Source organism: Microbacterium sp. NPDC055442 (assembly GCF_053644215.1).
In genome coordinates this window covers 1-223,064 of sequence record NZ_JBSHLF010000001.1, presented here as the reverse complement: position 1 = coordinate 223,064, position 223,064 = coordinate 1, and the positions used below count along the sequence as shown (strand labels likewise).

Below are 223,064 nucleotides of genomic sequence, written 5' to 3'. Positions count from 1 at the left end.
TGGTCGACACCCTCGACGGGGATGAAGACGCGTTCGCGCACGGCCGTGCCGTAGTCGAAGACGGGCTGCGTGACGCCGTCTTCGATGGTGATGACGGGGTCGGCGGCGGAAGCTGATGCCGCCGTGGGGCTGAGCAGGGCCGCTGCGAGAGCCGCGACGGTGACGGTCGCGGCTACTGTGCCGCGGCGCCTCCGAGCCGTTTCGGGTAGAGGTGGGGATATTGTCATACTTCCTGCATAGCGTCGCGCGCGCGGGGATGGAAGTCTTGTTGAACCGCGTCCATTCTGGTATGTCTTGGCAGAGTGTCGCGCCGAAGGCCTCTGATGTGCGTCATCTGTCGCACGGATTCGACCTCGGATTGTCGGTCAGTCGACGAGCAGCACCATCTGCTCGCCCTCGAAGCGGACCGTTCCGTACATCGACCAGTCCTCCGATCGATACGTGAAGGATGCGGCGGACCCTGCCCTCGTCGTGCCGGTCACCGTCGCCACGACGGCGCCGCCGGTCGCGGCGAACGATCGGCCGTCGTCGGCGATGCGCAGCGACGGCAGGGTCTCGACGCGGAACGCGACGGCGTCGAGTGTGCGCAGGTCTGCGGCCCACGGTGCGCGCAGCCCGCAGCGTTCCGGGATCGTCGCCGCCGGCGCCGTGCACTGCGCGGCGTAGTCGTCGAGCCGTCGCTGGGCGATGTCGGTCGCAGAGGGCGCGAGCGTCGGGTCGAGCGCCGCCGTCACCGGCTCGTCGTTCGTCGCGGTCACCTCGATGTCCCCCTCGAGGATACCGGCGGGCGCCGCTGAGACGGGATAGACGGCCGGCAGCAGAGCGATCGGTTCGTCCGCGGGCGCGAGGGCGTCGCCGACGAGGACGGAATCGCCGAGCGTCGTGCTCACCTCGAGGCTCGCGAGGAAGTCCTGTGCGAGAGTCCAGCCGTCATCGGTGCGGGCGAGACCGAAGACGACGACGCCGTCCGCGCCACCGAGGAGGACGTCGGCTCTCGCGCTGACCGCGTCGCCGTCGCCGGTCAGCGTCACGGTGTAGTCGGTGAGGTGCCCGGTCGCCCCGGCGAAGGCCGTCTCGAGGTGTCCGGCATCGACCGACTCGGGCAGCAGCGGCGCGATGGCGGCGAAGTCGCCGTTCGAGAGGGCGCGCAGATAGCGGTCGGCGACATCGTCGGCGGAGGGCGGCCGCGTCAGCGTCCACGCCGCGATGCCGGCGCCGATCGCGACCACCGCGACGCCGGCGACGATCCCTGCGATGACACGGCGCTGCACAGTGCCACGCTAACCCGCCGCGACCGGTCCTGCATCGTGGCGCTCGGCACGGGGGAGCACGGCGGCGAGGTCGTCGGTGGCGTCGCCCCATCGTGACACCGACAGCGTGTCCAGACCTTGCCAGGCCGCGGCGGCCTGCAGCTCGTGCGCGAGCCGGGCCGCGGCATCCGGAGGATGACCGTGCTCCCACCACGCGGACTGGACGAGCAGACGGGATGCCGCGCGGTCGGCCTTGAGATCGACGCGGCCGACGACGTCGTCGCCCTGCAGCACCGGCAGCGAGTAGTAGCCGAAGCGGCGGCGGTGCGCGGGCGTGTAGATCTCGATCCGGTACTCGACGTCGAACAGGCGCTCGGTGCGGTCGCGGAACCACACCAGCGGGTCGAACGGCGTCAGGATCGCGCTCGCGTCGATGCGCCGGGGGCGCCGGGCATCGACGTGCAGCCAGGCGGGGGTGGGGCGGTCGCCCGTCGTCCAGCCTTCGACCGTGACCGGGCGCAGCTCGTGCGAATCGACGAGGTCGTGCACCGCCGCGAGGACGGCGCGGCGGTCGCTGATCCGCCAGTAATCGGCCAGATCGGCCGCTGTCGCGACACCGTAGGCGCGCGCTGCGCGCCGCACGAGCTCGCGGACGGCCTCGTCACGCGGCACACGGGCGGCGAACGCCGCGGCGGGCACGACATCGGCGGCCACGGCGTACCGGCGCTCGAAGCCCCGCCTGCCGGCGATCGCCACCTCGCCGAAGAGCCACAGCTGCTCGAGTGCGCGCTTGACGACGTCCCAGTCCCACCACTGACCCCGCGTGCCGCGATGCGCGTCGTACTCGATCTGCGCGGGGCGCAGTGGTCCGCGATCGGCGAGCTCGGCGCGCACCCAGTCCACGACCGGGCGATGCGCGTGGAACCACGTGTCGGGACCCGTGCCGTACTTCTCGCGCAGGGCATCCATCCGGAACCGGAACAGCGGCCAGTCGGTCGCGGGGATGAACGCCGCGACGTGCGCCCAGTATTCGAGGTAGGGCGGGCGTTGCGCGAACAGCAATCGATCCAGAAGTGCGGGGTCGTACGGTCCGAGGCGCGAGAAGAGCGGCATGTAGTGAGATCTCGCGAAGACGTTGACCGAGTCGATCTGCAGAGTCGCCATGCGGGCGAGGGCGAGATTGAGCTGCCGTGTGCCGACGGCGGCGGGGCGCGGGCGAGCGAACCCCTGCGCGGCGACGGCGATGCGGCGGGCTTCGGCGCGACTGAGTGAGGACTTCACGCGGTCAGCCTAATGACGGCCGCCGACGTCGCTGCGGTGCATGGTGATTGCGGAATGCGCCGGTCCTAGACTTGTCGGATGAGCAGTACGGAGTCGGAGTCCGACGCTCCCCAGCCTCGCGGCTCATTGTTCGACGCGCTGCGCGATCGGACCCGGGTCGTCACGACCGACGCGGGGCGCACCGTACCGCGGAGTCTGAGCGTCGCGACGGCGTACTCGTGGCGCCTGCTCGTCATCGCGGCGGCCATCGGCGTCGCGATCTGGCTCATCATCCAGCTGAAGCTCCTCGTCATCCCCCTCCTCGTCGCGATCCTCGTGACGGCGCTGCTCTGGCCCGCATTCTCGTGGATGCTGCGCCGAGGCGTCCCGAAATGGATCGCGATCGTCATCTCGGTCGTCGGGACGCTCGCCATCGTGTCGGGACTGCTGTGGCTCGTGGGCTGGCAGATCAGCAGGGAGTGGGCGTCGGTGCAGACGCGCACGGTCGAGGCGGTCGTGCAGTTCCGCCAGTACCTCATCGACGGCCCGCTGCACCTCACGGCGCAGCAGATCGACGACCTCCTGGCGCAGGCGGGTCAGCTCATGCAGGAACAGGGGCAGCTGCTGTGGTCGGGTGCGCTGGCGCTCGGCACGACGCTGGGTCATGTCGCCGCGGGATCGCTGCTCGCCGTGTTCATCCTGCTGTGCCTCCTGGCCGACGGCGCCGGGATCTGGAAGTGGGCCACGCGACTGTTCCCCCGGCGCGCCCGCCGCGCCGTGGACGGCGCGGCGAAGGCCGGCTGGGTGACGGTCGTGAACTACGCCCGCACGCAGCTGCTGGTCGCGACGATCGATGCCGTCGGGATCGGACTCGGCGCGTTCCTGCTGGGCGTGCCGCTGGCGATCCCCGTCGCCGTCCTGGTGTTCCTGGGCGCTTTCGTCCCGATCGTGGGAGCCGTGCTGACGGGCGCCGTCGCGGTGTTCCTCGCCCTCGTCTACAACGGTCCGTGGATCGCGCTGTGGATGCTCGTGGTCGTCCTCGGCGTCCAGCAGATCGAAGGTCACGTCCTGCAGCCGCTCCTGATGGGGGCCGCCGTCAAGGTGCATCCGCTCGCGATCGTCATCGTCGTCGCCGGCGGTGCCATGATCGCCGGCATCCCGGGGGCGCTGTTCGCCGTGCCGCTGGCGGCATTCGCGAACGTCGTGGCGGTCTATCTCAGCAAGCGCTCCTGGGAGACCGGCGCGCCACCCACCGGTGACTTCATCTGGAGCACCGTCCCACGCCCCAGGAGGACACGCGCGTGAACACGTCTCAGACCCGGTCGGCTGTCCCTGCGCTCGCGGCGTTCGAAGACGCCGCGGCCTCGCTGGCCGGTGTCATCTCGCCCACTCCGGTGGACGCGTCGCAGCATCTGTCCGAGCTGCTCGGGGTGCCCGTGCACCTCAAGCTCGAGAACCTGCAGCGCACGGGATCGTTCAAGATCCGCGGAGCGACCTACCGTCTGTCGCGGCTGACCGCCGAGGAGCGCGCCCGCGGTGTCGTCGCAGCCTCGGCGGGAAACCACGCGCAGGGTGTCGCGCTCGCGGCGCAGGAGCTCGGCATCCCCGCCACGATCTTCATGCCGCTCGGGGTGCCCGTGCCCAAGCTCCTCGCGACGCGCGGCTACGGCGCCGAGGTCGTGCTCGAGGGCGCGACGGTCGAGACGCCGCTGCGGCTCGCGGCGGAGTTCGCCGAACGCACGGGTGCCGTCCTCATCCACCCCTTCGACCACCTCGACATCATCGCGGGGCAGGGAACCCTCGGCATCGAACTGTGGGACCAGCTGCCCGAACTCGAGACCGTCGTGCTCGGCATCGGCGGGGGAGGACTCATCGCGGGTGTCGGCGCGGCTCTCAAGGCGCGCGCTGCCGCGGTGGGACGCACGATCCGCGTCATCGGAGTGCAGGCCGAGAACTCTGCGGCCTTCCCGCCCTCCATCGCCGCCGGTCATCCGCTCGAGGTCGCGACACGACCCACGATCGCCGACGGCATCGCCGTGGCGCGACCGGGGGATCTCACGTTCGACATCGTCCGTGAAGTCGTCGATGAGATCGTGACGGTCTCCGAAGACGACATCGCCCGGGCGCTCCTGGTGCTCCTCGAGCGCGCGAAGCAGGTCGTCGAGCCCGCGGGCGCCGCCGGCGTCGCCGCGATGCTCGCCGGCAAGGTGCAGGCCACGGGCACGACCGTCAGCGTGCTGTCGGGCGGGAACATCGACCCGCTGCTGCTGCAGCGCATCGTCGCGCACGGGCTCGCGGCATCCGATCGGTACACGTCGCTGCGGATCCCGCTGCCCGACCGTCCGGGTCAGCTCGCGCGGGTCTCAGAGCTCGTGTCGCATGCCGGAGCGAACGTCATCGAGGTGCTGCACACGCGGCACGGTCAGGGCCTGCAGATCAGCGAGGTCATCCTGCAGCTCAGCGTCGAGACGCGCGGCGAGGAGCACCGCGCCCACGTCATCGCGGTGCTCGAAGAGGCCGGCTTCCACCCCGCCATCGTCGAACAATGACCGCGAGACTGCAACGGCACGGCGAGACAGCGGGTGAACCCCGTCGTCTCGCCGTGCGGATGCAGTCTCGCGGCTGATCCCTGAGCCTGTCGAAGAGGGGCGCGGAGCCTGGCGAGGGGTCACTGCCCCGCGTAGGTCTCGACCTTCACGACCTCGACCGCGATCTCGCGGCCGTTGGGAGCGGTGTACGACGTCTTCTCGCCCTCCGTGAGACCGAGGATCGCCGAACCGAGGGGCGAGGCCTCGCTGTACACGTCGAGTTCCGAGCCGGAGGCGATCTCGCGGTTGCCGAGCAGGAAGACCTCTTCGCCGCCGGCGACGATCGCGGTCACGACCGTGCCGGATTCGACGACGCCCGTGCTCTCGGGCGCCTCGCCGACGGTCGCGTCCTTCAGCAGCTGCTGCAGCGTGCGGATGCGGGCCTCCTGCTTGCCCTGTTCATCCTTCGCGGCGTGATAGCCGCCGTTCTCCTTGAGGTCGCCCTCTTCGCGCGCGGCTTCGATCCGCTTGGCGATCTCCTCGCGGCCGACGGTCGAGAGCTGCTCGAGCTCGGCGGCGAGACGGTCGTAGGCATCCTGGGTGAGGAAGGTCACCGGGGCATCGCTGGACACGTCGATCTCCTTGCTGTGGGGGCCGGTACGTCGAACGCCCCGGCGCTGGCCAGGGCGTGAACGGGAAAAGACTACGTCACCCAGCAGTCGTTGACAAACCCCGACACCGCGGGCGCGGTCGTCGGGATGACCTCGCGGTACGCGCGGCCGTGCATGTCGGACGCCTCGTATTCGACGACCTTCCAGCCGACGACGCCGTGCTCTTCGTCCTGCGCTTCGAGGACGCACGCGACGCTGCGGCCCGGGGGAGAGGTGAACTGGAAGTCGAGCACGACCGTGCGCTCATCCACGAGGTCGAAGCCGGTCGTGTCGGCATCGACGGAGTCGAGAGACGAGGCCACCGTCATCCAGGAGAACAGTCCCACGGCGACGACGGCGAGCGCGATGCCGATGATGACGAGCGCCCGCGAGCCCCCGCGACCGCGTCGGCCGTAGCGCCGATCGAGCATGTCCTGGGTCGTCATCGCGGTCCTGTCGGGAAGATTAGGCTGGACATCCAGGCTATGCGCTTCCGGCGCGGATCGAGGACACCATGCACGACGTGATCGCCGCGCTCGCGACCGCCGACCCCCAGCCGACGCCGAGCATGACGGTCGACCCATCGCTTGTGACACCCGGTCCGCTGGGCTTCGCCGTCATCGTCCTCGTGGTCGTGGCGGTCTTCCTGCTCATCTTCGACATGCTGCGTCGCATCCGCCGGGGTCGCGTACGTGCCGACATCGCCGACGAGCTGCGCGAAGAGGCCGAGGCCCTCGATGCGGACGGACGACGGGATGCTGCCGAGCCCGACGAGGATCCGCGGGTGCCCCCGCGCCCGTAGCGGGCTCAGGGGCCGTGGTAGGCCGGGTGCAGCGCGATGAGCAGGCACGCCGTCCAATGGCAGAGGAACGCCAGCACGGTGCAGACGTGGAAGATCTCGTGGAACCCGAAGTGCCCGGGCCACGGATTCGGGCGCTTGAGCGCGTAGGCGACGGCGCCGACCGTGTAGAGCAGACCCCCGATGATGACGAGGATCATCATGGCCGGGTTGGCCTGGAAGAGCGGCACGATGTACATGACGGCCGCCCAGCCCAGCACGAGGTACAGCGCGACGTAGAGCCATCGCGGTGCGTCGATCCAGAACACCCGGAACAGGATCCCCAGGAGCGCGCCGCCCCACGCGAGCGAGAGCAGGATGACGGTCTGCGACGTCGGCAGCGCGAGGACGGCGATCGGCGTGTAGGTGCCGGCGATGAGCAGCAGGATGTTGGCGTGGTCGATCCGCTTGAGGATGATCCTCGTCTTCGGACCCCAGTCGAACCGGTGATAGAGCGCGGAGTTGCCGAACAGCAGCAGCGACGTCGCCATGAAGACGGCGGAAGCCCACTTCGCGGGGCCGCCCTGCGCCAGCACGATGAGCACGATCCCCGCGACGATCGCGACGGGGAAGGTCGCGGCATGGATCCAGCCGCGCCAGGTCGGCCGGATCTCAGGCGTCGCGGCATCGACGGCCGCGGCCTCCATGAGAGGCAGTCCCGGGACATCGGGTTCTGCGGGAACACCGCTGCGGCTGGTCACGTGCTCAGGCTACGCGTCGGTGTATGCCGTGACGAACATGCCGCGTGCCCGCGGGCGGTAGCGTAGGCGTGTGGCGCGCGCTTCGTCGAACGAGGGCCGAGGGCCCCTCTATCGCCTGTATATCAACCGGCTCCGTCGCCGGTTGGATGCAGCGGCGGTGCCGCGGCATGTCGCGATGATGATCGACGGCAACCGGCGCTGGGCGCGGCAGCTCGGCTACGAGTCGGCCGCGCACGGGCACCGTGCCGGTGCGGCGAAGATGCGCGACTTCCTCGGCTGGTGCGACGAGATCGGCGTCGACGTCGTCTCGCTGTACCTGCTCTCCAACGACAACCTGGTCAAGCGGGATTCCCGCGAGCTGTCCGATCTCATCGACATCATCGCCGAACTCGCCGACGGACTGTCGCGCGAACGCGACTGGCGCGTGCAGCACGTGGGCCGGTCGGAGCTGCTGCCGCCGGATCTGGCGCGCGTGCTCGACGATGCGCAGGAGCGCACGAAGGGCAATACGGGGCTGCACGTGAACCTCGCCGTCGGCTACGGCGGTCGGGGCGAGATCGTCGACGCGGTGCGCAGCATCATCGCGGCGCACTCGACCTCGGGCGGATCGTTCGAGGAGCTCGCCGAGAGCCTCACTCCCGAGCAGATCGGCGAGCACCTCTACACGGGGGGGCAACCGGACCCCGACCTCGTCATCCGCACGTCGGGCGAGCAGCGACTGAGCGACTTCCTGCTCTGGCAGTCCGCGCACTCGGAGTTCTACTTCGTCGAGGCGCTGGGGCCCGACCTGCGAGAGGTCGACTTCCTGCGGGCGATCCGCGACTACACCGATCGCGACCGCCGATTCGGAGGCTGACGATGATGGACCTCGAGGCGTTCCAGCAGTCGTTCGACGGCGAACCGGGCTATCTCGACTGGGCCGCGTTCGGCCCGCTCTCGCCCTCGGTGCGCAGCGAGGCGCAGGCTGACATCGAGATGCTCGGCTCGGCTCGCCGCTCGAGCATCGAACTCGTCGCCGACCACGTTCGCGAGGCGAAGGAGCTCATCGCCGAGCTCATGGGGACGGACCCCGACGAGGTGACGCTGCAGCCGTCGACGACGTACGGCCTCATGCACGCGCTGTACGGGCTGACCGGCGGCGGTCTCGTGCTCTCGCGCGGCGAGTTCCCGTCGCTCACGGTCGCGGCGACGCGCGCGAGCGACGCACGCGGATTCATCACGCCGCAGTGGGTCGAGCCCGACGACGGGTTCGTCACGCCCGACGTCGTGCGCGCTGCGCTGACCGACGACACGCGTGCCGTCGCCGTGAGCCTCGTCGACTTCCGCACGGGCTATCGAGCCGACCTGACGGCGCTGCGCGACGTCATCGGAGACCGCCTGCTCATCGTCGACGCCGTGCAGGGCTTCGGCGCCGTGGAGGCGGACTACCTCGCCGCCGACGTGGTCTGCGCCAACGGCTACAAGTGGCTGCGCGCCGGCAAGGGCACGGGGTTCGCATGGTTCGGCGAACGCGCGCTCGAGCGGCTCGAGCCGGTGCTCTCGGGTTTCGCAGGCGTCGAGGGGGATCCGCTCTCCGACGTCGTGCCTCTGCCGGCGGCATCCGCCCGCTCGTTCACGGTCGCGTACCCCGACACCCTCGCCGCAGCGCGTCTCGCGACCGCCCTGCGCGACGTGCGCGACGTCGGCGTCGCCGCGATCGAGGCGGAGCTCGCGGGGCGCACCGCCGAGGTCGTCCGCACGGCGGAGCGCTACGACGTGCCCGTCGTCACCCCGCGCGAAGCCCGGCATCGCGGCGGGATCGTGACGCTCGCCCCCGCGCCGCAGGATGCCGCTCCTCTCGCCGCGTCGCTCGAGAACCACGGCCTCACCGTCACGGCGCGCTTCGGTAAGGTGCGCGTGTCACCGCACGTCGGAACGACCGCAGACACGCTGCGGCTCTTCGGCGACGCCCTCGCGGCCTTCGCTGCGGCGCGCGTGTGGTGACACGCGTGTTCACCGACGCGTAACCCGTCGGCGGCGTGTCGGACGCGCCGGATGCCGCACGGCAGACGTACGTTCGTCGCATCGGGCACCGTGCCCGGTCGGGTCGGCCCCATGGATCGCGACTCGTGACACCTGGTCGACTCGTGACTGCCGGGTTCTCCACCCGGGGGCGGGGAGTGGGTTGTGACCACACGAGCACCACACAAGCAGAGCGATCAGGAACTGTCGGGCGTCGATCCGACCGACCAGACGCTGCGCACCTACGTCTTGGACACCTCGGTGCTGCTGAGCGATCCGCGGGCGTTCTTCCGCTTCGCCGAGCACAGCGTCGTGATCCCGGTCGTCGTCATCACCGAACTCGAGGGCAAACGTCACGATCCCGAGATCGGGTACTTCGCGCGTCAGGCGCTGCGTCACCTCGACGAGCTGCGCGTCGAGCACGGCCGCCTCGACTTCCCCGTGCCCGTGGGCGAGGGCGGCTCGCTGCGCGTCGAGCTGTCGAACACCGACGCGACCGTGCTGCCCCAGGGCATGCGCCTGGGCGACAACGACACCCGCATCCTCGCGATCGCGATGCACCTCGCGCAGGACGGGCACGAGGTCACCGTCGTCTCGAAGGACCTCCCGATGCGCGTGAAGGCGGCATCGCTCGGCGTGAGCGCCGAGGAGTACCTCGCCGAGCAGGCGGTCGACTCGGGGTGGACGGGCATCGCCGACATCCACGTCTCGGGCGACGAGATGAGCGACCTGTACGAGAGCGAAGTCGCCGAGAGCGCCGACGTGCACGGGCTCCCCGTCAACACAGGACTCATCGTGCACTCCGAGCGCGGATCGGCGCTCGGCCGGGTGACGGGCGACGGATCGTTCGCACTCGTGCGCGGGGACCGCGAGGTCTTCGGGCTGCATGGCCGCTCCGCCGAGCAGCGCATCGCGATCGACCTGCTGCTGGATCCCGAAGTCGGCATCGTGTCGCTCGGAGGCCGCGCGGGCACCGGCAAATCGGCCCTCGCCCTGTGTGCCGGCCTCGAGGCCGTGCTCGAGCGCCAGCAGCAGAAGCGCATCATCGTCTTCCGGCCGCTGTTCGCCGTCGGCGGGCAGGAGCTCGGATACCTGCCGGGGGACCAGGAGGAGAAGATGAACCCGTGGGGACAGGCGGTCTACGACACGCTCGGATCGGTCGTCTCGGGCAACGTGCTGGACGAAGTGATCGAGCGAGGCCTGCTCGAGGTGCTGCCCCTGACGCACATCCGCGGGCGGTCGCTGCACGACGCGTTCGTCATCGTCGACGAAGCGCAGTCGCTCGAACGCAATGTCCTGCTGACGGTCCTCAGTCGTATCGGGCAGAACTCTCGGGTCGTGCTCACACACGACGTCGGGCAGCGCGACAACCTGCGCGTGGGGCGGCACGACGGTGTGGCGTCGGTCATCGAGACGCTGAAGGGACACGGACTGTTCGCACACGTGACCCTCACCAGATCCGAGCGCTCGGCGATCGCAGCGCTCGTCACCGACCTCCTCGAGGCCGGTGAGATGGCCTGAAGCCGAATGCCGGCATGAGAGAAGTCTCACCCGGAAGGGGGTCACGCAGGGGGCGCGCTCTGTCACCATTGAAGGGTCCGTGAAATCGCGGACTCGAAGGGGGCTCTCGTGGACACGCGTGCACGGATCGCGATCGGAGGCACGACCGCGTTCGCGGTGACGGCCGCCGTCGTCGCCACCGTGGCCGTGACCAACACCGCCGTTCTCGCGGAATCGCCCGGCGAACCGGTCGAATCCGCCATGGTCCACGTGCGGCCCGCACCGCAGCTCACCGTCACTCCGCGCCCCGCTGCCGGGCCCGCCGACGTGTCTGCCGTGACCGAGCCGGTCACGGACCCTGTCGTCGAGCCCGTCGGTCCGCTGACGACGCACATCCCCGCCCCACCCCCGGCCCCGCCGACCGAGGCGGCACCGCCGGTCGATGTCGTCGCTCCCGCCGTGCCGCACGAGGCGGACCCGCCCGTCACGCGCACCGTGCCCGCGCCTGCGCCGGTGGTCATCTCGCCCGCTGCGCCGCCCGCGGCGGCGCTTCCCCCCGCCCCCGCGACACGCCCCGATCGAGGCGACGACGGCGACCGCTCACATCCCGCGCGTCCCGACGACCACGACGATAGCTACGGTCGCGAAGATCGCCCCAGCCGCTTCGGCGAGGCGAAGCCGCGCCCCCAGACCTCCGCTCCGGCGGTGACACCGTCCGTTTCCGAGAAACCCCTGACCGGAGACGGCTCGAAGAGAGATCGATCGCACGGTTCCCCAGACTTCCGCGATTGATGTGCGGCCGGCTTCCCCCAAGACCGGCCTTCCAGCCCCCGACGTCCCCAGCGTCGGGGGCTTCTCTCGTGCGCGGGACTATTCCCAGCGGTAGCCCTCGCCGCGCACGGTCGTGATGTGGTGTGCACCGAGCTTGCCCCGCAGGTAGCGGACGTAGACGTCGACGACGTTGGAACCGGGATCGAAGTCGAGCCCCCAGACGCTGCTGAGCAGCTGCTCGCGACTGAGCACGCTGCCCGCATGGCGCAGGAACTGCTCGGCGAGGGCGAACTCGCGTGCCGAGAGCTCGACGGCGACCCCCGCGACGGTCACGCGGCGTGCGAGCACGTCGAGCACGACGTCGCCGTGGCTCACCAGCATGCCGGTTTGCTGGGCGGATTCGCGGAGCCGTGAGCGCACGCGCGCGAGGAGTTCGTCGAACGTGAAGGGCTTGGCGACGTAGTCGCTCGCACCGGCATCCAGACCCTCGACCGTGTCGCGCGTGCTCGACCGCGCGGTCAGCATGATGACCGGGATCCCGGTGTCCCGCGCGCGCAGCTCGCGGAGCACCTCGAGGCCGTCCATCGTCGGAAGCCCGATGTCCAGCAGCACGAGATCGGCCGCGCCGCTGAGGGCGGCCTCGAGCCCCTCGGCGCCGTCTTCGACGAGGATCGTGTCGTAGCCGGCGGTCTTCAGCCCCCGCGCGATGAACGCCGCGATGTGCGGTTCGTCCTCGATGATCAGAATGGTGGTCATCCCGAAGCCTCTCGCTGCAGCACGACGTCGCCGGCGCGGACGGGTGCGGGGAACTCCGTCGTCGAGACCGGGACGGGGAGGTGGATCGTGAAGGTCGCGCCGCCGCCGGGGGAGTCCGTGACGGCGCAGTGTCCGCCGTGCGCCTTGGCGATCGCATCGACGATCGCCAGGCCCAGGCCGGATCCGCCGACGCTGCGCTTGCCGTGCGCGCGATCGAAGCGGCGGAAGATGCGGTGCCGCTGCGCCGGGGGGATGCCGCTGCCGTGGTCTCGCACCCAGAGACGGATGCCGGTGGCGTCCTTGTCGCTGCCGAGCTCGATGGCCGAACCCTCGGCGGTGTACTTGGCGGCGTTGTCGGCGAGCTGCAGCCACGCCTGCAGCAACCGGTCGTGGTCGCCCATCATGCGGCCGCGTGCGACGTGCTCGACCCGCCAGACGTGCCCGGGGATGACGGCGACGAGCTCGCCGACGCGTTGCGTGAGGGCGGCCAGATCGATGCGGTCGACGGCGAACGAGCCCCCCTCGACGCTCGCGAGCAGGTCGATGTCCTCGACGAGCCGCGTCATGCGGTCGAGCTCCGCGATGCCCAGCTGCCGGGCGCTGGTCACATCGGCGGCATCCCTCGGATTCATGAGCTCGAGGTGGCCCCGCACGATCGTGATGGGTGTCTTCAGCTCGTGGCGCACATCGTCGAGCAGCTGACGCTGCACGTCGACCGAACCCTCGAGACGGTCGAGCATCGAGTTGACGGTGCGCGACATGTCGGCGATCTCGTCGTTACCGACGGCGGGCAGGCGCGGCGACAGGTCGGTCAGGGTGATGGTGTCGGCCGTCTCGCGCAGATGCCGGATCGGCGAGAGCAGGCGTCCCGTGACGAACCAGCCCACGACGCCCATCGCGACGAGCACGACGACGGCGGCGATGCCGTAGGTCGCGATGGCCGCCGTCACCGGCTCGAGCTCGGCCTCCATGTCGACGGCGCGCACATACACGCCTTCCTGCGGGTCGCCGTCCATGCGGATCGGGATCGCGATGTAGCGCAGCGATCCGCGTGGGGTCACCGCCGTGCCGATCACCGTGGCGCCCGACGCCGTCTCGGCGACGACGCGGTCGGTGAAGTCCTGGTCGTCCGAGATGTCGAAGCCCGACAGCGTCGACGGCACGAACCGGGGGACGCCGTCGACGATCGCCATCGAGGCCTCGTTCCGGGCGGGCACGAGACGCGCGACGACCGCCTCGAGATACGCGTCGACGGACGGGAAGTCGGCGACGGCGATGTTCTCGACCGCCGTCTGCGCCGACCCGTCCTGGGGGGTCGACGACGTCGGGGCGTCGGCCACCGTCTGCAGCCGTGCGACCTGCGCCTCGAGGCGCTCGGTGATCTCGGTGACGACCCAGGCGCGCTGCACGAGGAACGTCACCCCGCCGACGATCGCGAGCCCGACGCAGGCGACGACAAGCACCGCACCAAGGATGCGGACGCGCGCGGAGATCGGGCGTGGTGTTCGGGCCACTCCCTGATTATGGACCCCGGAGCGCCCGTGTGGTGTTCGAATCCGATCAGCCGGGATGGGTCATCGACAGCAGGTCGAGCTTCTCGTCGAGCTGTTCGATCGTCAGCTCGCCCCGTTCGACGTAGCCGAGGTCGAGGACGGCCTCGCGCACCGTGATCCCGTTGGCGACCGAGTGCTTCGCGATCTTGGCCGCAGCCTCGTATCCGATGAGCTTGTTGAGGGGCGTCACGATCGACGGCGACATGCCGGCGAAGGCCGCCGCGCGGTCGACGTTGGCCTCGAGCCCGTCGATCGTCTTGTCGGCGAGCAGGCGGGACGCGTTGGCGAGCAGCTCGATCGACTCGAGCAGCGCCGAGCCCATGACGGGGATCGCGACATTGAGCTCGAACGAGCCGGACGCGCCGGCCCAGGCGATCGTGGCGTCGTTGCCGATGACCCGCGCACACACCATGAGCACGGCTTCGGGCACGACGGGGTTGACCTTGCCGGGCATGATCGAGGAGCCCGGCTGCAGGTCGGGGATGTGCAGCTCGCCCAGACCCGTGTTGGGCCCCGACCCCATCCAGCGGATGTCGTTGTTGATCTTGGTGAGCGAGACGGCGACCGTGCGCAGGGCGCCGGATGCTTCGACCAGACCGTCGCGGTTCGCCTGCGCCTCGAAGTGGTCCTTCGCCTCGGTGATGGGCAGCTCGGTGTCGTTCACGATGAGCTCGAGCACCTTCTGCGGGAACCCGAGCGGCGTGTTGATGCCGGTGCCGACGGCGGTGCCGCCGAGGGGAACCTCGGCGACGCGCGGAAGAACGGCCTGCACCCGCTCGATGCCCAGGCGGATCTGCCGGGCGTAGCCGCCGAACTCCTGGCCGAGGGTGACGGGGGTGGCGTCCATGAGGTGCGTGCGGCCCGACTTGACGACGTTGCGCCATGCCTCGGCCTTCGCCTCGAGCGCGACGGCGAGGTGGTCCAGACCCGGGATGAGGTCGTCGATGAGTTCCTGCGTCACGGCGATGTGCACCGACGTCGGGAACACGTCGTTCGACGACTGCGACGCGTTGACGTGATCGTTGGGGTGCACCGGCTGCCCGAGGTCGAGCGTCGCGAGCTTGGCGAGCACCTCGTTCATGTTCATGTTCGACGACGTGCCGCTGCCGGTCTGATAGACGTCGATCGGGAACTGGTCGGCGAACTCACCCGCGATGATGCGGTCCGCGGCGCGAGCGATCGCGTTCGCGACTCCGGAGTCCAGCGTGCCGAGCTCGGCGTTCGCGAGAGCCGCGGCCTTCTTGATACGCGCGAGAGCGGCGATCTGCGCCGGCTCGAGGCGGTCTCCGGAGATCGGGAAGTTCTCGACGGCGCGCTGCGTCTGCGCGGCATAGAGAGCGTCCTTGGGCACCCGGACTTCTCCCATGGTGTCGTGCTCGATGCGGTACTCGATGTCGGTCACGGCGTCGTTCCTCTCGTATCTGGGTGGGTCAGGCGTCGGTCGAGACGCCGAGGCTGATGGCCGGGGCGGCGAGCCCCTCGGCCAGGCGGTAGTTGGCGCCCACGATGCCGACGCGCTGCTCGGCGACGGCCAGGCTGATGAGCTCGGACGCGTTGAGCAGCGACGAGACGGTGTCGCGCAGATGCTCTCGGCCGACGAGCTCGGGGTCCACCTTCTCGGGCCGGATGCCGTGCACCGTCTGCTCGCGGATCACGCGTCGCGCGGCGGGCACGATGGGCGCGATCTGACGCCAGATCTGCGGTGCGAGCGCGGGGGCGTCGAGCTGTGTGCTCTCGATCGCAGCGGCGACGGCGCCGCACTCGTCGTGGCCGAGGACGACGATGAGGGGGACTTCGAGCACCTCGACGGCGTACTCGATGCTGCCCACGACCGACTCCGAGATCACCTGGCCGACGTTCCGGATGACGAACAGGTCGCCCAGGCCCTTGTCGAAGATGATCTCGGCCGCGAGGCGCGAGTCCGAGCACCCGAAGAGGGTCGCGTGCGGACGCTGCCCCGTGGCGAGCTCGTGCCGGCGATCGGCACCCTGATGAGGGTGGCGGGGTGCGCCTGCCACGAATCGCTCGTTGCCGCGCCGCATCTCGTCCCACGCTTCTTGCGGTGTCGGCATCCCGTTCATTCGGCGTCCTTTCGCAGAGCCAGCACTTCGTCGGCGACCGCGGCCGCCATGTCTTCGAGCAGGGGGTCGGCAGCGGTGCCGTAGATGAGGATCGTGTCGTCGCCGGCGGTCGCACCGAGGGCGACCGTGATGTTGCCGGTGCGCGAGGCGTCGAGATCGTAACGGTCCCAGGTCACGCCGCCGATGGACTGCGTGCCGGTCGGTGCCGAGCCCGACAGGATCCGGGCAGCCCAGCCGTCGTCGGCGTCGAAGGCCTGCGCGACGCGGAGGAAGCCGGGGATGTCTTCGTCGGCGGGGGCGTAGACGATCGTCCAAGCGCGGACCGAGCCGTCGCCCTCGACCGCCGCGCGGTTGACGACCCAATCCGCCGCCGGCAGATCGGGGGCGATCGCTGTGTGGCCCTCGGCGACGCCGATGCTCTCGGCCGTCGCCGCGACGTCGATCGGATCCTGCGGCGGAGGGGTGCCGCGGGGCACGCCCAGCACGATGACCGCGACGATCGCGATCGTCACGAGCAGCGCCGCGATGAGGTTGCGCGTGGTCTGGCTCGACCGGTAGACGCGGGACGCCTCGGCCTTGCGGCTGGCGGTCTCGTCGGGTGTCTCAGGGCGGCCGAGCTCGGCCACGACCCGTGGTTGGCGCGGGGCCATCACGCCTCCGCGTCCGGCTCGGATGTGCTGCGCGCGGCCTCGAGCCGGCGTTTGGCGCCCAGCAGCCACTCTTCGCACCGAGCCGCGAGCGCTTCGCCGCGCTCCCACAGTGCGAGCGAGTGCTCGAGGGTCGGAGCACCCTGTTCGAGCTCGGCGACGACGCGGACGAGTTCGTCGCGCGCCTGCTCGAACGAGAGGTCCGAGACTGCCGCGGCGGTCGAGTCGGTCATGGGCTCCATCCTAGTTCGCAGCGGGCGAGGCCCCCGCCGCATCCCCTTCGTCCAGCGGGCCCTCCGACCGCGCGGCGAACGACCCTCGCGCGACCGTGACGGCGACATGTGCTCCCGCCGGAGCCTGCTCGGCATCGCGCACGATCACGCCGTCGCCGAGGTGCGCGATCGCGTAGCCGCGCGCCAGCGTCGCAGCGGGGGACAGTGCGCGCAGCGTCGCCCGCAGCTCGGCGGTGCGGCGGCTCTGTCGTTCCAGGGCTCGGTCGATGACGTCGCGACCTCGCGCGCACTGCAGGTGCAGCTCGTGCGCGCGCGTGGTCAAGAGCGATTCGGGCGAACGCAGCACGGGACGTGAGCGCAGCTGTTCGAGCTGTGCGATGTCGTGGCCGATGCGCTGCGTCAGCCGTGTCGTCAGGCGCGCGCGCAGCTGCGCGACGTACGCGCGCTGCTCGGCGACGTCGGGCACGACCCGCTTGGCCGCGTCGGTCGGCGTGGACGCCCGCAGGTCGGCGACGTCGTCGAGGATCGGGTGGTCGTTTTCGTGTCCGATCGCGCTCACGACGGGAGTGGATGCCGCGGCGACGGCCCGCACGAGGCGCTCGTCGCTGAACCCCAGCAGGGTCTGCGGATCGCCCCCGCCCCGCGCGACGATGATGACGTCGACTTCGGGGTCGGCATCGAGGGTCCGAAGCGCCACGAGCGTCTCGGGCACGCACCGGTCACCCTGCACGGCGGCGTGGATCGTGCGGAAGCGCACGTGCGGCCAGCGCAGCTCGGCGTTGCGATGCACGTCCTTCTCAGCGTCGGAGTTCTCGCCCGTGATGAGGCCGATGAGGTGGGGGAGGAACGGCAGCGGCCGCTTGCGGGCGGGATCGAACAGTCCCTCCGACCTCAGTTGCGCGCGCAGACGCTCGAGCTTCTCGAGCTGGTCGCCCAAGCCCACGTGGCGCATCGCCGACACGGCGAAGCTGAAGTCGCCCGTGCGCCCGAAGTAGTCGGCCTTGACGCACGCGACGACGTGGTCGCCCACCTTGAGGTCGGCCGGCAGGCGCTCGCGCGTCGAGGACCACAGGCGGAACGAGATCGCAGCGTCCGTCGTGAGGTCCTTCAGCCGCCCGAAGGCGTTGCCGCCGCGCAGGTTCCACGAGGTGATCTCGCCTTCGACCCACACCGAGCCCCATTTCGTGACGAATCCGCGGATCGTGTCGTTGAGCCGGGAGACCGACGTCGGCGACTCGCGGGACGACTCGCGCGGGTGCACGGAATCGGGCGGGGGAGCCTCGCCCGGCACAGGGGCGGCCTGGAAGGTCGTCATGCGGTCCTCTCGTGCGGGCGCGCGTCGCGGCGTGACCCGGCCTTCGTTCAGGTGTCCGGCCGTAGACTCATGCACGTGACTGCTGTGTCTGCGAACCCGATCGTGCGGATGGCGGTGCCCCGCGTTCCGCGGCGGCGCGAGCGTCTCCAGGATATCCCCGTGCCCGGACACAAGAAGGTGCTGCTCGCCGCCCCGCGCGGATACTGCGCCGGTGTCGACCGAGCGGTGGTCGCCGTCGAGAAGGCTCTCGAGCGGTACGGGGCGCCCGTCTACGTGCGCAAGCAGATCGTGCACAACATCCACGTCGTGACCGAGCTCGAGCAGCGCGGAGCGATCTTCGTCGAAGAGGTCGACGAGGTGCCCGCGGGTGCGCACATCGTCTTCAGTGCGCACGGCGTCTCTCCCGCCGTCGTCAACGCGGCATCCGATCGAGGCCTGAGCGCGATCGACGCGACGTGCCCGCTCGTGACGAAGGTGCACCGCGAGGCGGTGCGCTTCGCGCGGGACGACTTCGAGATCCTGCTGATCGGCCACGAGGGCCACGAAGAGGTCGAGGGAACGGCGGGCCACGCTCCCGAGCGCGTCACGATCGTGAACTCTCCCGACGAAGCCGACACGATCGAGGTCAAGGACTCCTCCAAGATCGTGTGGCTGTCCCAGACGACGCTGTCGGTCGACGAGACGATGGAGACCGTGCGGCGTCTGCGCGTGCGTTTCCCGCACCTGCAGGACCCGCCGTCGGATGACATCTGCTACGCGACGCAGAACCGTCAGGTGGCCATCAAGAAGGTCGCGAAGGATGCCGACCTCGTCATCGTCGTCGGATCCGCGAACTCCTCCAACAGTGTGCGACTGGTCGAAGTAGCGCTCGAGTACGGCGCGAAGGCGGCGTATCGCGTCGACTACGCCGACGAGATCGAGCAGGCGTGGTTCGACGGCGTCGAGACGGTCGGGGTGACCAGTGGCGCTTCGGTACCCGAAGTGCTCGTGCAGCAAGTGCTCGAAGACCTCGCGTACGCGGGCTACGTCGACGTCGAGGAGGTGCGCACGGCCGAGGAGGATCTGCTCTTCTCGCTCCCCAAGGAGCTGCGGCAGGATGTCAACGGCAAGCGCGACCCCCGCGCTGTCGGCGGGCGGATCCGCGCGTGAGCGATTACGCGCCCGAAGTAGGGCCCGACGGCCGGCAACGGCCGAGGTTCGGCGAGTACGCGTCGCCCGAAGAGCAGCGCGCCCGCATCCAGCAGCCCGACGTGACCGAAGCTCTCTCGGCGGGTGTCGTGCCCGAGGCATCCGATCCCGAACCGATCGCCGCCGCGCCCGGGCCGGAACCGCGCCGCAGCGTATCGCCGGCGAATCGGCTCGCGACGATCCTGCTGCTCGCGGTCGGCGCGGCCAATGTGCTGATCTCGCTGTTCAGCTACCTCGACCTGGCGTCCGCGCTCGAGAACTCCTACGAACTGCTCGGCATCGATGGCGCGTTCACCAACCTCGCGGCTGCGCGGCAGTGGGGCCTCATCGCGGCGATCGTCCTCGTCGCCGGCTACATCGCGACGTTCATGCTGTCGTGGAAGCGGCTGAAAGCGGGCCGCGTGTCGTGGTGGATTCCGATCGTCGGCGGCGTCGTGACGTTCTTCATCGTGAGCCTGTGCCTCATGGTGCCGCTCATGGGCGACCCCGCATTCCAGGAATACGTCACGTCGGTCCGATGACCACGCCTCGACTCGTCGCCGTCTGCGCTGTGCACCAGCTGCGCTCCGATGTCGGGTCGGTCGGCGTCACCGGCATCGACAAGCGCGCCGTGGCGGGCCCCGTGCGGATCGGCGCCTATGGCGTGTACGCCGACGTGCAGGCCGATCGCAAACACCACGGCGGGCTCGACAAGGCCGTCTACGCGTACGCCCAGGAAGACGCCCGGTTCTGGGAGAGCGAGCTCGGTCGACAGCTCGCGCCCGGCTGGTTCGGTGAGAACCTGCGCACCGAGGGGATCGACGTCAACGCCGCGCGCATCGGAGAGCGCTGGCGCATCGGCGATCGCGTCGAGGTCGAGGTGACGATGCCGCGCACGCCCTGCCAGACGTTCGCGCGCTGGGTCGGCGGCGACGACGAGCGGGGATGGGTCAAGCGCTTCTCCGCCGCCGGACGCCTCGGTCCCTACCTGCGGGTCGTGACGACCGGACGCGTGCAGGCGGGCGACGAGATCGTCGTGACGCACCGCCCGGAGGACGCCCCGACCGTGCTCGAGGTCTTCCGAGCGCCCTGAGGCTTCTGCGCGCAGATGACGGATGCCGCGACCCGGCCGGGCCGCGGCATCCGCACTTCGACAGGCTCAGCGACCAGAAGCGACAGTCTCGGCGACCGGAAGCGACAGGCTCAGCGAGCGGAAGCGACAGTCTCGGCGGAAGCCGTCACGCGCCGAGGCTCTTGCCGTGCGATCCGAGCTGCTGCGTCGCTTCGACGACGCGGGCGGCCATCGCGGATTCCGCGATCTTGCCCCATGCCCGCGGGTCGTACTGCTTCTTGTTTCCGACCTCGCCGTCGACCTTGAGGACGCCCTCGTAGTTCGAGAACATGTACCCCGCGATCGAGCGGGTGAACGCGTACTGGGTGTCGGTGTCGATGTTCATCTTGATGACGCCGTTGGCGACGGCAGTGGCGATCTCTTCGTCGCTGGACCCGCTGCCGCCGTGGAAGACGAGATCGAGGGGCTTCGGGCCCGTGCCGAACTTCGCGGCGATGCCCTCTTGGATCTCGCCGAGCAGTTCGGGGCGCAGCTTGACGTTGCCGGGCTTGTAGACGCCGTGCACGTTGCCGAACGTCAGCGCGGAGATGTAGCGGCCGTTCTCGCCGAGACCGAGGGCCTCGACGGCCTTCGTCACATCGGCGACGGTCGTATAGAGGGCTTCGTTGGAGCCCTCGTGCGTGACACCGTCCTCTTCGCCGCCGACGACCCCGATCTCGACCTCGAGGATCGCGTTGATGTTCTTCAGGCGCGGCAGGAGGTCTTTCGCGATCTCGATGTTCTCGTCGAGCGGCACGGCCGAGCCGTCCCACATGTGCGACTGGAAGATCGGGTTGCGCCCCGCGCGCACTTCTTCTTCGGATGCCTCGATGAGGGGCATGACGAAGCTCGGCAACGCCTCTTTCGGGCAGTGGTCCGTGTGCAGCGCGACCGTGACGGGGTAGTTCTTGGCGACTTCGGTGACGTAGCGCGCGAAAGCGAGCGCGCCGGTCGCGCGGGCCTTGACCGTGTGTCCGGCGAAGTAGTCGGCGCCGCCGGTCGTGACCTGCAGGATGCCGTCGGACCCGGCCTCGGTGAGGCCTTGGAGAACGGCGTTGATCGTCTGCGAGCTCGAAACGTTGATGGCGGGGTACGCGAAGCCTCCGGCCTTCGCGCGGTCCAGCATCTCGGCGTATTGGTCGGGGGTGGCGACGGGCATGAGTGCTCCTAGCGGTCGATGGGCTCTCGCGTACCTTCGACTTTAGCGAAGGGGGCAGACGGCGGCCGGGTAGTCGTGCACGGCTTCACCCTGACCTGCCGTGCGTGAAAGTTCGTGAATTCCTTCCGTGGTCGGCGCGTGAAACGGCGCGGGTTCTCCTCGCTGCTGGAATAGGCTGGCGCCATGGTGAGTCTGACCGCCGACATGAGTCCGCTGCATCCCGACCGAAATCTCGCTCTCGAGCTCGTCCGTGCGACGGAGGCCGCCGCGATCCGCGCCGTGCCCTTCATCGGTCGTGGGCGGAAAGAGGATGCCGACGGCGCGGCCGTCGACGCGATGCGCGCGTTCTTCACGACGGTGAACTTCGACGGCACGATCGTGATCGGCGAGGGCGAGAAGGACGAAGCGCCCATGCTCTTCAACGGCGAGCGCGTCGGCAACGGCCGCGGGCCGAAGTGCGACGTCGCGGTCGACCCGATCGACGGCACGTCGCTCACCGCCGCAGGGCGCAACAACGCCCTGTCGGTCATCGCGGTCTCGGACAGCGGCACGATGCTCGATGCCTCGACCGTGTTCTACATGGACAAGCTCGTGACCGGCCCCGCCGGCGTCGGGGTCGTCGACATCCGTCTGCCGATCGGCGAGAACATCCGTCTGCTCGCGAAGGCGCTGGGCAAGCCGATCGACGAGATGGTCGTCTCGGTGCTGCATCGCCCGCGCCACGAGCAGCTCATCGATGAGATCCGCGAAGCCGGAGCCGGTACGCGCCTGATGACCGACGGCGACGTCGCCGGCGGGATCAACGCGGCGCGGCACAACTCGCGCACCGACATGTGCGTCGGCGTCGGGGGAAGCCCCGAGGGCATCGTGACGGCGTGTGCCATCAAGGCACTCGGCGGGCACATCCAGGGGCGCCTGTGGGCACGCGACGACGACGAGAAGCAGCGCGGCATCGACGCGGGCCTCAAGCTCGGGGATCACGTGTACGAGGCCGACGACCTGGTGCGCGGCAACAACACGATCTTCGTCGCGACAGGAGTCACCGACGGACAGCTCGTCGCCGGCGTGAGTCGCGACGACCAGTACGTGTACACCGAGAGCGTCGTGCTGCGCGGAGCGTCGGGCACGCTGCGCCGCGTGTCGTCGGAGCACCTCGTGTCGAAGTGGCTCTGATCCCGCTCTGACCTGCGATTCTCGGATCTTTCCGGGGTGTACTCGGTGTGACCGCTGTGACTCGAGTGGCTGATGTGATGCGGCTTGCCGGGTTTTCTCGGGCGCGTCTGGCACAATCGGCAGTGGTGTCAGCGACGACACGTCGCTGTTCCCCGATTCGAGGAGGCTCTCGATGTCACCGCAATCAGGCACCACGGGTCCGCAGACCGGAGCCCACGCCGTCGTCGCCGACGCACTCGACCCCGCACGCCGGCCGGATGTGCTGCTGCGCGTGCGGCGTGACGAGGGTCACGAGCCGAGTCCCTGGTGGATGATCGGGGCCTTCGTGTTCGTCTCGGCGGCGGTGATCACGCTGTTGAGTTTTGTTCCGGGTGGAGCCTGAGGCTTACTCCGGCAGGGTGAGTCGCTCGCGCAGTTCGCCCACGTCGGCGGCGCTCGACTCGATCCTGTCTGACGCTTCGAGACCTTCGAGCAGTTCGGGAGCGGTCAGTCGTCGCGTCGACTTCTCGATCGCGGCGGGTGCGGACACGGCGTCGAGCTTGGTCTCGTCGATCCCGGGGAATCGTCGCGCCGTGACGAGCACGCGCGACTCGAGCGAGCCGGCGAACTTGTTGTAGCTGTCGACCGTCCGCTCGATCGCGCGTCGCAGATCGTCGGCGTGACCGGCCAGCAGCCCCAGTCGTTCGTACAGCTGGTTGCCGAGGTCGAACAGCGCGCGGGCCTCCAGCGTGACATCCTGCTGCGTCCACGCGTAGGCCACCGTCTTCAGCACCGCCCACAGGTTGACCGGTGACGCGAGGGCGACGCGCTTCGCGAAGGCGTGATCGAGCAGCGCGGGGTCTTCTTCGAGGGCTGCCGCGAGGAGCGACTCGCTCGGCACGAAGCAGACCACGAACTCGGGGCTCGAGGCGAGTCCTGACCAGTACGCCTTCTTCGCGAGGGCATCCACGTGCGCCCGGACTGCTTTGACGTGCTTGTCGAGCAGCGTGCGCCGGCGCGCAGCTTCGGCGCCCTGCGCCGTCAGGGGTATCGAGCTCGCTTCGAGATACGCATCGAGGGGCACCTTGGCGTCGACGGCGATCGCCTTCTCGCCGGGAAGCCGGATCACCATGTCGGGGCGTCCCGCACCGGCATCCGACTCGATCGTGGTCTGCAGATCGAAGTCGACGTAGCGCATGAGGCCGGCGGCTTCGACGACGCGGCGCAGCTGGGTCTCGCCCCAGACCCCGCGGGTGACCCCCGACCGCAGTGCGCCGGCGAGCGATTCGGTCGTGGCCCGCAGGACTTCGTCGGACTCGTGCGCGCGACGCAGCTGCTCTGCCAGCGCCCCGAACTGCGAGTGTCGGTCGCGTTCGAGATCGTCGACTTTGGACTGCATGGTCTGCAACGACTCCTGCACCGGGGCGAGCGCGCGCAGCACCGCCTGCTCGCGTCGCTCACGCTCTTCGCGTGCGGCCTGGTCGGTGCGGGTCTGGGCGGCGAGTTCGCGGTAGAGGGCGTGCTGGTGGTCGAGCTGCGCCTGCACCCCCAGCCGCGCCGCGTCGGCGGCGGCGAGCTGCGCGCGCAGGTCGGACTGCTCGCGCGCAGCCGTCGCAGCGCGGCGGCTGCTGCCCCCGAACCACCCGGCGACCGCCCCGAGCACGAGGCAGCCGATGACGACGAGCGTGATGCTGAATGCGTCCATACGCCCATCGTGCCGTGGCCTTCCGACATCGCCGCTCCGACACCGGTGCGATGTCCGCGATCCGCTCGCGCGACCCCGCGCGCTCCGCCGGACTCAGGCGACGAACGCGACCGCCGCCGCAGGTTCCGCCGCGACGGCGATCTGTGACACCCGTACGCTCGCGCCCGCGGCCAGCGCATCGATGTCCGAGGCGCCCATGCGCCGCGCCGCGTCGATCATGACATGCGCGCACGCGAGGGCGTCGGCTGTCGCATTGTGGTGCGCGAAGTCGGCGAAGCCGGCTTCGGCGGCGACGAAAGGCAGCCGATACGACTCGAGCTGGTACACCTTCCGTGCGACCTGCAGGCTGCATGCGTAGCGGTAGGGCGGGCACTCGTCGCCCGTCGCCTCGCACGCCCGTCGCAGCACGGACATGTCGAATCCGGCGTTGTGGGCGACGAGGATGTCGGCTCCCGCGAAGGCCGCGAGGTCGTCGAGCTGTTCGCTCCACGTCGGCGCGTCCGCCACGTCCTCAGCGCGGATCCCGTGGATGCGCGTGTTGATCTCGAAGAATGCGTCGTGTCCCGCCGGCGGGCGGATGAGCCATCCGGCCTGCTCCACAACCTGGCCGTCGCGCACCCGCACGAGCCCCACAGCACAGGCGGACGCGCTGCTGGAGTTCGCCGTCTCGAAGTCGATCGCGGTGAAATCCAGAGGCACGTGACCACCCTCACGCGGGCACTGCGGCCGAACCGCCAGGCGCGCCGCGCCGTGGCGAAACGACGGGTCGAGGGATTCGCAGCATCCGTCGAAGTAGACTCGACCCCCGTGGCTCTCACTATCGGCATCGTCGGCCTGCCCAACGTCGGCAAGTCCACTCTCTTCAACGCCCTCACCAAGAATCAGGTTCTCGCGGCGAACTACCCGTTCGCGACGATCGAGCCGAACATCGGGGTCGTGAACCTGCCGGATCCGCGGCTGCAGACGCTCGCCGAGATCTTCGGTTCCGAGCGCATCCTGCCCGCCGCTGTGTCGTTCGTCGACATCGCCGGCATCGTGCGCGGTGCGAGCGAGGGGGAGGGGCTCGGCAACAAGTTCCTCGCGAACATCCGCGAGGCAGACGCGATCGCGCAGGTCGTGCGCGGCTTCACCGACGACGACGTCGTTCACGTCGAGGGCGGCGTGAACCCGCGCAACGACCTCGAGACGATCAATGCCGAGCTGCAGCTCGCCGACCTCGAGACGCTCGAGCGGGCGATCACGCGCTACGAGAAAGAGGTCAAGGGCCGCAAGCTCGACCCCTCGGTGCTCGAGTCCGCGCGCGCCGCGAAGGACGCGCTCGAGCGCGGCGTGCTGCTGTCCGCGTCGGGCATCGACCTCGAACCGATCAAGGAGCTCGGACTGCTCACGGCGAAGCCGTTCATCTTCGTCTTCAACGTCGATGAGGCAGTGCTGACGGATGCTGCGCGCAAGGCCGAGCTCGACGCTCTGGTCGCCCCGGCGAAGGCCGTGTTCCTCGACGCGAAGATCGAGTCGGAGCTCATCGACCTCGACCCCGAGGATGCCGCCGAGCTCCTGGCATCCACGGGTCAGGAAGAGTCGGGACTCGACCAGCTCGCGCGCATCGGCTTCGACACGCTCGGGCTGCAGACCTACCTGACGGCGGGACCGAAGGAAGCGCGCGCGTGGACGATCGGCAAGGGCTGGAAGGCTCCGCAGGCCGCCGGTGTCATCCACACGGACTTCGAGAAGGGCTTCATCAAGGCCGAGGTCATCTCGTTCGACGACCTCGTCGCGACCGGATCGGTGATCGAAGCTCGCGCGAAGGGCAAGGCTCGGCTCGAGGGCAAGGACTACGTCATGCAGGACGGCGACGTCGTGGAGTTCAGGTTTAACGTCTAAACCCCAGGTCAGAGGGCCATGGCGCGCCACAGAATCCTGCAGTGGGGGCGCTCCTGGAGCAAATCTGTGGCAACCGGCCTCGGCTTGAGAAGGATTGCTCAGTCAATCGAAACGCCGGAGAGGGCAGCCCTTCTGGTTGAGATCGCGGGGCGCTACGCGAGCGGCTTCATCACCGAAGTATGGACGATCGACGAGGCTCGCGCTTCGCGCGCAGCGCTGCGTCGGGCGGCTGAGGAAGCCGGTCGCAACCCCGACGACGTGAAGTTCATCGTCGGCCTCATGACCACCGTGACCCCGACGGTGCGCGAAGGACTCGACCGGCGTATGTCAATGTCGGGCCAGGTCATCGAGGCGCGCTTGCCACACCTCAGCGCGATGATCGGCGTGCCGATTCAGTCGCAGCACATCGACGAGCCGCTCACGCCCGAACAGCTGGCGATCGCGCACGCGTCACCTCAGGATCCGCGCTCCGAGATCGCGCTCAAGGTGGCGCGCGAGGGGTGGTCGCCGCGTGACATTCTTGCCCATGGCGTCATCGACTATCATCCGGTGACTGTGGGTCCGGGGCATGTACACGCCGATCACATGAATGAGTGGTTCGATGCCGGTGCCGCCGACGGCTTCTGGCTGTCGCCCGACGTCTACGAAGACGGCATCGACGCGTTCGTCGACGAGGTGGTTCCGATCCTGCGCGATCGTGGCCTCTATCCCGAGGACTACGTGGGATCCACGTTGCGAGAGAACCTCGGCATCCCCGACCAGTACGGTCTTGGCGAGTGGTTGAAGTGATCACGCCGGATCGGATGCGCCATACGCTCGCGGGGTTCTCGACCGGCTTGTCGGTCGTCGCAGCTGAAATCGACGGGCAGATCGTGGGCATGCCCGCGAACTCGCTCGTCTCGTTGTCGCTGGAGCCGCCGCTCGTCTCGCTGTCGTTCGCGCACACATCGACGACCTGGCCAGTTCTCCGGCAGGCCGAACGCTGGGGGATCAGTGTGCTCGGCGCTGGACAGGAACAGGTGCTGAGCGATCTGCGACGTCCGGCCGCCTCGCGGTTCGTTGGCGTCGAGATGGGAGTGATGGGCCAGGCGGCATTTGTTGCTGGCGCGCTCGCGACGATCGAGGTCATTCCGCGCACTGCCGTTGAAGCGGGCGATCACACACTCATACTGCTAGAGGTACTTGCTCTCGAACGAGATGAGACGCGAGAGCCCCTCGTCTTCTTCGGCAGTCGTGTGCGCACGCTCGCAGGTTGACGTACTGCCGTCCGTGATGTCGTCAGAGGTTGGTCTGTGCCGGAACGCGGTGGAGTTTAGGTTTAACGTATACCGTTAATGACGGTGTCCGTTATACAGTGGTCTCGTGATCAGATCGTTCGGCAGCACGGACACCGAGCGCATCTGGCATGAGCAGTATGTCAAGCGCGTGTTGACCGGACGGTGCAGCGGGCGACCTTGCGGAAGCTCGAGCTGATTCATGCGGCCAAGGATGTCGAGGACCTCAGGGTCCCACCAGGCAACCGCCTGGAGCGTTTGCTCGGCGACCGACGCGGGCAGCACAGCATCCGCGTGAACGCGCAATGGCGTCTCTGCTTCGTCTGGAGAGAGGGAGGTGCCGAAGATGTCGAACTCGTCGACTACCACTGAGAGTGACCTGATCGAGCCGATCCACCCGGGAGAAATCCTGATGGAGGACTTCATCGAGGGCTTCGGGATCACTCAGAACAAGCTCGCAGTGTCGATCGGCGTGCCGCCGCGCCGGATCAACGAGATCGTGCACGGTAAGCGGGGGATCACCGCTGATACGGCGATCCGTCTGGCCCGGTACTTCGGGACATCCGAGGAGTTCTGGATGAACCTGCAATCGAACTACGAGCTGCGGCTCGAGCGTCGCGTCCTGCGCGATAAGGTCGCGGCTATCACGCCGCTGAAGGTCGCGTGAGTCAGGCGGGACGCGGAGTTCCCGTCCGTCGATAGCGGTCGAGGCACCTCACGTTCATCGGGGAGAATGCAAACATGTCCGAAGATGCTTCGCTCGTACCGATCTGGCCGGTCTTGACTGTTCCCACGCTGAGGGTGCTTTCCGACGGTAGGAACTATCAGCGGCGCGAGATTTTCGACGCCGTTGCGGAGCACGCCGGCATCGGCGATGACGCACGTGCCGAAACGCTGAAGTCGGGCGGGACTCGTTACGAGCAGCGTATGGGATGGGTGCTCAGTCATCTTGGGAAGGCGCAATGGGTCGATAAACCCGAACGTGGCCGCTACGTCATCAACGATGCAGGCAGGAAAGCACTGGCGGATTATCCGAATGGATTCGATTACGCTCTCGCGCGAGAGGTCTTCGCGCCTTTCTGGCCTGAGAAGTCCAAGGCGTCACCGAGCGAAACACCGGAGACTTCCGACGAGATTTCCGATCCCATCGAAGTCATCGAAGATGCTGTGGCTCGGATTGAAGCCAGGGTCGGTGAGGACCTTCTCGATCGATTGAGGAACAGTCATCCTGATTTCTTCGAGCAGGCAGTCGTGGATCTGCTCCTGAAGATGGGCTACGGCGGAGCGGCCCAGCGCGGCAAACGCATCGGTGGAAGCAACGATGAAGGAATCGACGGGTTGATCGATCAGGATGCCCTTGGGCTCGATCAGGTCTACATTCAGGCGAAGAGATACAGAGCAGGAAACAACGTCGGGCGCGAGTCTATTCAGGCATTCGTCGGAGCGCTCCATGGCTTCGGGGCCTCTCGTGGAGTGTTCCTGACCACGAGTGCTTTCACCTCCGGTGCCAGTGACTACGCGCAGAAGGTGCAGTCGCGCATCATCCTGATCGACGGAGCGAAGCTTGTTGATCTGATGATCGCTTACCGGGTGGGTGTCCAGGAGAAACAGCGATTCAGTGCTGTTGAGGTCGACGAGGATTACTTCCAGTAGCCGTCTGCGTTCAGACCATGGCGGCGTTCACATCGAAGGTTGTTGGCTGCGGCGACGTCGTGGAGTTCCGCTTCAACGTGTCGTCGAGTTCCGGCTTGACGTCTGGGTCAGCTGCCCACTGATCGATCTGAGGGCGCCTGTGGAGATCAGCGTCCATTCGGCTCGGCTGAGGTCTCCGACTCGGTGAGCGCGGCGACGTAATTGCGCATCGAACGCCGGTAGCGAGGGAGCGCATCGATCTGCGCTTCGATGGCGACGCGGAGGGCTTCGTCCTTGCGGCCGGCGCTATGGAGCGCCAGAGCCAGCACGACGCGGGGTGCGGAACCTGTCGATTCATGGGTCGGGGCGGCCTGAAGGACGGCGATCGCTTCGTCGAGCCGGCCGAGGTTGCGCAGGGTCGATCCGTACTGGACGGCGAGCTGCGCGTGCCGGGCATCGTCGAGGCCGAGCTCGAGAGCCCGCTCGTATTCTGCGCCGGCTTCAGCTTCGAAGCCCATCGAGTCATACATGCCGGCGAGTTCGAATGCCGCCCGACCATCTGTGGCGGGGCATGCTTCGGCCACTTCGCGCATCGCGGCCACGCCTTCATCGCGCTCGAACGAGTCGAAGCGGTCCCAGAGATCGGCGACGGAGGCTTCCCACTGCTCGACTGCACGTGTCATAGCATCAACTCTGGCACGACCCGAAAGGTCAGGGACCTTGTGCTCGATGAGCGACACCAGCGGGAGGACTCGGCGCATGAACCGCAGATTCAGTCAGGTCGATGTGTTCGGTGAGTATCCCTGCACAGGCAATCCCGTCGCGGTCGTCTTGGATGCTGAAGGACTCGACGAAGAGGCGATGCGGAGGTTCTCGGTGTGGTCGAACCTGTCCGAATGCACCTTCGTGCTGCCGCCGACGGACACCGTGGCGGACTACCGGGTGCGCATCTTCAGCTTGAACACAGAGTTGCCGTTCGCCGGGCACCCCACGCTCGGAACCGCGCGCGCCTGGCTGACGGCGGGAGGCGTTCCGAAGCAGCGGGATGTCGTGATGCAGGAGTGCGGCGCCGGGCTGGTTCCCGTCCGAATCCAGGGGAACAGGCTCGCCTTCTCCGCGCCGCATCGACAGCGTTCGGGCCCCGTTGATCCGGGACTTCTGACCACACTGGTCGAGATTCTCGGGGTCGAGCGCGAGCAGGTTGTAGACGCGGAGTGGCTCGACAATGGGCCTGGGTGGGTGGGAGTCCTGCTCGACCACGCGAACACGGTGCTGGCACTGCGCCCGGATGCGACGGCGCACCCGGGCCGGTGGGACATCGGTATCATCGGCGCACACGATGCGGGATCGGATAGCGCGTTCGAACTGCGGGCGTTCTTCACCGAGGGTGATGGCGCGCTGCGCGAGGATCCAGTGACGGGGAGTCTGAACGCCGCCGCCGCGGAATGGCTTATCGCGACGGGCCGCGCCGACGCACCCTATCTCGCCGCGCAGGGCACCGCGATGGGCCGACGCGGCCGCATCCACATCAGCGCGGACGGTGGCAAGCTCTGGGTCGGCGGGCAGGCCGAGGTCATCCTCTCCGGATCCGCGACTCTATGACGGCGCCTGCACCCGGTCCCGCCAGCGGTCCACCGTCCCACCGCTCGCGGCGCACATAGCCGACCCGCTTCGGCTCGTCTACCTCGCGGATGGTGAAGATCTGATCGGCTTCGAACGCGTCGTCACTACCCATCGACGGGATCGGGTCCGTAGGCTGACGTGCTGACGCTTCGTTCTCGTCGCCCCCCCTGCGAAAGGATCATCGATGACCTCGGTGCGCACTGCTTCCGCCCTCCGCCGCGTCGGAACGCTCGGTGTTGCGGCGGGCTCCCTGCTCGCGACGGCCGGCGCCGGAGCGTGGTTCGCCGTCACGAAGCAGCTGCGTGATGAGAAGATCACGATCCCTCCCAATGCCCCCGCGCTCGCGGGAAAGCGGGTGCAGGGTCCGGCATCGGCCTACGTCGAAGCGCTCGTCATCAAGACCAACGCCGAACGCGGCGCCGACGGACGCACCTTCGCCGACATCAGCGCCGCGCTGCGCGGTGTCGACGCGGACAGTGATGAGGCGCGCGAACTGCGCAACCAGAGCTCTGCGCTTTCGACGGCGGCTTCGCTGCGCACATCCCTCATGACCTCCGTGCTCGCGTATGGCGTGAGTGCGCTCGTCGTCGGGCTCGGCGCTCTGTTCGTGATCGTGGGCGCGCAGCTGCGTTGCGCCGACGACCGCTAGCACTCATCCGGACAGGAGCCGCGCGACGAGTTTCTCGATGCGCCGCTCGAGTGTCGCGGGCGTCGCCGCGACGAGGAGCGGATGCAACGCGCTGTAGCGCTCGGAGCGGCTCAGCGCGGCGAACGCGGCCCGTGCCTCCGGCGCCCCCTCGAGAGCGGCGACCAGGGCGGCGGGCGGCTCCGCCGTCGCCGAACCGGCATAGGCGCGGTCCCAGCGGCCGTCTGCCTTCGCGCGCTCGATCTCTGCGACCCCGCGCGGGCGCAGACGCCCCTCGGCATCGAGCCGCGCGACGATGCCGACGTTGCGCTGCGACCAGATCGAGCGTGCGCGGCGCGGAGTGAACCGCTGGCGGTAGACCCGGTCGTCGATGGATTTGCTCTGTCCATCGATCCAGCCGCTGCACAGCGCTTCTTCGAGCGCCGCGGCGTAAGTGACAGAGGTCGGGGATGCGACACCCTTCTTCGCGAGCATCAGCCAGACACCGTCGGAGTCGTGCTCATGAGCGATCAACCACGCGCGCCAGGCATCGGCGTCCGCGACGACCAGCGGAACCGGCTCGGTCTCGGGAGTTCTCATGGAGTCACCCTGTCACCTCAGGAGGACAGAAGGTGTCCCCGATCAGCCGGGGCCGCGTGGATACGCGTGTGTGTGACGATGGAGCAATGTCGACGCACTTCTTGACCGGCGCCGGATCGGGTATCGGCGCGGCACTCGCCGCCCGCCTGCTCGCGCGCGGAGATGACCTCGTTCTGCTCGCCCGCGATGCGCAGCGGGCGCGTGAGCTCGAGACGCAGTTGCCCGGTTCGCGTACCGTCGTCGCCGACCTCGCTCACCCGGCCGGCTTGGCCGACGCGCTGTCGCCGCAGGATCTGCCCGCACGGATCGACACGCTGTCGCACATCGCCGGAGTCGTCGATCTCGGTGCCGTCGCCGACATGCCGACGGCACTCTGGGATCGCCAGCTCACGGTCAACCTGATCGCTCCGGCCGAGCTCACGCGGCTGCTGCTACCGGCCGTGCGCGCGGCGAAGGGGCAGGTGCTCTTCGTCAATTCGGGCGCGGGCCTGCGCACGTCGCCGGAGTGGGCCGCGTACGCGGCTTCGAAGCACGGCCTCAAGGCGCTCGCCGACGGGCTGCGCCAGGAAGAGGCGCCGCACGGCGTTCGGGTGACGTCGGTCTACCCCGGGCGGACCGCCACGCCGATGCAGCAGCGTGTCCACGAGCAGGAGGGCCGCGAGTACGACACGGCCGGCCTGATCGACCCCGAGTCGGTCGTGACGAGCATCCTGACGGCGCTCGATCTGCCACGCGACGCGCAGGTCGTCGATGTGGCGATTCGGCCGGGCGCGTAGCCGCGCGCGCGGTCCGGTCCGTGCCCCGTCGGCCTAATACCCTTGAGGGAGGCCACGCCACGCGAGAGGACCCCCACCCATGACAGACACCCAGATCTTCGAACCCGAGGGCCGCAGCATCCCGTTCGTCGAAGAAGGTGAGGGCCCCGTCAAGCTCGTCCTGCTCCCCGAGTCGGAGCAGGACCTCCTGGCCATCGTCGCGCACTACCTCGCCGAAGAGGCGGGGTTCCACGTCATCCGGATCGGTCTCCGTCCGGATGCTGCGAACCTGGACGAACGGGTGCAGGACGTCATCGCGGTGATCGACCACCTCGGCCTGGACCACACGTGGGTCGGCGGACACGGCTCGGGGGGCACGGTCGCGCGTGCCGTCGTCTCGGCGCACGGCGACCGCGCGAACGGGCTGCTTCTTCTCGGGGTCGAAGACGAAGACATCCCTCTCGCGCCGGTGATCCCGGTCTTGATCGTCCAGGGCGACGGTGACGAGGTCACGGTGCCCGCCAACGGCGAGCGGCTGCAGTCCACGGCGCCCGAGCGTGCCAGCATCAAAACCGTGGAGGGCGCCGGGCATCTCTTCCCGCTGACGCACCCCATTGAGACCGCGGTCATCATCGAGGAGTATCTCGACTGGGACTGAGGAGGACCGGATGCCACGCATCGTGCGCTTCGACCACATCGGGGTCACCGTCCGCGACCTCGACCTCGTGGTCGGGTTCTTCGTGGGTCTCGGCCTCGAGATCGAGGGCCGCACGGTCGTCGAGGGCGAGTTCATCGACACGGTGACGGGCATCCCGGGGTCACGCAGCGAGATCGTCATGCTGCGACCGCCGAAGGGCGGCACGATGATCGAGGTGTCGAGCTTCGAGCGTCCGGACATGGTGCCGGGATCTATCGCGCCGATGGCGAACGAGCTGGGTCTGCGAAGCGTGGCCTTCGAAGTCGATGACCTTCCCGCGACGATCGCGCAGCTCGCGACGGACGGGTACGCGCTCGTCGGCGGTATGGGCGAGTACGAAGGTGTGTGGCGCATGGCATATGTACGCGGTCCCGAAGGCATCATCGTCGCGCTGGCGCAGAGGATCGACGCCGAGTCGTAGGCGCGAGTCGACAAGCAGCGACCGCCGGACCCGCGGGCGGATCAGAAGGGTGCGAGTGGTCCGTCGTCGGGTCGGAAATGCACGCCGAGGGACGGGGGATGCTCGAGGTAGTCGCGTCCCAGTGGTGAGGTCCATCTCAGCACCCCGTCGGGGAGCTGTTCGACTTTCCATGGGGTGAATTGCTTCATGCTGTGGTGCCGTTGGCAGAAGTGGGCCAGGTTGCGGACGTCGGTGGGCCCGCCGAGGGCGGCGTCGATCGTGTGGTCGACTTCGCAGCGGATGGCGGGAAGGCGGCAGCCGGGGAAGCGACAGTGTTGGTCGCGCGCTCGGAGGTAGCGGTCGATGGCTGTGGTGCGCTGGTAGGTGTCGACGTGGAGGACGGTGCCGGTGATGGGGTGCGTGAGGACGCGTTCCCAGGGGCTGCGTGTGGCGGCGGCGAGCTCGCGGGCGGTGGCGGGGTCGATGGGAGAGTGGCCGACGAGGTCGGCCGGTGCGGTGTCTGAGCCGAGGAGCGTGAGGACGGGAACGACGATCTGAACCTTCGCGCGGATGGCGCCCAGGCGCCCGGGGCCGTCGTCGGTGCGAGTCGGGTCGGCGCCTGGCGCCGAGGTGAGAAGCATGTCTGCGAGCAGGTCGGTGCGCAGCTGGTTCGTCGTGCGGGTGTCGGAGGCGATGAGCTGGAGCCGGAGGGTTTCCTCATCGACTGGTGTCTCATCGCCGTCATCGATGCCGTCGGCGGCGGCGATCCGTTTCCGCGCGTCGGCCGCGGCGCGTGTGCGCGCGTCGGTGATGCCGCGGGCTTGTCGGGTGAGGCGGTCGTAGATCGCATCGGCGAGGAGCGAGGGCAGGGTCGCACAGAGGTCGGACATGCCGTCGCCGATCGGCACGATCCGGACGGTGCGTTGTTCGGCGGCGTCGGCGTGCCGCTCGGCGAGGGTGCGGGGGTGGAGATGCTCGGCGAGGAGTTCGAGTTCGCGCCGCACCCGCCCGGGGGTTTCGACCGCGCACCGGCGCAGTGCGTCGAGTTCGAACGCCCCGCGCTGGTCGGGGGGCAGGTGCGTGCCGGTCTCGGTGATGACCCGGACGTGCGCGCGGGTGATCTCACCCGCCTCCCACGTCTGCAGGGTCGCGGGGTAGTCCTCGACCAATTCGGTCGCGTCGCCGATCTGGCGCTGCACGGATCGGTCGGTCAGGCGCAGCACACCGGCGACTTCGGCGGCGATCGATCGCAGCACCATGTCGTGCTCTCGGACGCTGGCGCGACTGCGCGCGGACTGGGTGCGGGCGAGGTGCCCGGCGCGGGCGAGCGCGCGGGTCTGGGCGGCCTGAGCTGCGGCGATGACCGCCTGCGTCTTCTCGACCTCGGCGACGATCTCGGCCAGCTTCGCGCTGTCTGCGTCGCTGAGGCCGATCAACCGGTTCGAATGCATGTGCTAAGGTTACGCGGGGCCTCCGACATCGCCTCTGTGTTGTCCACAGGCGCGAGATTTCGCTCCGCGTCGTCCGTCTTCGCGCCGATGACCTCGGGAGACGCCTGGAATCGACCCGACTCGGCGCGGCCTTGGTCGAGCACTCATGACTCACGCGAGCGGGCGCAGACCTCGCTTCGCTGCATCCGCCTTCGGGTCGGTTCAGGTCCAGGGCAGTCGCGTGGACTCGACGACGTAGATGCCGAGCGAGACGAGCAGCGCGCCCAGGGCGAGGCCGCCCATGAGCCAGGCGAGGCGGCGATTGGTCGCGACCCGGTCGTGCCCCCTGCGCGCCGTCGCGAACATCACGAGCCACATCACGATCACGAAGACGATGCCGATGATGGGCAGCACGACCTGGATCTGGAAGGCGAAGCAGTAGAGCACGACCGCCACGACGGCGAGTACGCCCGCCGGCACGAGCCAGCGCGAACTCGCGCCCGTCTGGAGCGCGGCCTGGTTGGTGAGATCGGTCGCATTCGGCATCGGCTGCTGGTCGGGCAGCCGGAGCGGTCCGTGCGGGTCAGGTGTGGGATCGGTCATGGGGTACTCCTCCCGTCAGCTCCAGAGTCCCGCAAGCGGCGAGGCATCGCGCGGGGGTTGACAAGCTCGAGAGGCCACCCGAGCTGAGAGGATTGGGCAATGACCGCAACCCTTGTCGCACGTGGAATCGCGGGCGGCCACGGCCATCGCACGCTCTTCGATTCGCTCGATCTGACCGTCGCGCCCGGAGACGTCGTCGGCGTCGTCGGCGCGAACGGGGCGGGCAAGTCGACCCTGCTGCGGATCCTCGCGGGCATCGACGAGCCGCAGGCCGGCAGCGTCTCGCTCGCGCCCACCGATGCCTTCGTCGGCTGGCTGCCGCAGGAGCACGAGCGCGTCGAGGGTGAGACGGTCGCCGGGTACATCGCACGTCGCACGGGATGCACCGAAGCGACGACAGACATGGATGCCGCGGCATCCGCTCTCGGTGACGGCACCGACTCCGCAGCATCCGACGTCTACTCGGCGGCCCTCGAACGCTGGCTCGCGAGCGGAGCGGCCGATCTCGACGAGCGGATGCCGGCCCTCCTCGCCGATCTCGGTCTCGATGTGGGCGGGGACGCGCTCATGACGTCGCTCTCGGGCGGGCAAGCGGCGCGCGTCGGGCTCGCGGCGCTCCTGCTGTCGCGCTTCGACATCGTGCTTCTCGACGAGCCCACGAACGACCTCGACCTCGACGGACTCGAGCGTCTCGAGACGTTCGTGCGGGGACTGCGCGGCGGCGTCGTGCTGGTCAGCCATGACCGAGAGTTCCTCGCACGGTGCGTGACACGAGTGCTCGAACTCGACCTGGCGCAGAACTCGAACCGCGTCTTCGGCGGCGGGTACGACTCGTATCTCGAGGAGCGCGCGACGGCTCGTCGACACGCGCGCGAGAAGTACGACGAGTTCGCCGACAAGAAGGCCGACCTCGTCGCGCGGGCGCGCGTGCAGCGCGAGTGGTCGAGCCAGGGCGTGCGCAACGCGATGAAGAAGTCCCCCGACAACGACAAGATCCGGCGCAAGGCGGCGACGGAGTCCAGCGAGAAACAGGCGCAGAAGGTGCGTCAGATGGAGAGCCGCATCGCGCGGCTCGACGAGGTCGACGAGCCGCGCAAGGAATGGCAGCTCGAATTCACGATCGGGTCAGCCCCGCGCTCGAGCACCGTCGTGTCGACGCTCAGCGACGCGGTGCTCCGGCAGGGCTCGTTCACGCTCGGGCCGGTGTCGCTGCAGGTGAACGCGGGGGAGCGCATCGGCATCACGGGACCCAACGGCGCCGGAAAGTCGACGCTGCTGCGCGCACTGCTGGGCGCACAGACGCCCGATGCGGGCACGGCCTCGCTCGGCGCGAATGTACAGATCGGCGAGATCGATCAGGCACGTTCGGCGTTCGCCGGCTCACAGCCGCTCGCCGATGCGTTCGAGGCTCTCGTGCCGGTCCTCGCGGCGGGCGAGGTGCGCACGCTGCTGGCGAAGTTCGGGCTCAAGGCGGATCACGTGCTGCGCCCCGTCGACGAGCTGTCGCCGGGCGAGCGCACGCGTGCCGCGCTCGCTCTGCTGCAGGCACGGGGAGTCAACGTGCTCGTGCTCGACGAGCCGACGAACCACCTCGACCTGCCGGCGATCGAACAGCTCGAACAGGCGCTGGAGTCGTACGACGGCACGCTGCTGCTCGTGACCCACGACCGGCGGATGCTGTCGACGGTGCGCACCGATCGGCAGTGGCGGGTGGATGCCGGTCAGGTGACCGAGCTGTAGCTCGAGCCGCTACCGCCCCTGACGCTTCTTGTACGGCTTCGGCTGACCCTTCACGACCGGAGCGCGGCCCTTGCCCTTCGACGCTTTCGCCTTGCCGCCCGCCGGTGCGGACGACGTCGCTCCCGGAGCAGGGGCGTCGGCAGTTCGGCGCTTCGCTTCTTCGAGCAGCAGCATCCCCGCGTCGGTGAGAACCCATCCGGATTTCGCGCGGTTGATGATCGGATGCCCGACTTCTGCCTCGAGCCTTTCGATCGAAGAGTGAAGCGCAGCGAGCGGGATGCCGAGAGTCGCGGCCGCCCGCGGAACGTAGAGGTCGTCGGCGACGAGCGCCAGAAACCGCTGCAGGTCGATGATCTTCACTGGAGAGCTTCCGTTTGTTCGCCGGGGTGGGTCACTCCATGGTGCCCTACCGGGCGCGTCTCTCGCGCCGACGACATGATCTCCGGCCCTGCGTGGGAGCACTCGGGGTCAGAGGGACACCTCGGTCTCGATGTCTTCGGCGAGGTCCTCGACGGCCTCGGGTGGCAGCGCGATGCCCGCGGCATCGAGCCGCTGGCCGAGCAGGTGGCTCACGTCACCGGACACCTGGCCGTGGCGGATCTCGTCGGCCACCTCTTCGACGACGTTCTCGATCGCCTCGGCCCGGTCGGGATCGAGAGCGAGATGGTGGTTCGTGTGGCTGGTCATGCCGTCACCTTGGACTCGCGCGCATGCGCGACGCACCCCCTTGACGGTGGCGTGCTTTTGAGCATCCGGCGACGACGTCGCGCCAGACCTCGCGACACGCGGCGCCTAAGCTGAGCCGATGCGAGAGTTCGGGCGGGGGGTCGCGCTGCTGGGGCGCGGGTTCGGCTACTGGTCGAAACGCCCCGGGCTCATGGTCCTCGGGCTCGTGCCCGCGGCGATCGTCGGGGCCCTGTTCCTCGCGGGACTCATCGCGCTCGCCGTGTCGCTGCCGGGGCTGACCGAAGCACTGACGCCTTTCGCCGGATCGTGGCCGGCGCTGTGGGCCACCGTCATCCGCATCGCGATCGGCACGGCGCTGCTCGGCGCCGCCCTCGTGCTCGTCGCCGTCACGTTCACGGCGCTCACACTGCTCATCGGCGAGCCCTTCTACGACCGCATCTGGCAGGCGGTCGAGGAGGATCTCGGCGACGCCGGCGTCGGCGCGGCCTACGGATTCTGGCGCTCCGTGTGCGACACCGTCGGGCTGATCGCTCGAGGAGCAGCGATCGCACTGCTCGCGGCGCTGACGGGGCTCATCCCCGTGGTCGGGGGCATCCTCGCGACGATCCTCGGGCTGCTTCTCACCGGCTGGCTGCTGGCCACGGAGCTGACATCGCGCGCGCTCACTGCCCGCGGCATCCTGCCGGCGGCACGCAAGGATCTGCTGCGCCGGCACCGCGCCCGGGCGCTCGGGTTCGGCGTCGCCACGCAGCTCTGCTTCCTCGTTCCCGGCGGCGCTGTCGCGACGATGCCGGCTGCTGTCGCCGGTTCGACCGTCCTCGCCCGAACACTGCTCGACGCCGACACTGCTCGACGGGGCGAAGCGGCTCCGCCGACTCCGCGCTAGGTCGCCGACCGGCTCATCGCAGGAGCTTGTCCGTCAGCCTCCGCTTGATGCCCGGGGGCAGCACGCGGCCGGCGAAGCGTCGCACGCCGCGCAATCCGCGTGCGGTTAAAACACCCCAACGGGTGTCGACGCGTGCGGGTCGCACGCGGACCGCGCCGTCGTCGCCGACTTCGATCCGACACGTGATACCGGTCGGGGAATGCTCTTCGCGCAGCGCCGGGGACCCCCGCAGAAGCACATCGAACGTCCAGCCGGCGCACCCGGACGCGTGCCCTCAGCGTGCCGTCCCTCACCCGGTCGAAGGCGATGGCCGGGTCCAGAGCGATGTGCGCCTCGCCCGCCCGCAACCGTGACCGACCGATGACGCGGACCCCCCCATCCTCGGTGAGCACGAGCTCCACGCGGCTCGCGTTCAGGTCCCGCCGCGCGGTTCGAACCTCACGAGTGAGCGCGCCGAGCGCATCCGGCGCCCGCCACACGCCCTCGCTGTCGAAGACGAGAGCATCCGTCCCGTCGCTCCGCACCCGCACGTGGACGCCGAGCGTCAGCAGGCCGAGGCGTGATCGCACCGAGACCAGCTCCGCGCGACACTCCAGATCGGACTCGAATCGAGCGAGAGCCATCAGATCGTCACGTCGCCCCGCGCGCAGCAGTTCGGATCGCACCCGGTGCGGAAACGACAGACCGGCGGCGACGCCCACCCCGAAGCGCTCGCGCACCAGCGGGATCACGACGTCGAGGAACCGGTCCCGGTACTCGTCGGGATAGCGCAGCATGCGGCCGCCCTCGATGCGCTTCAGGATCTTTCCGCGGAACCAGTGCCGCAGCAGATCGTCCCGGAGCTCTCCGGGCGCCGTATTCGCCTCGACGACGTCGAGCACGGCGGCCAAGGACGGAAAGTACGTCTCCGGATCGATGCGCGACGAACTCGCGCTGCCCTCGTTCTTCCGCCACGCGTAGCACGACTCCGACGCGAGGGTCGAGATCGTCGACGCGGCGAAATACGCGCGCATGACGAACAGGTGATCCTCGAGCCGCACGCGGCCGTCGGGAAAGCGGATGCCGTTGTCTCGCAGGAACGACGTGCGGAACAGCTTGTGCGGGGTCAGCAACTGAAGCAGCGGGTCCCGTCCCAGCTCGGCGCGGGGGATGTCGCGACGGAAGATCGCTTCGGGGATCCGACGGCCGACACCTACGACCCTGCCGACGAGCACATCCGATGCACGTTCATCCGCTTCGTCGCACATCCGCCGCAGGGCGTCGTCGAACAGCCGGTCGTCCTGGTCGGCGAAGAAGACGTAGCGGCCGCGCGCCGCGTCGATGCCGTGGTTGCGCGGCGTCCCCGGCCATCCCGAGTGCTCCAGCGTGAGGACGCGGACGTGCTCACGCGTTCGGGCGACGTCGGCGAGCCGGGCCCGCGTGTCCTCGCCCGAACCGTCGTCGCACAGGAGCACCTCGTACTCAGCGGCATCCATCGTCTGATCGTCGAGCGAGCGGATGAGGTCGTCGAAGGACTGCTTCGGCTCGAAGACGGGAACGATCACGCTCACGCGGACCCGGTGGTCGTCGGTGCGGGCCATCGTGCTCCTGTCGTCTCACACGTCGAACAGAAACGATATGCGTCCGAGCAGCGGGTTCCGGTGGGGTTGACAGGCGCGGACATCCTCGTGGCGACGCTCAGCGCAGCGACTCGACCGACACGGTGAAGCGATGTGCCCGCAGACGCTCCACGAGGTGGTCGCCCATCGCGACCATGGGGGTGAGCACGCTGGCACGATCGGGAAGATCATCGGATGCCAGGCTCAGCGCCGATTCGCCGAGCATGACGCCCGTGCCGCTGTATCCCGGATCCAACGGTGCCGCCACCCGAGCACGCACCGGTTCGCCGTCGACGGGGTACACGTCGACCTCGATGGTGAACCGCCCGCGCTCGATCGCTTCGTCGTCCGGTCCGGTCCCCGGAGCCGGGAGCACCCGATCCAGCAGTGCCCGCGTCGGCGGGAACGACAGCGCGCCGACGAGACCCGCCGTGCCTGCAGCGATGCCGGCTGCACGGATCGCGCCCGGAACGCCACGGCCGGTGGCGACGACCTCGCGATACCTCATGAGCTGGCCGTAGCTCCACCCCGTGAGGTAGTTCGAGCGCTGCACGATCTGCTGGTTGTACGCGCCCATGACGAACGGTGCCTGCCATGAGGCTCCGACTCTGGACGCGCCGCTCGAGGACGGACGCGGCAGACGAACCGCGGGGCCGGGCGTGAGGGCATAGGGATCCGCGACGATGCGGCGAGCCGCGGCATCCGACTGCGCTTCCTTCATCTGCTGTCGCAGGGAGTCGATCGTGCCCCCGCTGACACCGCCGCGCAGCGAACGCACCCGCACCGTGGCCTCGACGATCGGTATGCCGCCTGCCGCTGCGTGAGCGATCCCCAGTCCGAGGTCGGACGGAACGGAATCGAAACCGCACGAGTGCACGATCCGCGCGCCGCTCGCCTCGGCGGCCGCGTGATTGTGTTCGATGCTGCGCGCGACGAAGATGCTCTCGCCCGACAGGTCGGCGTATGACGTGCCCGCGCGGGCGCAGGCGGCAGCGACCTCGACTCCGTAGCGCAGGTACGGTCCCACCGTCGTGGCGACGACCGACGTCGACGCCGCGAGCCGCGCAACGGCCGCGTCGTCCGCCGTGTCGACTTCGACGATCGGCCATTTGACGCCGAGGTCGCGCTTCAGCGCGTTCAGACGCTCGCGCGACCGGCCCGCGACGGCGATGCGGACGCCCGGTGGAGCAGAGTGCGCGAGGTGGCGGGCCGTGAAGCGCCCGACGAAGCCGGTCGCTCCGAGCAGGACGACGTCATGTTCGCGGTCGCCCATCCGTCTACGGCCGCTCGTCGCCGTGCTGCGGGTCGGTGATCGCCCCCGTGGGCTCGGCGTCCTCGACGTCGTGCGACCAGCCGAGGCGGTCTGCGACCGCTCGACCCTCGTCGACGGCCTCTTCACGGCTTGTGTAGCTGCGCGACAGGTCGGGGTGCCCCTCGACGATGTTCTCCCACTGCCCGCGGTTGGAACGGGTGATGACGGTGCGCGTGTTCTCGGTCACAGGTCCTCCCATCGCACGCGTTCAGCCTGCGCGAACTGCCGCCCGAGCGCGAGGGGGTTGACGCGACCGTGTCCGCTCGCCGCTGATCAGCCGGCCAGCTGGGCCTTCGCATAGGCGACGAGCGCGTTGGCGTGGCCATGGCCGAGGCCGTGTTCGGATTTCAGCCAGGCGACGACCTGCATGTGCGGCTTGTCATCGAGCCGGTCGGCGACGAGATCGAGCCATTCCTGGATCGGACGCCCATAGGTCTGCTCGATGCTCGGGAAGTACGAAGCGGGCCCCTTCACCTTCTCGCCGGGGGCCGGATCGGGCGCGGTCACGCGGTGTGCGGTCATGACCGACAGAGTATCGAGCAGGATGGTCGCATGTCCCGCGAACCCGAGACCGCCGAAGAACTGATGCGTTCGCGCTTCGACGCGTTCCGACGAGCGGATGCCGCGTGGCTGCGGCACACGTGGCATCCGTCCACCCGACCGGAGTCGCTGGACCTGGGCGACAATCCGCGCTGGCGCGGTCTGCAGATCATCGACACGGTCGCGGGCGGGCCGGGCGACCAGACGGGCATTGTCGAGTTCCGGGCGACGTATCTCGCCGACGAGGGCGGTGTCGGCGTGCTGCACGAGCGATCGCGCTTCGTGCGCGAGGGGGGACGCTGGTTCTATGTCGACGGTGACGTGGGGTGAATGGCACGAGGCCCGCCCCCGGGTAGGGGACGGGCCTCGTTGAACGCGTGGATCAGAGGGGACGGATGTTCGCCGCCTGCATGCCCTTGGGGCCACGCTCTGCGTCGAATTCGACCTTCTGGTCTTCGCGGAGCTCCTTGAAGCCATCGGCCGCGATCGCGCTGAAGTGAGCGAAAAGGTCGGCGGAGCCGTCATCGGGTGCGATGAACCCGTATCCCTTTTCGGAGTTGAACCATTTCACGGTGCCAGTGGCCATCGTGTCTTTCCTTTTACCATTCGGGCCGCCGGAGCGACCGGTTGTGCCGCGCCAACGAATGCGACGCGGACGGGGGTGCGGAGCCAGTCGCGTGTGCGACGGCTCCGGAGTGATGAGGGACGCCGCGACGGCGGCACGTGCACTGCTCTGCGTGCTGTGCACACCGAGGCTCTGGCCGCGGGCGCCGTGCGCGTGCACACCGCCGGATGTGGTGTCGGTGAAGCCGGCGTATTCTCCGGCGAATGTGGCGACGTGCACGCCGTCGTCGGCCTGACGCCACTGCGGCGTGGTGTCAGGCGCGAGGGCAGCAGTCGAAATGCTGTCGAACAAGAAGTGGTCCAAGCTTGCGAAAGGGTGAGAACCCGAAGCGCAGGTGATGATGAGATGAAGGGCCGGCGGGCCGCGAAGAGCGCGTTACAGCGATGCTTCTCCACTGTGAGAAGGTGGAACGGGTCGCGTGTGCCAGGCAGGATGGTCCGAGTGTAGCACGGCTTCGAACGGATGCTGGCATGGCGCGTCTCGTCCGCGCATGATGGGCGTGTGCTCGATGCGCAGGAGATCCGCGAGCTCGCCCGGCTGCGAGCTCGCGCGTACGCGCCCGACGGCGATCTGCGGGATGACCCGAGGGCCCTCGTCAGGCTGCAGCAGCTGGAGGACCGGGCGCACGCCGGGGACGCCGTCGTGCCCGATGCGGCGCCCGACCCGCCCTCCGGTGGGGTGCCGGCGCAGGAATCGCCCGTGTCTGCGCGCCGACGATGGCGGTTCGCCGCGATCCTCGTCGCGGTGGTGGCCGTCACCGCCGCTGTCTCGGCCGCCGTCGCGACGACCATCGCCGCGCCCGAGCCGGCAGATCCCGTGCGTTTCCAGACGATCGTGCAAGGGGAGGGGTGGCTCACCGACAGTACGAGCGCCGTCATCGACTGCCTCGAAGCAGACGCGTGGCAGGTGGAATGGGACGAAGCGACCGGCACGCTGGGCTTCACCGACGAGCGCGAAGGTCACGCCGCGGCCGTCAGGGCGTGCGCCGCGACGGTGCGTGCCGAATACGACGACCGCATCCGTGAGCTGCGCGGTCTGCGGTGGTACCCGGTCGAGATGCGCATCGCGAGCTGCCTGCGGGCGCAGGGCATCGACGTTCCCGAACTGCCGTCGCGGCGCGAGTTCGCGGCGCTCTACGACACCCCCGACGCGTGGACGGCGTACGGCTTCGTCACCGACCTGTCGCCCGAGGAATGGGGCCGCATCAGCGCGGCCTGCCCGCCGGACGCCGAGTGAGAGGCCGGTCAGGCCGGGCCCAGAGACGCCGCCACGAGACGGGCGGCATCGCCGGGAACCCGCGGGGCACGGCTCAGGGCCCGCAGGACCAGCGCGCCGGCGAGTGACTCGATGATCTCGTCGAAGGGTGCTGCCGGGGTGAGGTTCGGCGTCTGCCCGACGGCGGCCTCGAGTCTGCCGGCGAGCGCCTCGGACCCCGTGAGGCTGTCGCGCAGGCGCTTTCCGACCTCGGCGTTCTCGGCCGCCGCAGCCACGAGCGAGCGCAGCAGCCCCTCGCCCTGCGCGTGCTCGAGGAGAGACAGCACCTCATCGACCCAGGCGGTGAGGTCTGCCCTGATGTCTCCGGTGTCCGGCGGCGCGAGGCGATCGGGCAGCAGCATCCCCTCGAGCAGGCATTCGGCGACCAGGGCGCTCTTGGATCCCCACCACCGGTAGATCGTCTGCTTGCCGACGCCGGCGTCGGCGGCGATGCCCTCGATCGTGAGGTGGTCGTAGCCGCGCTGCGCGAACTGACGCGCCGTCGCGCGGAGGATCGCGAGCCGCGCCGCCTCGCTGCGCACGGGTCCGGTTCGCACACGGGTCATGCGCGTCATCCTACGGAGCATCGTCAAGACGAGACGGTGCGTATCATCTAAGGGACAACTCGAGAGGATGCCGCGTGGCTGAACTGCTGTATCGACTGGGGGCCTTCGCGTCCCGCCGCGCCTGGACCGTCATCACGGCGTGGCTCGTCATCATCGCCGTCGCCGTCGGGGGCTTCCTCATCGGGTTCAAGGGCTTGAGCTCGAGCTTCGACGTGCCGGGGACGGCATCGGGCGCCGTGCTGGAGGAGCTCGAAGAGCGTCTGCCCGAGTACGGCGGGGCATCGGGCACGGTCGTCTTCGCGACGGAGGACGGATCGGGGCTGACCGCCGGTCAGCGCGCGGCGATCAGCGACCTCGTCGCCTCGGCGGGCGGGCTCACCGACGTCACCGACGTCATCGACCCCTTCGACACCGAGCAGGAGCGCGCCGCCCGCGCCGCCGAGATCGCCGACGGACGCCAGCAGATCGCCGACGGACGGGCGCAGCTCGATGCGGGTCAGGCGCAGCTCGACGCCGGCGCGGGACAGCTCGATGACGCACAGGCGCAGCTCGACGCGGGGCGTGCACAGGCCGAGGCGGCGGGCTTCCCGACGGCCCAGCTCGACGCGCAGCAGCAGCTCCTCGACGAGCAGCGCGCCGTGCTCAGCGTCGAGCAGGAGAAGATCGACACGGGCCGCGCGGACCTCGACGCCGCCGAGACGCAGCTCGAGCGCGGAGCCGAGCTGCTGGCGCTCGCCGACGGCATCCGCGTCGTGTCGGAAGACGGCTCGACGGCGCTCGTCAACGTCGCATTCTCAGAGCCGCGGCTCGAACTGCAGGAGGAATCGAAGCAGGGGGTCATCGCGCACTTCGAGTCCGAGCCGATCGACGGCGTCGACGTGTCGTTCTCGACAGACATCTCGCAGGGGGTGCCCGAGATCCTCGGCGTCGGCGAGATCGTCGGTGTGGCGATCGCGGCGATCGTGCTCATCGTCATGCTCGGATCGCTCCTGGCGGCATCCTTCCCGATCGTCACGGCGATCGTCGGCGTCGCGATCGGGGCGCTGTCGACGCTCGCGTTCTCGGGCGCCGTGCAGATGGCCTCGGTCACGCCCGTGCTCGGCGTCATGCTGGGGCTCGCGGTCGGCATCGACTATTCGCTCTTCATCATCTATCGCCACCGCAAGCAGCTGCTGCAGGGGGTGGAGACGACCGATTCGATCGCGCTCGCGAACGGCACGGCCGGCAACGCCGTCGTCTTCGCCGGTGCCACGGTCGTCATCGCGCTCTTCGCGCTCAATGTCACCGGCATCCCGTTCCTCGGTCTCATGGGAACCGTCGGCGGTGTGAGCGTCGCGATCGCCGTGCTCATCGCCATCAGCCTCACCCCGGCGCTGCTCGGCCTCGCCGGTGAGCGGCTGCTCTCGCGGCGCGCTCGTGCCCGGATCGGCACCGCGGACGTCGTGTCCAAGCCCGTGCGGACGATGTCCACCGTGCGCGCCGTCCTGACCTCGCTCGTCGCGGTCGTCGTGCTCCTCATCGTCGCCGTGCCCGCACTGTCGATGAGGCTCGGACTGCCCGACGGCGCATCCGAGCCCGCCGGCTCGAGCGCCTATCGCGCGTTCACGGCGACCGAGGCCGCTTTCGGCGAGGGGGCGAATGGTCCGCTCCTCGTGACCGCTGTGCTTCCTGCAGACCTCGGCGACGACGAGATCCTCGAGCGTCAGCTCGACGTCGGCGCACTGCTCGCCGATCAGGACGACGTCGTGGCTGTCGCGCCGATCGCCGTCTCAGACGACGGCCGTCTCGCGGCGTTCCAGGTGGTGCCAGACGAGGGTCCGACGAGCCTGTCGACCGATGCCCTCGTGCGTGACCTGCGGGCACTCGACGTCGACGGCGAGCCGCTCGGCGTCGCGGGCCAGGCGGCGATCAACATCGACATCTCGGAGTCGCTGCAGGATGTGCTGCCGCTCTACCTGACGGTCGTCGTGGGGCTGTCGTTCCTCATCATGATCATGGTGTTCCGCTCGCTGCTCGTACCTCTCGTCGCGACGGGCGGGTTCATCCTGTCGCTGTTCGCGACGTTCGGCGCCATCACGGCGGTCTTCCAATGGGGCTGGGGCGCGGAGCTGTTCGGCATCCACAGCACCGGACCCGTGCTGAGCTTCCTGCCCGTTATCCTCGTCGGCATCCTGTTCGGTCTGGCGATGGACTACCAGCTGTTCCTCGCGACGGGGATGCGGGAGGCGTACGTGCACGGTTCGCCGGCACGCCTCGCCGTGGCGCAGGGCTTCCGGGCCGGTCGCAGCGTCGTGATCGCGGCGGGGCTCATCATGATCGCCGTCTTCTCGGGCTTCATCACGTCGGAGTCGACCATCATCAAGTCGATGGGCTTCGGCCTCGCGATCGGCGTGCTGCTGGACGCCTTCGTCGTGCGGCTCGTGCTCATGCCGGCCGTCATGCACCTGCTCGGCCGGTCGGCGTGGTGGCTGCCGGCGTGGCTGGATCGCGTCCTGCCGAACGTCGACGTCGAGGGCTCTGCGCTCGAGCGGTCGCACCCGCCGCACCACGCGGCGCCTACGATCGGGACATGACGTCGTTCCGCATCCGCCCCATCGCCGTCGACGACGCCGGTGAGGTGCTGACGCTGCAGCGTGCCGCGTTCGTGCAGGAGGCCCTCGTCTACGGCGACCCGCACATGCCCGCGCTGACGCAGACCCTCGATGAGCTGACAGCCGAGCTCGAAGAGAACCTCGGGTGCGTCGCCGTCGCCGGCACGCGTGTCGTCGGCGCCGCACGGGCGCGTGCCGACGGCGAGCTCCTTCTGGTCGGACGCATCGCGATCGCGCCCGACGTGCAGGGTGGGGGCGTCGGCTCGGCGGTGCTCGAAGCCGTCGAAGAGCGCGGTCGCGAGGTCGGATGCCGCGTGGCCGAGCTGTTCACCGGCTCGCTCAGCGAAGCGAACCTGCGCCTGTACGAACGTCTCGGCTACGTCGAGTCGGAGCGTGTGGAGCAGGGCGAGGGCATCGCCGAGGTGTACCTGCGCAAGAGTCTCGCGTAGGCGTCAGACAGTCTGGCCCTCGTGCGCGCCTTCGGCGACTTCTTCGAGGAGCTTCGCGTTGAAGGCGGGAAGGTCATCGGGGGTGCGGCTGGACACGAGGCCGCTGTCGACGACGACCTCTTCGTCGACCCAATCGGCACCGGCGTTGCGCAGATCGGTCTTGAGGCTCGGATAGCTCGTGATCGTGCGCCCGTCGACGACGCCCGCTTCGATGAGGATCCACGCGCCGTGACAGATGACGGCGACGGGCTTGTGCTGCTCGAAGAACGCTCGGGCGAAGGCGACGGAGTCCTCGTCCATGCGCAGATGGTCGGCGTTCACGACGCCGCCGGGTAGCACGAGAGCGTCGAAGTCCGAGGCTTCCGCGCTCGCGACGGGCAGATCGATCGTCTGCTCGTGGCCCTTCTTGCCCGAGACCGAGCCGTCGGCGGGCGAGACGAGGGTCGCCTGGCCGCCCTCGGTCGTGACCGCTTCCCAGGGTGACGTGAGCTCGCTGTCCTCGTAACCGTCCGTCAGCAGGAACGCGATCTTCTTGCCTGCGATGCGGGGCATGATGTCTCCATTCGTGTCGGTGGGTGCTTCTCCACGGTAGGCGGGCCGCGACAGGGGCCGGAGGGGCTTGCGTCCGCGCACGGCGCATGCCAATGCGCGGGTGCGACCCGGGATCGCGTGCGCGTGGGTAGCATGGACGCCATGACGACTTCGCCTCTCACCACGCCCACGACCGCTCAGCCCGACGACAAGAACCTGCTGACCGTGACCGACACCGCCGCCGGCAGCTGCTGCGGTGGCAGCAGCTGTGGCACCAACTGACGACACCGCCGTCGCACGTCCGGTCGTGACCGACCGTCGACTGCTCCGTCCCGGCGTCGCCCGGGTCATGCAGTCCGAAGAGGCTGTGTACGGGCTCATCCTCGTCTCGGGGATGATCGTCGTCAGCAACAGCCTGGTCGGCACGTCGCTCAACGCACTCATCACCGTCATCGTGACGGTTCTGGTGTTCTATGCGGCGCACATCTACGCCGGCACCCTCGCCCGCCTTGCGGCGACCGACGGCGTCGCCGGGTTCTTCCCCAGTCTGCGCGCCTCGGCACGGCATTCGCTCGGGATGCTGGTGGCCGCTGTTCCACCGCTGGTCATCCTGCTGCTGGGCGTCTGGCGCGTGTTCGAAGACGACACCGCCATCTGGACGGCGCTGTTCGTGGACACGGCCCTTCTCGGACTGCTCGGCTGGTTCGCCGTCTCACGCTGGACGAAGCACGTGTGGCCGCGCATCGTGAGCGCGCTCATCACGGCGGCGTTCGGGCTCGTCCTCGTCGCGCTGAAGGCGTTCATCCACCACTGACGCGGGAGCGGCTCCGCCCCGGTCAGTGTGCGGGCGGCACAGCGCCGATCTGATCGGCGGGCTTGCGCACGAGGAACGCTCCCACGAGGATCGGCAGCGCCACGATCGCCGCCGTCAGGAACGCCGCGCGCGCTCCCGCGGCACCTGCCGCGGTCGCTTCGACACCGTCGGCGACGGCGCCGGCGGTCACGCTCTCCATGATCGTGATGAGCAGCGCGATGCCGGCGGCTCCGGCCACCTGCTGCACCGTGCTGACGATCGCCGACCCGTACGAATAGAAGCGCGGCTCGAGCGAGCCCAGCGACGCCGTGAACAGCGGCGTGAACGACAGCGCGAGACCGATCGACAGGATCGTCTGGGCGACCGCGACGACCCAGATCGGGGTCGTCTCGGTGAGCGTCGTGAAGAACCACAGCAGACCCACGACCACGAACGCGCCGGGCACGAGCAGGACACGCGTGCCCCACCGGTCGTAGATGCGCCCGATGAACGGACCCGCGAAACCCATGGCGAGCGCCCCCGGAAGCACGACGAGACCCGTCTCGAGCGCCGAGATCCCCAGCACCCGCTGCATGTACAGCGGCAGCACCGTGATGACACCGAAGAAGGCGAGCGAGATCAGCAGCATCTGCCCGACCGAGAACGAGAAGTTCGCCGAGCGGAAGACGCGCAGATCCAGGAGCGCATCGTCGACGCGCTGCAGCAGCACCTGGCGCCAGATGAACAGGCCCAGCGCGACGACGCCGACCGACAGCGAGACGATGAGCGACACGGTCGAGACGGTGCTCGCCGCGGCGGCCTGGGCACCGCTGCCGTGGGCGCCCGCTCCGCCGATCTGGCTCAGCCCGTAGACGAGTCCGCCGAAGCCGAACGCCGAGAGGATGATCGAGAGGACATCGATCGGCGCGCGCGTCGTCTCGCCGAGATTGTGGATCCACCGCGCGCCGACCGCGAGGGACACCAGTGCGATGGGCAGCACGATGCCGAAGATCCACCGCCAGCCCACCGTGTCCAGCAGTAGGCCGGACATCGACGGGCCGATCGCGGGGGCCAGCGCCATGACGATCGAGACGCGCCCCATCATCCGGCCGCGCGAGTGCGGCGGCACGATCGTCATGAGCGTCGTCATGAGCAGCGGCATCATGATCGCCGTTCCCGACGCCTGCACGACGCGGGCGACGAGCAGCAGCTCGAAGCCCGGCGCGAGGAACGCGATGAGCGTTCCGCCCGAGAACAGCGACATCGCCGCGACGAAGATCGTGCGCGTCGTGAAGCGCCGCAGCAGGAACCCCGTGATCGGGATGACGACGGCCATCGTGAGCATGAACGCCGTCGTGAGCCACTGCGCCGCGAGCGCGGTGATGCCGAGGTCGTCGATGAGGTGCGGGATCGCGACACCCATCGTCGTCTCGTTGAGGATCGCGACGAAGGCCGCGCCCAGGAGCAGCCAGATGACGCGGCTCTCTTCGGGGCGAAGGATCGCGCCCGACGGCGCCGGCGCCGTCTTCATGGACGGCGCGGTGTCGGTGGCCATGCGGCACTCCTCGAGGTGGTGGGATAGCAGGGGAGAGAGACCGCCCTCGGGCGGAAAGCTTCCAGGATAACGGCGCGGTCCGACATCGCATTCCCGATGCGCATGGAAGCATTCGGATATGGCCGCTTCCGCCCCCTCCAGCATCGCGCTGCGCGCGGCCGTCGCGATCATCGTGGGCGTGGCCGTCTGCATCGCCGTCACGATGTGGCTCGGAATCGCGGCCGGCCTCGTCGCCGGTTGGGGAGCGCTCGCCCTCACCGCGAGCGTGTGGCTCGCGATCTTGATCTGGCCGATGGATGCCGCCACGACGCGTGCGCACGCCGTGACGGAGGACCCGGGTCGGCCGGTCGCCCGGATCGTCGCCGTCGTCGGGAGCATCGTCAGCCTGGGCGCGGTCGGGATCGTCCTGATCGAGACGGGCCGCTCACCCGAGCTGGAGTCGTACGCGCTGGCCGTGATCGCCGTGCTCAGCGTCGCGGCATCCTGGATGATCATCCAGATCGACTACACGCTGCGCCTCGCCCACATCTACTATTCGGAGCCCGTCGGCGGGATCGGCTTCAATCAGGAGGAGGACCCCTGCTACACGGATTTCGCGTACGTCGCGCTGTCGGTGGGCACGGGCTACCAGGTCGGTGACACGACGGTGCGCACGAACCAGCTGCGCCGCATCGTGATCGGCCAGACGCTCCTGGCCTACCTCTTCGGCGCCGTCATCATCGGCACCGTCGTCAACCTCGTGATCGATCTCGGCTGACGCGCGGAGTCATTCCTGCTCGAGGGACTCGTCTTCGACGGGCTTGTCCCACTGCTCGCTGCCGATCGCGTTCGTCGGGTGCGGCACCGGCTCGATCTCTTCGGCGATCGTCGGCGTGGGGCTGACGAGCTCCTCCTCGGGGATCGCCTTGAGCTGATCGATCTCTTCGCGCAGCTCAACGAGGTCTTCGCCGTCGGTGTGGGGGTTCTCGGGGGTCGAGGTCATGCAGCAAGCCTAGCCGGGGCTGTCGCATCCCCTCGTTAGGCTGACGCGCATGAGCATGGCTGGCGGACGCGGTGGGGGTGGAGGACGCCCCCTCGATTTCGCGGCCCAGAAGAAGCTCAATGCGCAGGCGCCGCGCGTCGCGCACCTGGGCCCGCGCATCGTCGCGCTCTTCCGCCCCTACCGGGGCCGCATCGTCGTCACGGCGGTGCTCGTGGTCATCGGCGCCGCGATCGCCGTGATCCCGCCGCTCATCGTGCAGCGCATCTTCGACGACGCGCTCTTCCCGGTCGACGGCGGCGCCCCCGACCTCGGGCTGCTCTGGCGACTCGTGCTCATCATGATCGGGCTGTTCCTGCTGTCGGCGGGCGTCGGCGTCGTGCAGACGTGGCTGACCTCGACGGTCGGCAACGCCGTGACGGGCGATCTGCGCGTGCGCCTGTTCGAGCACCTGCAGTCGATGGAGCTCGGCTTCTTCACGCGCACCAAGACCGGCGTCATCCAGTCGCGGCTGCAGAACGACGTCGGCGGCGTCGCCGGCGTGTTGACCAACACCGTCACGAGCATCCTCGGCAACGTCGTCACGGTCATCGCGTCGCTCGTCGCGATGATCCTCATCGACTGGCGCCTCACGATCGTCGCGGTCGTGCTCATGCCGTTCCTCATCATCGTGCAGCGCCGCGTCGGCCAGGTTCGCGCCCGCATCGCCGGCGAGACGCAGGAGTCGCTGTCCGAGCTGTCCGCCATCACGCAGGAGACCCTGAGCGTCTCGGGCATCCTCCTGTCGAAGTCGTTCAACCGTCAGCGCACCGAGTCGGCGCGCTACGCCGAGGAGAACCGCAACCAGGTCGTGCTGCAGGTGCGCCGCGCCATGAGCGGCCAGGGGTTCTTCGCCGTCGTGCAGGTGCTCATGTCGAGCGTGCCGGCCGTCATCTACCTCGTGTCGGGCTACTTCATCACGGGCGGCACCGACCTCATCACCGCCGGCACCGTCGTGGCGTTCACGACGGTGCAGGCCCGGCTGCTGCAGCCGCTCATGGGGCTCATGCGGGTCGCGCTCGACCTGCAGACCTCGCGCGCCCTCTTCGCCCGCATCTTCGAGTACCTCGACCTCGTGCCGGCGATCCGCGACGCGCCCGACGCCATCTCGGTCGCCGACGCTCCGGGACCTGCCGGACGCATCGAGTTCCGCGATGTCGTGTTCCGCTATCCGGATGCCGCGCCCGACGCGCGCCCGACGCTCGGCGGCGTCTCGTTCACGGTCGAGCCGGGGCAGCACGTCGCGTTCGTGGGTCCGTCGGGTGCCGGCAAGACGACGATCCTCTACCTGACGCCGCGCATGTACGAGGCATCCGGCGGTGACGTGCTCTTCGCGGGAGCCGATGTGCGGCGGCTGCGGCAGGAGTCGATCATCGACGACGTCGGCATCGTGTCGCAGGAGACCTACCTCTTCCACGCGACGATCCGCGAGAACCTGCGCTACGCCAAGCCCGACGCCACCGACGCCGAGCTCGAAGCGGCGTGCCGGGCCGCGAACATCCACCACGTCGTCGCGGGGTTCGAAGACGGCTACGACACCGTCGTGGGCGAGCGCGGATACCGCCTGTCCGGCGGTGAGAAGCAGCGCATCGCCATCGCGCGCGTGCTGCTGAAGGACCCGCCCGTGCTGCTGCTGGACGAAGCGACGTCGGCGTTGGACACCGTGTCCGAGCGCGTGGTGCAAGAGGCGCTGGATGCCGCGGCCCGGGGCCGCACGACGCTGTCCATCGCGCACCGGCTGTCGACCGTGATCGGCGCCGACGTCATCCACGTCGTCGAAGCGGGGCGCATCGTCGAATCGGGCACGCACGCCGAACTGCTCGCGGCCGGGGGACTGTACAGCGAGCTCGCGGCCGAGCAGATGGCGGCATCCCGCATTCTCGAGGCCGAAGGGTCCGACCCGCCCGCCGCGCTGCCCGACCGCCGTGCCGACCGGGCGCCCGACCGCTGATGCGTTCAGCGGCTCCGACGGCTCACCAGGTCAGGACACGCGCGAGCTCGTCGGGGACGCCCGTCGTGCGGGTGGCGAGCCGCCGCGCGAACGCCGCGAGCTCGCCGCGGTACGCAGGGTCGGGGTGGCTGTCCGCGACGCGGACGAGAGGCGGAAGGTCCATCGCGAGGATGAGGTCGACGCGTGCCGCGACGGCCGCCGGCTGCCCCGCGGCATCCAGCACGTCGATGCCGGCCGCGAGCGCGTCGAGATAGTCGCGCAGCACGGGCAGGGCACGCGTGCGCTGCGTGATCGACGTGCCGTCGGCGCGCTCACGCCAGCGCACGACGACGTCGGGGATGACATCGAACGCCCGCGCACGCGTGTAGAGCAGCTGTGCGACGATCTGGTCCTCGTACGCCCGATCGACGGGGAACCGCAGATCCCGCCACATGTCGGCACGCGTGATCTTGGACCAGGCCACGATGTTGCCGGATGCCTCGGGGTGTGCGGCCAGGCTCGTGCCGTCGCGCGCGGGGTCGGTCGCGGCGGCGACCCACGGCTGCACGGGTCCGGGCGCATAGCCTCCCGCCCCGTCCGGCCGCAGCCGCACGTACGCGCCCGCGACGAGGTCGCTGCCCGTGCGCTCGAGCGTGCCGACGAGGCGGTCGAGGGCATCCGGCATCATGACGTCGTCCGCGTCGAGGAAGCCGACGAACGGTGTCCGCACGAGCGCGAGGCCCGTGTTTCGGGCTGCGCCCAGGCCCGACCGCTCGCGGTGATGCACGACGTGCAAGCGCGAGTCGATCGCCTCGGCCGCGTCGAAGATCGCACCCGTCTCGTCGGTGGAGCCGTCGTCGACGAGCACGGCCGTCCAGTCGACGCGGGTCTGGTCCCTGAGCGAGTCGATCGCCTCGGCCGCGTAGGGTGCGACGTCGAAGCCGGGGACGATGACCGTGACGGCGGGACTCACCCGCCCGATGCTACCGCCGCCACGGACGCGGCGACGTCGGCTGCCAGTTCGCCGGGATCGAGCCGCGCGTCGTGCGGGAGCGTGACGCGCACCGCCGTATGGGCGACCTCTGGCGAGACGCCGAGGGCGACGAGGACGTGGGATGCCTCGTCGCTGCCCGCCGCGCACGCGGAGCCGCTCGAGCTCACCATGCCGCGTCGTTCGAGCTCGAGGAGGACCGCCTCGCCGCTCGTTCCGGCGAACGTGAAGCTCGCCGTGCCGGGCAGCCGCCGGACGGGGTGCCCCGTGAGGCGCGCCGACGGAACGCTCCCGAGCACCCCCGCGACGAACGCATCGCACAGCGCCCGCACGCGTGCGGCCGCTTCTGCCCGTCCGTTCTCGGCCAGCTCCAGCGCCGTCGCGAGGCCGACGGCGCCCGCGACGTCCGGCGTGCCGCTGCGGCGGCCGCGCTCCTGCCCCCCGCCGTGCAGCAGCGGCTCGAGCGGGATCCGTCCGCGCACGGCGAGCGCGCCGGTGCCCTTCGGTGCGCCGAGCTTGTGCCCCGCGATCGACAGGGCGTCGGCACCCGTGCCGGCCAGCGGCAGCCAGCCGGCCGCCTGGACGGCGTCGAGGTGGAACGGGATGCCGCGCGCGTGCGCGACGGCGGCCAGGGCCGCGGCATCCTGGATCGTGCCGACCTCGTTGTTGGCGTAGCCCACCGAGACGAGCGCCGTGTCGTCGCGGAGGACCGCGGCGAGCGCGTCGGGAGCGACGAGGCCCGTGTCGTCGACCGCGACGAAGGTCGTCTCGAAGCCGTGCAGACGCTCGAGATAGCGGACCGCCGCGAGGACCGACTCGTGCTCGATGGCCGTCGTCACGATGTGCCGCTTGCCCGCGGCCGCGAGGGCGATGCCCTTGACGGCGAGATTGTTCGCCTCGGTGCCGCCCGATGTGAAGACGATGTCGGATGCCCGCATCCCGAGCACGCGCGCGACCCGGCGGCGAGCGTCGGTGAGAGCGTCGGCGGCGGCTTCGCCGATCGTGTGGTGACTCGACGGGTTGCCGTACGCGTGCGTGAGGAACGGCATCATCGCCTCGAGCACTTCGGGGCGCACGGGCGTCGTCGCGGCATTGTCGAGATAGCGCATCGTCACGGCGCCTCGATGCGCACGTCCAGGCCGAGGTCGAGCGCACGGGCCGAGTGGGTGAGGGCGCCCACCGAGATGACGTCGACGCCGGTCTCGGCGATCGCGCGCACCGTGCCGAGGTCGACACCGCCCGACGCCTCGACCGTCGCGCGACCCGCGACGAGCGCGACGCCCGCGCGCAGGTCGTCGAGCGAGAAGTTGTCGAGCATGATCGTGCCGATTCCCGCGGCCAGCACGGGCTCGATCTGGTCGAGACGATCGACCTCGACCTCGATGTGCATCGTGTGGGGGAGCAGGTCCTTCGCTGCGCGCAGCGCATCGGTGACGGACCCGCCCAGCACGGCGAGGTGGTTGTCCTTGGCCATGACGGCGTCCGAGAGCGAATGGCGGTGGTTGCGGCCGCCGCCGTCGCGCACGGCTTTGCGCTCGAAGGCACGCAGTCCCGGCGTCGTCTTGCGAGTGTCGGCGATGCGCACACCCGTGTGCGCGACCTCGGCGACGTAGCGGCCCGTCAGGGTCGCGACACCCGACATGCGCTGCGCGAAGTTGAGCCCGATGCGCTCGGCCTGGAGCACGCCGCGAGCGGGGCCCGTCACGGTCGCGAGCACGGTGCCGGGCTCGAACCACTCGCCGTCCTCGACGACGAGCTCGACCCCGATGCGGGGATCGGTCAGCCGGAACGCGGCGGCGAACACCGCGCCGCCGCTGAAGACGCCGGCTTCGCGGGCGACCAGGTCGGCGTGCGCCGTCGCGGTCGACGCGATGAGGGTCTGGCTCGTGAGGTCGCCCCACGGCGCATCCTCCTCGAGCGCTGCGGCGACGACACGGTCGATCGTGGCGGGGCTCAACACAGGACGGCCTCCTCGGGCTGGTGCGTGCGGATCGGGTGCACAGGGGTGGTCGAACGGGCTGTCGGGAGTACGGCCCGGGAGTGCGCGGGAACGGGCGCACCGCCGTCGGCGCGGAAGTGCGCGCCGACCGATTCACGCCGCGCGAGGGCCGCGTCGACGAGCGCCGAGGCGACGACGAGCAGATTCTCGTCTTCGAACTCGGCGATGCATCCCGGCGTGCGAGGTTCGTCGCGCCAGCTCTCGAGGACGCCCGCGGCGTGCTCGAGGCCGTCCGCGTCGCGCACGAGTCCGGCGTACTCCCACATGAGTCGCTGCAGCGCCTCGCGCGAGAACGGCTGGGCGGCGGGTGGCTCCCCGGCCGCGCCGTGCGGGCGGTCGGGGTGGGGCCCCGCGGAACGCCGCCGGGGAGCGACGGGAGAGGGGGGCACGAAGCGGCGGGAGCGAGGCCAGGAACCGGATGCCGCGTCGGTGGCCACGACGTCGGCGACGCGGGCGCCGAAGACGGCGCCTTCGAGCAGCGAGTTCGAAGCGAGACGGTTCGCCCCGTGGGCTCCCGTGCGGGCGACTTCGCCCACGGCATAGAGGCCGGGAACAGTGGTCCGGCCGTCGAGGTCGGTCGTGACACCGCCCATCAGGTAGTGGGCTGCGGGGGTGACGGGAACAGGCGTGCGCGCCCAGTCGAAGCCCCGCGCGCGCAGTGCGGCGTCGATCGTCGGAAAGCGCCGGGCGAGGAAGGCCGCACGCTCGTCGGCATCGTCGGAGTGGAGGTGCGTGGCATCCAGGCGGACGGGACGCCCGTCCTGCCGCTCCATCCGGCGCGCGATCGCCCGGGCGACGACGTCGCGCGGCGCGAGCTCGCCGTCGGGGTGCACATCGAACGTGAACCGCCGGTCCTCCTCGTCGATGAGCGTCGCGCCTTCGCCGCGCACGGCCTCGGAGATCAGGAAGGCGTCTGCGCCGCCGACGACGGTCGGGTGGAACTGGAAGAACTCCAGATCGTCGATCCGCGCACCGGCCCGCAGCGCCGCGGCGATGCCGTCGCCTGTCGCCACCGGCGGATTGGTCGTGTGCGCATAGAGCCGGCCGGCACCGCCGGTCGCGAGCACGACCGCATCCGCCGCGACGACCTCGCGCCGCGGAGCCCCCGTCGAGGCGCCGCCCACGAGCAGCTCGACCCCTGTCGTGCGACCGTCGTGCACGACGAGGTCGACGAGGAAGGCGTGCTCGAGGACGCGGATGCCGCCCGCGCGCACCTGCATCACGAGCGCGGACTCGATCGCGGTCCCCGTCGCATCGCCGCCGGCGTGCAGGATGCGCGGGTAGGAGTGCGCGGCCTCGAGCCCCTTCACGAAGCCGCCGTCCGCGCCCCGGTCGAAGGCGACACCGGCCGCGACCAGGTCACGGATGCGCGCCGGTCCCTCTTCGGCGAGCACACGCACAGCGAGGGGATCGCACAGCCCGGCTCCGGCCGTGAGGGTGTCGGCGATGTGGTCGTCGATGCGGTCGTCGCCGAACATGACCCCCGCGATGCCGCCCTGCGCGAAGCGCGTGTTGGCGTGCTCGAGCTCGTCCTTCGTCACGAGGGTGACCCGGCACCCGCGGTCTGTCGCGCGGATCGCCGTCGTGAGCCCGGCGATGCCGCTGCCGACGACGACGATGTGCGGCGACCCTTCGGCAGGCTCAGGGGCCGGGTGGAGGCTCACGGAGGCGGGCGGTGGCGCCGCCGAGGCGGGCGTGGGAGCCGGGGAGCCGGGCGGCGGAGTCATCGAGCCGGGGGCTTGGCCGCCAGCATCCGCTCGAGCGAGACGCGAGCAGGATCGGCGACGTCCGCGGGAACGGTGATCCGGTTGACCACCTCGCCGGCGACGAGCCCCTCGAGCACCCAGGCGAGGTACCCGGGGTGGATGCGGTACATCGTCGAGCAGGGGCACACGACGGGGTCGAGGCAGAAGATCTCGTGCTGCGGGTTCGCCGCCGCGAGGCGCTGGACGAGGTTCACCTCCGTGCCGATCGCGAACGTCGTGGGCTCGGTCGCCGCCTCGATCGCGCGACGGATGTAGTCGGTCGACCCCGACTCGTCGGCGGCGTCGACGACCTCCATGGGGCATTCGGGGTGCACGATGACGCGCACGCCGGGATGCTCGGCACGCGCCTTGTCGATCTGCTCGACCGAGAACCGGCGGTGCACCGAGCAGAACCCGTGCCACAGGATGACGCGCGCGTCTTCGAGCTCGGCCACGGATGCACCGCCCAGAGGTCGGCGCGGATTCCACAGCGGCATCTGCTCGAGCGGCACGCCCATCGCCTTCGCGGTGTTGCGCCCCAAGTGCTGGTCGGGGAAGAACAGCACGCGGCGCCCGCGCGCGAAGGCCCATTCGAGCACCGTGTGCGCGTTCGACGACGTGCACACGATGCCGCCGTGCCGCCCCACGAAGCCCTTGATCGCGGCCGAGGAGTTCATATAGGTGACGGGGATGACGGGCACGCGGCCGTCGGCATCCACGGCGGCGAGGTCGCCGTAGACGTCTTCGAGCTGCTCCCAGCACTCCTCGACCTGGTCGATGTCGGCCATGTCGGCCATCGAGCACCCGGCCGCGAGGTTCGGCAGGATGACCGCCTGCTCGGGGCGGGACAGCAGGTCGGCGGTCTCGGCCATGAAGTGCACGCCGCAGAAGACGATCGCGTCCGCATCGGGATGCTCGAGCGCCGCGTTCGCGAGCTGGAACGAGTCGCCCACGTAGTCGGCGTGACGCACGACCTCTTCACGCTGGTAGAAGTGGCCGAGCACCACGACGCGGTCGCCGAGCGTCTGCTTCGCCGCGACGATGCGGGCGTGCAGCTCGTCGTCGGATGCCTCGCGGTACGCGCGGGGCAGCTCGCCCTGGCGCGGCGCTCCCGTCGGGATGACGTCGCCCATCGACGAGCCCGGACCGTAGCCGGGTCGCGCGTCGAAGTCCCACGGGCCTGCCGCGAGATCCGTGCTGCAGGTCTCGTCGGCCGATGCGCCCGAGACGATGTCCTGGATCAGGTGGTCGACCGATGCGTCGAGCTGCCGACGCGGCTGCAGGGTGGTGTTGACGGCGGGCATGCCGGGTGCTCCGTTCGGGTCGGGTCAGTCGCGAGCGCCGAGCGGACCGCGGTCGGTGAGCTCGACGTTCTGGTTGTAGCGGTACAGCCGTGCGGGTCGGTGGCTGCCCGTGCGGAAGCGGTCCGTCGGGATGAGGGTGCCGGAGTTCTCGACCTGCCGACGGAAGTTCGCCGGATCCAGGTGCCGGCCGAGGATCGACTCGTACACGGCGCGCAGCTCGGCGAGCGTGAACTCGTCGGCGAGCAGACCGTGCGCGATGCGGCTGTAGCCGACCTTGTTGCGCAGGCGCCACAGGGCGTAGTCGATGATCTCGCCGTGGTCGAAGGCGAGCGGCGGCAGGGATGACGCATCGAACCAGCCGACGTTCTCGGGGTCGTGCACCGCGGGGTCGACGAGTCCCGTCGCGGCGTCGTCGGCGCGCAGCAGCGCCCAGTAGACGATCGACACGACCCGCGTGGGGGAGCGGTCGACGGCGCCGAAGGCGTAGAGCTGCTCGAGATAGCTGGGCGCGAGGCCGGTCGTCTCCGCGAGAGTGCGGGATGCCGCGGCATCGAGGCTCTCGGTCACGTCGAGCCAGCCGCCGGGCAGCGCCCACAGGCCCGCGTAGGGGTCGCGCGTGCGGCGGACCAGCGGCAGGGCGAGCGATGCGTGCTCCGCGCCGGCCGCGCGGCGCAGCGTGAAGATGACGGTCGAGACGGCGACGCGCGTCGCCTCGTCTGCGGCGCCCGAGGGCGCGGCATCCGCCGTCGCTCGTGTTCGTGTCATCGTGACCCTAACTCCCGCAAGCGATCGTAGGGTCCGGGCGACGCCAACGCAAACCGGCGTTTTGTCGGTCGACGTGCTTACGCTTGTCGCGGAGAGGGGGACGCGCGTGATCATCGTCGATGTCCTGTTCGTCGTGCTGCTCGTGCTCGCCCTCGTCGGCGGCATCCGGCGCGGGTTCTTCGCGAGCGTCGGCACGCTCGCGGGGCTCGTCGCGGGCGGCATCGCCGCGTTCTGGCTCACGCCTCTCGTGAGCGCGTGGGTGCCCTCGTCGGCGTGGCGCGGCGTCGCCGTGCTCGCCTCGGCCGTGGGCCTTCTCGTCGCGGGCACGCTCATCGGCTCGGTGATCGGCACGGCGCTGCGCTCGGGCACGGACCGGCTCAAGCTGCGCGGCATCGAACGGTTCCTCGGGGGGATCGCGAGCGTCGTCGTCGCGGCCCTCGCGCTCGTGCTCGTGGCGCCCGCCGTCTCCGCCGTCGGCATTCCGGGGATCTCGACCGCCGTCGCGTCGTCCCGCGTGCTGCAGGTGCTCGATGCGCTCACCCCGGCGCCCGTGGACGCCGCGCTGGCGGAGCTTCGCTCGACCGTGCTCGACGACGGGCTTCCGCGTCTGGGCGATCTGCTCGGTCCGGGCGGCGCACAGCCGGCACCGCCGGTCGCACTCGACGATCCGGCGCTGCAGCGGGCCGCGGCATCCGTCGCCCGCGTCTCGGGGACCGCGTACTCGTGCGGTCTCAGCGCGACAGGAAGCGGCTTCGTCGTCGCCCCCGACCGTGTCGTGACCAACGCGCACGTCGTCGCGGGTGTCGATGTGCCCATCGTCGAGCTTCCCGGCGCGGCGGCGCGCGAGGGCAGGATCGTGTACTTCGACCCCGTCGACGACCTCGCCGTCATCGCCGTCGACGACCTCGGTGCGGCGCCACTGCCGCGCTCGCCCACGCTCGCGCCCGGGGCAGCGGGCGCCGTGCAGGGATACCCGCACGGCGGACCCTTCACGTCGAACCCCGCGAGCGTCCTCTCGGTCGGCACGGTACCGGTCGCCGACATCCACGACGAGGGGCTCACTCCCCGCGAGGTGTACGCGCTGCAGGCCACCGTGCGGCCGGGGAACTCGGGCGGACCGCTTCTCACGGCCGGCGGCGAGGTCGCCGGTGTCGTGTTCGCGCGCGCCGAGGGCGATGACACGCGCGGCTACGCCATGACGATGGCCGAGCTCACCCCCGTCGCCGAGGCGGCCCCCGGCTACTCCGACGCCGTCTCGTCGGGGCGCTGTGTCGGGTGAGCCCGCTATGCTGGCGGAGTAATTGAAGACAGGCCGCATGACGTGTGCGGGAGAGCCCCGATCCGGCGACGGAGCGGGCACCGAAGGAGCAAGCCTCCCCGCCAATCTCTCAGGTCCGCGTACCGCCCACGTCCGGCCGCTCTGGAGAGTGATGCGCGCGAGCTGGTGAGCACGCATCCGCCGAAGGAGAAAGCCGGTTCGCCGGCGAAGCTCTCAGGCCTATGACAGAGGGGGAGTTCCCCGGACGCCGCGTGGTGTCCGACCCGACTGCTCGACGGGAGAACTCATGTCCGACCTACGCTCGACCCCGCTGCGCGAGCGCCACGAGGCGCTCGGTGCGTCCTTCACCGATTTCGGCGGGTGGTCGATGCCCGTGCGCTACACCTCCGATCTCGCCGAGCACCACGCCGTGCGCTCGGCCGCCGGGATCTTCGACATCTCGCACATGGCGCAGTTCCGTGTGACAGGTGCCGACCGCGAGGACTTCCTCGCCTACGCGCTCGCGTTCGATCCCCGCAAGCTCGCCCTGTCGAAGGCGAAGTACACGATGGTGCTCGCGCCGACCGGCGGCATCGTCGACGATCTCATCGTGACGCGCACCGCGCCCGAGGAGCTGCTGCTCGTGGCCAACGCGGGCAACCGCGACGCCGTGCGCGCCGCGCTGCAGGACCGGCGCGAAGGGTTCGACGTCGAGATCGCCGAGACCGACGATGCGCTCATCGCCGTGCAGGGGCCCCGCGCGCAGGAGATCCTCCGCGCGACGGCCGGGCTCGAGCACGACGACGCCGTCGCGATGGGCCACACGCTGGAGTCCCTGCCGTACTACACCGCGATGGGCATGCGCTTCGACGGCGCCACCGTGCTCGTCAGCCGCACGGGCTACACGGGCGAAGACGGCTTCGAGCTGAGCGTCGCCGCGTCGCAGGCCGGCGCCCTGTGGGATGCGCTGCTGGCCGCGGGCGAGCCGCTCGGTCTCGTCCCGGCGGGTCTGGCCGCGCGCGACACCCTGCGCCTCGAGGCGGGGATGCCGCTGTACGGCCATGAGCTCTCGCTCGACATCGTGCCGGCTCAGGCCGGCCTCGGCCGCGTCGTGCCGCTCAAGACCAAGGCCGCCGACTTCGTCGGGCGTGCGGCGCTCGAGAGCGTCGTCGCCTCGGGCGCACCCGTCCTCGTCGGGCTCGTTTCCGAAGGTCGCCGCGCGGGTCGCGCCGGCTACGCCGTGCTGCACGACGGCACGCCCGTCGGCGAGATCACCTCGGGTGCTCTCAGCCCGACCCTCGGGCACCCCATCGCGATGGCGTACGTCTCGCCCGGCGCGAGCGAGCCCGGAACCGAACTGTCCATCGACGTGCGCGGAACCCGCATCCCCGCGACCGTCACCGCCATGCCCTTCTATCGGAGAAACCCGTGACCGACATCAACAGTCTTCAGTACACCGCCGAACACGAGTGGATCGCCTTCGCAGACCCTTCGACAGGCTCAGGGCAGGTGCCGGCTGATGCCGTCATCGCGACGGTCGGCATCACCGACTACGCCGCCGAGAAGCTCGGCGACGTCGTCTTCGTCGAGCTTCCCGACGCGGGATCCGCCGTCGAGGCGGGCACGATCGTCGGCGAGATCGAGTCGACGAAGTCCGTCGGCGAGCTCTACGCTCCGCTCACCGGCGAGGTCGTCGAGGTCAACCAGGCCGTCATCGACGACCCGTCGCTGGTCAACTCCGACCCGTACGGTGCGGCGTGGCTGCTCAAGATCCGCGTCGACGCGACGGTGGCCGAGGGGCTCCTCGACCGCGACGCCTACGTCGCCCTCACCGGCGGCGACGCGTGACGGGCCAGTTCGCGGCGAGGCACATCGGAACGGATGCCGCGGCGCAGCGCGCCATGCTCGACGAGCTCGGGTACGACTCGCTCGACGCTCTCGTGCAGACCGCCGTCCCGGCATCCATTCACGTCTCCCCGCGCGAGACGAGCGACATCCCGGCGGCGGCGACCGAGGCCGAGGCGCTTGCCGAACTGCGGGTCCTCGCGTCGCAGAATCGTTCCGCGCGCCCCATGATCGGTCTCGGCTACTACGACACCTTCACGCCGTCGGTCATCACGCGCAACGTGCTCGAGAATCCGTCGTGGTACACCGCGTACACGCCGTATCAGCCCGAGATCTCACAGGGCCGGCTCGAAGCGCTCATCAACTTCGAGACCATGGTCACCGATCTCACGGGTCTCGCGACGGCGAACGCGTCGATGCTCGACGAGTCGACCGCCGTCGTCGAGGGGATGCTGCTCGCCCGACGCGCGTCGAAGTCGCGCTCGAACGTCTTCGTCGTCGACGCCGACGCGCTGCCGCAGACCAGGGCGCTCCTGCGCTCGCGGGCCGACGCCGTCGGTGTCGAGCTCGTCGAGCTCGCCCTCGCCGACGGCGCGACGCTGCCCGACGACCTCTTCGGCGTGTTCGTGCAGTACCCCGGTGCATCCGGTCGCGTGTGGGACCCGTCGGGAGTCATCGACGCGGCGCATGTCGCCGGAGGACTCGTCGTCGCGGCGGCCGACCTGCTCGCGCTCACGCTGCTGCGCTCGCCGGGGTCGCTCGGCGCCGATGTCGCCGTCGGCACGACGCAGCGCTTCGGCGTGCCGCTCGGCTTCGGCGGCCCCCACGCGGGCTACATGGCCGTGCGGTCGGGGCTCGAGCGCCAGTTGCCCGGGCGACTCGTCGGCGTGTCGGTGGATGCCGCGGGTCAGCCCGCGTACCGCCTGTCGCTGCAGACGCGTGAACAGCACATCCGCCGCGAGAAGGCGACCTCCAACATCTGCACGGCGCAGGTGCTGCTGGCCGTCATGGCGGCGATGTACGCCGTGTACCACGGTGCCGACGGACTGAAGGCGATCGCGACCGACGTCGCGAAGAAGGCCGAGGCGCTCGCCGAACGGCTGCGCTCGTACGGCCTCTCGGTGCGGTCGGACTCGTTCTTCGACACGCTCCGCGTCGTCACGCCGGGGCCGTCGCGCCGCGTCATCGATCGCGCGCGCGAACGCGGCTATCAGCTGTTCTGGGCGGATGACGCGACCGTGGGCATCTCGGTGGACGAGACGACGACCGACGAAGACCTCGCCGCCGTGGCGTGGGCGTTCGGGCTCCCCGAGGGCGAGTTCCTCGGCGGCGGCGACCAGGGCGAGCGTGCCGTGCCGTTCGCCGACGCGACGCCGCTCGCGGGCGTGCCGGCGTCGCTGTGGCGCGACGACGAGTACCTGACGCACCCGGTCTTCTCGTCGCACCGCTCCGAGACCGCCATGATGCGCTACCTCAAGCTGCTCGCCGACCGCGACTATGCGCTGGACCGCGGCATGATCCCGCTCGGGTCGTGCACCATGAAGCTCAACGCCGCGACCGAGATGACCGCGATCACGTGGCCGGAGTTCGCGCGGGTGCATCCGTTCTCTCCCGAAGCCGACGTGCGCGGCTATCTCGCGCTCATCGAGCAGCTCGAGACGTGGCTGGCCGAAGTGACGGGGTACGACGCCGTCTCGCTGCAGCCCAACGCGGGCTCGCAGGGCGAGCTCGCCGGACTCATGGCGATCCGGGCATATCACCGTGCGAACGGCGAGGCCGCGCGCACGGTGTGCCTCATCCCTTCGTCGGCGCACGGCACCAACGCGGCATCCGCGGTCCTGGCCGGCATGAAGGTCGTCGTCGTCGCGTGCGACGAGGCCGGCAACGTCGACCTCGACGACCTGCGCGCCAAGATCGCGGCGCACGCCGACGAGCTCTCGGCGCTCATGATCACCTACCCCTCGACGCACGGCGTGTACGAGCACGACGTGCTCGAGATCACGCAGGCCGTGCACGACGCGGGCGGGCAGGTCTACGTCGACGGCGCGAACCTCAACGCCCTGCTCGGGTTCGCGCGGTTCGGCGACCTCGGCGGTGACGTCTCGCACCTCAACCTGCACAAGACGTTCGCGATCCCGCACGGCGGGGGAGGCCCCGGTGTCGGACCGGTCGCGGCGAAGGCGCATCTCGCGCCGTATCTGCCGTCGCATCCGTTCTCGCAGCGCAAGGATCACGCGGGAGGGTTCGTCTTCGACGGCGGTCCGATCTCGGCGGCTCCCCAGGGTTCGGCCAGCATCTTCGCGATCTCGTGGGCCTACGTGCGCATGATGGGCGCGGCGGGGCTGCGCGAGGCGACGGCGACGGCCGTGCTGTCGGCGAACTACATCGCCGCGCGGCTGCGGGACCACTTCCCTGTGCTGTACACGGGCGAGGCCGGGCTCGTCGCGCACGAGTGCATCCTCGATCTGCGCCCGCTCCGCGACGCGACGGGGATCACGGTCGACGATGTCGCCAAGCGGCTGATCGACTACGGCTTCCACGCGCCGACGATGTCGTTCCCCGTCGCGGGAACGCTCATGGTCGAGCCGACGGAGTCCGAGGACCTCGCCGAGATCGAGCGGTTCATCGAGGCCATGATCGCGATCAAGGCCGAGGCCGACGCGGTCGCCGCGGGTCGGTGGCCGGCCGACGACAACCCGCTCGTGAACGCGCCGCACACGGCGGCGGCGGCGATCGAGGGGGAGTGGACGCACCCGTACACCCGGGCCGAGGCGGTGTACCCCGTGCGCTCGCTCGTGCGCGCGAAGTACTGGCCGCCCGTGCGCCGCATCGACCAGGCGTACGGCGACCGCAACCTCGTGTGCGCGTGCCCGCCGATCGAGGCCTTCGCCTGACACCCCCTTGACCGCGAGACTGCAACGGGAGGCCGAGACCGTGGGATTCACCCGCAGTCTCGGCGCCCGGATGCAGTCTCGCGGGTGAGGTGCGGGCGGCCGTGATGCGGCGCGGGGTGCCGCGCCCCGCTCAGCCGGAGGCGCGGGAGGGATGCGGCGCACGCACCGCCGCCCGCAGGGCGTAGAGCTCGGGCGACGACTCCGGCCGGATCGGCCTCAGCCCGGCGGCGCGCAACGTCGTGCGCAGCGGATCGACCTGCACGGCGTCGGGCCACCCCCAGTGCGCGATCCTCGCCGCGTGGGTCAGCAGGCGACGATCGCGGCTCTTCTCGTTGCGGATCGCCGTCGCGGGGTCCTGCAGCGACCCGTCGTATTTCACCTCGCCGTCGGCCTCGCCGATGATGCGCGCGCGCGGCCACCACATGTCGCAGCGGTCCACGACGTCATCGGTGCGGAACTCGCGCTGCAGCTCGGGCTCCTCGAACCCGAGCCACTCCACGACGGCGCGGCTGACCGACTCGAGCGGCGTCTCGGCGAGCGGCGCCGCGCGGTGCAGGGGCCATCGCGCGGCGCGTCGTCCGCGGCTGCTGGGCCGGGCCTCGTTCGCCGCCACGAGCATCTCGACCGTGACCGACGGGTCGGCGCGGAGCGCAGCATCCGCCACCGCGAGGCCCACGGCACCGTGTCGCAGGCGTGCGAGGTCGACCACGGTGTCGATCGCCGTCGTGACGAATGCTCCGCCCAGATCGTCGATCGCCCGGTCGCCCGCCGTCGTGTGCACTCGCACGCCGCCGCCCATCCGCGACGTTCCGTGACCGCCGGCGAGGATGTGCACGGTGCCCGGGTCCCCGAAGACCGGGAGCCCCTGCGCCGCCGCCGCGGACTCGAGGCAGAGTACGACGCCGGGGTGGGTCAGAATGACGGCGTGCACGCGGGCGAGATACCGCTGCCAGGGCGCAAGCGCGTGCCACTGCGGCCCCGGTGCCAGGATGCCGCGGCGCACCCGCACGAGGTCGCCCGAGGCGACCTGCCGCTCGGGATGAGCGAACTCGGACGAGCGCAGCAGCGCGATGGGGCTCGGCGCGAGCGCGGCGCGCCCCCGAGCGAGAGTCGACGTGAACACCATGCACAGACTGTGGGCGCCCGCGCTCGGCCCACGGTGCTCGACGGTGCGATCCGTGGACGCGCGACGTCACGCCCGCCCTGGGGAGGAACCGGCGCACCCGCCCACCCCGCAGCATCCGCCCCCTACCGGCGAGACTGCAACGGCGCGCCGAGACCGTGGGTGAACCCCGCTGTTTCGGCGCGCCGTTGCAGTCTCGCGGGAGAAGCGGGGGTCAGGGAAGCGGGGCGAAGAGCGCCGGCCAGAGCACGACGGCGAGGGGGTAGCCGACGAAGGCGACGACGTCGATGACGGTGTGGGCGATGACGAGGGGCATGACGCGACCCCATCGGCGGTAGCACCAGCCGAACACGACGCCCATGACGAAGTTTCCGATGATCGCACCGAAGCCCTGATAGGCGTGGTAGCCGGCCCGCAGCGCCGCGGTCGAGAGGATGATCGTCCACCACCCCCACCCCAGGCGCCGGAGCCGGTCGAACAGGTAGGCGACGAAGATGACCTCTTCGGTCAGCCCTGCCCGCAGCGCCGCGAGCACGAGCAGCGGCACCGCCCACCACGCCGCGTCGAGCGGCGATGCCTGCACCTGCACCGTGATGCCGAGCGCGCGTCCGGCCGCATAGAGCCCGAGGCCGGGCACGCCGATGACGGCGGCGAGCAGGATGCCGCGACCGAGGTCGCCGCCGAAGCGCCGGAAGTCGAGCCCGATGCGCCGCAGCGCATTCGTCCCGGGTTCCCACAGCAGGAAGACGACGAGCGCCACGAGGCACAGACCGAAGAACACCGACAGCAGCTGGTAGACGGCGTCCCAGATCGCGGCGTCATCGCGTGGCGGGTTCAGCTGCGTCTGCTGATCGCCGATCGGGGTGGGCCGCAGGAGGGCCCGAACGAGCGAGATCACCGAGTAGACGGCCGACTGCCCGACCGTGACGGCGAGGACGAGCCCGATCTCCCATTTCGTACGCGTCCGCTGCGATCCTGGGGCGAGGATCTCGGCGGGGCGATGGGAGCGCATCTTGTCAAGAATGTCACACCGCGGTCACGCCGAGTTAAGGATCTGTAACGGTTTGCACAGGTGTTTTGCGCCGTCATCGGCGCGTGCTTACGGTGTCCGTGTCGTGTCCGGGTAGCACATACCGGGCACTCAACCTTGCACAGGAGGAAATGTGACTATCCAGATCCGGCGCTCTCGCGCCGTGGTGGTCGGGGGCGTGGTCGCGGTTGCGGCTCTCGCGCTCGCCGGCTGCACCACCGACGGCGGTGGCAACGATGAAGAGACTCCCGAGACGCAGGGTGGCACGATCACGATCGCGACCACCAACGCCTTCACGTCGTTCAACGGCGACACCCCCGAGGCGAACCTCGACACGAACGGCATGGTCGGTTACCTGACGGGCGTCAGCGGAGGCCTCGGCCTCGGCGGCTTCGTCCGTCTGGACCAGGACTACACCCTGATCAAGAACGAGGACTTCGGCACCTACGAGCAGGTCTCGGAAGACCCGCTGACGGTGCAGTACACCCTCAACGAGGGCCTCAAGTGGTCGGACGGCGAGGACATCACCGCCGACGACATGCTCGTGAACTGGGCGATCAACTCGGGTTACTTCAACGACGCCATCATCGACCCCGCGACGGGCGATGTCACCAACGGCGGCACCCAGTACTTCTCGCTCGCCGGCAGCACGGCGGGCCTGGACACGACGTCGTTCCCCGAGATCAGCGACGACAACCTCTCGATGACGATCACCTACGACACCCCGTACGTGGACTGGGAGCTGGTCAACCCGATCGGCAAGCCCGCGCACGTGCTCGCCGAGAAGGCCGGAGTGTCGCTCGAGGAGTTCATCTCGACGATCGAAGAGATGCCCGAGGGCGACGTCGACGCTCCCGTCGAGGCGAACCCCGTCCTGAAGGCGGCCGCCGACTTCTGGAACACCGGCTACGACGTCACGGCGATGCCGACCGACGAGAGCCTCCTCGTCGGCAGCGGACCGTTCATCGTGACCGACTTCGTCCCGGAGTCGAGCATCACGCTCGAGAAGAACCCGGAGTACACCGGTGACCTGTCGCCCTCGTACGACCAGCTCATCATGCGCTTCATCGGCGACTCGAACGCCCAGGTCACGGCCCTGCAGAACGGTGAGGTCAACGCGATCTACCCGCAGGCGTCGGCTGACACGCTGACGGCGCTGGACAACGCCGGTGCCACGATCCACGCGGGCGACCAGCTGTCGTACGACCACCTCGACCTGAACTTCACGGGTGTGTTCGCCGAGGCGAACGTGCGCGAGGCGTTCATGAAGACGATCCCGCGCCAGCAGATCCTCGAGTCGATCATCACCCCCGTCAACCCCGACGCCGGTGTGCTCAACTCGCAGATCTTCCTGCCGACGGATGCCGCCTACCCCGACGCCGTCGCCGCGAGCGGTTACGACGCCTATGACGAGCCGGACATCGAGGGCGCTCGCGAGCTGCTCGCCGGTGCGACCCCGACCGTCCGCATCCTCTACAACACGAACAACCCGAACCGTGTCGACAGCTTCCGCGCCATCCAGCAGTCGGCGCAGGAGGCGGGCTTCGTGATCGAGGACGCCGGTTCGCCCGACTGGAGCTCGCTCCTGGGCAGCGGCAGCTACGACGCGTCGATCTTCGGCTGGATCTCGCCGGGTGCCGGCAACGCGGCGCTCCCGCAGATCTTCAAGAACGGCGGCGGCGGCAACTACAACAACTACAACAACGCCGAGGTCAACGCCCTGGCCGACGAGAGCCAGGTCACGCTCGACCCCGAGCGCCTGACCGAGATCAAGATCGAGATCGACGCGCACACCGCGGCCGACTTCTTCGGTCTGCCGCTCTTCCAGCTGCCGGGTCTGTTCGCCGACAACGGCTCGGTCACCGGTATCGAGCACTTCGGCGGTCAGACGGGTATCGTCTGGAATGCGCAGGAGTGGACGCTCGCGGGCTGATGCCCCGGGCATGACACCCGTGTGACGGGCAGTGAGGCGCCGGAGTCTTCTACGGCTCCGGCGCCTCCTGCCTGTCGTTCGGGAATCAGTCCGTCGAGGCGCTCGCCTCGACCCGATCGAAGGAGACCGGATACCCCATGGTGGGATTCGTCCTCAGACGCATCGCCGTCTCGATCCTGGTACTGCTCGCGGCATCCTTCCTGATGTACGTGCTCGCGGCGAACTCCGGCAACCCGCTGCAGGACCTCGAGGGAAGCAACGCGCCGAACCGGGATCAGCTCATCGCGGCGCGGATCAACGCGCTCGACCTGGATGTGCCTCCCGTGCTGCGCTACTTCCTGTGGCTCGGCGGAGCGGCCCAGTGCCTCGTCCCGTTCGTCGGCACGTGCGACCTCGGCCTCACGATCTCCAACGCCGCCGTCACCGACATCCTGCCGCCGGCGATGGCCTCGACGCTGCAGCTCGTGACCGCTGCGTTCCTCATCGCCATCGTGCTCGGCGTCGCGGTCGGTATCGTCACCGCGCTTCGCCAGTACAGCGGCTTCGACTTCAGCGTCACCCTGCTGAGCTTCTTCCTGTATTCGCTGCCCTCGTTCCTCATCGCGGTGCTGTTGAAGGAATTCCTCGCGATCGGGTTCAACGACTTCCTGCAATCGGCCACGACCATCCCCGCCTGGGTGATCGCGCTCGTCGCGGTCGTCAGCGCCATCGTCTGGCAGGCGATGATCGGCGGCCCCGTTCGCCGGCGCCTCGTCGTCGCCGTCGCCTCGGGCGGCGTGACGGCGGCTCTTCTCATCTACTTCGACATCGTCGACTGGTTCCGCCAGCCCGGACTCGGCCCCGTCGGCCTCTTCCTCCTCATCGGGGGGACCGTCGTGCTGACCACGGCGCTGTTGGCGGGGCTCGAGAACCGCCGCGCCCTCATGATCGCCGCCCTCAACGGCGCGATCGCCTACGTCTGCTACTTCGCCCTGCAGGGCCTGTTCAACGTGTCGACGCTCGGCACCCTCATCATCCTCGGGCTCGTGGCGATCGCCGTCGGCATCGGATCGGGGCTCCTGCTGGGCGGACCCGACCGCGGGATGGCGGCGCGCATCGGAGGCATCGTCGCCTTCGTGTCGAGCGGCTTCGTCGTGCTCGACCGCTACATGCAGTCCTGGCCCGAGTACATGGCCAACCCGCGGATCAACAACCGCCCCATCGCCACCGTGGGCGCCAGCACCCCCGGCTTCAACGGCGACGTGTGGCTCACGGGCATCGACAGCTTCACCCACCTGCTGCTGCCGACCGTCGCCCTGCTGCTGATCTCGTTCGCCGGCTACACCCGGTACGCCCGCGCGGGCCTGCTCGAGGTGATGAACCAGGACTACATCCGCACGGCGCGCGCCAAGGGCCTGCCCGAGCGCACGGTCGTCATGCGGCACGCCCTGCGCAACATGCTCATCCCCATCGTGACGCTCATCGCAACCGACGTCGGCGCCCTGCTGGGCGGCGCGGTCATCACCGAACGCGTCTTCGCGATCAGCGGCATGGGCTCGCTCTTCGTCCTGGGCATCACGCGCGTGGACGTCAACCCCGTCATGGGGTACTTCCTCGTCATCGCGATCACCGCGATCGTCTTCAACTTCCTCGCCGACCTCGCCTACGCGGCGCTCGATCCTCGAGTGCGGGTGGCCGCATGATCGCCGAGAACCGCTCGTCCCGGGAGGTCGTCCGATGAGCCAGCAGATCATGCCCGAGCCGCCGACCCCGGCCGCGGCGCCCGACGACGAGAACACGGTCGGAGTGAGCCAGGGGCGGCTCATCCTGCGTCGCTTCTTCGCCAATCGCGTGTCGGTGGTGTCCGGCATCCTGTTCCTGCTGATCGCGATCTTCTCGATCTCGGCGATCGGCATCGGGCCGATCCCCGGCTGGTGGCACCACAACTACACGACGCTCAACACGCAGCAGAACGGCGGGGCACCGACCATCTCGCTCATCCCGCAGTGGCTCGGCGGTGCGGGCATCGCGCTGGGGGAGCACCCGTTCGGGCAGGACCGCATCGGCATCGACTACTTCGCGATGACGATGCGCGGCATCCAGAACTCGATCGTCGTGATGTTCGTCATCTCGATCGTCGGCACGGTCGTCGGCACCGTCATCGGGGCGATCGCCGGGTACTACCGCGGCATCGTCGACTCGATCCTCATGCGGGTCACCGATGTCTTCATCGTCATCCCCGTGCTCGTCATCGGCGCCGTCGTCGGACGCGCGACCGGTGGCCTGGGCGTCTGGCCGCTCGCGTTCTTCCTCGCGATGGTCTCGTGGATGACGATCGCGCGTCTCGTGCGGGGCGAATTCCTGACGCTGCGCGAACGCGAGTTCGTCGAAGCGGCACGCGTCGCCGGCGCCAGCGACGCCCGCATCATCTTCAAGCACATCCTGCCCAACGCGATCGGCGTCGTGATCGTGGCGGCGACGCTGCTGGCGGCGGCGGCGATCCTGCTCGAGACGGCGCTGAGCTACCTCGGCCTCGGCGTGCGTCCGCCGGACGTCTCGCTCGGCTTCATCATCTCGGACAACCAGTCCGCGTTCCAGACGCGTCCGTGGCTGTTCTGGTGGCCGGCGACGTTCATCGTCCTGCTCGCCCTGCTGATCAACTTCGTCGGCGACGGCCTGCGCGACGCCTTCGACCCGCGCCAGAAGCGCTTCTCGCTGCGGCGGACGAAGGAGCCGGTCGAGAGTCGGCGGGAGCGCACATGAGCGCGTCAGATCAGCAGCGCCGCGCACACGAGTCCCGCGACCCCGGCGACGATCGCCGCGACCGACAGCGTGCGCGGGCTCACGGCGACGGGCGTCTCACCGGCGACACCCGACTCGACGCGACCGGTGCGCAGACCCTCCTGCCAGCGCCTGCGCACGAGATCGGCGGCGCGGCCCGAGTCGGTCGTCGGCAGGTCCGACGGGCGGATGCCGGGGGCCGAGGCCGCTTCGGATCGCCGATGCGCGCGCGCGGCGCGGACTCCCGCCATGGCACCCGGCGCCGGTGCAGCGGTCGCGCTGATGCGACGACCGGGCGTGTGCACGAGGAGCGAGTAGCGCGTCTCGACGTGGATGACCGCGGCCCACGGCACGCGGTACTCCACGACGACGTTCGCGATCGTCACCCGGTCGTCATCGACCGCGACGAACGGCGCCCACAGCAGCGCCCATACGAGCACACCCGCGGATGCCGCACCCACGAGCAGTCCGGGTGCCGCCTCGCCCGCGGCCGGTACGACGAGGGCGGTCACCGCGAGGGCGGCCAGCGCCACCCAGATCGTGACGCTCAGCACTCGATTGAACATCGGACGGAAGACGAGCCGCGGCATCCGGTCATTCTGTCATCCCCGCACCCGGGTCGCCTCGGTCGCGGGACAGGGAGGATCTCTTCATGAGCACGACCGAGCAGCCGAACGGCGCCGCCCTCGAGATGACCGACGTCAGCGTCGACTTCGCCGTCGACGACGTCTGGGTGCCCGCGGCCAAGAACCTCACCTATGCGATCGAACGCGGCCAGGTCGTCGCCGTCGTGGGGGAGTCGGGGTCGGGCAAGAGCGCGAGCTCGATGGCCGTCCTCGACCTGCTGCCGCGCAACAGCCGCGTCCGGGGCAGCATCAAGGTGAACGGCCGCGAGATCGTGGGAATGGGTCCGCGCCAGCTGCGCCAGCTGCGGGGGCCGCAGGTCGCCGCCATCTTCCAGGAGCCCATGACGGCGCTCAACCCCGTCCTCACGGTCGGCTTCCAGGTCGTCGAGGCGATCCGGGCGCACACGTCGAAGAGTCCGTCCGAGGCGAGGGAACGCGCGATCGAGCTGCTCGGTCTGGTGGGACTGCCCGATCCCGAGAAGGCGTTCGCCTCGTACCCGCACCAGCTCTCGGGCGGCCAGCGCCAGCGCGCCATGATCGCGCAGGCGATCAGCCTCGATCCCGCTCTTCTCATCGCCGACGAGCCCACGACCGCGCTCGACGTGACGGTCCAGGCCGAGATCCTCGATCTGCTGCGGGATCTGCGCGACCGCCTGGACTCCGCGATCCTGCTCATCACGCACGACATGGGCGTCGTCGCCGACCTCGCCGACTGGATCGTCGTGATGAAGGACGGCGAGATCGTCGAGCAGGGCGACGTGCGGCAGGTGCTCGAGCACCCCCGCCATGCGTACACCCGCGCGCTCCTGGCCGCCGTGCCGCGCCTCGGCGAGGGCGCGGGCGGAGACGTCGTCGATGTGGTCGAGAGCCTCGCGCACGTCGTCGACGTGGTCGAGGCCGGCGCCGCGGGGAGCGAGCGCGCGGCCGACGTCGCCGTCGTCTCGGAGCCCGTGCTGGAGCTTTCCGGGGTGTCGATCGAGTACGGCAAGCGCGGGCGCGTGGCGGCGTTCCGCGCCGTCGACGACGTCTCGCTCGCGATCGGCGAGGGCGAGATCGTCGGTCTCGTCGGGGAATCCGGCTCGGGGAAGTCGACCATCGGGCGCGCCTCGATCGGCCTCCAGCCGATCGCCGAGGGCACGCTCGTCGTCGACGGCATCGACATCAGCTCGGGCTCGCGGAAGACGATCGCGTCGCTGCGCCGCAAGGTCGGCATCGTCTTCCAGGACCCGTCGTCATCCCTCAACCCGCGGTTGCCGATCGGCGAGAGCATCGGCGAGCCGATCCTGCTCGCTCGCGAAGCGAAGGGCGCGGCGCTCGACAAGCGCGTGGAGACCCTGCTCGACGAAGTGCACCTTCCGCGCAGCTACCGCAACCGCTACCCGCACGAGCTGTCGGGCGGGCAGAAGCAGCGCGTCGGGATCGCCCGTGCCCTCGCCCTGCAGCCGCGACTGCTCGTGGCCGACGAGCCGACGAGCGCCCTCGACGTGTCGGTGCAGGCGCACGTGCTCGAACTGCTGCTCCAGCTGCAGTCCGAGCACAAGTTCGCGTGCCTGTTCATCAGTCACGACCTCGCCGTCGTCGACGCGATGGCCGACCGGATCATCGTGCTTCACCACGGCAGGATCGCCGAGCAGGGCACGCGCGACCAGATCCTGCGTGATCCGAAGGAGCCGTACACGCAGCGGCTCATCGCCGCGATCCCCGTGCCCGATCCCGACGTGCAGGCCGCGCGTCGAACACTGCGGCACCAGCTGCTGCGGGCCGAGGGCGACGCGGTCTGACACTCCGCGGCGCGTACGTACGGGAGCCGCCCAGGCGTCTGCGATAAACTGGAACGTCGGACCCTCGAGTTTCGGCCTCTCCGCTTCCCAGACCTCGCAAGGATCCCTCTCATGGCGCGTGCCCTTCGTCCGGACCTCCGCAACGTGGCGATCGTCGCCCACGTCGACCACGGCAAGACCACGCTCGTCGACGCGATGCTGCGTCAGACGGGCTCGTTCGGCTCACACGAGCACCTCGAAGAGCGCGCGATGGACTCGAACGACCTCGAGCGCGAAAAGGGCATCACGATCCTCGCCAAGAACACGGCGATCACCTACAACGGGGCGCACTCCGACGTGCCCGTCACGATCAATGTCATCGACACTCCCGGTCACGCCGACTTCGGCGGCGAAGTCGAGCGCGGGCTGTCGATGGTCGACGGCGTCGTGCTGCTCGTCGACTCGAGCGAGGGCCCGCTCCCGCAGACGCGGTTCGTGCTGCGCAAGGCACTCGAGTCGAAGCTGCCGGTCATCCTCCTGGTCAACAAGACCGACCGCCCCGACGCGCGCATCGCCGAGGTCGAGGAGGAAGCGCACGACCTGCTGCTCGGCCTCGCCTCGGACCTCGTCGACGATGTGCCCGACCTCGACGTCGACGCGCTCCTGGATGTGCCCGTCGTCTACGCGTCCGGTCGCGCCGGCGCCGCCTCTCGCAACCGCCCGGCGAACGGCGAACTTCCGGACAACGCCGACCTCGAACCGCTCTTCGGCGCGATCCTCGAGCACGTGCCGTCTCCGTCCTACGACGATGAGGCGCCGTTGCAGGCGTGGGTGACGAACCTCGACTCGAACCCGTTCCTCGGCCGTCTCGCGCTGCTGCGCGTCTTCAACGGCACGCTGAAGAAAGGGCAGACGGTCGCGTGGGTGCGCCACGACGGATCCCAGGCCAACGCCCGCATCACGGAGCTGCTGAAGACCCGCGCGCTGGAGCGCTACCCTGCCGAATCCGCCGGCCCGGGCGACATCGTCGCGATCGCCGGCATCGAGGACATCACGATCGGCGAGACGATCGCCGACCCCGAGGACGTACGGCCGCTGCCGGCGATCTCGGTCGACGATCCGGCGATCTCGATGACGATCGGCACGAACACGTCGCCCCTCGTCGGCAAGGTCAAGGGTCACAAGCTCACGGCGCGCATGGTGAAGGACCGCCTGGACCGCGAGCTCATCGGCAACGTCTCGCTCAAGGTCGTCGACATCGGCCGTCCCGACGCCTGGGAGGTGCAGGGCCGCGGTGAGCTGGCCCTCGCGATCCTCGTCGAGAACATGCGCCGCGAGGGCTTCGAGCTGACGGTGGGCAAGCCCCAGGTCGTCACGCGCCGCGGCGACGACGGCAAGGTGAAGGAGCCGTTCGAGCACCTCACGATCGATGCCCCCGAGGAGTACCTCGGTTCGATCACGCAGCTGCTCGCGGCGCGCAAGGGACGCATGGAGACCATGACGAACCACGGCACCGGGTGGGTGCGGATGGAGTTCGTCGTACCGTCGCGCGGTCTCATCGGCTTCCGCACGGAGTTCATGTCGACAACGCGCGGCACGGGCATCGCCAACGCGATCTCGCACGGCTACGACGACTGGGCCGGGCACATCCAGGCCCGCCAGAACGGGTCGATCGTCGCCGACCGCTCGGGTGTCGCGACGCCGTTCGCGATGATGGCACTGCAGGAGCGGATGAGCTTCTTCGTCCAGCCCACCGAAGAGGTCTACGAGGGGATGGTCGTCGGCGAGAACTCCCGCGCCGACGACATGGACGTCAACATCACCAAAGAGAAGAAGCTCACCAACATGCGCTCCTCGACGGCGGACACGTTCGAATCGATGACACCGCCGCGCCAGCTCTCGCTCGAGGAGAGCCTCGAGTTCGCGCGCGACGACGAATGCGTCGAGGTCACCCCCGAGAAGGTGCGCATCCGCAAGGTGATCCTGGGCCAGACCGAGCGCGGCCGCGCGACGTCGCGCCTGAAGCGTCAGGACGCCAACGCCTGACCGCCTGATGGCACGCCGGGGCGGCGGGGGTCGGTAGGCTCATCGGGTGACGCTGGATCCCACCTTCGACGACGCGCACGAGCCCGGTGAGGCGCGTCGTGCGGCCCGCGAGGGACTCGGCGTCGCCCTCGCGACGAGCGCGTACGGCATCTCGTTCGGCGCGCTCGCGGTCGCCTCCGGACTGGACGTCTGGCAGACGTGCGTCCTGAGCCTGCTCATGTTCACGGGCGGGTCGCAGTTCGCCTTCGTCGGCGTCATCGGCGCCGGGGGACTCGCCGCCGCGCCCGCCGCGATCGCGTCGGCGTCGCTCCTCGGCATCCGCAACGTCGCGTACGGCATCCGGATGTCGCACGTCATCGGCGGCGGCGTCTTCAAGCGCGCCGCAGCCGCACACTTCACGATCGACGAGTCGACGGCCGTCTCGCTCGCCCAGCGCACACGGCACGCGCGCTCGATCGGCTTCTGGGTCACCGGCATCGGCATCTACGTCGGCTGGAACCTGTCGACGCTCGCCGGCGCCCTGCTGGGCGACGTGCTGGGGGATCCGAAAGCCTACGGACTGGATGCCGCGGCCGCGGCCGCCTTCCTCGCGTTGCTGTGGCCGCGCCTGCGGCGCCGGCAGCCGATCGCCGTCGGGATCGCCGCGGCCGTCGTCGCCACGATCCTCACCCCCGCGCTCATGCCCGGGCTGCCCGTGCTCGTCGCCGCTGTCGTGGCGGTCGTCGTCGGATGGTTCAACTGGCTGGGCGAGCCTGACACGGGCTCTGAGACCGGTCCTGCTCCGGGCGCAGGGGCCGGCGGGGACGTGCCGGAGAGGGACGGACTGCCATGACGATGTGGACCGCCGTGCTGGTCGCGGCCATCGTGTGCGTCGCGCTCAAGACGCTCGGATACCTCGTTCCGCCGCGCTGGTTCGACGCGCCCCGCCCGGCGCGCACGGCCGACCTGCTCACCGTCGCCCTGCTCGCCGCGCTCGTCGCCGTGCAGACCTTCGGGGTCGGGCAGGACGTGACCGTCGACGCCCGCGTGCCCGCCGTGCTCGTCGCGGCGGGTCTGCTCCTGCTGCGCGCACCGTTCCTCGTCGTGGTCGTGGCCGCCGCGATCGTCGCGGCCCTCCTGCGGCTGTGGGGATGGGCGGCGTAGGCTGACCCGGTGGGTTTCTCGTGGACGCGTGTCAGCACGTGGATCGTCGCTCTGGCCGTGGGCGCCGTGTACGGCCTCGCGGGCACGATCGCGCACGCGTACGTCGTCATCGGGATCCCTCTCGGAGTGGTGCTCGGACTGCTGGGGTGCGGGGCGCTCGTCGTCGCCGTGCGGTTGCTGACGGGCGACCGCTGGGCGGCCCTCGCGACGGGTCTGGGCATGACGATCGCGACCCTCGTCTTCTCGGGGCGAGGCCCCGGCGGGTCGGTCATCGTGCCCGAATCCGCGTTGGGAACCGTGTGGACGCTCGCCCTGCCGATCATCGTCGTGCTCGTCGTCGCGTGGCCTTCACGGCTGCCGGTGGCGGCTCCGCCGATCGACCGAGGTGCTGCGCAGGCGAACTAGACTGGCAGGCGTGACGTACGTGATCGCCCTTCCCTGCGTGGATCTCAAAGACCGTGCCTGCATCGACGAATGCCCCGTCGACTGCATCTACGAGGGCGAGCGGATGCTCTACATCCACCCCGATGAATGCGTCGACTGCGGTGCCTGCGAACCGGTCTGCCCCGTCGAGGCGATCTACTACGAAGACGACGTTCCCGAGGAGTGGCAGGACTACTACAAGGCCAACGTCGAGTTCTTCGACGACATCGGTTCGCCCGGGGGTGCCGCTAAGACCGGGGTGATCCCCAAGGACCACCCCATCGTGGCCGCACTGCCGCCGCAGGAGCATTGAGCATGGGGGTCGCCGACCTCGCCGACTACCCGTGGGACGCCGTCGCTCCGTTCGCCGAGCGCGCCCGCGCCCACCCCGACGGGATCGTCGATCTGTCGATCGGGTCACCCGTCGACGAGACGCCCGCCGTCGTGGCTCAGGTACTCGCATCGGCGACGGACGCGCATGCCTATCCGCAGACGATGGGCACGCCGGCGCTGCGCGCCGCGATCGCGCAGTGGTACGAGCGCCGCCGCGACGTGGCGGGACTCACACCCGACAACGTGCTGCCGACGGTCGGCTCGAAAGAGCTCGTCGCGCTGCTTCCGCTGCTGCTCGACCTCGGCCCCGGCGACGTCGTCGTGCACCCCACGGCCGCGTACCCGACCTACGAAGTAGGTGCACGGCTCGTCGGGGCGACACCCTTCGCATCCGACGATCCCGCGGAGTGGCCCGACCAGACACGGCTCGTGTGGGTCAACTCGCCGGGAAACCCCGATGGGCGCGTGCTCGACGTCGCGGCGCTGCGGGCCGCCGTGCAGCGGGCGCGCCGGTTGGGCGCCGTCCTCGCCTCGGACGAATGCTATGCCGAGCTGGGCTGGGATGCACCGTGGGACCGCGCCCTCATCCCCTCCGCGCTGGATCCGCGGGTCACCGACGGCGACCTGCACGGCATCCTCGCGGCGTATTCGCTCAGCAAGCAGTCCAACCTCGCCGGCTATCGGGCCGCGTTCCTCGCGGGGGATCCCGCGCTCGTCGGCCGACTGCTCACGGGCCGCAAGCATCTGGGCCTCATGCTGCCGGCACCCGTGCAGCGTGCCATGACGGCCGCACTCGCCGACGATGAGCACGTCGCGGCACAGAAGGAGCGCTATCGCGCGCGGCGTGACGTGCTGCGCCCCGCGCTCGAGGCGGCGGGCCTGCGGATCGACGGCAGCGAAGCGGGCCTGTATCTGTGGGCGACGGAAGACCGCGACGCGTGGGAGAGCATGGATCGCCTGGCCGAGCTCGGGATCCTCGCCGGTCCGGGGCATTTCTACGGCGCGCACCATCCGCGGCACGTCCGTCTGTCGCTCACGGCGACCGACGAGCGCATCGCCGCCGCGGCCCAGCGACTGCGCGCGGAGGCCGAGGTCTGACGGTTCGCCGGCGGCAGGAGAAATCCTCCATCGGATTCCCCAGACCTTTGGCGGTGTCCGAAGCTGTGTGTCGAGCCGACTAGGCTGTAGGGGCGCAGCGGCGTGGCATCCCTCGCCTCTGCAGCAGTCCGACGACAGCGACCCTGACGGGCCGCCACCCGAACGGGCACCCCCACCGCAGACCCAGGACATCGCGAGGAGGCGGCGTGAGCGACGCGAGCACCCAGCAGGACAAGGCCATCCTCACGATCGGGGATCGCACGGCGGAGTTCCCGGTACTGCGTGGGACCGACGGTGCTCCGGTCGTGGACGTCTCGACGTTCACGCGGCAGACCGGCCACACCGCCCTGGACTACGGATTCGTCAACACGGCGGCGACGAAGTCGGCCATCACCTACATCGACGGCGACGAGGGCATTCTGCGTTATCGCGGGTACCCCATCGAACAGCTCGCGAAGAACAGCACCTACCTCGAGGTGGCGTGGCTGCTCATCTACGGTGAGCTGCCGACCGCCGACGAACTCGCCGACTTCGACAACCGAATCCGCCGGCACACGCTGCTGCACGAAGACCTCAAGCGCTTCTTCTCGGCCCTTCCCCACACGGCGCACCCCATGTCGGTGCTGTCATCCGCCGTCTCGGCGCTGTCGACCTACTACGAGCACGAGTCGGATCCGCACAATCCCGAGCACGTCGAGCTGAACACGGTGCGAATGCTCGCGAAGCTGCCGGTCATCGCCGCGTATGCCCACAAGAAGAGCGTCGGGCAGGCCTTCCTCTATCCCGACAACTCGCTGAGCTTCGTCGACAACTTCCTCAAGCTCAACTTCGGCGTCCTGAGCGAGGGCTACGAGGTCAACCCCGTCATGTCCCGTGCGCTGGAGCGACTGCTCATCCTGCACGAAGACCACGAGCAGAACGCCTCGACCTCGACCGTCCGCCTGGTCGGCTCGACCGGCGCCAACCAGTTCTCGTCGATCTCGGCCGGCATCAACGCCCTCTACGGCCCGCTGCACGGCGGTGCGAACGAAGCGGTGCTCGACATGCTCGCGCGCATCCGCGACTCGGGCGAGAGCGTGCAGCGCTTCGTCGAGCGGGTCAAGAACAAGGAAGACGGCGTCAAGCTCATGGGCTTCGGGCACCGCGTCTACAAGAACTACGATCCGCGGGCCAAGCTCGTCAAGGAGTCGGCCGACGAGGTGCTGCGCGAGCTCGGGGTGCACGACCCGCTGCTCGACCTGGCGAAGGAGCTCGAGGAGATCGCGCTCAACGACGACTACTTCCAGGAGCGCCGGCTCTACCCGAACGTCGACTTCTACACGGGCGTCATCTACAAGGCGATGGGGTTTCCCACGCGCATGTTCACGGTGCTGTTCGCGATCGGGCGCCTGCCGGGCTGGCTCGCGCAGTGGCGCGAGTCGATCAACGACCCGCAGACCAAGATCGGCCGCCCGCAGCAGCTGTACATCGGCGCCGCCGAACGCGACTACCCCGGCATCGCCTGACGCGCGCTCGCCCGTTCGTCAACCCCTTCGCGCCGCGCGAGCTTCATGACAGGCTCTTCTCACGCACGACGAGGAGGACTCCCATGAACCACGACCGTGAGCCCAGCGCGAGCGACGAGGCCCTCGACAACGCCTCCGAGCACGAAGACGATCAGGCCGAGCCCAAGGCCGACGGTCTCGGCAAAGACAGCACCATCCCGTCGGATCCCGACGGCGTCGCCGCCGGCTACACAGGAGTGAAGTCGACCTTCGAGCCCGAAGAGGACGAGCAGGCCTGACGGCGGTGGCGTAGTGCGCGAGCTGACCGCGCGCGTCAGCCGTGCGAGAGCGTCGAAGCGTAGTCGGGCACGAGGCTCTCCTCATCGCGAGGAGGACGCTCGTAGCCGCCCGACGCGGGACGCTCGGGGATCTCGATCGGCTCCCGGTCGACGACCTCGTAGGGGATCCTCGACAGCAGGTGATGGATCATGTTGATCCGCCCGCGCCGCTTGTCTTCGTTGTCCACCTCGAACCAGGGCGCCTCGGGGATGTCGGTGTGCACGAACATCGTGTCCTTCGCGCGGGAGTAGTCCTCCCACTTCGTGATCGACAGGACGTCGTTCGGGCTCAGCTTCCACCGGCGCATCGGGTCGTCGTTGCGAGAGCGGAAGCGCTTCTCCTGCTCGACGTCGGACACGCTGAACCAGTACTTCAGCAGCAGGATGCCCTCTTCGACCAGCATCCGCTCGAAGATGGGCGCCTGGTGCAGGAAGCGGTGGTACTGCGCGTTGGTGCAGTAGCCCATGACGTGCTCGACACCGGCGCGGTTGTACCAGGACCGGTCCATCAGCACGATCTCACCGGCGGCGGGCAGGTGCGGGATATAGCGCTGGAAGTACCACTGGGTCTTCTCGCGTTCCGTCGGCGACGGCAGCGCGACGATGCGCGTCACGCGGGGATTGAGGTACTCGGAGATGCGCTTGATCGTCGAGCCTTTGCCCGCGGCATCCCGCCCCTCGAAGATCACGACGACGCGGGCGCCGGTCGTCTGCACCCAGGCCTGCATGTCGACGAGCTGCGCCTGCAGCCGCCGCAGTTCGTCTTCGTACGTCTTCTTCGCCAGGCGCTGCGTCATGTCCGAAGCCTACGCGTGGAGCGCCTCGTTGAGGGTGACGCCGACGCCCGTCCGGCGGACGGCCTCGATCGCGCCGGTGAGCGAATTGCGACGGAAGAGGAGTCCGTCGTGACCGGACAGCTCGGAGCCCTTCACGACGGGCCGGGAGTTGTCGTGGCGGGGCGGTCCGTCGGCCAGGACGATCTTCGAGCCCGCCGTCACATACAGGCCCGCCTCGACGACGCAGTCGTCGCCGAGTGAGATGCCGATGCCGGCGTTCGCCCCGAGGAGCGTCCGCGCGCCGATCGACACCTTGTGCGAGCCGCCGCCCGAGAGGGTGCCCATGATCGAGGCGCCCCCGCCGACGTCGCTGCCGTCGCCGACGACGACGCCTTGCGAGATGCGACCTTCCACCATCGATGCGCCGAGCGTGCCCGCGTTGAAGTTCACGAAGCCTTCGTGCATGACGGTCGTGCCGGGGGAGAGGTATGCGCCGAGGCGCACGCGGCTCGCGTCGGCGATGCGCACGCCGGCCGGAGTGACGTAGTCGAGCAGGCGGGGGAACTTGTCGAGCGACTGCACCTGCACGCCGTCGCGAAGGAGGAGCGGACGCAGGCGCGTCAGGTCGTCGGGGTGCACGGGGCCCGCGTTCGTCCACGCGACATTGGGCAGGTGGCCGAAGACGCCGTCGAGGTTCACCTCGTTGGGGCGCACGAGGCGGTGAGACAGCGCGTGCAGGCGGAGGTAGGCATCGGAGGTCGAGGCGGGCGGTGCATCCAGGTCGATGTCGAGCGCGATCACTTCGGCGGTCACGGCGCGCCGCGGGTCGGGGACGGCCAGTCGCTCCAGGTCGTCGGGCGGCATCGCCGGGTCGTAGCCCAGGGGCAGACGCCCCGCCGCGGGGGACGGGAACCACGTGTCCAGGATCGTCCCGTTCTCAGCCCTCGTCGCCAGGCCCAGGCCCCATACCGATCGCTCGTCGCTCATGCTTCCACCGTATCGGGGCACAGCCCCTGCTCCGGCCGGGAGGAGCAGCATCCGTCGATAGGATCGGGGGATGCCGGCGCTCGACCTCACCGCGACCTCGATCGACCTCACCCGCACGATCTGCGACATCCCGAGCGTCTCGGACGATGAGACCGCGCTCGCCGACGCGATCCACGAGGCCGTGACCGCGCTGCCGCACCTCGAGGTGCACCGCGACGGCGACACGATCGTCGCCCGCACGAACCGCGGGCGCGCGCAGCGCGTCGCGATCGCGGGGCACATCGACACCGTGCCCATCAACGGCAACGTGCCGACCCGCGACATCGTCCTCGACGGCGAGCCCCACCTGTGGGGCCGGGGCACGGTCGACATGAAGGCCGGAGTCGCCGTCCAGCTCAAGCTCGCCCACGATCTCGCCGACCCCCGCGTCGACATCACCTGGATGTGGTACGACCACGAAGAGGTCGACGCCGACCTCAACGGACTGACGCGCCTCGCCGCGACGCGGCCCGACCTGTTCCAGGCCGACTTCGCGATCCTCGGCGAGCCGTCGAACGGGCAGGTCGAGGGCGGCTGCAACGGCAATCTCCGCGCGATCGTGCGCACCGACGGCGTGCGGGCCCACAGTGCGCGCGCGTGGATCGGCGAGAACGCGATCCACAAGGCCGCGCCGATCCTCACCAGGCTCGCCGAGTACCGTCCGCGCGACGTCGCCGTCGAAGGACTCGACTACCGCGAGGGCCTCAATGCCGTGCGCATCGGCGGAGGCATCGCGGGCAACGTGATCCCGGATGCGTGCGAGGTCGAGGTCAATTACCGTTTCGCCCCGAGCCGTGACGTCGTCGAGGCCGAGCAGCACGTGCGCGATGTCTTCGCCGGATTCGACCTGGAGGTCGTCGACCTCGCGGCGGGCGCCCGCCCGGGCCTGGACGCGCCGCTCGCTCGGGAGTTCCTCGCGGCCGTCGGCGCGCAGCCGCGGCCGAAGTACGGGTGGACCGATGTCGCCCGCTTCTCGGCGATGGGCGTGCCCGCCGTCAACTACGGGCCCGGCGACCCCCACCTCGCCCACCACGACGAGGAGCGTGTGCCGCTCGCGCAGATCATCGAGGTGGAACGCGGGCTGCGGACGTGGCTGCGCTGACACCCCGCACGACGCAACGCGTCCGGGAGACGTGGCGCACGGTGCCGGTGGCCGTGCGGATCGGCCTCGTCTACGTCGTCGCGCGGCTCATCACGACGGGCTTGTTCGTTCTCGCGGCATCCCTGTCGGGCCCCGGCTCCCGCTACGGCCAGAACCCGTCCCTCAGCACCTTCGTGCTGGGCTGGGATGCCCAGTGGTACTGGCTCGTCGCGGTCGAGGGCTATCCGAGCGACCTGCCCGTCACCGATGCGGGGGACGTGGGCGAGAACGCATGGGCGTTCATGCCGGTCTACGCCTACCTCGCGCGGATCGTGGGGCTTCCGCTCGGCTCGTGGGGTGCCGGCGCCGTCGTCGTCTCGCTCGTCGCGGGCTACCTCGCCTGCCTCGCGCTGCACGGGCTGCTGCGCCGCCGGCTGGGCGGGTCCGCCACGATGTGGGCCGTCGTCTTCTTCGCGTGCGGGCCGCTCGCGGCCCTGTTCCAGGTCGGCTACGCCGAATCGCTGTTCCTGCTCTGGCTCTTCCTGTCGCTGCGGTGCGTCCTCGAGCGCCGCTACGCGTGGCTCTACCTGCTGATCCCCCTGATGGGCTACACGCGTCCGGGGGTGCTCGCCTTCGCGCTGCTGCTGGGACTGCACGGCATCCATCGCTGGATCATCCGCCGTCGTGAGCCGTTGCCGGTATCGCACATCGTGCACATCGTCGCGACGGGTCTTCTGGCCGTCGTCGTGGGGTTCTCCTGGCAGGTGCTCGCCGCCATCGCAACGGGCGACCCCGGCGCCTACCTCGCGACAGAACTCGCGTGGCGTCGCAACTGGATCGCCGACGCCGACGCGCAGTTCGTGCCCTTCGACGGGTTCGTGCAGGCCGCGGGCTTCTGGTTCGAGGCCTGGGGCGCGGGAGCGGTCACCGGCTACATCGCGCTCGGCGTCGCGATCGCGGGGGTCACGGCACTGCTGCTGTTCGAACCGCACGTGCGGCGACTCGGTCCCGACCTGCGGCTGTGGTCCGCCAGCTACCTCGTCTATCTGCTGCTGGTGTTCTTTCCGCAGTCGAGCATCTTCCGCCTGCTCGTGCCGCTTTCGCCCCTGTGGGGTGCCGCCGCCCTGCCGCGATCGCCCTGGTGGCGCGGCGGCGTGCTCGTCGCCTGCCTCGCCGGGCAGTGGTGGTGGATCTACAACATGTACGCGATCGCGAACACGTATTGGCAGATTCCGTGACCCGCGAAGAGACCACGCGGGGCACGAGCCTTCTCTTCGGTAAACTTGACGGGCAGACCTGAGGAAAAGGAGCCGCTATGGCAGCCATGAAGCCGAGAACCGGAGACGGGCCGATGGAGGCCGTCAAGGAAGGCCGACTCATCATCGTGCGGGTTCCGCTCGAAGGGGGCGGACGCCTCGTCGTCTCCGTGAACGACGCTGAGGCCAAGGAGCTCTACGACGTGCTCAGCGGAGTCGTGAACGCCGCCTGAGCCGCAGAGACGAAACGAACGGCCGGTCTTCGGACCGGCCGTTCCGTCATTTCCCCCGGATGCCGCGCCCCGAGGTCTCTTCCGTGGCGACGGTCGTCAGCTGCAGAAGCCCCTCACCCGCGATCGCGAGCGCGCCGATCACCGCGGGCGAGGACTGCGTCTCCTGGATGAGGGAGCGGTAGGCGGCGGTGACGGGATCGCGACGAACCGGGTCGGCCACGGCGCCGCCGTGGAGGACGCGCGGAACGAGCACGAGGCCGCCCGTGCGCACGAGGCGGAGGCCGTGCTCGACGTACTCGATCACGCCCTCGGGGTCGGCATCGACCAGGACGATGTCGTAGGACGCTTCGTTCATGCGAGGGAGCACGTCTGCCGCGCGCCCCGTGATGAAGCGGGCACGGGCCGCGGGCACACGCGCGTCGGCGAATGCCTGACGGGCAGCGCCCAGGTGCTCGGGCTCGTTGTCGATCGTCGTCAGAGTCGCGCGCGGGGAGCCGTGCAACAGCCACAGACCGGAGACACCTGCGCCCGTGCCGATCTCGACGATGTTGAGCGCTTGCGACGCCGCGGAGAGCACGGCGCACTGCGCGCCGACGGCGGCGCTGATGGGCTCGGCCCCCAGCTCGAGGGCGTGCTGACGGGCCCGGGCGATGTGTTCGGGCTCGGTCGTCACTTCGGCGACGAATCGCTGATTCGCGTCGTATTCGCGCATTCTGGCTTCCTCCGCGCTCAGCCTACGTCGCGCTCGGGCGCCGGGACGCCAGGCGCGACGGTAACCTTCTGTCATGTTCTTCGGCCTCACGATCGAGAAGCTGCTGCTGATCGGTCTCATCGCCGCGTTCGTCATCGGACCCGAGCGGCTGCCCCGCTACGCCGAGGCGCTCGGCGGGCTCACGCGGCGTGCGCGCGAATGGGTGACGACGGCGCGGACCCGGGTGCAGGACGAGATGGGCGAGGATTTCGCCGACGTCGACTGGAAGACCCTCGATCCCCGCCAGTACGATCCGCGGCGGATCATCCGCGAAGCGCTGCTCGACGATGCTCCCGTCGCCTCGGCGGGCGGCATCTCGCGCCCCGCCGTCGCGACACCGCCCGTCGCGGCGCCGCGCGCATCGAGTCCCTTCCGCGCCGACGAGACACCGCCGTTCGACTCGGAGGCGACCTGAGGTCAGCTCGGGTTCACCGGCAGCGATCGGCCCGCGAGACCGCGCGGCCGCGCCGCGATCGCGTCAGCGAGGGCGTCGATCGCCTGTGCCGCGGGATCGGCGGGGTCGGCGACGACGACCGGCGTGCCGGCATCCCCATCGGCGCGCAGGGCTGTGCTCAGCGGAACCGATGCCAGCAGCGGCACAGGGGAGTCGGGCGCCGACAGGGCCGCCGCGACCTCGGCGCCGCCGCCCTCGCCGAACAGCGCAAGACTCGAGCCGTCGGGCAGGGTCATCGCCGCCATGTTCTCGACGACGCCGATGACGCGCTGACCCGTCTGGCGGGCGACGAGGCCGCTGCGGACGGCGACGTCGGAGGCAGCCGGCTGCGGCGTCGTGACGACGAGCACGTCGGCGTTCGGCAGCAGCTGGCCGACGGAGATGGCGACGTCGCCCGTACCGGGCGGCATGTCCAGCAGCAGCACGTCGAGGTCGCCGAAGTGCACGTCGGTGAGGAACTGCTGCACCGTGCGGTGCAGCATGGGCCCGCGCCAGGCGACGGCGCCGAGCGGCGCGTCATCGCCCGTGCGTCGCAGGAACATGCCGATCGAGATGACCTTCACGCCGTAGGCGACGGGCGGCAGCATGAGGTCGTCGATGCGGGTCGGCTGCGGGGCGCCGCCGTCAGCGTCGATGAGCCCGAGGAGACCGGGGATCGAGAAGCCGTGCACGTCGGCGTCGATGAGACCGACCGACAGGCCGCGCTCGGCGAGGGCGACGGCGAGGTTGGCGGTGACGGTCGACTTGCCGACGCCGCCCTTTCCGCTCGTGACGGCGATGACACGCGTCAGCGAGTCGGGTCCGAACGGCATTTCGCGCGGAGCGCGGCCGCCGCGCAGCTTCTCGGTGAGCGCCGCGCGCTCAGCGGGCGACATGACACCGACCTCGAGCTCGACCGACGAGATCCCGTCCACCGATCCAGCGGCGGCGCGCACCTCACGGGAGATGCGATCGGCGGCGGGGCATCCCACGATCGTCAGCGCGATCCCGACGTGCGCGACCGAGTCCGTGACGGAGATGTCGCGCAGCATGTCGAGCTCTGCGAGCGGGCGACGCAGCTCGGGATCGATGACGGCGCCGACGGCGCGGCGGACGGCGTCGGTGTGCTCGGTGGTCACGATGGGTCCTCTCGGCGTCGCCCGTCGCGCTCGTCGAGCTGATCGAGGAAGGCGCGCAGCTCGGTGCGCAGGGCGTCGCTCGTCACGGCGTCGGAGCGGTAGTGGGCGATCTCCATGCGCAGGGCCACGATCTCGCGAGCGAGGTACTCGGTGTCGGCCAGATTGCGCTCGGAGCGCTGACGGTCCTGCTCGATCTGCACGCGGTCGCGGTCGTCCTGCCGGTTCTGCGCGAGCAGGATGAGCGGGGCGGCGTACGACGCCTGCAGAGACAGCATGAGCGTCAGCGCCGTGAACCCGTTCGCGGCCGAATCGAAGCGCGCCTCAGCCGGGGCGAGGGTGTTCCATGCGAGCCACGCGGCGCAGAAGAGGGTCAGACCCAGCAGGAACGCCGGCGTGCCCATGTTGCGGGCGATCCACTCCGTGGCCCGGCCGAACCGGTCGCGCGAGGGCTGCGGCGCGCGCGGCGCGAGCATGCCGGAGCGGCCACGCGGAGCATCGAGCGCCGGCGTGCGGCGCGGCGCGCGGGCCATCACCGCGGCTCTCCCAGGACGGCGGAGGCGTCGTGGCTGTCGTGCGAGCGCCAGTCATCCGGCAGCAGGTAGTCGAGCACATCGTCGACGCTCACGGCGCCGACGAGACGTCGGGCCTCGTCGACGACGGGCACCGAGACGAGGTCGTAGCTCGCGAGCAGGCGCGCGACCTCGGGAGCGGATGCGGTCGCGGCGACCGGGTCGAGGGAGTCGTCCACGATCGCCCCGAGCCGCTCGTGCGGGGGATAGCGCAGCATCCGCTGGAAATGCACCGTGCCGAGCAACCGCCCCGTCGGAGTCTCGAACGGAGGCAACGTGACGAAGACCGCGGCGGCGAGGGCGGGGTGCAGCTCGTGGCGGCGGATGAGGGCGAGCGCCTCGGCGACCGTCGCGTCGGCCGACAGCACGATGGGGTCGCTCGTCATGAGACCGCCCGCCGTGTCGGGCCCGTACTGCAGCAGGGCGCGGACGTCTTCGGCCTCTTCGGGCTCCATGAGGTCGAGAAGCTCTTCCGAGCGCTCCTCGGAGAGCTGCCCGAGCAGGTCGGCGGCGTCGTCGGGCTCCATCGCATCGAGGATGTCGGCGGCGCGCTCGTCGCCGAGCGCCTCGAGGATGTGCACCTGATCGTCTTCGGGCATCTCTTCGAGCGCGTCGGCGAGGCGGTGATCCGACAGCTCTTCGGCGACCTTGAGGAGGCGCTCGTCGGGCAGGTCGAGCAGCGTGTTGGCGAGGTCGGCGGGTTTGAGATCGGAGTACGTCGCGACGAGGTGCTCGGCGGAGTGCGCCGCGCCCTGCGCACCGCGCTCGCGCACCTCGGACCAGGCGGCGAAGGTTGTCGGGCCCTTCGCGAAGGGCGACGCGCTCGTGCGCGGACGCCGCAGGAAGAGCTGGCCGACGTCCCATTCCCCCGCGCGGTTGCGTTCGACGGCGACGTCCTCGATGACGGCGTCGCCCGACCCGTCGACGAGGGTGACCCGCCGACCGAGGAGTTCGGCCATGACACGCACCTCGCCGCCGCGCTGCTGGAAGCGCCGCACGTTGATGAGCCCCGTCGTGATGACCTGGCCCAGCGCGATCGAGGTCACGCGCCCGATCGAGACGAAGACGTGGCGTCGACCGGGGATCTCGACGATGAGACCGATGACGCGCGGGGGGTCGTTCTTGCGATAGATGACGACGACATCGCGCACTTTGCCGAGGCGATCGCCGGCAGGGTCGAAGACGGCGCACCCGGCCAGGCGCGCCACGAAAACCCTCTGTGTGCTCACGCGATCAAGCGTAGCCCGGGGGTGCGTGGGAGGATGGGGCAATGACCATGTTGGGCGGACGCGTGCCGAAGGGGCTCGGCGAGGTCGGGCAGACCATCGCGAGCTATCCGACCTACGAACGCGCTCAGAAGGCGGTGTCCGAGCTCATCGCCGCCGACGTGCGGGCTCGGGACGTCGCCATCGTCGGTCAGGGTCTGCGCTCGATCGAGCGCGTCACGGGCCGGCTGGGATACGCCGCCGCTGCGCGGACGGGGGCCATCAACGGGCTCCTGCTCGGGCTGCTGTTCGCCGCGATCCTCGTGATCGGCTCGCCCTCCGTGCCGATCCAGGCCTTCGTCGGCGTGCTGTTCGTGGGCATCGCGATCGGGATGCTGCTGAGCCTGGTCACGTACTCGTTCGTGCGCCGTCGGCGGGACTTCGCGTCGGTCATGCAGGTCGTGGCCGACCGCTACGAGATCGCCGTCGCGCCGAGCAGCGCGCAGCGGGCGCGCGAAGTGCTGGGAGAGGCCGCCCACGCCGCCGCGCCGCCTGCCGCAGCGGCGCCCGTCGTGCAGGGCCCACCGCAGTACGGTGAGCGGCTCCCGGTCGACCCGCCGTCACCCGAGACGGCGGGCGAGCAGCCGACGACGGCGGGCGATGTCAGCGAGCGCTGACGAGGTCATCCCGGTCGCGCTGCGAACGGGAACCGTCGAACTCTCGTCCGACGTCGCGCTGCCCGAGGACGCCTGGGCCGCCGTCGCCGTCGCACACGGTGCGGGCGCCGGGTACCGGCATCCCTTCCTCGTCGGCTTCACCGACGCTCTCACCGCCGCGGGGATCGCGACGCTGCGCTTCAACCTGCCGTATGCGCAAGCGGGGCGGCGCATGCCCGGTCCCGCGGCGCACGCCGTCGCGGCATGGGGCGCCGTGCACGCGTGGCTGTCGGCGCACGTCGAGGTGCCCGTGTGGGCGTGCGGCAAGTCGTACGGCGGACGGATGGCATCGATGGCCGCAGCGGAGGGGGTCATCGAGCCTGCGGGGCTCGTCTACCTCGGCTATCCGCTGCATCCACCCGGCGACCGCTCGAAGGCGCGCACCGCGCACCTGCCCGAGATCGTGCCGCCGCAGCTCTTCCTCTCGGGCACGAACGACCCGTTCGTCGATCCGCACGATCAGCTGGTCGACGCCGTCGCCGCCTGCCGTGACGCCGAGCTGACGTGGATCGAGGGCGGCGGGCACTCGTTCGAGGTCGCAGGGCGCAAGCGCCCGGCAGACGAGATCGGGGCAGAGCTCGCGCCGATCGTCGCGGAGTTCCTGCGCCGTCGCGGGCCCGAACCGCGCGCTGTACAGGATCCGGCGTGACGGGTGACGACTCGAACGCTCCGATCCGGGCCTGACCGGGCCGGGCGTCCTGCGCATCGCACGGAACCCGGCACCGGCCGGTCGGGTCAGGGATTCAGACGGGCGATCCAGGCCTCGACCTCGTCGGCCGTGCGCGGGATACCGGCCGAGAGGTTCACGGGGCCGTCCTCGGTGAGGAGGATGTCGTCTTCGATGCGCACGCCGATGCCCCGGTACTCCTCGGGCACCGTGACGTCGTCGATCTGGAAATACAGACCCGGCTCGATCGTGAACACCATGCCGGGTTCGAGCAGGCCGTCGTAGTACATCTCGCGGCGCGCCTGGGCGCAGTCGTGCACGTCGATGCCGAGGTGGTGACTCGTGCCGTGCACCATGTAGCGACGGTGGTGGCCTCCGGCGTCGGCGTCGAGGGCCTCCTGCGCCGTCACGGGAAGCAGGCCCCATTCGGCGACGCGCGTCGCGAGGACCTGCATCGCGGCCTCGTGCAGGGCGCGGAACGGCACACCGGGACGGGCTGCGGCGAAGGCGGCGTCGGCCGCTTCGCGGACCGTCTCGTAGACGCGTCGCTGCACCTCGCTGAAGCGCCCGTCGACGGGCAGCGTGCGGGTGATGTCGGCGGTGTAGAGACTGTCGACCTCGGCGCCCGCGTCGATGAGGATGAGATCGCCGGGGAGCACCGCGCCGTCGTTGCGCGTCCAGTGCAGGTAGCACGCGTGCGGTCCGGATGCCGCGATCGTGTCGTAGCCGACCGCGTTGCCGTCGCTGCGCGCGCGCCGGTGGAAGACGCCCTCGACGACGCGTTCGCCGCGCGGGTGGTCGATGATCGCGGGCAGGTTCGACACGATGTCGTCGAAGCCCTTGGCGGTGACGTCAACGGCGAGCTGGAGCTGTGCGAGCTCGTACTCGTCCTTCACCAGGCGCAGCTCGGAGACGAAGCGGGTGAGCTGGGCGTCCTCTTCGACCACGAGATCGCCCTCGCGACGCTCGAGCCGCTCGATGCGCTCCGTCGCGAGACCGAGGTCTGCCGCGACGCCGCCGATCGCGGGACGCGGTCCGATCCAGAACTCGCCGATCGAGGCGTCGGAGTAGAACTCGCTCGTCGTGCGGTCGGCGCGTTCGCGGAAGTACAGCGTGACGTCGTGGCCGTCGGCGGTCGGCTCGAACACGAGCACGGCACCCGGCTCGGCGTCGGAGGCCCAGCCGGTCAGGTGCGAGAACGCCGAGTGCGCTCGGAAGGGATAGTCGGTGTCGTTGCTGCGCTGCTTGAGCTCACCCGCCGGGATGACCAGACGCGCGCCGGGGAAGGCCGCCGACACGGCGTCCCGCCGGGCCGCGGCATAGCGCGCCTGCTCGCGCTGTTCGGGGACGATGTCGGCGCGGTCGGCCCAGCCGCCGGAGATCGTGTCGAGGAATCCCCGGCCGAAGGGCTGACGCCGGTTCGTGCTCGAGTTGGTGGGGGGCTCGCTGGTCTCGGTCGTCGCGACGGACGCGACGGCGGGGATGTCGCCTGCAGTGCTCATGCCCTCAAGTCTGGCACGTCCTGCGGTGCCGAGAGGCTCTCACTTGACCGGCTCCAGCTGCACGACGAGGGGGCGGTGATCGCTTCCCGCGCCGTCGAGCGAGGTCACGACGAGGGACCCCGTCGCCCGCCAGTGCTCGGACACCATGACGTGGTCGATGGGTGCGCCCACGAGCGGCGGGATCTCGGTCGTCCAGGTGCCGACGGACCCGTTCCCGGTCTCGAGCGCGGCGTCGCGGCACCGTCCCAGCGTGCCGCCGTCCATGCCGAGGCTCGTCATGTGGTCGACCGTGGCGTTGAAGTCGCCCGCCATGATGACGTTCGATCCGGCGCACTGGTCGGCCAGCCAGCGCAGATCGTCACGCCACGCCTGCATGTACTCGCGTCGGGGCGCGACGGCGTGGGCCGCGACGATGATGGGGCCGTCGCCGGCCGTCGGCATCGCGACGGCGCTCGGCACGGTCGAGGTGTTGCTCGAACCGTCGCGCGAGGATTCGATGACGGAGTAGTCCCCGAGTTCGGGTGAGATGAGGATCGTCGTCGAGCCGGCATCCCACTCGGCCGAGGGGTCGGCGGCGTGATGCGCCCACATGGGGTGACCGAGCTCGCGCATCGCGATCGCGACCTGCTCGCCGGTCTCGATCGTCGTCTCGGGAAGAGTGACGACGTCGGCCTCCATCGCGACGGCCAGCTGCGCGATGGCGTCCGGCCCCGTCGCGGGGCCGGCGGTGTTCCAGGTCAGGACGCGCACGCTCGTGTCGGTCGTCGGGGGCAGTTCCGTCACACCCAGACCGCGCGAGACGACCGTGACGCCCCCCGCGACGGCGGCCAGGGCCGAGACGACCGCGAGCGAGAGGGCGAAGGCGCGCAGCGGGCGGGCGATCGCGAGGAGGAGCGCGACGACGGTCGCCACGACGAAGGCGAGCACGAGAACGCTCCGGAACGAGATCAGCTGCGCGACGGGGAAGAACCGATCGACGCGGAAGAAGCCCGGCCACGTCAGAACCGCAGCCGCGATCGCGCACAGGACGGTCACCAGGACACCCAGCAGCCGAAACACGAACGCGACTCTATGTCAGGCTGCTGGGAGATCCGCGCACCCGTGCCGAGAGTCGGCCCGACGGATGCCGCCACCCCGACTACGCTCGGACAGGTGCAGGCGACGCGACGGTTCGAGGGTCCGAGTGACCTGCACCTGCACTCGACGCACTCCGACGGCACCGAGGCGCCGGCGCTCGTCCTGCAGGCCGCGCACCGTCACGGCCTGCGCACGGCGGCGCTGACCGACCATGACACGACGGCGGGGTGGGCGGAGGCGGCCGAAGCGGCGACGTCGCTGGGCATGACGTTCCTCCCCGGCATGGAGCTGTCGGCTCGCCACGAGTGGCGCAGCGTCCATATCCTGGCCTACCTCATCGATCCGGATGCCGCGGGCCTGCGGGCCATGACGGATCGCATCCGCTCGTCGCGGCTCGATCGCGCGCGCCTCATGGCCGATCGCATCGGGCGCGACTACGACCTGCACTGGGACGATATCCTCGCCCAGACGATCGACGGCGCGACGGTGGGTCGCCCGCACATCGCCGATGCCCTCGTCGCGCGAGGTTTCGTGCGGGACCGCACCGAGGCGTTCTCGAGCATCCTCAGTCCGCGCGGCGCGTATTACGTCGACCTGTACGCGCCGGATCCGGTCACGGCGGTCGAACTCGTCGTCGCTGCCGGGGGAGTGCCGATCATCGCCCACCCCGCGGGGCGGGCGGGGGTTCTTCCGCGTGCGCTGCTGCGTCGCATGCTCGACGCCGGTCTCGCGGGCTTCGAGCTGGGACACCGCGAGAACGTCGAGCCCGGCATCCGGATGCTGCGCCGGATCGTCGCGGACCGCGACCTCGTCGTGACGGGCTCGAGCGACTACCACGGCCTAGGCAAGCCCAATGTGCCGGGCGAGAACATGACGTCGGACGACATGGTGCAGCGCCTCATCGAGCTCGGAACGGGAAGCGCCCCCGTCCACCCCTGAGGGGGACGAGGCCGCTGCGGCAGGGCGAGGTCAGGCCAGCGCCCGTGCCTTGAGGTGCTCGTACTCCTCGTGCGAGATCGTCCCGGCATCCAGGAGCGACCTGGCCTTCGCGATCTCGTCGGCGGGACTGGAGCCCGCCACGTGCTTGATGTAGTCGTCCTGCGCGCGCTGGATCTGTCGCGCTTGCGTCGCGCTGCGCTCGGCCATCCCGCCGCCGCGGGCGATGAGGTAGACGAGGGCCGTGACGAACGGGAAGAAGATCAGGAAGAAGACCCACACGGCCTTCCACCACCCGCTCAGCTTGTGGTCACGGAAGAGGTCGGAGATGATCGCGAACAGCGCGAACAGGTACGCCACGAAGATGAAGGCCCACAGGAACCACCAGATGAGGTCCCAGAAGGAACCCCAGAAGCCCTGGTATTCGACGGTTTCGAAGAATCGCACGATCGTGCCTTTCTGACGGGGACGACGGCGCCCCTGCGCCGTCAGCGCTCACGATAGCGCGCCCTCGCGGGCCTCGTGGGCCCCGTGGGTAACGATCCGAGATCAGGCGTTCGCTGCGGGCGCCTGACCCGAGCGGGGCCCGCGGCGCCGACGGCGTCGCCGCGGCGACGGGTTGCCGTCGTGGTGCTCCTTGCCGCCGCCGTCGTGCGTTCCGGCGCCGTCCGCATCCCGCTCGGTGCCGGAGGCCTCGGCGGTGCTCTGTGCCGCGCCCGTCTCGCCGCCTTCGGCGAACGTCGCCCCGACCTTCTCGGACGAGTCGCGGCGGCGTCGGCGTCGACGGCTCGTGCCGACATCGGCCGCCCCCGCCTCGGCGGCGGCGTCGGCGGCCCGGGCCGGGCGCTGCGTCTTGACGGACTGGGTCTTCGGCGCCGTCGCGATGCGGCCCTTCGTTCCCTCGGGGATGTCGAGGTCGCTGTACAGGTGCGGGCTCGACGAGTAGGTCTCGACGGGCTCGGGCTGGCCGAACTCGAGGGCACGGTTGATGAGCGCCCACTTGTGCAGGTCGTCCCAGTCGACGAAGGTCACGGCGATTCCGGTCTTGCCCGCGCGGCCCGTGCGGCCGGCGCGGTGCAGGTAGGTCTTCTCGTCGTCGGGGATCGTGTGGTTGATGACGTGCGTCACATCGTCGACGTCGATGCCGCGCGCGGCGACGTCGGTCGCGATGAGCACGTCCTTCTTGCCGGCCTTGAACCCGGCCATCGAGCGCTCGCGCGCCTCCTGGCTCATGTCGCCGTGCACGGCGCCCGCGTTGAAGCCGCGGTCGTTGAGTTCGTCGACGAGCTTCTGCGCCGCGCGCTTGGTGCGCGTGAACACGACGGTCTTGCCGCGGCCCTCCGACTGGAGGATGCGCGCGATGATCTCGTCCTTGTCGAGCGAGTGCGCGCGGTAGACGAGGTGCTTGATGTTGGCCTGCGTGAGGCCCTCGTCGGGGTCCGTCGCGCGGATGTGGATGGGGTTGGTCATGAAGCGACGAGCGAGCGCGACGATGGGGCCCGGCATCGTGGCCGAGAACAGCTGCGTGTGGCGCACCGCGGGGACCTTCGAGAAGATCTTCTCGATGTCGGGGAGGAATCCCAGGTCGAGCATCTTGTCGGCCTCGTCGAGCACGACCTCGGTCGCGTTCGAGAGGTCCAGGAGCCGCTGGTTGTTGAGGTCGATGAGCCGGCCCGGTGTGCCGACGACGATCTGCGCACCGGCCTTGAGCTGCTCGATCTGACCTTCGTACGCCTTGCCGCCATAGATCGCGACGACGTTCGTCGAACGACCCGACGTCAGCATGTCGATGTCTTCGTAGACCTGGACGCACAGTTCGCGGGTCGGCACGACGATGAGCGCCTTGACACCGTGCTCGGGGTCCTTGCCCAGCCGCTGGACGACGGGGATGCCGAATCCGAACGTCTTGCCGGTTCCCGTCTTCGCCTGGCCGATGATGTCCTGGCCGGGAAGCCCGAGCGGAATCGTCTGCTCCTGGATGGGGAAGGCATCGACGATGCCCTTGGCCGCGAGGACATCGACGATGTCCTGATCGACGCCGAGTTCGGCGAAAGTCGTCACGATATGAGCCTGTCTGGCGGTGAGAAGCCGCCGGGATGAGTGGTCCACGCCCTTCACTCAGCCACAGGCGCGGGGGTCCCGATCCGTCGCCGGGACCCCTCAAGGATACCGACCGTGAGCCGGCGGGGCCGGCAGCCGTAGTCTTGTGGCGTGGTGAAGTGGTTCTGGCAGCGCAAGACACCCGCGACGAAAGCCCTCTCGCTCCGGGCGCGGGGTGACTTCGGCGGGGCGACGCGCGTCGACTTCGAGGAGCTCGCTCCGGACATCGACACGTTCCTCGGGCAGGCCGCGTATCTGCAGCTCGGGTTCTTCGAGACGCTCAGCGAGCTGATCGCGCTGACCCCCGAGCTCGCCGAGAAGGAATCGCTTTCGCGTGCGGCGGGCGCGGCGCTGACGAAGCACCAGGAGCTCGTCGCCGTCATCCGCGAACGAGGCGACGACCCGACGGCGATCATGCTGCCCTTCCGCGAGCCGCTCGACGCCTTCCGTCGGGCCACGCACGGCGGAAGACCGCAGGAGACCATGCTGTCGGTGCACATCACGGCCGGGATGCTCGACGACTTCTACCTGGCGCTCGCGTCGAGCTATGCCGAGACCGGACGCATCGTCGCGCGCATCCTGCAGGCCGATGACGACCGCCAGGCGATCGTGGACATCATCGGCGCCACGATCGAGAGCGACCCCGAATGGAAGTCGCTCCTGGCGATGTGGGGGCGACGGCTCGTCGGCGACACGCTGCTCATCGCGCGTGCCGCGCTGCGTCCGGGCGGCCTGCGCATCGCGGACGAGGAGAAGGTCGAGCCCGTGTTCACCGAGCTCATGGCGGCCCATTCGCGCCGCATGGACGCGATGGGCCTCGCGGCGTAGCCGCGCGGGGGGTCAGCCGATCTTCAGCCGCGTGCGGGCGCGCTCATCGTGCGCGAGACGCGTGCGGGCGAGGACGACCAGCGCCGGCCACACGACGACGGCGGGCACCACGAGCGCCGACAGCCAGGGCCACGGGGAGTCGATGCCGATCCCCGACCAGGTCAGGATCGTCCAGGCGAGGCCGGCCGCGGCGGCGCCGAGCATCGGGGCGACGACGACACCGCGCGTGGGACGGTCGCTGACGAGGAAGTGCAGGCCGACGCCGATGACCGCGCCGACGATGAGTGCGAGCAGGATCTGCATGGCCGTCAGGCGACGAATCCGACGCGGCGGGACTCTTCGGTGCCCACCTCGATGTAGGCCAGGCCTGCCGTGGGCACGATGTACGCATTGCCCTTGACGTCGGTGAAGGTGACGTGGGTCGCGGCCGCGTCGAGCGCGGCGGAGACGGACTTCTTGACGTCGGCGGCGGGCTCGTTCGTCTCGAACGTGAGCTCGCGTCCCGTGTTGGCGATGCCGATGCGGATCTCCACGTGAATGACCTCCTGCGTGCCGGGGCCGGTCCCCGGGGGCATGGCAACTCTACGACACCGCGCCGACGCTCCTCCGCGTCGCGCCGACGCTCTCGGCGAACGGGCGATGTCCGTGCCGCGCGCTAGCGTCGTGGTCATGGTTCCAGGGCAGGATGCCGCGTCGCCCGACGCGTCGCAGCGCGCCGTCGTCGAACTCGCTCTCGACGCGTCCGGCACCGTGGCCGGCATGCCCGGCAGCGGAAAGACGGCGACGCTCGTCGCGCGCGTCGGCGCGCTCGTCGCGCGCGGCGTCGACCCCGATGCGATCGTCGTGCTCACGCCGTCGCGGCAGACGGCGACCGCGCTGCGCGACCGTCTCGCGCTCGCCGTGGGGCGCGCGACGTCCGGACCGCTCGCGCGATCGGTCGCCTCCTTCGCGTTCCAGATCGTGCGCGCGGCATCCGTCACGGCGGGCGGCGAGCCGCCGCAGCTGCTCACCGGCGGCGATGAGGACCAGATCATCCACGACCTGCTCGAGGGCGACGCCGAAGACGAAGCGACCGGTCGCGCACGCTGGCCGGCGTGGCTCGATGCCGCAATCCGGTCGACGCCGGGCTTCCGCACCGAGGTGCGCACGTTCTTCGCCGAGTGCACGACGCTCGGGATCGACGCGCCCCGGCTGCAGGCGCTCGCCGAACGCGACGGCATCGACGTGTGGAGCTCGCTCGCGTCGTTCTTCCGGGAGTACCTCGACGTGCGCGCCGACATGCGCGGCGCGCACCGCGACGCGGCGGGCCTCGTGCGCGAAGCGGTCGGCCTGCTGCGCGAAGGCGTGCCCGGCCTCGACGCGGTCGACGGCATCCGTGTCGTGCTCGTCGACGACGCGCAAGAGCTCACGCTCGGCGGGGTCGAGCTCGTCGAGGCCCTGCGCGACCGCGACGTCGCCGTCCTCGCCTTCGGAGACCCCGATGTCGGATCGGGCGCCTTCCGCGGGGCGACCCCCGAGAACTTCGCCCGGCTCGCGTCGAGCCTGGGCGATCTGCACGTGCTCGAGACATGTCATCGCGGATCGAGCTGGCAGGCCGAGACCGTGCGGCGGGTGACGCAGCGCATCGGTGCCGTCGGGATCGTCGCGCACCGGGGCGGTCCCGGCACCGCCGAACCCGACGACTCGGTGCGCGCTCTGACGGTGCGCTCCGCGGCAGAGGAGTACGACGCGATCGCGCGGCTGCTGCGAGAGCGCCACGTGCACGACGGCGTCGCGTGGAGCCGCTGCGCCGTGATCGCCCACGACACGCGGCAGGTGACGGCCCTCGAGGCCGAGCTCGCCGCCCGCGACGTTCCCGCGCGGTCGGCGGGACCCGGGCGCGCGCTCGGCCTGCACCGCGCCGTACGAGACCTGCTGCGCCTGACCGAGATCGCGATGGACGGCGCATGGACCTTCGACGACGTCGCGGCGGTGCTCACGGGCGCCTACGGCGGCCTCGATGCGATCCAGCTGCGCCGCCTCATCTCGACTCTGCGCCACAGCGAGCTCGCGGTCGGCGGTGACCGGCCGGGTCGCGACCTGCTGCTGTCGGCGATGGTCCAGCCGATCGAGTTCGACCTGATCGACACGCGCGAAGCGCGGCGCGGCGCCGTGCTCGCGCGCACGCTGGCCGAGCTGCGCGCCGAGTTCGAACGCGGAGCGACGGCGCACGAACTGCTCTGGACGGCGTGGGAGCGCAGCGGTCTCGAACGCGGCTGGGGCGAGCTCGCGCGGGGGAGCGGCCCGTTGGCCGAGCAGGCCGACCGCGACCTCGATGCGCTCGTCGCGCTCTTCCAGACGGCGAAGCGATTCGTCGAGCGATCCCTCGACGCCGATCCGCGGGTCTTCGTGCGCGGCATCCTCGACACGGACGTCGCCGAAGACCGACTCGACGCGCCGAGCATCGACGACAGTGTGCGCATCCTCACCCCCGCGGGCTCGCTCGGGCTCGAGTTCGACACCGTCGTCGTGGCGGGCGTGCAGGAGAACGTCTGGCCCAACACGCGGCTGCGCGGCAGCCTGCTCGAGACGTGGCGGCTGGCCGGCGCGGCTCAGCGCGCGCCGGACGAGCCGGCCGGCACGGTCGATCGGCGCCGCGCCGCGATGCACGATGAGCTGCGTCTGCTCGCCCGTGCGCTGTCGCGCGCGACCGCGCGGGTCATCGTGACGGCCGTCGACGACGACGACACCGGACCGAGCCCCTTCTTCGAGCTGCTGCCTCCCGCCCAGCAGCACACGGTCGAGCATCCGCTGTCGCTGCGCGGCCTCGTCGCACGGCACCGCCGCACCCTCACGACGGCGCCGGGCTCGGCGGCATCCGATCACGCGGCACATCAGCTGGCGCTCCTCGCCGACGCGGGTGTCGCCGGCGCACATCCGCGGGAGTGGTTCGGCGTGAGGCCCGTCACCTCGGACGGTCCGCTGCGCGACCTCGCACGCGAGGACATCCGCGTCTCGCCGTCGCGTCTGCACGCCCTCGAGGAGTGCGAACTCAACTGGGTCATCGCCGACCTGGGCGGCGACCCCGGCGGCACGACGGCGGGCGTCGGCACGATCATCCACGCGGCTCTCGAACACGCCGAGTCGAATGACGAGACCGCCCTGTGGCGGCAGGTCGAGACGAGGTGGGGCGAGCTGTCGTTCGAGGCGGAATGGCGCGCACGGGCCGAGAAGGAGCGCGCGCGCGACCTCGTGCACAGACTGCACCTCTACCTGCGCCGCTTCGAAGACGCCGGTGGCGCGCTGATCAGCGCCGAGCCGCACTTCGAGGTGCCCGTCGACGTCGACGACGCCACGGGCGAGCACCGCGTGATCCTGTCGGGATACATCGACCGAGTCGAGCGCACACCAGAGGGCGAGGTAGTCATCGTCGACCTCAAGACGGGCAAGAACGAGCCGCAGACCGACGCGAAGGTCGTCGACAACCCGCAGCTGGCGGCGTACCAGCTGGCGTTCGAGGGCGGAGCGATCCCCGCCGCCGCGGGGCTGCCCCCCGGCGGCGCCCAGCTGCTCGTGCTGAAGCCCACATCCACCAGGGTCGACTACGCCACCCCGCGGCAGCCGCCGTTCGACGATGAGCGACGTGAGGCCTTCCTCGAGCGCGTGCGAGCGGCCGTCACGACGATGCGCGGCACGATGTTCGCGGCTCCCTTCGAAGAGCACTGCCGCGACGAGCACGCGTACGGGCTGTGCCGGATCCACACGATCGGCGCGGTGAGCGCGTCATGACGGCCCCCGCCGCGCCCGTGCTCTCGGCACGGGTCATCGCCGCCGCGCTGGGACAGTTCCCGCCGACCGATGAGCAGGCCGCCGTCATCGAGGCGCCGCTCGCCCCCGCGCTCGTCGTCGCCGGGGCCGGCAGCGGAAAGACCGAGACGATGGCCGGTCGCGTCGTCTGGCTCGTCGCGAACGGACTCGTGCGCCGGGACGAGGTGCTCGGGCTCACCTTCACGCGCAAGGCCGCCGGTGAGCTTTCCGAGCGCATCCAGCGTCGTCTCGCGCGGCTCGGCGAGTTCGAACGCCGGGGCCTTCTCCCGCATCTGCCCGCCCTGCACGCCGAAGGCCGACTCGACGTCTTCGGCCGGCTCGAGCGCGAGACTCCCGACGGCTCGCGCCGGACGCTGCTGCGCCTCGCGTCGCTGGACACGCTCGCGGCGGCGACGTCGGCGATGCCGCAGACGACCGACGACGACGCGCTGCTGGACCGGCCCACGGTCGCGACCTACAACAGCTTCGCCGACCAGATCGTGCGCGAGAATGCGCTGCGGATCGGGCGCGATTCCGAAGCGGCTGTGCTGTCGGAATCCGCCGCGTGGCTGCTCATGCGGCGCGTCGTGTTCGCCTCCGACGACCCGCGACTCGAGATGCGCGCCGAGGCGGTGCGCTCGATCATCGACGGCGCCCTGCGCATTGCGCGCGACGGCGTCGACAACCTCGTCGACTTCGACGATCTCGCCGCGTTCCCCGAGCGGTTCCGCACGGTCCTGCAGCTGCCGTCGACCCGCAAGGGCACGGTCGTCTACGCCGACGTCGCGCAGGCCGTCGAGAAGGTCGACGCGCTCGCACTCCTGGCAGACCTCGCCCGCGACTACGCCGCCGAGAAGCGGCGTCTGGGGGTCATCGACTTCTCCGACCAGGTCGCGGGGGCGCTCGAAGCCGTGCGCGCGCACCCCGTCGTGGCGCAGGATCTGCGCGATCGGTTCCGCGTGGTCCTGCTCGATGAGTATCAGGACACGTCGGTCGTGCAGACGGATCTGCTGTCGGGCGTCTTCGCGCAGACCGCCGTCATGGCCGTCGGCGACCCGCACCAGGCGATCTACGGGTGGCGCGGGGCCAGCGCCGGCAATCTCGGTGGCTTCGCCGAGGCGTTCGCCCGCGGGGACTGCGCGCGCTTCTCGCTCGCGACGAGCTGGCGCAACAGCACGTCCGTGCTCACCGCGGCCAACGCCGTGCTCGCGCCGCTCGCGGCGACGGCGCCTGTTCCCGTCGATGAGCTGCGTGCCCGACCGGCGGCACCGGAAGGAGCTGTCGAGCTCGTCTTCGAGGCCGACCTCGACAGCGAAGCCGAGAGCGTCGCGGCCTGGTTCGACCGGGTGCGGGCCGAACGCGCCGCGCGGGGGGACACGACGACCGGCGCCATCCTGTTCCGCAGCAAGAAGCACATGGTGCGCTTCGGCGACGCGCTCGGGCGACGCGGCATCCCGCACCGGATCCTGGGGCTCGGCGGTCTGCTCTCGACCCCCGAGGTCGTCGACGTCGTGAGCGCGCTGCGGGTTCTCAGCGACCCCGGGGCCGGCTCGTCGCTCATCCGGCTGCTCGCCGGACCGCGGTGGGGGATCGGCCTGCCCGACCTGCGTGAGCTCGCCGGCCTCGCGCGACGGATCGCCCGTCACGACGCCGCCCTGCAGCCGCTCGCGCCCGACGTGATCGCGGCGATCCGCGGCAGCGCGGCCGACGACGACGGGTCGCTCGTCGACGCCCTCGACTTCGTGCTGCGTCACAAGCCCGATCACGGATGGCTCGCCGGCTTCACCGCCGAAGCGCGTGAGCGACTGCGCGAGGCGGCCGCCGTCTTCGCAGGCCTGCGGCAGGCGGCCGGCATGCCGATCCCCGAGCTCGTGCGCCTGGTCGAGCGCGAACTGCGCCTCGATGTCGAACTGGCCGCCAACGAGGCGCGCGGCCCCGCCCGCATCGCCGCCGCGCAGCTGCGTGCCTTCGTCGACGAAGTGCACGCCTTCCTCGCCGCAGACGAGACCGGCTCGCTGTCGAGCCTGCTGGCATGGCTCGACCACGCCGAGCAGCTCGACGAGTTCGCGCCCCGGACCGAGCCGCCCGAGGACGACGTCGTGCAGCTGCTCACGATCCACGGCTCGAAAGGGCTCGAGTGGGATGCCGTCGCCGTCGTGCGCCTGGTGGCCGACGAGCTGCCCGGCACGTCGCGAGATGCCAAGGCGTGGCTCCGCTTCGGCATCCTGCCGTACGCGTTCCGCGGAGACGCGCGGTGGCTGCCCGTGCTGCCCTGGAGCAGCTGCGACACGCAGCAGGAGCTGAAGCAGGCGTACGACGAGTTCGTCGCGGCCAACAAGGCACGGCACCTCGAAGAGGAGCGTCGCCTGGCTTATGTCGCCGTCACGAGAGCACGGGAGCACCTGCTGCTCACCGGCGCGAGCTGGTCGGGCACGAAGCGGCCCCGGGCGTGCAGCACGTTCTATCTCGAGATCGCCGACGCGCTCGGTGCCGCCCGTCCCGACGACGAGATCGGCGACAACCCGTACGCGGGCGAGCGGCGACTGCTGCGCTGGCCCATCGACCCGCTCGGGTCGCGCCGGGACGTCGTCGAGCGCGCGGCGGGCGTGGCCCGTGCCGCCCTCGATGCTCCGCCGGCACGCCCCGACGACGATGTCGCACTGCTCCTGGCCGAGCGCGAGGCGCGGCGCGGGGCACCGGCACCCGTCGCACCCGTGCGGATCGCGGCATCCCGCTACAAGGACTTCGTGGCCGACTACGACGGCACGCTCGCCCGGCTCGCGCGGCCCATGCCCGAGCGGCCCTTCCGCCAGACGCGCCTCGGGACGCTCTTCCACGCGTGGGTCGAGCAGCGCTCGGGTCATGTCGGGCTGAGCGGCTCGATCGACGATGCGCTGTGGGAGACCGACGACGAGCTCCCCGACACGCAGGCCTCCGCCGAAGACGCCGACGCGCTCGCGGCGCTGCGCGAACGGTTCCTGGCATCGGAGTGGGCGCCGCTGCAGCCGCTCGAGGTCGAGACCGAGATCGACTTCACCGAGTCCGACCTCGACGGGCGTCCGCACGTCATCATCTGCAAGCTCGACGCCGTGTACCGACGCGGCGATCGCATCGAGATCGTCGACTGGAAGACGGGCGTCTCGCCGCGCACGGAGGCCGAGCGACGTGAACGGATGCTGCAGCTCGAGCTGTACCGTCGCGCCTACCACGCCAAGCACGGGGTGCCGATGGAACGGATCGACGTCGTGCTGTACTACGTCTCGGACGGCGTCATCCTGCGCGGGTGAGTCCCGCGATCAGTCCGCGAGCCAGCGGCGCAGCGCGGCGTCGGATGCGCGCTCCGCGTCGGCGACCGCATCGCCGTCGTCCGCGCGGCGCGGCGTGACATCGACGGGTCCCGTCGAGACGTCGTCGGGGGTCCACTCCATCCCACCGGATGACGCCGGCTCGTCGGCATCCGCGTCGGAATCCGTCTCGGCGGCGTCCGTGTCTCGTGGCGCCTCGTCGTCTTCGTCGGCGATCCACTGCGACAGCTGCTCGGGATCGTAGGCGTCGGTCTGCATCGAGGTGTCGACGGGCACGGCGGATGCCGCGGGCATGCGATCGAGCAGGGCGATCGCATCGTCGACGTCGAGGTGCCCGTCGGCGACGAGGTCTTCGGCGCCGACACTCGCCGCGAGCGAATCGAGCAGTGCGGAGGCATCGTCCACGATGTCGGGGCGCTCGGATTCGTGGCCATGGATGAGCCACTTCGCGAACTCGAGCTCGGCGTACAGTCGTGCGCGTTCGCGCACACGGGCATCCGGGGCGCGTTCGCTGTGCGCCGTGTAGGCCGCGTAGACGTCGTCGGCTGCGGCGGGCGCCGTGGCGAGCCACTGCAGATCGATCGCGGGGTCACCCACCGCCAGACCGTGCCACTCGAGCAGACCCGTGACGCGAGGGGCGTCGTCGACATCTTCGAAGAGGAACGACGCCGACCCGATGCCGCCGAGCACGACGGCCGATTCGAAATGCCACAGCTCCTCTGCCGTCAGCGCGCGCCGCCAGCGGTCCGCGAGCGCAGGCGGGAGCACGTCCGTCGCGATGGCGCGGTCGACGAGGCGGGAGACGTCGTCGCGCACCTGGGCGGGAGTGCGTACGGGAAGCCCCTCGGTGCGCACGACCGACGTGGGCAGCGAATGCACGGCCGCGAGCGCTTCGCCGAGCGACGTGGCAGCACCTCGCCCCGCGGGAAGATGCCCCGGGTCGACGCGATACCCGGGGAGGAAGTCGACGACGGCGACCCGTTCACCGTCGAGCGCCGTCTCGCCCAGCAGCTCGGGGGCGCGAAACGGCAACAGGTTGCGCACTCCGGGCGTCAGCGCGCGGAGCGCGCGCGCCTCGGCGGCGAGCTCGGCACCGGCCGCGGGCTCGGTCGGAACACGGACGACGACGCGCCGACCGTCCTCGAGATCGGCGACGGCGGTGTCGTATCGACCGCCCGCGCCCTCGGTCAGCGTGCCCACTCCGACGACGCCGACCCGGGGAAGAGCCGACGTTATGGACGCGGCTAGAGTGAACGGAGAGCGTGCCATGTGCCCAGGTTAGGTGGGGCGCGCCGGGCCGTCCTCGCGCCACGCCCGCACACCACGACCCGGTGTCCGGTGGCCACGGTCTGCGAACAGATGTGAAGGGGCCTGCATGACGGTGCGCGATGTGCGTGACGGAGCCCTCGACCGGTCCGCCCACGAGCGCGCTGTCCCCGGTCTCATCGACGACGCGCGAGCCGACCCCGCGACGCGCGTGCTCGTCGTCGCGGGAGACGCGGCGCCGCTGGCCGGCCCCGATCGACTGCACTGGGTCGCCGCCGATGCCGCTCCGCACGGTGCGGAGTGGGGCTTCATCGGCCGTGCGTCCGACGGCGCCGCGCTGCTCGCCGCGGCCGTCGAACCCGCCGAGCTCGACCCGTTCGACGCGCCGCAGGGCTGGGCCGGCCTGCGCACCGCCGGCGGCGCTCTCGCGGGAGAAGACGCGGACGCGTTCGTCGCGGCGGTGAGCCTCGGCCGGTGGCTGCGCGAAGCGCCGCACTGTCCCGCCTGCGGCGCACGGTGCGATGTCGAGAACGCGGGCTGGTCGCGACGCTGTCCCGGGTGCGCACGTGAGCACTTCCCGCGCACCGACCCCGCCGTCATCGTCGCCGTCACGAGTGCGACCGACGCCGAGCGCGTGCTGCTCGGCTCGAACGCACTGTGGAGCGCCGACCGCTTCTCGTGCTTCGCCGGGTTCGCCGAGGCGGGGGAGTCGCTCGAAGCGGCCGTGCACCGCGAAGTGCGCGAGGAGTCCGGCGTCGACGTCGTCGACGTGCGCTACCGCGGTTCGCAGGCGTGGCCGTACCCGCGTTCGCTCATGCTCGGCTTCTTCGCGACGGCCGTCGACGACGACGCGGCGCTCGCCGACGGCGAGGAGATCGCGGCTGTGCGCTGGTTCACGCGTGACGAGGTCGGCGACGCGCTCGCCGGCCGCAGCGAGATCCTGCTGCCGGGGCCCGCCTCGATCGCCCATCGCCTCATCAGCGGCTGGCACGGGGGCCGGTCGTGACCGATCGCGCGCTGGAGGGACTCGACGACCGGCAGCGCGAAGCCGTCACGACGCTGCGGGGTCCCGTCGCGGTGCTCGCGGGTGCCGGCACGGGAAAGACCCGGGTCATCACGCATCGCATCGCTCACGGCGTCGACGTCGGGGCGTACTCGCCCGGGCGCGTCATGGCGGTGACCTTCACGGCCAAGGCAGCGGGCGAGATGCGCGGGCGGCTGCGAGCCCTCGGAGTCGAGGGCGTCGCGGCCCGCACGTTCCACGCGGCGGCGCTGGCGCAGTTGAACTTCTTCTGGCCGACTCTCGCCGGGGACACCATGCCGCGGATCGTCGACAACAAGGTGCGTCTGCTCGCACATGCCGCCGACGGCATCGGGCTCGATCTGGACACGCCCACGCTGCGGGACGTCGCCTCCGAGATCGAGTGGCGCAAGGTCACGATGCGCTCGACGCACCAGTACGCCGCCGCTCGCCCTCGTGGTGTCGGCCGGCTGCCGGTGGATCGGGTCATCGATCTGCAGCGCGCGTACGAGCGACTCAAAGACGAGCGGCGCCAGATCGACTTCGAAGACGTCCTGCTCTCGTGCGCGGGCATGCTCGAGGCCGAGCCGCAGGTCGCGCGGGCGGTGCACGAGCAGTATCGGCATTTCACCGTCGACGAGTTCCAGGACGTCTCGCCCCTGCAGCATCGGCTGCTCGAACTGTGGCTGGGCGAGCGCAAGGATCTGTGCGTCGTCGGCGACGCGAGCCAGACGATCTACTCGTTCACGGGTGCCGAGGCGAAGTACCTCCTCGAGTTCGAGAGCAGGCATGCCGATGCCACTGTCGTGCGGCTCGAGACGAACTACCGATCGGATGCCGCGATCCTCGCGGTCGCGAACGCGCTCATGCGCGGTCGTCCCGGCGCACTGCACCTGACCGCCGCCGAGCGTGCCGCCGCCGAGGGACCTGCACCGACCGTGACGGAGTACCCGGACGACCAGTCCGAGGCGCGCGGTGTCGCAGCCCGCGTCCGCGCGCAGCTTCAGGACGGCGTCGACCCGCGCGGGATCGCCGTGCTCTATCGCGCGCACGCCCAATCGGCGGAGATCAGCCGCGCCCTCGCCGACGCCGGTGTCGCGGTGACGGTGCTCGGCGGTCGTCGCTTCTTCGACCTGCCCGAAGTGCGCCAGGCGATCATGGAGCTGCGTGCGGCGACGGTCGCGCCGATCGCGACGGGTTTCGTCGACACCGTCCGCGACATCCTGCGCTCACGCGGGCTCACCGACGATCCGCCCGAAGCGGGGGGTGCTCTGCGCGATGCGTGGGAGGCGCGTGCCGCCGTGCTGCGACTGGCCGAGGAAGCACCCGCGACGACGACGCTGCGCGCCTTCACCGACGAGCTCATGGCGCGTGCGCGCACGCACGACGAACCCGCCCTGCGCACCGTGACCCTCGCGACGCTGCACGCCGCGAAGGGCCTCGAGTGGGACCACGTGCATCTCGTGGGGGTGGCCGAGGGTCAGCTTCCGATCAGCTACGCGACGACCTTCGAGCAGGTCGACGAGGAGCGACGGCTCGCCTACGTCGGCATCACGCGGGCCGCGCGTACGCTCGCTCTGTCGTGGGCGCGGGGGCACCGGAACCGGCAGCCCTCGCGGTTCCTGCGAGAGATCGGCAGCGGCACTCTGCGTGCGGTCGATGCATCCGGATCTCGCGGTGCGCGCGGTCGCGGTGCAGCACCAGCGAGGTCGTCGACGAGCGCTCCGGGTGCCGGGCATCCTCGCGGATGAGGTGCATGACCGCGATGCCCGCCTCGAGGGCGAGACTGCCCGCGATCGCGGGCGCCGCGCGGTGAGCGAGCTGGGCTGCGACGGCGGGCCAGGCGGCGTCCGCATCGCGCCGATGCGCCGCCAGGCATGACGTGCACGGTGTGCGCCCGGGAGTGACGAGCGGCCCGACGTCGGCCCCGTGTCCCGAGAAGACGATCGGCACGTGTCGCACGTCGGCGGACATGAACCCGCTCACGAGGCGGGGCTCGACGGCGTGATGCGCGATGACGACGGCGATGTCGGGCGGTTCGGCCGCGGGGTCGTCGACGATCTGCACTCCGGTCGACGCGAGACCCCTCGTGACAGCCGCGACGAGAGCGGAGTCGAACACCGGTGACGGTGCGAGGACGGCGCGCACGCGCAGGAGCGGCCCGTCGGCGATGAGCACGGGTCGCAGCACGTCGAGCAGCGCGCTCGCCCCGCCCTCCGGCGCCCCGAGCGCGAGGGCGACGGGATCGACCGCCGAATCGGGGATGCCGATCTCGAGTTCGCGCACGAGCCGTTCCTGCCACGGGACGGTGTCGGTGAGGATCGCGCGCGCATCGGCACCGAACTGCAGGGTCGAGGGGGTGCGCCACACAGGCGGATGCGCGGGATCGAGACGGAGCATGACGAGATCATGCCGCGCCACGCCGTCGCGCGGGCGGTAATCCACAGGCCGGCGCCCCTGGGGAGGAGCCGATCGACTCAGACCGGCTGATTGTCCTCGGGGGTGCCGTCTTCGGGAGCGTCGTCGCCGGGAGTGCCGTTCTCGGCCTCCTCGCCCGCGAGAAGTCGCTCGAGCGCGTCATCCATCTCGTCGCGGGCGGGTGCTTCTCCTCGCGCGCGGGCCTCGAGCCGCGCGACGAGACCGGCGGGGTCGTCGATGTCCTCGGCGGTGGGCATGAGGTCGGGATAGTCCCACAGGGCGTCGCGAGCGGCGACGCCGACGGCGTCCGTCACGGCGCGCCACATCGCGGCGGCTTCGCGCATGCGGCGCGGCCGCAGTTCGAGACCCACGAGTGAACCCAGTGCCCGTTCGGCCGGTCCGCCGACGGCACGCCGACGACGGACGACCTCGGAGATCCGGTCGGCGGAGGGCAGGCGTGCGAGCGCGTTCTCGGTCACGACATCGACCCAGCCCTCGATCGTCGCGAGCAGGTTCTCGAGCCGGGTGAGGGCGGCGGTCTGGGCCTCGGAGCGCTGGGGCAGCAGCGCGCCGCTCTCGATGGCCTGACGCAGTTCGTCGGGTTGGGCGGGGTCGAAACGCGCCGCGAGCTCTTCGAGCGCGTCGGTGTCGACGTGCACCCCCCGGGCGAACTCGGTCACCTGCGAGATGACGTGCAGGCGCAGCCAACGCGCGTGCCGGAAGAGCCGTGCGTGGGCGAGCTCACGCGTCGCGACGAAGAGTGCGAGCTGGTCGTGGGGGATCTCGAGATCGCGGCCGAAATCGGCGAAGTTCTGCGGCAGGATGGCGGCGTCGCCATCGGGCATGAGGGGAATGCCGACATCGCCGCCGGACACGACCTCTTTCGACAGGTTGCCGACGACCTGGCCGAGCTGCGCCGCGAAGAGCGACCCGCCCACGAGGCGCATGAGCTTGCCAGCGCCCTGGATCATGCTCTGCATGTCATCGGGCGCCTGCTCGCTGAGTGCCGAGGTCATCGCGTCGGCCATGCTCGTCGCGACGGGCGCGGCGAGCTCCTGCCAGACCGGGAGCGTGGCCTCGACCCATGCGCCCCGCGTGATCGCGCGCGCGGGAGCGGCGAGATCCGAGATCGTCGTCGCCTCGCTCAGCCACAGCGTCGCGAGCGCGAACGCCTGGTCGAGATCCGTGCGCTCTCCGGTCGTGACACCGAGGCCGTCCTGGTTGGCGATGTGCAGGGCCTGGCGCCGGGCGGCATCCCAGGAGATGCCGTCGTCCTCGCCGCCTTCGAAAGCGCCCTGCAGGTGGCGCATGACCATCTGCATCATGGCCGGATCGATCTGCATGCCGGTGAGCCGGGAGAGCTGTTCGGGGTCGAAGTCGACGCCCTGACCTCCGAACAGCTGACGCAGCAGCTCCTGCAGATCGTCTTCGGGGTTGCGGTCGTCGTCTGACACTTCAGGCGCCTTTCAGCCGGTTCATGACGTCAGGATCTACGCTAGTCGCAGCATCCCCTCGCACTCCCCGGCAGCACGCTGAACGCCTTACGCCGGTCGCGAACGACCAGGCACAGGAAGGTTCCGCCGTGGCGCTCTTCGACGAGAACGTCTCGATCCGTCCCCGCCGCCGTCGCATGACGCGCGGTGTCCTCGCGGGTCTGTGGGCGCTCGCCCTCGCGATGGTCGTGCTGCTCGTGCTGACCTTCCTGCCGACCTCGTACGTCGTGCAGCGCCCGGGGCCGGTATACAACACGCTCGGGACGGCGTCGACCGCCGACGGTGAAGAGGTGCCTCTCATCTCGGTCGACGGGGCCGAGACCCACGAGACCTCCGGTGCGCTGGATCTGCTCACCGTCCAGGTCGTCGGCAACCGCGAGAGAACGCCGTCGTGGTTCGAGCTCGCGGTGGCCTGGTTCGACCAGACACGGGCGGTTCTGCCGATCGATTCGGTCTTCCCAGCGGGGCAGACGAGTGAGGAGCGCACCGAGGAGAGCGCCGCGCTCATGGTCGACTCGCAGCAGGAGGCCACCGCGGCGGCCCTGATCGAGCTGGGCTACGACGTCGGGCGAACGCTGCTCGTGCACGCGATCGCTCCCGACTCGGCCGCCGAGGGCGTCCTCGAGGTCGGGGACGTCATCGTGAGCGCCGACGGCGAGCCGGTGGCCGATGCCGCGGCACTGCGCGCCCTCGTGGAGTCGGGCGACGGTGCGACGATGACGCTCGAGATCGAACGCGACGGGGCGCAGCGCACGGTGCGGCTCACTCCGCGTGAGACGGCGGGCGCCGAAGGCGCCGTGTGGCGCATCGGGGTCACCCTGACCAATGAGTACGAGTTCCCCTTCGACGTCACGATCCAGATCGACAACGTCGGCGGGCCCAGCGCGGGAATGATGTTCGCGCTCGGCATCATCGACGTCCTCACGCCGGGGGAGCTCACCGGCGGCGAGAGCTTCGCCGGCACGGGCACCATCTCGGCCGAGGGGACGGTCGGTCCGATCGGCGGCATCCGTCAGAAGATGTGGGGCGCGCTCGATGCCGGCGCCGACTGGTTCCTCGCGCCGCAGTCCAACTGCGGCGAGGTCATGGGCCACGTGCCGGATGGTCTGCGGGTCTTCTCGGTCGCGACGCTCGACGACGCCCTCGACGTGCTCGAGGCCGTCCGCGAGGACGGCGACCTCGACGCGCTGCCGACCTGCACGACCGGCTGAGCGGCCTCGCCGTGGCGGACTCGGCGAAACCCCAGAATCCTGCCGCGTAGGATGGGGAGGTGACCACGACCTCAGCGCCGAACCAGGCCACGCCCCCCCGCTCCCGCCGGATCATCGCGATCTCGCTCGCCATCATCGCCGCCTTGGTGGTGGCGTTCTTCGTCTTCGCGAACCTGTACTCCGAATGGCTGTGGTTCGAGCAGCTCGGATTCGACGGTGTCCTCCTCACGGAGTGGACCGCGCGCGTCATCATGTTCGTCGTCGGATTCCTCGGCATGGCGGTGCCGGTGTGGGGAGCGATCCAGCTCGCCTACCGGCTGCGGCCCGTCTACGCGCGCCTGAGCTCGCAGCTCGACCGCTATCAGGAAGTGGTCGAGCCGCTGCGTCGGCTCGCGATGTGGGGGATCCCGATCTTCTTCGGCTTCTTCGCCGGCTTCTCCGCGTCGGCGCAGTGGCAGACCACGTGGATGTGGATCAACGGCGTCGCGACGGCCGACAGCGACCCGCAGTTCGGGCTCGACTCGGGCTTCTACATGTTCGCGCTGCCCTTCTACGCCGCCGTCGTGGGCTTCGTCTCGGCGACCCTGCTCATCTGCCTGCTCGTCACCGCGCTCGTGTCGTACCTGTACGGCTCGGTGCGCATCGGGCAGAAGGAGCTGCGCATCTCGAAGTCCGCGCGCATCCAGCTCGCCGTCCTCGCGGGTCTCTACCTGCTCGTCCAGGGCGTCAGCCTGTGGATCGACCGCTATCTGACTCTCGTGCAGCCCGGCGCCGGCGGGCGGATCACGGGCCCCGGGTACACCGAGGTCAACGCCGTCATCCAGGGTCAGATGATCCTCGCGATCGTCGCCGTGATCGTCGCGATCCTGTTCTTCGTCACGGCCGTCATCGGCCGCTGGCGCTTCCCCCTCATCGGCACGGCGCTGCTCGTGGTCGTCGCCATCGTGCTGGGCGTCGGCTACCCGTGGGTCGTCACGACCTTCCAGGTGCAGCCCAACCAGGCCGCGTACGAGCGCGAGTACTATCAGCGCAACCTCGAGGGCACGAAGGCCGCGTACGGGATCGACGAACTCGAGAAGACCGAATTCTCCGCCGAGACGACCGCCGACGCGGGTCAGCTGCGCGCCGACGCCGCCACCACGACGCAGATCCGCATCATGGACCCCGCCATCATCGGCCCGACGGTGCGCCAGCTCGAGCAGTACCGTCCGTACTACCAGTTCCAGAACCCCCTCGACGTCGACCGCTACGAGATCGACGGTGAGATGCAGGACACGATCGTGTCGGTCCGCGAGCTGAACATCGATCAGCTCGGCGCCGGATCCTCGTGGGTCAACGAGACGCTCGTCTACACCCACGGCTACGGCATGATCGCGGCAGCCGGCAACGAGCGCACGGTCGACGGAAACCCCGTCTTCCTCGAGCGCGGCATCCCGGCGGCGGGCTTCCTCTCGGACAACCCGGACTTCCAGCCGCGCGTGTACTTCGGCGAGTCGTCGCCGCCCTACTCGATCGTCGGCGCGCCCGAGGGCACCGACCCGATCGAGCTCGACTACCCGTCGGGCAGCGACGGCAACGCGGGACCGCGCACGACGTTCGACGGCGACGGCGGACCCTCGGTCGGCAACGTCTTCAACCGCCTCATCTACGCGCTGAAGTTCCAGTCCGAGCAGATCCTCTTCGCCGACGGCGTGAACGCCGAGTCGCAGATCCTCTACGACCGCGACCCGCTCACGCGCGTGTCGAAGGTCGCCCCGTATCTCGAGCTCGACCGCGACCCGTACCCCACGGTCGTGGACGGACGCATCAAGTGGGTCGTGGACGGCTACACGCTGAGCTCGAACTACCCGTATTCGACGACCGTGTCGCTGTCGGACGCGATCGCCGACTCGAACAACACGCAGCCGCGCTTCGCGCTCGATGACATCAACTACATCCGCAACTCGGTCAAGGCGACCGTCGACGCCTACGACGGCTCGGTCACGCTGTACGCGTGGGAGCCGGAAGACCCCGTGCTGCAGACGTGGCAGAACGTCTACCCGACCGAGGTCAAGCCGATCGCGGACATGCCGGCCGATCTCATCTCGCACGTGCGGTACCCCACCGACCTGTTCAAGGTGCAGCGCGCGATGCTGCAGGTGTACCACGTCGACGACGCGCAGTCGTTCTACGAGCGTGACAACGCCTGGGCGACCCCGGCCGACCCGCAGAACGAGAACGCCCTGCAGCCGCCGTACTACCTGACGATGCAGATGCCGGGCCAGGACGACCCGTCGTTCTCGATGTTCACGACCTTCATCCCGTCGTCTTCGACGGGGGCCGAGAGTCGGAACGTCCTGATGGGGTACCTCGCGGCCGATTCCAACGCGGGCGGTGAAGCGGGCAAGAAGGGCGAGAACTACGGCAAGCTGCGGATGCTGGAGATCGCGGCCGAGACGACGGTGCCCGGCCCCGGCCAGGTGCAGAACCGGTTCGACTCGGATCCCACGGTGTCGCAGCAGATCAACGTGCTCACGATCGGCCAGTCCGAAGTGCTCAACGGAAACCTGCTGACCCTGCCCGTCGGCGGTGGACTGCTCTATGTGCAGCCCGTCTTCGTGCAGGCGGCCGAGGGCACCCAGCTGCCGCAGCTGCGCAAGGTGCTCGTCGCGTTCGGCGATGACATCGCCTTCGAGGACACGCTGAGCGAAGCACTCGACTCGCTGTTCGGTGGCGATTCGGGTGCGACGACGGGTGACGGCGAGGTCGTGCCCGACGAGGGCGAGACCCCCGCTCCGACACCCACCCCGACGCCGAGCCCGACCGAGCCCGGCACCGAGCAGCCCGCGCCGACGCCGCCGGCAGGCGACTACGCCACGGCACTCGAAGAGGCCCGTCAGGCCATGATCGACCGCAACACGGCGCTGCAGGCCGGCGACCTCGCCGCCTTCGCCGAGGCGGATGAGCGACTGACCGCCGCCGTCGAGAAGCTCATCGCCTTCGGCGAACGCTGATCGCACGAAGAACGCCCCCGCCTCACCGGCGGGGGCGTTCTTCGTCGTGTGGTTCGTCACGCTCGCCGGGCTGCGCCGACCCTGATGGTCGCGGGCGGCCTCTGCAGACTGCTCCAGCCGTCGCCGGGCGCGGAGAGTGCGTCCACGAAGGCCCGGCTCGCCGCCGGGAGTCGCGGCCGTTCAGGCGGTCGTGATCGCGTACCAGATGAGCAGCAGCGTCACGACGAAGCCGCCGAACTGGTTGAGCCAGAGGAACCGGTCCCACCCGCGGGTCGCGGTGTCCGCCGTCGCATCCGTCACGCGGCGATGCGGCCAGACGGTCGCGAGGTAGGGCAGGACGACGATCGCCGCGAGCGGACCGGGCCACGCCGTGGCGAGCATCGCGAGGCCTGCGGCGGCATAGGCGACGAGCGCGAACCAGACCGTCCAGCGAGCACCACGAACGGTCGCGATCGAGGCGATGCCGGCTTCCCGGTCGGCCAAGACGTCTTGCACGGCGCCGAAGGCGTGCGAGGCGATGCCCCACAGCGCGAACGCGACGATGATCGCCGCGAGCTGCCACGTCCACGCCGCACCCGCGAGCACGAGTGCATAGACGGCCGGTGAGAAGAAGTGGATGCTGCTGGTCACCGAGTCGGCGAAGGGGACTTCCTTCAGCCGCCGCGGCGGCGCGCTGTAGAAGACGACGAAGAAGAGGCTGATCGCGAGCACGAGCCACGACAGGGGCGAGCCCACGATGACGAGATACACCACGAACGGGAGTGACGACAGTGCAGCTGCCCACAGCGTGGCGCGGTGCAGGCGGCGGTCGAGGATCGCGCCGTGCGCGCCGCCCTTGCGCGGGTTGCGCAGATCCGATTCGTAGTCGAAGACGTCGTTGATCCCGTACATGGCGAGGTTGTAGGGGATCAGGAAGAACAGCGTGCCGATGATGAGCGTGGCATCGATCGACCGCGTCGTGAGCAGGTAGGCCGCCGCGAACGGATAGGCGGTGTTGATCCAGCTGACGGGCCGAGACGAGACGAACAGCTGCGCCAGGACGGTGCGGGAGCGCATCATGCCTCTCGGGGAGTGCGTCGGGCCAGCAGCGTGTGCACGGCGGGTACCAGGAAGGCGGCGCACACGGCATACGAGAAGTCCTCGATCGGGGCCAACCCGATGCGGATGCCGCTCAAGTGCTGTTCGGGGTAGGTGAACAGGTCAGCCGCGATCATCAGGTTGTCGAAGACCGCCGTCAGGACGACCAGCACGAGTGCGGCGATGCCCGACGCCGCCATACGCTGTCCGAAACGGGGACGGCGGACCGTGGCGAGCGTCACGATCGCCGTGACGGCGACGAAGGGCAGGACGAGCAACGGGTAGGTCATGACCTGCCCCCCGACTCGGCAGCGGCGCGCCGACGGGCGACGAAGCGATCGGCAGCGGCGTAGGCGACGAGGCCGAGATAGCAGAGGAAGGCCAGGAACACCGGCTCTTCGACCGGCAGGTGCGGGGCGAGGTCGATCCCCAGCAGCAGCGGGCTGTCGCCCTTGACGAAGACGCCGAGGGCGATCCCGGCGGCATCCCACGCGAGAAAGAACGCCGTGCCGATCGCCACGGCTGCCAGGGTGCGGCCGGGCGTGCGCCACGCCGCCAGGCGCCAGCGCGCGTCCAAAGCGGCGATGCCGGCTGCGCTGACGAGGATCGCGACGAGGTAGAGGCCGGGCACACTCACACTCTCGCACGTCGCGGCGTGGGCAACGGACCGGGGGTGCGGTCACCGCGCAGGCGCTTGACGATGAGTTCCGCCGAGATGAGGCACATCGGCAGTCCGATCCCCGGCAGCACCGAGGTGCCCGCGTACATGAGCCCGTCGACCTTCTTCGAGACGTTGCGGGGCCGGAAGACGGCGCTCTGACCCAGCGTGTGCGCGAGGCCGAGGGAATTGCCTCGCCACGCGTGCAGATCGGCCTCGAAGTCGGCCGGCGCGACCGTGCGGCGCACGACGACGCGCTCGGCCAGATCCGGGATGCCGCACCACTGCGCGATCTGCTCGATGACGACATCGGCGGCGCGCTCGATCCGGGCGTCGCCGGCGCCGTCGATCCCGCCATGGCCGAGGCTGGGGTCGGCGGGCACCGGGACGAGCACGAAGAGGTTCTCGTGATCCGGCGGGGCGACCGAGTCGTCGGTCGCGCTCGGGCGGCACACATACAGCGATGCGGGGTCGGGGATGCGGGTGTCCTTGCCGAAGATCGCCTCGAAGTTGGTCCGCCAGTCGCTCGTGAACAGCAGCGTGTGGTGGGCGAGCTGCGGCAGTTCTCCGCGTACGCCCAGCATCACCAGCAGCGCACCGGGGCTCGGTGTGCGCGAGCGCCACCACGGCTCCGGGTAGGAGCGCAGCTGCGGCGGCAGCAGCTTCGTCTCGGTGTGGTGCAGATCGGCCGTCGAGACGACGCGATCGGCGTCGAGCACGGTGCCGTCGGCCAGACGGATGCCGGTGGCGGTGGCATCCGTCGTCAGGATCTCGACCACTTCGCTGCCCGTGCGGATCTCGACGTCGCGGGCGCGGGCGCAGCGCTCGATGGCGGAGATGACCTCGGTGAAGCCTCCGCGCGGGTAGAGCACGCCGTCGCCGAGGTCGAGGTGGCTCATCAGGTGGTAGAGGCTCGGCACGCCATACGGCGAGCCGCCGAGGAAGACGGCGGGGTAGCCGAGGATCTGCCGCAGACGCGGATCGGTGAATCGGCGGTCGACGTGCGAGGCGAGGGTGCGGGTCAGCAGCGGCGCGAGGGTCGGCAGGCGCTTGATGATCTCGCGGTCGCGCAGGCCCGACGTCGTCTCGTACGTGTCGTAGAGGAAGCGCGTGACGGCGAGGTCGTACGCATCGGCGGCGGAGTCGAGGTAGGTCTCCAGACGCGCACCGGCGCCGGGCTCGATGCTCTCGAACAGGGCCGTGGCCTGCTCGCGCCCGGAGTGCACGTCGACCAGTTCGGCGCCCTCGCTGTAGACCCGGTACGCGGGGTCGAGACGGACGAGATCGAGCTCTTCTGCCGCGCTCGTGCCCAGCAGCCGGAAGAAGTGGTCGAACACTTCGGGCATGAGGTACCAGCTGGGGCCGGTGTCGAAGCGGAAGCCGTCGTGCTCCCACGAGCCGGCGCGCCCGCCGAGCTCGTCGCGCGCCTCGACGAGCGTCACGCGGTGGCCCTCGGCGGCGAGCAGTGCGGCGGTCGCGAGTCCCGCGATGCCGCCCCCGATGACGATGGTGGAGGTCGTACCGGTCATGTGCGCGTCCTTCGGGGTGCGGCGCCGAGCAGCGCACGCGCGGCGATGGTTGCCTTGACGGGGTCGGGCACGCGTACGCGCCCCGCGGTGGAGTCCGAGGCGCGGAGGCGCCTGGACAGCGCCGCGAACAGGTCGTGCGCGGCCGTCACCGCGGCGCGGCAGTCGCGGGGGAGTCGGGGGATGACCGAGGCGGCCGCCGCGAGGTCGCCGTCGATGCGGTCGAGCACGTCGGTGCGGGTCGTCTCGGCGCCGTCGATGCCGAGGTAGTCGCGCCCGAGCGCGCCCTCGTCGTGGTCGAGGTCGCGCAGGAAGTTGACGTCCTGGAACGCCGCGCCGAGGCGCCGCGCTCCGTCGACGAGGTCGGCCGGGGGATCCGCGGGACGCGGCGAGCCGGCGTTGACGAAGACCCGCAGGCACATGAGGCCCACGACCTCGGCCGAGCCGTAGACGTAGTCGTCGTGCGATGCGGCATCGTGCTGCGTCGTGGCGAGGTCGGTGCGCATCGATTCGAAGAAGGGACGCACGAGATCCTCGCGGATGCCGCACTCCCGCGCCGTCCGGGCGAAGGCGTGCACGATGAGATTCGCGCTGAAGCCCCGATCGATCGCCCGGAGGGTCTCCACCTCGAGCGCGTCGAGGACCTCGCGTACCTCGTCGGCCGTCAGGCCCGACGCTTCGCCGGGGCCGTCGACGACTTCGTCGGCGACGCGGACGAGCGCGTAGATGTTGCGCACGTGCGGGCGTGGCCGCGCGCCGAGCAGGCGCCCCGCGAGTCCGAACGAGGTCGAGTAGGCGGAGATGACGACAGCGGCCGCGTCACGCGCCGTGCGGTCGTAGAGGCGCAGTCCGGTCGGACCGCCCTGGCGGACGGTGCGGTCGGTCACGGCACCCGCTCTTCGACGCGGTCGGCGAGCTCTCTCAGCAACGTGCCCACGCGGGGCGGCAGCACGGCGTCCCCGGCCGAGAAGCGCACGCCGGCGAGGGTGTCGGCGATGAGCTCACGCAGGCTGTCGCGCGCTCCGCTGGCCTCGAGGGCGAGCTGCGCGTCACGCACGGCGATGGGCCCCGTGTGCGCGAGCGCGAGGGCGTCGCTCACGCGCGTCCACTGCGCCGTGTCGCGCGCGAGGGCGACGAGCGGGGTCTGCTTCGCCTCGCGCAGGTCGCCGCCGATCGCACGGCCGGCCTGCGTCTCATCGCCGAAGGCGCCGATGAGATCGTCGACGAGCTGGTACGCCAGGCCAAGCCGTCCGCCGATGCGCTGCAGCAGCTGACGGGCGTCGTCGGGGGCGCCGGCGAGGATGGCACCGACTCCGAGGGGTGCGCGAAACGAGTAGACGGCCGTCTTGTCGTGTGCCGTGTCGAGCAAGGTGGATGAGGGGACCTGCCCGCCCGTGACGCTGTTCTCGACGTCGGCGAGCTCGCCGGCCGCCGACACGTGGACGGCGTCGTCGAGAAGGTCGTAGATCCGGGCGAGCGTGGGCGGGGGCAGTCCCGCCAGTGCGACCAGGCGCGACGCCTCGTGCAGCAGGATGTCGCCCGCGAGGATGCCGGCCGTGTCTCCGAGGAGCGCCGCGCCCGTGGCATCCGCCCCGCTGTCGAGAGCCCGCGCGCGGAACTCGCCCGCCACGTTGGGCACGCCGCGCCGCTCGATGTCGTGGTCGATGACGTCGTCGTGCACGACGAAGGCCGCGTGCAGCAGCTCGAATGCGGCGGCGACGGGAGCCAGCGCGGGCGTCGACGCGGCATCGCCGCCGAAGGCCTCGAAGGATGCCGCGACCAGGCGCGGCCGCATCCGCTTTCCGCCGCGCGCGGCGCGCGAGACGGCAGCGGCGAGGGCGTCGAATCCCGGTCCGAGGGCACGGGTCCGCAGGCGGGCGAGTGCTTCGTCGATCGGGGCGTCGACGTCGATGTGGGAGGCGACGCCGATCATGACGCGCGGCGTTGCATCTCGACGCCGTTCAAGAGCTGCAGCTGCTGGGACTGCAGCACGAGCCACGGGCTGAAGGCCCACGGCGTCGTGCGCAGCGATGCGGCGAGGTCGGCGGGATCGACCCATCTCGCGTCCATGACCTCGAGCGGGTTGAGTACGGGCTCTGCGGATGTGCGGGCGGTGTAGACGGGGCACACTTCGTGCTCGACGATGCCGTTGGCGTCGGTCGCACGGTAGCGGAAGAGGGGGAGGGCCAGCTCGATGTCGGTGAGCGTGAGGCCGATCTCGTACTCGGCACGACGGTGCACGGCGGCGACGACGGGCTCGGCGGGGCGGGGGTGACCGCAGAAGGAGTTGCTCCAGACGCCCGGCCAGGTCTTCTTGTCGAGGGCGCGCCGCGTGACGAGAACCTGGCCCTCGTCGTTGAGCACGTGACACGAGAATGCCAAATGCAGCGCGGTTTCGGTACCGTGGACGCTGCTCTTGGGTGCGGTGCCGATCGCCTCGCCGTCGTCGTCGAGCAGCACAACGTACTCGGTTTCCAGCATCCCCATCCTCCAGTTTGCTAGTTTATCTAGCTATTACGTCGTGGCGATGTTACAACGGGAAGGGAGGAAGCGTCCACATGCCGCAGCCCTGGAGCCCGCAGAGCACCCATGACCATGCTGTCATGGAGGTGCTGCAAGCGATACGCGCGTTCAGCGACGCCATGGACCGCATGCACGGCGGGATGAAGGGCGACATGATCATGAACGCGACCGATCTCGCCGCTCTTCGCATGCTGATCATGCGGGAGCAGCGCGGTGACGCGGTCAGTCCGCACGATGTCGCCCGCCATCTGCGGATCACGACGGCGTCGACGACGAAGCTGCTGGACAGGCTGACGGCATCCGGTCATCTCGAGCGTCGCCCGCACCCGAGTGACCGACGGGCGCGCATCGTCGTGCTGACGCAGGAGTCCCGCGAAGCGTTCTATCACCATTTCGGGGAGCGGCTGCGCGCCATGCGCGGCGTCGCAGAGCAGTACAGCGAGGCCGATCTCGCGGTCATCTCGCGGTTCCTCGGCGACATCGGCGAAGCGGTCGACCCGGTCTAGACGGAAACGAAGAAGGCTAGGCGGAAACGAAGAAGGCGCCCCGTGCGGGACGCCTTCTTCTTCTGGTTGCGGGGGCAGGATTTGAACCTACGACCTCTGGGTTATGAGCCCAGCGAGCTACCGAACTGCTCCACCCCGCGGCACGTCGACTACTCTACCACGGCTTCTCCCGCCCCCGAACCGCCCCCTCCTGACCGCGAGACTGCAACGGCGCGCCGAGAGTACGGGTGAACCCCACTGTCTCGAGCTGCGGATGCAGTCTCGCGGTCAATGGCGGGTTGCCGGGGCGGGGCGGCGGGCGGGAGGATGAGGGCATGGCCACTGAGCGCGACCGCGATCCCCTCGACGACAGGGACGACGGGCGCGACGAGACGCCGGCCGAGCGCGCCGATCGCAACTGGATCGAGGTGCTGCAAGAGCTGCGCGTCATGCAGACCGGCGCGCAGATCCTCACCGGATTCCTGCTCGCTCTCGCGTTCCAGCCCGCCTTCGCGGACCTCGACGGCGGGCAGAGGGTGCTTTACCTCGTGCTCGTCGTTCTCGCGGCCCTGAGCGCCATCGTCGCGCTGGCCCCCGTGGCGCTGCACCGCACGCTGTTCCAGCAGCGGGCCAAGCGCGACGTCGTCGTCTACGGTCACACGGCGCTCATCACATGTCTCGCGACCGTCGCGACCCTGCTGCTCGGCGTCGTCGCGTTCGTCTTCGACGTCGTGCTCGGCACCGGTGCGGCCGTCATCACGACGATCGCGCTCGCCGTCGTGCTGGTCGTCCTGTGGATCGCGACCCCCGTGATCGTCCGCATCCGGCACGCCTCGAAGGAGAACGCATGAACCTGTCCGACGCGACCCCGATCGCCGTCGCCCAGTTCGCGCCGACGGCCGACGAGGCGGCGAATCTCGACCTCATCGCGCAGCTCGTCGAGGCGGCCGCCGCCCGGGGAGCGCGCCTCGTGCTCTTTCCCGAGTACGCCAGCTACTTCGTCGACCCGTTCGACGCCACTCTCGCCGAACACGCGCAGGATGTCGACGGCCCGTTCACGCGGGAGCTGACCCGACTCGCGGCCGCGCACGGGCTGCACATCGTCGCGGGCCTGCTCGAGCGAGCCGGCGATGCGCGTCGTGTGCGGAACACCGTCGTCGCGGTGGACGCGACGGGCGTCGTGGCGACGTATCGCAAGCTGCACCTGTACGACGCGTTCGGCCAGCGGGAGTCGGACTGGGTCGAGCCGGGCGAGCTCGGGGCGCCGCAGACGTTCGAGGCCGACGGCCTCACGTTCGGGCTCATGACGTGCTACGACCTGCGCTTTCCCGAGCTCGGACGGCTCCTCGCCGATGCGGGCGCCGACGTCGTGCTCGTTCCCGCCGAGTGGGTGCGCGGCCCGCTCAAAGAGCATCACTGGCGCACCCTGCTGCATGCGCGGGCGATCGAGAACACGCTGTTCGTCGCCGCCGCCGACCACCCGCCGCCCCTCGGGGTCGGGTTGTCTATGGTCGTCGACCCGACCGGGATCGAGATCGCCGCCGTCGGGACGGCGACCGACATCGCCGTGGCTCATCTCGACCGCGACGCCGTCGCGCGCGTGCGCCGGGTCAATCCCGCGCTGGCGCTGCGACGGTTCGCCGTCGTCCCCCGCGACTGACGCGCTGCCGTCAGTCCGCGAGGACGGCGAGGCGGGATGCCGCCTCTTGCAGCACGTCGACGCGTTTGCACGCGGCGAACCTGACGAGCGTCGCGAACTCGGGCCGGTGCTCGGGCGTCACGAACGCCGTGAGCGGGATGCCGACGACGCCGGCGCGGCGGGGGAGGTCGCGGCAGAACTCGTCTGCGTCGGTCGCGCCGAGCGGCGCGGCGTCGACGACCGTGAAGTACGACCCGGCCGGCTCCGACACGGCGAACCCGGCGGCACGCAGTCCGTCGCCGAGCAGGTCGCGCTTTGCGCGCAGCGTCGAGGCGATCCCCGCGAAGAACGCGTCGGACAGTCGCAGACCCGTCGCGATCGCGGGCTGGAAGGGCGTGCCGTTGGTGTAGGTGAGGAACTGCTTGACGGCGATGACGGCGTCGATGAGGTCGGCGGGACCGCTGATCCAGCCGATCTTCCACCCCGTGGTCGAGAAGGTCTTTCCCGCGGACGAGATCGTGAGCGTCCGCGACCAGGCGCCCGGCATCGTCGCGATCGGCACATGCTTCGCATCGAAGACGAGGTGCTCGTAGACCTCGTCGGTGACGATGACGCAGTCGTGGTGCTCGGCGAGCCGCACGATCTCCTCGCGCACCTCGCGGGTGAAGACGGCGCCGGTCGGATTGTGCGGGTCGTTGACGAGGATGACGCGGGTGCGGTCGGTGACGGCGCGTCGCAGATCGTCGAGATCGGGCTGGAAGTCGGGCCAGCGCAGCGGCACCGGGACGAGCCGCGCGCCGGAGAGGGCCGTGACGGCGGCGTACGAGTCGTAGAACGGCTCGAAGACGACGATCTCGTCGTCGGGGTCGCCGGTGAGTGCGAGCAGGGCGGCCGCGATCGCCTCGGTCGCCCCGGCCGTCACGAGCACGTCGCGGTGCGGATCGAGCGAGATGCCGTGGAAGCGTTCCTGATGCTCGGCGATCGCGTGCAGCAGGTCGGGCATGCCGCGCCCCGGGGCGTACTGGTTGACGCCGTTCGCGATCGCCTCGCGAGCGGCCTCGAGCACCTCCGCGGGGCCGTCCTCATCGGGGAAGCCCTGACCCAGGTTGATCGCTCCGGTCTGGGCCGCCAGCGCCGACATCTCCGCGAAGATCGTGGGCCGGATCGTGCCGTCCCCGTCGACGAGTCCCGCTCCCTGGGCCGTGCGGCGCCACGCGCCGTGAATCTGCTGCATGCTGCTCCACGGTACTCGTCCGATCCACTCCGATCGCATAGATCCATCTCATCCGCGGCATAAGAAACGCACAGGTCGGCGCGGCAGGGTGGATCATGTCAGCAGAAGGAGCACTCATGAGCGACAACAACGACGACCGTCCCGTCGACGCCACCCCGGACACCTCCGACACTCCGGCGACCGCCGAGGCGTCCGCTGCGACTCCCTCCTCACCCGCGGCGAGCGAGGCGACGGATGCTGCGCCGCCCGCGTCGTCCGCACCGCCCGTGCCGTCGACCCCCGCCGCACCGCAGATCCCCGCCGGATCGAGTGGGGTCTCCTCGAATCCCGACCGCTCGAGCGCGAACGGCGCCCCGTCGGTGGCCGCCGGGCCGAGCGCACCCGCCTCGGGTGCACCCTCCGCTGCGCCCTCGAGCCCGGCTCAGCCCGCTGCCCCCTCGAGTGCGGCTCAGCCCGGTGCGCCCTCGAGTCAGGTCCAGCCCGCTGCCCCCTCGAGTGCGGCTCAGCCCGGTGCGCCCTCGGCAGCGGCCCCGTCGACGCGCCCCGTCGCTCCCGGACCCGTGCCTCCCGGATACGTCCTGCAGGCGCCCGGTCAGCCTCGCCCGCAGGCTTACGCGGGTCAGCCGCACGCCGGCTACGCCGCGCCGCCTCGTCCGCAGGTCTACGGGGGTCAGCCTTCGTACGGAGGCTCGTTCGGCCGCCCCGCCGACACGCAGCCGACGCTGCCCCTCGGCGACGTGCCCCGTGCCCCGGAGACGGCCAAGAAACCGAAGTCCGGCGCGGGCAAGGTGGCCGGACTCATCGTCGCCGCCGCCCTCGTCGGTGGAGCGGCCGGCCTCGGCGGAAGCTACGCGGGTCTGCAGCTGTTCGCCCCGAGCATCGCGATCCCGGCGACCGGGCCCGGCACCGTCACGGTCAACAACACCGACGCGGTCGGGCAGACGACCGCGATCGCCGCGAAGGTCGTGCCGAGCGTCGTGACGATCGCGGCCGCGAGCCAAAGCGGTTCGGGCACCGGATCGGGCGTCGTGCTCACGAGCGACGGCTATGTCGTGACGAACACGCACGTCGTGACCCTGGACGGCGCGACGGGGGGAGCGTCGGTGCGCGTCACGACATCGGACGGACGCGTCTACGACGCCGAGGTCGTCGGAACCGACCCGACCTACGACCTCGCGGTCATCAAGCTCGTCGATGCCGAAGGCCTCACCCCGATCGAGTTCGCCGACTCGTCCGACCTGAACGTCGGCGACGAGACGATCGCCGTCGGTGCGCCGCTCGGTCTGTCGAGCACCGTGACGACGGGCATCGTGAGCGCGCTCAACCGCTCGATCGAGATCGCTTCGGCCGCAGCGCCCGACTCGGACGACACCGAGGGCGAGGGCGGCGGCGAGCAGGGCGAGGCGCCCTTCTTCTTCGACTTCGGACAGGGCCAGCGCGGCGGTCAGGCAGCCGAGAGCATCAAGATCTCCGTCATCCAGACCGACGCCGCGATCAACCCGGGCAACTCCGGCGGCGCCCTCGTCGACGCCGAGGGCAAGCTCATCGGCATCAACGTCGCGATCGCCTCGGCGGGTGGTTCTTCGGGTGCGGCCGGTTCGATCGGCGTCGGCTTCGCGATCCCCTCGAACGTGGTCGAGCGCATCACGGGCGAGCTCATCGAGAACGGCACCGCGACGCACGGACTGCTGGGTGCCAGCGTGAGCGCGGCCGCCTACGTCGAAGGGGCGACGATGACGGGCGCCTACATCCAAGAGATCGTCGAGGGCGGCGCGGCCGCCGAAGCCGACCTGCGCGTCGGCGATATCGTCACGGGCTTCAACGGGTTCCCCATCACCGACTCCGTCGATCTGACGGCGCAGGTGCGCGCCGCCGCCGCCGGCAGCGACGCGACCGTCACGTTCGTGCGCGACGGCGAGACGCGCACGGTCGAGGTGACGCTCGGCGAGCTGCCGTAACCTCTCCCGGCGAAGGACGCCACCGCGCGATAGGCTCGCGAGGTGGCGTCCTTCTCGTTCGGTGCGGGGAACGCGCAGAAGCTCGCCGCACTCCCGCTCTACGCCGCCGGGCGTCTCGCGACGCTCCTGATTCCGCGGGCACGCGACGAGTGGGTCTTCGGATGCGCCGCGGGCATCGGCGATGGCGCGCTCGCGCTGTGGCAGACCGCGAGCGGGGGAGACCACCGCATGCGGTGGCTCGTCGCGTCGCAACGTGAGGCGAGGGATGCCGCGGCTCGCGGCATCCCGCACGTGCGCAAGAACTCGCTGCGCGGCTTCTGGCGCACGGCGCGCGCCGGCGTCGTCGTCGTGACGCACGGCTTCGGCGACGTCAACCGCTATGCCGTCTCGGGCGCATTCGTCGTGCAACTGTGGCACGGCATCCCGCTCAAGCGGATCGGGCTCGACTCGCCCGAGACCCTGCGGGTGCCGACGGTGCTGCGTCCCGTCGCCGGGGTCGCCCGGCGCGCCCTCGGCGCCATGTTCCGCGGGGCGGCGCAGCGCATCCGGCTGCTGCCGGCCGCATCGCATGTCGTCCGCGGGCGGCTCGAGTCGGCCTTCGCGTTGGGCGATGACCGCATCCCCGTAACGGGCGAGCCTCGCGTCGACGTGCTGTCGCAGGGCACGGCGGACGAGCGTCGTGCGGCCGCGCGGGCGTGCGTGTCGGAGCTCGTCGGCGACATCGCGTCATCGCGGCTCGTGCTCTACGCCCCGACGTGGCGCGACGGCGCCGTCGACCCCGCGATCCCGTCGGCGGAGCAGTGGCGCGTGCTCGTCGACGCGCTCGGAGAGCACGACGCCGTGCTGCTCGTTCGCTCGCACCCCCTCGGGGCGGGCGAGTACGCGCCGCCCTTCACGACGGACCGGGTGCGCGCCATCGGAAGCGATCTCGTTCCGGATGTCACGCCGCTGCTGCCCGGCCTCGACGCGCTCGTGACCGACTACTCCTCGCTCGTCTTCGACGCCGCACTCGTGCCGCTCCCGGTCGTGTATCTCGCGCCCGACCTCGCCGAATACGCGCGACGTCGCGGCTTCTACGGCACGTACGCCGATGTCGCCGGCGACGATGCGGCCGAGAGCTGGACCGACGCGGCGGAGCAGCTCTCGCGGCTGCTCGGCGACGACGACGAGGATGCTCGGCGGCGAGGTCTGTCGCGTGCCGTGAGCGCGCGCTTCCACGCCTTCCGCGACGGGCGGAACGCCGAGAGGGTGTACCGTGCGATTCTGGCCCGTCACCCGCGGAGGAGAGGACGACGATGACCGACGCGAGGTTCGACGCTGCCGCGGGGGCGCCCGCCCTCGTGCTCTCGGGGACCGGTGAGCGACCGGCATCCGTCGATCTCATCGGCTCGCGCGCACGCACGTCGGCGACCCTCACGGGGCGCGGCAAGACCTGGCGCGCGATCGTGCCGCTCGTCGCGTCACGGTGGGGAGGGCCCGCGCTGCCTCTTCCGATCGGGACCTACCGGCTCGAGGTGTCGGGTATCGAGCCGGGTGAGATCCCGGCGCTGCCGCTGACGCAGCTCGGTCCGCTGCGGGCGAGTCTCGACGGGCGCACGGTGCGCGTCGGACCGCCGATCGACCCCGCCTACGACTCCGGTGAAGGGCAGGAGGCCCTCGAGCGCCGGTATGCCACGCGACCGACGAGCCTCGAGAACGCCGTCTTCTTCGAGAGCTTCTACGGCCGCAACGCCAGTTGCAATCCGCTCGCGATCGATCGCGAGCTGGCACGCCGCGCGCCGCACGTGACGCGGTACTGGAGCGTCGTCGATCTCTCGGTGCCCGTGCCGGAGGGCGGCATACCCGTCGTGGACGGCAGCCCGGAGTGGTGGCGTGCGCGCGGTGCATCCCGTCTGCTGGTCGTGAACGACTGGCTGCGTCGCCGGTTCGCCCGTCGCCGCGGTCAGATCGTGCTGCAGACCTGGCACGGCACACCCCTCAAGCGGCTCGCGCTGCACCGCCCCGGGTTCGACCCGCGGCGCATGGCGGCCGTCGTGAAGGAATCGCGTCGCTGGAACGTGCTGCTGGCGCAGAATCCGTACGCCGCGCGCGTCCTCGGCAAGGCGTACGCATTCCTGCGTCGCCCGATCTGGGTCGAAGGCTATCCGCGCAACGACGTCCTGACGACCGGTGACGGCGCGGCGACGCGTCGCGACCTGGGGATCGGCGCCGACGAGAAGGTCGTGCTGTACGCGCCGACCTGGCGCGATGACCGCGAAGAGATCGTCGACTTCATCGATCCGGCGGCGCTCGCCGTCGCCCTCGATGCCGTCGTCCTCGTGCGAGGACACTCCCGCACGCTCGCACCGGGATCCGACGCGGTCGGCCCCCGTGTCGTGGATGTGACGGGGTTCCCGGACACATCGCTGCTGCTGCTCTGCGCCGATGCGCTCGTCACCGACTACTCATCGATCATGTTCGACTACACCGTGACGGGCAAGCCGCTCTTCTTCCTCGTGCCCGACATCGAGCACTACCGCGGTGAGCTGCGCGGGTTCTACTTCGATCTCGCGGCGCACGCGCCGGGGCCCGTCGTGGGCACGCAGGACGAGCTCGTCGCCGCGATGCGCGAGCACGATCCGGCCGCGTACGCCGGGAAGTACGCGCGATGGCGCGAGCGCTTCAACGCGCGTGACGACGGGCATGCCGCCGAACGAGTCGTCGCGCGCATCCTGGACCAGGGCTTCGTCGACGGCGCGTAGCGCTACGGCAGGGGAGTGTTGCGGTCGCCGAGACGCGACGTGTCGACGGTGTCGTTCGCGCCGCGCAGCACGCCGATGACGAAGCCCGTCCCCCAAGACAGGTGCATCGAGGGCAGCACCGCGAGCGTCCACAGCTTGTCGCGCCATCCCGTGCCCCCGCCTCGCCCCGCCGCGACGACGATGACGAGCAGCGCGTACGCCGCGATCGGCAGGTAGACGACGGATGCCAGGAGCCCGGGCCACCCGCTGAGCAGCCCCGTCGCCTGCAGCACGCCGACGATGAGCGCGAGCGCGACGACCAGCACGAGCAGGGGAGGAGCGAAGAAGCGCAGCGAGTTGCCGCGGCCGAACCGGCGCACCAGCTCGCCACGCCAGCGCCCCGTCGCGAAGAACTGGCGAACGAGGCGTGACCAGCTCTCGCGCGGCCAGTACGTCACCGACAGCGCGGGGTCGAACCACACCCGGTAGCCGGCGCGCCGGATGCGCAGGTTGAGCTCCCAATCCTCGCCGCGGCGGATCGACTCATCGAAGAGTCCGACCTCTTCGAGCACGGCGCGGCGCATGACGCCGAGGTAGGCCGATTCCGCCTCGCCGGCCTGAGCGCCCCCGTGATAGGCGCCCCCACCCAGACCGATCGGCGAGTTGTATGCCCGGGCGACGGCGCGCTGGAACGGCGCGCGCCCGTCGGCGCGCATGATGCCGCCGACGTTGGCGGCGCGAGTCTCGTCGAGCACCGCCATCGCGTGCCGCGTGTAGCCGGGCTCGAGCTCGGAGTGCGCGTCGACCCGCACGATCGTCGGGTACGCACCCGCGCGGATCGCGAGGTTGAGCCCGACGGGGATGTCGGCTGCGTCGTTGTCGACGAGCACGATCCGCGGCTCGTGGGCCGCGAGCTCTCGCGCGAGTTCGGTCGTGCCGTCGGTCGAGGGGCCGAGTGCCAGTACGAGCTCGATGGGCTCGTCGGCATCCTGTGCGAGCACCGTCTCGACGGCACGCTCGAGATAGTCGCGTTCGTTGAGCACCGGCATCACGAAGGTGACGCCCGATCCCGGATCCACCGCGGGGGCGTCCCTGCGTCCGCGGGAAGTCTCGTGCACCCGTCGATCATGCCAGACCAGCCCGTGGGTACCCTGGAGGGGTGGGAGTCGTCTCGGATGCCAAGAAGGCCATCGCGCTCGTGCGGAAGGCGATCACCAATCGCGCCGCCGTCATCGACGTGCGCCGTCGACTGGCCGGTCGTCCGCCGCAGCCGAGCGACCATTTCCGCGTCGCGGTGTACTTCGCCGACGGCGATGTCAACATGTACCAGATGCGGCAGTGGTACCGACCGCTGGCCGAACTCGCCAAGATCTGGCCGGTCGTCGTGCTCAGTCGCGCCGCGACGGGTGCGCAGGCGCTCGTCGCCGACGGTGCGCTGCCGGTGGCGTTCGTGCCGACCGTGCGCGACCTCGAGGGCTACCTCGCGACACAGGACATCCGCGTCGTGCTGTACGTCAACCAGAACACCCGCAACTTCCAGATGTTCCGGTACGGCAGACGCTGGCACGTGTTCATCAATCACGGCGAGTCCGACAAGATGTACATGACCACGAATCAGTACAAGGCGTACGACTACGCCCTCGTGGCGGGGGATGCTGCGCGGCAGCGCCTCGCGCGCGTGCTGTGGGACTACGACATCGAGGCCCGCACGATCGAGATCGGGCGTCCGCAGGCCGACCACTACTCCGGCATGCTTCCTTATACTCCCGACGGGCGGACGGTCGTGCTGTACGCCCCGACATGGGAGGGCGACCGCCCCTCGGCGCACTACGGGTCGATCGTGACGCACGGCGAAGCGCTCGTGGACGCACTGCTCAGCTCGGGCGAGCATCGAGTGATCTACCGCCCGCATCCGCGTTCGGGAGTCGTGGATGCCGCCTACGGTGCCGCCGACCGGCGGATCATCGCGGCCATCGCGGCGGCGAACGACCGCGACCCGTCCGCGCATCACGTCTACGACGACGGCCCGGAGCTCGGGTGGCAGCTCGCGGCGGCCGACGTCGCCGTCGTCGACATCTCCGCCATGGTCTACGACCGTCTTGCCGCCGACAAGCCGCTGCTCATCACGCGACCCGTCGACCCCGACGCGGTGATCGACACGCACGGCTACCTGTCGGCGTGCGAATGGCTCACGGTCTCGGCCGCGCCCGACATCGTCGCCGAGACGGCGCGGGTCCTCGGCGATCCCGATGCGACGACCCGTCTCGATCAGTGGGCGAGGCACTACTTCGGCGACACGGCGCCGGGGGCCGCGACGGCGCGGTTCCACGACGCGATCCGTCGGCTCATGGCGGAGTGGGAGACCTGGCACGCCCGCGCGGCGACCGACGGGAGCGAGCAGATCGAGTCCGACGAGGCCGAGCTCGACGACGAACTCACCGCCTGACCCTTACCGCGAGACTGCACGGGGAGGCCGAGACTGCGGGTATTACCCGCAGTCTCGGCGTCCCGTTGCAGTCTCGCGGGTTCCGGGGTCGGGGCCCGGGGGTCGGGGCCCGGGTCCGGGTTCCGGCATGCGGGGGTCGGGGTCTGGGGGCCCGGCATGCGGGGCCGGGGGCCGGCGGGGCGCCCGTCCGGGTCAGGACTCCGGGGCGGGGAGGGGGACCGAGACCGAGACCGAGGCGGTCGAGTCGGGGGCGAGGCCCAGCGAATCGAGCGACGTCGACGCGTCGAGGTGCGCGGCGGGCGGCTGCGCCTTCGCCGGCTCCGAGGGCAGGCCCGCCCACTCGGTGGGCTCTTCGGGGCGTTGCTGGAACAGTCCCATGTCCGTCTCCGTTCAGTCGTCGCCGTGGTCGTCGGGGTCTGCGCCGGCCGCGATCTCGCCGGTGCGCCGGCGCGGCGTCACGGCACGTCCGACCGTGCGGGCTGCCCCACCGACCGTGCGGGCTGCCCCACCGACCGTGCGGGCTGCGCCGCCGACCGCCGAGGCGCCCTTCGCGACGCCGCCGGCGATCGCGCCGCCCGCGCGGCGCACGGCGCGTCCGGCGGTGGCCTCGAGCGAGGCGGCGCCGGGGCGCGGCTCGAGTTCCGCCGGAAGTGTGAGCGGCGGCATCCCGAAGGCGCGCCGCGAATTGACCAGCACGCGTCGCCCGAGGATGTTGTTGCCCGCACCGCCGACGACGGCGCCCACGCCGAAGGGCAGGGCCTTGCCGATCCACGAAGCGCCGCCGCGCGTCGCGAACTGCCGCACGAACGCCGTCTTGAGCCGATCCACGAGCGGCCCGACCGCCGCGCGGGGGAGCGTCTTGGTGACCAGCTCGCCCCAGTATCTGTCGCGCCCGAAGCCCTTGCCCGACGCCTGCCCCGCAAGCTGGGCGACGAGGTCGGTGCCCTCCTTGCCGAGCATGAGCGTCAGCACGAGCGCTCGCGCACGCTCCGGATCGGCGACGGGGATGCCGTGCACCTCGGCGACGGACTGCGCGAACAGCGTGGTCGCCTCGAGGAACCCGACGGTCTCGACCCCGCTCAGCGCGAGCGTCACGCTCGTGCCGACGCCCGGGATCACGGCGGTCGCCCCCACGGCGGCGCCGCCCGTCGTGACGGCGGCGAGATAGCGCCGCTCGAGGATCCGGACGATTCCGTCGCTCGTCGCGTGCGGATGACGCAGACGGATGCTGCGCAGGTGCGCCAGCACCGCCGGTCGCTGTATCGCGAGCACGCGGTCCAGCAGGCGCACGGCCCGCGGGTGCTCCTCTGAGCCGACGGGCGGAAGTCCTCCCGCCCAGGGAGCGTCCTGGGGCAGGGAGTGGATGCGGTGCACCTTCTCGGCCATCACGCCGATCCTAGGATCGCCACTGTGGATGCCCGCTGAGATCAGACGAAGAGGTTCGCGCGCTCGAGGTCCTCGGCGAAGTCCACCTCGACCGCGTACAGGTCGGAGATGTCCATCGGCTCGAGCAGCAGTCCGTCTTCGGCGATGGCGAGTTCGAGTCCGCGCTCGAAGTAGTCCTGGTCCTCGACGCGCGACAGCTGACGGACGAACGCCTTCTTGTCGGCGCTGGAGATGTAGTTGATGCCGACAGCCTCGCCGATACCGCCCTTGACCGTCTTGGAGAGCTCGTCGATGAAGCCCTCGGCCGTGACCGTGTACTTGACCTCTTCATCGCTCACCTTGGCGGTGTTCACGGTCACGAAGGACTGGTCGCGCTGGATGAACTCGATCGCGCGCCCCAGAATGCGGGGATCGAAGACGACGTCGCCGTTCATCCACAGCACGCCGCTGCGGCCGGTCTTCGTGAGCGCGCGCAGCAGGCTCTTGGACGTGTTCGTCTGGTCGTAGCGGTCGTTGTAGACGTAGTCGGCCGAGGGGAAGGCCTCGACGATCGTCTCGGCACGGTAGCCGACGACGGTCGTGATGCGCGCTTCGTCGCCGAACGCGGCTCGGATGTTGTCGTGCTGCTGCTGCATGATGCTGCGGCCGTCGTTCAGCTCGGTCAGCGGCTTGGGGAGGCTGCGGCCGAGCCGCGAGCCCATGCCGGCCGCGAGGATGACGGTCTGAAGAGTCACGTTCTGCTCCTGGAGTGTGAGGTTCATCGACTGTTCGCCGACACGACACTCCTTCGTGCCGGCGTCAATGCTAACGACGGTGTCTGGGAAGGGGCAGGATGCTTGACCGTCGTTGCAGATTCGTGATAGCCGAACTGTCCGAAACGTGATGACATCCATTGCGATCATGTCGCACCCGGTTGATACCGTTGAACGGTGACAGCCTTTCTGCCGGTGCCACACGAGCCGCTTCCGGACGAGCCGGAAGAGACTGTCACGCACGGGAGTGGAGGGCGCATCGTCGAGTTGTCGAAGACACGAGCGTCGTCGGCGGATGCCACGGCCTCGGGCACGCCGAAGAAGCGCGGCTCCCGGCCCTCTCGGACCGCTGGTCCGCGGGCGATGAACCCGGCCGATCCGGGACCCCCGCCGCCGTTGCCTCACGAATTCGGTGATGCCGCCGACACGATCACGGTGCCGCCCAAGCCCGAACTGCCGGCCGACGTCGCCGCAGCCGCTGCGCCCGTGGCGCCGCCTGTTCCGCCCGCCGACGTCGCTGCAGCCGCCGTGCCGGTCGCACCGCCTCTACCGCCCGTGCCGGTCACACCGCCCCTGCCGCCCGCACCGACGCTGCCGCCCGCGGCGGTCGCGCCGCCGAAACCGAACGTCGCAGCCGATGTGGCCGCGGCGGCGTTCGAGACACCGCCGCCCGCCCCGATTTCCGAAGTGACCGAGGTCGAGCCCGACACCGTGGCGACCTCGATCTCGACGGCGGTCGATCCGGGCGACGAGTTCTCCGAAGCCGACATCGTCGAGTCTGGCGTCGAGTCCTCCGACGTCGACACCGTCGTGGCGGACGACGAGTCCTCCGGCGCCGACACCGTCGTGGCGGACGACGAGGTCTCCGAGGCCGACACCATGGAGTCTGGCGTCGAGTCCTCCGACATCGACACCGTCGAACCTGACGTCGAGTCTCCCGACGTCGATCTCGTCGAGTCCTCACCCGAGGCCGCTCCCGAGCCGCGCCTAGCCGATGCCTCGCCCGCGCTCGCGCCTGTCGAAGCGGCAGCGGTGCCTGTCGACGTCGAGCCTGTGCCCGTCGATGTCGAGCCTGTGCCTACCGACGTCGAGCCTGTGCCGGTCGATGTCGAGCCCGTGCCGGTCGACGCCGAGCCTGTGCCTACCGGCGCCGAGCCCGTGCCGGTCGATGTCGAGCCTGTGCCTACCGGCGCCGAGCCTGTGCCCGTCGATGTCGAGCCTGTGCCTACCGGCGCCGAGCCTGTGCCGGTCGATGTCGAGCCTGTGCCGGTCGACGCCGAGCCCGTGCCGGTCGACCTCGAGCCCGTGCCCACCGACGCCGACGTCCTTCTCTCCGGGCTCGATGAGCCGGTCGCCGAACCGGAGTCGTCGGTCGACGACAGCGACGCCCTCGCGGCCGTCTTCGCCGAAGCCCAGGCCGAGCTCGCCGCGGAGGACGACTCGGCGGCGCTGAGCCTGCGCGGCGTGTCGAAGAGCTTCGGCGACACGCGGGCCGTCGAAGAGATCGACCTCACGGTGCCGACCGGCACGTTCTACGGCCTCGTCGGGCCGAACGGCGCGGGCAAGACGACGACCCTGTCCATGATCGCCGGGCTGCTCACCCCCGATCGGGGTGTCATCCGCATCGCCGGCGTGGACGCGGCATCCGATTCTCTTGCCGCCAAGCGGCTCATGGGTGTGCTGCCCGACCGGCTGCGCACGTTCGACCGGCTGACCGGCCGGCAGCTGCTCTACTACTACGGCGTGCTGCGCGGGCTGCCGCGAGCCGTCGTCGAGAGCCGCACGGCCGACCTCGCGCGGGCCTTCGACCTCACCGACGCGCTCGGCCGCGTCGTGAGCGACTACTCGGCGGGCATGCTCAAGAAGGTCATGCTGGCGGGCGCCATGATCCACTCGCCGCGCGTACTCGTGCTCGACGAGCCGTTCGAGGCCGTCGATCCCGTCTCGAGCGCCGTCATCCTCGACATCCTGTCGGCGTACGTCGCGCACGGCGGTACCGTCATCCTGTCCAGCCACGGCATGGAACTCGTCGAGCGCGTCTGCACGCGCGTCGCCGTCATCGTGTCGGGCCAGGTGCTGGCCGAGGGCACGGTCGACGAGGTCCGCGGAGAGCTCACCCTCGAACAGCGCTTCATCGAACTGGCCGGTGGCCTGAGCGACGTGGAGGGCCTCGAGTGGCTGCACACGTTCTCCGGCTGAGGCTCGCGCTGCTCGTCGGCGCGCTGCGGGGGAGCACGGGCCGCACGGCCCGCATCGCGATGGCGCTGATCCTTCTCGCCGCCGTGATCTCCGCGGCCTGCTGGGCGCTCGTGTCGATGACGGATGCCGCGCCCGAAGCCCTTTTCGCCGTCACGGTGATCGGGGGATCGGCGCTCACTCTCGGCTTCGCGCTCGGACCCGTCATCGGCGGTGTCGACGACCCGCTCGATCCGCGCCGCTTCGCACTGCTCTCACTCGCGCACGGACGGCTCGCCGCAGTACTCGCCCTCGTCGGGTTCGTGAGCGTCCCCGTCATGGCCCTGATCGCGGTCGCGGTGACGTCCGCCGTCGTCTGGGGCGAGCACGGGTCGCCGCTCACGGCGGGAATCGCCTCCGTCGTGCTCGGAGTGACGACGTGCGTCCTGATGGCGCGGGTGTTCATGGGACTCACCTCGCTCTTCCTGCGCGAACGGCGGACACGCGAGCTGACGGGACTGTTCGTTCTTCTCGTCGTCGTCGTGCTCGTGCCCACCGGGGTCTTCCTCGGGTCGCTCGAATGGGACGGCACCGTGCCCGCCGCGCTCGCCGATGCCGTCGGTGTGCTCGCCGTGACGCCGCTCGGCGCCGCATGGGCCATCCCGGGCCGCGCGGCCGCCGCCGACGCGGATGTGTGGCCGGCGGTCCTGGTGGCGCTGCTCACCCTCGTGATCCTCGCGGTGGCGTGGCGCTGGATCGTCGGGCGACTGCTCACGACGACGGAGCGTCCGCTGTCGGTGCGCGAGCGCACGGGCCTCGGCTGGTTCGCCGTCGCACCCGGCACCCCGGGTGGAGCGATCGCCGCGCGCAGCCTGCTGTACTGGTCGCGGGACCGCCGCTACCTCATGAACGTCATCGTGATCCCCGTCGCCGCCGTCGTGACGGTCGTGCCGCTGATCGTGGCCGGCGTGCCGTTCGAGACCGCCGTGCTCGTGCCCGTGCTCTTCGCCGCGCTCTTCCTCGGCTGGCTCCCGCACAACGACGTCGCCTACGATTCGACCGCCGTCTGGATGCACATCGCCAGCGGCGTGCGCGGCTGGTCCGACCGCCTGGGCCGGATCGTTCCCGTTCTGCTCATCGGTCTGCCGCTGCTCGCGGTCGCCGTGCCGATCACGGTCGCGCTGCACGGCGATCCCACGGTGCTGCCCGCGCTCGCGGGCGTCACCGCGTCGCTCTTCTTCTCGGCGCTCGGACTCTCGTGCGTCGCATCCGTGCTCGCCCCCTACGCCGTGTCGCGTCCGGGGGAGAGCCCCTTCCAGCAGCCGCAGCGCACGGGCGCGGCCGGCGCGATCTCGCAGACCGTCGTCATGCTCGGTGCGATCGCATGCTCCATCCCGGCCCTGTGGTGGTGCTGGCAGGCGATGAACGGTGATGAGACACGCCTCACTCTCGCGCTGTGGGGCGGGCTCGGCATCGGACTCGGCGTCTTCGTGCTCGGCATCGCGGTCGGGTCGGTGCTCTTCGAACGGCGCGGCGGCCGGGTCATGGAGTTCGCCGAATCGACCGGCTGAGCGGATGCCGCGGCATCCGGATCGCCGCCCTGCAGTGCGGGCACGCCGTTAGACTGGCGAACCATGAGCACCCCTCTCGACAGCCCTGACCAGGGCGGGCTGGCCACCCTCGACCGCGAACTCGAAGAGCTCATCCGTGAGGAATCGATCGAGCCCGGCGATCACGAGCGCTTCTCGCACTACGTCAAGAAGGACAAGATCCTCGAGTCGGCCATCACCGGCAAGCCCGTGCGCGCACTGTGCGGCAAGAAGTGGACCCCGGGGCGCGACCCCGAGAAGTTCCCGGTCTGCCCCACGTGCAAAGAGATCTACGAGTCGCTGAACAAGTAGGCCGTCGGGATCGCGGGGTCGGACCGGCTGAGCGCGAGCGCACGAACGGGTAGCTCTTCGCGCACGCGCCCGTGATGACGGCGCGCCGGCTCGACGCCGTCTCGTCCTTCGAACCCGGGGTCGATCTCGCCGCCCTCGGCGAAGCGCACCTGCAGGGCCCGCGCGTCCGGATGCTCGGCGGGGGTTCGCAGCGCTTCGAAGCCGTCGGACACGACGATGATCTCCTTCGTCGCGGTGCCCTCGTCGAGTTCGCGGAACGCCGCCTTGCGTCCGCCCATCGAGGCCTTGTCGGCGGACGCCTTCGCGACGGGGATCCAACCGCCCGCGGCATCCTGCCGGGCGACGAGCTTGTAGACCATCCCGGCGGTGGGCACGCCCGACCCCGTCACGACCGACGTCCCCACGCCGTACGAGTCCACGGGCGAGGCCGCCAGAGACGCGATCGCGAACTCGTCGAGGTCGCTCGTGACGGTGATCGTCGTGCCGGTCGCGCCGAGTTCGTCGAGCTGCGCGCGCACGTCGGCCGCGACGATCGGCAGGTCTCCCGAGTCGAGCCGTACTCCGCCGAGGCCCGTGCCGGCGACCCGGATCGCCGTCTCGACGCCGCGGCGGATGTCGTACGTGTCCACGAGCAGCGTCGTGTCGACGCCGAGCGCCGCGATCTGCGACCGGAACGAGTCCTCTTCGGAGTCGTGCAGGAGCGTCCACGAGTGGGCGGCGGTGCCCATCGTGGGGATGCCCCACGTGCGCCCCGCCTCGAGGTTGGACGTCGCGGTGAAGCCGGCGATGTAGGCGGCGCGCGCCGCGGCGACCGCCGATGCTTCGCCCGCGCGGCGCGAGCCCATCTCGGCGAGAGGTCGATCGCCCGCCGCGATGCTCATGCGGGCGGCGGCCGTCGCGACGGCGGAGTCGTGGTTCATGACGCTGAGGGCGAGGGTCTCGAGCACGACGGCCTCGGCGAAGGTGCCCTCGAAGGTCAGGATGGGGGAGCCGGGAAAGTACAGCTCGCCCTCGCGGTAGCCGGTGATCGAGCCGGTGAACCGGTACTCGGCGAGGTAGTCGAGGGTTGCGGCATCCACCACCCGTTCGTCGCGCAGGAAGCGCAGTTCGTCGTCGCCGAAGCGGAAGTCGCGGATGAGGCTCAGCAGGCGGCCGGTGCCCGCGACCACGCCGAAGCGGCGCCCGCCGGACAGGCGGCGCCCGAACAGCTCGAAGACGCAGCGGCGCGCGGCCGTGCCGTCGCGCAGAGCCGCGTCGAGCATCGTCAGCTCGTACCGGTCGGTGAACAGGGCGCTGGAGGCGTGCATGCGGGTCAGCCTAGTGAGCCGCGCACGGAGGCCGTCTGCACGATGGAGTGCGGCGCGTGTCGTGTCGCTGGTCTCCGGCAAGGGGGGTCCTGCCGATCGCACGGGATCTGCTGGCGTAGGCTGGGGCATCGTGAATGACGCGCCGATCGGGATCTTCGACTCCGGAGTCGGCGGGCTCACCGTCGCCCGGGCCGTGTCGGCCCTCCTGCCGCGCGAATCGATCCTCTATGTCGGCGACACGGCGCGCTCGCCCTACGGTCCCAAGCCGATCGCCGACGTGCGCCGGTATGCGCTCGAGGTGCTGGACACGCTCGTCGAGCAGGGCGTGAAGATGCTCGTCATCGCGTGCAACACCGCATCGGCGGCGATGCTGCGCGACGCGCGCGAACGCTACGACGTGCCCGTCGTCGAGGTCATCGGTCCCGCTGTGCGCACCGCCATGTCGACGAGCCGCAACGGCCGCATCGGCGTCATCGGCACGGCCGGCACGATCGGCTCCCGCGCCTACCAGGACATGCTCGAGGTCAACGAGCACCTCACCGTCTTCGCCCAGGCGTGCCCGCGCTTCGTCGATTTCGTCGAGGCCGGCGTGACCGATTCCCCCGATGTGCTCGCCGTCGCCGAGGAGTACCTCGCGCCGCTGCGTCACGCGGGCGTCGACACGCTCGTGCTGGGCTGCACCCACTACCCGTTCCTCGAGGGCGCCATCAGCTACGTCATGGGCGAGGGCGTCAGCCTCGTCTCGAGCGACACCGAGACCGCGAAAGACGTCTACCGCCAGCTCGTGTCGCGCACCCTGCTCGCGGGCCCGGATGCCACGCCCCGGCACACGTACGAAGCGACCGGTGCGTCGGCCGATGAGTTCCTGCGCCTCGCCCACCGTCTGATGGGCCGCGAGGTGCGTGATGTGCAGCTCGTGCAGACCGGCGCGATCGACCTTCCCCGACCGACCCCCTGACCCCGATCGTGCAGCCCCGCCCCGGGGACCGCACACCCGAGAGGAACCCCGCATGACCGAGATCGTCCGCGCCGACGGCCGCACGCCCGAGCAGCTCAGACCCATCACGATCGAGCGCCGGTGGAGCGCGCACGCCGAGGGCTCGGCGCTCATCTCGTTCGGGGGCACGAAGGTGCTCTGCACGGCGTCGTTCACGAACGGCGTGCCGCGCTGGCTGACGGGCAAGGGCAAGGGCTGGGTCACGGCCGAATACGCGATGCTGCCGCGCGCGACCAATTCGCGCAACGACCGCGAGAGCATCAAGGGCCGGGTCGGCGGGCGCACCCACGAGATCTCCCGCCTCATCGGCCGCGCCCTGCGCTCGGTCGTCGACACGAAGGCGCTCGGCGAGAACACGATCGTCATCGACTGCGACGTGCTGCAGGCCGACGGCGGCACCCGCACGGCGGCGATCACGGGCGCGTACGTCGCCCTCGCCGACGCGATCGAGTGGGGCCGCGAGAAGAAGTTCATCGCCCAGAAGGCCACACCGCTGTTCGACTCGGTCGCCGCCGTGTCGGTCGGCATCATCGACGGTGAGCCGATGCTCGACCTCGCCTACGTCGAAGACGTGCGCGCGGGCACCGACATGAACGTCGTCGTGACCGGCCGCGGACTCTTCGTCGAGGTGCAGGGCACGGCCGAGGGCGCCCCGTTCGACAAGCGCGAACTCGACGCGATGCTCGAGCTCGGTCTCGCCGGATGCGCCGACCTGCGCGACATGCAGACCGCCGCGCTCGCAGCCTCATGAGCGGACGGGTCGTCCTCGCGACGCACAACCCGCACAAGGTCGCGGAGTTCCAGGCGATCGTCGCGGCGACGCGCCCCGACCTCGAGGTCGTCGGCTACGACGGCCCCGAACCGGTCGAGGACGGGGTCACCTTCGCCGAGAACGCGCTCATCAAGGCGCGTGCGGCGGCTGCCCACACGGGTCTGCCGGCGCTCGCCGACGACTCCGGCGTGTGTGTCGACGTGCTGGGCGGGGCGCCCGGCGTCTTCTCGGCGTACTGGGCCGGTCATGCGAAGGATGCCGTCGCGAACCGCGAGCTGCTGCTCGACCAGCTCGCTGACATCGCCGACCCGCACCGCACGGCCCGCTTCGTCTCGACGATCGCCCTCGTGAACCCCGCGACGGGCGGCGAGGACGTCGTCGAAGGCCGCTGGCCGGGACGCATCGCCCGCGAAGCGGCGGGTGAGGGCGGCTTCGGCTACGACCCCGTGTTCGTGCCCGACGAGCAGCCCGACGGCGCCGCCGCGGACCGCACGGTCGCCGAGTGGACGGCCGAGCAGAAGAACGCCGCCTCGCACCGCGCTCGGGCCTTCACCGCTCTCGTTCCGCTCCTCGAACGGCTCCCGCACGGGTGAGACTGAGAACCGTACTCATTCCCGACTGGCGGCACGATGCCCGGGCGCGAGTGAACGCGGCCTAGCCTGGGCATATGCATGATCACGCGCCGGGCGGCATCCGCGGCGCGAGCAACCGTCGCCTGCTCGCGATCTCGCTCGCGATCACGTCGGTCGTCATGCTCGTGCAGGTCGTCGGGGCCGTGCTCACCGGCTCGCTCGCGCTGTTCGCCGACGCGGCGCACATGTTCACGGATGCCGCGGCGCTGCTGATCGCCCTCGTCGCGAGCGTCGTCGCGGCCCGCCCGGCAGATGACCGGCGCACGTTCGGATACCAGCGCGCCGAGGTGTTCGGCGCCCTCGTCAACGGCGTGATCCTCATCGTGCTGTCGGTCTGGGTCGCGGTCGAAGGGATCCGGCGTCTCGTGGACCCGGGCGAGATCGAGATCCGCGGGGGGCTCATGCTCGTCGTCGCGGTCGTCGGTCTCGTGGCCAACGCCGTCGCCCTGTGGCTGCTCAGCTCGGCACAGCGGCGCAGCATCAACGTGCGCGGGGCGTACCTCGAAGTGCTCGGTGACCTGATCGGCTCGGCCGCCGTCATCGCGGCCGCCGTCGTCATCATCGTGACCGGCTGGGTGCCCGCCGACGCGATCGCCTCGCTGTTCATCGCGGCGCTCATCGTGCCGCGCGCCGTCTCGCTCCTGCGCGAGGTCGCGTCGGTGCTGTCGGAGTCGACGCCGCGCGGCATGCAGGTCGCCGAGATCCGCACGCACCTGCTGAGCAAGGAAGGCGTCGTCGACGTTCACGACGTGCACGTGTGGCAGCTCACGCGCGGCGCGCCGGTCTTCAGCGCCCACGTCGTCGTCGACGAGTCGGTGTTCCGCGACGGTACGGGCGCGCTGCTCGTCGCGCTGCAGGATTGCCTCGCGCACCACTTCGACGTCGAGCACTCGACGTTCCAGCTCGAACCGGCCGGGCACGTCGAGCACGACGCGCACGCGTGAAGCGCGTCAGCCCTCGCGCCGCACGGCGTCGGGGGACTTGTCGGGCCGCAAGCCCCGCCACCGTGGATGGCGCAGGATTCCGCCCGGTGTGAACTCTCCGTACTCGACCTCTCCGACGAGTTCGGGACGCACCCACAGCGCATCGCGTGCGTCAGCCGGCGGTACTCCCGTGAGCGGGTTCTCGTCGGTGCGCAGCGGGGTGAGGACGCGCAGCAGGTGGGCGAGTGCGGCATCGCTGAAACCCGTGCCGACCCGGCCGGCATACTGCAGGCCGTCGGCGCCGGGGATGCCGAGCAGCAGGGAGCCGAACGTGCCGGCGCGGCCGCCCTTGCCCGGGCGGATCCCCGCGATGACGACCTCCTGCGTCTGTGTGAGCTTGATCTTCAGCCAGGATTCCGAACGGATGCCGCGCCGATACGTCGACGCGGGATCCTTCACGACGATTCCCTCGAGCCGCAGCTGCTCACTCGCATCGAGGGCGGCGTCGACGTCGTCGAAGACGGGCGGCACCGCGATCGCAGGGATCGCCTGTGCCGCGAGCGTCTCGAGGATGCCGCGGCGTTCTCGCAGCGGCAGCCGGGTCACGTCGCGCCCCTCGTGCACGAGCACGTCGAAGAGGTAGTAGCGCACGGGCGTGCGGCGTGCTTCGCGCGCGATGTCACCGGACCGCTCGAGGTTCATGCGGGTCTGCAGCAGCGGAAAGCTCGGGCGCCCGTCGGGCTCGAGCGCGACCAGCTCGCCGTCGACGACGGTGCGGCCACCGCCTAGACCGGCGTCGACGGCGGTGAGCTCGGGATACCGATGCGTCATGTCGTTGCCGCTGCGGGCGACGAGACGCAGGCCGTTGTCGTCTCGCACTCCGACGGCGCGTATGCCGTCCCACTTGACCTCGACCCACGCACCCCACCGTGACGCGGCGGCGCGTGCGATCCCGGGGGTCGCCGGCGCGGAGTGCATGGGGCGCAGGTCGTTCGGCGGGGGCGGCCAGACCGTGTCGGTGGCGGGTGGCTCATGCTCCGATGCCGATGCCGATGCCGATGCCGGTGCCGGTGCCGGCGCCGGTGCCGGCGCCGCGGCCGCGGGCGTCGGTACCGCCGTCCCGGTGGCCGTCGGCGCCGGCGTGCGCGCGGGGGGCGAATCCTCCGCCGACACGCGCTCCGGTTCGCTCTCCGGCGCCGGCCTTCCGGGCATGCGCGGGGGCTCGTCCTCGTCACCCTGGCGGGAGGGTGAGACGGGCGTGGCGTCGGGCTGCGGCCGACCCGCGGCATCCGTCTTCATGCGGTGCAGCAGCCAGCTCGACTTCTCGCCTTCGCCCTCCGTGCGGATGAGCGCGAGACGCACGCGCCCGAGCGGTCCGCCGGGGCGGCCCTGAAGCGTTGCGATGATCTCGTCGTCGCGCCATTTCTCGAGCTCGTAGCGGCCCTCGTCCCAGATCGTGACGGTCCCGCCGCCGTATTCGCCCGCCGGGATCGTTCCCTCGAACGACGCGTAGTCCATCGGGTGGTCCTCGGTCATGATGGCGAGGCTGTTGCGCCGATAGGAGTGCGGAACCCCGCGCGGCACGGCCCAGCTCACGAGCACGCCGTCGCGCTCGAGGCGGAAGTCCCAGTGCAGGCGCGACGCGTGGTGCTCCTGGATGACGAAGACGGGCATGTCGGTGTCGGGCGTCTCGCCGAGCGGATTGGCGGGCACCGGCTCGGGTGTGCGCCCCGCCGTGCGCTTGGAGATGTAGGCCGACAGGGGACCGTGCTCGGCTTCGCGCGCACCGGCGTGGAAACCCAGGGCATCCATCGGGTCGCCGATGCGCTCCATGCGCTCGAGGACCTCGTCGAACGAGAGGTGCCGCAGATCGGGGGCGTCGAGCTCCTCCCACGTGCGCGGTGCCGCGACGGTCGGGTGCGGGCGGCCACGGAGCGAGTACGGAGCGATCGTGGTCTTGGCGCCGTTGTTCTGGCTCCAGTCGATGAGCACCTTGCCGCTGCGTTCGGACCTCTTCATGCTGCTCACGACGAGCTCGGGATGGTCGGCCTCGATCGCGCGAGCCAGTTCGCGGGCGAGGACCGAGGCGGCGTCGGTGGATTGCCCCGCGGGCAGCGCCGCGTAGAGGTGGATGCCCTTGCTGCCGCTCGTCACAGGGTACGGCTCGAGTCCCATGCCGGTCAGGATGCCGCGCGCCCAGCCGGCGACGAGGGCGCATTCGGCGAGACCCACGCCGGGACCCGGGTCGAGGTCGAGCACGAGCCGATCGGCGTCGCCGCGTCCGCCGTCGGGTGCGAAGCGCCACTGCGGCACGTGCAGCTCGAGGCTCGCGACCTGCGCGAGGTAGACGAGCGTGGGCACATCGCCGACGAGCGGGTAGTCCTTGGCTCCGCCCGAATGCTCGATCGGTCGACGCGCGACCCAGGAGGGAGCGCCGCGCTCGAGATCCTTCGCGAAGAAGACCGGCTCGGGATGCTCCTCGGTGCCGACCCCTTCGACCCACCGCTTTCGCGTCACGGGTCTGCCGACGATGTGCGGGAGCAGGAGCGGCGCGATGCGGGTGTAGTAGTCGATCACCTCGCCCTTGGTCGTGCCCGTCTCGGGATACATGATCTTGTCGAGATTGGTCACGCGCAGGCGGCGGCCGTCGATCCGCACGAGCTCACCGGCCGATTTCGCCATGCGCCCATCCTGCCGTGCCTGTCAAGGGGAGCGGCGAGGCTAGCCACGGGGCGTGTGACGGGTGTCTACTGGTGAGATGAGAGCGATCTGGAAGGGTGCGCTGACCTTCGGTCTCGTGAACGTGCCGGTGAAGGTCTACTCCGCGACCGAGGATCACGACGTGTCGCTGCATCAGGTGCACAACAAGGACGGCGGGCGCATCCGGTATCAGCGCGTCTGCGAGATCGACGGCGAGGTCGTGCCGTACCAGGACATCGACAAGGCCTACGACGACGGTGAGAAGACCGTCGTGCTCACGAAAGAGGACTTCGCCTCGCTGCCGTCCGAGCGCAGCCGCGAGATCGACGTCGTCGAGTTCGTGCCGAGCGAGCAGGTGGATCCGCTGCTGTTCGACCGCGCCTACTATCTCGAGCCGGATTCAGCCTCGCCCAAGGCGTACGTGCTGCTGCGCCGCACGCTCGAGCAGACAGACCGCACGGCGATCGTGCAGTTCTCGCTGCGGCAGAAGACCCGGCTCGCGGCGCTGCGCGTGCGCGGCGACGTGCTCGTGCTGCAGACGCTGCTGTGGGCCGACGAGGTGCGCGAGGCTGAGTTCCCGTCGCTCGATGAGAGCGTGCGGATCTCGGCGAAGGAGCTCGAGCTGTCGGCATCCCTCGTGGACAGCTTCGCGAGCGACTTCGCGCCCGAGGACTTCACCGACGACTACCAGCGCGAGCTGCGCACGCTCATCGAAGCCAAGCTCGACAAGGGCGACGCGCTCGACACCGCAGAGGCCTTCGGCGAGAGCGAAGAGGCGGATGCCGGTGGCGAGGTCATCGACCTCATGGACGCGCTGCGGGCCAGCGTCGAACGGTCGCGGGCGGCGCGGAACGGCGGCGGGGCGACGGCGCAGAAGAAGAGCGAGAAGAAGCCCGCGAAGAAGAAGACGGGCGGCAAGAAGAAGGCTTCGTGAGGCCGGTCAGGCCTTCGTGTCGCCCTCGGGCGTCTCGTCGAACACCTCGGGGTCGAGGACGAGCTCCTCGGCTTCGGCCGCGTCGGTCTCGGCGTCGCCGGCCGCAGCGGCCTTGCGGGCCTTGCGTCGCTCGGCGAGGAAGTGCCACAGCACGAAGATCGCGGTGCCCCCGACGGCAAGCAGCAGGATGACGTCGATGTACTCGGCGACGAGGTCACCGACGACGGGGATGTAGCCGATCGCGTAGCCGATCATCGTGAGGCCGAAGCCCCAGATGACGGCGCCGATGAAGTTGTACAGCGAGTAGCGCCGCCACGGCATATGGCCGACGCCGGCGGCGACGGGAGCGAAGGTGCGCACGATCGGCACGAACCGGGCGAGGATGACGGTCAGCCCGCCGTACCGCTCGAAGAACGCGTTGGTGCGCTCGACGTTGCGGCGGCTGAACACGCCTGATTCCTTGCGCTCGAAGACAGCCGGACCGCCCTTGTGCCCGATGAGGTAGCCGACCTCTCCGCCGACGAATGCCGACAGTCCGATCAGGAGCGCGACGACCCAGGCGCTGACGCCGAAGACGCCGTTCTCGGCGCCGGGGATCGGATGCGACAGCAGGCCGGCCATGATGAGCAGCGTGTCGCCGGGCAGCAGAAAGCCCACGAGCAGTCCGGTCTCGGCGAACACGATGAAGCAGACCACCGCCAGTGCCCACGGGCCCGCGGCGGCGATGATCATCGCAGGGTCGAGCCACGGGATCAGGGAGAGGTGCTGCACGAGGGGTCCCGTCGAGGTCGATCTTTCACGGTCGGAAGGGCACGAATGTGCGTGCGGAAGGTGGGACTCGAACCCACACGCCCGGAGGCACAGGAACCTAAATCCTGCGTGTCTACCAGTTCCACCACTCCCGCGAGTGAGATAAGTCTACTGACGCGCGCCGACGTCGCACGGGGTGCTGACCCCCGGATCTCAGTGCTTGATTCCGAAGAGGAAGTAGGTCGCCGGACCGATCCAATTCACGAGGATCGCGGGCACCCAGGCAGGTTTGGGGCCGCGCACCTCGCGCTTGTCGCGGTGTGCCAGATCCCAGAAGGCGAGGAACGCGAAGGCCACCTGCACGATCGCGAGTAACCCGAGCGCACCGCGCGCGGGAAGGGGAAGGTTCTTCTCGACGGACATGGGTTTCCTTTCCCTGGATGTCTCCATCCTGCCTGCCGATCGCCGCCATCACCAGAAGTGCGTGCTGTGGATAACTTCGCCGCGCCGATCGAGCCGCTTGCGAGGATGCTCCGGTGAGTTCCATCGTCGCCCCTGCCGCCCCCGCGGAGCGCGCCGCGCCTGCCGCCGTGCTGGTCGCCGAGCGCGTGCGCGAGCGCTTGCGGCGCGCGCAGAGCGACCCCTCGCGTGACCCGGAGTTCGCCGCGCGCGTCGCGCGAGACGAAGTCCGCCGTCACAACGATTTCGCGCTCGCCCGCGGACTCGTGCCCGTCGACGACGAGGCGGCGTGCGCGCGCGAGGCGCTCGCCGCCGTCGCGGGCTACGGTCCGCTGCAGGCCTATATCGACGACCCGACGGTCGAAGAGCTGTGGGTGAACGCTCCCGACCGCATCTTCGTCGCGCGGGGCGGGGTGTCCGAGCGTGTGCCGCTCGCACTGACCGACACGGTCGTGCGCGACCTCGTCGAGCGGATGCTGCACGCTTCGGGCCGCCGTATCGACCTGTCGCAGCCCTTCGTCGACGCTTCACTGCCGGACGGCAGCCGGCTGCATGTCGTCATCCCGGACATCACACGTCGGCACTGGGCGCTCAATCTGCGGAAGTTCCTGCCCGCGTTCCGCGACCTGGCCGGTCTCGTCGCGTCTGGAGCCCTGCGGCCGGAGGGCGCGCGGCTTCTCACGGATGCGATGCGTGCGGGGCGCAGCATCCTCGTCTCGGGAGCCACGCACGCGGGCAAGACGACCCTGCTCGGCGCGCTGATCGCGGCCTGTCCGCCCGGGCACCGGATCGTCACGGTCGAGGAGACCTTCGAGCTCGCCGTGGACGCTCCCGACCTCGTCGCGCTGCAGGGTCGGCAGCCGAGTCTCGAGGGCACGGGCGAGGTGACGCTGCGACGTCTCGTGAAGGAGGCGCTGCGGATGCGCCCAGACCGGCTCGTCGTCGGCGAGGTGCGCGATGCCGAGGCGCTCGATCTCGTCTTGGCGTTGAACACGGGGGTTCCCGGTACCGCGACGATCCACGCCAATTCGGCGCGCGAGGCGCTCACGAAGCTCGTCGCGCTCCCGCTGCTGGCCGGGCGCAACATCGACGCGGGCTTCGTGATGCCGGCGGTGGCGGGCTCGGTCGACCTCGTCGCGCATTGCGTGCGGGATGCCGGGGGTCGCCGTCGCGTCGCCGAGATCATCGCGCCGACGGGTGTCGAGGGCGGGCTCATCGCCGCGCGGACGCTGTATCGGGCGGACCAGTCATGACCGTCGTGCTCGGTGCGAGCCTCGCGGCCGGGATGCTGCTCGCGCTGTCGCCGTGGCTCTGGCCGGACGGCATCCGTCGATCGCCCGCTGCCGAGAGGACGCGCATCACGCGACTGCTCGAGGAGGCGGGGCTCGGACGGGTCGCCCCGTGGCAGCTCGCGGCGGTGTCGGTGTGCGCGGCATCGCTCGGCGGCGCCGTCGCGTGGCTCGTCGTTCCGGTCGCACCGCTCGCCGTCATCGCCGCGGGAGCGGGCGGGTTCGCGCCGGTCGTGGCGGTGCGCGCGCAGCGGACTCGGCGGCAGCGTTCCCGGCGCCGCCTCTGGCCCGATGTGTGCGATCTGCTCATCGCCTCCGTGCGTGCCGGCATGTCGCTGCCCGACGCCGTCGCGAGCCTCGCGGACTGCGCCCCCATCGAGCTGCGCGCCGGGTTCTCGGCGTACCGGCGCGACCTGGCGGCATCCGGTCACTTCGATTCGAGCGCGCGGCAGCTCAAGGCCGCGCTGGCCGACCCCGTCGCCGACCGCATCGTCGAAACGCTGCGGATGGCCCGCCAGGTCGGCGGCACCGAGCTCGGACCCGTGCTGCGTTCGCTCGCCGCATCGGTGCGCGCCGATGCGGCGCTGCGCGCCGAGGTCGAGGCGCGGCAGTCGTGGATCCGGGGTGCGGCGGTGCTCGGCGTCGCGGCGCCGTGGGTCATTCTGACGCTGCTCGCGATGCGGCCCGAGGGGGCGAGCGCCTACGCGAGCGCGGAAGGCGTCGTGCTCGTGGTCGCGGGAGCCGTCGTCTCGGTCATCGCATACCGGGTGATGCTGCGCATGGGGCGCCTCGCCGAGCCGCGGCGGTGGTTCGCATGAGCGCCGTGACCGATGTCGCCGTCGCCGTCGTCCTGGGCGCGGGTCTCGGCGTCGGAGTGTGCCTGCTCGTCGCCGTCGCCCCGCGCTGGGGAGCGATGTCTCTCGCACAGCGTGTCGGGCCGTATATCCGGGACGTGACCGACCCGCGCGGCACGACCGTGCCGGCGGCGCCGGACCTGTTCGCGCTGTGGCGAGCGGCGCAGATGCGGTTCGCGCGTGCCGTCGGGGGTGCGTCGTCGCTCGAACGGCGGCTGCGGCAGGCGGATTGGGCGATGGATGCCGCGATGTTCCGCGGGCGTCAGCTGACCTGGGGGATCGTCGGTGTCGGCCTCGGCGGCGTGCTCATGGTCGGACTCGCGCTCGTCGGCCGTGCCTCGGCGAGCGCGTGGATCCTGCCGCCCGTGGTCGGGCTCGTCGCCGTCGTCGTGTGCGACGTCGTGCTGACCCGTGCCGCGCGCGCCCGCGTCGCGCGGCTCGAAGAGGAGCTGCCGACCCTGTGGGAATTCCTCGCGCTGTGCCTGTCGGCGGGCGAGGGCATCCTCGATTCGCTCCGACGTGTCGGCGACATCGGTGCGGGGGACATGTCCGCCGAGGTGCGCGGCGTCGTCCTCGCGGTGGGGACGGGGTCGTCGCTGCCGGAATCGCTGGCGCGTCTGTCGGAGCGACTCGACGTGCCCGCGCTCTCACGCGGGGTCGACCATCTCATCGCCGCGATCGAGCGCGGCGCGCCCCTCGCGCATGTGCTGCACGCGCAGGCGCTCGACGCGCGCGAGGACGCCAAGCGCGGCCTGCTCGAACGCGCGGCGCGCAAGGAGATCGTCATGCTCCTGCCGCTCGTCTTCTTGATCCTGCCGCTCAGTGTGATCTTCGCCGTCTTCCCCGGGGTGTTCATGCTCCGACTCGGAATCGGCTGACCCGTAGGAAAGGACTCTCATGCGATACCTCTTCACCCGTGCGCACGCCGCACTGCAGGACCTCCGCGACGACGAGCGCGGCGATGTGCCCGGCTGGGTGCTCATCACCCTCATGACGGCCGGACTACCAGTGTCGACAGTGAGTGGGTAATTCCCGGCCTGACTATACGCCGCGGGGCATCCGGATCCCGAGCAAAGCACCCCCCGGCCAGCACAAATCGAAGACTGACGCGCCTGGCGACGCTCTCCGTCCTCACGAGTGAGCGAGGTCCGGGAGGATCGCGGCCTTCAAGCACACAGAGCGACGTCCTCGGATACGTTATGGCTAGTCAGCGCGAATGCCGGATAGCCAGACTGGGGAGATGGATGCACGTACAAACGAGGTCAATATGGGTGAGCGTCGCGAGCGGTGTCGGCGCTGTTGCTCTCATCGTCGGGCTCAGTGCGTGCAGCGCGGCGAGCAGGTCGGCGACGGCAGAATCCGCCAAGCCGAGTAGCCTCGCCACGCAGACTGCGACGCCAACGCCAACGCCAACGCCACCTACGCTGGACCTCGTCACCTTCAGCCTCGAGTGTCGCTATGAGGATCCGAGCCTCTACGACTGGAAGAAGGTTGGCTCCAGTCCTAGTGACGCGATTGTTCGGCTGAGCTTCGCATCCTTCCGCGATGCGTGGGCAGCCGCCAAGCCATTCGACAGCTGCGAGGCCACGCCTTCTGGAGGTCAGGACTATGGCGCAGAGCAGGTGGCAGCTGCCAAGGCAGCGGGCTATAGCGACCTGAGTCATCTGAAGTACCTCTACGCGCTCTGTGGGGCAACCTCCGGCTTCTACGTGACCAACGGGCCAGTCAGCGATGCGCAGCAGGCCGAGATAGCGGGGATGCTCGTTATTTGTCCCGACTTCCCCGGCGCTGACGCGTTGCGAGCCGCATCGGCTCAAGCGACACAGGCGGAACAGGAACGCGCGGCCGGCACTCGGTTTTGGGGCGCGGGCGTTTACGTCGTCGGTCAGGATGTGCAACCTGGCACCTACCAGGCGAGTGGCTCCATCAAGAATTGTTACTGGGCTCGCCTGGACTCAGCCGGTAACACGATCGACAACAACTTCATCCCTGCAGCGACCCAGGTCCAACTCACGGTAGCAACGTCGGACTATTCATTGGATATCCAGGGTGGTTGCGGCGAATGGGTACGGATCGGATAGCATGTCCGATTTCCGCTAGTCTGCGAGTGTGAACGCGTGACAGGTAGCGGACAGATCGGTATGACAAAAGTGGGCACACGAGGCGACGCGATGCAGAGAGCGGCGCAGGCATGGCACCTTCGCGTGCTCGGCAAGACATGGGCTGAGATCGCCGAAGCGGTCGGCTTCGCCAATGACGCCAACGCGATACGCGCCGTTCGGCGCTTCGTGGGTCGCCTTCCGGAGCCGAGTGCCGACGAGGCGCGCACGGTCTGGCGCGAGCGCATGGAGTACCTCTGGAGCGTTGCCGCCAGGGACGCCGCTGCAGGCCGCCCAGGCGCCCTCAGGGCGGGCGTGGCGGTCGCGGATAGGGCGTCGAAGCTTGACGGCCTAGATGCGCCCCAGCGGTTCGCCGTGACCCCAAACGAGGCTGAGTTGAATCGGCTTGTCGACATGCTGGTGGCGAGAAGCGGCCACGAAGAGATCTCGGATGCTGAGGTGATCGATCTCGACATCGTCCCGGCGATCGAGGCGCTCGAAAGCGACATTCGAGGCTGGGATGATGCCGACGGGGACGACGAGCGCTAGGCGTCGCCGTCCCCGCTTGCAGGTGCTCGGCCTACCCACCGAGACCCCCGTTTGTGACCCATCCCGCGGCGCGGGCGGCCTCAGCCTCCGCCTGGGCGCGTTCGGCTTCGATCGCGGCCCAGACAGCCTCTTGCGCTTCGCGGTGCTCGCGTCGTGCGCGCTCGGCATACTCGTTCCGGATCTGCGGATCCGTGACGGTACTCGGCCATGTCATGCGCGCTCGGTCCTTGATGGCTTCGAGTGCCGCCGGAGCGTATTGCCACGGCTGGTCGGTGCCGCTGTGGTCGTCGCCCGTGAGGTCGATGTATGCCCGGATGCCGAGTCCGTCGCCATGGAATCCTGCCGCGCCCGACAGCGCTTCGAGCGCGCAGCGGCGTCGGCTGTCGCGATCAGTCGGCTTCCCTCGGCTTTCCCAGACAGCAGCGCACGCGCGGCAGAGGGGCGCGTCGCTGCCGTCGGCCCATGTCTCGGGCGATGATCGCCAGCCGATCGACTTCGAGACGCCGCACCAGGCGCACGCTCCGTTGACGCATCGTCGCGGCTCATGTTGGGCTCGTACGCGATCGATCGCCTTCCGCAGCACTTCGCGGTCGGCATCCGTGACGTGAGCCCACGGGCGCGGCTTCTTCGCTCGGTGCTGCACGTCCGCGTGGATCGGGTCAGGGTGACGCCGCTCGATGAGCAGCGATCTCCGCAGCGAGCCGAGCGCGGCGCCCGCGATCTCGTACGGCAACGGTTCGTTGCCGAGGATCTCGGCGACGATTCCGCTGGTCGTGGCGCAGCCATCATGCCTGCGGCGCCAGCCGCAGAGGGCGGGCAGGTTGTTGATCGCACGCTCGCTGTCGACGTGGTCGAACACAGATCGCTCTCCCTGGGGCGCCCATGAATTCACGTTCGCAGCGATTCCTTCCCCCTCGTTGACGACGGCGCCGCACGCACCACAAAGAGCGCGTGGAAGGCGTGCGCGACGCTCGTCGTCTGCGGCTAGTAGTGCGCGGGCTCGCTCTCGAACGGCTTGGCGTTCAGTGGGCACGTTCGGTTCCTTCCTTGCGGTCGCGGTCCTGGCGAGCGCGCTCGCGGCGAGCATCGAGGCGCTCGCCCTCGACAGGCACGGCGCCGAATCCGGTCAACCGGCTCGCGATCGACCCCGCCAGGTAGAAAGTGGTCGGGCCTTGGGAGAGGCGAACCGCCCAGCCACCGGCCACACCCTGATCGAGGGCTCGCTCCGCAATCTCCACGTCCACGCTTAGGAGATCGGCTAGGGCCTCTGCCGTCCACGCATCGACACCGGCGTCCGTGTCGCGGTTCTGGTTCGTCGTCTCGTTCATCGCTTCCTCTTCTTTCTGCTTGAGCCCTTGCGGGCAGGTAGCCGATCGCGGGTTGGCGGCCGGTAGGTCACTGGGTCGGGCGGCTGAATCTCAGTGATTTCGCCCCCACCTAGCCGGGAGTACAACTCACGAGATCCGCACGTAAGTCGCACGACACGACCGGCACGCACCTCGGACTCGAGCAGCCGGAACGCCTGCAGGTGCGTAATCCCCGCGGCGTCGGCCAGCGCGTGGAACGTCCACCCGACAAGGTGTTGCGTCTCGGTAGTCATCGTCCGCGCCTGATCTCGCGAGCCTCGTCGAGCCATTGGCCGGCCCACACTTCCCTGACCTGGACGCCTGCGGCGGCGAGAGCCTCGCGCACACTGATTGGAGTTGCCCGGCTCGGGTCGAGCCGACTGAGCACGAGTTTCAGCACGGAATCGAGACTCGTGCGGAGACCCTCGACGGCGTTGGGCGCGGGCGGCGGGGCAGGGGTGGGGTTCATGCGATGTCTCCTACGAGGCTGCAGATGGCAGCCGTTGCCGCCGGGTCGAGATACGCGGTCATTCGCCGAGGGGGATGCCCGACGATGCAACGGGTCGCGTGGATAAGTTCGCCGCGCGACTCATGTGTGACGCCAGCAACCGCGCCGCAGCCCGGGCAATGGCCGGTGAGGTTCGCGAGCACTCGGCGGCGCATGATCGCGGTGTAGATTCCCGGTGCGTCCTCGGTGAGCGTCTCGATCACGCACGCGACCGGCCCGAGTGACCAGATCGAGATGCCGCCCTCGTGGCGGACCTCGACGAGATCGTCGACTGTGGCGCTCCGATTGGCCTCGAACGCGTTCGATGTAGCGGCTTTCAGCCTGGCGATTGTCATGCGCTCACCTCCACGCCAGACGACGACCTGCCCCGACCTGCCCCGACCTGCCCCGGGGGGAGGTCAATGACCTGCCCTCCTACCCCCGTCCCTAGACGGGGGGAGGTCAGAATGCCGATTGGGGGATGACCTTCCCCGATCGACGGGGGTAGGTCGCCCTCCCGGTATGGCTGCACGAGCGAGTGACAGCGGGCATTGCGCGAGCCGATCGAGATAGTGACGTTGCCCCTGTCCACAAGGGCGGCGATCGCGCGCGCCGCGTATCTCTTGTTGCCGCCAATGGCGGAGATGAGCCGAGCACCTGTGAGCGGCTCGATCGAGTCTTCGAGCGCACGTGATGCTCGCTCCATGAGCGTCGTCGGCTCAAATGCTCCCGAGATCGTCGCGACGGCATCCGGGGCGGCGAGCGTGAGACGCACGGTGCCGCCCTCGGGAGTGACATGCAGCAGAGCGACCTTCTGCCCGCGCGCATACGTGCCGTGCCGGTCCTTGGCAGTTACCAGCTTGGCGGCGCCTGCCTTCTCCCGCGAGAACGCACTCACGATCTCCTGCAGGTACTGAGCGCCGTCGATGGCGGCCCGCTTGCGCTGAGAGCCGATCGGCCATAGATCGTCGGCTGAGGACTTTGGCATGTGGTCGAGGATGAGCACGGCCGGCCCCGTGGCGGCGATCCGCTTTGGCGCCTCGCGGAACCATGCCGCGATCTCTTCGTCAGCGTTCGGATTCGCCCCCTCCAGCGAGAGCGATTCGCCGGTCGAGTCGATCACCACGAGAGCGGCATCCATCTTCTGGAGCGACGAGAGGAAGCGATCCGCGCCGACGTGGAAGCGGCTCTCAGGGTGGTGGTAGTGGAAGCGTTCCACGATGTGTCGCGGCTCCACTCCGAGCGCCAGCAGCCGCCCCACGATGTCGGCAGCGGAGTCCTCCAGGTCGACGTAGGCGACATGGCGGCCGTCGGCGAGCAGTTGCGCGGCGGCGAGTAGCGCAGTCCAGGACTTGCCTGCGCCCGAGTCCCCGTGGATGCCGTTGACCTTGCCCGGATAGAGCAGCGCTTGACCGTCTTCGCGCGTCAAGATCGACGGCGCGGCGGTCTCGACCGTCCCGTCGAGCAGTCCCGCGACGAGGTCCTCGAGCGGGATCTCGCCCCAATCCTCGCCCGCCTCGACAGTTGGTACGAGATCCTCGACGAGATCGTCGAGACTGCCGCCCGCGACGTAGAGGTCGGCGCTGTCCAGCAGCCCGCTCGCATCTCCGAACGTCGGCGGGGTACGCCAAACCTTGACTTCGGCGGCAACCCCGTCCAGCCGCGCCACCAGGGCGCGCAGCGCCCTTTCTCCAGGCTCGTCGGCGTCCGGGCAGATCACGACGGTACGGCCCGCGAGCGGGGAGAGGTCCACCTTGCCGACTCCGCCAGACCCGCCAGGCCATGTCGCCGCGCAGGTCGCCCCCATCCTCACGAGCGCATCCGCCGCCTTCTCGCCCTCGGCGAGCAGCACGACGGCAGATTCTGCGATCGGCCTCGATCCCTCTGGAATCCAGAGGGCCGTCGTCGTGGGCGTTCTTGTCTGCGAGATCCGTTTACCTTGCGGCGTCCGCGTCCGGGTGACGAAATGACCGGCGCCGTAGTTATACCGCGCGCGGCCGTCTGCATCGAACAGCTCCGCGAGCTGCAGCCCGAGCGCGTCGGCGATCTCGGCTTCGGAGCATGCCTGCGACCAGCAGCGCACGAGCACGCCCTGGTCGCCGCGAGCAACCGACAGGTTCAGATCGTCGCCGCCGTGCGCGGGGCACTGCGCTCGCGCCCTGTCGCGGCCGTGGGTTCGCATCTTCCAGCCGCCCGCGCTGAGCGCGGCTGTAACGCGCTCATACGCGGCGGATCGAGTCATGCGATCACCTCGCGCTCGTTGGCGTCTACAGCGGCTTCGGGCGGCTCGTGCGCAGCAGTCCGCGCACGCTCGCGGGCGGCATCACGAGCCTGCTGGATCTCGGTTTGCGCTCGGTAGAATCGATCGAGGCGGGTCATGCTGCACTGCCGCGGAGTCGGGCGGCGAGCGCCTCGGCTTGCTCATCGCTGAGCGCGGGAGCGTCCGCGAGTGCGCGGTCGATGGCGGCGGCGATGTTCGCGGCGGCGAGATCTCGGCGGGCCGTGGTCAGCGCCGGGTCAGTCCGGGAGCGTGACCGGGAGAGCGCGGCGACCTTCGCACGCGCGGGCATCGTGTCGGGTATTGACAAGGAACGCCTCCAACGGGGAGCGGAGGGCATTGCCCTCGCACGTTGCCCCCGTTGAGAGGCGTGGATGATGCGGTTTGCTTAGACCGGCCCACAACTGCCGGTGTGCTTCAAAGTCTAGTTGCTACCGGGCGATGCGGCGGCAATGAGATCCGCGAGCGCGATCCGCGTGTCGCCCCGATCTGCGAACGGTGCGAGCAGTGCGTTCATGGTTGACTGGCGCACTTGCAAGGAGAGCGCGCACCGCGGACACTGCAGCGTGAGCGTGTCGTGAGAGTCGCCGTCGAACGGCAGATAGGGCTGGACGGTGCTGGCCTTCACGATCGCCTCAGAGGCGCCCTGGAGCCCCCAGAACGGTCTAGGGTTCACAGGCTCGCCGTTGGCGTTCACCGTCGGCCACGCCTCGCCGAGGGTTCCGCGGGTGCCGAACCTCGCGACGGTCGATCGCTTGTGGCCGGTGGCGCACGACACCTTGATCGACGTCATCCGATGGCCTCGGCGTTCGCATCGAGCCAATCGAACTGCAGCCGCCGCAGGTCCACGATCGGCTTACCCTCGGCGTCCAGCGGGCGTCGACCGGGTCGAGATTTGTTGACCGTCACCTGCAGCCCGAGATCCTCGATGACGCGCCGTTTGTTGAGCACTGAGAGACCCTTCCAGCGGGTTGGGATCGAGCGGGCGAGCGCCAGATCGGTCAGCGGCGATTCCTTGCGCATCGCGGCCAGTCGACCGGCGAGAGCATCGATCCGGGCCGACAGATCTGCCGCCTGCTGGCGAGCCTTGCGGCGGTCCAGGATGCCTTCGGCGAGAAGATCGGTCACATCCTCTCGCCGCTTGCGCAGCGCGGCGATCTCAGCCTGTAGCGGCGCAGTATCTGGGACGTGGCGCAGCGCGTGGAGGACCTTCTTATCAGCCAGACGTGCGAGCACGATGCCCTCCACGACTGGCTCCACGTCTGCCCCGCGCATACTGACACACCAATTGGTCGTGCATGCGTAGACCTGATGCCCGCGATCGGGGCGCGCGAGCATCCGAGATCCGCAGACTCCGCAGGTCAGCATTCCACTCAGAAGATGTCGCGTCGTCGTGCTCCAGGCGCCCTTACGCCTGCGACCGACGCGGGTCTCGACGTAATCGCTCCAGGTGCGCTCATCGATTAGCGGCACCCACGACGGGGGAGCATCGACGCGATCACCCTGATAGGTCACGATGCCCGCGTAGTGATCGTTCCGCAGAATCTGGCCTACGCGCTTCATCGACCAGGCGCCATCGAACGTCGGCACGTCGCGCTCTGTCAGGTCCGCGGCGATCGCATAGAGCGACTCGCCCGCGATGTATCGCCGGTACAACTCGCGCACAATCTCAGCCTCAGCCTCGACGATCTCGACCCGGCCGTCGCGGCGCTCATACCCGTACGGGCGGCGTGAGAACTGCCAGTGTCCCCGCTCCGCTCGCGCCACGTTCGCCGCGCGCTGGCGCTCTGCCTTCTGCTCGCCTTCGTACTGCGACCACGCGGCTACAGTGCGCCCGACCGCGCGGCCAGCCGGGGTCGAAAGCTCCAGCGTCGAGGACACGACAAAGTGCACGCCGACGCCGAGATCGATCACCTTCTCTAGGTCGCTCGTGAGGCGCAGCAATCTGTCCTGGTGCCAAGCGATGATCGCCTCGGGCCGCGCCTTCAGCATCGCCTCGAAAGCGGGGCGGACCTTCCCACTCGTCGCGGACATGTCATTGTCGCGGTAGACCTTCTCGACGGCGAGCCCGAGTCGCTTCGCGAGCGCGCGGCACTCACGTTCCTGCGTCTCGACTTTCGTCGTGCTCCCATCGCGCGCCTGCGAGATCCGGACGTAGATGACGCACGAGTCCGGCCCATCGAGTAGCGCGGCAGAGCGTCGAGGCTTCGTTCCCATGCCATCCACAATACACCAACTAGGTCGTGACCGGTCTGGTCGTCGTGATCTGGGCGCTCGCCGGGCCCGCGCTCGCGGGGCTGTTCGAGCAGGCGATCTCGCGTGTCGCCGGGTTCTGATGCGCGGCATCCGCTCTCGCCTCGTCGCGGCGTTGCGCGATGACGGGGGATCGGCGCCGGTCGAGTTCGTGCTCGTCGGGGTGCTGCTGACGGCGCTCACGCTCGGCGTGCTGCAGTTCGGGCTCGCGGTGTACGTGCGCAACGTCGTGCACGACGCGGCGGTCGAGGGGGCGTACCACGCGGCGCTCGCCGACACGACCGCCCTCGACGGTGAGCGTCGCACCCGCGAGATTCTCACGCGCACGGTCGGAGGCGGCTACGCGACCGACGTGCGGGCGAGCGCGGTCCGCACCCTCGGCCACGACACCGTCGCCGTGACGGTGCGCGCGACGCTGCCCCTCATCGGGCTGTGGGGCGCGCCCGGGATGCTGGAGGTGACGGCGCATGCGCCCCTCGAGTCGTTCGGGTGAGGTCGACGACCCCGAGCGCGGCTCGGCGGCGCTGGAGTTCATCCTGGTCGGTGTCGTCCTGCTCGTGCCGGTGCTCTACCTCGTGGTGGCGCTGGGCATGATCCAGGCGCAGTCGCTCGGCGCCGAGGCCGCGGCGCGGCACATCGCGCGCGCGATCTCGACGGCGGATGGTGCGACGGATGCCGGTGCGCGCGCGGATGCCGTGCTCGATGCCGTCGTGCGCGAGTACGGCATGGACGCCGAGCGCGTGCAGGTCTCGATCGCGTGTGCGCCCGCCGTCGTGCCGTGCCCCGCGCCGGGTGCGACCGTCGTGGTGTCGTTGCGCACGACGGTGCCCTTGCCGTTCGCGCCGTCTGTGCTCGGGCTCGATCGCGTCGCCGCCGTGCCGGTCGAGGCGAGCGCGGTGCAGAAGGTCTCGCGGTTGTGGGGTGCACCGTGATCGGGTGGCTGCGATGCCGTCTCGCCCGCGACGACCAGGGCAGCGTGCTGCTCCTCACGATCGGGTACGCGCTGCTCGCCGCCGTCACGGTGTTCGTGTGCGTCGACGCCACGAGCTTGTATCTCGCGCAGAAGCGGCTCGACGCGATCGCGGATGCCGCCGCTCTCGCCGGCGCAGACGGCTTCACGCTCGAGATCTCGGGCGCTGAGCCGGTCGCGCGCCTGACCTCCGATGACGTGTACGCGCAGGCATCCGCTCTTCTCGACGTCGTCGCGAGCGACGCGCGCGTGGTGTCGGCGGCGACGCCCGACGGTGTCTCGGCGCGGGTGACGGTGGCGGGGGCGTGGCATCCGCCGGTCTTCACGCTCTTCGTGCCCGAGGGGGTGCCGTTGCAGGCCACCGCGACGAGTCGGACGGCGTTGCGCTGACGGACGGGTTCGGGGCGGATCGTGGCGCCGACACGCCGCCGGGCTGGGCGTGTCGGCTCGGAGATCCGCCCCGAATCCGTCAGCGTGGACGATGGCGAGGTGCGACGCCCCGCCGCGCGAAAGGAGTGCCGACGTGGCGGTGTACCTGAAGTACCGACAGATCTCGCAGGACGCGACCTCGGCCGAGTACGAGATCCAGACGAGCCCGACGGACGCGGATCCGCTGCGGGTGCGCGTGTCGGCGGCGGAGGACGCTCCACCGCCGGTCGTCGCGGGGGAGCGGATCGCGGCGAACAAGGCGATCCGGCAGATCCTGCAGCGTCACGTGACGGAAGGGGCCTGGCCGAAGGGCGGGATGATCCAGAGCTAGGCCGGACCGCGGCGAGTTCGCCCTCTGACCGCGCCGCGGCGAATCACTCGATCGGCAGGTGCCGGACGAAGATCGAGCTGTATCCCGCGTCCTCGATCATCGCGCGCAGCCGGTTCGCGTCGGCGGCCCGCTGCACGAACCACGTCACCGGGTAGCCCTGGCGCACCGCGTTCTGCAGCCCGGCACTGTCGCGATACGCCCCTTCCAAGCCGCCCTCGACTGGGCCCGCTCCGTCGAACTGCCGGGTGTAGTCCGCGATCGTCCAGACCAGGTGCCCGTCGACGAACCCGTCGAAGTCGTACGACAGACCGTTCATGGGGTCCTCGACGCGGTACTGGATTCCCTTCGGGTAGCCGGTGCAGGCCACCTTGTAGTCCTCGTCGGCGAGATGGTGCTGTTCGGACATCGAGCTCCTCCGTTTCGGCGGCGGGTCATCCGATGCTACGACGGCGTGAAGCGCGGCACCCAGCGGATGAAGGCGAGTGCGCCGATGAGACCGACGACGCCGATCACGCCGGTCGCGACCGAGAGGGATGCCGCGGCGGCGACGCCCGACACCACGAGGGGCGCGACCGCGCCGCCCGCATCGGTGAGCGTGCGCCAGGAGCCGAGGAACGGTGCGGGATCGGTCTTGGGGGCGGCATCCGCCCCCAGTGTGAGCAGGATGCCGCTGGAGAGGCCGTTGCCGACGCCGAGGACGGCGGCGAAGAGCGCGAACCACATCGCCGACTGCTCGAGGTCGTGGGTGAACGACAGCGCGACGAAGCCGGCGCCCATGAGGATCATGGCCGGGAGCGCGGCCCACAGGCGTCCGAAGCGGTCCATCACCTGACCGCTCGCGTAGAACAGGGCGAAGTCGATCGCGCCCGACACCCCGACGACCAGCGCGATCGTCTGCGCGTCGAGACCGATCGAGTAGCCCCACAACGGCAGCACGACCTGGCGCGCCGAACGGACGGCCGAGAGGGATGCCGCGGCGCTGCCGAGTCGGGCGAGAACCCCTCGATAGCGCCACATCGTGCGGAACACCCCGATGGGCGCGGCGGTCGGGATCGAGCCGGTGACCGGCTCGCCGGTGTCCTCGACGATGGCGGGGTCGGCGAGCGGCGCCGGAGAGACGGGCGCGAACTGCTTCTCGGGGTCGGGCCCCAGAAGCACGAGCAGGACCGTCGCGACGAGGCACGCCGCGAAGAGCCAGATCGCGGCGTGCTCGTCACCGAAGATCGCCAGGAGCGCGGCGGCGGCGAACGGGCCGATGAACATGCCGAAGCGGAACGTCCCGCCCAGCAGCGAGAGTGCTCGCGCGCGGAAGGCGATCGGCACCCGCGTCGTCATGAACGAGTGGCGTGCCAGGCCGAAGGCGGCGGCGCAGAAGCCGATCAGGAGGACCGCGAGCGCGAAGAGGCCGAGAGATGGGGCGAGTGCGAGCACGACGACCCCCGCGAGGGCCACCGTGCCGGCGATCGCCATCGTGAGCCGCTCGCCCATGCGCGCGACGGCCCAGCCTGCGGGAAGGTTTCCGCAGAGCTGTCCGACGACGAGAGCGGATGCCACGAGCGCGGCGGTCGCGAGATCGGCGCCCAGCTGCGCGGCGATGACCGGGATGAGCGGGATCACGGCGCCCTCGCCGAAGGCGAAGAGCACGGTCGGCGCATAGACCATGGGGCCGAACCGCCACAGCACGTCACGTGCGCGGACGGGGTCGGAGTGATCGGTCACGCCCATCCACGTTACTCTGGAGTGCCATGCTCGAACTCGATCTTTCCGACGACATCCAGGCGCTGCGTTCCACCTTCGACGACATTCGCGCCGTGGTGGACGTCGACGCACTCACCGGCGAGATTGCGCGCCTCAGCGAGGCCGCCGGCGCGCCCGACCTGTGGGACGACGTCGAGAAGGCGCAGAAGGTCACGAGCGCGCTCAGCCACCGCCAGTCCGAATACAAGCGCATCGCCGGCATCGAGCGGCGCCTCGACGACCTCGAGGTGCTCATCGAGCTCGCTCTCGAGATGGACGACGAGGACTCGGCCGACGAAGCCCGCAAGGAGCTCGCCGAGCTCGAGGGAGTCATCAGTCAGCTCGAGGTGCAGACGCTCCTCGACGGCGAGTACGACTCGCGCTCGGCCGTCGTCACGATCCGCTCCGGCGCGGGCGGCGACGATGCGACCGACTTCGCCGAGATGCTGCTGCGCATGTATCTGCGCTGGGCTGAGCGCCACAAGTACCCCGTCAAGGTCATGGACACGTCGTACGCCGAAGGCGCGGGCATCAAGTCGGCGACGTTCGAGGTCGACGCCCCGTATGCCTACGGCACGCTGTCGGTCGAGGCCGGCACGCACCGCCTCGCGCGAATCAGCCCCTTCGGATCGGCCGACAAGCGCCAGACCTCGTTCGCGGCGGTCGAGGTGATCCCGGTCATGGAAGAGGCCGTCGAGGTCGAGATCCCCGAGAACGACATCCGCGTCGACGTGTTCCGTTCGTCGGGCCCGGGCGGCCAGTCGGTCAACACGACCGACTCGGCGGTGCGACTCACGCACGTGCCGACGGGCATCGTCGTGTCGATGCAGAACGAGAAGTCGCAGATCCAGAACCGCGCTGCCGCCATGCGGGTGCTGCAGACGCGCCTGCTCCTGCTCAAGCGCGAAGAGGAAGCAGCGAAGAAGAAGGAGCTCGCCGGTGTCATCACCGCGAGCTGGGGCGACCAGATGCGGTCGTACTTCCTCTACGGGCAGCAACTCGTGAAGGATCTGCGCACCGGTTTCGAGGTCGGCAACCCGGCATCGGTGTTCGACGGAGAGCTCGACGGGCTCATCTCGGCCGGCATCCGCTGGCGCAAGCGCAAGGACGACGACGACTGACGTCTCAGCGCAGCGCGAGGCGCGTCTGCGTCTGTGCGCCGCCGGCATCCTTCTTGATCTTGCGAAGCAGCTGATCGAGGTCACTCATGTCGCGCACGCGCACGCGAAGCAGGTAGTCGTGCGGGCCGGTGACATGCACGGCGTCGCGTATCTGCGGCACACCCCGCACCCACGCCAGGAAGTCGTCTGAATCGCGATCGGCGTGCAGACGCACGTCGATGAAGCCCTCGAGATGGGCCGTGGGGTCGGGCGCATCCGTCGCCAGGATCGCCTGATACCCGACGATGACGCCCGTGTTCTCGAGACGTCGCACGCGGGCCGCAACGGCATTCGTGCTCAGGCCGATCTGCCGTCCGATGCTGCTGAACGATTCTCGGCCGTTCTCGCGCAGATGACCGAGGATCTTCTCGTCGAGGGCGTCCATACCGCCCATCATCCCAGGCGCACCGCGTATCGCTCTGTCGGATGTGGGCGCCGCATGATGCTGGGCGCATGGATGTCGGTGTCGCCTTGCTCTCGGGGCTCGTCGCGGGTTTCGCACTCGCCATACCGCTCGGTGCGATCGGGGTGCTCTTGGTCCAGGAGGGGGCCACGCAGGGCGGCGTGCGTGGACTGACGGCTGCCGCGGGTGTCGCGACGACCGACGTGATCCTCTGTGCGGTCGCCGTGGCGGCCGGCTCGACGGCGGCACCCGTGATCGCCGGCTGGGCGCCCTGGCCTCACCTCGCCGGAGGGTGCGCGCTGGTCGCGATCGGCGCGTGGCGGCTCGTGCAGGCACGGCGGTCTGCCGGCCTCGCGCCGGCAGACGAAGCCGGCACGTCGGCACGCCGATTCGCGCTGTTCGTCGGGCTCACCGTGATCAATCCGACCACGGTGGTCTACTTCGCGGCTGTCGCCACCGCGATCACCGAAGCGACATCGTCGTGGGGGAATGCGGTGGCGTTCGTCTTGGCCGTCGGTGGGGCTTCGTTCGCGTGGCAGGCGCTGCTGGTCAGCGTCGGTGCGGTGCTGCGCACGCGGTCGACACCACGATTGCTCCGGCTCTCGCCCTGCATCGGCAACGGCGTCGTCGTTGCGCTGGGGGTGGCGGTCGGCATCAACGCAGCGCTCACGTTCGCGCGCTGAGTCGCCGCCCGTCGAGCGGGAATCGATCGCGAGAGGGGGCGGGCGCCGTCAGGTTCTGAGTACCGCGTCTTGAAGCCGGGTCGGCGAGGTCGTGACGGCCCGCCATCGACCGCTGGAGTCGTACCACAGTGGTGCGCGCACCTGGGGCACACCCCGCACCATGCGGATCGACCAGCCGCTGGATTCGAGGAATCGATGATGGAACCAGCAGACCAGCACGCCGTTATCGGTGTGTGTGGGTCCGCCTGCCGCGTGCTCCATCACATGGTGGATCTCGCACCAGGCCGCCGGAACACCGCACCCGGGGATCACGCACCCGCCGTCGCGGAGCGCGATCGCCCGACGCTGACGGCGGTTGAAGACGCGCTCTTCGGTTCCGAGCCGCAGGATTCGGCCCTCGTCGTTCATCGTGATGCGCTGGATGACCGATCCGCAGGAGATGTGCAGGGCCGTCTCCATCGAGACGGGCCGCCCGAAACCGTCGATGTGCGCGTAGCCGGTGCCGCGCGCGGCGTCTTCTTCGCGCACCGAGACGACGAGAGTGGGTGCGGCGCCGCCGATCGTCGGCAGCTCGCCGCTCGCTGCGGCCACCGTCAACACGGTCGCGAGCACGTCGTGCTGTTTCTGCGCGCGCGAGCGGGTGTCGGCCGGCCCGGGTGGATCGTCGGCGTGAGCCGGCTCGTCGACGAAGCGCACGCCGTCGACGCGGGGCGACAGCATGGCGTCGCAGAGTCGCTGGAACTGCGCCGCGACTTCGGGCATGAGCGTGCCGCGGATGGGCACGCCCGCGTCGGTCGGTGCTCCGAGCGTGACACCGCGTCGATACGCGGCGAGGCGATCGCGGGGCTCGGCACCGTCTTGGTCGAGCGCGATCTGCCACGCCTGAGCCTGGACCCGCAGCAGATCCGCGCACGCCGGTGGCGCCCCGTCGGGCCCCTCACCGGTCGCCACGGCCGCGAGCAGCCGGTCGGCTTCGCAGAGCGCTTCACGTGAGGCCCGGCGTCCTGTCGCGAGGAGGGGTGTCGCGATCGCCAGGACGCCGTCGACGCCCACTGCGCCGTCGAGCATCACGCGACGCAGCGCCGGGAGCTTCGGTTCCAATCGCTCGCCGCTCACGAGCGCGCGCTCACCGCACACGCCCTTCGCCGCGCGCAGCAGGCGCCCGACGGATGCCGGACCCAGCAGCGTCGTGCGCTGCAGCAGCTCGTTGACGTCGTGGCATCCGAATCGCGAGGTCATCCGATCTTCGACGACTCCGGTCTCGGACCGTGCCGCGACCTCGTCGCCCGCTTCGATCAGCAGCGCATCGAGGCGGCGCTGCACCCGTGCCGCTGCCGACAGCACGAGCAGCACCTGCTCATCGGATGCCCGCCGCAGGCCGTCATCGTCGCTGTGCCGCTCGAGCATCTCGCTCGCGAGCGCATCGAGCGAGTCGAGCTGTGCCAGGAGCGGGTTCATGCCTCCATCCTGGTGACCCCCTCCGACATTCGGGCCTCGATTTCACCCAGATCCGAGGTCATTTCGAAAATCTGTGGAGAACGTCTTTCGTGCCGTTCTGTGGAGGAAGCGATGAGCGCCGCGGGGGTCTGTGCCACGCTGTCATCCGAACACTCGGATGGCGCCTCTCGGGTGTCGCTGGGAGCGCCCGCACCGAGCCCGCTTAGGCTCGATGAGCCATGATCCGGTTCGAAAACGTCACGAAGCGCTTCCGTGGCACCCCGAGGCCCGCCCTGAGCGAAGTCGACTTCGAGGTGCAACGCGGGGAGTTCGTCTTCCTCGTCGGCGCCTCCGGCTCGGGGAAGTCGTCGTGCCTGCGACTGATCCTTCGCGAGGAGGTGCCCTCGGAAGGTCGCGTCGTCGTGCTCGGCCGGGATCTGCGCACGCTGTCCAACCGCAAGGTGCCCTATTTCCGCCGTCACATCGGCGCCGTGTTCCAGGACTTCCGCCTGCTCCCGACCAAGACGGTGTTCCAGAACGTCGCGTTCACCCTGCAGGTGATCGGCTCGTCGCGCGGATTCGTGCAGCAGGCCGTGCCCGAGGTGCTCGCGCTCGTAGGCCTCGCGGGCAAGGAGAAGCGGTTCCCTCACGAGCTCTCGGGCGGTGAGCAGCAGCGTGTCGCGATCGCGCGGGCGCTCGTCAACCGACCGCAGGTGCTGCTCGCCGACGAGCCGACCGGAAACCTCGACCCCGCGACATCCGTCGACATCATGCAGCTGCTCTCGCGCATCAATGCGGGTGGGACGACCGTTGTGATGGCGACCCACGAGGCCGGCTTCGTCGATCAGATGCAGCGGCGCGTCATCGAACTGCGCCACGGCGAGATGGTGCGTGACGAGCGCCACGGCGGATACGGCGACACCTCGGCCATTCCGAGCCTGGCGCCCGAACCGGAGAAGGGCGCGGCCGCCGTCGCCGCCCTCACTGCCGTGCTCGAGCTGCACCGCGAGATCGTCGAGACCGGCGTCGTCGACTCCGAAGCCGTCGACGCCGCCGTCGCCGCCGCGACCGATGCGGCCGAGCCCGCGCTCGAAGCGCGTGCCGTGGCGGCGACGGATGCTGCGATCATCGAGTCCGCCGAACAGCTCGCGCAGGCGGAGGAGACGGCTCCTGCCGGTGAGCAGCCGGCGCCGGCGCCCGTCGCCGAGCCGCAGCCCGTTCCGGAACAGACCACCCCGCGCACGAATCCGATTCCCGTCGTCGAGGCGATCGAGATGGATGTCTCGGAGCTCGGCCTCGCCGACCGGCTGGGGCTTGCCGACGCGGATCGTGACGACGAAGTGGGGCCGACATCATGAGGGTCGGGCTCATTCTCTCCGAAGCGTTCTCTGGTCTGCGCCGCAACGCGTCGATGGTCGTGTCCGTCGTGCTCGTCACGTTCGTCTCGCTCACCTTCGTCGGCGCCGCCGTGCTCATGCAGATGCAGATCGGCACGATGCGCGACTTCTGGGTCGATCGGGCACAGGTCAAGATCTTCATGTGCACCGACGTCTCGACCGAGGCGACCTGTACCGACGGCGTCGCCACGCCCGAACAGTTGACCGATGTCGAAGCCAAACTCGAGAGCCCCGCGCTGGCGGGACTCATCCGCGGCGTCGAGTTCGAAGATCGCGAACAGGTCTACCAGAACGTCATCGACCTGCTCGGCGAGGACTACGCGAGCGTCGTCGCGCCCGAGAGCCTCAACGAGACGTTCATCATCAACCTCGTCGACCAGCGCCAATCCGACGTCATCGTCGAAGCGTTCTCGGGAACCCCGGGCATCGAAGAGGTGCGCGACGAGATGCAGTACCTCGAGCCGCTGTTCGCGGCCCTGACCGTCGCGACCTATATCGCGGTCGGCATCGCGGGTCTCATGCTCATCGCCGCGGTCCTTCTGATCGCGACGACGATCCGATTGTCGGCGTTCGCCCGGAGACGAGAGATCGGGATCATGCGCCTGGTCGGTGCATCCAATCGGTTCATCCAGACACCGTTCGTGCTCGAGGGCGTCTTCGCCGCGCTCATCGGGTCGGTGCTCGCGTCGGGAACGGTGCTGGCGGGTGTCCATTTCGGCGTCAACGGCTACCTGCGCGACCGCGTCAACTTCGTCACGACCTGGGTCGGGATGACCGAGGCGTGGCTCGTCGTGCCGATCCTGATCGTGATCGGCATCGCCCTCGCGGCGCTGTCCGCGGGCTTCGCGATCAGGCGATGGCTACGCGCCTGATTCTCGCGAGCACGCTCCGTTGATAGACTGACGGGCTGTCGTGCGCCGAACCGGTGGATGCGGCATCCGATATCGAGGAGCACTCATGCCCAGGGAACGCGGGGAGCAGGTCGTGGCGACCAATCGCCGCGCGCGCCACGACTATGCGATCGAGAAGACGTACGAGGCGGGGCTCGTGCTCACGGGCACCGAGGTGAAGTCCCTGCGCCAGGGGCGTGCGAACCTCACCGACGGCTACGCCTACATCGATGGAGGAGAGGCGTTCCTCGATGCGGTGCACATCCCCGAGTACTCGCAGGGGCACTGGACGAATCACGCCGCCAAGCGCACGCGCAAGCTGCTACTGCACAAAGACGAGATCGTGAAGCTCTCGCACGCCGTGTCGGCGGGCGGCTATACGCTCGTGCCGCTCAAGCTGTACTTCTCAGACGGACGAGCGAAGGTCGAGATCGCGGTCGCGAAGGGCAAGCGCGAGTACGAGAAGCGGCAGACGATCCGCGAGCGCGAAGACAAGCGCGAAGCCGAGCGCGCCATGCGCTCCCGCAACCGCCTCGGCGACTGAGCCGCGGTCACCCGTCGCGGGTCACTGTGCCGTGAACCGCGCCTCGACCGCGGCAGAGACCACGATGTCATCGGGCTCGAACTCGAAAGCCGGAGCCGCGGCATCCGCACTGAACGACGCCTTCGCCATGCGCAGCATCTCGGGAGCCGCCCCGCCTCCGTCGCTGCCGCGCGTGAGCAGGCCTACATCGGCGAGCTCGACGGGGGTCACCTTCGTCAGCCCGACGGCCGAGGCGTAGGCCGTCGCGCGATCGACCGCGACGCGCACCGCCTCCGCCGCGACAGCAGCCTCGGCGTGCCGTTCGGAGTTCGGCGTCAAGCGCCAGGCGACCCCGTCGATCTGCACCCCTTCGCGCTCGGCCACCTCGGTGAGCCACCACGACAGCGCCGCGAAGTCGGTGAAGGTGGCCGTCACCTCGACCGATGCGTAATGCACGAGCGAGAGCTGCTTGCCCTCGTTGTTCCACGGGCGGTTCGCCCAGAGAGAGACGCGCTGGCTCGACCAGTCGGCCAGCCCGCCCGCGAGCTTTCGCGCGGCGAGGTCGTCGCGCAGCGGGGCGGTGAGCGCGGAGATCCGCTCGACGACGTCGCCGCGCTCGGGCCCCTCGGTCCGCACCGTGAGGGTCGCGACGGCCTCTTCGGGCGCGACGCGCGTCTCGTGCTCTCCGCGGACGGTGATGATCACTTCGCTCATGCTGAGACTCTACGCGTGGCTGCGTTCAGTCGCCCTCCGGCGCCCACCCCTCGGGCACGCGCACGAGCATCAGCTCCGCGCGCGTGCCGGCCCCTGCGATCCATCCGTCCGCGAGAAGGTACGTGATCCCGTAGCCGTTCTCGTCGGTCACCATCGCGAGGCTCGGGTCGATCGTCAGATAGACCCCGTCGGGCGTCTCGTCGGACAGGAATTCGCCGCTGTCGGTCAGCGAGCTGGTGACGGCGGCCGCCTGCGCGGCATCCATCGGCGCCCATCCGAACCACGAGAAGTTGTCGGTGGCGACCGAGTGATCCAGCATCCACTGGCACGCCAGGCCGTCCTCGAAAGGCTCGCTGCCGACGGTCCACGGTCCGTTCGGACGTTCTTGACCCGTCCAGCCGAACGCGGCGAAGTCGGCGACGGCCTCGGGCGTGATGATCGTGTCGCACGTGAGTGCGAGCGGCTCGGGACTGGGCGTCGGGGTGGGGGTGGGCGTAGGCGTGGCCGTCGCAGTGGGAGAAGGAGTGGTGGATGCCGCGGGCGCAGTGCCTGCGGAGCATCCGGCCAGAGCGAAGGCGAGGCACAGGGCGACGGTCACTGCAGAAGTTCGGCCACGACGTTGCTGGCTCATGGCGCAAGAGTAGCGGTCAGAGCGCGCCGCGGGAATGGCGGGGGAGAGTGATCTGTTGTAGCCTGGGATGCTCGGGTTCGCCCGGGGAATGACAACTCCACAGAGTGACAGCGGTTCCCTTCGAGAGAAGGTTCACGGGGATGATCGGTTTCGACATTGCTTGCGAATCCACGAGAAGCGGGCCGAGGATGCAGGGTTATCTCGTGAACGCTCCCTGCAAACCTATAGTTGCCGATTCAAAGCGCAACGACTTCGCCCTCGCTGCATAAGCGAGCCCGATAGTCCGTCAGGCCGTGGCTGATTCCGACACGGTTCCTGGCGTCATCTAGGAATCTTGCTGTGTGACGGCGTCTGGACGTCACGCGGGACTCTTCCCAGGCTGGGCTTGTCGACTTAGTTGTCTGTGACAAAGGTCGGGGCCGAGTAGAACGTCTGCACAGACTGCGCCCGGAGAATGCGCGGAGACTCAGCGATGGACGGGGGTTCGATTCCCCCCATCTCCACAAGCCGCTGTCACGGAAGAGGGTCAGAAGCCCGCGGAACCACGCGGATTTCTGGCCCTTTTCGTTTGCTTGCGCCCGGCGCCGCTTCGCGACCCACAGTGTGCCCGCACTTTCGGGGCTCACCCTCAGCACCTGCGGAGGGTCGGGATCGTGCTGACGCCCCTGCGTGCGGCACCCGCTAGTCGAAGAGAACGGTGAGTGTCCGATTGGCCCTAGGTTGAATGGGAACGTCTGTTGCTGCGCGAGGAGATGAAGCTGACTGTGGACGGAGACATCCTCTCCCGGGTGCCGCTGTGGGTGGTCGGTGTAGCGATCCTGGTCGCCCTCCTCCTTGCCTGGGGGTTCTCGGGTGCCGCGCGTTTGCTCTTGCGTCGTCGTGCGCGGCTGCGCTGGTCGACGGCCATCGTGTTGTCGATCATCGGAATCGTTGCGGGGCTCCTGCTCGCCGATCTGGTCGCGCCGGATCCGCACCTCAGCAGCCCGCTCGCGTTGATCCTGCCGCTGGGCGTGTCGATCCTGTTCATCGCGGGCTATGGGGCGGCTGCCGCGCATTTGCAGAAGCCGGTGCGTGCCACTGTGGCCGAGTTGCTCATGGCAGGGGAGTCGGGCACCATCGAGTTCAAGTCCACCGCCCGCGTCAATCTCCGCACCGGTCAGAAGGACGAGCGGATGGAGCACGTGGTCGCCAAGACGGCTGCGGCGTTCCTCAACGCGGATGGTGGTGTGCTGCTCATCGGTGTCGACGATCACGGAACGCCCCTCGGGCTCGACTCCGACCTGGCGACGCTGAAGACCCCGGATGTCGATCGGTTCGAGTTGTGGCTGCGTGATCTGATCACGACGACGCTCGGGACGGCTGCCGCCGCCCTCGTGGAGGTCGACTTCGCGGAGGTCGACGGCGAGCCCGCCCGCACCGTCTGCCGGGTGCAGATGACTGCGTCACCGTCGCCGGTGTACCTGCGACCCGGCAGGAATGTGCCGCCTGAACTATGGGTTCGCGTCGGGAACTCCACCCGGCAGCTGACTGTGGATGATGCTGCGGCATACATCATGCAGCGCTGGCCGCTCGGACTCGGCGCGAGCGCCGCCGCTCAGGTGCGCGCCGCGGTCCGCTTCTCCGGCAACAGGTGAGGGCACCACGGGGGAGGTTCGACCTCTAGACGGCACCCGAACGGCTCCCGCCCCCGTTCGTCGAGCGGCGCGCTGAGAACGCCGGCACCCCTGCCGCGGCTCACACCCGCCGGCGCACCAGCACGACGGTGTCGTCGAGCGTCGAGGCTGAGCCGTCGGGGGCGGTCACCTCGCGAGTCCGGATTTCAGCGAGTTCGGTGATCCACGCAGCCGCGTCGAGCGCGAGCGCGGCGAGTTCGTCAGCGGGCGAGAGGAACACGTGGTCGTGACCGGGCCCTGTCCACGGCGGGGGACCGCCGTGCGAGACGATCAGCAAGCGCCCACCCGGCGCGATGAGATCCGTCGCCCGCCGCAGCGCGCCAGTGCGGTCCAGCTCGACCGATGAGTGGAAGAACGACGCGGTGACGAGGTCGTACGAGCCCTCGGTCACCGACTTGCTCAGATCCGCGACCTCGAAGCGCGCCGCCACCCCGGCCTCGTCGGCCGCGGCCCGAGCCCGCTCCACCGCGGTCGACGAGATGTCGAGGCCCGTGGCATCCCACCCCTGCTCGGCGAGCCAGATCACGTCGGCGCCCTCGCCGCAGCCGAGATCGAGCGCGCGGCCGGGGTCGAGTCCGGAGGCGACGTCGACCAGCGTGCGGTTCGGTCGCCCCGACCACATCGGGGTGGCGTAGCGCTCCTCCCAATGTTCGGCCGGCGACTCCACCGCACTCGCGAAATCCTCGTCGACGAGCGCGCCGTTGACAGCGGCGCCGGCCATGGCTCCCGCGCCCATCGACTGCGGCACGTTCGCCATCGGGCTCACGACGTTGCCGGCAGCCCAGATGCGCGGGGAGCTCGTCCGGCCCGTGGCATCCACCGCGAGGAACGCGCCGAACGGGGTTTCGGTGCGTTCGAGGTCGAGACCGGCGAGGAATCCGTCGTGCGGTGAAGCGCCGCCCATCGTGAAGATCGCGTCGACGGGCACCGTATGGCCGTCGCGCAGCCGGACGCCCGTGACGTCGGCGCCGTCGCCGAGCACCTCGACGACCGGATCGGTCACGATCTCGACGCCCCGCGCACGCAATCGCCGTTCGACATCGGGCTCGACGCCGCCGAAGACGACGATGTCGTCGCTCCACTGCCGCACGAGCTGCGCCTGGTGCGCCTGAAGCGGCGAAACGATCAGCACGCCCAACCGGCGATCGCGGACCTCCCACCCGTGGCAGTACGGGCAGTGCAGCACGCCGGTACCCCAGCGCTCGGCGAGTCCCGGGATGTCCGGCAGATCATCGGTGATCCCCGTCGCGACGACGAGGGTTCGCGCGGACTCCCTGCGGCCGTCGTCGAGTGCGACCGTGACACCCATCGGGTGCTCTTCGACGCGAAGAACGGATGCTGCGCGCACGACGACTCCATAGGGATCGAGCTCGACGCGGCCCCGGTGCAGGAGCTCGGCCGGCGGCGTGCCGTCCTGTCCCAGCACGCCGTGCACATGCGCCGCGAAGCGGTTGCGCGGCGATCCCGCATCGATGACGAGCGTCCGTCGGCGCGACCGGCCGAGCATCTGCGCGGCGCTGAGACCGGCCGCGCCGGCTCCGATCACGAGGGCATCCCACTGTTCCATGCCTCATAGCGTGCATGGCAGACTGCTGATTGGCAATCGCGTTTGCCGAAATGGCAAAGAGGAGGATCCGTGACGGATGAACTCGCACACGTGGGACGGCGCCTGCGCGACGTCCGACAGGCCAAGGCGCTCACGCTCGAAGAGGTCGCGACGCGGTCTGGCATGTCGGTGAGCACGCTGTCGCGGCTCGAGTCCGGCAAGCGTCAGGCGAGCCTCGCACTGCTTCTGCCCGTGACGCGCCAGCTCGGGATCCGGATCGACGACCTCGTGCGCGACGAGTCCGCCGATCCGCGTGTGCGGCGGCCGGTGATCCGGCGCAACGGGCTCGTGATCGCACCGCTGGCGCTCGAGGACTCGCCCGTCAGCACCTTCAAGATCACCTACCCGCCCGTGACCGAGCTGCCGGATCTTCAGGTGCACGACGGGTTCGAGTGGCTCTATGTCCTGAGCGGCCGGCTCCGCTTGCGGCTGGGCGCGCAGGATCTCGTGCTCGCGCGCGGCGAGGCCGCCGAATTCGACACCCGCACGCCGCATGCCTTGAGCGCCGCGGGCTCGCGCCCCGCCGAGGTGCTGAGCATCTTCAACGCCGACGGCGAGCGCATGCACACGCACGGCGCCGTCTGACATCAGCGGGTCTCGATGCCGATCGCCTGAGCCCATCCGGCCAGATCGACGTCGTCCTGCCAGACCTCGTTGGTGTCCGGGGGAGTGTGCTGCGCGAACTGCGCGGATGTCACCGTGCCGCGCAGCCACGAATCGACGCAGTTGCTGAGGAAGAGTGCGGTCCGGCCGATCTTCTCGAGGTCACCGGTCTCGATGCCCCGGTTCATGACGATCGCGAGATAACGCGGCACGGCGAGATCCTTCTTCTCGAGGTGCGCCGTGAACGCGTTCAGGGTCGACGAGAAGCGCACCGAGGCCTCTCGCGCGCCATCGTGGTCGTTCCGGGCCGCGGTGCGTTCGAGATCGGTGAGCGCTCGCACGAGCGCGACGATCTCGACGCGGGTGTGCGCACGCTCGCTCGCCGTGCGCTCGCGACGCGCGAGCCAGACCGCGATGCCCGTGCTCACCAGGATCGCCACGACCGGCACGACGACGGCGCCGATGACATCGAGCGGGTCGACCGCCAGCATCCTCACGATCATGTGCCGAATCTAGGGCGCAGCCATGATGACGTCTACGGCAGCGGTCTACCGATCGCTGCGAGCCCGGCCCCAGCGGGCGAGGAAGTCGACGCCGATCGCGAGCAACACCCCCGCGAAGAGCCACACGAGGGGGCGCTGCGGGGTCAGCAGCAGGATGCACGATGCGATGCCGAGAACAGGCACCCAGGTCCACACGCGGAAGTGACGCATAGGGGAGCACTTCCGGTGAGTCAACCCGCTGGAGCGAGCCGCGCCGTCGTGCCTAACCTCGGGGGACCTGTCCGACCCCGGCAGTCTCCCGGCTCCGGGCCGATACGACCCAGGGACCATGACGACCATGAGCAACGACGCCCACCCGCCCATTCCCGGAGCCCCCGCATCCGAGTCGCCTTCGCTGCCCGAGCCCGAGACGCCGCGCGGTCCGCTTCCCCCGAAAGCTGATCAGTCCGGGCCCGAAACCCGGTCGCCTACGGGTGCTGCCACCGGAGCACCGGTCGAGACGAACGCGCAGCAGGGCCAGTGGCTCACGACGGCGCAGGGCACCCGACTGCGCGACACCGATCACTCGCTGCGCGCCGGACCGCGCGGGCCCGTGCTCATGCAGGACCACCACCTGCGCGAGAAGATCATGCACTTCGACCACGAGCGCATCCCCGAGCGGGTCGTGCACGCCCGCGGCGCCGCCGCGCACGGCACGTTCACGGCCAACGGTGCCGCCGAGTCGGTCACCCGCGCCGCGTTCCTGCGTGCGGGTGAGAAGACGCGCGTCTTCGTGCGATTCTCGACCGTCGTCGGATCACGCGGGTCGATGGACACCGCCCGCGACACCCGCGGGTTCGCGACGAAGTTCTACACGTCCGAGGGCGTCTACGACCTCGTCGCGAACAACATGCCCGTCTTCTTCATCCAGGACGGCATCAAGTTCCCCGACATCGTGCACTCGGTCAAACCGCATCCCGATCGCGAGATCCCGCAGGCGACGGCGGCGCACGACACGTTCTGGGACTTCGTCTCGCTGCACACCGAGGCGCAGGCCCACGTCATGTGGAACATGTCTGATCGCGGCATCCCTCGGTCGTATCGGATGATGGAGGGCTTCGGCGTCCACACCTTCCGGATGGTGAACGAGGCGGGCGACACCGTCCTGGTCAAACTGCACTGGCGGCCCAAGCTCGGCACGCACGCGCTCGTCTGGGAAGAGGCGCAGATGGCCGGCGGCAAAGACCCGGACTTCCATCGACGCGACCTCGCCGACGCGATCGAGGCGGGCGCCCACCCGCAGTGGGACCTCGCGATCCAGGTGCTGCCGGACACCCCGGATGAGACCTTCGCCGGCATCGACCTGCTCGATCCGACCAAGTTCGTGCCGGAAGAACTCGCTCCGCTGCAGATCATCGGAACCATGACGCTCGACGCGAATCCGACGAACTACTTCGCCGAGACCGAGCAGGTCGCCTTCCACCCGGGCCACCTCGTGCCCGGCATCGACGTGACGAACGACCCGCTGCTGCAGGGCAGGCTGTTCTCGTACCTCGACACGCAGCTCTCGCGGCTCGGCGGACCGAACTTCGCCCAGCTGCCGATCAATCGCCCGCACGCCGACGTCAACGACATGCTTCGCGACGGGATGCACCAGACCGCGGTCCACGGCGGTGTCGCGCCGTACCACCCCAACTCCCTCGACGGCGGATGCCCCTTCCGCGCCGGCACGGCCGACGGTGCGTTCATCGACGTGCCGACCGTCGTGCCCGAGGCCGCGATCACGCGGGACAAGGCCGCGAGCTTCGACGACCATTTCTCACAGGCGCGGCTCTTCTACCTCTCCCTGACGCCGATCGAGCAGGAGCACGTCGCGGGCGCTTACGCGTTCGAGCTCGGCAAATGCTACGAACAGGCGATCAAGGAACGCCAGCTCGCCGCGCTCGCGAACATCGACGCCGATCTGTGCCAGACCGTCGCGGATGCCCTCGGTCTGCCCGCGCCCGCCGCATCCGCCGTCCTCGGCGACGTCGAGCCGAGCCCCGCGGTCAGCATGATCGGCCGCACGTGGCCGGTCGATGGACGCACCATCGGAATCCTCGCCGGCCCCGATGCCGACCTCGCCGAGGTGCAGGCCGTTCGCGAGGCGCTGCACGCGAAAGACGTCACGCCGCTCGTCATCGCCGAGCACGGCGGAACGCTCGGCGACATCCCGATCCAACGCAGTGCCGACACGGTGGCCAGCATCGAGCTCGACGGCATCATCGCGCTCGCACCCTCGACCGTGCCCGAGATCGTGCGCGCGTTCGAAGAGGCCTTCCGACACGGCAAGGCGATCGGCGCGACCGACGCGGGTGCGTCCGTGCTCACCGAGGCGCGGATCGACGGCGGTGCGGCGGGTGTTCTCACGGGCTCCGCCTCGACGATCGTGGACGGCATGCTCGACCTGCTCACGAGGCACCGTGTCTGGGATCGGCTCTGAGGCGCTCCGGTCGCAGAACCTGCGGGACCGCTCAGCGCACGGCGCGGCGGGGGAGCACGACCGGCGCGCCCGTGTCGGGGTCGGGGAACACCCGGGCCTCGACACCGAAGACCTCGCGCACGAGTGCCTCGTCGAGGATGTCGCGCGGGCGACCCTGCGCGAGGATGCGTCCGTCGCGCATCGCGACGAGGTGCGTCGCGTAACGGGCGGCGTGATTGATCTCGTGCAGCACCGCGACGACCGTCCGGCCCTGCGCGCGCAGCGTCGACACGAGTTCGAGCACATCGAGCTGATGCCCGATGTCGAGGAACGTCGTGGGTTCGTCGAGCAGCACGACCGGCGTCTCCTGGGCGAGCACCATCGCGATCCACACGCGCTGGCGCTGACCGCCCGACAGTTCGTCGACGTGCCGCGACGCGAGATCTGTCACGTCGGTGGCCGCCATCGCGGCATCCACGACCCGCTCGTCCTGCGTCGACCACGATGACAGCAGCGACTGGTGCGGATACCGCCCCCGGCCGACCAGATCAGCGACCGTGATTCCCTCGGGGGCGATCGAGGTCTGCGGCAGCAGTCCGACGCGACGCGCGACCTCTTTCGTCGGCAGCCGTCGGATGTCGTCGCCGTCGAGCAGCACGTGCCCGCTCGTGGGCGCGATCAGACGCGCGAGCGAGCGCAGCAGCGTCGACTTGCCGCACGCGTTGGGTCCCACGATGACCGTGAGCTCGCCGTCCAGCACGTCGAGATCGAGGTTCGCGAGCACGGCGCGTTCTCCGTATCCCGCGCTCAGGCTTCGCGCGGACAGGCGTCCCGTCGTGATCCTGTCGACTCCGGTCATGCCGGTCTCCCTTGCAGGTTGCGTCGGCTCTCGCGCGCGAGCAGCCACACCAGGTAGCCGCCGCCGAGGCAGACCGTGACAGCGCCCGTCGGCAGTGCTGTGCCGGGGATCGCATGCTGCGCGACGACGTCGGCGGCCAGCAGCAGCACGGCTCCGACGAGCGCGGATCCGAGCAGGTCGACGGATGCGCCGTGACCGGTCAGGCGCCGCGCGATCTGCGGCGCCGCGAGCGCGACGAACGCGATCGGTCCCGCGGCCGCCGTGACGAGGGCGATCGCTGCGACGCCCAGCACGATGAGGAGCGCCTTCGTGCGCTCCACCGGCACCCCCAGCATCGCGGCGGCGTCGTCGCCGAGTTCGAGACGTCGCATCCGTCGCTGAGCCATCGGACCGAACGCGGCGATGACGGCGAGCACGATGGCCCCGAGCATCACCGACCTCGCATCGACGAGTCCCAGGCTTCCCGCGCCCCACACGGCCGCGCGCAGTGCGAGATCGACGTCGACCTTGACCGAGAACCACGTGTTGACCGACGCGAGCAGCGCCGATACCGCGATGCCGACCACGATGAACCGGAACCCCTGCACGCCGCGCCGGAACGCGAGCACGTACACCGCGAACGCCGTGAGCAGCCCGCCCGCGAGCGCACCGGACGCCATCGCGGCGTATCCGCCGCCACCGAGGAACAGCACGACCACGACGCCCGTGTAGGAGCCCGTCGTGAACCCGATGATGTCGGGGCTTCCGAGCGGATTGCGCGTCAGCGATTGGAAGATCGCACCGCTCAGGCCCAGCGCCGCACCGAACACGAGGGCGCCGACGACCCGCGGCATCCGCCAGTCGAGCACGACCGTCGAGACGCGGTCGTCGGCCGTGCCGGCGAAGGCCGCGACGATGTCGCCGATCGAGAGGGGAAAGCTGCCGAGGGTCAGCGCCCACGCCGCGAGCGCGATCGTGACGACGAGGATGGCGACGCCCACGATGACCGCCCGGCGCGTCGTGCGGAATCCGACCGGGCCCGCGCGCACGACGAGGAATCCGGATGCTGCGGCCCGGACGCCGCTGTCCGCACTCACAGTGCTCTCGCGCGGGAACGCCGCACGAGTGCGATGAGCACGGGTGCGCCGACGAACGCGGTCACGACACCGACCTGCAGCTCGGCGGGGAAGACGACGAGCCGGCCGATGATGTCGGAGACCAGGACGAGGGCCGGGGCGAGCACGACCGAGAACGCGAGGATCCATCGCCAGTCGGGCCCCGTCACCCAGCGCACGGCGTGCGGGATCATCAGTCCGACGAACGAGATCGGCCCCGCGGCCGCCGTCGCGGCACCGCACAGCAGCGTGACCGCGACGACGACGAGCAGGCGCGTGAGCCCGATCTTCACACCGACCGAGCGGGCGAGCTCGTCCCCGAGAGCGAGCGCGTTGAGCGGACGGGCCGCGATCGCCGCGACGATGAGCCCGCCGACGATGAACGGCACGATCGTCGCGACCGTGCCCTCGGGGCGGTCGGCGATCGTCCCCGCGCCCCAGAAGCGCATCCGATCGAACGTCTCGGGGTCGATGAGGGTGAGCGTCTGCGTCACGCCCATGAGCACGGCGCCGAAGGCGATGCCGACGAGCGTCAGGCGCACGGGCGTCGGTGCTCCGCGGCCGCCGCTCGCGATGAGGTAGACCAGCGCCGTGGCGGCGATCGCGCCGATGAAGGCGAACGGCAGGTACTGGTCGATGCGGGTCACGCCGAACAGCGCGACACCGAGCACGATCGCGAATCCGGCTCCCGCGTTGACGCCGAGGATGCCGGGATCGGCCAGCGGGTTCCGCGTGAGTGCCTGGATGAGTCCGCCCGCGACGCCGAGCGCGGCTCCGACGAGCACACCGAGGATCGTGCGCTGCACGCGCGCCTCGGTCACCGTGACCTGCGCCGGCGACCCGTCCGGTGCGAAGAAGGCGTCCCAGACGACGTCGAGCGGCAGCATCGCCGACCCGACAGCCAGGCTGACCGTCGAGACGACGATGAGCAGCAGAACCGCGCCCGCGAGAGCGATGAGCCGTCTCGCTGTGCGCGGCGACGCGGAACGCGTCGGGCGCGGCACGGTCGTCAGGCTCATGTGGTTTCCGGGGGAGGGGCACGGTGGGTCGGTACGGCCGCGCGTGTCCGATTTTCAGAATCGACAGAGCTAAGCATAGCCTTGCCTTACTCGCCGCCTCGAGGGGTGGCATCCATCGAACATCCCACACTGCGAGGCCCCATGCACACCGCTCGTCCGCTCGCCGCAATCGCCCTCGTCGCCGTCCTGGGCCTGACGGGCTGCGCCGCATCATCCGACGCGCCCGAGACCGAGACGCCGGATGCCGCGGGCACGACGCACACCGTGACGACGGACTACGGCGATGTCGAGGTTCCCGACGACCCGCAGCGCATCGTCGTGCTCAACTACGCGCTGGCGGGATACCTCTACAACCTCGACGTGCCCGTGACCGCGACGATCCCCGAGGATGCGAACCAGTCCGAGGGGACCTACTCGGAGTTCTGGGCCGACGACGCCGAGGACGACGGCACGGAGTTCCTGCCGTGGAGCGTCGACGGATTCGACCTCGAGGCGATCCTCGCGACCGACCCCGACCTCATCATCGGCGGAGGCATCGGCTTCCCCCTCGCGCAGGCCGAAGAGGTCTACGACGAGCTGAGCGACATCGCGCCGACCGTCCTCGTCGGGCGCGATCTCGGCGACTGGCGCGCGCAGTTCGAGTTCCTCGCCGGCGTCTTCCAGCGCGACGCCGAATATCAGGAGGCGCTGGCGACCTATAGCGCGCGCGCCTCGGAGGTCGCCGCGGCGATCACGCCGCCCGAGGCGCCATCGGCCTTCCTCGCCATGACGTCGGACGGCACGGCGTACGCGCTCGTCGAGTCGCTCGGCCTGCCGACCGAGTTCACCGAGGTCGGCATCGAGCCCGCTCCGATCTTCGCCGACGGCGGCTTCGAGGTGTACGGCGGGGGCGGCGACATGTTCGAGCTCTCCACGGAGCAGGTCGGCCAGACGATCACCCAGCCGACCGTCTTCGTCATGGGCTTCAACGGCGACTTCGCCGACCTCGACGCGCTGCGGGCGAACCCCGTGTACGCCGCGCTCCCGGCCTTCCAGAGCGACAGCGTGCATGTGCTTCCGTACTGGGTGCTGCGCGGCGACTACGACGAGGCGCTGGCGCTGCTGGACATCATCGAGGAGCGGTTCTCCTGACATGGCCCAGCGCGCATTCTCGACGCATCCGCTCGTCGTCCGCCGCGTACAGGTGCGTCGCGTCACCGACGTGACCCCGCGGATGCGCCGCGTCACGATCGGCGGTGAGCAGCTCGCCGCGTTCGACCGCGGTGCATGGCGGCACCCCGCGTTCGCCGCCCCCGGCTTCGACGACCATGTGAAGCTGATCTTCGCGTCGGACGGCGATGTGACCGCCGCCCTTCCGGAGCAGGTCGAGCACGGCATCGAGTGGGGGCCGAGTCAGACGCGGGAGGGCCGCGACTACACGCCGCGCGCCGTGCGTGTCGACGACGACGGCGCGGTCGAGGTCGACCTCGACTTCGTGCTGCACGGCGACGGACCCGCGGCATCGTGGGCGATGCGCGCCGCGGTGGGGGATGACCTGTGGTTCGTCGGGCCGAAGTCGTCGACGATCCTTCCCGATGACGTCTCCCGCATCGTGCTCGTGGGCGACGAGACCGCTCTGCCGGCGATCGGCCGGTTCCTCGACGAGCGCCCTATCGAGGTGCCCGCGACGATCGCCGTGATGATCGGAGACCCCTCGGCACGGCAGCAGCTCGCTGTGCGTGCGGAGGACACCCTGGAGTGGATCGAGGCGGATGCCACCGACGCCGGCGCGTTGGACGACATCGTGCGGCGGGCGTGCGGCGACGACGGTACCGGGCTGTATGCGTGGCTCGCGGGCGAGAGCCGCGCGCTGCTGCCCGCCCGCCGCTTCCTCTCGCGCGAGCTCGGCCTTCCCAAGGCCCACATCAACGTGACCGGCTACTGGCATGCCGAGCCCCAGACGGTCGCGGACGGCGGCGCGGCGAGCGACGCGGAGCTGCCGCCGGTGGTGTCTCCGCTCGTGTGGCTGACGGTCCGCGCCGCGCTGCAGACGGGAATCGTCGACGCCGTGGCGGATGCACCGGGCCTGTCGGCCACCGACGTGGCGGCACGCTGCGCACTGGCGCGTCGCGACCTCGACCTGCTCTTGGGCACCCTGGTCACGCACGGAGTGCTGCGTGGGGACCCCGCCGAACTGCACCTGGGGGCCCTCGGTGAAGAGCTCATCGCCGACGAGCACGAACGCGAAGAGTACGACGGTCTCGAAGCCGACCGGCTGCTCGCACTGGCGTCGTTCGCGCCCGCCGTGCGGACCGGAACCTCTCCGTGGGCCGAGTATCACGGGACGACCCTCGATGACTGGGCCCGCTCCGACCCCGCGCGGTACGACGAACTCGTGCACGAGGCCGGCGCACTCGCCTACCTGCTCGACGGGCTGATGGCCGACCCCGTATGGGATGCCGCCAGGTCGGTCCGGCTGACGGGACCGGGCGCCGTGCTCGTGGCCGATGCGCTCACCGCCTCGGAGCGGAACCCTCGCGTCGACATCTGGGAATCCGCCACCGCCCTCGCCGCCCTGAGGTCCGAAGCCGACGATCTCACGGAGATCAGCTGGATCGAGCGTGACTCCGGGGCCGGCGCATCCGTCGATCTCGCCGTCGCGGCGCGCGCGCTCGCGCACCGGACCGACACCGAGGCATCCGTTCTGCTCGCCGAACTGGCGGGCGTCACGCGCGTGGCCGTCGTCATCGAGGATTCCCGTCCCGACGGGTTGAACCCGCACGCCGACGAGGAAGCGCTGCACGTCTTCGCCGCCACCGGTTCGCCGCCCCGCGACGCCGACGCGATCGGCGCCCTCGCGGGTGCCGCCGGTTGGCGCGTCTCGCGCGTCGTCCCGCTGGGCTGGGGCGTCGAGGCGACCGTGCTCGAGCGCTGATCGACGGCGCCGATCACCCCGTGCGGTTGCGCGATCGCACCGCGATCAGTGCGCACGAGATGATGGCGGCGGCGCCGAGGAGTGTCGTCCACGTGACTCGCTCGCCCAGCAGCAGGGCCGCCCACACGATGCTCAGGACGGCCTGCACGAGCTGCACCTGACTGACCTGCGCGATGGGACCGATGGCGAGGCCGCGATACCACGCGAAGAAACCCAGGAACATGCTCACGACGCCGAGATAGGCGAAGCAGGCCCATTCGATGACGGTCGCGGTGGGCGGCTGCTCGACGACCGCGACCCCGGTCAGCACCGCCATCACCGGTGACGCGACGACGAGCGCCCACGAGATCGTCTGCCACGACCCCAGCGTCCTCGACAGCACTCCGCCTTCGGCGTACGCCACGGCACAGAGGATCACCGCGCTGAACAGCAGCACATCTGTGCCGTGGATGCTTCCGAATCCGCCGCCCTGGATCGTCGCGAACCAGGCGGCGGCCACGGCACCCAGGGCTGCCGCGATCCAGAACGACCGCGACGGACGTTCGCGTGTGCGAAGCACGGCGACGACGGCTGTCGTCGCCGGAAGGAGCGCGATGACGACGGCACCGTGGCTCGCAGGGGCCGTGGTGAGCGCGAACGACGTCAGCAGCGGAAAGCCCGCGACAGCTCCTGCGGCCACGATGGCCACGCTCAGCCACTCCCGGCCGCGCGGCGCGCGTTGACGTGTGAGAAGCAAGGCGGCTGCCGCGAGAGCAGCGGCGATCACGGCGCGTCCGCTGCCCACGAAGAGCGGCGACATCCTCTCGCCTTCGACGGCGAGGCGGGTGAGCGGCACGGTGAACGAGAACGCGACGACTCCGAGGAGCCCCCACGCCAGGCCACTCCGGGCGCGGAGTACCGGCTGCGGGGGATATGCGATAGCGCTACTCTTGTGCGTCATGGAAGAGAGTAGCAGTGAGCGCGTCGCGGCGGATCTGCGCGCGTGGATTTCGGCTGCCGCGCCCGGAGCCCGGCTGCCCTCGACCCGTGACCTGACCGTGCGCCATTCGGTGAGCCCCGTCACGGTGCAGAAGGCGCTGCGGACCCTCTCACGGCACGGACTCATCGAGACGCGCCCCGGCGTCGGCGCGTTCGTCCGGACGGTCCGTCGTGCGCGCGCCCACGACTACGGCTGGCAGACCGCGGCGCTCGGGCCGCCCCCCGCGACGCTGTCGACGGTCTCGACAGCGTTGCGGCCGACCGTGCCGGAGGTGATCTCGCTGCATTCCGGTTATCCCGACCGCGAGCTCCTGCCCGAGCAGCTCGTCCGATCCGCGCTCACCCGGGCCGCGCGCAGCGATGCGGCAGTGGAGCGGCCGCCGTCGGCGGGGATGTTCGAACTGCGGTCCTGGTTCGCCGCGGAGCTCGCTCGCCAGACGTCCGCGGAGCTCGCCGCGCCCACGGCGCGTGACGTGATCATCCTGCCCGGGAGTCAACTCGGTCTCGGATCGCTGTTCCGCAGCATTGTCGGTCCCGGCGGCACTCTGCTGGTCGAATCGCCGACGTACTGGGGCGCGATCCTCGCGGCGAGCCAGGTCGGGGTGACCCTCGTTCCTGTCCCGACCGGTGCCGACGGCCCCGACCTCGACGCGCTCGAGAGGGCGTTCGTCGAGACCGGTGCACGCGGGTTCTACGCGCAGCCCACCTTCGCCAATCCGACCGGTGTGCAATGGCGACGATCGCACGCGGATGCCGTGCTCGACATCGTTCGGTCCCACGGCGCGTTCCTCATCGAGGACGACTGGGCGCACGATTTCGGCATCACGTCGGATGCCGCATCGCTGGCGGCACGCGACGACCACGGGCACGTCGTCTATGTCCGGTCCCTCACCAAGAGCGTGTCGCCCGCCATCCGCGTCGCAGCGGTGATCGCGCGCGGCCCCGTCCGGGAGCGGCTCCTGGCGGAGTTGCAGGCCCAGACGATGTACGTCAGCGGCGTCCTGCAGGCCGCCGCGCTGGATGTCGTCACTCAGCCGGCCTGGCGCACACACCTGCGGGGGCTCCGGCAACAGCTCGCAGCGCGCAGAGACCTGCTCGTCGACGCGGTCGGCGCACACATCCCCGGCGCGACCATCGAGGTGATTCCAGGAGGCGGGCTGAATCTCTGGGTCCGCCTTGACGACGGAACCGATCTCGCCCGCCTGGTGAAGGAGAGCGAAGCGCGCGGCGTGCTCATCGCAGCCGGCGACGAATGGTTCCCCGCCGAGCCGACCGGGAGTTACATCCGGCTCAACTTCGCGGGCCCGAATCCAGGCGCTTTCGACTCCGCAGCTCGTCTCATCGGCGAGGCCCTCGCCGCCTAGATCTCGACCGAGTCGACGGATTGGCCCTCTTCGTCGAGGATCGCCGGCGCGTCCTCGGGTTCGAGTCGAGCGTCGGTGTCGTCGGGCTCGGCGGCATCCGTCGTGTCGGGTTCGGGCCCCGGCTCACGGGGGATCGATCTGTCGTCCATGTCTCGAGCCCAACCGATACGCGTGCGGAGAGCAAGGGGTTGACGTCGGACGGCGCGGGCGACAAGTGTCGAAGCAGACGAAGGGAGCGACGCATGCGCGCAACGCTGGACGGAACCGTGATCGCCGAGGCCGAGCAGGACGACCTCGTGCGGATCGAGGGCAACTGGTATTTCCCACCGGCGAGCATCAGCGACGGCGCGCTCGTCGAGAGTCCCACGCCGTACACGTGCCCGTGGAAGGGCGCGGCGCAGTACTACCACGTGGTGGTCGACGGCGAGCAGCACGACGATCTCGCCTGGGCGTATCCGGATCTGTTCCCGAGCGCCGTGGAGCGGGTCGGGCGGGACTTCGCGGGCTATGTGGCCTTCGCGCCGCAGGTCACGGTGGAGGACTGAGCGTTCAGGAGCGGGCCGCGTCGGCGTCCGTTCCGGCGTCGTCGTCCGCGTCGGAGGTGTTCGCACGGACGGCGTCGTCGTCGACCTCGGTCGGCGGCATGTCGGCGAGGTCCGCGCGGTCTCGGTTCGGGTCGCCCGAATCCGCGTGCGTCGAGTCGGGCCCTTCAGGGGGGAAGGCGTCGTTGGACATGGTGTCTCCTCCGGGTCGGGTCTCGGGCATCACGTCTGGCGTCTGATGAACCGCATGAGCCAGGCGATGACGGCGATCACGAGGATCACGATGCCCACCCAGAGCAAGAACTTCACGGCTTCCACGAAGATGCCGAAGAACAGCAGCACGAGTCCGATGATCAGCAGGATGATGGCGAGTCCGGTCATGCGTTCCATGCTCTCCGAGCCCGTCTCGCGGCGTCCACGGGTTGACACGGTCCGACCTCTCATGCTCATGGCCGCGCGTGTGGGACGGTGGTGAACATGGACTCCCTGGACGCAGTGATCGTCGGTGCCGGCCCCAACGGACTGGCCGCCGCCGTCACGCTCGCTCGCGCGGGCCTCGCCGTGCGCGTCTACGAACGCGCCGACCAGGCCGGAGGCGGCGCGGCCACGCGCGAGCTGACGCTGCCCGGGTACCGGCACGACGTCTGCTCGGCGATCCATCCGATGGCGTTCGAATCCCGATTCTTCCGCGAGTTCGGGCTTCGCGACCGCGTGGAGTTCGTGACGCCCGACGTGTCTTTCGCCCAGCCGCTCGACGGTGGGCGCGCGGGCATCGCGTACCGCGACCTCGCGCGCACGCGCGACGAACTCGGGACCGATGGACCCGCGTACGAACGGCTCCTGCGCCCCCTCGTACGGCACGCCGATCGCGTCGCGGAGTTCACGGGATCGACGCTCATGCGCGTGCCGCGGCACCCGCTGACCGCAGTCGCGTTCGGCCTGCGCTCGCTCGAGCAGGGGAGCGGCGCGTGGAACGTCCGGTTCCGCGAAGACGTCGCCCCGGCGCTGCTGACCGGCGTCGCGGCGCACACGATCCTGCCGCAGCCGAGCATCGCGAGCGCGGGAGCGGGCCTCGCGCTCACGACCTACGCCCACGCGCGGGGCTGGCCGATCCCGGTCGGAGGCACCCAGGCGATCAGCGACGCGATGGTGGACGACCTGCGTGCGCACGGGGGCGAACTCGTGCTCGACCACGAGGTGACCTCACTGACCGACCTGCCGCGCGCACGGGTGACGTTGCTCGACGTCACTCCACGTGCGCTGCTGCGCTTGGCCGGCGACGCGATCCCCGCCGGTTATCGCCGGGCGCTCAGCCGGTTCCGCTACGGCGGCGGGGTGGCGAAGGTCGACTTCGCGCTGAGTGAGCCCGTGCCCTGGGCCCACGACGGAGTCCGGCGGGCGAGCACGGTGCACGTCGGCGGCACGCGAGCAGAGATGGCGAACGCTGAGAACGAGGTCAACCGAGGACGGCTGCCCGACCGGCCGTACGTCCTCGCCGCACAGCCCTCACTCTTCGACGAGACGCGTGCACCGCGCGGGCGCCACACGCTGTGGACCTACACGCACGTCCCGGCCGGCAGCGACATCGACCGCGAAGAGGCGGTCATACGCCAGATCGAGCGGTTCGCGCCGGGCTTTCGCGACACGATCCTCGCGTCGCACTCGCGGTCGGCGCTCGATGTCGAACGGCACAATCCGAATTACGTCGGAGGAGACATCGCCTCGGGCGCTCCGACCTTCGACCAGCTGTTGCGACGGCCCGTCCTGAGCCCTGACCCGTGGCGCACGCCGTTGCCGGGCGTCTACCTCGCCGGCGCGTCGGCGAGCCCGGGCCCCGGAGTGCACGGCCTGGCGGGGTGGTGGGCCGCGCTCAGCGCGCTGCGGCACGACTTCGGCACGCGGGCCCGCCCCGATCTGTCGCCGTGATCAGGGGTGGGTGAGCGCGGGCTCCTCCGGGAAATCGCGATCTCCGCGCGGATCGGCACCGCTCGCGATACGGTCGGCGGTCGCGCTGTCGACCTGATCGGGGTCGACGTCGGGATCGATCGTCGGTTCACCGTCGATCTCGCGGATCGGATCGTCGGGCTTCAGTCCGCCGTCGTCGCGGGAGGCGCTGTCGCGCTCGGGGTCGTTGGGCGGGATGATGGCGGCGGGCGGAGTGTTGCTCATGATCGGACCTCTCGTCGGTCTCACCGACGCTACGAGAGGCGGGCGGCGGATTCGACGGGGTTGACGAGCGTGCCGGAGCGTCCTAGCCGCGCGGCCATTCGATCAACAGGAGGCCCTGCTTGGTGTCCGCCAGTTCGACCGCGCCGTCGACGAAGAGGTACGTCATGCCGTATCCCTCGTCATCGACCTGGATCGTCGTCTCGGCGGGCTCGGTGATGTACACGCCCCCGGGGGCGTCTTCCCGGCGCCACCCCTGCGCGAGCAGGGAATCCTGCGCCTCCTGCGCGACGGATTCCTCGATGGGCGCCCAGCCGAAGAGCTGCAGGTGGTCGCCCGCCGGTGCCTCGAAGTCGGCCCACACGCACAGAAGCCCGTCGGGGACCTCGAGGTCGCCGATGTAGAAGCGGTCGGCCTGCGCGCTCCAGCCGAGGCTCTCGAAATCAGCGACGATGCTCTCGGGGACGATCGTCTCGCACGTCGGTTCCGCGTCCACGGGAGCGTCGGTCGGCGTCGTCGACGGTGCCGGCGTGGAAGCACTCGGTGTCGGCGCCGTCGTCTCGGCGCCGCCGGGGCCGGGGTCCGCCGACGCGGCACACGCCGTCAGCGCAAATGCCGCGGCTGCGAGGGTGAGAGCGGCGACGAGAGGGCGGGGTGAGGTCATCGGTGGCTCCACGAGGTCAGGGGGAGTGCAGCAGGTCGAGGAACGGCTGGTGGAGCGTGCCGTTCGTCGCGAGGGACGACCGCTCCGTGAGAGAGGCGGCCCCCGAGTAGGCGGTGAAGGATCCGCCCGCTTCGAGCACGATCGGCACGTGCGCGGCGATGTCGTACTCCTGCACGCCGAACTCCGCCACGAGTTCGAGACGCCCCTCGGCGAGGAGCATGTACGGCCACGCATCACCGTAACCCCGGTCGCGCCACACCGCCGACGTCAGTCGGCCGAGGGCGTCGAGTTCACCGGCATCCCGCCACTGCTCGATGCTCTGAAAGCTCACGCTCGCCCGCTCGATCGAGTCGACGTCCGACACCGAGATGCGTCGCGTGTCGCCGCTCGCCGTGCTGGTCCACGCACCGAGTCCGGATGCCGCCCACCACCGCCGTCCGATCGCGGGCTGGCTCACGACGCCGACACGGGGAATGCCGTCGATCGCGAGCGCGATGAGGGTCGACCACATCGGGATGCCCTTGAGGTAGTTGTGGGTTCCGTCGATCGGGTCGATGATCCACTGGCGCGATCCCGAACCGCTCGTGCCGAACTCTTCGCCGTGGATGCCGTCGTCGGGACGCTCGCGCGCGAGAACCGCTCGAATCGCCTCTTCGGTCGCGATGTCGGCCTCCGTGACGAAGCTCGCGTCAGGCTTGGCCTGCACGTCGAGATCGGGGGAGTCGAAGCGGGGCATGGATGCCGCGTCCGCAGCGTCGGCGAGCCTCAGCGAGAGCTCGAGATCTGCCCGCAGATCGCCGTCGAACGGCACGTCGAACGAGGACGCAGAGGAGAGGGCGGTCACGACATCAAGGATAACCGGCGCAGCCCTCGCCGCGATTTCCGGGTGACGCAATCGTGATGCTAATGTGGACCCTCGGTTCGCCTCATCGCGAATCATGCACCTCTAGCTCAATCGGCAGAGCAACTGACTCTTAATCAGTGGGTTCTGGGTTCGAGTCCCAGGGGGTGCACGGATAAGCCTCGGTCACTCTCGCCAGTGACCGGGGCTTTTCTGCTTCGCGGGCGACGTTCAGTCCATGGGCACCTCGGCCGCGCTGCGCGAGTACTCGCGCTGGAGCAGCGGGCCGAAGAAGCGCATGCCGAGGCAGGAATCCAGGTCGATGCAGTTCGCGGTCACCGGGTCCTTGGCGGCGTATGCCGAGAACCCGTCCACCTTGCGCTGGAGGGTCTCGCCGTCGAGGTTCACGTCGTAGTCCGCCGTCTGGTAGCCGATCGCCAGCGTCACGAGCTCCGCGTCGATGCCGGCGCTGCGCCAGGCTGCGCGGGCGAACGATGCACCGGTGGCATGGTCGGAGTGGTCGCCGCGGGAGAGCTCGCCCGCCTCAACGGGCATCCCGGTGACGATCTCGTCGGGATCCGCGTCGGCGATGATCTCGGCCAGCGAATGCGTGATGTCGTCGATCGTCAAGTGCTCGGGACCGTCGACATCGCGCACGGTCGGAATGGTGCCCGCCGCGAGCTTGCCGAGGCTCTCATAGCCCATCGCCTCGAACCCGCTGCCGTCGATGTTCCCGTCGACGAGCCGGAACGACAGCAGCACCAGTCTCGGGTCATCGGCGGGACGCCACTGCTCGACGGTCACGCCGGTCTCGAGCACGTCGGCCTCTTCGCCCCACGCGCCGCTGTAGCCGCGCAGCCTGTCGTACGCGTCGCGGATGCCCTGCTCCCGCCCGCGGGAGTACTCGACGCCGCGGCCCGCGTCTCCCGCGGACAGATAGGCGATCGTGACGCACTTGTCGGCTTCGAGCGCTTCCATGACGCGGCCGTGGCCGAAGATGAGGTCGTCGTCGTAGTGCGCCCAGATGGCGAGCATGCTTCCCGCATCGCACAGTCCGTGGGTCGGCTCGGGCTGCGGCGTCGCCGTCGGCGAGACGGTCGGCACGGGTGGATGCGTGTGGACGGCGGGCGTCGCGACGGCCTGCGGCCGGTCCTCTGACGGGGTGGGCGCACAGGCCGTCAGCCCCAGGATGCCGACGATGCCGAGAGCGGCCGCGGCGCGGCGAAGAGCGGTCGAGGTCATGGGGCTCCCTGGGTGCGATCCGCGCGGCCTGCGCGCGTCACAGCGTAGACCCGCCGCGGGCAGGTGCCCGTGGGTCCGTTGTCGCGAAACGGTAACGACTGCGCGGGTGCCGCCCGGGCGGACTTGACGACGGCGTGGGATGTGCTTACATTTCAGATACCTGAATCAGCTTTCAGGTCGCCCTCACGGGCATCCCTTCCAACGGTGAAAGGCACGCACATGCGGGTTACGAAGAAGTTGCTCCTGGGATCCGTGGTCGCCACGGCCGCCCTCGTCCTGGCGGCCTGCGCGCCGTCGGCCGATGCCGGCGGCGGCGACGGCACGACCCCCGAGGGTCCGAGCGAGGTCACGGTGGGGATCGTCACGAGCGAGACGGGTCCGCTGGCGGGCTATGGCAAGCAGTACCTGGACGCCTTCAAGGCCGGCCTCGACTACGCCACGGACGGCACGGGCGAGGTCGACGGCACGACGATCGTCGTCGAGTACAAGGACGACGCGGGCGACCCCGACAAGGCCGTCACCGCCGTCAAGGACTTCATCGGGCAGGGCGTCACGATCATCGCCGGAACGGCGGCATCGGGTGTCGCTCTCGCCGTTGCCGAACAGGCGGCGCAGAACAAGGTGCTCTACATCGCCGGTCCCGCCGCAGCGGACGCCGTCACGGGCATCAACGAGTACACGTTCCGCTCGGGTCGCCAGAGCGCGCAGGACGTCGCGACCGCCGGTGCCTTCCTCGATGACATCGAGGGCAAGACGATCACCGTCTTCGCCCAGAACAACGCGTTCGGCACGGGCAACGAGGCGGCCGTTCAAGCGATCCTCGGCGCTCAGGGCGCGACGGTGAACTCGGTGCTGGTGCCCGAAGACGCGACGGAGTTCACGCCGTTCGCGCAGCAGGTGCTCGCAGCGCAGCCCGACCTCGTGTTCGTCGCGTGGGCGGGTGCGACCTCGGGCGCGATGTGGCAGGCGATGAGCCAGCAGGGCGTCATGGACCAGATCCCCGTCGTCACGGGGCTCGGCGACGCCGCGACGTTCGGCGCCTACGGCGAGGCATCCGAGAAGATCAGCTTCCTCAATCACTACTTCGCCGGCGCTCCCGACAACGACGTCAACACCGCGATGGTCGAGGCGATCGAAGCAGAGGGCGGCACGGTAGACCTCTTCAGCCCCGACGGCTTCAACGCCGCCATCATGATCGTGCAGGCGATCAAGGAGGGCAAGGGCGACCCCGACGCGATGGTCGCGGCGCTCGAGGGCTTCGAGTTCGACGGACCGAAGGGCACGATGACCGTCCGCGCGGGCGACCACGCGCTCATCCAGGAGATGTACCAGGTCAAGCTCGTCGCCGACGGCGGAAGCTTCGTGCCCGAACTGGTCGGCACCGTCGCGGGCGAGGACGTCGCCCCCGCCGAAGCCGGTTGATCCGAGGCAGCGAACCATCATGAACACCCCTGTTCCGTCCGCGCTCAGGATCGAAGGCCTCGGCCTGCAGATCGGTGGCGCGACGATCCTGAAAGATGTCGCCCTCGACGTCGCCGCCGGCTCGCTCGTCGGCGTCATCGGGCCCAACGGTGCCGGCAAGACCACGCTGTTCAACGTGATCTCCGGCATCATGAAGCCCACGTCCGGGCGCGTCCTGATGGACGGCGCCGACATCACGTCGTCGTCGATCTCGGCCCGTGCGCGGGCGGGACTGGGGCGCACCTTCCAGACCTCGAGCCTGTTCCCGCGGCTCAGCGTGCTCGAGAACGTCCGCCTGGCCGCACAGGTCTCGCTCGGCGGCTCCGCATCGCTGTTGGGCTTCCCGAAGAAGACGGATGCCGCAACCGAACTCGCCCTCGACAAGCTCACCGCCGTGGGACTCGCGCACAAGCTCGACACGGCCGCGGGAGACATGTCGCACGGTGACAAGCGCAAGCTCGAGATCGCGGTGCTCCTGGCGACCGACGCCTCGATCGTGCTGCTGGACGAGCCCATGGCGGGCGTGGCCTCGGGCGACGTCGCCGGCCTCGTGCAGAACATCCGCGATCTGCACACCGAGAAGGGATGCACCGTGCTCATGGTCGAGCATCACATCGACGTGCTCATGGGCCTCGTCGACAAGGTGGCCGTCATGTACTTCGGCAGCATCATCGCCTACGACACGCCGCAGAACGTCATGAACGACCCGCTCGTGCAGAGCGCCTACCTGGGCACCGCGGCATGAGCGCCGAACCGATCCTGACGGTGGCGAACCTGCGCTGCACGATCGCGGGGCAGCAGGTCGTCGAAGACGTCTCCTTCGAGGTGCCGGCCACGGGAATCACGGCCGTCCTCGGGCGCAACGGCGTCGGCAAGACCTCGACCCTCCGCGGCATCCTCGGGCTCCTCCATCGCCGCGGTCGCGTGACGCTGGCGGGGGAGCGGATCGACGGGCTGGCGACTCACCGCATCGTGCAGCGGGGCGTCGGGTACGTGCCCGAAGACCGCGAAGTGTTCGCGAGGCTCAGCGTCGCCGAAAACCTCGCTCTCGCCGAGCGCCAGCGCAATCCGCGGCGTGAGTTCGTCGCCGAGCTGTTCCCGGATCTCGTGGCGCGGCGCGACCAGCCCGCCGGCACGCTGTCGGGCGGTCAGCAGCAGATGGTCTCGGTCGCCCGCGCGCTGCTCAACGACAACCGCATCCTGCTCGTCGACGAGCCCACCAAGGGCCTCGCCCCGAAGATCGTCTCCGAAGTGACCGAGGCTCTGCGCGAAGCATCCAAGATCGTGCCGATCCTGCTCGTCGAGCAGAACCTCGAGGTCGTGCGCCGTCTCGCCGGGCCCGCGATCGTCATCGGCGGAGGCCGCGTCGTGCACACCGGTCAGGCCGCCGAGATCCTCGACGACGACGACCTGACCCGTCGCCTGCTCGGCGTGCACGCCGAGACCCACGCATCCGAAGTATCCACCGACCGGGGGGAGTCGAAATGAGCATGATCGTCTTGACCCTCATCACGGGCGTCGGTCTCGGTGCCCTCTACTTCCTCGTCGCGAGCGGACTGAGTCTCATCTACGGGCTCATGCACGTGCTGAACTTCGCGCACGGAGCATTCCTCACCCTGAGCGCCTTCATCGGCTGGTGGGTCGCGCAGTCGCTCGGCACGGACTCGTGGGGTTCGTTCCTGCTGTCGATCCTCGTCGGCGCGGGCGTCGGCGCCGTGTTCGCGACCGTGACCGAGCTCGTCCTCATCAGACCGCTGTACGAGCGGCACATCGAGCAGGTGCTCGTCACGGTCGGCCTCTCGTTCGCCGCCGTCGCCCTGTTCGAGGGCATCTGGGGAACGGATGCGATCCACGTCGCCGGGCCCGCATGGCTCAAGCAGACGACGGAGGTCCTCGGCGCCCGCATCCCCAACACCTACTGGGTGCTCATGATCGCGGCCGTGCTCGTGCTCGCCTCGCTCGTGCTCTTCCTCAAGAAGACCCGCTACGGCATGATCATCCGCGCCGGTGTCGAGAACCGCTCCATGGTGACCGCCCTCGGCATCGACGTGCGCCGCTCGTTCACGCTCGTCTTCGCGATCGGCGGAGCGGCCGCCGGTATCGGGGGCGTCCTCGCGATGCACTACTCGACCTTCGTCTCGGCCCACCTCGGCCAGACGCTGCTCATCTTCGCCTTCATCGTGACGGTCGTCGGCGGGCTCGGGTCGCTCACGGGAGCCGCGATCGCGTCGGTCATCGTCGCGGTGCTGCAGCAGTTCGCGAACTTCTACCTCAACGGAACCGGCGACTTCATCGTCGTCATCCTGCTCGCTCTGGTCCTGCTCGTGCGGCCCACCGGACTCCTCGGGAGGAAGGCATGATCCTTCGACGCAAGGGGGCGACCCTTCGGCAAGCTCAGGGACCGGGTGGCGCTCAGGGACCGGGTGGTGCTCGGGGAACGGGTGGCGCTCAGGGACCGGGGGGGCTCGGGCGGTACGTGCCGGCGATCGTCGGCGGTGCGCTCGTGGCGTTCATGGCGCTGCTGCCCCTGCTGAACATCTCCATCCCCGGAATCCTGCCCACGCCCACCTACATGCCCGGCACGCTCGCACTGCTCTCGCTGTGCATGGTGTTCGCCGCACTCGCGCTGTCCTACAACCTTCTGCTCGGATCGGGCGGCATGCTCTCGTTCGGTCACGCGCTGTACTTCGGCGCGGGAGCGTACGGCCTCGGCATCGCGCTCGAGCACTTCGGCGTGCCGCTGTGGCCGGGCGTCTTCGTCGCCCTCATCGGCGGCATGATCATCGCCTTCGCGACCGGTGCCGTCGCGATGCGGGTCTCGGGCATCCCGTTCGCGATGGTGACGCTCGCCTTCGCGCAGGCGGGGTCCGTGCTCGTACGCCGCAACTCGCAGATCACGGGCGGAGAAGAGGGCCTCAGCCTCAACACGACGCACGTTCCGGACTTCCTCGTCGGGGTCGTCAACACGCGCAACCTGTACTGGTTCGCCCTGGCCGTGCTCGTCATCGTCTATCTCGTCACGCTGTGGGTCGACACGTCGCGACTGGGCCACCTCGCCCGGGCGACCCGGGAGAACGAACAGCGTGTGCGCGTGCTCGGCCTGCACCCGTACCGCGTGCGCCTGGCCGTCTTCGTCATCGCCGCGGTGCTCGCGAGCCTCGCGGGAGTGGCCTACATGCTGCTGCAATCCGGCACCGTGCCGCGCGCCGTCTCCGCCGATCTCACGATCACGGTGCTCGTGATGGTCGTGCTCGGTGGCGTCGGCTTCCGCTGGGGTGCCATCGTGGGCGGTGTGCTCTACACCCTCCTCGACCAGCGACTCACGGTGCTCGCGGGCTCCGAGGCGATCGCAGGACTGCCCGATGTGCTGCGCATCCCGCTCTCCGAGCCGCTGTTCCTGCTCGGCGTCCTCTTCATCCTCGTCGTGATGTTCCTCCCCGGCGGGATCGCCGGCACGATCGATGCCGCCGTGCGCCGCCGCCGGGGCGAGCGCGTGCGCGGCGCCCTGCAGACGATGGATGACGCGGATGCCACGGTCGATGCGCCCGCCGAGGTGCGGTCATGACCCCGGAATCGCTCATCGACGACGGCCCTCACACGATCGGCCGCTGGCTGCTCGACCGTGCGGCGCAATCCCCGCGCCGCATCGCGATCGACGACCGCGGCGTCACGATCGACTACGCGACGCTCGCCCTGCGCGCGTCGGAGCTCGCCGAGCAGCTGCGCTGCGCCGGATACGGTCCGGGCGATCGCATCGCCACCGTGTCGGGCAACTCGAGCGACCACGTCGTGGCCTTCTTCGCGTGTGCGATGGCGGGCGTCGCGTTCGTGCCGCTCTCGTGGCGGCTGACGCCGCGCGAGCTCAGCGACATCATGATGCGCACGGACCCCGCGCTCGTGCTCGTCGAAGACGAGCACGCCGCCCTCGCCGGTGAGGCGCTGCGCACCCTCCGGAACGCGCCGCCGGTCGCATCGCTCGGCACGACGGGGATCGAGGCGGTCGTGCCGCGGTCCCGCGCCCCCCGGCCCGTGCGACGGGTGCACGACGACGACCCGCTCCTGGTGATCTTCACGTCGGGCAGCGAGGCCGCGCCCAAGGGCGTCGTCCTGACCCACGCCAACTGCTTCTGGAACAACCTGGCCCTGGCCCAGGCCCTGCCGCTCACGCACGAGGACGTCGTCCTGGCGATGCTGCCGCAGTTCCATGTCGCGGCGTGGAACTGTCAGCCGCTGCTGGCATGGTGGGTCGGCGGGACGGTCGTGCTCGAGCGCTCGTTCCAGCCCGCGCGCGCCCTGCAACTCATCGCCGAGCGAGGCGTGACGGCCATGATGGGCGTGCCGACGCAGTACGCGATGCTCGCGGCGGATCGCGGCTGGGCCGAAGCCGACGTGAGCTCGCTGCGCCTGGCCCTCGTCGGCGGGGCCACGATGCCCGTCGCCCTCCAGCAGCAGTGGTCGGGTCGCGGCATCCCGTTGACGCAGGGCTACGGGCTCACCGAAGCGGCGCCCAACGTGCTGCACCTGCCCTCCGCCGACGCGTCGGCGTTCCCGGGTGCCGTCGGCCGGCCGTACCCGCACGTGGCGACGCGGATCGTCGACCCGGCGTCGTCGCTGCCGCTCGAGGGCGAGGCGACGGGCGAGCTGTGGGTCGGGGGGCCGAGCGTCTTCGCCGGCTATCTCGATGACGAGCAGGCCACGGCCGCCGCCCGTGTGGGGGACTGGCTGCGCACGGGGGACCTCGTCCACCGCGACGCCGCCGGCGTGCATCGCATCGTCGATCGCCTGAAGAACATCTACATCTCGGGCGGCGAGAATGTCGCCCCGGCCGAGGTCGAGCACGCGCTCGAGCTGCACCCGCTCATCGCCGAGGCCGCGGTGGTCGCCGTCGCCGACGAGGTGTGGGGCGAGCGTGGCGTCGCATTCGTCGTGCCTGCCGACGGTACCGTGCTCTCGGTGGACGAAGTGCTCGCGCACGCGCGCCGCAACCTCGCGGCGTTCAAAGTACCGGTCCACATCGAGATCGTCGAGGAGCTGCCCCGCTCCACGATCGACAAGATCGCCCTCCCGCTTCTGCGACGGCGAGCCGCGAGCCTGACGAAAGAGGTGCGTCATGACGCTGCCCGATGAGCTCATCGACGACACGGACCGCCCGGTGTCTTCGGCGACCGGCCGCCCGCTGACGAAACGCGGTGAGGCGACGCGGCGACGGCTGCTCGAAGCCGCCGAGCATGTCTTCGCCGAGCTGGGATACCACGAGGCATCCATCGTCAAGGTGACCGAGCGAGCCGGCATCGGCCTCGGCACCTTCTATCTCTACTTCGACAGCAAGCAGGCGATCTTCGAGGCTCTCGTGATCGACCTGAACCGGCGCGTTCGCCACTCCATGTCCGAAGCGATGGCAGTCGCGGATTCGCGTCTCGATGCCGAGCGCGCGGGATTTCGCGGGTTCTTCCGCTTCACCGCGGAGCATCCCGCGCTGTATCGCGTCGTGCGCGAAGCGGAGTTCGTCTCACCCGCGGTGCTGCGCCTGCACTACTCCCGCATCGTAGAGGGATACGAGGCCGGCCTGAGCGCCGCGCAGGAGGCGGGCGACGTCGACCGTGCACTCGACCCGGAGACGACCGCGTGGGCCCTCATGGGCATGGGCGAGCTCATCGGCATGCGCTTCCTGCTGTGGGAGAGGGACGCCGACGGCAAGCCGCCCGCCGAGCTCGACGCCGGCGTCTTCGACGCCATGATGCGCTTCATCGACAACGCGCTGGCCCCCCGGCCCGCGCAGGAAGGCGATCGAGCATGATCGATCAGGACCTCGCGGGCAAGCGCGCCCTCATCACGGGCGGCGCCAGCGGCATCGGCCTGGCGTGCGCCACGGAGTTCGCCGCGCGCGGCGCCTTCGTTATCGTGGCCGACCTGAACGCGGATGCCGCCGCCCAGGCCGCCTCGCAGGTGCAGGGTGAGCCGTGGGTCGTCGACCTGTCCGACACGGCGGCTCTCGACGACCTGATGCTCGACGTCGACATCCTCGTCAACAACGCGGGGATCCAACGCGTGAGCAGCATCCCCGACTTCGATCCGGACGCCTTCCGGCTCATCCAGCGCCTCATGCTGGAATCGCCCTTCCTGCTCATCCGCGCGGCCCTGCCGGCGATGTACGACAGGGGGTGGGGACGGATCATCAACATCTCGAGCGTCCACGGCCTGCGCGCGTCGGCGTTCAAATCGGCCTACGTCGCCGCCAAGCACGGCCTCGAGGGTCTGTCGAAGGTCACCGCGCTCGAGGGCGCTCCGCGCGGAGTGACGAGCAACTGCATCAATCCGGCATATGTGCGCACGCCGCTCGTCGAGAAGCAGATCGCCGATCAGGCGGCGCTGCACGGCATCGGCGAGGACGAGGTCATCGAGAAGATCATGCTCACCGAGACGGCGATCAAGCGGCTCGTCGAGCCCGAAGAGGTCGCCTCGCTCGCGGGATGGCTCTCGTCGGACAAGGCCGGTATGGTCACGGGCGCGTCCTACACGATGGACGGCGCGTGGACAGCGCGATGAGCGGGCACGCGTACCGCGCGGTCGACGTACCCGTCCCCGGCGGCGACCTGCGTGTCGGCGTGTGGGATCCCACGGGCGACACGACGGGCGAGGTCCTGCTCGTGCACGGCGTCACGTCGTCGCACCTGGTCTGGCCCTTCGTGGTCGACCGGCTCACCGGCATCCGCGCGATCGCTCCCGATCTGCGCGGACGCGGGCGCAGCAACGCCGTCGCGGGCTCCGCGGGCCTCGCGGCGCACGCCGACGATCTCGCGGCGACGCTCGATGCCCTCGGAATCGACCGCATCCTCGTCGTCGGACACTCGATGGGAGCCTTCGTCGCGCTCGCATTCGCGCACCGGCACCCCGACCGGGTCACCCGTCTCGTGCTCGTCGACGGCGGTATGCCGCTCGATGCCCCCGCAGGGCTCGACGCCGAGGCGATGGTCGCCGGGATCCTGGGGCCGACGGCCGCACGCCTGTCGATGCGGTTCGCCGACGTCGAGGCCTATCTCGAGTTCTGGCGCGAACATCCCGCGTTCTCGAACGCGTGGACCGACGAGCTGGACGCCTACTTCGCCTACGACCTCGTCGATGACGGCGAAGGGCGGCTGCGTCCCGCGACGAGCTATCAGACCACCGTCGACGACACCGTCGACATGAACACCGGCTCGACGCTCGTCGACGCGCTGGCGGGGCTGGGACATCCGACGCGGCTGCTGACGGTGCCGAGGGGTCTGCAGGACGAAGAGCCCGGGCTCTACGCTCCCGACCATCTCGCGAAGGTGCTGGCGCAGGTGCCGCACATCCTGCACGACCATGTCGACGGCTTCAACCACTACTCGATCGTGCTGTCGGAGGAAGGCGCCGCGGTGCTCGCACCGATCATCCGCGACGAACTCGCCAGCGCCGCGCGGCTCGGGAGCGACCCGGGCTGACCCGTCTCAGCGCGTGATGCGCCGTTCGAGGAGCTTCTTCTCTTTGCCGTGCACGGGGGAGTCGGTCGCGATGAGATGCCCGGTCGACGCGCGCCGCGTGTCGACGATCGCGCCGATCGCGAGCGCGAGGGTGATGCCCCAGCTCAGCCAGGCGAGGGCGGTGCGCCACGTGAACGGGGCATCGTCGCGTGTCGACCGCAACAACGTGAATCCGCTCAGGATCGCGCTGACCAGGCCCGTGCTGAAGAGGTATCTGCGCATGCTCTTACGCTAGCGCCACCTGGCGGTCAGGCGGCCGCCCTTGACACCGCGACGGCCGGCAGTCAAGGCCCGCGGGGCAGAACGTCGCCGCTGTTAGCCTGAGGACACACCCCGCCCCTCAGGAGTACCGTGACACAGGCCGATTTCGTCGTCGTCGCCAATCGACTCCCCGTCGACCGGATTACGGAAGGGGAGGATGCCGGAGGCTGGCGTCCGTCTCCGGGCGGCCTCGTCACGGCACTGGAGCCGGTCATGCGGCAGACGAAGGGCGCGTGGGTCGGCTGGCCCGGCCAAGCGGATCTGGCACTCGAGCCGTTCGACTTCGGCAACATGCACCTCGTTCCCGTCGAGCTGTCCGCGGCCGACGTGGAGAACTACTACGAAGGCTTCTCGAACGACACGATCTGGCCGCTCTATCACGACGTCATCTCGCCGCCGCGCTACCGTCGCGTCTGGTGGGACGCCTACGTCAAGGTCAACGAGCGCTTCGCGCGCGCCGCGGCGGACGCGGCGGTCCACGGCGGCACCGTCTGGGTGCAGGACTACCAGCTGCAGCTCGTGCCGCGGATGCTGCGCGAAGCACGCCCTGATCTGACGATCGGGTACTTCCACCACATTCCCTTCCCGGCATACGGCCTGTATTCGCAGCTGCCCTGGCGGCGACAGGTGCTCGAAGGGCTGCTCGGAGCCGACGTCATCGGATTCCAGCGGGTCGCCGACGCGAGCAACTTCGCTCGTGCCGTGCGGCGACAGCTGCGGTACGAGACGAAGGCAAGCGGCATCCGCGTTCCCGTCGGAGAAGGCACTTCGCGCATCGCCCTCGCGAAGGCCTTCCCGATCTCGATCGACGCCGCGACCTACGTGGAGATGGCACAGCGGCCGGACATCCGGGCCCGCGCGGCGGAGATCCGGGAAAGCCTCGGCAACCCCAAACGGATCCTGCTCGGCGTCGACCGGCTCGACTATACGAAGGGCATTCGCCACCGTCTCAAGGCGTACGGCGAGCTCATCAACGACGGCCGCCTCGATGTCGAAGACGTCACCCTCGTGCAGGTCGCGAGCCCGAGCCGCGAGCGCGTCCAGGCCTACATCGAGCTGCGCGACGAGATCGAGCTCACCGTGACGCGCATCAACGGCGACCACGACACGATCGGCCACTCCGCGATCCGCTACCTTCACCAGGGTTTCCCGCGAGAAGAGATGGTCGCGCTGTACCTCGCCGCCGACGTCATGCTCGTCACCGCCCTGCGCGACGGCATGAACCTCGTCGCCAAGGAGTACGTCGCTTCGCGCATCGACAACCGCGGGGTGCTCGTGCTGAGCGAGTTCACCGGTGCGAGCGATGAGCTGGGGTCCGCCCTGCGCGTCAATCCGCACGACATCGGAGCCCTCAAGGACACCATCATGCGCGCGATCGAGATGCCGTCGGCCGAGCAGGGGCGGCGCATGCGGGCGCTGCGCAGGAAAGTCCTCGACTTCGACGTCGCACGATGGTCGAGATCGTTCCTCGACGCCCTCGCCGCCGCGAAGGAGCGCACGCCGTGACCCGTCGCGATGACGCCGTGCGCCGGGTCGCGGCATCCGATCGACTGCTTGTCGCGCTCGATTTCGACGGCACCCTGTCGCCGCTGGTCGACGACCCCATGACGGCGCGGATGCTGCCCTCGGCGCGGGCGGCGATCGAGCGGCTCGCCGCGCTGCCCGACACGACCGTCGCATTCGTTTCGGGTCGCAGCCTCGTCGATCTGCGCGAGATCGCCGAGCACGGCGATGATTCGATCTACCTTCTCGCCGGCAGTCACGGGGCGGAGTTCTGGGTACCGGGCGATGGCGCGCTCGATCCCGAACCCGATGTCGTCGACGCCGACCTGCGCGATCGCCTGCTCGCCGATGCGCGTCACGCGACGGAAGGCCTCGACGGCGTGTGGATCGAGCCCAAGACGTTCGGGCTCGGCGTGCACACGCGCGTCGCCGATCCCGTCTCGGCCGACCGGGCCCACGCGGCCGTCGACGCGGTGGTCGTCGCAGAAGCCCCCCACTGGCGCCGCCGGACGGGAAAGAACATCGTCGAGTACGCGTTCCGTCACGAGGGCAAGGATTCGGCGATCCAGGCATTGCGCGAGCGGCTCGCCGCGACCGCGGTGCTCTTCGCCGGCGACGACGTCACCGACGAGGACGCGCTGCGCAGTCTCGGTGCAGATGACCTCGGCGTGCGCGTGGGCGATGGCCCGAGCGCCGCGAGTATCGTCGTGGCCGACATCGACGAACTCGCGAGCCTGCTCGGCGACCTCGCGGCGCAGCGCCGCGCGGCGCAGGGGCAGGCGCCCGCGGGGGCCGACGTGCGCGCCCCACGGGAATAGACTCAGGGGATGCCCGAGTCTCGCACTGACATCGACATCAAACCTCGCAGCCGTGTCGTCACGGACGGAATCGAAGCCACGACGTCGCGCGGAATGCTCCGCGGCGTCGGCATGGGCGACGACGACTGGGACAAGCCCCAGATCGGCATCGCGTCGAGCTGGAACGAGATCACGCCCTGCAACCTGAGCCTGGACCGCCTCGCTCAGGGCGCGAAAGAAGGCGTGCACGCCGGCGGTGGCTACCCGCTGCAGTTCGGCACGATCTCGGTCTCGGACGGCATCTCGATGGGCCACGAGGGCATGCACTTCTCGCTCGTCTCGCGCGAAGTCATCGCCGACTCCGTCGAGACCGTCATGATGGCCGAGCGCCTCGACGGCTCCGTTCTGCTGGCGGGATGCGACAAGTCCATCCCCGGCATGCTGATGGCCTCGGCGCGCCTGGACCTGTCGAGCGTCTTCCTCTACGCGGGCTCGATCGCGCCCGGCTGGGTCAAGCTGTCGGACGGCACCGAGAAGGAGATCACGATCATCGACTCCTTCGAGGGAGTCGGCGCGTGCCTCGCGGGGCGCATGAGCGAAGCAGACCTCAAGCGCATCGAGTGCGCGTTCGCCCCCGGTGAGGGTGCGTGCGGCGGCATGTACACCGCCAACACGATGGCCTCGGTCGGCGAGGCGCTCGGGCTCTCTCTGCCCGGCTCCGCCGCCCCGCCCTCGTCGGATCGCCGCCGCGACGTGTTCGCGCACCGTTCGGGTGAGGCTGTGGTGAACCTGCTGCGCCTGGGGATCACGACCCGGGACATCCTCACGAAGGAGGCCTTCGAGAACGCGGTCGCCCTCGCGATGGCGCTCGGCGGCTCCACCAACGTCGTCCTGCACCTGCTCGCGATCGCCCGCGAAGCCGAGGTCGATCTGAACCTGCACGACTTCAACCGCATCGGCGACAAGGTGCCGCACATCGGCGACCTGAAGCCGTTCGGCCAGTACGTCATGAACGACGTCGACCGGCAGGGCGGCATCCCCGTCGTCATGAAGGCGATGCTCGACGAGGGACTGCTGCACGGCGACGCGCTCACGGTGACCGGCAAGACGCTCGCCGAGAACCTGCGCGACCTCGACCCGGATCCCGTCGACGGCGACGTCATCCACTCCTTCGACAACCCCATCCACGCCACGGGCGGCATCACGGTCCTGCACGGATCCTTCGCGCCCGAGGGCGCCGTCGTCAAGACCGCCGGCTTCGACGCCGCGGTCTTCGAGGGTCCCGCGCGCGTGTTCGAGCGCGAGCGCGCCGCGATGGATGCGCTCGAGGCCGGCGAGATCGACAAGGGCGACGTCGTGGTCATCCGCTACGAGGGTCCGAAGGGCGGCCCCGGCATGCGCGAGATGCTCGCGATCACCGCGGCCATCAAGGGCGCGGGGCTCGGAAAAGATGTACTACTCTTGACGGACGGCAGATTCTCAGGCGGCACAACCGGCCTGTGCATCGGCCACATAGCACCCGAAGCGGTCGACGCAGGTCCGATCGCCTTCGTGCGCGATGGTGATCTGATACGGGTCGATATCGCGGCTCGCACTCTCGACCTACTCGTCGACGATGCAGAGCTCGCCTCCCGCCGCTCCGGCTGGGAGCCGCTTCCTCCGCGCTATACCCGTGGCGTCCTTGCCAAGTACTCCCGACTCGTGCGCTCCGCAGCTGAGGGCGCGACGACCGGCTGAGCCCGCGGCATCCGCATTCCGATCCGATCTCTGCGAGGACCATCACACATGCCCGCCGAATCCGCACAGGCCGTTCCCCGGCCGCCCGCCCGTACCGCTTCGGCGCCCGTGCTCACCGGAGCGCAGGCCGTCGTCCGATCGCTCGAGATGCTCGGCGTCACAGACGTCTTCGGTCTGCCCGGAGGAGCGATCCTGCCGGTCTACGACCCGCTCATGGACACCTCCGAGATCCGGCACATCCTCGTGCGTCACGAACAGGGCGCCGGACACGCCGCCGAGGGGTACGCCTCAGCGTCCGGACGCGTCGGCGTCGCGATCGCGACCTCGGGCCCCGGTGCGACGAACCTCGTGACCGCGATCGCCGACGCCTACATGGATTCGGTGCCGATCGTGTGCATCACCGGCCAGGTGTTCTCGAACCTGATGGGGACCGACGCGTTCCAGGAGGCCGACATCGTCGGCATCACGATGCCGATCACGAAGCACTCCTTCCTCGTGAAGGATGCCGCCGAGATCCCCGGCGCGATCGCCGCCGCCTTCGAGATCGCCTCGACGGGCCGGCCCGGTCCCGTCCTCGTGGACATCACGAAGGACGCGCAGCAGGCCGAGGCACCGTTCGAGTGGCCGCCGAGGGTCGACCTGCCCGGCTACCGGCCCGTCACCAAGGCGCACGGCAAGCAGATCCAGGCGGCCGCGCAGCTGCTCGCCGAGGCGAAGAAGCCCGTCTTCTACGTCGGCGGCGGCGTCATCAGGGCGCAGGCGGCGGCCGAACTGCTCGCTCTCGCCGAGACCACCGGCGTGCCCGTCGTGACGACGCTCATGGCTCGCGGCGCCTTCCCCGATTCGCACCCGCAGCACCTCGGCATGCCGGGCATGCACGGTACGGTGCCCGCCGTGCTCGCGCTGCAGGAGTCCGACCTCCTCATCTCGCTCGGCGCGCGGTTCGACGACCGCGTGACGGGCAAGGCGGCGCTGTTCGCACCGAACGCGAAGGTCGTGCACGTCGACATCGACCCCGCCGAGATCTCGAAGATCCGCACCGCCGACGTGCCGATCGTGGGTGACGTGCGCGACGTGCTCGTCGACCTCGACGCCGCCTTCCGCGGCGCCATCGAGGGGACCACGCCCGACTTCGCCGATTGGTGGGCGTACCTCGACGGCCTGAGGGACGAGTTCCCGCTCGGCTATGCGCCGACCACCGACGGTCTGCTCTCACCGCAGTACGTCATCTCGCGCATCGGCGAGCTGACCGGACCCGAGGGCGTCTACGCCGCCGGCGTCGGACAGCACCAGATGTGGGCCGCGCAGTTCATCAAGTACGAGCGCCCCAACGCGTGGCTCAACTCCGGCGGCGCCGGCACGATGGGCTACTCGGTACCGGCGGCGATGGGCGCGAAGGTCGCCCAGCCCGATCGTCACGTGTGGGCGATCGACGGCGACGGCTGTTTCCAGATGACCAATCAGGAGCTCGCGACCTGCGCGATCAACAACATCCCGATCAAGGTCGCCATCATCAACAACTCCTCACTGGGCATGGTGCGCCAGTGGCAGACGCTGTTCTACGACGGCCGCTATTCGCACACGAACCTCAACACGGGGCACGGCACCGTGCGCATCCCCGACTTCGTGAAGCTCGCCGAGGCGTACGGCTGTCTCGCGATCCGCGTCGAGAAGGAAGAAGACGTGGATGCCGCGATCCAGACCGCGCTCGAGACGAACGACCGCCCCGTCGTCATCGACTTCGTGGTGAGCGCCGACGCGATGGTGTGGCCCATGGTGCCGCAGGGAGTCAGCAACAGCTACGTCCAGTACGCGCGGGACCACTCGCCGTCGTTCGATGAGGAGGCCTGAGATGCCCACGCACGTTCTGAGCCTTCTCGTCGAGAACAAGCCCGGTCTGCTCACCCGCGTCGCGGGGCTCTTCGCGCGTCGCGGGTTCAACATCGAGTCGCTCGCCGTGGGCGTGACCGAGGTGCCGGGACTGTCGCGCATCACGGTCGTCGTCGACGTCGATCGGCTGCCGCTCGAACAGGTCACGAAGCAGCTCAACAAGCTCGTCAACGTCATCAAGATCGTGGAGCTCGAGTACGCGTCGTCGGTGCAGCGCGAACACATGCTGATCAAGGTGCGCGCCGACAATCAGAGCCGCTCGAACGTGCTCGAGGTCGTCAACCTCTTCCGAGCGCAGGTCGTGGACTACGCCTCCGATGCGCTCGTCGTCGAGGTCACGGGCGACAAGGGCAAGGTCGACGCCTTCCTGCGCGCTCTCGAGCCGTTCGGCATCAAGGAGCTCGCGCAGTCGGGGCTGCTCGCGATCGGCCGCGGCGGCAAGAGCATCACCGAGCGCGTCCTGCGCAGCTGACCATACGCACATTCCGGCTCCTGAGCTCGTCGAAGGACCGGTCACGACCCCTCGACCAGCTCGGGGACCGAAGCAAAAGGAGAAACACCATGGCTGAGATCTTCTACGACGCCGACGCCGACCTCTCGATCATCCAGAGCAAGAAGGTCGCGATCGTCGGCTACGGCTCGCAGGGTCACGCCCACGCGCTCAACCTGCGCGACTCGGGCGTCGAGGTCGTCATCGCGCTCAAGGACGGCTCGAAGTCGATCGAGAAGGCCTCCGACGAGGGCTTCGAGGTCAAGAACGTCGCAGACGCGACGGCCTGGGCCGACCTCATCATGATCCTCGCGCCGGACCAGCACCAGCGCGGCATCTACAACGACCACATCAAGCCCAACCTGGCGGCCGGCAAGACGCTCGCCTTCGCCCACGGCTTCAACATCCGCTTCGGCTACATCGACGCGCCCGAAGGCGTCGACGTCATCCTCGTCGCGCCCAAGGCGCCGGGCCACACGGTGCGTCGCGAGTACGTCGCCGGTCGCGGCATCCCGGACATCATCGCCGTCGAGCGCGACGCGTCGGGCTCGGCGTGGGCGACCGCGCTGTCGTACGCCATGGCGATCGGCGGCGCCCGCGCGGGCGTCATCAAGACGACCTTCACGGAAGAGACCGAGACCGACCTGTTCGGCGAGCAGGCTGTGCTCTGCGGTGGCGTGTCGCAGCTCGTCCAGTACGGCTTCGAGACGCTCACCGAGGCGGGCTACCAGCCCGAGATCGCCTACTTCGAGGTGCTGCACGAGCTCAAGCTCATCGTCGACCTCATGTGGGAGGGCGGCATCGCCAAGCAGCGCTGGTCGGTCTCGGACACCGCCGAGTACGGCGACTACGTCTCGGGGCCGCGCGTCATCGATGCGACCGTCAAGGAGAACATGCAGGCCGTGCTCGCCGACGTGCAGTCGGGAGCGTTCGCGAAGCGCTTCATCGACGATCAGGACAACGGCGCGAAGGAATTCATCGAACTGCGCGAGAAGGCGGCGTCGCACCCCATCGAGTCCGTCGGCCGCGAGCTGCGCTCGCTGTTCGCCTGGAAGCAGCAGGACGAGGGTTACACCGAGGGCAGCGCGGCACGCTAGAGCTGCGCTGACAGAGGTGCCGGGGTCGAGTAGCGCCGCAGGCGCGTATCGAGATCAGGGCAGCGCGGCACGTTAGCGCCGCGCTGACGTATGGGAAGGAGCCCGACCCTCACAAGGAGTCGGGCTCCTTCATGTCCGCGGGGCGACGAGTACGCTGAACAGCGTGACATCCGGACGTGAAGACGACGCGCTCTCCTGGGGCGACGACGATCCGACGCTCGATGACGGGGGAGGACGGGGCGCTGACTCGCTCTCCGAGCCCGGCACAGTCGTCCCCTCGACCACCGAGCCGCGCGGATACCCCGCGCTGCCGGACGGGTATCGTGCCGTCGGCGCAGGCAGCGATGCCCTTGACACCGAAGAGCCCGCCCTCATCGAGGCTGCTCCGGCGCAAGCCGGCAACGCGGCGCTGCTCGGTCTCGGAGTGCTCGGCGGGATTTATCTGCTCTACACGATCGGCTGGGTCATCGGCGGACTCCGCCTGCAAGGGCGGCGCCCGTTCCTCGTGACCGACTTCATGTACCAGGGGAGCCTCTGGCTCGCCGTGCTCGCGCCGCTGCTTTGGATCAGCACGACGCTGGTCTTGGCCAGACGCTCGCGGCCATGGGTGCGGTTCGCATGGCTTGTCGGTGGTGCCGCCCTCCTCATGCCGTGGCCCTTCATCATGATCGGGGCGGTAGGCCAATGAGCGACAGCACAACGAACGCCTCGGCGACGGCCTTCGCCCCGCGTGCGATGCCGGTTTGGCTCATCGCGACCGTTGCGGGCGTGCTCGGCCTGTTCTATGCCTACGCCGTGTGGAACGCGATCGGAAACCTGGTCGAAACGCTCTCCTTCTACGGCCAAGGCGGATTCACGCTGAACGCGCTCGGCTGGTTCGTGTGGATCTTCGCCGCCGTCTTCCCGCTTCTTGCGTGGGGCGCGGCGTTCGCGATCGGATGGCGCCGACGGCCGCACGAGCTGCTGCTCGTCATGCTCACCGGCCTCGCGCTGGTCGCAGTGTTCTGGCTCAACGTCATCGCTTACACGACGCTCAACACAACGTCGCTGGTCGGCTGACCGGGCGTCACACGGTCGGAGACGGCTCCCGCGGCGCGCTAGGCTGGGCGCCAGCCTCGTCCCAATGGCGTGCGGCGTGGCATCCGTCTGATCTGCCGTCGCACAGCACCCGAAGGATCCACCGTGACGAAGCCTGTCGTTCTCATCGCCGAACAACTCTCACCCGCCACGATCGACGCGCTCGGCCCCGACTTCGAGGTGCGGCACGTCGACGGGACGGACCGCCCCGCGCTGCTGGCCGCACTCGCCGACGCGAACGCCGTGCTCGTCCGCTCAGCGACGAAGATCGACGCCGAGGCGCTTGAAGCCGCTCCCGTGCTCAAGGTGGTCGCCCGTGCCGGCGTCGGGCTCGACAACGTCGACATCAAGGCGTCGACGACCGCGGGCGTCATGGTGGTCAACGCCCCCACGTCGAACATCATCTCGGCCGCCGAGCTGACGATCGGCCACATCCTCTCGCTCGCCCGGCGCATCCCGGCGGCGCACGCCTCCCTCGCGCAGGGGGAGTGGAAGCGCAGCGCCTACACGGGCACCGAGCTGTTCGAGAAGACCGTCGGCATCGTGGGCCTCGGCCGGATCGGCGCTCTCATCGCGGCTCGGCTGCAGGCGTTCGACATGCGCGTCGTCGCGTACGACCCCTACGTCACGAGCGCGCGGGCGCAGCACCTCGGCGTTCAGCTGGTCACGCTCGACGAACTGCTCGAGCAGAGCGACTTCCTCACGATCCACATGCCCAAGACGCCCGAGACGACGGGCATGATCGGCATCGAGCAGATGCGCCGCATGAAGCCGACCGCGTACGTCGTCAACGTCGCCCGCGGCGGGCTCATCGACGAGGAGGCGCTGTTCAAGGCCCTCACGACGGGTGAGATCGCCGGCGCGGGTCTCGACGTGTTCTCGACCGAGCCTCCCGTCGAGGGCGGCCCCGCGCGGATGCTGCTCGACCTGCCCAACGTCGTGGTCACTCCGCACCTGGGCGCCTCGACCGCCGAGGCGCAGGAGAAGGCCGGCGTCTCGGTCGCGCGCTCGGTGCGTCTCGCGCTCGGCGGCGAGCTCGTGCCCGACGCCGTCAACGTCGCGGGCGGCATCATCGACCCGTACGTTCGGCCCGGTATCCCGCTCGTCGAGAAGCTCGGCCAGATCTTCGCCGCGCTCGCGCACTCTCCGCTCACGTCGTTCGACGTCGAGGTGCACGGTGAACTCAGCGCCTACGACGTCAGCGTGCTCAAGCTCGCCGCGCTCAAGGGGCTCTTCACGAACATCGTCAGCGAGACGGTGTCGTACGTCAACGCGCCGCTGCTGGCAGAGCAGCGCGGCGTCGAGGTGCGTCTGCTCGTCGACGACGACAGTCCCGAGTACCGCAACATCATCACGCTGCGCGGCGCGCTCGCGGACGGCTCGCAGCTGTCGGTGTCGGGCACGCTGACCGGCACGAAGCAGATCGAGAAGATCGTCGGGATCAACGGCTACGCGATCGAGCTGCCGATCGAGCGCAACCACGTCGTCATGGTCTATCAGGATCGCCCCGGCATCGTCGCCGTCTACGGGCAGAAGTTCGGCGAGGCGGGCATCAACATCGCCGGCATGCAGATCGCGCGTCGTGAGGCCGGCGGACAGGCGCTCTCGGTGCTCACGGTCGACTCTCCCGCGCCCGACGACCTGCTCGACGAGGTGAGCGCAGCCATCGAGGCCGACCTCTTCCGTCAGATCGAGATCACCGAGTCCTGACGGCGCGAGCCGGTCGTCTCAGAGGCGGATCGCGCGTTCGACGAGGGCGACCAGTGCGTCGAGCTCGGCGCCCTGAGGCGTCGGGCCGGGGAGGGAACCGCCCGCGAGCACGGTGTTGAAGTAGAGCCCGTCGCTCACGAGCATCACGAGGTCGAGAGCTGCGCTGTCCGGCGCATACGGCCGGATCGCGTCCGCCCACTGCTCACGGATGTCGCGCAGCGCGTCACCGGCGGCGGCATTGCCACCCTGAGCGAGACGGGCGGATGCCACGATCGCCCGGTCCAGCGGCGTGCTTTCGAGAATCGATGAGCGTAGGAAGTACGCGACGGGGCCCTCGGGTGCCTCGAGGATCGCGGCGACATCTTCGGCAACGAGCAGCCGTAGGCGTTCGAGCACGCCCTGCTCGAGAGCATCCTTCGATGCGAAGTGATAGAGCAGGCCGCCCTTGGAGACACCGGCGGCGCGAGCCGTGGCATCCATCGTCGCGGCACGCTCGCCGTCGTCGATCAGCAGCGATTCGAAGGCGTCGAGCACCTTCTCACGGGCGAGGGGAGGCCGGCTCACGCGCGAGCCTCGGACACGGTCGGCATCCTGTTACTATACCGTCTGGACGGTTTAGAAAGGCATCCTCATGACAACGGGCCCCATCACGGCCGCGATTCGCGCGGAACACCAGCAGCGTGTCGGCTGGCGTGGCTGGGCAGCCCTGGTCGTGCTCATGCTCCCCGTGCTGCTCGTGTCGGTCGACAACACGGTGCTGAGCTTCGCGCTGCCCGCCATCGCCCTCGATCTCGAGCCCTCGAGCGCGCAGCAGCTGTGGATCATCGACGCGTATCCCCTCGTGCTCGCGGGCCTCCTCGTCACGATGGGCACCCTCGGCGACCGGTTCGGACGACGACGGATGCTGCTGCTCGGTGCCACCGGGTTCGCCGCCGTCTCGGCGCTGGCCGCCTTCGCTCCGTCGGCGGCGCTCCTCATCGCCGCGCGGGCGGGGATGGGCGTGTTCGGTGCGATGCTGATGCCCTCGACGCTGTCGCTGCTGCGCACGATCTTCACCGACCGCGACCAGCGGCGCATCGCGATCGCGATATGGGCGTCGATGTTCTCGGCCGGATCGGCTCTCGGGCCGATCGTCGGCGGCATCCTGCTCGAGCACTTCGGGTGGGGCTCGGTGTTCCTCATGGCCGTTCCCGTGCTCGTGCCGCTGCTCGTCCTCGCCCCGTTGCTCGTGCCCGAGAGCCGCGACCCGAAGCCCGGTCGGATCGACCCCGTGAGCATCGTGCTGTCGCTGGCCACCATGATCCCGATCGTCTACGCGATCAAGGAGCTCGCGGTGTACGGGCCGCTCAGTCTCGCCCCGCTGCTGTTCCTGGCGGGGATCGTCTTCGGCTGGCTCTTCGTGCGCCGTCAGCTGCGCTCCGAGACGCCGATGCTCGACATGGGGCTGTTCCGCAACCCCACCTTCAGCGGTGCGCTCCTGGTGAACCTGCTGAGCGTCGTTGGTCTCGTCGGATTCCTCTTCTTCGTCGCGCAGCACCTGCAGCTCATCGTCGGACTGAGCCCGATGATGGCCGGCTTCGCGCTCGTCCCCGGGCTTGCCGCCATGATCGCGGCGGGACTGCTGGTCGTGCCGATCGCGAAGCGATATCCCGCGCACATCGTCGTGCCCTCTGCGCTCTCGTTCTCGGTGCTCGGCTATGTCATCGTCGCGTTCGCGACGGGGCCCGACAGCCTCGGGCTGCTCGTGGGCGCGTTCGTCGCCCTCGGGATCGGCATCGGTGCGGCCGAGACGATCTCGAACGAACTCGTCCTCGCCAGCGCGCCGCCCGCGAAGGCGGGAGCGGCGAGCGCCGTCTCCGAGACGGCCTACGAACTCGGGGCCGTGCTGGGTACGGCCGTGCTCGGTGGCATCCTGACGGCGCTGTACCGGGTGAGTCTCGTTCTGCCCGAGGGGCTGTCGGCTGCCGCCCAGAACGCGGCGCGAGAGACCCTCGCGGGTGCCGTGCACGTCGCGGACGGCCTCGAGAGCGCGGCAGGCCAGGCGCTGCGTGACGCGGCTGCCCACGCCTTCGACGCGGGCGTCGTCGTCACGGCCCTGATCGGCGCGGGACTCGTCGTCCTGGCGGCCGTCATCGCTGCCGGGACGCTGGGCCGCCGGCGCTAGGCTGAAACAATGTCGCGAGTCGTGAAGCTGGCCGTCATCCCCGGTGACGGGATCGGCCCCGAAGTGATCGCCGAGGCCGAGAAGGTGCTGGATGCCGCAACGGCGGGCACCGACCTCCGCTTCGACAAGACGAGGTTCTCTCTCGGTGCCGATCGCTACCTCGAGACGGGCGACACCCTCACCGACGACGACCTCTCGGCGATCGCCGGTCACGACGCGATCCTGCTCGGCGCCGTCGGGGGAGTTCCCGGCGACCCGCGGCTGAAGGACGCGAACATCGAGCGTGGACTCCTTCTCAAGCTGCGCTTCGAGCTGGACCATTACGTCAACCTGCGCCCCTCGAAGCTCTACCCCGGGGTGCCGGGACCGCTCGCCGCGCCCGGCGACATCGACTTCGTCGTGGTTCGAGAGGGCACGGAGGGACCGTACGTCGGCAACGGCGGGTCGATCCGCCGCGGGACGCCGCAGGAAGTCGCGAATGAGACATCCGTCAACACGGCGTTCGGCGTCGAGCGCGTGGTCCGCTACGCGTTCGACCTGGCCGAGCGTCGGCGCAAGAAGCTCACGCTCGTGCACAAGACGAATGTCCTCGTGCACGCGGGCGGAATCTGGAAGCGGATCGTCGACGCCGTGGCATCCGAGCACCCGGACGTCGCGGTAGATTACCTGCACGTCGATGCGGCAACCATCTTCCTGGTCACGAACCCGGGCCGCTTCGACGTGATCGTCACCGACAACCTCTTCGGTGACATCCTCACGGACCTGGCCGGCGCCGTCACCGGTGGCATCGGCCTCGCCGCTTCGGGCAACATCAACCCCGACGGCACGTTCCCCTCGATGTTCGAGCCCGTTCACGGTTCGGCGCCGGACATCGCGGGTCGGCAGCAGGCCGATCCCACGGCCGCGATCCTGTCGATCGCCCTGCTCCTCGACCACCTCGGACAGCAGGACGAGGCCGTTCGCGTCACCCGCGCCGTCGAAGCCGACATCGCCGACCGCGGCGGCCAGACCCGCACGACATCTCAGATCGGCGACGCGATCGCAGCACGCCTGCAGGCGTAATCTGTAACCGCACACCGCGTCGCCACCCACCAGCCAGGACGTGACATGACCCTCATCGATTCAGACACCGACGCCGGCCTCGATCCGCTCGAGTTCGCCGTCACCAAGAACCTCGCGGCGAAGACGCCGCAGCAACGCGCAGAGATCCTCGCCAATCCCGGGTTCGGCACGAACTTCACGGATCACATGGTCGATATCTGCTGGTCGGTCGGGGGCGGGTGGCACCGCCCGCGCGTGCAGCCGTACGGTCCGATCGCGCTCGATCCCGCCGCCGCCGTCCTGCACTACGGGCAGGAGATCTTCGAGGGCATCAAGGCCTATCGTCACGCCGACGGCTCCGTGCACACGTTCCGGCCCGAGCAGAACGCCCTGCGGATGCAGCGCTCGGCGCGGCGCCTCGCACTGCCCGAACTGCCCGTCGAGTACTTCCTGCAGTCGATCCGCGAACTCGTCGCGGTCGACGGCGACTGGGTGCCCTCGGGCGCCGACCAGAGCCTCTATCTGCGCCCGTTCATGTTCGCCAAAGAGGCGTTCCTCGGCGTGCGTCCCGCCCATAAGGTGGCCTATTACCTCATCGCGTCGCCGGCCGGCGCGTACTTCAAGGGCGGGGTGCAGCCGGTCTCGATCTGGCTCAGTGAGGACTACGCGCGCGCCGGACGCGGCGGAACCGGCGCGGCCAAGACCGGCGGCAACTACGCCGCGTCGCTCCTGCCGCAGTCCGAGGCGCACGAGAACGGGTGCGACCAGGTCGTGTTCCTCGATCAGGACCGCAACGTCGAAGAGCTCGGCGGAATGAACGTCGTCTTCGTCTACAAAGACGGGCGCGTGGTCACCCCGCAGTCCGACTCGATCCTCGAGGGCATCACGCGCGACTCGATCCTGCAGCTCGCCGCCGACCGCGGCCACACGGTCGAGGCCCGGCCGATGGCATTCGCCGAGTGGCGTGAGGGTGTGGCATCCGGAGACATCGTCGAGGTGTTCGCGTGCGGCACCGCCGCTGTCGTCACCCCGATCGGTGTGCTCAAGGGTCGGGACTTCGAAGACGTGCAGCCGCGCGGCGAGCTGGCCATGTCGCTGCGCGAAGAGCTCACCGACATCCAGTACGGCCGACGCGAAGACCCGCACGGCTGGCTCACCCGGCTGGACGGCTGAGCCGTGCGGATCGCGCGATTCAGGCACGACGAGACCATCCGGTACGGGATCGTCGACGAAGCCGACCTCGTCGTGCTCGCGGGTGACCCGATGTTCGCGGGCCTTGACACCACGGGCGAACGCGTGCCCCTCGCCGATGTCGCGCTGCTCGCGCCCGTCATCCCGCGCTCGAAGATCGTGTGCGTGGGCCGCAACTACCAGGACCACGCTGCCGAGATGGGCAACGAGGTGCCGACCGCTCCGCTGCTGTTCTTCAAGCCGAACACGGCCGTCATCGGTCCCGGTGACGCGATCGTCACCCCGCCGCAGTCCGAGCGCGTCGACTTCGAGGGCGAGCTCGCGGCCGTCATCGGGCGCGTCGCGAAGAACGTGCCGGCCGAGCGCGCGCTCGAGCACGTCTTCGGATACACGATCGCCAACGACGTCACCGCTCGCGACCTCCAGCAGACCGACGGGCAGTGGGCGCGGGCGAAGGGCTTCGACACCTTCTGCCCGCTCGGTCCCGCGATCGAAACCGAGTTCGACCTGACGGGCGACGCCGTGCTCACGACGCGGGTCAACGGCGACGTCAAGCAGCAGGCGCCGCTCAGCGACATGATCTTCCCGCTCGCGGATGTCATCGCCTATGCATCGGCGGCCTTCACGCTGCTGCCGGGCGACGTGATCCTGACCGGGACCCCCGCAGGGGTGGGCCCGCTCGCTCCGGGCGACATCGTCGAGGTGGACATCACGGGGCTGGGGATCCTGCGAAACGCCGTGCGCGCCGCGGATGCCTGACACGTCGTCGCTCCTCGAGCACGACGTCGCCCGCGTCCAGCGACGCTCCGTCTGGGTGCTCTCGCTCGGCCAGATCCTCGGCGGGATCGCTTTCGGGGCGACCATCTCGCTCGGCGCCGTATTGGCCGCGGAGGTATCCGGTGACGAGTCGCTCTCGGGTCTTGCCACAGCGGCCGTCACGTTCGGCACGGCGGTCGTCGCCGTGCCGCTCGCCGCGTTCGCGCGCCGTTTCGGCCGCCGCATCTCGCTTGCGATCGGGATGCTGGTGGCTCTGGTCGGTGTCGCAATGGTCATCGCCGCGGTCGGCGCCGGATCGTTCCCGTTCCTGCTTGCCGGGTTCCTGCTCATCGGCGGCGGACAGGCGGCCAATCTCCAGTCGCGCTTCGCCGCCGTCGACCTCGCGACAGATCGCACCCGTGGGCGCGATCTGTCGATCGTCGTGTGGGCGACGACGATCGGCGCTGTTCTCGGCCCGAACCTGACCGGGCCCGGAGAGGCACTCGGGTCGCTCATCGGCATGCCCGCGCTGACGGGTCCGTATCTCTTCACCGTCGCGGGGCAGGGCCTGGCGATCGTGCTGTACCTGCTCGTGCTGCGCCCCGACCCGCTCCTGCTCGCGCAGCGGGTCGTCGCCGATCGTGCGACGAGCATCGGCGCGGGCATCGCGAAGCCGGATCGCGCGCGCGTCGCGCGCTTCGCGATCTTCGCGATCGCGGCATCCCACGGCGTCATGGTGTCGGTCATGGCGATGACGCCCGTGCATCTCCTGCACCACGGTGCCGACCTCGTCGTGATCGGCATGACGATCAGCCTGCACATCGCCGGCATGTACGCGCTCGCACCCGTCTTCGGGATCCTGGCCGACCGGATCGGCCGTGTGCCCACGATCCTCGTCGGCCAGGCCCTTCTGGTCGCGGCGCTGCTCACAGCGTCGTTCGGCCAGGACTCGACGGCCGCCGTCACGGTCGGCCTCGTGCTGCTCGGACTCGGCTGGAGCGCATCGACCGTCGCGGGGTCGACGCTGCTGACCGAAGCGAGCTCCGAAGACCGCCGCACACGGCGCCAGGGGCTGAGCGACTTCGCGATGAGCCTCGTCGGGGCCGCCGGAGCGATCCTCGCCGGCATCGTGCTCGGCGGCATCGGCTACGGCGGACTCGCGCTCGTCGCGGGGATCGCCGTCATCGCCGTCCTCGTGCTGGCCCCGGCAGGCCGCTTCGTGACGGCGCGCGACTAGCGCCCGAGGGCACGCAGCGCCAGGTCAACGTCCTCGTCGTCGTTGAAGATGTGGAAGGCGACCCGGGTGCGGCCCGCGCGGCCCGAGGCCGTGACGCCGGCGGCCGTGAGCGCCGCAAGGTCGTCGCCCGCGGCATCCGCCCACGTCACGATCGCGCTCGCGCGCGGCGGATGCGGCAGCGCCATGCCGTCGCGGAAGCGGGCGGCCAGCCCGGTGGTCTCGTCGTACGCGGCCGAGCGGTCGAGCGCGGCGAACAGCGCGAGCGCGGGTTCGGCGCCGACGAACGCCTGCCACGCGGGCGACACGTCGAAGCGCCGTGCGTCGGGTGCGAGGTCGAACTCGTGGCCGTAGCACGACGCCCACGGGTCGGCCCCGGAGTACCAGCCCGCGAAGATCGGTTCGAGCTCGCGCGCGAAGCCGGGCGACAGAGCGAGGAATGCGACACCGCGCGGTGCGCACAGCCATTTGTACGCGTGGCACACGACGGCGTCGTAGCGTTCGGCGTCGACCGGCAGCCACCCGACCGCCTGCGTCGCATCGGCGAACGTGCGGGCGCCGACCGCGTCGGCGGCGGCCACGACCGCGTCGACATCGGCAACGATCCCTGTCGCCGATTGCACGATCGAGAACGCGACGAGCGATGTCGAGGGGGTGATCGCCTCGGCGAGCTGCTCGATCGGCGCCGTGCGCAGCCGGATTCCCCGGCCCGCATGAGCGAAGGGTCGCGCGACCGACGAGAAGTCGCCCTCGGGTACGAGCACTTCGCCGCCGTCGGGCACGGCGGTCGCGATGAGTCCGGCGAACACCGACGCCTGCGCGCCGATCGCGACGCGATCCGCACCGACGCCGACGAGGCGCGCGAAGTGCCCGCGCGTCTGCTCGACGACGGCGCAGTACCCGGCGATGTCGATGTGGCCGCGTGCTGCCGCGGTGGTGTCCGCGATGACGGCGTCGCGTGCGACGCGGGGAGGCAAGCCCGCCGTGCAAGCCGCGAGATAGCCGCGTCCGCCGTCGAAAGCGGCGCGCGCGGCGACGAGTGAGTCCATGTCCTCAGGCTCCGCCGCGTCGACTCATTCGTCTAGACCAGGTTATGGATCACATGCATCACACATCGTGATGTCACGATTCCCAGATCGAACTCTGCAGATCTGCCAGGAGGGCGGCGCCGTCGAGATTCGTCGCGGACTGGTAGATCCAGACATCGCCGCGCGTATAGACCGTTTCGACCGTGTCGACGGGGTACTGCGAGTTCGGCGTCGTCACACTGCACAGATCACCACCACCGGCACCGGGTCCGCAGGACCAGCCGTCGGCGGCGAGGGACGCGATGTACGAAGCGGATGCCGCGGCATCCGCTTCGCTGATGAGCACGAGGTAGCCCGTGGTGTCGCCGCCGAACCAATCGCACCCGAGCACCAGGGCGGCGTCGGGGGGAACGGGGCGGATGAAGCCCTCGCCGTCACCCTGCAGCACGAGGGGGTCGACCGTCTCGGCGCGTGTCTGAGTCGAGCCGACATGGTCGCACGACGTGGGCAGATTCGCCGCGGGCGGCTGTGGCGGCTCCGGGACGGGTGTCTCGGGCGCGGGGGAGAGCGAACGCGTATCGGTCGGCGCGGGCGTGGGTCCCGCCGGGTCGGGCGCGCACGCGACGAGACCGAGGGCGAACACCGCGGTGAGCACCGCTCCGAGCGCCGCGGCATGCGGTCTGTGGTGACGGATCATGACGTCCTCCTCGCTCGGGGTGAGCCTACGTCCGACGGGGAGGTTGCGGCAGGGGGTGTGTGAGCATCACGGCGGCTTATGCTTCTGGCGTGACCGATTCGATGACGGGGGACAGTGACTTCGACGTGCACGCGCTGCGCGTCGTCAAGTCGATCGCCGACGAAGGATCGATCACGTCCGCTGCCGCTCGCCTCGGCTACAGCCAGCCCGCCATCAGCCAGCTGCTCAAGCGGCTCGAGACCCGACTCGGGGTCGCGCTCGTGGAGCGCGTGGGGCGGGGCGTGCGCCTCACCGAGGCGGGCCGGATCCTCGCGCGTCATGCGCCCGCCGTCACGACGGCACTGGATGCCGCAGCCGAAGAGCTCGCCGAACTGCGGGGCCTGCGCTCGGGCCGCGTGCGGCTCGTCGGCTTTCCGTCGGCGTCTCCCACGATCGTGCCGCGCCTCATCGCCGACCTCGGGGCGCGGCATCCCGGAGTATCGCTCACGTACGTCGAGGCCGAGCCCCCCGAAGCGGTCGACGCCGTCCGCGAGAATCGCGCCGACATCGCGCTGACCTTCAGCTACCCGGGCGATCGCGACGACCCGCACGGGATGAGCGCCCGCGGGCTCTCGTTGCGCAGTGTCGGCACCGACGATCTCGTCGCCGTGCTGCCGGCGGGGCACCCCGCCGCGCGTGACGGCACGCTCGAGGTCTCGTCCCTCGCGGACGAGCCCTGGATCGCCGGATGCCCGCGGTGCCGAGGCCATCTGCTCGAGCTCTGCGGGCGCGCCGGGTTCACGCCGCGCATCGCGATCGAGACCGACAACGTCGTCGCCGTCGAGGGTCTCGTCGCACAGGGCATCGGCGTCGCGACGCTGCCCCGTCTCGCGGTGGACGCGTTCCCGCTCCTGCCGGGACTCACTGTGGTGCCGCTGCCCGGCGAGAGCCGCACGCTCCACGTCGTGACGGCGCACGGAGCGTCTCGCGTGCCGTCGGTCCGCGCCGCGCTCGATGCGCTCGACCGTGCGCTGACCGGCCCGGTCGCGACGGCCGCGCGCAACTAGACTGGGCGACGATGTCTTCTTCACCCGATCCCCGCACCACGACGGCCGACGGCGCCGACGTGCGCGTGCGCTTCTGCCCGTCTCCCACCGGTATTCCGCACGTCGGCATGATCCGCACGGCCCTGTATAACTGGGCCTACGCGCGCCACACGGGCGGCAAGCTCGTGTTCCGCGTCGAGGACACGGACGCCGAGCGCGACAGCGAAGAGAGCTATCGTCAGCTCGTCGACGCGCTCACGTGGTTGCGGATCGACTGGGACGAGGGTGTCGAGACGGGCGGTCCGCATGCGCCGTACCGTCAGTCCGAGCGCGGCGAGATCTACGCCGACGTGCTGCAGCGACTCGTGGCATCCGGGGCCGTGTACGAGAGCTACTCGACCGCCGCCGAGATCGATGCGCGCAATGAGGCCGCGGGCCGTGCCAAGCAGCTCGGGTACGACAACTTCGACCGCCACCTCACCGACGAGCAGAAGGCCGCCTTCCGCGCCGAGGGGCGCGAGCCGGCGTGGCGCCTGCGCGTGCCCGAGGGTGACGTCACGTATGTCGACCTCATCCGCGGCGAGGTGACCTTCCCCGCGGGGTCGTTCCCTGACTTCGTCATCGTGCGCGCCGGCGGGCAGCCGCTGTACACGTTCACCAACCCGGTCGACGATGCGCTCATGGGCATCACCCACGTCATCCGCGGCGAAGACCTCATGCCCTCGACGGCTCGCCAGCTCGCGCTGTACTCCGCGCTCATCGACGCCGGTGTCACGACGTTCGTGCCGCGGTTCGGGCACATGCCGCTCGTGCTCGGCGAGACCGGAACGAAGAAGCTCTCCAAGCGCGACCCCAAGGCCGACCTCTTCCTGCAGCGCGAGAAGGGCTTCATCCACGAGGGTCTGCTCAACTACCTCGCGCTCCTGGGCTGGTCGATCGGACCCGATCGCGACATCTTCTCGCTCGACGAGTTCATCGCCGCCTTCGACATCGTCGATGTGAATCCGAATCCCGCCCGCTTCGACCAGAAGAAGGCGGAGTCGATCAACGGCGACCACATCCGGATGCTGCAGCCCGCCGAGTTCGCCGAGCGCATCGTGCCGTACCTCGTCGATGCCGGCGTCGTCGCCGACCCGCCCACCCCGAGCCAGCTCGCACTCATCGCGGAAGCTTCCCCGCTCGTGCAGGAGCGCGTGCAGATGCTCGGCGAGGTGCCCGGCATGCTGGGCTTCCTGTTCACCGACGAGGTGGAGTACGCCGAAGACGCGCTCGGCGGACTTCCCGCGAACGCGGGGGAGGTGCTCGTGGCATCCGTCGGTGCGATCGAGATGATCCCCGAAGCCGAGTTCACGGCCGCGGCCGTGCAGGAGGCGATGTCGTCGGCGCTCATCGAGGGACTCGGTCTCAAGCCCCGTGTCGCCTACGGTCCGCCGCGGGTCGCCGTCAGCGGGCGCCGTGTCTCGCCCCCACTCTTCGAGTCGATGGAGCTGCTCGGCAAGGCGGAATCGATCCGCCGCCTCGGTGCGCTCGTGCAGAAGATCGGCTGAGACACGCCGGTTTGGTCTGCGCGCGATCGCGGGCTAAACTTGATCCTTGTGCGCGGCTCTGCCGCGCCACGGTGGGGTATGGTGTAATTGGCAACACGGCGGTTTCTGGTTCCGTTGTTCTTGGTTCGAGTCCAGGTACCCCAGCAAGACTAAAACCCTCGGTGATCCGGGGGTTTCTTGCTTTTCGCGGCCGGTGCCGGTGCCGGTGCCGATGTCCCCACGACCTGGCCGGTATCGAACGCCGACGTCGCCGGCTCGCTGGATGGGACGGTTGCTTGCCGTGAACGGTGGCGGGCTGCAAGGTCAGAGTCGTATGTGCTCAATGGCGAGAGGCCGAGGCAGCCGTCGAGATCAGTTTCCCAGAGCTCATCCGGCGCCGTGATCGCTTGCTCTCGCAAGGATCAGCAAGGGATACGTGAACATGAAACGAGATTCGCTACGTAAGCGGACTGCCGGACTCGTCGCTGCCGGAGTGGCGGTGGCGATGGCGTTCGCGGGGCCGATGCCCGCCGTCGCCGACGACATCAAGTCAGGGTCTTCGCTCGACCCGGCGCCGTACACCGGGCCACGGCCGCCGGTGATCGACACGATGCGCGGTAACGTGCTGCCGGTCACCGGGTACTACGTCGAGAACGTCACGGTCGGCGACAAGACGCGAACGAGCAAGGTGTACATCCCCGAAGACATGTACCTGCGCGGGTACTTCACCATCGTGAGCGTGCCGGATGGCTGGGACACCGAGGAGTTCCTCGACGAGAGCGGCTGGATCGACATCGCCGACGAACGCAACGAAGGACTGTTCATCCTCGAGGCCGACCAGGAATCCGGTGAGTGGGGAACCGTGGCCGCGGAATCGGCGTACATCACGGCGGCGCTGCGGGTCATGGAGGCGCGGAGCTTCTACTCGACGCACGGTGTGCACTACATCGCGGGATACGGGTCGGGCGGCACGGCGCTGCAGGACTATGTCGCCAACCACCCGCTGTTCGTCGCGAGTGCGGTGTTCATCGGCACCGAGGACCTCGCCGACATCGAAGAGATCGGCGAACAGATCTTCGCGCCGCAGCCGAGGTTCACCGATACGCATGCCGACCCGCGGTTCGTGGCGGAGCCGTACAACGAGGTGCCCGTTCCGGTCTGGTTCGTGAACGACGATGCCGATGACGTCGCCGAGTCGGTCTGGGCTTGTCAAGATTTCTGTGTAAGTGGGCATCAGCGGGGGTAGTTAGAGGTGGGGGTTGATGCGTTCGGGGTATGCGAGGGCGAGCTGCTCGA

229 protein-coding genes, 4 tRNA genes, 1 other RNA gene and 2 riboswitches (1 of these 236 running past the window's edge) are annotated in these 223,064 nt (G+C 69.9%); of the genes, 129 read left to right on the top strand and 105 right to left on the bottom strand.

The features are described from left to right. The 3 genes from ACWIBS_RS01170 to ACWIBS_RS01160 all read right to left on the bottom strand — a co-directional run. Positions 1-227, bottom strand: the 5' portion of a protein-coding gene (locus ACWIBS_RS01170) for a CocE/NonD family hydrolase (protein WP_376127134.1). Its footprint begins 1,978 nt before the window's first position; only the first 227 of its 2,205 coding nucleotides appear in the window; its start codon is at positions 225-227; its stop codon lies off the left edge, out of view. A 138-nt stretch (positions 228-365) separates the two neighbouring features. Next, complete coding sequence (locus ACWIBS_RS01165; protein WP_376127136.1) at positions 366-1,271, bottom strand: hypothetical protein; 906 nt, start codon at positions 1,269-1,271, stop codon at positions 366-368. Between the two features lie 9 nt (positions 1,272-1,280). Next, positions 1,281-2,531, bottom strand: a complete 1,251-nt coding sequence (locus tag ACWIBS_RS01160; protein WP_376127137.1) for a winged helix-turn-helix domain-containing protein — start codon at positions 2,529-2,531, stop codon at positions 1,281-1,283. A gap of 78 nt (positions 2,532-2,609) precedes the next feature. On the opposite strand from ACWIBS_RS01160, the gene ACWIBS_RS01155 reads away from it, so the two are divergent. Beyond that, positions 2,610-3,815, top strand: a complete 1,206-nt coding sequence (locus ACWIBS_RS01155) for an AI-2E family transporter (RefSeq protein WP_376127139.1) — start codon at positions 2,610-2,612, stop codon at positions 3,813-3,815. Beyond that, positions 3,812-5,059, top strand: coding sequence for a threonine ammonia-lyase (gene ilvA, locus ACWIBS_RS01150; RefSeq protein ID WP_376127141.1), 1,248 nt, complete (start codon positions 3,812-3,814; stop codon positions 5,057-5,059). The genes ACWIBS_RS01155 and ilvA overlap by 4 nt, the downstream gene beginning before the upstream one ends. Positions 5,060-5,178: 119 nt before the next feature. Here the strand turns inward: ilvA and greA are convergent, their stop codons facing one another. Together greA and ACWIBS_RS01140 are read right to left on the bottom strand one after the other, a co-directional pair. After that, entirely contained in the window at positions 5,179-5,670 is a 492-nt protein-coding gene (greA, locus tag ACWIBS_RS01145) for a transcription elongation factor GreA (RefSeq protein WP_376127143.1), read from the bottom strand. A 71-nt stretch (positions 5,671-5,741) separates the two neighbouring features. After that, on the bottom strand, positions 5,742-6,134 hold the full coding sequence (locus ACWIBS_RS01140) for a DUF4307 domain-containing protein (protein ID WP_376127145.1): 393 nt from the start codon (positions 6,132-6,134) through the stop codon (positions 5,742-5,744). Between the two features lie 68 nt (positions 6,135-6,202). Between ACWIBS_RS01140 and ACWIBS_RS01135 the strand changes: the two genes are divergently transcribed. Further along, a complete protein-coding gene (locus ACWIBS_RS01135; RefSeq protein ID WP_376127147.1) occupies positions 6,203-6,490 on the top strand; it encodes a hypothetical protein in 288 nt (95 codons plus the stop codon). Positions 6,491-6,495: 5 nt separating this feature from the next. On the opposite strand, the gene trhA is transcribed toward ACWIBS_RS01135, so the two are convergent. Further along, entirely contained in the window at positions 6,496-7,173 is a 678-nt protein-coding gene (gene trhA, locus ACWIBS_RS01130) for a PAQR family membrane homeostasis protein TrhA (RefSeq protein ID WP_376127267.1), read from the bottom strand. Between the two features lie 124 nt (positions 7,174-7,297). Between trhA and ACWIBS_RS01125 the strand changes: the two genes are divergently transcribed. From ACWIBS_RS01125 to ACWIBS_RS01110, 4 genes are all read left to right on the top strand, one after another. Then, positions 7,298-8,083: an isoprenyl transferase gene (locus ACWIBS_RS01125; protein ID WP_376127149.1), complete on the top strand. Its 786-nt coding sequence runs from the start codon at positions 7,298-7,300 to the stop codon at positions 8,081-8,083. Between the two features lie 2 nt (positions 8,084-8,085). Then, positions 8,086-9,210 (top strand): aminotransferase class V-fold PLP-dependent enzyme, encoded by a 1,125-nt coding sequence (locus ACWIBS_RS01120; protein WP_376127150.1) that lies wholly within the window; start codon positions 8,086-8,088, stop codon positions 9,208-9,210. Positions 9,211-9,393: 183 nt separating this feature from the next. Beyond that, positions 9,394-10,749, top strand: coding sequence for a PhoH family protein (locus tag ACWIBS_RS01115; protein WP_376127152.1), 1,356 nt, complete (start codon positions 9,394-9,396; stop codon positions 10,747-10,749). 108 nt (positions 10,750-10,857) lie between these two features. Then, the gene (locus ACWIBS_RS01110; RefSeq protein WP_376127154.1) at positions 10,858-11,520 is read left to right on the top strand and encodes a hypothetical protein; all 663 of its coding nucleotides are present in this window, start codon (positions 10,858-10,860) and stop codon (positions 11,518-11,520) included. A gap of 78 nt (positions 11,521-11,598) precedes the next feature. Here ACWIBS_RS01110 and ACWIBS_RS01105 read toward each other — a convergent pair whose 3' ends face one another. From ACWIBS_RS01105 to xseA, 7 genes are all read right to left on the bottom strand, one after another. Beyond that, positions 11,599-12,255: a response regulator transcription factor gene (locus ACWIBS_RS01105; RefSeq protein ID WP_376127155.1), complete on the bottom strand. Its 657-nt coding sequence runs from the start codon at positions 12,253-12,255 to the stop codon at positions 11,599-11,601. Then, positions 12,252-13,718: a sensor histidine kinase gene (locus tag ACWIBS_RS01100; RefSeq protein WP_376127157.1), complete on the bottom strand. Its 1,467-nt coding sequence runs from the start codon at positions 13,716-13,718 to the stop codon at positions 12,252-12,254. The genes ACWIBS_RS01105 and ACWIBS_RS01100 overlap by 4 nt, the downstream gene beginning before the upstream one ends. A gap of 97 nt (positions 13,719-13,815) precedes the next feature. After that, positions 13,816-15,210 carry a class II fumarate hydratase gene (locus tag ACWIBS_RS01095; protein WP_376127159.1) on the bottom strand — a complete coding sequence of 465 codons (1,395 nt, stop codon included), beginning with the start codon at positions 15,208-15,210 and terminating at the stop codon, positions 13,816-13,818. 28 nt (positions 15,211-15,238) lie between these two features. Then, positions 15,239-15,889 (bottom strand): carbonic anhydrase, encoded by a 651-nt coding sequence (locus ACWIBS_RS01090; RefSeq protein WP_376127161.1) that lies wholly within the window; start codon positions 15,887-15,889, stop codon positions 15,239-15,241. Beyond that, the gene (locus ACWIBS_RS01085) at positions 15,886-16,539 is read right to left on the bottom strand and encodes a DUF4245 family protein (RefSeq protein WP_376127163.1); all 654 of its coding nucleotides are present in this window, start codon (positions 16,537-16,539) and stop codon (positions 15,886-15,888) included. Before ACWIBS_RS01085 ends, ACWIBS_RS01090 begins: the two co-directional genes overlap by 4 nt. Next, positions 16,539-16,778 (bottom strand): exodeoxyribonuclease VII small subunit, encoded by a 240-nt coding sequence (locus tag ACWIBS_RS01080; RefSeq protein ID WP_376127165.1) that lies wholly within the window; start codon positions 16,776-16,778, stop codon positions 16,539-16,541. Before ACWIBS_RS01080 ends, ACWIBS_RS01085 begins: the two co-directional genes overlap by 1 nt. A gap of 1 nt (position 16,779) precedes the next feature. Further along, positions 16,780-18,084, bottom strand: a complete 1,305-nt coding sequence (xseA, locus tag ACWIBS_RS01075; protein WP_376127167.1) for an exodeoxyribonuclease VII large subunit — start codon at positions 18,082-18,084, stop codon at positions 16,780-16,782. A gap of 108 nt (positions 18,085-18,192) precedes the next feature. On the opposite strand from xseA, the gene ACWIBS_RS01070 reads away from it, so the two are divergent. Genes ACWIBS_RS01070 through ACWIBS_RS01060 form a run of 3 tightly spaced genes read left to right on the top strand, consistent with a single transcriptional unit; the run spans position 18,193 to position 20,344 of the window. Then, positions 18,193-19,233 (top strand): 4-hydroxy-3-methylbut-2-enyl diphosphate reductase, encoded by a 1,041-nt coding sequence (locus ACWIBS_RS01070; protein WP_376127269.1) that lies wholly within the window; start codon positions 18,193-18,195, stop codon positions 19,231-19,233. Further along, a complete protein-coding gene (locus tag ACWIBS_RS01065) occupies positions 19,230-19,793 on the top strand; it encodes a DUF6264 family protein (protein ID WP_376127168.1) in 564 nt (187 codons plus the stop codon). The genes ACWIBS_RS01070 and ACWIBS_RS01065 overlap by 4 nt, the downstream gene beginning before the upstream one ends. Further along, positions 19,790-20,344: an MOSC domain-containing protein gene (locus ACWIBS_RS01060; RefSeq protein WP_376127170.1), complete on the top strand. Its 555-nt coding sequence runs from the start codon at positions 19,790-19,792 to the stop codon at positions 20,342-20,344. The genes ACWIBS_RS01065 and ACWIBS_RS01060 overlap by 4 nt, the downstream gene beginning before the upstream one ends. A gap of 145 nt (positions 20,345-20,489) precedes the next feature. Here ACWIBS_RS01060 and fbaA read toward each other — a convergent pair whose 3' ends face one another. Then, positions 20,490-21,521 carry a class II fructose-bisphosphate aldolase gene (gene fbaA / locus ACWIBS_RS01055; protein ID WP_376127172.1) on the bottom strand — a complete coding sequence of 344 codons (1,032 nt, stop codon included), beginning with the start codon at positions 21,519-21,521 and terminating at the stop codon, positions 20,490-20,492. 183 nt (positions 21,522-21,704) lie between these two features. On the opposite strand from fbaA, the gene glpX reads away from it, so the two are divergent. Next, the gene (gene glpX / locus ACWIBS_RS01050; protein WP_376127174.1) at positions 21,705-22,694 is read left to right on the top strand and encodes a class II fructose-bisphosphatase; all 990 of its coding nucleotides are present in this window, start codon (positions 21,705-21,707) and stop codon (positions 22,692-22,694) included. Between the two features lie 172 nt (positions 22,695-22,866). Beyond that, positions 22,867-23,076, top strand: coding sequence for a UDP-N-acetylmuramyl pentapeptide phosphotransferase (locus tag ACWIBS_RS01045; RefSeq protein ID WP_376127176.1), 210 nt, complete (start codon positions 22,867-22,869; stop codon positions 23,074-23,076). A 3-nt stretch (positions 23,077-23,079) separates the two neighbouring features. On the opposite strand, the gene ACWIBS_RS01040 is transcribed toward ACWIBS_RS01045, so the two are convergent. Both ACWIBS_RS01040 and ACWIBS_RS01035 read right to left on the bottom strand, forming a co-directional pair. Then, a complete protein-coding gene (locus tag ACWIBS_RS01040; RefSeq protein ID WP_376127178.1) occupies positions 23,080-24,378 on the bottom strand; it encodes a DNA recombination protein RmuC in 1,299 nt (432 codons plus the stop codon). A 93-nt stretch (positions 24,379-24,471) separates the two neighbouring features. After that, the gene (locus ACWIBS_RS01035) at positions 24,472-25,077 is read right to left on the bottom strand and encodes a 3'-5' exonuclease (RefSeq protein WP_376127180.1); all 606 of its coding nucleotides are present in this window, start codon (positions 25,075-25,077) and stop codon (positions 24,472-24,474) included. A gap of 108 nt (positions 25,078-25,185) precedes the next feature. On the opposite strand from ACWIBS_RS01035, the gene ychF reads away from it, so the two are divergent. The 6 genes from ychF to ACWIBS_RS01005 all read left to right on the top strand — a co-directional run bounded on the left by ychF (position 25,186) and on the right by ACWIBS_RS01005 (position 29,186). Continuing rightward, positions 25,186-26,259, top strand: a complete 1,074-nt coding sequence (gene ychF, locus ACWIBS_RS01030; RefSeq protein WP_376127271.1) for a redox-regulated ATPase YchF — start codon at positions 25,186-25,188, stop codon at positions 26,257-26,259. A gap of 66 nt (positions 26,260-26,325) precedes the next feature. After that, the gene (locus ACWIBS_RS01025) at positions 26,326-27,048 is read left to right on the top strand and encodes an LLM class flavin-dependent oxidoreductase (RefSeq protein WP_376127182.1); all 723 of its coding nucleotides are present in this window, start codon (positions 26,326-26,328) and stop codon (positions 27,046-27,048) included. Beyond that, complete coding sequence (locus ACWIBS_RS01020; RefSeq protein WP_376127184.1) at positions 27,036-27,515, top strand: flavin reductase family protein; 480 nt, start codon at positions 27,036-27,038, stop codon at positions 27,513-27,515. Before ACWIBS_RS01025 ends, ACWIBS_RS01020 begins: the two co-directional genes overlap by 13 nt. 183 nt (positions 27,516-27,698) lie before the next feature. Continuing rightward, complete coding sequence (locus ACWIBS_RS01015) at positions 27,699-27,905, top strand: type II toxin-antitoxin system RelE/ParE family toxin (RefSeq protein WP_376127186.1); 207 nt, start codon at positions 27,699-27,701, stop codon at positions 27,903-27,905. Next, positions 27,880-28,200 (top strand): HigA family addiction module antitoxin, encoded by a 321-nt coding sequence (locus ACWIBS_RS01010; RefSeq protein ID WP_376127187.1) that lies wholly within the window; start codon positions 27,880-27,882, stop codon positions 28,198-28,200. The genes ACWIBS_RS01015 and ACWIBS_RS01010 overlap by 26 nt, the downstream gene beginning before the upstream one ends. Before the next feature lie 74 nt (positions 28,201-28,274). Next, complete coding sequence (locus tag ACWIBS_RS01005) at positions 28,275-29,186, top strand: restriction endonuclease (RefSeq protein WP_376127189.1); 912 nt, start codon at positions 28,275-28,277, stop codon at positions 29,184-29,186. 146 nt (positions 29,187-29,332) lie between these two features. Here the strand turns inward: ACWIBS_RS01005 and ACWIBS_RS01000 are convergent, their stop codons facing one another. Then, entirely contained in the window at positions 29,333-29,905 is a 573-nt protein-coding gene (locus ACWIBS_RS01000; protein WP_376127191.1) for a tetratricopeptide repeat protein, read from the bottom strand. Between ACWIBS_RS01000 and ACWIBS_RS00995 the strand changes: the two genes are divergently transcribed. Continuing rightward, a complete protein-coding gene (locus ACWIBS_RS00995; protein WP_454136300.1) occupies positions 29,895-30,767 on the top strand; it encodes a PhzF family phenazine biosynthesis protein in 873 nt (290 codons plus the stop codon). The two genes, ACWIBS_RS01000 and ACWIBS_RS00995, sit on opposite strands and share 11 nt — an antisense overlap. A gap of 205 nt (positions 30,768-30,972) precedes the next feature. Next, positions 30,973-31,437 carry an aromatic ring-opening dioxygenase LigA gene (locus ACWIBS_RS00990; RefSeq protein WP_376127195.1) on the top strand — a complete coding sequence of 155 codons (465 nt, stop codon included), beginning with the start codon at positions 30,973-30,975 and terminating at the stop codon, positions 31,435-31,437. Positions 31,438-31,440: 3 nt separating this feature from the next. Here ACWIBS_RS00990 and ACWIBS_RS00985 read toward each other — a convergent pair whose 3' ends face one another. Then, entirely contained in the window at positions 31,441-32,013 is a 573-nt protein-coding gene (locus ACWIBS_RS00985) for a YdeI/OmpD-associated family protein (RefSeq protein ID WP_376127196.1), read from the bottom strand. A gap of 86 nt (positions 32,014-32,099) precedes the next feature. Here ACWIBS_RS00985 and ACWIBS_RS00980 point away from each other — a divergent pair, with 86 nt between their 5' ends. From ACWIBS_RS00980 to ACWIBS_RS00970, 3 genes are all read left to right on the top strand, one after another. Further along, complete coding sequence (locus ACWIBS_RS00980) at positions 32,100-32,789, top strand: SDR family oxidoreductase (protein ID WP_376127198.1); 690 nt, start codon at positions 32,100-32,102, stop codon at positions 32,787-32,789. A 79-nt stretch (positions 32,790-32,868) separates the two neighbouring features. Continuing rightward, positions 32,869-33,426, top strand: coding sequence for an alpha/beta fold hydrolase (locus ACWIBS_RS00975; protein ID WP_376127200.1), 558 nt, complete (start codon positions 32,869-32,871; stop codon positions 33,424-33,426). Positions 33,427-33,436: 10 nt separating this feature from the next. Continuing rightward, positions 33,437-33,886, top strand: coding sequence for a VOC family protein (locus tag ACWIBS_RS00970; RefSeq protein ID WP_376127202.1), 450 nt, complete (start codon positions 33,437-33,439; stop codon positions 33,884-33,886). Positions 33,887-33,927: 41 nt separating this feature from the next. On the opposite strand, the gene ACWIBS_RS00965 is transcribed toward ACWIBS_RS00970, so the two are convergent. Both ACWIBS_RS00965 and ACWIBS_RS00960 read right to left on the bottom strand, forming a co-directional pair. Continuing rightward, complete coding sequence (locus ACWIBS_RS00965; protein ID WP_376127204.1) at positions 33,928-35,316, bottom strand: HNH endonuclease signature motif containing protein; 1,389 nt, start codon at positions 35,314-35,316, stop codon at positions 33,928-33,930. A 201-nt stretch (positions 35,317-35,517) separates the two neighbouring features. Continuing rightward, the gene (locus ACWIBS_RS00960) at positions 35,518-35,898 is read right to left on the bottom strand and encodes a hypothetical protein (protein ID WP_376127206.1); all 381 of its coding nucleotides are present in this window, start codon (positions 35,896-35,898) and stop codon (positions 35,518-35,520) included. A gap of 99 nt (positions 35,899-35,997) precedes the next feature. Between ACWIBS_RS00960 and ACWIBS_RS00955 the strand changes: the two genes are divergently transcribed. Beyond that, entirely contained in the window at positions 35,998-37,638 is a 1,641-nt protein-coding gene (locus tag ACWIBS_RS00955) for an ABC-F family ATP-binding cassette domain-containing protein (RefSeq protein ID WP_376127208.1), read from the top strand. A gap of 9 nt (positions 37,639-37,647) precedes the next feature. On the opposite strand, the gene ACWIBS_RS00950 is transcribed toward ACWIBS_RS00955, so the two are convergent. Further along, complete coding sequence (locus ACWIBS_RS00950) at positions 37,648-37,998, bottom strand: LysR family transcriptional regulator (protein WP_376127210.1); 351 nt, start codon at positions 37,996-37,998, stop codon at positions 37,648-37,650. Positions 37,999-38,106: 108 nt separating this feature from the next. Continuing rightward, positions 38,107-38,325, bottom strand: a complete 219-nt coding sequence (locus ACWIBS_RS00945) for a hypothetical protein (protein WP_376127212.1) — start codon at positions 38,323-38,325, stop codon at positions 38,107-38,109. A gap of 118 nt (positions 38,326-38,443) precedes the next feature. Here ACWIBS_RS00945 and ACWIBS_RS00940 point away from each other — a divergent pair, with 118 nt between their 5' ends. Next, positions 38,444-39,211 (top strand): EI24 domain-containing protein, encoded by a 768-nt coding sequence (locus ACWIBS_RS00940; protein WP_376127214.1) that lies wholly within the window; start codon positions 38,444-38,446, stop codon positions 39,209-39,211. On the opposite strand, the gene ACWIBS_RS00935 is transcribed toward ACWIBS_RS00940, so the two are convergent. The 4 genes from ACWIBS_RS00935 to ACWIBS_RS00920 all read right to left on the bottom strand — a co-directional run bounded on the left by ACWIBS_RS00935 (position 39,208) and on the right by ACWIBS_RS00920 (position 42,643). Then, positions 39,208-40,791 (bottom strand): glycosyltransferase family 2 protein, encoded by a 1,584-nt coding sequence (locus ACWIBS_RS00935; protein ID WP_376127215.1) that lies wholly within the window; start codon positions 40,789-40,791, stop codon positions 39,208-39,210. The two genes, ACWIBS_RS00940 and ACWIBS_RS00935, sit on opposite strands and share 4 nt — an antisense overlap. A gap of 97 nt (positions 40,792-40,888) precedes the next feature. Continuing rightward, positions 40,889-42,082, bottom strand: coding sequence for a saccharopine dehydrogenase family protein (locus tag ACWIBS_RS00930; protein ID WP_376127217.1), 1,194 nt, complete (start codon positions 42,080-42,082; stop codon positions 40,889-40,891). A 4-nt stretch (positions 42,083-42,086) separates the two neighbouring features. Continuing rightward, complete coding sequence (locus ACWIBS_RS00925; protein ID WP_376127219.1) at positions 42,087-42,308, bottom strand: DUF2188 domain-containing protein; 222 nt, start codon at positions 42,306-42,308, stop codon at positions 42,087-42,089. 86 nt (positions 42,309-42,394) lie between these two features. After that, entirely contained in the window at positions 42,395-42,643 is a 249-nt protein-coding gene (locus ACWIBS_RS00920) for a DUF4287 domain-containing protein (protein WP_376127221.1), read from the bottom strand. 30 nt (positions 42,644-42,673) lie between these two features. On the opposite strand from ACWIBS_RS00920, the gene ACWIBS_RS00915 reads away from it, so the two are divergent. Beyond that, entirely contained in the window at positions 42,674-42,991 is a 318-nt protein-coding gene (locus ACWIBS_RS00915) for a YchJ family protein (RefSeq protein ID WP_376127223.1), read from the top strand. A gap of 52 nt (positions 42,992-43,043) precedes the next feature. On the opposite strand, the gene ACWIBS_RS00910 is transcribed toward ACWIBS_RS00915, so the two are convergent. Further along, on the bottom strand, positions 43,044-43,247 hold the full coding sequence (locus tag ACWIBS_RS00910; protein ID WP_376127225.1) for a cold-shock protein: 204 nt from the start codon (positions 43,245-43,247) through the stop codon (positions 43,044-43,046). A gap of 540 nt (positions 43,248-43,787) precedes the next feature. Here ACWIBS_RS00910 and ACWIBS_RS00905 point away from each other — a divergent pair. Beyond that, positions 43,788-44,522 (top strand): hypothetical protein, encoded by a 735-nt coding sequence (locus tag ACWIBS_RS00905; protein WP_376127227.1) that lies wholly within the window; start codon positions 43,788-43,790, stop codon positions 44,520-44,522. An 8-nt stretch (positions 44,523-44,530) separates the two neighbouring features. On the opposite strand, the gene ACWIBS_RS00900 is transcribed toward ACWIBS_RS00905, so the two are convergent. Continuing rightward, a complete protein-coding gene (locus ACWIBS_RS00900; protein WP_376127228.1) occupies positions 44,531-45,106 on the bottom strand; it encodes a TetR/AcrR family transcriptional regulator in 576 nt (191 codons plus the stop codon). Positions 45,107-45,180: 74 nt separating this feature from the next. Here ACWIBS_RS00900 and ACWIBS_RS00895 point away from each other — a divergent pair, with 74 nt between their 5' ends. Beyond that, the gene (locus tag ACWIBS_RS00895; protein ID WP_376127230.1) at positions 45,181-47,679 is read left to right on the top strand and encodes an MMPL family transporter; all 2,499 of its coding nucleotides are present in this window, start codon (positions 45,181-45,183) and stop codon (positions 47,677-47,679) included. After that, the gene (locus tag ACWIBS_RS00890; RefSeq protein ID WP_376127232.1) at positions 47,676-48,146 is read left to right on the top strand and encodes a GNAT family N-acetyltransferase; all 471 of its coding nucleotides are present in this window, start codon (positions 47,676-47,678) and stop codon (positions 48,144-48,146) included. Before ACWIBS_RS00895 ends, ACWIBS_RS00890 begins: the two co-directional genes overlap by 4 nt. 3 nt (positions 48,147-48,149) lie before the next feature. On the opposite strand, the gene ACWIBS_RS00885 is transcribed toward ACWIBS_RS00890, so the two are convergent. Beyond that, a complete protein-coding gene (locus ACWIBS_RS00885) occupies positions 48,150-48,698 on the bottom strand; it encodes a type 1 glutamine amidotransferase domain-containing protein (protein WP_376127234.1) in 549 nt (182 codons plus the stop codon). A gap of 247 nt (positions 48,699-48,945) precedes the next feature. Between ACWIBS_RS00885 and ACWIBS_RS00880 the strand changes: the two genes are divergently transcribed. Then, on the top strand, positions 48,946-49,491 hold the full coding sequence (locus ACWIBS_RS00880; RefSeq protein WP_376127235.1) for a hypothetical protein: 546 nt from the start codon (positions 48,946-48,948) through the stop codon (positions 49,489-49,491). A gap of 22 nt (positions 49,492-49,513) precedes the next feature. On the opposite strand, the gene ACWIBS_RS00875 is transcribed toward ACWIBS_RS00880, so the two are convergent. After that, positions 49,514-51,025, bottom strand: a complete 1,512-nt coding sequence (locus ACWIBS_RS00875; protein WP_376127237.1) for a DHA2 family efflux MFS transporter permease subunit — start codon at positions 51,023-51,025, stop codon at positions 49,514-49,516. A 118-nt stretch (positions 51,026-51,143) separates the two neighbouring features. Here ACWIBS_RS00875 and ACWIBS_RS00870 point away from each other — a divergent pair, with 118 nt between their 5' ends. Next, positions 51,144-51,782 carry a DUF1345 domain-containing protein gene (locus ACWIBS_RS00870; RefSeq protein WP_376127238.1) on the top strand — a complete coding sequence of 213 codons (639 nt, stop codon included), beginning with the start codon at positions 51,144-51,146 and terminating at the stop codon, positions 51,780-51,782. 9 nt (positions 51,783-51,791) lie between these two features. Here ACWIBS_RS00870 and ACWIBS_RS00865 read toward each other — a convergent pair whose 3' ends face one another. Then, positions 51,792-52,007, bottom strand: a complete 216-nt coding sequence (locus ACWIBS_RS00865) for a hypothetical protein (protein ID WP_376127240.1) — start codon at positions 52,005-52,007, stop codon at positions 51,792-51,794. A 55-nt stretch (positions 52,008-52,062) separates the two neighbouring features. On the opposite strand from ACWIBS_RS00865, the gene ACWIBS_RS00860 reads away from it, so the two are divergent. Next, positions 52,063-53,994, top strand: a complete 1,932-nt coding sequence (locus ACWIBS_RS00860; protein WP_376127272.1) for an ABC transporter ATP-binding protein — start codon at positions 52,063-52,065, stop codon at positions 53,992-53,994. 22 nt (positions 53,995-54,016) lie between these two features. Here ACWIBS_RS00860 and ACWIBS_RS00855 read toward each other — a convergent pair whose 3' ends face one another. The 6 genes from ACWIBS_RS00855 to ACWIBS_RS00830 are packed head-to-tail and all read right to left on the bottom strand — an operon-like array spanning position 54,017 to position 60,777. Beyond that, positions 54,017-54,946, bottom strand: a complete 930-nt coding sequence (locus ACWIBS_RS00855; protein WP_376127242.1) for a glycosyltransferase family 2 protein — start codon at positions 54,944-54,946, stop codon at positions 54,017-54,019. Further along, the gene (locus tag ACWIBS_RS00850; RefSeq protein ID WP_376127274.1) at positions 54,943-56,073 is read right to left on the bottom strand and encodes a cysteine desulfurase family protein; all 1,131 of its coding nucleotides are present in this window, start codon (positions 56,071-56,073) and stop codon (positions 54,943-54,945) included. Before ACWIBS_RS00850 ends, ACWIBS_RS00855 begins: the two co-directional genes overlap by 4 nt. A gap of 2 nt (positions 56,074-56,075) precedes the next feature. Further along, positions 56,076-56,924 (bottom strand): carboxylating nicotinate-nucleotide diphosphorylase, encoded by an 849-nt coding sequence (nadC, locus tag ACWIBS_RS00845; protein WP_376127244.1) that lies wholly within the window; start codon positions 56,922-56,924, stop codon positions 56,076-56,078. After that, positions 56,918-58,627 (bottom strand): L-aspartate oxidase, encoded by a 1,710-nt coding sequence (gene nadB, locus ACWIBS_RS00840; RefSeq protein WP_376127246.1) that lies wholly within the window; start codon positions 58,625-58,627, stop codon positions 56,918-56,920. The genes nadC and nadB overlap by 7 nt, the downstream gene beginning before the upstream one ends. 59 nt (positions 58,628-58,686) lie before the next feature. Next, on the bottom strand, positions 58,687-60,012 hold the full coding sequence (gene nadA / locus ACWIBS_RS00835) for a quinolinate synthase NadA (RefSeq protein WP_376127247.1): 1,326 nt from the start codon (positions 60,010-60,012) through the stop codon (positions 58,687-58,689). 24 nt (positions 60,013-60,036) lie between these two features. Then, positions 60,037-60,777 carry an NUDIX hydrolase gene (locus ACWIBS_RS00830; protein ID WP_376127249.1) on the bottom strand — a complete coding sequence of 247 codons (741 nt, stop codon included), beginning with the start codon at positions 60,775-60,777 and terminating at the stop codon, positions 60,037-60,039. Between the two features lie 106 nt (positions 60,778-60,883). On the opposite strand from ACWIBS_RS00830, the gene ACWIBS_RS00825 reads away from it, so the two are divergent. The 4 genes from ACWIBS_RS00825 (at position 60,884) to gcvP (ending at position 66,774) form a co-directional block, all read left to right on the top strand. Further along, entirely contained in the window at positions 60,884-62,056 is a 1,173-nt protein-coding gene (locus tag ACWIBS_RS00825) for a MarP family serine protease (RefSeq protein ID WP_376127251.1), read from the top strand. A 37-nt stretch (positions 62,057-62,093) separates the two neighbouring features. Then, positions 62,094-62,191, top strand: a riboswitch (glycine riboswitch). After that, a riboswitch (glycine riboswitch) is annotated at positions 62,192-62,294 on the top strand. A 48-nt stretch (positions 62,295-62,342) separates the two neighbouring features. Next, the gene (gcvT, locus tag ACWIBS_RS00820) at positions 62,343-63,467 is read left to right on the top strand and encodes a glycine cleavage system aminomethyltransferase GcvT (RefSeq protein ID WP_376127253.1); all 1,125 of its coding nucleotides are present in this window, start codon (positions 62,343-62,345) and stop codon (positions 63,465-63,467) included. Then, on the top strand, positions 63,464-63,883 hold the full coding sequence (gcvH, locus tag ACWIBS_RS00815; protein WP_376127255.1) for a glycine cleavage system protein GcvH: 420 nt from the start codon (positions 63,464-63,466) through the stop codon (positions 63,881-63,883). Before gcvT ends, gcvH begins: the two co-directional genes overlap by 4 nt. Positions 63,884-63,936: 53 nt before the next feature. After that, entirely contained in the window at positions 63,937-66,774 is a 2,838-nt protein-coding gene (gene gcvP, locus ACWIBS_RS00810; RefSeq protein WP_376127276.1) for an aminomethyl-transferring glycine dehydrogenase, read from the top strand. Between the two features lie 130 nt (positions 66,775-66,904). On the opposite strand, the gene ACWIBS_RS00805 is transcribed toward gcvP, so the two are convergent. Then, complete coding sequence (locus tag ACWIBS_RS00805) at positions 66,905-67,900, bottom strand: hypothetical protein (RefSeq protein WP_376127257.1); 996 nt, start codon at positions 67,898-67,900, stop codon at positions 66,905-66,907. A 211-nt stretch (positions 67,901-68,111) separates the two neighbouring features. Next, positions 68,112-68,909, bottom strand: a complete 798-nt coding sequence (locus ACWIBS_RS00800) for a CPBP family intramembrane glutamic endopeptidase (RefSeq protein WP_376128315.1) — start codon at positions 68,907-68,909, stop codon at positions 68,112-68,114. A 151-nt stretch (positions 68,910-69,060) separates the two neighbouring features. Here ACWIBS_RS00800 and ACWIBS_RS00795 point away from each other — a divergent pair, with 151 nt between their 5' ends. From ACWIBS_RS00795 to ACWIBS_RS00785, 3 genes are all read left to right on the top strand, one after another. Further along, positions 69,061-70,860, top strand: coding sequence for an ABC transporter family substrate-binding protein (locus ACWIBS_RS00795; RefSeq protein WP_376128316.1), 1,800 nt, complete (start codon positions 69,061-69,063; stop codon positions 70,858-70,860). A 137-nt stretch (positions 70,861-70,997) separates the two neighbouring features. After that, positions 70,998-72,542, top strand: coding sequence for an ABC transporter permease (locus ACWIBS_RS00790; protein WP_376128318.1), 1,545 nt, complete (start codon positions 70,998-71,000; stop codon positions 72,540-72,542). A gap of 34 nt (positions 72,543-72,576) precedes the next feature. Further along, positions 72,577-73,602 (top strand): ABC transporter permease, encoded by a 1,026-nt coding sequence (locus ACWIBS_RS00785; RefSeq protein ID WP_376128320.1) that lies wholly within the window; start codon positions 72,577-72,579, stop codon positions 73,600-73,602. Between the two features lie 5 nt (positions 73,603-73,607). Here the strand turns inward: ACWIBS_RS00785 and ACWIBS_RS00780 are convergent, their stop codons facing one another. Further along, a complete protein-coding gene (locus tag ACWIBS_RS00780; RefSeq protein WP_376128322.1) occupies positions 73,608-74,210 on the bottom strand; it encodes a PH domain-containing protein in 603 nt (200 codons plus the stop codon). A gap of 62 nt (positions 74,211-74,272) precedes the next feature. Between ACWIBS_RS00780 and ACWIBS_RS00775 the strand changes: the two genes are divergently transcribed. The 9 genes from ACWIBS_RS00775 (at position 74,273) to ACWIBS_RS00735 (ending at position 82,832) form a co-directional block, all read left to right on the top strand. After that, complete coding sequence (locus ACWIBS_RS00775) at positions 74,273-76,027, top strand: dipeptide ABC transporter ATP-binding protein (protein WP_376128324.1); 1,755 nt, start codon at positions 74,273-74,275, stop codon at positions 76,025-76,027. A gap of 111 nt (positions 76,028-76,138) precedes the next feature. Further along, the gene (gene typA, locus ACWIBS_RS00770; protein WP_376128325.1) at positions 76,139-78,052 is read left to right on the top strand and encodes a translational GTPase TypA; all 1,914 of its coding nucleotides are present in this window, start codon (positions 76,139-76,141) and stop codon (positions 78,050-78,052) included. A 46-nt stretch (positions 78,053-78,098) separates the two neighbouring features. Next, complete coding sequence (locus ACWIBS_RS00765) at positions 78,099-78,884, top strand: AzlC family ABC transporter permease (RefSeq protein WP_376128327.1); 786 nt, start codon at positions 78,099-78,101, stop codon at positions 78,882-78,884. Further along, a complete protein-coding gene (locus tag ACWIBS_RS00760) occupies positions 78,881-79,195 on the top strand; it encodes an AzlD domain-containing protein (protein ID WP_376128329.1) in 315 nt (104 codons plus the stop codon). Before ACWIBS_RS00765 ends, ACWIBS_RS00760 begins: the two co-directional genes overlap by 4 nt. Positions 79,196-79,204: 9 nt before the next feature. After that, on the top strand, positions 79,205-79,600 hold the full coding sequence (locus ACWIBS_RS00755) for a histidinol dehydrogenase (protein WP_376128331.1): 396 nt from the start codon (positions 79,205-79,207) through the stop codon (positions 79,598-79,600). Positions 79,601-79,610: 10 nt separating this feature from the next. Further along, positions 79,611-79,931 carry a ferredoxin gene (fdxA, locus tag ACWIBS_RS00750; RefSeq protein WP_376128333.1) on the top strand — a complete coding sequence of 107 codons (321 nt, stop codon included), beginning with the start codon at positions 79,611-79,613 and terminating at the stop codon, positions 79,929-79,931. Positions 79,932-79,933: 2 nt separating this feature from the next. After that, the gene (gene dapC, locus ACWIBS_RS00745; RefSeq protein ID WP_376128335.1) at positions 79,934-81,049 is read left to right on the top strand and encodes a succinyldiaminopimelate transaminase; all 1,116 of its coding nucleotides are present in this window, start codon (positions 79,934-79,936) and stop codon (positions 81,047-81,049) included. A 206-nt stretch (positions 81,050-81,255) separates the two neighbouring features. Further along, positions 81,256-82,554, top strand: coding sequence for a citrate synthase (locus ACWIBS_RS00740; RefSeq protein ID WP_376128337.1), 1,299 nt, complete (start codon positions 81,256-81,258; stop codon positions 82,552-82,554). 83 nt (positions 82,555-82,637) lie between these two features. After that, a complete protein-coding gene (locus ACWIBS_RS00735; protein ID WP_376128339.1) occupies positions 82,638-82,832 on the top strand; it encodes a hypothetical protein in 195 nt (64 codons plus the stop codon). A gap of 35 nt (positions 82,833-82,867) precedes the next feature. Here ACWIBS_RS00735 and ppk2 read toward each other — a convergent pair whose 3' ends face one another. Together ppk2 and dapD are read right to left on the bottom strand one after the other, a co-directional pair. Beyond that, positions 82,868-83,668 carry a polyphosphate kinase 2 gene (gene ppk2 / locus ACWIBS_RS00730; RefSeq protein ID WP_376128340.1) on the bottom strand — a complete coding sequence of 267 codons (801 nt, stop codon included), beginning with the start codon at positions 83,666-83,668 and terminating at the stop codon, positions 82,868-82,870. A gap of 9 nt (positions 83,669-83,677) precedes the next feature. After that, the gene (gene dapD / locus ACWIBS_RS00725; RefSeq protein ID WP_376128342.1) at positions 83,678-84,634 is read right to left on the bottom strand and encodes a 2,3,4,5-tetrahydropyridine-2,6-dicarboxylate N-succinyltransferase; all 957 of its coding nucleotides are present in this window, start codon (positions 84,632-84,634) and stop codon (positions 83,678-83,680) included. Between the two features lie 70 nt (positions 84,635-84,704). Here dapD and dapE point away from each other — a divergent pair, with 70 nt between their 5' ends. The 3 genes from dapE (at position 84,705) to ACWIBS_RS00710 (ending at position 87,243) form a co-directional block, all read left to right on the top strand. Next, on the top strand, positions 84,705-85,775 hold the full coding sequence (gene dapE, locus ACWIBS_RS00720; protein ID WP_376128344.1) for a succinyl-diaminopimelate desuccinylase: 1,071 nt from the start codon (positions 84,705-84,707) through the stop codon (positions 85,773-85,775). Next, the gene (locus ACWIBS_RS00715; RefSeq protein ID WP_376128346.1) at positions 85,763-86,992 is read left to right on the top strand and encodes a hypothetical protein; all 1,230 of its coding nucleotides are present in this window, start codon (positions 85,763-85,765) and stop codon (positions 86,990-86,992) included. Before dapE ends, ACWIBS_RS00715 begins: the two co-directional genes overlap by 13 nt. 77 nt (positions 86,993-87,069) lie before the next feature. Then, positions 87,070-87,243 (top strand): DUF3117 domain-containing protein, encoded by a 174-nt coding sequence (locus ACWIBS_RS00710; protein ID WP_163620836.1) that lies wholly within the window; start codon positions 87,070-87,072, stop codon positions 87,241-87,243. Positions 87,244-87,289: 46 nt separating this feature from the next. On the opposite strand, the gene ACWIBS_RS00705 is transcribed toward ACWIBS_RS00710, so the two are convergent. Continuing rightward, on the bottom strand, positions 87,290-87,955 hold the full coding sequence (locus ACWIBS_RS00705; RefSeq protein WP_376128347.1) for an O-methyltransferase: 666 nt from the start codon (positions 87,953-87,955) through the stop codon (positions 87,290-87,292). A 73-nt stretch (positions 87,956-88,028) separates the two neighbouring features. Here ACWIBS_RS00705 and ACWIBS_RS00700 point away from each other — a divergent pair, with 73 nt between their 5' ends. After that, entirely contained in the window at positions 88,029-88,409 is a 381-nt protein-coding gene (locus tag ACWIBS_RS00700; RefSeq protein WP_376128349.1) for a Sec-independent protein translocase family protein, read from the top strand. Between the two features lie 2 nt (positions 88,410-88,411). On the opposite strand, the gene ACWIBS_RS00695 is transcribed toward ACWIBS_RS00700, so the two are convergent. Genes ACWIBS_RS00695 through ACWIBS_RS00685 form a run of 3 tightly spaced genes read right to left on the bottom strand, consistent with a single transcriptional unit; the run spans position 88,412 to position 91,364 of the window. After that, positions 88,412-89,566 carry an Mrp/NBP35 family ATP-binding protein gene (locus ACWIBS_RS00695; RefSeq protein ID WP_376128351.1) on the bottom strand — a complete coding sequence of 385 codons (1,155 nt, stop codon included), beginning with the start codon at positions 89,564-89,566 and terminating at the stop codon, positions 88,412-88,414. Beyond that, positions 89,563-90,096, bottom strand: coding sequence for a DUF1003 domain-containing protein (locus tag ACWIBS_RS00690; RefSeq protein ID WP_376128353.1), 534 nt, complete (start codon positions 90,094-90,096; stop codon positions 89,563-89,565). The genes ACWIBS_RS00695 and ACWIBS_RS00690 overlap by 4 nt, the downstream gene beginning before the upstream one ends. After that, the gene (locus ACWIBS_RS00685) at positions 90,096-91,364 is read right to left on the bottom strand and encodes a magnesium transporter MgtE N-terminal domain-containing protein (RefSeq protein ID WP_376128354.1); all 1,269 of its coding nucleotides are present in this window, start codon (positions 91,362-91,364) and stop codon (positions 90,096-90,098) included. Before ACWIBS_RS00685 ends, ACWIBS_RS00690 begins: the two co-directional genes overlap by 1 nt. 41 nt (positions 91,365-91,405) lie before the next feature. Here ACWIBS_RS00685 and ACWIBS_RS00680 point away from each other — a divergent pair, with 41 nt between their 5' ends. Together ACWIBS_RS00680 and ACWIBS_RS00675 are read left to right on the top strand one after the other, a co-directional pair. After that, positions 91,406-92,017, top strand: a complete 612-nt coding sequence (locus ACWIBS_RS00680; protein WP_376128356.1) for a general stress protein — start codon at positions 91,406-91,408, stop codon at positions 92,015-92,017. Continuing rightward, positions 92,001-92,705 (top strand): alpha/beta hydrolase family protein, encoded by a 705-nt coding sequence (locus tag ACWIBS_RS00675; RefSeq protein WP_376128358.1) that lies wholly within the window; start codon positions 92,001-92,003, stop codon positions 92,703-92,705. The genes ACWIBS_RS00680 and ACWIBS_RS00675 overlap by 17 nt, the downstream gene beginning before the upstream one ends. 86 nt (positions 92,706-92,791) lie before the next feature. Here the strand turns inward: ACWIBS_RS00675 and ACWIBS_RS00670 are convergent, their stop codons facing one another. Together ACWIBS_RS00670 and ACWIBS_RS00665 are read right to left on the bottom strand one after the other, a co-directional pair. Continuing rightward, positions 92,792-94,225: an aminopeptidase P family protein gene (locus tag ACWIBS_RS00670; RefSeq protein ID WP_376128360.1), complete on the bottom strand. Its 1,434-nt coding sequence runs from the start codon at positions 94,223-94,225 to the stop codon at positions 92,792-92,794. A gap of 39 nt (positions 94,226-94,264) precedes the next feature. Then, on the bottom strand, positions 94,265-95,284 hold the full coding sequence (locus ACWIBS_RS00665; RefSeq protein WP_376128361.1) for an endonuclease/exonuclease/phosphatase family protein: 1,020 nt from the start codon (positions 95,282-95,284) through the stop codon (positions 94,265-94,267). 93 nt (positions 95,285-95,377) lie between these two features. On the opposite strand from ACWIBS_RS00665, the gene ACWIBS_RS00660 reads away from it, so the two are divergent. Further along, complete coding sequence (locus tag ACWIBS_RS00660; protein ID WP_376128363.1) at positions 95,378-96,241, top strand: PHP domain-containing protein; 864 nt, start codon at positions 95,378-95,380, stop codon at positions 96,239-96,241. Between the two features lie 30 nt (positions 96,242-96,271). Here ACWIBS_RS00660 and ACWIBS_RS00655 read toward each other — a convergent pair whose 3' ends face one another. Together ACWIBS_RS00655 and ACWIBS_RS00650 are read right to left on the bottom strand one after the other, a co-directional pair. Continuing rightward, entirely contained in the window at positions 96,272-96,685 is a 414-nt protein-coding gene (locus ACWIBS_RS00655) for an SHOCT domain-containing protein (RefSeq protein ID WP_376128364.1), read from the bottom strand. A gap of 102 nt (positions 96,686-96,787) precedes the next feature. Continuing rightward, positions 96,788-98,299, bottom strand: coding sequence for a DEAD/DEAH box helicase (locus ACWIBS_RS00650; RefSeq protein ID WP_376128366.1), 1,512 nt, complete (start codon positions 98,297-98,299; stop codon positions 96,788-96,790). Between the two features lie 150 nt (positions 98,300-98,449). Here ACWIBS_RS00650 and ACWIBS_RS00645 point away from each other — a divergent pair, with 150 nt between their 5' ends. After that, positions 98,450-99,166, top strand: a complete 717-nt coding sequence (locus tag ACWIBS_RS00645) for a ferritin-like fold-containing protein (protein ID WP_376128368.1) — start codon at positions 98,450-98,452, stop codon at positions 99,164-99,166. 12 nt (positions 99,167-99,178) lie between these two features. Here ACWIBS_RS00645 and ACWIBS_RS00640 read toward each other — a convergent pair whose 3' ends face one another. Together ACWIBS_RS00640 and ACWIBS_RS00635 are read right to left on the bottom strand one after the other, a co-directional pair. Then, positions 99,179-99,469 carry a hypothetical protein gene (locus ACWIBS_RS00640; protein WP_376128369.1) on the bottom strand — a complete coding sequence of 97 codons (291 nt, stop codon included), beginning with the start codon at positions 99,467-99,469 and terminating at the stop codon, positions 99,179-99,181. Positions 99,470-99,474: 5 nt separating this feature from the next. Then, positions 99,475-99,699, bottom strand: a complete 225-nt coding sequence (locus ACWIBS_RS00635; RefSeq protein ID WP_376128411.1) for a DUF3107 domain-containing protein — start codon at positions 99,697-99,699, stop codon at positions 99,475-99,477. A 136-nt stretch (positions 99,700-99,835) separates the two neighbouring features. On the opposite strand from ACWIBS_RS00635, the gene ACWIBS_RS00630 reads away from it, so the two are divergent. Beyond that, positions 99,836-102,934: an ATP-dependent helicase gene (locus ACWIBS_RS00630; RefSeq protein WP_376128371.1), complete on the top strand. Its 3,099-nt coding sequence runs from the start codon at positions 99,836-99,838 to the stop codon at positions 102,932-102,934. Beyond that, the gene (locus tag ACWIBS_RS00625) at positions 102,931-106,239 is read left to right on the top strand and encodes an ATP-dependent DNA helicase (protein WP_376128373.1); all 3,309 of its coding nucleotides are present in this window, start codon (positions 102,931-102,933) and stop codon (positions 106,237-106,239) included. Before ACWIBS_RS00630 ends, ACWIBS_RS00625 begins: the two co-directional genes overlap by 4 nt. Before the next feature lie 9 nt (positions 106,240-106,248). Here ACWIBS_RS00625 and ACWIBS_RS00620 read toward each other — a convergent pair whose 3' ends face one another. Further along, positions 106,249-107,526 carry a phosphotransferase gene (locus ACWIBS_RS00620; protein WP_376128375.1) on the bottom strand — a complete coding sequence of 426 codons (1,278 nt, stop codon included), beginning with the start codon at positions 107,524-107,526 and terminating at the stop codon, positions 106,249-106,251. Positions 107,527-107,632: 106 nt separating this feature from the next. Between ACWIBS_RS00620 and nudC the strand changes: the two genes are divergently transcribed. Both nudC and ACWIBS_RS00610 read left to right on the top strand, forming a co-directional pair. Further along, positions 107,633-108,529, top strand: coding sequence for an NAD(+) diphosphatase (nudC, locus tag ACWIBS_RS00615; RefSeq protein WP_376128377.1), 897 nt, complete (start codon positions 107,633-107,635; stop codon positions 108,527-108,529). Next, positions 108,526-110,295 carry an ATP-dependent helicase gene (locus ACWIBS_RS00610; RefSeq protein WP_376128379.1) on the top strand — a complete coding sequence of 590 codons (1,770 nt, stop codon included), beginning with the start codon at positions 108,526-108,528 and terminating at the stop codon, positions 110,293-110,295. The genes nudC and ACWIBS_RS00610 overlap by 4 nt, the downstream gene beginning before the upstream one ends. Before the next feature lie 726 nt (positions 110,296-111,021). Here the strand turns inward: ACWIBS_RS00610 and ACWIBS_RS00605 are convergent. Then, the gene (locus ACWIBS_RS00605; protein WP_376128381.1) at positions 111,022-112,416 is read right to left on the bottom strand and encodes a zinc-dependent metalloprotease; all 1,395 of its coding nucleotides are present in this window, start codon (positions 112,414-112,416) and stop codon (positions 111,022-111,024) included. 128 nt (positions 112,417-112,544) lie between these two features. Here ACWIBS_RS00605 and ACWIBS_RS00600 point away from each other — a divergent pair, with 128 nt between their 5' ends. After that, entirely contained in the window at positions 112,545-113,666 is a 1,122-nt protein-coding gene (locus ACWIBS_RS00600) for a YlbL family protein (protein WP_376128382.1), read from the top strand. A gap of 59 nt (positions 113,667-113,725) precedes the next feature. Next, complete coding sequence (locus ACWIBS_RS00595) at positions 113,726-116,659, top strand: UPF0182 family membrane protein (protein WP_376128384.1); 2,934 nt, start codon at positions 113,726-113,728, stop codon at positions 116,657-116,659. A gap of 180 nt (positions 116,660-116,839) precedes the next feature. On the opposite strand, the gene ACWIBS_RS00590 is transcribed toward ACWIBS_RS00595, so the two are convergent. The 7 genes from ACWIBS_RS00590 to idi are packed head-to-tail and all read right to left on the bottom strand — an operon-like array spanning position 116,840 to position 122,401. Further along, positions 116,840-117,715 (bottom strand): prenyltransferase, encoded by an 876-nt coding sequence (locus ACWIBS_RS00590; protein WP_376128413.1) that lies wholly within the window; start codon positions 117,713-117,715, stop codon positions 116,840-116,842. After that, positions 117,715-118,026 (bottom strand): lycopene cyclase domain-containing protein, encoded by a 312-nt coding sequence (locus ACWIBS_RS00585; protein WP_376128385.1) that lies wholly within the window; start codon positions 118,024-118,026, stop codon positions 117,715-117,717. Before ACWIBS_RS00585 ends, ACWIBS_RS00590 begins: the two co-directional genes overlap by 1 nt. Beyond that, positions 118,023-118,367 (bottom strand): lycopene cyclase domain-containing protein, encoded by a 345-nt coding sequence (locus ACWIBS_RS00580; RefSeq protein WP_376128387.1) that lies wholly within the window; start codon positions 118,365-118,367, stop codon positions 118,023-118,025. The genes ACWIBS_RS00585 and ACWIBS_RS00580 overlap by 4 nt, the downstream gene beginning before the upstream one ends. 2 nt (positions 118,368-118,369) lie before the next feature. Beyond that, entirely contained in the window at positions 118,370-119,923 is a 1,554-nt protein-coding gene (gene crtI / locus ACWIBS_RS00575; RefSeq protein WP_376128389.1) for a phytoene desaturase family protein, read from the bottom strand. Then, the gene (locus tag ACWIBS_RS00570; RefSeq protein WP_376128391.1) at positions 119,920-120,807 is read right to left on the bottom strand and encodes a phytoene/squalene synthase family protein; all 888 of its coding nucleotides are present in this window, start codon (positions 120,805-120,807) and stop codon (positions 119,920-119,922) included. Before ACWIBS_RS00570 ends, crtI begins: the two co-directional genes overlap by 4 nt. Continuing rightward, complete coding sequence (locus ACWIBS_RS00565; protein ID WP_376128393.1) at positions 120,804-121,853, bottom strand: polyprenyl synthetase family protein; 1,050 nt, start codon at positions 121,851-121,853, stop codon at positions 120,804-120,806. Before ACWIBS_RS00565 ends, ACWIBS_RS00570 begins: the two co-directional genes overlap by 4 nt. Beyond that, complete coding sequence (idi, locus tag ACWIBS_RS00560) at positions 121,850-122,401, bottom strand: isopentenyl-diphosphate Delta-isomerase (protein WP_376128395.1); 552 nt, start codon at positions 122,399-122,401, stop codon at positions 121,850-121,852. Before idi ends, ACWIBS_RS00565 begins: the two co-directional genes overlap by 4 nt. Before the next feature lie 122 nt (positions 122,402-122,523). On the opposite strand from idi, the gene ACWIBS_RS00555 reads away from it, so the two are divergent. Further along, positions 122,524-122,949 (top strand): MarR family winged helix-turn-helix transcriptional regulator, encoded by a 426-nt coding sequence (locus tag ACWIBS_RS00555; protein WP_376128397.1) that lies wholly within the window; start codon positions 122,524-122,526, stop codon positions 122,947-122,949. Positions 122,950-123,012: 63 nt separating this feature from the next. Here ACWIBS_RS00555 and ACWIBS_RS00550 read toward each other — a convergent pair. Next, positions 123,013-123,089 (bottom strand) — tRNA-Met (locus ACWIBS_RS00550). 174 nt (positions 123,090-123,263) lie between these two features. Between ACWIBS_RS00550 and ACWIBS_RS00545 the strand changes: the two genes are divergently transcribed. Beyond that, the gene (locus ACWIBS_RS00545) at positions 123,264-123,779 is read left to right on the top strand and encodes a DUF6328 family protein (protein ID WP_376128399.1); all 516 of its coding nucleotides are present in this window, start codon (positions 123,264-123,266) and stop codon (positions 123,777-123,779) included. Continuing rightward, positions 123,776-124,588, top strand: a complete 813-nt coding sequence (locus tag ACWIBS_RS00540; RefSeq protein ID WP_376128401.1) for a carbon-nitrogen hydrolase family protein — start codon at positions 123,776-123,778, stop codon at positions 124,586-124,588. Before ACWIBS_RS00545 ends, ACWIBS_RS00540 begins: the two co-directional genes overlap by 4 nt. Positions 124,589-124,598: 10 nt before the next feature. Here the strand turns inward: ACWIBS_RS00540 and ACWIBS_RS00535 are convergent, their stop codons facing one another. Beyond that, complete coding sequence (locus tag ACWIBS_RS00535; protein ID WP_376128402.1) at positions 124,599-125,801, bottom strand: aminotransferase class I/II-fold pyridoxal phosphate-dependent enzyme; 1,203 nt, start codon at positions 125,799-125,801, stop codon at positions 124,599-124,601. A 116-nt stretch (positions 125,802-125,917) separates the two neighbouring features. On the opposite strand from ACWIBS_RS00535, the gene ACWIBS_RS00530 reads away from it, so the two are divergent. The 3 genes from ACWIBS_RS00530 to ACWIBS_RS00520 are packed head-to-tail and all read left to right on the top strand — an operon-like array spanning position 125,918 to position 130,500. Beyond that, the gene (locus ACWIBS_RS00530; RefSeq protein ID WP_376128404.1) at positions 125,918-127,759 is read left to right on the top strand and encodes a S1C family serine protease; all 1,842 of its coding nucleotides are present in this window, start codon (positions 125,918-125,920) and stop codon (positions 127,757-127,759) included. A gap of 42 nt (positions 127,760-127,801) precedes the next feature. Beyond that, on the top strand, positions 127,802-129,058 hold the full coding sequence (locus ACWIBS_RS00525; RefSeq protein WP_376128406.1) for a CDP-glycerol glycerophosphotransferase family protein: 1,257 nt from the start codon (positions 127,802-127,804) through the stop codon (positions 129,056-129,058). Continuing rightward, positions 129,055-130,500: a CDP-glycerol glycerophosphotransferase family protein gene (locus ACWIBS_RS00520; RefSeq protein ID WP_376128408.1), complete on the top strand. Its 1,446-nt coding sequence runs from the start codon at positions 129,055-129,057 to the stop codon at positions 130,498-130,500. Before ACWIBS_RS00525 ends, ACWIBS_RS00520 begins: the two co-directional genes overlap by 4 nt. 2 nt (positions 130,501-130,502) lie before the next feature. On the opposite strand, the gene ACWIBS_RS00515 is transcribed toward ACWIBS_RS00520, so the two are convergent. Continuing rightward, positions 130,503-131,528 carry a glycosyltransferase gene (locus ACWIBS_RS00515; RefSeq protein ID WP_376128415.1) on the bottom strand — a complete coding sequence of 342 codons (1,026 nt, stop codon included), beginning with the start codon at positions 131,526-131,528 and terminating at the stop codon, positions 130,503-130,505. A gap of 110 nt (positions 131,529-131,638) precedes the next feature. On the opposite strand from ACWIBS_RS00515, the gene ACWIBS_RS00510 reads away from it, so the two are divergent. Further along, positions 131,639-132,925, top strand: coding sequence for a CDP-glycerol glycerophosphotransferase family protein (locus tag ACWIBS_RS00510; protein ID WP_376128410.1), 1,287 nt, complete (start codon positions 131,639-131,641; stop codon positions 132,923-132,925). Positions 132,926-133,117: 192 nt separating this feature from the next. Here ACWIBS_RS00510 and ACWIBS_RS00505 read toward each other — a convergent pair whose 3' ends face one another. From ACWIBS_RS00505 to ACWIBS_RS00495, 3 genes are read right to left on the bottom strand one after another with little or no spacing between them, the layout of a single operon-like run. Continuing rightward, positions 133,118-133,303, bottom strand: coding sequence for a hypothetical protein (locus ACWIBS_RS00505; RefSeq protein WP_376127782.1), 186 nt, complete (start codon positions 133,301-133,303; stop codon positions 133,118-133,120). Between the two features lie 12 nt (positions 133,304-133,315). Beyond that, positions 133,316-134,311 carry a hypothetical protein gene (locus ACWIBS_RS00500; RefSeq protein WP_376127784.1) on the bottom strand — a complete coding sequence of 332 codons (996 nt, stop codon included), beginning with the start codon at positions 134,309-134,311 and terminating at the stop codon, positions 133,316-133,318. 41 nt (positions 134,312-134,352) lie between these two features. Continuing rightward, on the bottom strand, positions 134,353-135,045 hold the full coding sequence (locus ACWIBS_RS00495; protein ID WP_376127786.1) for a phosphocholine cytidylyltransferase family protein: 693 nt from the start codon (positions 135,043-135,045) through the stop codon (positions 134,353-134,355). Positions 135,046-135,459: 414 nt separating this feature from the next. Between ACWIBS_RS00495 and ACWIBS_RS00490 the strand changes: the two genes are divergently transcribed. The 3 genes from ACWIBS_RS00490 to ACWIBS_RS00480 all read left to right on the top strand — a co-directional run bounded on the left by ACWIBS_RS00490 (position 135,460) and on the right by ACWIBS_RS00480 (position 139,139). After that, a complete protein-coding gene (locus ACWIBS_RS00490; RefSeq protein ID WP_454136268.1) occupies positions 135,460-137,262 on the top strand; it encodes an ATP-binding cassette domain-containing protein in 1,803 nt (600 codons plus the stop codon). Next, on the top strand, positions 137,238-138,809 hold the full coding sequence (locus ACWIBS_RS00485; RefSeq protein WP_376127789.1) for a hypothetical protein: 1,572 nt from the start codon (positions 137,238-137,240) through the stop codon (positions 138,807-138,809). Before ACWIBS_RS00490 ends, ACWIBS_RS00485 begins: the two co-directional genes overlap by 25 nt. Before the next feature lie 63 nt (positions 138,810-138,872). Then, positions 138,873-139,139 (top strand): DUF3039 domain-containing protein, encoded by a 267-nt coding sequence (locus ACWIBS_RS00480; protein WP_376127791.1) that lies wholly within the window; start codon positions 138,873-138,875, stop codon positions 139,137-139,139. Here the strand turns inward: ACWIBS_RS00480 and ACWIBS_RS00475 are convergent. Further along, entirely contained in the window at positions 139,118-140,446 is a 1,329-nt protein-coding gene (locus ACWIBS_RS00475) for a nicotinate phosphoribosyltransferase (RefSeq protein ID WP_376127793.1), read from the bottom strand. The two genes, ACWIBS_RS00480 and ACWIBS_RS00475, sit on opposite strands and share 22 nt — an antisense overlap. Before the next feature lie 130 nt (positions 140,447-140,576). Between ACWIBS_RS00475 and murI the strand changes: the two genes are divergently transcribed. The 4 genes from murI (at position 140,577) to ACWIBS_RS00455 (ending at position 143,791) form a co-directional block, all read left to right on the top strand. After that, positions 140,577-141,404: a glutamate racemase gene (gene murI, locus ACWIBS_RS00470; protein ID WP_376127794.1), complete on the top strand. Its 828-nt coding sequence runs from the start codon at positions 140,577-140,579 to the stop codon at positions 141,402-141,404. 52 nt (positions 141,405-141,456) lie between these two features. Beyond that, the gene (gene rph, locus ACWIBS_RS00465; protein WP_376127795.1) at positions 141,457-142,194 is read left to right on the top strand and encodes a ribonuclease PH; all 738 of its coding nucleotides are present in this window, start codon (positions 141,457-141,459) and stop codon (positions 142,192-142,194) included. Continuing rightward, positions 142,191-142,808, top strand: a complete 618-nt coding sequence (gene rdgB / locus ACWIBS_RS00460; RefSeq protein WP_376127797.1) for an RdgB/HAM1 family non-canonical purine NTP pyrophosphatase — start codon at positions 142,191-142,193, stop codon at positions 142,806-142,808. The genes rph and rdgB overlap by 4 nt, the downstream gene beginning before the upstream one ends. A gap of 74 nt (positions 142,809-142,882) precedes the next feature. Beyond that, on the top strand, positions 142,883-143,791 hold the full coding sequence (locus tag ACWIBS_RS00455) for a cation diffusion facilitator family transporter (protein ID WP_376127799.1): 909 nt from the start codon (positions 142,883-142,885) through the stop codon (positions 143,789-143,791). 6 nt (positions 143,792-143,797) lie between these two features. On the opposite strand, the gene ACWIBS_RS00450 is transcribed toward ACWIBS_RS00455, so the two are convergent. Next, positions 143,798-146,452, bottom strand: coding sequence for an ATP-dependent DNA ligase (locus ACWIBS_RS00450; protein ID WP_376127801.1), 2,655 nt, complete (start codon positions 146,450-146,452; stop codon positions 143,798-143,800). Positions 146,453-146,528: 76 nt separating this feature from the next. Here ACWIBS_RS00450 and ku point away from each other — a divergent pair, with 76 nt between their 5' ends. After that, on the top strand, positions 146,529-147,404 hold the full coding sequence (ku, locus tag ACWIBS_RS00445; RefSeq protein ID WP_376127803.1) for a non-homologous end joining protein Ku: 876 nt from the start codon (positions 146,529-146,531) through the stop codon (positions 147,402-147,404). A 6-nt stretch (positions 147,405-147,410) separates the two neighbouring features. On the opposite strand, the gene ACWIBS_RS00440 is transcribed toward ku, so the two are convergent. The 3 genes from ACWIBS_RS00440 to ACWIBS_RS00430 all read right to left on the bottom strand — a co-directional run bounded on the left by ACWIBS_RS00440 (position 147,411) and on the right by ACWIBS_RS00430 (position 148,577). Further along, on the bottom strand, positions 147,411-148,136 hold the full coding sequence (locus ACWIBS_RS00440) for a DedA family protein (protein WP_376127960.1): 726 nt from the start codon (positions 148,134-148,136) through the stop codon (positions 147,411-147,413). Positions 148,137-148,227: 91 nt separating this feature from the next. Continuing rightward, positions 148,228-148,309: transfer RNA gene (locus tag ACWIBS_RS00435), tRNA-Leu, on the bottom strand. A gap of 58 nt (positions 148,310-148,367) precedes the next feature. After that, on the bottom strand, positions 148,368-148,577 hold the full coding sequence (locus tag ACWIBS_RS00430; protein WP_376127805.1) for a PLDc N-terminal domain-containing protein: 210 nt from the start codon (positions 148,575-148,577) through the stop codon (positions 148,368-148,370). A gap of 113 nt (positions 148,578-148,690) precedes the next feature. On the opposite strand from ACWIBS_RS00430, the gene ACWIBS_RS00425 reads away from it, so the two are divergent. From ACWIBS_RS00425 to ACWIBS_RS00400, 6 genes are all read left to right on the top strand, one after another. After that, the gene (locus tag ACWIBS_RS00425) at positions 148,691-149,866 is read left to right on the top strand and encodes a CpaF family protein (protein ID WP_376127806.1); all 1,176 of its coding nucleotides are present in this window, start codon (positions 148,691-148,693) and stop codon (positions 149,864-149,866) included. Further along, positions 149,863-150,720, top strand: coding sequence for a type II secretion system F family protein (locus tag ACWIBS_RS00420; RefSeq protein ID WP_376127808.1), 858 nt, complete (start codon positions 149,863-149,865; stop codon positions 150,718-150,720). Before ACWIBS_RS00425 ends, ACWIBS_RS00420 begins: the two co-directional genes overlap by 4 nt. Next, entirely contained in the window at positions 150,717-151,634 is a 918-nt protein-coding gene (locus ACWIBS_RS00415) for a type II secretion system F family protein (protein WP_376127810.1), read from the top strand. The genes ACWIBS_RS00420 and ACWIBS_RS00415 overlap by 4 nt, the downstream gene beginning before the upstream one ends. Before the next feature lie 19 nt (positions 151,635-151,653). Further along, the gene (locus ACWIBS_RS00410; RefSeq protein WP_376127812.1) at positions 151,654-151,785 is read left to right on the top strand and encodes a hypothetical protein; all 132 of its coding nucleotides are present in this window, start codon (positions 151,654-151,656) and stop codon (positions 151,783-151,785) included. Positions 151,786-152,027: 242 nt separating this feature from the next. After that, entirely contained in the window at positions 152,028-152,837 is an 810-nt protein-coding gene (locus ACWIBS_RS00405; protein ID WP_376127814.1) for a hypothetical protein, read from the top strand. A gap of 36 nt (positions 152,838-152,873) precedes the next feature. Continuing rightward, complete coding sequence (locus ACWIBS_RS00400) at positions 152,874-153,404, top strand: hypothetical protein (RefSeq protein WP_376127815.1); 531 nt, start codon at positions 152,874-152,876, stop codon at positions 153,402-153,404. A gap of 31 nt (positions 153,405-153,435) precedes the next feature. On the opposite strand, the gene ACWIBS_RS00395 is transcribed toward ACWIBS_RS00400, so the two are convergent. The 9 genes from ACWIBS_RS00395 to ACWIBS_RS00355 form a co-directional block, all read right to left on the bottom strand. After that, a complete protein-coding gene (locus ACWIBS_RS00395) occupies positions 153,436-154,263 on the bottom strand; it encodes a hypothetical protein (RefSeq protein ID WP_376127817.1) in 828 nt (275 codons plus the stop codon). Between the two features lie 163 nt (positions 154,264-154,426). Then, positions 154,427-154,732: a hypothetical protein gene (locus ACWIBS_RS00390; RefSeq protein WP_376127819.1), complete on the bottom strand. Its 306-nt coding sequence runs from the start codon at positions 154,730-154,732 to the stop codon at positions 154,427-154,429. Positions 154,733-155,000: 268 nt separating this feature from the next. Next, positions 155,001-155,219: a hypothetical protein gene (locus ACWIBS_RS00385; protein ID WP_376127821.1), complete on the bottom strand. Its 219-nt coding sequence runs from the start codon at positions 155,217-155,219 to the stop codon at positions 155,001-155,003. After that, entirely contained in the window at positions 155,216-155,593 is a 378-nt protein-coding gene (locus ACWIBS_RS00380) for a hypothetical protein (protein ID WP_376127823.1), read from the bottom strand. The genes ACWIBS_RS00385 and ACWIBS_RS00380 overlap by 4 nt, the downstream gene beginning before the upstream one ends. Continuing rightward, positions 155,590-157,479 (bottom strand): AAA family ATPase, encoded by a 1,890-nt coding sequence (locus ACWIBS_RS00375; protein WP_376127825.1) that lies wholly within the window; start codon positions 157,477-157,479, stop codon positions 155,590-155,592. Before ACWIBS_RS00375 ends, ACWIBS_RS00380 begins: the two co-directional genes overlap by 4 nt. Continuing rightward, the gene (locus ACWIBS_RS00370; protein WP_376127827.1) at positions 157,476-157,616 is read right to left on the bottom strand and encodes a hypothetical protein; all 141 of its coding nucleotides are present in this window, start codon (positions 157,614-157,616) and stop codon (positions 157,476-157,478) included. Before ACWIBS_RS00370 ends, ACWIBS_RS00375 begins: the two co-directional genes overlap by 4 nt. After that, positions 157,613-157,825, bottom strand: coding sequence for a hypothetical protein (locus ACWIBS_RS00365; protein WP_376127828.1), 213 nt, complete (start codon positions 157,823-157,825; stop codon positions 157,613-157,615). The genes ACWIBS_RS00370 and ACWIBS_RS00365 overlap by 4 nt, the downstream gene beginning before the upstream one ends. Positions 157,826-157,939: 114 nt before the next feature. Continuing rightward, entirely contained in the window at positions 157,940-158,308 is a 369-nt protein-coding gene (locus ACWIBS_RS00360; protein WP_376127830.1) for a hypothetical protein, read from the bottom strand. Then, positions 158,305-159,732 carry a recombinase family protein gene (locus tag ACWIBS_RS00355; protein WP_376127832.1) on the bottom strand — a complete coding sequence of 476 codons (1,428 nt, stop codon included), beginning with the start codon at positions 159,730-159,732 and terminating at the stop codon, positions 158,305-158,307. Before ACWIBS_RS00355 ends, ACWIBS_RS00360 begins: the two co-directional genes overlap by 4 nt. Before the next feature lie 118 nt (positions 159,733-159,850). Between ACWIBS_RS00355 and ACWIBS_RS00350 the strand changes: the two genes are divergently transcribed. From ACWIBS_RS00350 to ACWIBS_RS00335, 4 genes are all read left to right on the top strand, one after another. After that, entirely contained in the window at positions 159,851-160,261 is a 411-nt protein-coding gene (locus ACWIBS_RS00350; protein ID WP_376127834.1) for a TadE/TadG family type IV pilus assembly protein, read from the top strand. Further along, positions 160,236-160,700 (top strand): TadE family protein, encoded by a 465-nt coding sequence (locus ACWIBS_RS00345; protein WP_376127836.1) that lies wholly within the window; start codon positions 160,236-160,238, stop codon positions 160,698-160,700. The genes ACWIBS_RS00350 and ACWIBS_RS00345 overlap by 26 nt, the downstream gene beginning before the upstream one ends. Further along, positions 160,697-161,128, top strand: coding sequence for a pilus assembly protein TadG-related protein (locus ACWIBS_RS00340; protein WP_376127838.1), 432 nt, complete (start codon positions 160,697-160,699; stop codon positions 161,126-161,128). The genes ACWIBS_RS00345 and ACWIBS_RS00340 overlap by 4 nt, the downstream gene beginning before the upstream one ends. A gap of 133 nt (positions 161,129-161,261) precedes the next feature. After that, the gene (locus tag ACWIBS_RS00335; RefSeq protein ID WP_376127840.1) at positions 161,262-161,498 is read left to right on the top strand and encodes a hypothetical protein; all 237 of its coding nucleotides are present in this window, start codon (positions 161,262-161,264) and stop codon (positions 161,496-161,498) included. Between the two features lie 43 nt (positions 161,499-161,541). Here the strand turns inward: ACWIBS_RS00335 and ACWIBS_RS00330 are convergent, their stop codons facing one another. Beyond that, positions 161,542-161,904: a hypothetical protein gene (locus tag ACWIBS_RS00330; RefSeq protein ID WP_376127842.1), complete on the bottom strand. Its 363-nt coding sequence runs from the start codon at positions 161,902-161,904 to the stop codon at positions 161,542-161,544. Positions 161,905-161,939: 35 nt separating this feature from the next. Beyond that, a complete protein-coding gene (locus tag ACWIBS_RS00325) occupies positions 161,940-163,223 on the bottom strand; it encodes an MFS transporter (RefSeq protein WP_376127843.1) in 1,284 nt (427 codons plus the stop codon). A 20-nt stretch (positions 163,224-163,243) separates the two neighbouring features. Here ACWIBS_RS00325 and prfB point away from each other — a divergent pair, with 20 nt between their 5' ends. Continuing rightward, positions 163,244-164,356, top strand: a complete 1,113-nt coding sequence (prfB, locus tag ACWIBS_RS00320) for a peptide chain release factor 2 (protein ID WP_376127845.1) — start codon at positions 163,244-163,246, stop codon at positions 164,354-164,356. Positions 164,357-164,360: 4 nt separating this feature from the next. On the opposite strand, the gene ACWIBS_RS00315 is transcribed toward prfB, so the two are convergent. Next, positions 164,361-164,780 carry an Lrp/AsnC family transcriptional regulator gene (locus ACWIBS_RS00315; RefSeq protein ID WP_376127847.1) on the bottom strand — a complete coding sequence of 140 codons (420 nt, stop codon included), beginning with the start codon at positions 164,778-164,780 and terminating at the stop codon, positions 164,361-164,363. Between the two features lie 68 nt (positions 164,781-164,848). Between ACWIBS_RS00315 and ACWIBS_RS00310 the strand changes: the two genes are divergently transcribed. Next, a complete protein-coding gene (locus ACWIBS_RS00310) occupies positions 164,849-165,481 on the top strand; it encodes a hypothetical protein (protein ID WP_376127849.1) in 633 nt (210 codons plus the stop codon). Between the two features lie 48 nt (positions 165,482-165,529). On the opposite strand, the gene ACWIBS_RS00305 is transcribed toward ACWIBS_RS00310, so the two are convergent. Next, positions 165,530-166,939 (bottom strand): HNH endonuclease signature motif containing protein, encoded by a 1,410-nt coding sequence (locus tag ACWIBS_RS00305; protein ID WP_376127851.1) that lies wholly within the window; start codon positions 166,937-166,939, stop codon positions 165,530-165,532. Positions 166,940-167,157: 218 nt separating this feature from the next. Here ACWIBS_RS00305 and ftsE point away from each other — a divergent pair, with 218 nt between their 5' ends. The 3 genes from ftsE (at position 167,158) to smpB (ending at position 169,749) form a co-directional block, all read left to right on the top strand. Then, complete coding sequence (ftsE, locus tag ACWIBS_RS00300; RefSeq protein ID WP_376127853.1) at positions 167,158-168,276, top strand: cell division ATP-binding protein FtsE; 1,119 nt, start codon at positions 167,158-167,160, stop codon at positions 168,274-168,276. After that, a complete protein-coding gene (gene ftsX, locus ACWIBS_RS00295) occupies positions 168,273-169,187 on the top strand; it encodes a permease-like cell division protein FtsX (RefSeq protein ID WP_376127855.1) in 915 nt (304 codons plus the stop codon). The genes ftsE and ftsX overlap by 4 nt, the downstream gene beginning before the upstream one ends. 85 nt (positions 169,188-169,272) lie before the next feature. Then, complete coding sequence (smpB, locus tag ACWIBS_RS00290) at positions 169,273-169,749, top strand: SsrA-binding protein SmpB (protein WP_376127857.1); 477 nt, start codon at positions 169,273-169,275, stop codon at positions 169,747-169,749. A 21-nt stretch (positions 169,750-169,770) separates the two neighbouring features. On the opposite strand, the gene ACWIBS_RS00285 is transcribed toward smpB, so the two are convergent. Both ACWIBS_RS00285 and ACWIBS_RS00280 read right to left on the bottom strand, forming a co-directional pair. Beyond that, a complete protein-coding gene (locus ACWIBS_RS00285) occupies positions 169,771-170,442 on the bottom strand; it encodes an SIMPL domain-containing protein (RefSeq protein ID WP_376127859.1) in 672 nt (223 codons plus the stop codon). Between the two features lie 25 nt (positions 170,443-170,467). Continuing rightward, on the bottom strand, positions 170,468-171,073 hold the full coding sequence (locus ACWIBS_RS00280) for a hypothetical protein (RefSeq protein WP_376127861.1): 606 nt from the start codon (positions 171,071-171,073) through the stop codon (positions 170,468-170,470). Between the two features lie 136 nt (positions 171,074-171,209). Between ACWIBS_RS00280 and ssrA the strand changes: the two genes are divergently transcribed. Next, positions 171,210-171,579: a transfer-messenger RNA gene (ssrA, locus tag ACWIBS_RS00275) on the top strand. 231 nt (positions 171,580-171,810) lie between these two features. Then, the gene (locus tag ACWIBS_RS00270; protein ID WP_376127863.1) at positions 171,811-172,707 is read left to right on the top strand and encodes an AlbA family DNA-binding domain-containing protein; all 897 of its coding nucleotides are present in this window, start codon (positions 171,811-171,813) and stop codon (positions 172,705-172,707) included. Positions 172,708-172,807: 100 nt separating this feature from the next. On the opposite strand, the gene ACWIBS_RS00265 is transcribed toward ACWIBS_RS00270, so the two are convergent. After that, on the bottom strand, positions 172,808-174,313 hold the full coding sequence (locus tag ACWIBS_RS00265; protein WP_376127864.1) for an FAD-dependent oxidoreductase: 1,506 nt from the start codon (positions 174,311-174,313) through the stop codon (positions 172,808-172,810). 69 nt (positions 174,314-174,382) lie between these two features. Here ACWIBS_RS00265 and ACWIBS_RS00260 point away from each other — a divergent pair, with 69 nt between their 5' ends. After that, on the top strand, positions 174,383-174,937 hold the full coding sequence (locus tag ACWIBS_RS00260) for a helix-turn-helix domain-containing protein (protein WP_376127866.1): 555 nt from the start codon (positions 174,383-174,385) through the stop codon (positions 174,935-174,937). 2 nt (positions 174,938-174,939) lie between these two features. Here ACWIBS_RS00260 and ACWIBS_RS00255 read toward each other — a convergent pair whose 3' ends face one another. Together ACWIBS_RS00255 and ACWIBS_RS00250 are read right to left on the bottom strand one after the other, a co-directional pair. Beyond that, positions 174,940-175,458 carry a hypothetical protein gene (locus ACWIBS_RS00255; RefSeq protein ID WP_376127868.1) on the bottom strand — a complete coding sequence of 173 codons (519 nt, stop codon included), beginning with the start codon at positions 175,456-175,458 and terminating at the stop codon, positions 174,940-174,942. A 45-nt stretch (positions 175,459-175,503) separates the two neighbouring features. Next, entirely contained in the window at positions 175,504-175,668 is a 165-nt protein-coding gene (locus ACWIBS_RS00250) for a hypothetical protein (protein WP_376127870.1), read from the bottom strand. 127 nt (positions 175,669-175,795) lie between these two features. Between ACWIBS_RS00250 and ACWIBS_RS00245 the strand changes: the two genes are divergently transcribed. After that, positions 175,796-177,919 (top strand): catalase, encoded by a 2,124-nt coding sequence (locus ACWIBS_RS00245; protein ID WP_376127872.1) that lies wholly within the window; start codon positions 175,796-175,798, stop codon positions 177,917-177,919. 31 nt (positions 177,920-177,950) lie between these two features. On the opposite strand, the gene ACWIBS_RS00240 is transcribed toward ACWIBS_RS00245, so the two are convergent. The 3 genes from ACWIBS_RS00240 to ACWIBS_RS00230 are packed head-to-tail and all read right to left on the bottom strand — an operon-like array spanning position 177,951 to position 180,870. Beyond that, positions 177,951-178,757 carry an ABC transporter ATP-binding protein gene (locus tag ACWIBS_RS00240; protein WP_376127873.1) on the bottom strand — a complete coding sequence of 269 codons (807 nt, stop codon included), beginning with the start codon at positions 178,755-178,757 and terminating at the stop codon, positions 177,951-177,953. Continuing rightward, entirely contained in the window at positions 178,754-179,833 is a 1,080-nt protein-coding gene (locus ACWIBS_RS00235) for a FecCD family ABC transporter permease (RefSeq protein ID WP_376127875.1), read from the bottom strand. Before ACWIBS_RS00235 ends, ACWIBS_RS00240 begins: the two co-directional genes overlap by 4 nt. After that, positions 179,830-180,870 (bottom strand): iron chelate uptake ABC transporter family permease subunit, encoded by a 1,041-nt coding sequence (locus ACWIBS_RS00230; RefSeq protein WP_376127877.1) that lies wholly within the window; start codon positions 180,868-180,870, stop codon positions 179,830-179,832. The genes ACWIBS_RS00235 and ACWIBS_RS00230 overlap by 4 nt, the downstream gene beginning before the upstream one ends. A 141-nt stretch (positions 180,871-181,011) precedes the next feature. Here ACWIBS_RS00230 and ACWIBS_RS00225 point away from each other — a divergent pair, with 141 nt between their 5' ends. Together ACWIBS_RS00225 and ACWIBS_RS00220 are read left to right on the top strand one after the other, a co-directional pair. Then, positions 181,012-182,001, top strand: coding sequence for an ABC transporter substrate-binding protein (locus tag ACWIBS_RS00225; protein WP_376127879.1), 990 nt, complete (start codon positions 181,012-181,014; stop codon positions 181,999-182,001). A 1-nt stretch (position 182,002) separates the two neighbouring features. After that, positions 182,003-183,784 (top strand): siderophore-interacting protein, encoded by a 1,782-nt coding sequence (locus ACWIBS_RS00220; RefSeq protein ID WP_376127881.1) that lies wholly within the window; start codon positions 182,003-182,005, stop codon positions 183,782-183,784. 13 nt (positions 183,785-183,797) lie between these two features. Here ACWIBS_RS00220 and ACWIBS_RS00215 read toward each other — a convergent pair whose 3' ends face one another. Next, on the bottom strand, positions 183,798-184,724 hold the full coding sequence (locus tag ACWIBS_RS00215) for a DMT family transporter (RefSeq protein ID WP_376127883.1): 927 nt from the start codon (positions 184,722-184,724) through the stop codon (positions 183,798-183,800). On the opposite strand from ACWIBS_RS00215, the gene ACWIBS_RS00210 reads away from it, so the two are divergent. Beyond that, complete coding sequence (locus tag ACWIBS_RS00210; protein ID WP_376127885.1) at positions 184,723-186,126, top strand: aminotransferase-like domain-containing protein; 1,404 nt, start codon at positions 184,723-184,725, stop codon at positions 186,124-186,126. The genes ACWIBS_RS00215 and ACWIBS_RS00210 overlap by 2 nt on opposite strands. Here the strand turns inward: ACWIBS_RS00210 and ACWIBS_RS00205 are convergent. Then, positions 186,123-186,275: a hypothetical protein gene (locus ACWIBS_RS00205; RefSeq protein ID WP_376127887.1), complete on the bottom strand. Its 153-nt coding sequence runs from the start codon at positions 186,273-186,275 to the stop codon at positions 186,123-186,125. The genes ACWIBS_RS00210 and ACWIBS_RS00205 overlap by 4 nt on opposite strands. 93 nt (positions 186,276-186,368) lie before the next feature. Here ACWIBS_RS00205 and ACWIBS_RS00200 point away from each other — a divergent pair, with 93 nt between their 5' ends. Continuing rightward, positions 186,369-186,671: a DUF427 domain-containing protein gene (locus ACWIBS_RS00200; RefSeq protein WP_376127889.1), complete on the top strand. Its 303-nt coding sequence runs from the start codon at positions 186,369-186,371 to the stop codon at positions 186,669-186,671. A gap of 4 nt (positions 186,672-186,675) precedes the next feature. On the opposite strand, the gene ACWIBS_RS00195 is transcribed toward ACWIBS_RS00200, so the two are convergent. Then, positions 186,676-186,861 carry a hypothetical protein gene (locus ACWIBS_RS00195; protein WP_376127891.1) on the bottom strand — a complete coding sequence of 62 codons (186 nt, stop codon included), beginning with the start codon at positions 186,859-186,861 and terminating at the stop codon, positions 186,676-186,678. Positions 186,862-186,890: 29 nt separating this feature from the next. Next, entirely contained in the window at positions 186,891-187,049 is a 159-nt protein-coding gene (locus tag ACWIBS_RS00190) for a hypothetical protein (protein WP_376127893.1), read from the bottom strand. Between the two features lie 96 nt (positions 187,050-187,145). Between ACWIBS_RS00190 and ACWIBS_RS00185 the strand changes: the two genes are divergently transcribed. Continuing rightward, entirely contained in the window at positions 187,146-188,594 is a 1,449-nt protein-coding gene (locus tag ACWIBS_RS00185; RefSeq protein ID WP_376127895.1) for a phytoene desaturase family protein, read from the top strand. Here ACWIBS_RS00185 and ACWIBS_RS00180 read toward each other — a convergent pair whose 3' ends face one another. From ACWIBS_RS00180 to ACWIBS_RS00170, 3 genes are all read right to left on the bottom strand, one after another. Then, the gene (locus tag ACWIBS_RS00180; protein WP_376127897.1) at positions 188,595-188,837 is read right to left on the bottom strand and encodes a hypothetical protein; all 243 of its coding nucleotides are present in this window, start codon (positions 188,835-188,837) and stop codon (positions 188,595-188,597) included. Between the two features lie 82 nt (positions 188,838-188,919). Further along, complete coding sequence (locus ACWIBS_RS00175; RefSeq protein WP_376127899.1) at positions 188,920-189,498, bottom strand: hypothetical protein; 579 nt, start codon at positions 189,496-189,498, stop codon at positions 188,920-188,922. Between the two features lie 16 nt (positions 189,499-189,514). After that, a complete protein-coding gene (locus ACWIBS_RS00170) occupies positions 189,515-190,342 on the bottom strand; it encodes an inositol monophosphatase family protein (protein WP_376127901.1) in 828 nt (275 codons plus the stop codon). A gap of 96 nt (positions 190,343-190,438) precedes the next feature. Here ACWIBS_RS00170 and ACWIBS_RS00165 point away from each other — a divergent pair. Beyond that, a tRNA-Lys gene (locus tag ACWIBS_RS00165) sits at positions 190,439-190,511 on the top strand. 59 nt (positions 190,512-190,570) lie between these two features. Here ACWIBS_RS00165 and ACWIBS_RS00160 read toward each other — a convergent pair. After that, the gene (locus ACWIBS_RS00160) at positions 190,571-191,581 is read right to left on the bottom strand and encodes a PIG-L family deacetylase (RefSeq protein ID WP_376127903.1); all 1,011 of its coding nucleotides are present in this window, start codon (positions 191,579-191,581) and stop codon (positions 190,571-190,573) included. Between the two features lie 219 nt (positions 191,582-191,800). On the opposite strand from ACWIBS_RS00160, the gene ACWIBS_RS00155 reads away from it, so the two are divergent. The 9 genes from ACWIBS_RS00155 to ACWIBS_RS00115 all read left to right on the top strand — a co-directional run bounded on the left by ACWIBS_RS00155 (position 191,801) and on the right by ACWIBS_RS00115 (position 200,505). Beyond that, positions 191,801-193,003, top strand: a complete 1,203-nt coding sequence (locus ACWIBS_RS00155; protein ID WP_376127905.1) for a substrate-binding domain-containing protein — start codon at positions 191,801-191,803, stop codon at positions 193,001-193,003. 19 nt (positions 193,004-193,022) lie between these two features. Then, a complete protein-coding gene (locus tag ACWIBS_RS00150) occupies positions 193,023-193,787 on the top strand; it encodes an ABC transporter ATP-binding protein (RefSeq protein ID WP_376127907.1) in 765 nt (254 codons plus the stop codon). Beyond that, complete coding sequence (locus ACWIBS_RS00145; protein ID WP_376127909.1) at positions 193,784-194,530, top strand: ABC transporter ATP-binding protein; 747 nt, start codon at positions 193,784-193,786, stop codon at positions 194,528-194,530. Before ACWIBS_RS00150 ends, ACWIBS_RS00145 begins: the two co-directional genes overlap by 4 nt. Continuing rightward, a complete protein-coding gene (locus ACWIBS_RS00140; RefSeq protein WP_376127911.1) occupies positions 194,527-195,402 on the top strand; it encodes a branched-chain amino acid ABC transporter permease in 876 nt (291 codons plus the stop codon). The genes ACWIBS_RS00145 and ACWIBS_RS00140 overlap by 4 nt, the downstream gene beginning before the upstream one ends. Before the next feature lie 152 nt (positions 195,403-195,554). Then, on the top strand, positions 195,555-196,607 hold the full coding sequence (locus ACWIBS_RS00135; protein ID WP_376127962.1) for a branched-chain amino acid ABC transporter permease: 1,053 nt from the start codon (positions 195,555-195,557) through the stop codon (positions 196,605-196,607). Beyond that, positions 196,604-198,169 (top strand): class I adenylate-forming enzyme family protein, encoded by a 1,566-nt coding sequence (locus tag ACWIBS_RS00130; protein WP_376127913.1) that lies wholly within the window; start codon positions 196,604-196,606, stop codon positions 198,167-198,169. Before ACWIBS_RS00135 ends, ACWIBS_RS00130 begins: the two co-directional genes overlap by 4 nt. Continuing rightward, a complete protein-coding gene (locus ACWIBS_RS00125; RefSeq protein WP_376127915.1) occupies positions 198,153-198,839 on the top strand; it encodes a TetR/AcrR family transcriptional regulator in 687 nt (228 codons plus the stop codon). The genes ACWIBS_RS00130 and ACWIBS_RS00125 overlap by 17 nt, the downstream gene beginning before the upstream one ends. Further along, positions 198,836-199,588, top strand: a complete 753-nt coding sequence (locus ACWIBS_RS00120; protein ID WP_376127917.1) for a 3-hydroxybutyrate dehydrogenase — start codon at positions 198,836-198,838, stop codon at positions 199,586-199,588. Before ACWIBS_RS00125 ends, ACWIBS_RS00120 begins: the two co-directional genes overlap by 4 nt. After that, complete coding sequence (locus tag ACWIBS_RS00115; protein ID WP_454136244.1) at positions 199,573-200,505, top strand: alpha/beta fold hydrolase; 933 nt, start codon at positions 199,573-199,575, stop codon at positions 200,503-200,505. Before ACWIBS_RS00120 ends, ACWIBS_RS00115 begins: the two co-directional genes overlap by 16 nt. Before the next feature lie 6 nt (positions 200,506-200,511). Here ACWIBS_RS00115 and ACWIBS_RS00110 read toward each other — a convergent pair whose 3' ends face one another. Further along, positions 200,512-200,766 carry a hypothetical protein gene (locus ACWIBS_RS00110; protein ID WP_376127921.1) on the bottom strand — a complete coding sequence of 85 codons (255 nt, stop codon included), beginning with the start codon at positions 200,764-200,766 and terminating at the stop codon, positions 200,512-200,514. A gap of 129 nt (positions 200,767-200,895) precedes the next feature. On the opposite strand from ACWIBS_RS00110, the gene ACWIBS_RS00105 reads away from it, so the two are divergent. The 9 genes from ACWIBS_RS00105 to serA all read left to right on the top strand — a co-directional run bounded on the left by ACWIBS_RS00105 (position 200,896) and on the right by serA (position 211,106). Next, positions 200,896-202,311: an alpha,alpha-trehalose-phosphate synthase (UDP-forming) gene (locus ACWIBS_RS00105; protein WP_376127923.1), complete on the top strand. Its 1,416-nt coding sequence runs from the start codon at positions 200,896-200,898 to the stop codon at positions 202,309-202,311. Beyond that, the gene (gene otsB, locus ACWIBS_RS00100) at positions 202,308-203,126 is read left to right on the top strand and encodes a trehalose-phosphatase (protein WP_376127925.1); all 819 of its coding nucleotides are present in this window, start codon (positions 202,308-202,310) and stop codon (positions 203,124-203,126) included. The genes ACWIBS_RS00105 and otsB overlap by 4 nt, the downstream gene beginning before the upstream one ends. 9 nt (positions 203,127-203,135) lie before the next feature. Further along, positions 203,136-204,842 carry a dihydroxy-acid dehydratase gene (gene ilvD / locus ACWIBS_RS00095; RefSeq protein WP_376127927.1) on the top strand — a complete coding sequence of 569 codons (1,707 nt, stop codon included), beginning with the start codon at positions 203,136-203,138 and terminating at the stop codon, positions 204,840-204,842. A 48-nt stretch (positions 204,843-204,890) separates the two neighbouring features. After that, complete coding sequence (locus tag ACWIBS_RS00090; protein ID WP_376127929.1) at positions 204,891-206,693, top strand: acetolactate synthase large subunit; 1,803 nt, start codon at positions 204,891-204,893, stop codon at positions 206,691-206,693. Position 206,694: 1 nt separating this feature from the next. Continuing rightward, entirely contained in the window at positions 206,695-207,204 is a 510-nt protein-coding gene (ilvN, locus tag ACWIBS_RS00085; RefSeq protein WP_376127931.1) for an acetolactate synthase small subunit, read from the top strand. Between the two features lie 89 nt (positions 207,205-207,293). Further along, positions 207,294-208,319, top strand: coding sequence for a ketol-acid reductoisomerase (gene ilvC, locus ACWIBS_RS00080; protein ID WP_376127933.1), 1,026 nt, complete (start codon positions 207,294-207,296; stop codon positions 208,317-208,319). Between the two features lie 163 nt (positions 208,320-208,482). Further along, positions 208,483-209,007, top strand: a complete 525-nt coding sequence (locus tag ACWIBS_RS00075; protein ID WP_376127935.1) for a DNA polymerase III subunit gamma/tau — start codon at positions 208,483-208,485, stop codon at positions 209,005-209,007. Further along, complete coding sequence (locus ACWIBS_RS00070) at positions 209,004-209,378, top strand: bacitracin resistance protein (protein WP_376127937.1); 375 nt, start codon at positions 209,004-209,006, stop codon at positions 209,376-209,378. The genes ACWIBS_RS00075 and ACWIBS_RS00070 overlap by 4 nt, the downstream gene beginning before the upstream one ends. 123 nt (positions 209,379-209,501) lie before the next feature. Then, positions 209,502-211,106, top strand: a complete 1,605-nt coding sequence (serA, locus tag ACWIBS_RS00065; protein ID WP_376127939.1) for a phosphoglycerate dehydrogenase — start codon at positions 209,502-209,504, stop codon at positions 211,104-211,106. An 18-nt stretch (positions 211,107-211,124) separates the two neighbouring features. Here serA and ACWIBS_RS00060 read toward each other — a convergent pair whose 3' ends face one another. Next, positions 211,125-211,670 (bottom strand): TetR/AcrR family transcriptional regulator, encoded by a 546-nt coding sequence (locus ACWIBS_RS00060; protein WP_454136239.1) that lies wholly within the window; start codon positions 211,668-211,670, stop codon positions 211,125-211,127. A gap of 67 nt (positions 211,671-211,737) precedes the next feature. Between ACWIBS_RS00060 and ACWIBS_RS00055 the strand changes: the two genes are divergently transcribed. Genes ACWIBS_RS00055 through ACWIBS_RS00035 form a run of 5 tightly spaced genes read left to right on the top strand, consistent with a single transcriptional unit; the run spans position 211,738 to position 217,495 of the window. Next, complete coding sequence (locus ACWIBS_RS00055; protein ID WP_376127943.1) at positions 211,738-213,270, top strand: MFS transporter; 1,533 nt, start codon at positions 211,738-211,740, stop codon at positions 213,268-213,270. Positions 213,271-213,279: 9 nt separating this feature from the next. Then, positions 213,280-214,332, top strand: coding sequence for a 3-isopropylmalate dehydrogenase (locus ACWIBS_RS00050; RefSeq protein ID WP_376127945.1), 1,053 nt, complete (start codon positions 213,280-213,282; stop codon positions 214,330-214,332). Positions 214,333-214,377: 45 nt separating this feature from the next. Further along, positions 214,378-215,484, top strand: coding sequence for a branched-chain amino acid aminotransferase (locus ACWIBS_RS00045; protein WP_376127947.1), 1,107 nt, complete (start codon positions 214,378-214,380; stop codon positions 215,482-215,484). 3 nt (positions 215,485-215,487) lie between these two features. Next, positions 215,488-216,261, top strand: coding sequence for a fumarylacetoacetate hydrolase family protein (locus ACWIBS_RS00040; RefSeq protein WP_376127949.1), 774 nt, complete (start codon positions 215,488-215,490; stop codon positions 216,259-216,261). After that, positions 216,254-217,495, top strand: a complete 1,242-nt coding sequence (locus tag ACWIBS_RS00035; protein WP_376127951.1) for an MFS transporter — start codon at positions 216,254-216,256, stop codon at positions 217,493-217,495. The genes ACWIBS_RS00040 and ACWIBS_RS00035 overlap by 8 nt, the downstream gene beginning before the upstream one ends. Here ACWIBS_RS00035 and ACWIBS_RS00030 read toward each other — a convergent pair. After that, positions 217,492-218,541, bottom strand: a complete 1,050-nt coding sequence (locus ACWIBS_RS00030) for an aminotransferase class V-fold PLP-dependent enzyme (RefSeq protein WP_376127953.1) — start codon at positions 218,539-218,541, stop codon at positions 217,492-217,494. The genes ACWIBS_RS00035 and ACWIBS_RS00030 overlap by 4 nt on opposite strands. Positions 218,542-218,614: 73 nt before the next feature. Then, on the bottom strand, positions 218,615-219,217 hold the full coding sequence (locus ACWIBS_RS00025; RefSeq protein WP_376127955.1) for a hypothetical protein: 603 nt from the start codon (positions 219,215-219,217) through the stop codon (positions 218,615-218,617). A 101-nt stretch (positions 219,218-219,318) separates the two neighbouring features. Here ACWIBS_RS00025 and ACWIBS_RS00020 point away from each other — a divergent pair, with 101 nt between their 5' ends. The 4 genes from ACWIBS_RS00020 to ACWIBS_RS00005 all read left to right on the top strand — a co-directional run bounded on the left by ACWIBS_RS00020 (position 219,319) and on the right by ACWIBS_RS00005 (position 223,014). Next, positions 219,319-220,263, top strand: coding sequence for a LysR family transcriptional regulator (locus ACWIBS_RS00020; RefSeq protein WP_376127964.1), 945 nt, complete (start codon positions 219,319-219,321; stop codon positions 220,261-220,263). A gap of 11 nt (positions 220,264-220,274) precedes the next feature. Beyond that, positions 220,275-221,789 (top strand): glutamate--tRNA ligase, encoded by a 1,515-nt coding sequence (gene gltX, locus ACWIBS_RS00015; RefSeq protein ID WP_376127957.1) that lies wholly within the window; start codon positions 220,275-220,277, stop codon positions 221,787-221,789. 72 nt (positions 221,790-221,861) lie between these two features. Then, positions 221,862-221,933, top strand: a tRNA-Gln gene (locus ACWIBS_RS00010). A gap of 271 nt (positions 221,934-222,204) precedes the next feature. Beyond that, complete coding sequence (locus ACWIBS_RS00005; protein WP_376127959.1) at positions 222,205-223,014, top strand: hypothetical protein; 810 nt, start codon at positions 222,205-222,207, stop codon at positions 223,012-223,014. Positions 223,015-223,064: the final 50 nt, after the last annotated feature.

Coding starts and splice junctions, on each gene's coding strand:
- ACWIBS_RS01155 (WP_376127139.1), top strand. CDS start 2,610: ATGAGCAGTACGGAGTCGGAGTCCGACGCTCCCCAGCCTCGCGGCTCA.
- ACWIBS_RS01140 (WP_376127145.1), bottom strand. CDS start 6,134: ATGACGACCCAGGACATGCTCGATCGGCGCTACGGCCGACGCGGTCGC.
- ACWIBS_RS01135 (WP_376127147.1), top strand. CDS start 6,203: ATGCACGACGTGATCGCCGCGCTCGCGACCGCCGACCCCCAGCCGACG.
- trhA (WP_376127267.1), bottom strand. CDS start 7,173: ATGGAGGCCGCGGCCGTCGATGCCGCGACGCCTGAGATCCGGCCGACC.
- ACWIBS_RS01120 (WP_376127150.1), top strand. CDS start 8,086: ATGATGGACCTCGAGGCGTTCCAGCAGTCGTTCGACGGCGAACCGGGC.
- ACWIBS_RS01105 (WP_376127155.1), bottom strand. CDS start 12,255: ATGACCACCATTCTGATCATCGAGGACGAACCGCACATCGCGGCGTTC.
- ACWIBS_RS01090 (WP_376127161.1), bottom strand. CDS start 15,889: ATGAACGGGATGCCGACACCGCAAGAAGCGTGGGACGAGATGCGGCGC.
- ACWIBS_RS01085 (WP_376127163.1), bottom strand. CDS start 16,539: ATGGCCCCGCGCCAACCACGGGTCGTGGCCGAGCTCGGCCGCCCTGAG.
- ACWIBS_RS01080 (WP_376127165.1), bottom strand. CDS start 16,778: ATGGAGCCCATGACCGACTCGACCGCCGCGGCAGTCTCGGACCTCTCG.
- xseA (WP_376127167.1), bottom strand. CDS start 18,084: ATGACGACCTTCCAGGCCGCCCCTGTGCCGGGCGAGGCTCCCCCGCCC.
- ACWIBS_RS01070 (WP_376127269.1), top strand. CDS start 18,193: ATGGCGGTGCCCCGCGTTCCGCGGCGGCGCGAGCGTCTCCAGGATATC.
- ACWIBS_RS01060 (WP_376127170.1), top strand. CDS start 19,790: ATGACCACGCCTCGACTCGTCGCCGTCTGCGCTGTGCACCAGCTGCGC.
- fbaA (WP_376127172.1), bottom strand. CDS start 21,521: ATGCCCGTCGCCACCCCCGACCAATACGCCGAGATGCTGGACCGCGCG.
- glpX (WP_376127174.1), top strand. CDS start 21,705: ATGGTGAGTCTGACCGCCGACATGAGTCCGCTGCATCCCGACCGAAAT.
- ACWIBS_RS01045 (WP_376127176.1), top strand. CDS start 22,867: ATGTCACCGCAATCAGGCACCACGGGTCCGCAGACCGGAGCCCACGCC.
- ACWIBS_RS01040 (WP_376127178.1), bottom strand. CDS start 24,378: ATGGACGCATTCAGCATCACGCTCGTCGTCATCGGCTGCCTCGTGCTC.
- ACWIBS_RS01010 (WP_376127187.1), top strand. CDS start 27,880: ATGTCGAACTCGTCGACTACCACTGAGAGTGACCTGATCGAGCCGATC.
- ACWIBS_RS01005 (WP_376127189.1), top strand. CDS start 28,275: ATGTCCGAAGATGCTTCGCTCGTACCGATCTGGCCGGTCTTGACTGTT.
- ACWIBS_RS00995 (WP_454136300.1), top strand. CDS start 29,895: ATGAGCGACACCAGCGGGAGGACTCGGCGCATGAACCGCAGATTCAGT.
- ACWIBS_RS00990 (WP_376127195.1), top strand. CDS start 30,973: ATGACCTCGGTGCGCACTGCTTCCGCCCTCCGCCGCGTCGGAACGCTC.
- ACWIBS_RS00985 (WP_376127196.1), bottom strand. CDS start 32,013: ATGAGAACTCCCGAGACCGAGCCGGTTCCGCTGGTCGTCGCGGACGCC.
- ACWIBS_RS00980 (WP_376127198.1), top strand. CDS start 32,100: ATGTCGACGCACTTCTTGACCGGCGCCGGATCGGGTATCGGCGCGGCA.
- ACWIBS_RS00975 (WP_376127200.1), top strand. CDS start 32,869: ATGACAGACACCCAGATCTTCGAACCCGAGGGCCGCAGCATCCCGTTC.
- ACWIBS_RS00970 (WP_376127202.1), top strand. CDS start 33,437: ATGCCACGCATCGTGCGCTTCGACCACATCGGGGTCACCGTCCGCGAC.
- ACWIBS_RS00965 (WP_376127204.1), bottom strand. CDS start 35,316: ATGCATTCGAACCGGTTGATCGGCCTCAGCGACGCAGACAGCGCGAAG.
- ACWIBS_RS00960 (WP_376127206.1), bottom strand. CDS start 35,898: ATGACCGATCCCACACCTGACCCGCACGGACCGCTCCGGCTGCCCGAC.
- ACWIBS_RS00955 (WP_376127208.1), top strand. CDS start 35,998: ATGACCGCAACCCTTGTCGCACGTGGAATCGCGGGCGGCCACGGCCAT.
- ACWIBS_RS00945 (WP_376127212.1), bottom strand. CDS start 38,325: ATGACCAGCCACACGAACCACCATCTCGCTCTCGATCCCGACCGGGCC.
- ACWIBS_RS00940 (WP_376127214.1), top strand. CDS start 38,444: ATGCGAGAGTTCGGGCGGGGGGTCGCGCTGCTGGGGCGCGGGTTCGGC.
- ACWIBS_RS00935 (WP_376127215.1), bottom strand. CDS start 40,791: ATGGCCCGCACCGACGACCACCGGGTCCGCGTGAGCGTGATCGTTCCC.
- ACWIBS_RS00930 (WP_376127217.1), bottom strand. CDS start 42,082: ATGGGCGACCGCGAACATGACGTCGTCCTGCTCGGAGCGACCGGCTTC.
- ACWIBS_RS00920 (WP_376127221.1), bottom strand. CDS start 42,643: ATGACCGCACACCGCGTGACCGCGCCCGATCCGGCCCCCGGCGAGAAG.
- ACWIBS_RS00915 (WP_376127223.1), top strand. CDS start 42,674: ATGTCCCGCGAACCCGAGACCGCCGAAGAACTGATGCGTTCGCGCTTC.
- ACWIBS_RS00910 (WP_376127225.1), bottom strand. CDS start 43,247: ATGGCCACTGGCACCGTGAAATGGTTCAACTCCGAAAAGGGATACGGG.
- ACWIBS_RS00900 (WP_376127228.1), bottom strand. CDS start 45,106: ATGACCCGTGTGCGAACCGGACCCGTGCGCAGCGAGGCGGCGCGGCTC.
- ACWIBS_RS00890 (WP_376127232.1), top strand. CDS start 47,676: ATGACGTCGTTCCGCATCCGCCCCATCGCCGTCGACGACGCCGGTGAG.
- ACWIBS_RS00885 (WP_376127234.1), bottom strand. CDS start 48,698: ATGCCCCGCATCGCAGGCAAGAAGATCGCGTTCCTGCTGACGGACGGT.
- ACWIBS_RS00875 (WP_376127237.1), bottom strand. CDS start 51,025: ATGGCCACCGACACCGCGCCGTCCATGAAGACGGCGCCGGCGCCGTCG.
- ACWIBS_RS00870 (WP_376127238.1), top strand. CDS start 51,144: ATGGCCGCTTCCGCCCCCTCCAGCATCGCGCTGCGCGCGGCCGTCGCG.
- ACWIBS_RS00865 (WP_376127240.1), bottom strand. CDS start 52,007: ATGACCTCGACCCCCGAGAACCCCCACACCGACGGCGAAGACCTCGTT.
- ACWIBS_RS00860 (WP_376127272.1), top strand. CDS start 52,063: ATGGCTGGCGGACGCGGTGGGGGTGGAGGACGCCCCCTCGATTTCGCG.
- ACWIBS_RS00850 (WP_376127274.1), bottom strand. CDS start 56,073: ATGCGCTATCTCGACAATGCCGCGACGACGCCCGTGCGCCCCGAAGTG.
- nadA (WP_376127247.1), bottom strand. CDS start 60,012: ATGCCCGCCGTCAACACCACCCTGCAGCCGCGTCGGCAGCTCGACGCA.
- ACWIBS_RS00830 (WP_376127249.1), bottom strand. CDS start 60,777: ATGACACGAACACGAGCGACGGCGGATGCCGCGCCCTCGGGCGCCGCA.
- gcvT (WP_376127253.1), top strand. CDS start 62,343: ATGTCCGACCTACGCTCGACCCCGCTGCGCGAGCGCCACGAGGCGCTC.
- gcvP (WP_376127276.1), top strand. CDS start 63,937: ATGCTCGACGAGCTCGGGTACGACTCGCTCGACGCTCTCGTGCAGACC.
- ACWIBS_RS00805 (WP_376127257.1), bottom strand. CDS start 67,900: ATGGTGTTCACGTCGACTCTCGCTCGGGGGCGCGCCGCGCTCGCGCCG.
- ACWIBS_RS00800 (WP_376128315.1), bottom strand. CDS start 68,909: ATGCGCTCCCATCGCCCCGCCGAGATCCTCGCCCCAGGATCGCAGCGG.
- ACWIBS_RS00790 (WP_376128318.1), top strand. CDS start 70,998: ATGGTGGGATTCGTCCTCAGACGCATCGCCGTCTCGATCCTGGTACTG.
- ACWIBS_RS00785 (WP_376128320.1), top strand. CDS start 72,577: ATGAGCCAGCAGATCATGCCCGAGCCGCCGACCCCGGCCGCGGCGCCC.
- ACWIBS_RS00780 (WP_376128322.1), bottom strand. CDS start 74,210: ATGCCGCGGCTCGTCTTCCGTCCGATGTTCAATCGAGTGCTGAGCGTC.
- ACWIBS_RS00775 (WP_376128324.1), top strand. CDS start 74,273: ATGAGCACGACCGAGCAGCCGAACGGCGCCGCCCTCGAGATGACCGAC.
- typA (WP_376128325.1), top strand. CDS start 76,139: ATGGCGCGTGCCCTTCGTCCGGACCTCCGCAACGTGGCGATCGTCGCC.
- ACWIBS_RS00760 (WP_376128329.1), top strand. CDS start 78,881: ATGACGATGTGGACCGCCGTGCTGGTCGCGGCCATCGTGTGCGTCGCG.
- dapC (WP_376128335.1), top strand. CDS start 79,934: ATGGGGGTCGCCGACCTCGCCGACTACCCGTGGGACGCCGTCGCTCCG.
- ACWIBS_RS00735 (WP_376128339.1), top strand. CDS start 82,638: ATGAACCACGACCGTGAGCCCAGCGCGAGCGACGAGGCCCTCGACAAC.
- ppk2 (WP_376128340.1), bottom strand. CDS start 83,668: ATGACGCAGCGCCTGGCGAAGAAGACGTACGAAGACGAACTGCGGCGG.
- dapD (WP_376128342.1), bottom strand. CDS start 84,634: ATGAGCGACGAGCGATCGGTATGGGGCCTGGGCCTGGCGACGAGGGCT.
- dapE (WP_376128344.1), top strand. CDS start 84,705: ATGCCGGCGCTCGACCTCACCGCGACCTCGATCGACCTCACCCGCACG.
- ACWIBS_RS00710 (WP_163620836.1), top strand. CDS start 87,070: ATGGCAGCCATGAAGCCGAGAACCGGAGACGGGCCGATGGAGGCCGTC.
- ACWIBS_RS00705 (WP_376128347.1), bottom strand. CDS start 87,955: ATGCGCGAATACGACGCGAATCAGCGATTCGTCGCCGAAGTGACGACC.
- ACWIBS_RS00700 (WP_376128349.1), top strand. CDS start 88,029: ATGTTCTTCGGCCTCACGATCGAGAAGCTGCTGCTGATCGGTCTCATC.
- ACWIBS_RS00690 (WP_376128353.1), bottom strand. CDS start 90,096: ATGGCCCGCGCGCCGCGCCGCACGCCGGCGCTCGATGCTCCGCGTGGC.
- ACWIBS_RS00680 (WP_376128356.1), top strand. CDS start 91,406: ATGACCATGTTGGGCGGACGCGTGCCGAAGGGGCTCGGCGAGGTCGGG.
- ACWIBS_RS00675 (WP_376128358.1), top strand. CDS start 92,001: ATGTCAGCGAGCGCTGACGAGGTCATCCCGGTCGCGCTGCGAACGGGA.
- ACWIBS_RS00670 (WP_376128360.1), bottom strand. CDS start 94,225: ATGAGCACTGCAGGCGACATCCCCGCCGTCGCGTCCGTCGCGACGACC.
- ACWIBS_RS00640 (WP_376128369.1), bottom strand. CDS start 99,469: ATGCAGATCCTGCTCGCACTCATCGTCGGCGCGGTCATCGGCGTCGGC.
- ACWIBS_RS00630 (WP_376128371.1), top strand. CDS start 99,836: ATGGTTCCAGGGCAGGATGCCGCGTCGCCCGACGCGTCGCAGCGCGCC.
- ACWIBS_RS00625 (WP_376128373.1), top strand. CDS start 102,931: ATGACGGCCCCCGCCGCGCCCGTGCTCTCGGCACGGGTCATCGCCGCC.
- ACWIBS_RS00620 (WP_376128375.1), bottom strand. CDS start 107,526: ATGGCACGCTCTCCGTTCACTCTAGCCGCGTCCATAACGTCGGCTCTT.
- nudC (WP_376128377.1), top strand. CDS start 107,633: ATGACGGTGCGCGATGTGCGTGACGGAGCCCTCGACCGGTCCGCCCAC.
- ACWIBS_RS00590 (WP_376128413.1), bottom strand. CDS start 117,715: ATGCGCTCCCGCACCGTCCTGGCGCAGCTGTTCGTCTCGTCTCGGCCC.
- ACWIBS_RS00585 (WP_376128385.1), bottom strand. CDS start 118,026: ATGACCTACCCGTTGCTCGTCCTGCCCTTCGTCGCCGTCACGGCGATC.
- crtI (WP_376128389.1), bottom strand. CDS start 119,923: ATGACCGGTACGACCTCCACCATCGTCATCGGGGGCGGCATCGCGGGA.
- ACWIBS_RS00565 (WP_376128393.1), bottom strand. CDS start 121,853: ATGATCGGCGTCGCCTCCCACATCGACGTCGACGCCCCGATCGACGAA.
- idi (WP_376128395.1), bottom strand. CDS start 122,401: ATGCTGGAAACCGAGTACGTTGTGCTGCTCGACGACGACGGCGAGGCG.
- ACWIBS_RS00555 (WP_376128397.1), top strand. CDS start 122,524: ATGGAGGTGCTGCAAGCGATACGCGCGTTCAGCGACGCCATGGACCGC.
- ACWIBS_RS00545 (WP_376128399.1), top strand. CDS start 123,264: ATGGCCACTGAGCGCGACCGCGATCCCCTCGACGACAGGGACGACGGG.
- ACWIBS_RS00540 (WP_376128401.1), top strand. CDS start 123,776: ATGAACCTGTCCGACGCGACCCCGATCGCCGTCGCCCAGTTCGCGCCG.
- ACWIBS_RS00535 (WP_376128402.1), bottom strand. CDS start 125,801: ATGCAGCAGATTCACGGCGCGTGGCGCCGCACGGCCCAGGGAGCGGGA.
- ACWIBS_RS00530 (WP_376128404.1), top strand. CDS start 125,918: ATGAGCGACAACAACGACGACCGTCCCGTCGACGCCACCCCGGACACC.
- ACWIBS_RS00520 (WP_376128408.1), top strand. CDS start 129,055: ATGACCGACGCGAGGTTCGACGCTGCCGCGGGGGCGCCCGCCCTCGTG.
- ACWIBS_RS00515 (WP_376128415.1), bottom strand. CDS start 131,528: ATGCCGGTGCTCAACGAACGCGACTATCTCGAGCGTGCCGTCGAGACG.
- ACWIBS_RS00505 (WP_376127782.1), bottom strand. CDS start 133,303: ATGGGACTGTTCCAGCAACGCCCCGAAGAGCCCACCGAGTGGGCGGGC.
- ACWIBS_RS00500 (WP_376127784.1), bottom strand. CDS start 134,311: ATGGCCGAGAAGGTGCACCGCATCCACTCCCTGCCCCAGGACGCTCCC.
- ACWIBS_RS00480 (WP_376127791.1), top strand. CDS start 138,873: ATGAGCACCCCTCTCGACAGCCCTGACCAGGGCGGGCTGGCCACCCTC.
- ACWIBS_RS00475 (WP_376127793.1), bottom strand. CDS start 140,446: ATGCACGCCTCCAGCGCCCTGTTCACCGACCGGTACGAGCTGACGATG.
- rph (WP_376127795.1), top strand. CDS start 141,457: ATGACCGAGATCGTCCGCGCCGACGGCCGCACGCCCGAGCAGCTCAGA.
- rdgB (WP_376127797.1), top strand. CDS start 142,191: ATGAGCGGACGGGTCGTCCTCGCGACGCACAACCCGCACAAGGTCGCG.
- ACWIBS_RS00455 (WP_376127799.1), top strand. CDS start 142,883: ATGCATGATCACGCGCCGGGCGGCATCCGCGGCGCGAGCAACCGTCGC.
- ACWIBS_RS00450 (WP_376127801.1), bottom strand. CDS start 146,452: ATGGCGAAATCGGCCGGTGAGCTCGTGCGGATCGACGGCCGCCGCCTG.
- ku (WP_376127803.1), top strand. CDS start 146,529: ATGAGAGCGATCTGGAAGGGTGCGCTGACCTTCGGTCTCGTGAACGTG.
- ACWIBS_RS00440 (WP_376127960.1), bottom strand. CDS start 148,136: ATGATCATCGCCGCCGCGGGCCCGTGGGCACTGGCGGTGGTCTGCTTC.
- ACWIBS_RS00430 (WP_376127805.1), bottom strand. CDS start 148,577: ATGTCCGTCGAGAAGAACCTTCCCCTTCCCGCGCGCGGTGCGCTCGGG.
- ACWIBS_RS00420 (WP_376127808.1), top strand. CDS start 149,863: ATGACCGTCGTGCTCGGTGCGAGCCTCGCGGCCGGGATGCTGCTCGCG.
- ACWIBS_RS00415 (WP_376127810.1), top strand. CDS start 150,717: ATGAGCGCCGTGACCGATGTCGCCGTCGCCGTCGTCCTGGGCGCGGGT.
- ACWIBS_RS00410 (WP_376127812.1), top strand. CDS start 151,654: ATGCGATACCTCTTCACCCGTGCGCACGCCGCACTGCAGGACCTCCGC.
- ACWIBS_RS00390 (WP_376127819.1), bottom strand. CDS start 154,732: ATGAACGAGACGACGAACCAGAACCGCGACACGGACGCCGGTGTCGAT.
- ACWIBS_RS00385 (WP_376127821.1), bottom strand. CDS start 155,219: ATGAACCCCACCCCTGCCCCGCCGCCCGCGCCCAACGCCGTCGAGGGT.
- ACWIBS_RS00380 (WP_376127823.1), bottom strand. CDS start 155,593: ATGACAATCGCCAGGCTGAAAGCCGCTACATCGAACGCGTTCGAGGCC.
- ACWIBS_RS00375 (WP_376127825.1), bottom strand. CDS start 157,479: ATGACTCGATCCGCCGCGTATGAGCGCGTTACAGCCGCGCTCAGCGCG.
- ACWIBS_RS00370 (WP_376127827.1), bottom strand. CDS start 157,616: ATGACCCGCCTCGATCGATTCTACCGAGCGCAAACCGAGATCCAGCAG.
- ACWIBS_RS00360 (WP_376127830.1), bottom strand. CDS start 158,308: ATGACGTCGATCAAGGTGTCGTGCGCCACCGGCCACAAGCGATCGACC.
- ACWIBS_RS00355 (WP_376127832.1), bottom strand. CDS start 159,732: ATGGGAACGAAGCCTCGACGCTCTGCCGCGCTACTCGATGGGCCGGAC.
- ACWIBS_RS00350 (WP_376127834.1), top strand. CDS start 159,851: ATGCGCGGCATCCGCTCTCGCCTCGTCGCGGCGTTGCGCGATGACGGG.
- ACWIBS_RS00345 (WP_376127836.1), top strand. CDS start 160,236: ATGCGCCCCTCGAGTCGTTCGGGTGAGGTCGACGACCCCGAGCGCGGC.
- ACWIBS_RS00330 (WP_376127842.1), bottom strand. CDS start 161,904: ATGTCCGAACAGCACCATCTCGCCGACGAGGACTACAAGGTGGCCTGC.
- ACWIBS_RS00325 (WP_376127843.1), bottom strand. CDS start 163,223: ATGGGCGTGACCGATCACTCCGACCCCGTCCGCGCACGTGACGTGCTG.
- prfB (WP_376127845.1), top strand. CDS start 163,244: ATGCTCGAACTCGATCTTTCCGACGACATCCAGGCGCTGCGTTCCACC.
- ACWIBS_RS00315 (WP_376127847.1), bottom strand. CDS start 164,780: ATGGACGCCCTCGACGAGAAGATCCTCGGTCATCTGCGCGAGAACGGC.
- ACWIBS_RS00310 (WP_376127849.1), top strand. CDS start 164,849: ATGGATGTCGGTGTCGCCTTGCTCTCGGGGCTCGTCGCGGGTTTCGCA.
- ACWIBS_RS00305 (WP_376127851.1), bottom strand. CDS start 166,939: ATGAACCCGCTCCTGGCACAGCTCGACTCGCTCGATGCGCTCGCGAGC.
- ftsE (WP_376127853.1), top strand. CDS start 167,158: ATGATCCGGTTCGAAAACGTCACGAAGCGCTTCCGTGGCACCCCGAGG.
- ftsX (WP_376127855.1), top strand. CDS start 168,273: ATGAGGGTCGGGCTCATTCTCTCCGAAGCGTTCTCTGGTCTGCGCCGC.
- smpB (WP_376127857.1), top strand. CDS start 169,273: ATGCCCAGGGAACGCGGGGAGCAGGTCGTGGCGACCAATCGCCGCGCG.
- ACWIBS_RS00285 (WP_376127859.1), bottom strand. CDS start 170,442: ATGAGCGAAGTGATCATCACCGTCCGCGGAGAGCACGAGACGCGCGTC.
- ACWIBS_RS00280 (WP_376127861.1), bottom strand. CDS start 171,073: ATGAGCCAGCAACGTCGTGGCCGAACTTCTGCAGTGACCGTCGCCCTG.
- ACWIBS_RS00265 (WP_376127864.1), bottom strand. CDS start 174,313: ATGGAACAGTGGGATGCCCTCGTGATCGGAGCCGGCGCGGCCGGTCTC.
- ACWIBS_RS00255 (WP_376127868.1), bottom strand. CDS start 175,458: ATGATCGTGAGGATGCTGGCGGTCGACCCGCTCGATGTCATCGGCGCC.
- ACWIBS_RS00250 (WP_376127870.1), bottom strand. CDS start 175,668: ATGCGTCACTTCCGCGTGTGGACCTGGGTGCCTGTTCTCGGCATCGCA.
- ACWIBS_RS00245 (WP_376127872.1), top strand. CDS start 175,796: ATGAGCAACGACGCCCACCCGCCCATTCCCGGAGCCCCCGCATCCGAG.
- ACWIBS_RS00240 (WP_376127873.1), bottom strand. CDS start 178,757: ATGACCGGAGTCGACAGGATCACGACGGGACGCCTGTCCGCGCGAAGC.
- ACWIBS_RS00230 (WP_376127877.1), bottom strand. CDS start 180,870: ATGAGCCTGACGACCGTGCCGCGCCCGACGCGTTCCGCGTCGCCGCGC.
- ACWIBS_RS00225 (WP_376127879.1), top strand. CDS start 181,012: ATGCACACCGCTCGTCCGCTCGCCGCAATCGCCCTCGTCGCCGTCCTG.
- ACWIBS_RS00220 (WP_376127881.1), top strand. CDS start 182,003: ATGGCCCAGCGCGCATTCTCGACGCATCCGCTCGTCGTCCGCCGCGTA.
- ACWIBS_RS00210 (WP_376127885.1), top strand. CDS start 184,723: ATGGAAGAGAGTAGCAGTGAGCGCGTCGCGGCGGATCTGCGCGCGTGG.
- ACWIBS_RS00215 (WP_376127883.1), bottom strand. CDS start 184,724: ATGACGCACAAGAGTAGCGCTATCGCATATCCCCCGCAGCCGGTACTC.
- ACWIBS_RS00205 (WP_376127887.1), bottom strand. CDS start 186,275: ATGGACGACAGATCGATCCCCCGTGAGCCGGGGCCCGAACCCGACACG.
- ACWIBS_RS00200 (WP_376127889.1), top strand. CDS start 186,369: ATGCGCGCAACGCTGGACGGAACCGTGATCGCCGAGGCCGAGCAGGAC.
- ACWIBS_RS00195 (WP_376127891.1), bottom strand. CDS start 186,861: ATGTCCAACGACGCCTTCCCCCCTGAAGGGCCCGACTCGACGCACGCG.
- ACWIBS_RS00190 (WP_376127893.1), bottom strand. CDS start 187,049: ATGACCGGACTCGCCATCATCCTGCTGATCATCGGACTCGTGCTGCTG.
- ACWIBS_RS00185 (WP_376127895.1), top strand. CDS start 187,146: ATGGACTCCCTGGACGCAGTGATCGTCGGTGCCGGCCCCAACGGACTG.
- ACWIBS_RS00180 (WP_376127897.1), bottom strand. CDS start 188,837: ATGAGCAACACTCCGCCCGCCGCCATCATCCCGCCCAACGACCCCGAG.
- ACWIBS_RS00175 (WP_376127899.1), bottom strand. CDS start 189,498: ATGACCTCACCCCGCCCTCTCGTCGCCGCTCTCACCCTCGCAGCCGCG.
- ACWIBS_RS00160 (WP_376127903.1), bottom strand. CDS start 191,581: ATGACCTCGACCGCTCTTCGCCGCGCCGCGGCCGCTCTCGGCATCGTC.
- ACWIBS_RS00155 (WP_376127905.1), top strand. CDS start 191,801: ATGCGGGTTACGAAGAAGTTGCTCCTGGGATCCGTGGTCGCCACGGCC.
- ACWIBS_RS00150 (WP_376127907.1), top strand. CDS start 193,023: ATGAACACCCCTGTTCCGTCCGCGCTCAGGATCGAAGGCCTCGGCCTG.
- ACWIBS_RS00145 (WP_376127909.1), top strand. CDS start 193,784: ATGAGCGCCGAACCGATCCTGACGGTGGCGAACCTGCGCTGCACGATC.
- ACWIBS_RS00140 (WP_376127911.1), top strand. CDS start 194,527: ATGAGCATGATCGTCTTGACCCTCATCACGGGCGTCGGTCTCGGTGCC.
- ACWIBS_RS00135 (WP_376127962.1), top strand. CDS start 195,555: ATGGCGCTGCTGCCCCTGCTGAACATCTCCATCCCCGGAATCCTGCCC.
- ACWIBS_RS00130 (WP_376127913.1), top strand. CDS start 196,604: ATGACCCCGGAATCGCTCATCGACGACGGCCCTCACACGATCGGCCGC.
- ACWIBS_RS00125 (WP_376127915.1), top strand. CDS start 198,153: ATGACGCTGCCCGATGAGCTCATCGACGACACGGACCGCCCGGTGTCT.
- ACWIBS_RS00120 (WP_376127917.1), top strand. CDS start 198,836: ATGATCGATCAGGACCTCGCGGGCAAGCGCGCCCTCATCACGGGCGGC.
- ACWIBS_RS00110 (WP_376127921.1), bottom strand. CDS start 200,766: ATGCGCAGATACCTCTTCAGCACGGGCCTGGTCAGCGCGATCCTGAGC.
- ilvD (WP_376127927.1), top strand. CDS start 203,136: ATGCCCGAGTCTCGCACTGACATCGACATCAAACCTCGCAGCCGTGTC.
- ACWIBS_RS00090 (WP_376127929.1), top strand. CDS start 204,891: ATGCCCGCCGAATCCGCACAGGCCGTTCCCCGGCCGCCCGCCCGTACC.
- ilvN (WP_376127931.1), top strand. CDS start 206,695: ATGCCCACGCACGTTCTGAGCCTTCTCGTCGAGAACAAGCCCGGTCTG.
- ilvC (WP_376127933.1), top strand. CDS start 207,294: ATGGCTGAGATCTTCTACGACGCCGACGCCGACCTCTCGATCATCCAG.
- ACWIBS_RS00070 (WP_376127937.1), top strand. CDS start 209,004: ATGAGCGACAGCACAACGAACGCCTCGGCGACGGCCTTCGCCCCGCGT.
- ACWIBS_RS00055 (WP_376127943.1), top strand. CDS start 211,738: ATGACAACGGGCCCCATCACGGCCGCGATTCGCGCGGAACACCAGCAG.
- ACWIBS_RS00050 (WP_376127945.1), top strand. CDS start 213,280: ATGTCGCGAGTCGTGAAGCTGGCCGTCATCCCCGGTGACGGGATCGGC.
- ACWIBS_RS00045 (WP_376127947.1), top strand. CDS start 214,378: ATGACCCTCATCGATTCAGACACCGACGCCGGCCTCGATCCGCTCGAG.
- ACWIBS_RS00035 (WP_376127951.1), top strand. CDS start 216,254: ATGCCTGACACGTCGTCGCTCCTCGAGCACGACGTCGCCCGCGTCCAG.
- ACWIBS_RS00030 (WP_376127953.1), bottom strand. CDS start 218,541: ATGGACTCACTCGTCGCCGCGCGCGCCGCTTTCGACGGCGGACGCGGC.
- ACWIBS_RS00025 (WP_376127955.1), bottom strand. CDS start 219,217: ATGATCCGTCACCACAGACCGCATGCCGCGGCGCTCGGAGCGGTGCTC.
- ACWIBS_RS00020 (WP_376127964.1), top strand. CDS start 219,319: ATGACGGGGGACAGTGACTTCGACGTGCACGCGCTGCGCGTCGTCAAG.
- gltX (WP_376127957.1), top strand. CDS start 220,275: ATGTCTTCTTCACCCGATCCCCGCACCACGACGGCCGACGGCGCCGAC.